Annotated in this window: 213 protein-coding genes and 2 pseudogenes (1 of these 215 cut by a window edge); 130 read left to right on the top strand and 85 right to left on the bottom strand. The window is 46.2% G+C overall.

Annotation, left to right across the window (positions count from 1 at the left end; translation table 11 throughout):
* The 4 genes from BKB51_RS15605 to BKB51_RS15590 form a co-directional block, all read right to left on the bottom strand.
* Nucleotides 1–327 carry the 5' portion of an energy transducer TonB gene (locus BKB51_RS15605; protein WP_125911856.1) on the bottom strand. The gene continues 666 nt to the left of window position 1, outside the view, so the window shows 327 of its 993 coding nt (coding positions 1–327); its start codon is at nucleotides 325–327; its stop codon lies off the left edge, out of view.
* A gap of 93 nt (nucleotides 328–420) precedes the next feature.
* Nucleotides 421–846: an ExbD/TolR family protein gene (locus BKB51_RS15600; protein ID WP_085902040.1), complete on the bottom strand. Its 426-nt coding sequence runs from the start codon at nucleotides 844–846 to the stop codon at nucleotides 421–423.
* Complete coding sequence (locus BKB51_RS15595; protein ID WP_085902039.1) at nucleotides 843–1,259, bottom strand: ExbD/TolR family protein; 417 nt, start codon at nucleotides 1,257–1,259, stop codon at nucleotides 843–845. The genes BKB51_RS15600 and BKB51_RS15595 overlap by 4 nt, the downstream gene beginning before the upstream one ends.
* A 5-nt stretch (nucleotides 1,260–1,264) precedes the next feature.
* Nucleotides 1,265–1,963, bottom strand: a complete 699-nt coding sequence (locus tag BKB51_RS15590) for a MotA/TolQ/ExbB proton channel family protein (protein ID WP_085902038.1) — start codon at nucleotides 1,961–1,963, stop codon at nucleotides 1,265–1,267.
* Between the two features lie 334 nt (nucleotides 1,964–2,297).
* On the opposite strand from BKB51_RS15590, the gene BKB51_RS15585 reads away from it, so the two are divergent.
* From BKB51_RS15585 to BKB51_RS15555, 7 genes are all read left to right on the top strand, one after another.
* Nucleotides 2,298–2,828, top strand: a complete 531-nt coding sequence (locus tag BKB51_RS15585; RefSeq protein WP_085902037.1) for a sigma-70 family RNA polymerase sigma factor — start codon at nucleotides 2,298–2,300, stop codon at nucleotides 2,826–2,828.
* 84 nt (nucleotides 2,829–2,912) lie between these two features.
* On the top strand, nucleotides 2,913–3,947 hold the full coding sequence (locus tag BKB51_RS15580) for a FecR family protein (protein ID WP_085902036.1): 1,035 nt from the start codon (nucleotides 2,913–2,915) through the stop codon (nucleotides 3,945–3,947).
* Nucleotides 3,948–4,069: 122 nt separating this feature from the next.
* Nucleotides 4,070–6,445: a TonB-dependent siderophore receptor gene (locus BKB51_RS15575; protein ID WP_198946763.1), complete on the top strand. Its 2,376-nt coding sequence runs from the start codon at nucleotides 4,070–4,072 to the stop codon at nucleotides 6,443–6,445.
* On the top strand, nucleotides 6,445–7,254 hold the full coding sequence (locus BKB51_RS15570; protein ID WP_085902035.1) for an ABC transporter ATP-binding protein: 810 nt from the start codon (nucleotides 6,445–6,447) through the stop codon (nucleotides 7,252–7,254). Before BKB51_RS15575 ends, BKB51_RS15570 begins: the two co-directional genes overlap by 1 nt.
* On the top strand, nucleotides 7,244–8,194 hold the full coding sequence (locus BKB51_RS15565; RefSeq protein ID WP_198946762.1) for an ABC transporter substrate-binding protein: 951 nt from the start codon (nucleotides 7,244–7,246) through the stop codon (nucleotides 8,192–8,194). Before BKB51_RS15570 ends, BKB51_RS15565 begins: the two co-directional genes overlap by 11 nt.
* Nucleotides 8,191–10,194 (top strand): Fe(3+)-hydroxamate ABC transporter permease FhuB, encoded by a 2,004-nt coding sequence (gene fhuB, locus BKB51_RS15560; protein ID WP_085902034.1) that lies wholly within the window; start codon nucleotides 8,191–8,193, stop codon nucleotides 10,192–10,194. The genes BKB51_RS15565 and fhuB overlap by 4 nt, the downstream gene beginning before the upstream one ends.
* A 46-nt stretch (nucleotides 10,195–10,240) precedes the next feature.
* Complete coding sequence (locus BKB51_RS15555) at nucleotides 10,241–11,293, top strand: siderophore-interacting protein (protein WP_085902033.1); 1,053 nt, start codon at nucleotides 10,241–10,243, stop codon at nucleotides 11,291–11,293.
* 195 nt (nucleotides 11,294–11,488) lie between these two features.
* Here the strand turns inward: BKB51_RS15555 and BKB51_RS15550 are convergent, their stop codons facing one another.
* Nucleotides 11,489–11,992, bottom strand: coding sequence for a hypothetical protein (locus BKB51_RS15550; RefSeq protein WP_085902032.1), 504 nt, complete (start codon nucleotides 11,990–11,992; stop codon nucleotides 11,489–11,491).
* Nucleotides 11,993–12,466: 474 nt separating this feature from the next.
* Here BKB51_RS15550 and BKB51_RS15545 point away from each other — a divergent pair, with 474 nt between their 5' ends.
* The 36 genes and pseudogenes from BKB51_RS15545 to BKB51_RS15365 all read left to right on the top strand — a co-directional run bounded on the left by BKB51_RS15545 (nucleotide 12,467) and on the right by BKB51_RS15365 (nucleotide 49,649).
* On the top strand, nucleotides 12,467–13,123 hold the full coding sequence (locus BKB51_RS15545) for a winged helix-turn-helix transcriptional regulator (protein WP_085902031.1): 657 nt from the start codon (nucleotides 12,467–12,469) through the stop codon (nucleotides 13,121–13,123).
* Complete coding sequence (gene nusG, locus BKB51_RS15540) at nucleotides 13,116–13,622, top strand: transcription termination/antitermination protein NusG (protein ID WP_085902030.1); 507 nt, start codon at nucleotides 13,116–13,118, stop codon at nucleotides 13,620–13,622. Before BKB51_RS15545 ends, nusG begins: the two co-directional genes overlap by 8 nt.
* A gap of 247 nt (nucleotides 13,623–13,869) precedes the next feature.
* Nucleotides 13,870–14,004, top strand: coding sequence for a hypothetical protein (locus BKB51_RS21265; protein ID WP_276327923.1), 135 nt, complete (start codon nucleotides 13,870–13,872; stop codon nucleotides 14,002–14,004).
* A 126-nt stretch (nucleotides 14,005–14,130) separates the two neighbouring features.
* Nucleotides 14,131–14,511, top strand: a complete 381-nt coding sequence (locus BKB51_RS15535; protein ID WP_125911855.1) for a DMT family transporter — start codon at nucleotides 14,131–14,133, stop codon at nucleotides 14,509–14,511.
* A gap of 17 nt (nucleotides 14,512–14,528) precedes the next feature.
* Nucleotides 14,529–15,719, top strand: coding sequence for a UDP-4-amino-4,6-dideoxy-N-acetyl-beta-L-altrosamine transaminase (gene pseC / locus BKB51_RS15530; RefSeq protein WP_085902028.1), 1,191 nt, complete (start codon nucleotides 14,529–14,531; stop codon nucleotides 15,717–15,719).
* An 18-nt stretch (nucleotides 15,720–15,737) separates the two neighbouring features.
* Complete coding sequence (locus BKB51_RS15525; RefSeq protein ID WP_085902027.1) at nucleotides 15,738–16,211, top strand: GNAT family N-acetyltransferase; 474 nt, start codon at nucleotides 15,738–15,740, stop codon at nucleotides 16,209–16,211.
* A gap of 8 nt (nucleotides 16,212–16,219) precedes the next feature.
* Nucleotides 16,220–16,747 carry an acyltransferase gene (locus tag BKB51_RS15520; protein ID WP_158090252.1) on the top strand — a complete coding sequence of 176 codons (528 nt, stop codon included), beginning with the start codon at nucleotides 16,220–16,222 and terminating at the stop codon, nucleotides 16,745–16,747.
* A complete protein-coding gene (locus BKB51_RS15515) occupies nucleotides 16,744–17,469 on the top strand; it encodes a glycosyltransferase family 2 protein (protein WP_085902026.1) in 726 nt (241 codons plus the stop codon). Before BKB51_RS15520 ends, BKB51_RS15515 begins: the two co-directional genes overlap by 4 nt.
* On the top strand, nucleotides 17,466–17,843 hold the full coding sequence (locus tag BKB51_RS15510; protein ID WP_085902025.1) for a DUF2304 family protein: 378 nt from the start codon (nucleotides 17,466–17,468) through the stop codon (nucleotides 17,841–17,843). Before BKB51_RS15515 ends, BKB51_RS15510 begins: the two co-directional genes overlap by 4 nt.
* Nucleotides 17,844–18,051: 208 nt before the next feature.
* Nucleotides 18,052–20,007, top strand: coding sequence for a hypothetical protein (locus BKB51_RS15500; RefSeq protein ID WP_085902023.1), 1,956 nt, complete (start codon nucleotides 18,052–18,054; stop codon nucleotides 20,005–20,007).
* A 79-nt stretch (nucleotides 20,008–20,086) separates the two neighbouring features.
* Entirely contained in the window at nucleotides 20,087–20,926 is an 840-nt protein-coding gene (locus BKB51_RS15495) for an ABC transporter permease (protein WP_085902022.1), read from the top strand.
* Nucleotides 20,916–22,208, top strand: coding sequence for an ABC transporter ATP-binding protein (locus BKB51_RS15490; RefSeq protein WP_085902021.1), 1,293 nt, complete (start codon nucleotides 20,916–20,918; stop codon nucleotides 22,206–22,208). Before BKB51_RS15495 ends, BKB51_RS15490 begins: the two co-directional genes overlap by 11 nt.
* Nucleotides 22,208–23,524 carry a lipid II:glycine glycyltransferase FemX gene (locus tag BKB51_RS15485; protein WP_085902020.1) on the top strand — a complete coding sequence of 439 codons (1,317 nt, stop codon included), beginning with the start codon at nucleotides 22,208–22,210 and terminating at the stop codon, nucleotides 23,522–23,524. Before BKB51_RS15490 ends, BKB51_RS15485 begins: the two co-directional genes overlap by 1 nt.
* A 295-nt stretch (nucleotides 23,525–23,819) precedes the next feature.
* Complete coding sequence (locus tag BKB51_RS15480) at nucleotides 23,820–24,629, top strand: class I SAM-dependent methyltransferase (RefSeq protein ID WP_085902019.1); 810 nt, start codon at nucleotides 23,820–23,822, stop codon at nucleotides 24,627–24,629.
* A 522-nt stretch (nucleotides 24,630–25,151) separates the two neighbouring features.
* A complete protein-coding gene (locus BKB51_RS15470; protein ID WP_085902017.1) occupies nucleotides 25,152–25,973 on the top strand; it encodes a class I SAM-dependent methyltransferase in 822 nt (273 codons plus the stop codon).
* 4 nt (nucleotides 25,974–25,977) lie between these two features.
* The gene (locus BKB51_RS15465; protein WP_085902016.1) at nucleotides 25,978–27,174 is read left to right on the top strand and encodes a glycosyltransferase family 4 protein; all 1,197 of its coding nucleotides are present in this window, start codon (nucleotides 25,978–25,980) and stop codon (nucleotides 27,172–27,174) included.
* 119 nt (nucleotides 27,175–27,293) lie between these two features.
* Nucleotides 27,294–28,064 carry a class I SAM-dependent methyltransferase gene (locus tag BKB51_RS15460; protein WP_158090251.1) on the top strand — a complete coding sequence of 257 codons (771 nt, stop codon included), beginning with the start codon at nucleotides 27,294–27,296 and terminating at the stop codon, nucleotides 28,062–28,064.
* A 73-nt stretch (nucleotides 28,065–28,137) separates the two neighbouring features.
* On the top strand, nucleotides 28,138–28,848 hold the full coding sequence (locus BKB51_RS15455) for a hypothetical protein (RefSeq protein WP_085902014.1): 711 nt from the start codon (nucleotides 28,138–28,140) through the stop codon (nucleotides 28,846–28,848).
* Entirely contained in the window at nucleotides 28,845–29,735 is an 891-nt protein-coding gene (locus BKB51_RS15450; RefSeq protein ID WP_085902013.1) for a class I SAM-dependent methyltransferase, read from the top strand. Before BKB51_RS15455 ends, BKB51_RS15450 begins: the two co-directional genes overlap by 4 nt.
* Nucleotides 29,736–29,750: 15 nt before the next feature.
* On the top strand, nucleotides 29,751–30,671 hold the full coding sequence (locus tag BKB51_RS15445) for a polysaccharide deacetylase family protein (protein WP_085902012.1): 921 nt from the start codon (nucleotides 29,751–29,753) through the stop codon (nucleotides 30,669–30,671).
* A complete protein-coding gene (gene asnB / locus BKB51_RS15440) occupies nucleotides 30,672–32,534 on the top strand; it encodes an asparagine synthase (glutamine-hydrolyzing) (protein ID WP_085902011.1) in 1,863 nt (620 codons plus the stop codon).
* Between the two features lie 18 nt (nucleotides 32,535–32,552).
* Nucleotides 32,553–33,773, top strand: coding sequence for a glycosyltransferase (locus BKB51_RS15435; protein WP_085902010.1), 1,221 nt, complete (start codon nucleotides 32,553–32,555; stop codon nucleotides 33,771–33,773).
* Nucleotides 33,774–33,784: 11 nt separating this feature from the next.
* Entirely contained in the window at nucleotides 33,785–34,888 is a 1,104-nt protein-coding gene (wecB, locus tag BKB51_RS15430) for a non-hydrolyzing UDP-N-acetylglucosamine 2-epimerase (protein WP_085902009.1), read from the top strand.
* 44 nt (nucleotides 34,889–34,932) lie between these two features.
* On the top strand, nucleotides 34,933–35,919 hold the full coding sequence (locus BKB51_RS15425; RefSeq protein ID WP_085902008.1) for a class I SAM-dependent methyltransferase: 987 nt from the start codon (nucleotides 34,933–34,935) through the stop codon (nucleotides 35,917–35,919).
* Nucleotides 35,876–37,846, top strand: coding sequence for an asparagine synthase (glutamine-hydrolyzing) (gene asnB / locus BKB51_RS15420; RefSeq protein ID WP_085902007.1), 1,971 nt, complete (start codon nucleotides 35,876–35,878; stop codon nucleotides 37,844–37,846). The genes BKB51_RS15425 and asnB (BKB51_RS15420) overlap by 44 nt, the downstream gene beginning before the upstream one ends.
* A gap of 9 nt (nucleotides 37,847–37,855) precedes the next feature.
* Complete coding sequence (locus tag BKB51_RS15415; RefSeq protein WP_085902006.1) at nucleotides 37,856–39,031, top strand: glycosyltransferase family 4 protein; 1,176 nt, start codon at nucleotides 37,856–37,858, stop codon at nucleotides 39,029–39,031.
* A gap of 398 nt (nucleotides 39,032–39,429) precedes the next feature.
* Nucleotides 39,430–40,099 (top strand): annotated as a pseudogene (locus BKB51_RS15410) (IS6 family transposase).
* A gap of 276 nt (nucleotides 40,100–40,375) precedes the next feature.
* The gene (locus BKB51_RS15405) at nucleotides 40,376–41,287 is read left to right on the top strand and encodes a class I SAM-dependent methyltransferase (RefSeq protein WP_158090249.1); all 912 of its coding nucleotides are present in this window, start codon (nucleotides 40,376–40,378) and stop codon (nucleotides 41,285–41,287) included.
* 13 nt (nucleotides 41,288–41,300) lie between these two features.
* Nucleotides 41,301–42,185 (top strand): dTDP-4-dehydrorhamnose reductase family protein, encoded by an 885-nt coding sequence (locus BKB51_RS15400; RefSeq protein WP_085902004.1) that lies wholly within the window; start codon nucleotides 41,301–41,303, stop codon nucleotides 42,183–42,185.
* 18 nt (nucleotides 42,186–42,203) lie between these two features.
* Nucleotides 42,204–43,268, top strand: coding sequence for a polysaccharide biosynthesis protein (locus BKB51_RS15395; protein ID WP_085902003.1), 1,065 nt, complete (start codon nucleotides 42,204–42,206; stop codon nucleotides 43,266–43,268).
* Entirely contained in the window at nucleotides 43,265–44,371 is a 1,107-nt protein-coding gene (gene wecB / locus BKB51_RS15390) for a non-hydrolyzing UDP-N-acetylglucosamine 2-epimerase (RefSeq protein WP_085902002.1), read from the top strand. The genes BKB51_RS15395 and wecB (BKB51_RS15390) overlap by 4 nt, the downstream gene beginning before the upstream one ends.
* A gap of 11 nt (nucleotides 44,372–44,382) precedes the next feature.
* Nucleotides 44,383–45,327, top strand: a complete 945-nt coding sequence (locus tag BKB51_RS15385; RefSeq protein ID WP_085902001.1) for a glycosyltransferase — start codon at nucleotides 44,383–44,385, stop codon at nucleotides 45,325–45,327.
* Nucleotides 45,324–46,448 carry a glycosyltransferase gene (locus BKB51_RS15380; protein ID WP_085902000.1) on the top strand — a complete coding sequence of 375 codons (1,125 nt, stop codon included), beginning with the start codon at nucleotides 45,324–45,326 and terminating at the stop codon, nucleotides 46,446–46,448. Before BKB51_RS15385 ends, BKB51_RS15380 begins: the two co-directional genes overlap by 4 nt.
* Nucleotides 46,441–47,586: a glycosyltransferase gene (locus tag BKB51_RS15375; protein ID WP_085901999.1), complete on the top strand. Its 1,146-nt coding sequence runs from the start codon at nucleotides 46,441–46,443 to the stop codon at nucleotides 47,584–47,586. The genes BKB51_RS15380 and BKB51_RS15375 overlap by 8 nt, the downstream gene beginning before the upstream one ends.
* Nucleotides 47,579–48,460, top strand: a complete 882-nt coding sequence (locus tag BKB51_RS15370) for a hypothetical protein (RefSeq protein WP_085901998.1) — start codon at nucleotides 47,579–47,581, stop codon at nucleotides 48,458–48,460. The genes BKB51_RS15375 and BKB51_RS15370 overlap by 8 nt, the downstream gene beginning before the upstream one ends.
* Before the next feature lie 163 nt (nucleotides 48,461–48,623).
* A complete protein-coding gene (locus BKB51_RS15365) occupies nucleotides 48,624–49,649 on the top strand; it encodes an NAD-dependent epimerase (protein WP_085901997.1) in 1,026 nt (341 codons plus the stop codon).
* Nucleotides 49,650–49,669: 20 nt separating this feature from the next.
* On the opposite strand, the gene asnB (BKB51_RS15360) is transcribed toward BKB51_RS15365, so the two are convergent.
* From asnB (BKB51_RS15360) to BKB51_RS15350, 3 genes are all read right to left on the bottom strand, one after another.
* Nucleotides 49,670–51,604 carry an asparagine synthase (glutamine-hydrolyzing) gene (gene asnB / locus BKB51_RS15360; protein ID WP_085901996.1) on the bottom strand — a complete coding sequence of 645 codons (1,935 nt, stop codon included), beginning with the start codon at nucleotides 51,602–51,604 and terminating at the stop codon, nucleotides 49,670–49,672.
* A 113-nt stretch (nucleotides 51,605–51,717) separates the two neighbouring features.
* Nucleotides 51,718–52,350: a CE1 family esterase gene (locus tag BKB51_RS15355; protein WP_125911854.1), complete on the bottom strand. Its 633-nt coding sequence runs from the start codon at nucleotides 52,348–52,350 to the stop codon at nucleotides 51,718–51,720.
* A gap of 320 nt (nucleotides 52,351–52,670) precedes the next feature.
* Complete coding sequence (locus BKB51_RS15350) at nucleotides 52,671–53,456, bottom strand: NAD(P)-binding domain-containing protein (RefSeq protein WP_085901994.1); 786 nt, start codon at nucleotides 53,454–53,456, stop codon at nucleotides 52,671–52,673.
* A gap of 277 nt (nucleotides 53,457–53,733) precedes the next feature.
* Between BKB51_RS15350 and BKB51_RS15345 the strand changes: the two genes are divergently transcribed.
* The gene (locus tag BKB51_RS15345; protein WP_085901993.1) at nucleotides 53,734–55,122 is read left to right on the top strand and encodes a dipeptidase; all 1,389 of its coding nucleotides are present in this window, start codon (nucleotides 53,734–53,736) and stop codon (nucleotides 55,120–55,122) included.
* A gap of 71 nt (nucleotides 55,123–55,193) precedes the next feature.
* Here BKB51_RS15345 and BKB51_RS15340 read toward each other — a convergent pair whose 3' ends face one another.
* Nucleotides 55,194–56,150, bottom strand: a complete 957-nt coding sequence (locus tag BKB51_RS15340) for a YeiH family protein (protein WP_218044053.1) — start codon at nucleotides 56,148–56,150, stop codon at nucleotides 55,194–55,196.
* A 12-nt stretch (nucleotides 56,151–56,162) separates the two neighbouring features.
* On the opposite strand from BKB51_RS15340, the gene BKB51_RS21350 reads away from it, so the two are divergent.
* The 3 genes from BKB51_RS21350 (at nucleotide 56,163) to BKB51_RS15325 (ending at nucleotide 58,717) form a co-directional block, all read left to right on the top strand.
* A complete protein-coding gene (locus tag BKB51_RS21350) occupies nucleotides 56,163–56,720 on the top strand; it encodes a hypothetical protein (protein WP_198946774.1) in 558 nt (185 codons plus the stop codon).
* Nucleotides 56,721–56,792: 72 nt separating this feature from the next.
* Nucleotides 56,793–57,257: an Lrp/AsnC family transcriptional regulator gene (locus BKB51_RS15330; RefSeq protein WP_046506422.1), complete on the top strand. Its 465-nt coding sequence runs from the start codon at nucleotides 56,793–56,795 to the stop codon at nucleotides 57,255–57,257.
* A gap of 158 nt (nucleotides 57,258–57,415) precedes the next feature.
* The gene (locus tag BKB51_RS15325) at nucleotides 57,416–58,717 is read left to right on the top strand and encodes an NAD(P)/FAD-dependent oxidoreductase (RefSeq protein ID WP_085901990.1); all 1,302 of its coding nucleotides are present in this window, start codon (nucleotides 57,416–57,418) and stop codon (nucleotides 58,715–58,717) included.
* Nucleotide 58,718: 1 nt separating this feature from the next.
* Here the strand turns inward: BKB51_RS15325 and BKB51_RS15320 are convergent, their stop codons facing one another.
* Entirely contained in the window at nucleotides 58,719–59,339 is a 621-nt protein-coding gene (locus BKB51_RS15320; RefSeq protein ID WP_085901989.1) for a LysE family translocator, read from the bottom strand.
* Between the two features lie 199 nt (nucleotides 59,340–59,538).
* Here BKB51_RS15320 and BKB51_RS15315 point away from each other — a divergent pair, with 199 nt between their 5' ends.
* The 3 genes from BKB51_RS15315 to BKB51_RS15305 all read left to right on the top strand — a co-directional run bounded on the left by BKB51_RS15315 (nucleotide 59,539) and on the right by BKB51_RS15305 (nucleotide 62,432).
* Nucleotides 59,539–60,705, top strand: coding sequence for an aminotransferase class V-fold PLP-dependent enzyme (locus tag BKB51_RS15315; protein ID WP_085901988.1), 1,167 nt, complete (start codon nucleotides 59,539–59,541; stop codon nucleotides 60,703–60,705).
* A gap of 177 nt (nucleotides 60,706–60,882) precedes the next feature.
* The gene (locus tag BKB51_RS15310) at nucleotides 60,883–61,866 is read left to right on the top strand and encodes a GlxA family transcriptional regulator (RefSeq protein ID WP_085901987.1); all 984 of its coding nucleotides are present in this window, start codon (nucleotides 60,883–60,885) and stop codon (nucleotides 61,864–61,866) included.
* 95 nt (nucleotides 61,867–61,961) lie between these two features.
* Complete coding sequence (locus tag BKB51_RS15305) at nucleotides 61,962–62,432, top strand: hypothetical protein (RefSeq protein ID WP_085901986.1); 471 nt, start codon at nucleotides 61,962–61,964, stop codon at nucleotides 62,430–62,432.
* 9 nt (nucleotides 62,433–62,441) lie between these two features.
* On the opposite strand, the gene BKB51_RS15300 is transcribed toward BKB51_RS15305, so the two are convergent.
* The 4 genes from BKB51_RS15300 to BKB51_RS15285 all read right to left on the bottom strand — a co-directional run bounded on the left by BKB51_RS15300 (nucleotide 62,442) and on the right by BKB51_RS15285 (nucleotide 66,508).
* Nucleotides 62,442–63,407: a metal ABC transporter permease gene (locus BKB51_RS15300; protein ID WP_085901985.1), complete on the bottom strand. Its 966-nt coding sequence runs from the start codon at nucleotides 63,405–63,407 to the stop codon at nucleotides 62,442–62,444.
* Complete coding sequence (locus tag BKB51_RS15295) at nucleotides 63,407–64,621, bottom strand: metal ABC transporter permease (RefSeq protein ID WP_085901984.1); 1,215 nt, start codon at nucleotides 64,619–64,621, stop codon at nucleotides 63,407–63,409. The genes BKB51_RS15300 and BKB51_RS15295 overlap by 1 nt, the downstream gene beginning before the upstream one ends.
* Nucleotides 64,622–64,690: 69 nt before the next feature.
* Nucleotides 64,691–65,503 (bottom strand): metal ABC transporter ATP-binding protein, encoded by an 813-nt coding sequence (locus BKB51_RS15290; RefSeq protein WP_085901983.1) that lies wholly within the window; start codon nucleotides 65,501–65,503, stop codon nucleotides 64,691–64,693.
* Between the two features lie 21 nt (nucleotides 65,504–65,524).
* Entirely contained in the window at nucleotides 65,525–66,508 is a 984-nt protein-coding gene (locus tag BKB51_RS15285; RefSeq protein WP_245813286.1) for a metal ABC transporter solute-binding protein, Zn/Mn family, read from the bottom strand.
* Nucleotides 66,509–66,796: 288 nt separating this feature from the next.
* Here BKB51_RS15285 and mntR point away from each other — a divergent pair, with 288 nt between their 5' ends.
* The 3 genes from mntR to BKB51_RS15270 all read left to right on the top strand — a co-directional run bounded on the left by mntR (nucleotide 66,797) and on the right by BKB51_RS15270 (nucleotide 70,084).
* Complete coding sequence (gene mntR, locus BKB51_RS15280; protein WP_085901981.1) at nucleotides 66,797–67,264, top strand: manganese-binding transcriptional regulator MntR; 468 nt, start codon at nucleotides 66,797–66,799, stop codon at nucleotides 67,262–67,264.
* Nucleotides 67,265–67,454: 190 nt separating this feature from the next.
* Nucleotides 67,455–68,060 carry a superoxide dismutase gene (locus BKB51_RS15275; protein WP_085901980.1) on the top strand — a complete coding sequence of 202 codons (606 nt, stop codon included), beginning with the start codon at nucleotides 67,455–67,457 and terminating at the stop codon, nucleotides 68,058–68,060.
* Nucleotides 68,061–68,335: 275 nt separating this feature from the next.
* Nucleotides 68,336–70,084, top strand: coding sequence for a hypothetical protein (locus BKB51_RS15270; RefSeq protein ID WP_085901979.1), 1,749 nt, complete (start codon nucleotides 68,336–68,338; stop codon nucleotides 70,082–70,084).
* Nucleotides 70,085–70,182: 98 nt separating this feature from the next.
* On the opposite strand, the gene BKB51_RS15265 is transcribed toward BKB51_RS15270, so the two are convergent.
* Nucleotides 70,183–70,533 carry a hypothetical protein gene (locus BKB51_RS15265; protein WP_125911853.1) on the bottom strand — a complete coding sequence of 117 codons (351 nt, stop codon included), beginning with the start codon at nucleotides 70,531–70,533 and terminating at the stop codon, nucleotides 70,183–70,185.
* Between the two features lie 229 nt (nucleotides 70,534–70,762).
* On the opposite strand from BKB51_RS15265, the gene BKB51_RS15260 reads away from it, so the two are divergent.
* Nucleotides 70,763–71,965: a phosphoglycerate kinase gene (locus BKB51_RS15260; RefSeq protein ID WP_085901977.1), complete on the top strand. Its 1,203-nt coding sequence runs from the start codon at nucleotides 70,763–70,765 to the stop codon at nucleotides 71,963–71,965.
* Nucleotides 71,966–72,003: 38 nt separating this feature from the next.
* On the opposite strand, the gene BKB51_RS15255 is transcribed toward BKB51_RS15260, so the two are convergent.
* The 4 genes from BKB51_RS15255 to BKB51_RS15240 form a co-directional block, all read right to left on the bottom strand.
* Nucleotides 72,004–72,363: an AzlD domain-containing protein gene (locus BKB51_RS15255; protein ID WP_085901976.1), complete on the bottom strand. Its 360-nt coding sequence runs from the start codon at nucleotides 72,361–72,363 to the stop codon at nucleotides 72,004–72,006.
* Nucleotides 72,360–73,097, bottom strand: a complete 738-nt coding sequence (locus BKB51_RS15250; protein ID WP_085901975.1) for an AzlC family ABC transporter permease — start codon at nucleotides 73,095–73,097, stop codon at nucleotides 72,360–72,362. Before BKB51_RS15250 ends, BKB51_RS15255 begins: the two co-directional genes overlap by 4 nt.
* A gap of 124 nt (nucleotides 73,098–73,221) precedes the next feature.
* Nucleotides 73,222–74,790, bottom strand: a complete 1,569-nt coding sequence (locus tag BKB51_RS15245) for a PAS domain-containing sensor histidine kinase (protein ID WP_085901974.1) — start codon at nucleotides 74,788–74,790, stop codon at nucleotides 73,222–73,224.
* Complete coding sequence (locus BKB51_RS15240) at nucleotides 74,790–76,046, bottom strand: DUF2336 domain-containing protein (protein WP_085901973.1); 1,257 nt, start codon at nucleotides 76,044–76,046, stop codon at nucleotides 74,790–74,792. The genes BKB51_RS15245 and BKB51_RS15240 overlap by 1 nt, the downstream gene beginning before the upstream one ends.
* 354 nt (nucleotides 76,047–76,400) lie before the next feature.
* Here BKB51_RS15240 and BKB51_RS15235 point away from each other — a divergent pair, with 354 nt between their 5' ends.
* Nucleotides 76,401–76,661: a hypothetical protein gene (locus BKB51_RS15235; protein WP_085901972.1), complete on the top strand. Its 261-nt coding sequence runs from the start codon at nucleotides 76,401–76,403 to the stop codon at nucleotides 76,659–76,661.
* Nucleotides 76,662–76,737: 76 nt separating this feature from the next.
* Here the strand turns inward: BKB51_RS15235 and BKB51_RS15230 are convergent, their stop codons facing one another.
* Nucleotides 76,738–77,163, bottom strand: a complete 426-nt coding sequence (locus tag BKB51_RS15230) for an Lrp/AsnC family transcriptional regulator (protein ID WP_085901971.1) — start codon at nucleotides 77,161–77,163, stop codon at nucleotides 76,738–76,740.
* A gap of 173 nt (nucleotides 77,164–77,336) precedes the next feature.
* On the opposite strand from BKB51_RS15230, the gene ctlX reads away from it, so the two are divergent.
* The 3 genes from ctlX to BKB51_RS20990 all read left to right on the top strand — a co-directional run bounded on the left by ctlX (nucleotide 77,337) and on the right by BKB51_RS20990 (nucleotide 81,263).
* Nucleotides 77,337–78,299 carry a citrulline utilization hydrolase CtlX gene (gene ctlX / locus BKB51_RS15225; RefSeq protein WP_085901970.1) on the top strand — a complete coding sequence of 321 codons (963 nt, stop codon included), beginning with the start codon at nucleotides 77,337–77,339 and terminating at the stop codon, nucleotides 78,297–78,299.
* Nucleotides 78,300–78,356: 57 nt separating this feature from the next.
* Nucleotides 78,357–78,905, top strand: a complete 549-nt coding sequence (locus BKB51_RS15220) for an NUDIX hydrolase (RefSeq protein WP_085902085.1) — start codon at nucleotides 78,357–78,359, stop codon at nucleotides 78,903–78,905.
* Nucleotides 78,906–79,154: 249 nt separating this feature from the next.
* A complete protein-coding gene (locus BKB51_RS20990) occupies nucleotides 79,155–81,263 on the top strand; it encodes a methyl-accepting chemotaxis protein (protein WP_085901969.1) in 2,109 nt (702 codons plus the stop codon).
* Nucleotides 81,264–81,310: 47 nt separating this feature from the next.
* Here the strand turns inward: BKB51_RS20990 and BKB51_RS15210 are convergent, their stop codons facing one another.
* Complete coding sequence (locus tag BKB51_RS15210) at nucleotides 81,311–82,228, bottom strand: LysR family transcriptional regulator (RefSeq protein ID WP_085901968.1); 918 nt, start codon at nucleotides 82,226–82,228, stop codon at nucleotides 81,311–81,313.
* Nucleotides 82,229–82,327: 99 nt separating this feature from the next.
* On the opposite strand from BKB51_RS15210, the gene speB (BKB51_RS15205) reads away from it, so the two are divergent.
* The gene (gene speB / locus BKB51_RS15205) at nucleotides 82,328–83,290 is read left to right on the top strand and encodes an agmatinase (protein ID WP_085901967.1); all 963 of its coding nucleotides are present in this window, start codon (nucleotides 82,328–82,330) and stop codon (nucleotides 83,288–83,290) included.
* Between the two features lie 37 nt (nucleotides 83,291–83,327).
* Here the strand turns inward: speB (BKB51_RS15205) and BKB51_RS15200 are convergent, their stop codons facing one another.
* The 6 genes from BKB51_RS15200 to BKB51_RS15175 all read right to left on the bottom strand — a co-directional run bounded on the left by BKB51_RS15200 (nucleotide 83,328) and on the right by BKB51_RS15175 (nucleotide 88,802).
* Nucleotides 83,328–84,062: a hypothetical protein gene (locus BKB51_RS15200; RefSeq protein ID WP_085901966.1), complete on the bottom strand. Its 735-nt coding sequence runs from the start codon at nucleotides 84,060–84,062 to the stop codon at nucleotides 83,328–83,330.
* A gap of 28 nt (nucleotides 84,063–84,090) precedes the next feature.
* Nucleotides 84,091–85,032, bottom strand: a complete 942-nt coding sequence (gene ftsY, locus BKB51_RS15195) for a signal recognition particle-docking protein FtsY (protein ID WP_085901965.1) — start codon at nucleotides 85,030–85,032, stop codon at nucleotides 84,091–84,093.
* Between the two features lie 36 nt (nucleotides 85,033–85,068).
* Nucleotides 85,069–86,376 carry a tRNA (N(6)-L-threonylcarbamoyladenosine(37)-C(2))-methylthiotransferase MtaB gene (gene mtaB / locus BKB51_RS15190; protein WP_085902084.1) on the bottom strand — a complete coding sequence of 436 codons (1,308 nt, stop codon included), beginning with the start codon at nucleotides 86,374–86,376 and terminating at the stop codon, nucleotides 85,069–85,071.
* 71 nt (nucleotides 86,377–86,447) lie between these two features.
* Nucleotides 86,448–87,302 (bottom strand): alpha/beta fold hydrolase, encoded by an 855-nt coding sequence (locus BKB51_RS15185; protein WP_085901964.1) that lies wholly within the window; start codon nucleotides 87,300–87,302, stop codon nucleotides 86,448–86,450.
* 54 nt (nucleotides 87,303–87,356) lie between these two features.
* Nucleotides 87,357–88,199 (bottom strand): diaminopimelate epimerase, encoded by an 843-nt coding sequence (dapF, locus tag BKB51_RS15180; RefSeq protein ID WP_085901963.1) that lies wholly within the window; start codon nucleotides 88,197–88,199, stop codon nucleotides 87,357–87,359.
* 150 nt (nucleotides 88,200–88,349) lie between these two features.
* On the bottom strand, nucleotides 88,350–88,802 hold the full coding sequence (locus BKB51_RS15175; RefSeq protein WP_085901962.1) for a PAS domain-containing protein: 453 nt from the start codon (nucleotides 88,800–88,802) through the stop codon (nucleotides 88,350–88,352).
* A gap of 405 nt (nucleotides 88,803–89,207) precedes the next feature.
* On the opposite strand from BKB51_RS15175, the gene ffh reads away from it, so the two are divergent.
* From ffh to rplS, 5 genes are all read left to right on the top strand, one after another.
* Entirely contained in the window at nucleotides 89,208–90,578 is a 1,371-nt protein-coding gene (gene ffh, locus BKB51_RS15170; protein ID WP_085902083.1) for a signal recognition particle protein, read from the top strand.
* A gap of 73 nt (nucleotides 90,579–90,651) precedes the next feature.
* Nucleotides 90,652–91,041, top strand: a complete 390-nt coding sequence (rpsP, locus tag BKB51_RS15165; RefSeq protein WP_085901961.1) for a 30S ribosomal protein S16 — start codon at nucleotides 90,652–90,654, stop codon at nucleotides 91,039–91,041.
* A gap of 27 nt (nucleotides 91,042–91,068) precedes the next feature.
* Nucleotides 91,069–91,593, top strand: coding sequence for a ribosome maturation factor RimM (rimM, locus tag BKB51_RS15160; protein WP_085901960.1), 525 nt, complete (start codon nucleotides 91,069–91,071; stop codon nucleotides 91,591–91,593).
* A gap of 55 nt (nucleotides 91,594–91,648) precedes the next feature.
* Nucleotides 91,649–92,380 (top strand): tRNA (guanosine(37)-N1)-methyltransferase TrmD, encoded by a 732-nt coding sequence (trmD, locus tag BKB51_RS15155; RefSeq protein WP_085901959.1) that lies wholly within the window; start codon nucleotides 91,649–91,651, stop codon nucleotides 92,378–92,380.
* A gap of 57 nt (nucleotides 92,381–92,437) precedes the next feature.
* Nucleotides 92,438–92,866 (top strand): 50S ribosomal protein L19, encoded by a 429-nt coding sequence (gene rplS / locus BKB51_RS15150; RefSeq protein WP_085901958.1) that lies wholly within the window; start codon nucleotides 92,438–92,440, stop codon nucleotides 92,864–92,866.
* Between the two features lie 129 nt (nucleotides 92,867–92,995).
* Here the strand turns inward: rplS and BKB51_RS15145 are convergent, their stop codons facing one another.
* Nucleotides 92,996–93,886 (bottom strand): DUF547 domain-containing protein, encoded by an 891-nt coding sequence (locus tag BKB51_RS15145; RefSeq protein WP_085901957.1) that lies wholly within the window; start codon nucleotides 93,884–93,886, stop codon nucleotides 92,996–92,998.
* A 509-nt stretch (nucleotides 93,887–94,395) separates the two neighbouring features.
* Between BKB51_RS15145 and leuC the strand changes: the two genes are divergently transcribed.
* The 5 genes from leuC (at nucleotide 94,396) to BKB51_RS15125 (ending at nucleotide 99,142) form a co-directional block, all read left to right on the top strand.
* Nucleotides 94,396–95,802: a 3-isopropylmalate dehydratase large subunit gene (gene leuC, locus BKB51_RS15140; RefSeq protein WP_085901956.1), complete on the top strand. Its 1,407-nt coding sequence runs from the start codon at nucleotides 94,396–94,398 to the stop codon at nucleotides 95,800–95,802.
* A 17-nt stretch (nucleotides 95,803–95,819) separates the two neighbouring features.
* Nucleotides 95,820–96,422 carry a 3-isopropylmalate dehydratase small subunit gene (gene leuD, locus BKB51_RS15135; protein WP_085901955.1) on the top strand — a complete coding sequence of 201 codons (603 nt, stop codon included), beginning with the start codon at nucleotides 95,820–95,822 and terminating at the stop codon, nucleotides 96,420–96,422.
* A gap of 140 nt (nucleotides 96,423–96,562) precedes the next feature.
* Entirely contained in the window at nucleotides 96,563–97,675 is a 1,113-nt protein-coding gene (gene leuB / locus BKB51_RS15130) for a 3-isopropylmalate dehydrogenase (protein WP_085901954.1), read from the top strand.
* Between the two features lie 133 nt (nucleotides 97,676–97,808).
* Nucleotides 97,809–97,970: a hypothetical protein gene (locus tag BKB51_RS20770; protein WP_158090248.1), complete on the top strand. Its 162-nt coding sequence runs from the start codon at nucleotides 97,809–97,811 to the stop codon at nucleotides 97,968–97,970.
* A 155-nt stretch (nucleotides 97,971–98,125) separates the two neighbouring features.
* Nucleotides 98,126–99,142, top strand: coding sequence for an aspartate-semialdehyde dehydrogenase (locus BKB51_RS15125; protein ID WP_085901953.1), 1,017 nt, complete (start codon nucleotides 98,126–98,128; stop codon nucleotides 99,140–99,142).
* 111 nt (nucleotides 99,143–99,253) lie between these two features.
* Here BKB51_RS15125 and BKB51_RS15120 read toward each other — a convergent pair whose 3' ends face one another.
* Entirely contained in the window at nucleotides 99,254–99,721 is a 468-nt protein-coding gene (locus BKB51_RS15120) for a GNAT family N-acetyltransferase (RefSeq protein ID WP_085901952.1), read from the bottom strand.
* 153 nt (nucleotides 99,722–99,874) lie between these two features.
* On the opposite strand from BKB51_RS15120, the gene BKB51_RS15115 reads away from it, so the two are divergent.
* Both BKB51_RS15115 and BKB51_RS15110 read left to right on the top strand, forming a co-directional pair.
* Nucleotides 99,875–100,468 (top strand): TetR/AcrR family transcriptional regulator, encoded by a 594-nt coding sequence (locus tag BKB51_RS15115; protein ID WP_085901951.1) that lies wholly within the window; start codon nucleotides 99,875–99,877, stop codon nucleotides 100,466–100,468.
* Complete coding sequence (locus tag BKB51_RS15110) at nucleotides 100,465–102,990, top strand: PEP/pyruvate-binding domain-containing protein (protein WP_085901950.1); 2,526 nt, start codon at nucleotides 100,465–100,467, stop codon at nucleotides 102,988–102,990. The genes BKB51_RS15115 and BKB51_RS15110 overlap by 4 nt, the downstream gene beginning before the upstream one ends.
* Nucleotides 102,991–103,039: 49 nt before the next feature.
* Here the strand turns inward: BKB51_RS15110 and BKB51_RS15105 are convergent, their stop codons facing one another.
* Complete coding sequence (locus BKB51_RS15105; protein WP_085901949.1) at nucleotides 103,040–104,086, bottom strand: GlxA family transcriptional regulator; 1,047 nt, start codon at nucleotides 104,084–104,086, stop codon at nucleotides 103,040–103,042.
* Between the two features lie 160 nt (nucleotides 104,087–104,246).
* Here BKB51_RS15105 and BKB51_RS15100 point away from each other — a divergent pair, with 160 nt between their 5' ends.
* From BKB51_RS15100 to BKB51_RS15065, 8 genes are all read left to right on the top strand, one after another.
* Nucleotides 104,247–105,455, top strand: coding sequence for an MFS transporter (locus BKB51_RS15100; protein ID WP_085901948.1), 1,209 nt, complete (start codon nucleotides 104,247–104,249; stop codon nucleotides 105,453–105,455).
* Nucleotides 105,456–105,652: 197 nt separating this feature from the next.
* Complete coding sequence (locus tag BKB51_RS15095; RefSeq protein ID WP_085901947.1) at nucleotides 105,653–106,537, top strand: HpcH/HpaI aldolase/citrate lyase family protein; 885 nt, start codon at nucleotides 105,653–105,655, stop codon at nucleotides 106,535–106,537.
* A 17-nt stretch (nucleotides 106,538–106,554) separates the two neighbouring features.
* Complete coding sequence (locus tag BKB51_RS15090) at nucleotides 106,555–107,625, top strand: MaoC family dehydratase (protein WP_245813285.1); 1,071 nt, start codon at nucleotides 106,555–106,557, stop codon at nucleotides 107,623–107,625.
* Nucleotides 107,626–108,069: 444 nt separating this feature from the next.
* Complete coding sequence (sdhC, locus tag BKB51_RS15085) at nucleotides 108,070–108,462, top strand: succinate dehydrogenase, cytochrome b556 subunit (RefSeq protein WP_179188281.1); 393 nt, start codon at nucleotides 108,070–108,072, stop codon at nucleotides 108,460–108,462.
* Nucleotide 108,463: 1 nt separating this feature from the next.
* Entirely contained in the window at nucleotides 108,464–108,844 is a 381-nt protein-coding gene (sdhD, locus tag BKB51_RS15080; protein ID WP_085901945.1) for a succinate dehydrogenase, hydrophobic membrane anchor protein, read from the top strand.
* Between the two features lie 10 nt (nucleotides 108,845–108,854).
* Nucleotides 108,855–110,657: a succinate dehydrogenase flavoprotein subunit gene (gene sdhA, locus BKB51_RS15075; protein ID WP_085901944.1), complete on the top strand. Its 1,803-nt coding sequence runs from the start codon at nucleotides 108,855–108,857 to the stop codon at nucleotides 110,655–110,657.
* Between the two features lie 35 nt (nucleotides 110,658–110,692).
* Nucleotides 110,693–111,481, top strand: coding sequence for a succinate dehydrogenase iron-sulfur subunit (locus BKB51_RS15070; protein WP_085901943.1), 789 nt, complete (start codon nucleotides 110,693–110,695; stop codon nucleotides 111,479–111,481).
* Nucleotides 111,482–111,701: 220 nt separating this feature from the next.
* Nucleotides 111,702–113,882 carry a PAS domain-containing protein gene (locus tag BKB51_RS15065; RefSeq protein WP_085901942.1) on the top strand — a complete coding sequence of 727 codons (2,181 nt, stop codon included), beginning with the start codon at nucleotides 111,702–111,704 and terminating at the stop codon, nucleotides 113,880–113,882.
* 15 nt (nucleotides 113,883–113,897) lie between these two features.
* Here BKB51_RS15065 and BKB51_RS15060 read toward each other — a convergent pair whose 3' ends face one another.
* From BKB51_RS15060 to BKB51_RS15040, 5 genes are all read right to left on the bottom strand, one after another.
* On the bottom strand, nucleotides 113,898–114,362 hold the full coding sequence (locus BKB51_RS15060) for a periplasmic heavy metal sensor (protein WP_085901941.1): 465 nt from the start codon (nucleotides 114,360–114,362) through the stop codon (nucleotides 113,898–113,900).
* Complete coding sequence (locus tag BKB51_RS15055) at nucleotides 114,362–114,841, bottom strand: hypothetical protein (protein ID WP_085901940.1); 480 nt, start codon at nucleotides 114,839–114,841, stop codon at nucleotides 114,362–114,364. Before BKB51_RS15055 ends, BKB51_RS15060 begins: the two co-directional genes overlap by 1 nt.
* Nucleotides 114,841–115,431, bottom strand: a complete 591-nt coding sequence (locus BKB51_RS15050; RefSeq protein WP_085901939.1) for a sigma-70 family RNA polymerase sigma factor — start codon at nucleotides 115,429–115,431, stop codon at nucleotides 114,841–114,843. Before BKB51_RS15050 ends, BKB51_RS15055 begins: the two co-directional genes overlap by 1 nt.
* Nucleotides 115,432–115,485: 54 nt before the next feature.
* A complete protein-coding gene (locus BKB51_RS15045) occupies nucleotides 115,486–115,911 on the bottom strand; it encodes an EF-hand domain-containing protein (protein WP_085901938.1) in 426 nt (141 codons plus the stop codon).
* A 79-nt stretch (nucleotides 115,912–115,990) separates the two neighbouring features.
* Entirely contained in the window at nucleotides 115,991–116,197 is a 207-nt protein-coding gene (locus BKB51_RS15040) for a DUF6494 family protein (RefSeq protein WP_085901937.1), read from the bottom strand.
* 126 nt (nucleotides 116,198–116,323) lie between these two features.
* Between BKB51_RS15040 and BKB51_RS15035 the strand changes: the two genes are divergently transcribed.
* The 9 genes from BKB51_RS15035 (at nucleotide 116,324) to BKB51_RS14995 (ending at nucleotide 127,588) form a co-directional block, all read left to right on the top strand.
* On the top strand, nucleotides 116,324–117,070 hold the full coding sequence (locus tag BKB51_RS15035) for an SDR family oxidoreductase (protein ID WP_085901936.1): 747 nt from the start codon (nucleotides 116,324–116,326) through the stop codon (nucleotides 117,068–117,070).
* 43 nt (nucleotides 117,071–117,113) lie between these two features.
* Nucleotides 117,114–118,235, top strand: coding sequence for a cell division protein ZapE (zapE, locus tag BKB51_RS15030; protein WP_085901935.1), 1,122 nt, complete (start codon nucleotides 117,114–117,116; stop codon nucleotides 118,233–118,235).
* 219 nt (nucleotides 118,236–118,454) lie between these two features.
* Nucleotides 118,455–118,772, top strand: coding sequence for a TraR/DksA family transcriptional regulator (locus BKB51_RS15025; protein ID WP_085901934.1), 318 nt, complete (start codon nucleotides 118,455–118,457; stop codon nucleotides 118,770–118,772).
* Between the two features lie 211 nt (nucleotides 118,773–118,983).
* Nucleotides 118,984–119,943, top strand: coding sequence for a malate dehydrogenase (gene mdh / locus BKB51_RS15020; protein WP_085902081.1), 960 nt, complete (start codon nucleotides 118,984–118,986; stop codon nucleotides 119,941–119,943).
* A 293-nt stretch (nucleotides 119,944–120,236) separates the two neighbouring features.
* On the top strand, nucleotides 120,237–121,433 hold the full coding sequence (gene sucC / locus BKB51_RS15015; protein ID WP_085901933.1) for an ADP-forming succinate--CoA ligase subunit beta: 1,197 nt from the start codon (nucleotides 120,237–120,239) through the stop codon (nucleotides 121,431–121,433).
* A 1-nt stretch (nucleotide 121,434) separates the two neighbouring features.
* Nucleotides 121,435–122,310, top strand: coding sequence for a succinate--CoA ligase subunit alpha (gene sucD, locus BKB51_RS15010; protein ID WP_085901932.1), 876 nt, complete (start codon nucleotides 121,435–121,437; stop codon nucleotides 122,308–122,310).
* Between the two features lie 57 nt (nucleotides 122,311–122,367).
* Nucleotides 122,368–125,304, top strand: a complete 2,937-nt coding sequence (locus BKB51_RS15005) for a 2-oxoglutarate dehydrogenase E1 component (RefSeq protein ID WP_085901931.1) — start codon at nucleotides 122,368–122,370, stop codon at nucleotides 125,302–125,304.
* 109 nt (nucleotides 125,305–125,413) lie between these two features.
* Nucleotides 125,414–127,078: a 2-oxoglutarate dehydrogenase complex dihydrolipoyllysine-residue succinyltransferase gene (odhB, locus tag BKB51_RS15000; protein WP_085901930.1), complete on the top strand. Its 1,665-nt coding sequence runs from the start codon at nucleotides 125,414–125,416 to the stop codon at nucleotides 127,076–127,078.
* A 156-nt stretch (nucleotides 127,079–127,234) separates the two neighbouring features.
* The gene (locus BKB51_RS14995; RefSeq protein WP_125911852.1) at nucleotides 127,235–127,588 is read left to right on the top strand and encodes a hypothetical protein; all 354 of its coding nucleotides are present in this window, start codon (nucleotides 127,235–127,237) and stop codon (nucleotides 127,586–127,588) included.
* Between the two features lie 151 nt (nucleotides 127,589–127,739).
* On the opposite strand, the gene BKB51_RS14990 is transcribed toward BKB51_RS14995, so the two are convergent.
* Nucleotides 127,740–129,101: an alanine/glycine:cation symporter family protein gene (locus tag BKB51_RS14990; protein WP_085901928.1), complete on the bottom strand. Its 1,362-nt coding sequence runs from the start codon at nucleotides 129,099–129,101 to the stop codon at nucleotides 127,740–127,742.
* 254 nt (nucleotides 129,102–129,355) lie between these two features.
* Nucleotides 129,356–129,988, bottom strand: coding sequence for a helix-turn-helix domain-containing protein (locus tag BKB51_RS14985; RefSeq protein WP_085901927.1), 633 nt, complete (start codon nucleotides 129,986–129,988; stop codon nucleotides 129,356–129,358).
* Between the two features lie 414 nt (nucleotides 129,989–130,402).
* Between BKB51_RS14985 and lpdA the strand changes: the two genes are divergently transcribed.
* The 3 genes from lpdA to BKB51_RS14970 all read left to right on the top strand — a co-directional run bounded on the left by lpdA (nucleotide 130,403) and on the right by BKB51_RS14970 (nucleotide 134,588).
* Nucleotides 130,403–131,803 (top strand): dihydrolipoyl dehydrogenase, encoded by a 1,401-nt coding sequence (gene lpdA, locus BKB51_RS14980; protein WP_085901926.1) that lies wholly within the window; start codon nucleotides 130,403–130,405, stop codon nucleotides 131,801–131,803.
* Nucleotides 131,804–131,979: 176 nt separating this feature from the next.
* Entirely contained in the window at nucleotides 131,980–133,248 is a 1,269-nt protein-coding gene (locus BKB51_RS14975; protein WP_085901925.1) for an MFS transporter, read from the top strand.
* Between the two features lie 107 nt (nucleotides 133,249–133,355).
* Nucleotides 133,356–134,588, top strand: a complete 1,233-nt coding sequence (locus tag BKB51_RS14970) for an MFS transporter (RefSeq protein ID WP_085901924.1) — start codon at nucleotides 133,356–133,358, stop codon at nucleotides 134,586–134,588.
* A gap of 43 nt (nucleotides 134,589–134,631) precedes the next feature.
* Here BKB51_RS14970 and BKB51_RS14965 read toward each other — a convergent pair whose 3' ends face one another.
* The 3 genes from BKB51_RS14965 to fsa are packed head-to-tail and all read right to left on the bottom strand — an operon-like array spanning nucleotide 134,632 to nucleotide 137,020.
* On the bottom strand, nucleotides 134,632–135,576 hold the full coding sequence (locus BKB51_RS14965; protein WP_218044056.1) for a tyrosine recombinase XerC: 945 nt from the start codon (nucleotides 135,574–135,576) through the stop codon (nucleotides 134,632–134,634).
* A gap of 40 nt (nucleotides 135,577–135,616) precedes the next feature.
* Nucleotides 135,617–136,342, bottom strand: coding sequence for a DUF484 family protein (locus BKB51_RS14960; protein WP_085901922.1), 726 nt, complete (start codon nucleotides 136,340–136,342; stop codon nucleotides 135,617–135,619).
* Between the two features lie 21 nt (nucleotides 136,343–136,363).
* Nucleotides 136,364–137,020, bottom strand: coding sequence for a fructose-6-phosphate aldolase (gene fsa / locus BKB51_RS14955; RefSeq protein ID WP_085901921.1), 657 nt, complete (start codon nucleotides 137,018–137,020; stop codon nucleotides 136,364–136,366).
* A 285-nt stretch (nucleotides 137,021–137,305) separates the two neighbouring features.
* Between fsa and BKB51_RS14950 the strand changes: the two genes are divergently transcribed.
* From BKB51_RS14950 to BKB51_RS14920, 7 genes are all read left to right on the top strand, one after another.
* Nucleotides 137,306–139,531, top strand: coding sequence for a primosomal protein N' (locus tag BKB51_RS14950; RefSeq protein WP_085902080.1), 2,226 nt, complete (start codon nucleotides 137,306–137,308; stop codon nucleotides 139,529–139,531).
* A 429-nt stretch (nucleotides 139,532–139,960) separates the two neighbouring features.
* A complete protein-coding gene (locus BKB51_RS14945) occupies nucleotides 139,961–140,521 on the top strand; it encodes a F0F1 ATP synthase subunit delta (RefSeq protein WP_085902079.1) in 561 nt (186 codons plus the stop codon).
* Nucleotides 140,521–142,053, top strand: a complete 1,533-nt coding sequence (atpA, locus tag BKB51_RS14940) for a F0F1 ATP synthase subunit alpha (protein ID WP_085901920.1) — start codon at nucleotides 140,521–140,523, stop codon at nucleotides 142,051–142,053. Before BKB51_RS14945 ends, atpA begins: the two co-directional genes overlap by 1 nt.
* Before the next feature lie 47 nt (nucleotides 142,054–142,100).
* On the top strand, nucleotides 142,101–142,985 hold the full coding sequence (locus BKB51_RS14935) for a F0F1 ATP synthase subunit gamma (protein ID WP_085901919.1): 885 nt from the start codon (nucleotides 142,101–142,103) through the stop codon (nucleotides 142,983–142,985).
* 45 nt (nucleotides 142,986–143,030) lie between these two features.
* Nucleotides 143,031–144,452 carry a F0F1 ATP synthase subunit beta gene (gene atpD, locus BKB51_RS14930; protein ID WP_085901918.1) on the top strand — a complete coding sequence of 474 codons (1,422 nt, stop codon included), beginning with the start codon at nucleotides 143,031–143,033 and terminating at the stop codon, nucleotides 144,450–144,452.
* A gap of 46 nt (nucleotides 144,453–144,498) precedes the next feature.
* Entirely contained in the window at nucleotides 144,499–144,903 is a 405-nt protein-coding gene (locus BKB51_RS14925; protein ID WP_085901917.1) for a F0F1 ATP synthase subunit epsilon, read from the top strand.
* Nucleotides 144,904–145,054: 151 nt separating this feature from the next.
* Complete coding sequence (locus tag BKB51_RS14920; RefSeq protein ID WP_085901916.1) at nucleotides 145,055–145,798, top strand: TerC family protein; 744 nt, start codon at nucleotides 145,055–145,057, stop codon at nucleotides 145,796–145,798.
* 94 nt (nucleotides 145,799–145,892) lie between these two features.
* On the opposite strand, the gene BKB51_RS14915 is transcribed toward BKB51_RS14920, so the two are convergent.
* Nucleotides 145,893–146,474: a PhnA domain-containing protein gene (locus tag BKB51_RS14915; RefSeq protein ID WP_085901915.1), complete on the bottom strand. Its 582-nt coding sequence runs from the start codon at nucleotides 146,472–146,474 to the stop codon at nucleotides 145,893–145,895.
* A gap of 274 nt (nucleotides 146,475–146,748) precedes the next feature.
* Between BKB51_RS14915 and BKB51_RS14910 the strand changes: the two genes are divergently transcribed.
* Complete coding sequence (locus tag BKB51_RS14910; protein WP_085901914.1) at nucleotides 146,749–147,234, top strand: GNAT family N-acetyltransferase; 486 nt, start codon at nucleotides 146,749–146,751, stop codon at nucleotides 147,232–147,234.
* 88 nt (nucleotides 147,235–147,322) lie between these two features.
* Nucleotides 147,323–147,652, top strand: coding sequence for a 5-carboxymethyl-2-hydroxymuconate Delta-isomerase (locus BKB51_RS14905; protein WP_125911851.1), 330 nt, complete (start codon nucleotides 147,323–147,325; stop codon nucleotides 147,650–147,652).
* Here the strand turns inward: BKB51_RS14905 and BKB51_RS14900 are convergent, their stop codons facing one another.
* The 14 genes and pseudogenes from BKB51_RS14900 to rplU form a co-directional block, all read right to left on the bottom strand.
* On the bottom strand, nucleotides 147,653–148,144 hold the full coding sequence (locus tag BKB51_RS14900; RefSeq protein WP_085901912.1) for an RNA pyrophosphohydrolase: 492 nt from the start codon (nucleotides 148,142–148,144) through the stop codon (nucleotides 147,653–147,655).
* An 18-nt stretch (nucleotides 148,145–148,162) separates the two neighbouring features.
* A complete protein-coding gene (locus tag BKB51_RS14895; protein WP_158090247.1) occupies nucleotides 148,163–149,593 on the bottom strand; it encodes a divergent polysaccharide deacetylase family protein in 1,431 nt (476 codons plus the stop codon).
* A gap of 35 nt (nucleotides 149,594–149,628) precedes the next feature.
* Nucleotides 149,629–150,924, bottom strand: a complete 1,296-nt coding sequence (locus tag BKB51_RS14890; RefSeq protein ID WP_085901910.1) for a S41 family peptidase — start codon at nucleotides 150,922–150,924, stop codon at nucleotides 149,629–149,631.
* Nucleotides 150,924–152,204, bottom strand: coding sequence for a murein hydrolase activator EnvC family protein (locus BKB51_RS14885; protein ID WP_085901909.1), 1,281 nt, complete (start codon nucleotides 152,202–152,204; stop codon nucleotides 150,924–150,926). Before BKB51_RS14885 ends, BKB51_RS14890 begins: the two co-directional genes overlap by 1 nt.
* A 99-nt stretch (nucleotides 152,205–152,303) precedes the next feature.
* Nucleotides 152,304–153,848: a 2,3-bisphosphoglycerate-independent phosphoglycerate mutase gene (gene gpmI, locus BKB51_RS14880; RefSeq protein WP_085901908.1), complete on the bottom strand. Its 1,545-nt coding sequence runs from the start codon at nucleotides 153,846–153,848 to the stop codon at nucleotides 152,304–152,306.
* A gap of 234 nt (nucleotides 153,849–154,082) precedes the next feature.
* Complete coding sequence (locus BKB51_RS14875) at nucleotides 154,083–154,679, bottom strand: hypothetical protein (protein ID WP_125911850.1); 597 nt, start codon at nucleotides 154,677–154,679, stop codon at nucleotides 154,083–154,085.
* A gap of 419 nt (nucleotides 154,680–155,098) precedes the next feature.
* The gene (rlmH, locus tag BKB51_RS14870; RefSeq protein ID WP_085901906.1) at nucleotides 155,099–155,572 is read right to left on the bottom strand and encodes a 23S rRNA (pseudouridine(1915)-N(3))-methyltransferase RlmH; all 474 of its coding nucleotides are present in this window, start codon (nucleotides 155,570–155,572) and stop codon (nucleotides 155,099–155,101) included.
* A gap of 33 nt (nucleotides 155,573–155,605) precedes the next feature.
* On the bottom strand, nucleotides 155,606–156,064 hold the full coding sequence (gene rsfS, locus BKB51_RS14865) for a ribosome silencing factor (RefSeq protein ID WP_338066221.1): 459 nt from the start codon (nucleotides 156,062–156,064) through the stop codon (nucleotides 155,606–155,608).
* 163 nt (nucleotides 156,065–156,227) lie between these two features.
* The gene (locus BKB51_RS14860) at nucleotides 156,228–156,908 is read right to left on the bottom strand and encodes a nicotinate-nucleotide adenylyltransferase (protein WP_085902077.1); all 681 of its coding nucleotides are present in this window, start codon (nucleotides 156,906–156,908) and stop codon (nucleotides 156,228–156,230) included.
* 24 nt (nucleotides 156,909–156,932) lie between these two features.
* A complete protein-coding gene (locus BKB51_RS14855; RefSeq protein ID WP_085901905.1) occupies nucleotides 156,933–158,192 on the bottom strand; it encodes a glutamate-5-semialdehyde dehydrogenase in 1,260 nt (419 codons plus the stop codon).
* 81 nt (nucleotides 158,193–158,273) lie between these two features.
* Nucleotides 158,274–159,422, bottom strand: coding sequence for a glutamate 5-kinase (proB, locus tag BKB51_RS14850; RefSeq protein ID WP_085901904.1), 1,149 nt, complete (start codon nucleotides 159,420–159,422; stop codon nucleotides 158,274–158,276).
* A gap of 15 nt (nucleotides 159,423–159,437) precedes the next feature.
* The gene (gene obgE / locus BKB51_RS14845) at nucleotides 159,438–160,487 is read right to left on the bottom strand and encodes a GTPase ObgE (RefSeq protein ID WP_085901903.1); all 1,050 of its coding nucleotides are present in this window, start codon (nucleotides 160,485–160,487) and stop codon (nucleotides 159,438–159,440) included.
* Between the two features lie 214 nt (nucleotides 160,488–160,701).
* Nucleotides 160,702–160,959, bottom strand: a complete 258-nt coding sequence (gene rpmA, locus BKB51_RS14840) for a 50S ribosomal protein L27 (RefSeq protein WP_047764940.1) — start codon at nucleotides 160,957–160,959, stop codon at nucleotides 160,702–160,704.
* 186 nt (nucleotides 160,960–161,145) lie between these two features.
* A pseudogene (gene rplU, locus BKB51_RS21120) lies at nucleotides 161,146–161,454 on the bottom strand (50S ribosomal protein L21); the annotation flags it as partial.
* A gap of 285 nt (nucleotides 161,455–161,739) precedes the next feature.
* On the opposite strand from rplU, the gene BKB51_RS14830 reads away from it, so the two are divergent.
* Nucleotides 161,740–162,894, top strand: coding sequence for a saccharopine dehydrogenase family protein (locus tag BKB51_RS14830; RefSeq protein ID WP_085901901.1), 1,155 nt, complete (start codon nucleotides 161,740–161,742; stop codon nucleotides 162,892–162,894).
* A gap of 105 nt (nucleotides 162,895–162,999) precedes the next feature.
* Here the strand turns inward: BKB51_RS14830 and BKB51_RS14825 are convergent, their stop codons facing one another.
* From BKB51_RS14825 to BKB51_RS14805, 5 genes are all read right to left on the bottom strand, one after another.
* Nucleotides 163,000–163,290 (bottom strand): DUF1330 domain-containing protein, encoded by a 291-nt coding sequence (locus tag BKB51_RS14825; protein ID WP_085901900.1) that lies wholly within the window; start codon nucleotides 163,288–163,290, stop codon nucleotides 163,000–163,002.
* Between the two features lie 104 nt (nucleotides 163,291–163,394).
* Entirely contained in the window at nucleotides 163,395–164,573 is a 1,179-nt protein-coding gene (locus BKB51_RS14820; protein ID WP_085901899.1) for an alpha-amylase family protein, read from the bottom strand.
* Between the two features lie 40 nt (nucleotides 164,574–164,613).
* Entirely contained in the window at nucleotides 164,614–164,958 is a 345-nt protein-coding gene (locus BKB51_RS14815; protein WP_085901898.1) for a RidA family protein, read from the bottom strand.
* A gap of 179 nt (nucleotides 164,959–165,137) precedes the next feature.
* Complete coding sequence (locus tag BKB51_RS14810; protein WP_085901897.1) at nucleotides 165,138–165,914, bottom strand: IclR family transcriptional regulator; 777 nt, start codon at nucleotides 165,912–165,914, stop codon at nucleotides 165,138–165,140.
* A 145-nt stretch (nucleotides 165,915–166,059) separates the two neighbouring features.
* Complete coding sequence (locus tag BKB51_RS14805; protein WP_085901896.1) at nucleotides 166,060–166,668, bottom strand: carboxymuconolactone decarboxylase family protein; 609 nt, start codon at nucleotides 166,666–166,668, stop codon at nucleotides 166,060–166,062.
* Between the two features lie 123 nt (nucleotides 166,669–166,791).
* On the opposite strand from BKB51_RS14805, the gene BKB51_RS14800 reads away from it, so the two are divergent.
* Complete coding sequence (locus BKB51_RS14800; RefSeq protein ID WP_085901895.1) at nucleotides 166,792–167,598, top strand: IclR family transcriptional regulator; 807 nt, start codon at nucleotides 166,792–166,794, stop codon at nucleotides 167,596–167,598.
* Between the two features lie 29 nt (nucleotides 167,599–167,627).
* On the opposite strand, the gene BKB51_RS14795 is transcribed toward BKB51_RS14800, so the two are convergent.
* Together BKB51_RS14795 and BKB51_RS14790 are read right to left on the bottom strand one after the other, a co-directional pair.
* On the bottom strand, nucleotides 167,628–168,830 hold the full coding sequence (locus BKB51_RS14795) for an ATP-binding response regulator (protein WP_158090246.1): 1,203 nt from the start codon (nucleotides 168,828–168,830) through the stop codon (nucleotides 167,628–167,630).
* A gap of 60 nt (nucleotides 168,831–168,890) precedes the next feature.
* Complete coding sequence (locus BKB51_RS14790) at nucleotides 168,891–170,486, bottom strand: HAMP domain-containing sensor histidine kinase (RefSeq protein WP_085901893.1); 1,596 nt, start codon at nucleotides 170,484–170,486, stop codon at nucleotides 168,891–168,893.
* A 264-nt stretch (nucleotides 170,487–170,750) separates the two neighbouring features.
* Between BKB51_RS14790 and BKB51_RS14785 the strand changes: the two genes are divergently transcribed.
* The 6 genes from BKB51_RS14785 (at nucleotide 170,751) to BKB51_RS14755 (ending at nucleotide 177,956) form a co-directional block, all read left to right on the top strand.
* Nucleotides 170,751–171,716, top strand: coding sequence for an NADPH:quinone oxidoreductase family protein (locus BKB51_RS14785; RefSeq protein ID WP_085901892.1), 966 nt, complete (start codon nucleotides 170,751–170,753; stop codon nucleotides 171,714–171,716).
* Nucleotides 171,717–171,932: 216 nt separating this feature from the next.
* A complete protein-coding gene (gene doeA, locus BKB51_RS14775) occupies nucleotides 171,933–173,126 on the top strand; it encodes an ectoine hydrolase DoeA (protein WP_085902076.1) in 1,194 nt (397 codons plus the stop codon).
* Nucleotides 173,123–174,286, top strand: a complete 1,164-nt coding sequence (gene argE / locus BKB51_RS14770) for an acetylornithine deacetylase (RefSeq protein WP_198946760.1) — start codon at nucleotides 173,123–173,125, stop codon at nucleotides 174,284–174,286. Before doeA ends, argE begins: the two co-directional genes overlap by 4 nt.
* A gap of 40 nt (nucleotides 174,287–174,326) precedes the next feature.
* Nucleotides 174,327–174,833: an Lrp/AsnC family transcriptional regulator gene (locus tag BKB51_RS14765; protein WP_085901890.1), complete on the top strand. Its 507-nt coding sequence runs from the start codon at nucleotides 174,327–174,329 to the stop codon at nucleotides 174,831–174,833.
* A 131-nt stretch (nucleotides 174,834–174,964) separates the two neighbouring features.
* Nucleotides 174,965–176,476 carry an NAD-dependent succinate-semialdehyde dehydrogenase gene (locus BKB51_RS14760; RefSeq protein ID WP_085901889.1) on the top strand — a complete coding sequence of 504 codons (1,512 nt, stop codon included), beginning with the start codon at nucleotides 174,965–174,967 and terminating at the stop codon, nucleotides 176,474–176,476.
* A gap of 97 nt (nucleotides 176,477–176,573) precedes the next feature.
* Nucleotides 176,574–177,956 (top strand): aspartate aminotransferase family protein, encoded by a 1,383-nt coding sequence (locus BKB51_RS14755; RefSeq protein ID WP_085901888.1) that lies wholly within the window; start codon nucleotides 176,574–176,576, stop codon nucleotides 177,954–177,956.
* Between the two features lie 63 nt (nucleotides 177,957–178,019).
* Here BKB51_RS14755 and BKB51_RS14750 read toward each other — a convergent pair whose 3' ends face one another.
* Nucleotides 178,020–178,847 carry a beta-keto acid cleavage family enzyme gene (locus BKB51_RS14750; RefSeq protein ID WP_085901887.1) on the bottom strand — a complete coding sequence of 276 codons (828 nt, stop codon included), beginning with the start codon at nucleotides 178,845–178,847 and terminating at the stop codon, nucleotides 178,020–178,022.
* Between the two features lie 4 nt (nucleotides 178,848–178,851).
* Complete coding sequence (locus tag BKB51_RS14745; RefSeq protein ID WP_085901886.1) at nucleotides 178,852–180,186, bottom strand: aspartate aminotransferase family protein; 1,335 nt, start codon at nucleotides 180,184–180,186, stop codon at nucleotides 178,852–178,854.
* A gap of 145 nt (nucleotides 180,187–180,331) precedes the next feature.
* On the opposite strand from BKB51_RS14745, the gene BKB51_RS14740 reads away from it, so the two are divergent.
* The 5 genes from BKB51_RS14740 (at nucleotide 180,332) to BKB51_RS14720 (ending at nucleotide 186,856) form a co-directional block, all read left to right on the top strand.
* A complete protein-coding gene (locus BKB51_RS14740) occupies nucleotides 180,332–181,225 on the top strand; it encodes a MurR/RpiR family transcriptional regulator (protein ID WP_085901885.1) in 894 nt (297 codons plus the stop codon).
* 544 nt (nucleotides 181,226–181,769) lie between these two features.
* Complete coding sequence (locus BKB51_RS14735; protein ID WP_085901884.1) at nucleotides 181,770–182,735, top strand: TAXI family TRAP transporter solute-binding subunit; 966 nt, start codon at nucleotides 181,770–181,772, stop codon at nucleotides 182,733–182,735.
* Between the two features lie 191 nt (nucleotides 182,736–182,926).
* Entirely contained in the window at nucleotides 182,927–185,746 is a 2,820-nt protein-coding gene (locus BKB51_RS14730; protein ID WP_085901883.1) for a TRAP transporter permease, read from the top strand.
* Nucleotides 185,747–185,758: 12 nt separating this feature from the next.
* On the top strand, nucleotides 185,759–186,187 hold the full coding sequence (locus tag BKB51_RS14725) for a universal stress protein (RefSeq protein ID WP_085901882.1): 429 nt from the start codon (nucleotides 185,759–185,761) through the stop codon (nucleotides 186,185–186,187).
* Between the two features lie 267 nt (nucleotides 186,188–186,454).
* Nucleotides 186,455–186,856, top strand: coding sequence for a DoxX family protein (locus BKB51_RS14720; protein ID WP_198946759.1), 402 nt, complete (start codon nucleotides 186,455–186,457; stop codon nucleotides 186,854–186,856).
* Nucleotides 186,857–186,928: 72 nt separating this feature from the next.
* Here BKB51_RS14720 and BKB51_RS14715 read toward each other — a convergent pair whose 3' ends face one another.
* On the bottom strand, nucleotides 186,929–188,176 hold the full coding sequence (locus BKB51_RS14715) for a multidrug effflux MFS transporter (protein ID WP_420843506.1): 1,248 nt from the start codon (nucleotides 188,174–188,176) through the stop codon (nucleotides 186,929–186,931).
* 65 nt (nucleotides 188,177–188,241) lie between these two features.
* Nucleotides 188,242–189,153, bottom strand: a complete 912-nt coding sequence (locus BKB51_RS14710; RefSeq protein ID WP_085901880.1) for a LysR substrate-binding domain-containing protein — start codon at nucleotides 189,151–189,153, stop codon at nucleotides 188,242–188,244.
* A gap of 128 nt (nucleotides 189,154–189,281) precedes the next feature.
* Between BKB51_RS14710 and betC the strand changes: the two genes are divergently transcribed.
* On the top strand, nucleotides 189,282–190,805 hold the full coding sequence (gene betC / locus BKB51_RS14705; RefSeq protein ID WP_085901879.1) for a choline-sulfatase: 1,524 nt from the start codon (nucleotides 189,282–189,284) through the stop codon (nucleotides 190,803–190,805).
* Between the two features lie 269 nt (nucleotides 190,806–191,074).
* Nucleotides 191,075–191,974 (top strand): ATP-binding protein, encoded by a 900-nt coding sequence (locus BKB51_RS14700; RefSeq protein ID WP_085901878.1) that lies wholly within the window; start codon nucleotides 191,075–191,077, stop codon nucleotides 191,972–191,974.
* A 47-nt stretch (nucleotides 191,975–192,021) separates the two neighbouring features.
* Here BKB51_RS14700 and BKB51_RS14695 read toward each other — a convergent pair whose 3' ends face one another.
* The 12 genes from BKB51_RS14695 to BKB51_RS14640 all read right to left on the bottom strand — a co-directional run bounded on the left by BKB51_RS14695 (nucleotide 192,022) and on the right by BKB51_RS14640 (nucleotide 208,020).
* On the bottom strand, nucleotides 192,022–193,212 hold the full coding sequence (locus tag BKB51_RS14695; protein WP_085901877.1) for a PP2C family protein-serine/threonine phosphatase: 1,191 nt from the start codon (nucleotides 193,210–193,212) through the stop codon (nucleotides 192,022–192,024).
* 62 nt (nucleotides 193,213–193,274) lie between these two features.
* The gene (locus BKB51_RS14690; RefSeq protein ID WP_085901876.1) at nucleotides 193,275–193,583 is read right to left on the bottom strand and encodes an STAS domain-containing protein; all 309 of its coding nucleotides are present in this window, start codon (nucleotides 193,581–193,583) and stop codon (nucleotides 193,275–193,277) included.
* Between the two features lie 43 nt (nucleotides 193,584–193,626).
* Complete coding sequence (locus tag BKB51_RS14685) at nucleotides 193,627–194,835, bottom strand: methyl-accepting chemotaxis protein (RefSeq protein ID WP_085901875.1); 1,209 nt, start codon at nucleotides 194,833–194,835, stop codon at nucleotides 193,627–193,629.
* 61 nt (nucleotides 194,836–194,896) lie between these two features.
* Nucleotides 194,897–195,967: a protein-glutamate methylesterase/protein-glutamine glutaminase gene (locus BKB51_RS14680; protein WP_276327924.1), complete on the bottom strand. Its 1,071-nt coding sequence runs from the start codon at nucleotides 195,965–195,967 to the stop codon at nucleotides 194,897–194,899.
* Nucleotides 195,968–195,977: 10 nt separating this feature from the next.
* Nucleotides 195,978–196,646, bottom strand: a complete 669-nt coding sequence (locus BKB51_RS14675) for a hypothetical protein (RefSeq protein WP_218044050.1) — start codon at nucleotides 196,644–196,646, stop codon at nucleotides 195,978–195,980.
* A 10-nt stretch (nucleotides 196,647–196,656) separates the two neighbouring features.
* On the bottom strand, nucleotides 196,657–197,568 hold the full coding sequence (locus BKB51_RS14670) for a CheR family methyltransferase (RefSeq protein WP_085901872.1): 912 nt from the start codon (nucleotides 197,566–197,568) through the stop codon (nucleotides 196,657–196,659).
* Between the two features lie 85 nt (nucleotides 197,569–197,653).
* On the bottom strand, nucleotides 197,654–200,923 hold the full coding sequence (locus BKB51_RS14665; RefSeq protein WP_085901871.1) for a methyl-accepting chemotaxis protein: 3,270 nt from the start codon (nucleotides 200,921–200,923) through the stop codon (nucleotides 197,654–197,656).
* Between the two features lie 109 nt (nucleotides 200,924–201,032).
* Nucleotides 201,033–204,152, bottom strand: coding sequence for a methyl-accepting chemotaxis protein (locus BKB51_RS14660; protein ID WP_085901870.1), 3,120 nt, complete (start codon nucleotides 204,150–204,152; stop codon nucleotides 201,033–201,035).
* Between the two features lie 226 nt (nucleotides 204,153–204,378).
* The gene (locus BKB51_RS14655) at nucleotides 204,379–204,957 is read right to left on the bottom strand and encodes a chemotaxis protein CheW (protein ID WP_085901869.1); all 579 of its coding nucleotides are present in this window, start codon (nucleotides 204,955–204,957) and stop codon (nucleotides 204,379–204,381) included.
* Between the two features lie 6 nt (nucleotides 204,958–204,963).
* Nucleotides 204,964–207,234, bottom strand: a complete 2,271-nt coding sequence (locus BKB51_RS14650) for a chemotaxis protein CheA (RefSeq protein ID WP_085901868.1) — start codon at nucleotides 207,232–207,234, stop codon at nucleotides 204,964–204,966.
* Between the two features lie 117 nt (nucleotides 207,235–207,351).
* The gene (locus BKB51_RS14645) at nucleotides 207,352–207,717 is read right to left on the bottom strand and encodes a response regulator (protein WP_085901867.1); all 366 of its coding nucleotides are present in this window, start codon (nucleotides 207,715–207,717) and stop codon (nucleotides 207,352–207,354) included.
* 6 nt (nucleotides 207,718–207,723) lie between these two features.
* Complete coding sequence (locus tag BKB51_RS14640) at nucleotides 207,724–208,020, bottom strand: STAS domain-containing protein (protein ID WP_085901866.1); 297 nt, start codon at nucleotides 208,018–208,020, stop codon at nucleotides 207,724–207,726.
* Between the two features lie 822 nt (nucleotides 208,021–208,842).
* On the opposite strand from BKB51_RS14640, the gene phnD reads away from it, so the two are divergent.
* The 4 genes from phnD to phnE (BKB51_RS14620) all read left to right on the top strand — a co-directional run bounded on the left by phnD (nucleotide 208,843) and on the right by phnE (BKB51_RS14620) (nucleotide 212,321).
* Nucleotides 208,843–209,820 carry a phosphate/phosphite/phosphonate ABC transporter substrate-binding protein gene (gene phnD, locus BKB51_RS14635; RefSeq protein ID WP_085901865.1) on the top strand — a complete coding sequence of 326 codons (978 nt, stop codon included), beginning with the start codon at nucleotides 208,843–208,845 and terminating at the stop codon, nucleotides 209,818–209,820.
* A gap of 79 nt (nucleotides 209,821–209,899) precedes the next feature.
* Nucleotides 209,900–210,700 (top strand): phosphonate ABC transporter ATP-binding protein, encoded by an 801-nt coding sequence (gene phnC / locus BKB51_RS14630; protein WP_085901864.1) that lies wholly within the window; start codon nucleotides 209,900–209,902, stop codon nucleotides 210,698–210,700.
* On the top strand, nucleotides 210,697–211,503 hold the full coding sequence (gene phnE, locus BKB51_RS14625) for a phosphonate ABC transporter, permease protein PhnE (protein ID WP_085901863.1): 807 nt from the start codon (nucleotides 210,697–210,699) through the stop codon (nucleotides 211,501–211,503). Before phnC ends, phnE (BKB51_RS14625) begins: the two co-directional genes overlap by 4 nt.
* The gene (phnE, locus tag BKB51_RS14620) at nucleotides 211,503–212,321 is read left to right on the top strand and encodes a phosphonate ABC transporter, permease protein PhnE (RefSeq protein WP_085901862.1); all 819 of its coding nucleotides are present in this window, start codon (nucleotides 211,503–211,505) and stop codon (nucleotides 212,319–212,321) included. Before phnE (BKB51_RS14625) ends, phnE (BKB51_RS14620) begins: the two co-directional genes overlap by 1 nt.
* A gap of 78 nt (nucleotides 212,322–212,399) precedes the next feature.
* Here phnE (BKB51_RS14620) and BKB51_RS14615 read toward each other — a convergent pair whose 3' ends face one another.
* Nucleotides 212,400–213,113, bottom strand: a complete 714-nt coding sequence (locus BKB51_RS14615; protein WP_085901861.1) for an SDR family NAD(P)-dependent oxidoreductase — start codon at nucleotides 213,111–213,113, stop codon at nucleotides 212,400–212,402.
* 103 nt (nucleotides 213,114–213,216) lie between these two features.
* Here BKB51_RS14615 and BKB51_RS14610 point away from each other — a divergent pair, with 103 nt between their 5' ends.
* Nucleotides 213,217–213,684: a flavodoxin family protein gene (locus BKB51_RS14610; protein WP_085901860.1), complete on the top strand. Its 468-nt coding sequence runs from the start codon at nucleotides 213,217–213,219 to the stop codon at nucleotides 213,682–213,684.
* Here the strand turns inward: BKB51_RS14610 and BKB51_RS14605 are convergent.
* The 3 genes from BKB51_RS14605 to BKB51_RS14595 form a co-directional block, all read right to left on the bottom strand.
* Nucleotides 213,681–215,195, bottom strand: a complete 1,515-nt coding sequence (locus BKB51_RS14605) for an aldehyde dehydrogenase (protein WP_085901859.1) — start codon at nucleotides 215,193–215,195, stop codon at nucleotides 213,681–213,683. The genes BKB51_RS14610 and BKB51_RS14605 overlap by 4 nt on opposite strands.
* A gap of 70 nt (nucleotides 215,196–215,265) precedes the next feature.
* A complete protein-coding gene (locus BKB51_RS14600) occupies nucleotides 215,266–216,192 on the bottom strand; it encodes an NAD(P)-dependent oxidoreductase (protein WP_338066543.1) in 927 nt (308 codons plus the stop codon).
* Nucleotides 216,193–216,272: 80 nt separating this feature from the next.
* Nucleotides 216,273–217,457 (bottom strand): mandelate racemase/muconate lactonizing enzyme family protein, encoded by a 1,185-nt coding sequence (locus tag BKB51_RS14595; protein ID WP_085901857.1) that lies wholly within the window; start codon nucleotides 217,455–217,457, stop codon nucleotides 216,273–216,275.
* A 174-nt stretch (nucleotides 217,458–217,631) separates the two neighbouring features.
* On the opposite strand from BKB51_RS14595, the gene BKB51_RS14590 reads away from it, so the two are divergent.
* Nucleotides 217,632–218,540, top strand: a complete 909-nt coding sequence (locus BKB51_RS14590; protein WP_085901856.1) for a LysR substrate-binding domain-containing protein — start codon at nucleotides 217,632–217,634, stop codon at nucleotides 218,538–218,540.
* A 15-nt stretch (nucleotides 218,541–218,555) separates the two neighbouring features.
* Here BKB51_RS14590 and BKB51_RS14585 read toward each other — a convergent pair whose 3' ends face one another.
* Nucleotides 218,556–219,449: a DMT family transporter gene (locus BKB51_RS14585; RefSeq protein ID WP_085901855.1), complete on the bottom strand. Its 894-nt coding sequence runs from the start codon at nucleotides 219,447–219,449 to the stop codon at nucleotides 218,556–218,558.
* Between the two features lie 60 nt (nucleotides 219,450–219,509).
* On the bottom strand, nucleotides 219,510–220,007 hold the full coding sequence (locus tag BKB51_RS14580; RefSeq protein ID WP_085901854.1) for an Lrp/AsnC family transcriptional regulator: 498 nt from the start codon (nucleotides 220,005–220,007) through the stop codon (nucleotides 219,510–219,512).
* 171 nt (nucleotides 220,008–220,178) lie between these two features.
* Between BKB51_RS14580 and BKB51_RS14575 the strand changes: the two genes are divergently transcribed.
* The gene (locus BKB51_RS14575) at nucleotides 220,179–220,505 is read left to right on the top strand and encodes a hypothetical protein (RefSeq protein ID WP_085901853.1); all 327 of its coding nucleotides are present in this window, start codon (nucleotides 220,179–220,181) and stop codon (nucleotides 220,503–220,505) included.
* A gap of 9 nt (nucleotides 220,506–220,514) precedes the next feature.
* Here the strand turns inward: BKB51_RS14575 and BKB51_RS14570 are convergent, their stop codons facing one another.
* Nucleotides 220,515–222,593 (bottom strand): FAD-dependent oxidoreductase, encoded by a 2,079-nt coding sequence (locus BKB51_RS14570; protein WP_085901852.1) that lies wholly within the window; start codon nucleotides 222,591–222,593, stop codon nucleotides 220,515–220,517.
* 258 nt (nucleotides 222,594–222,851) lie between these two features.
* On the opposite strand from BKB51_RS14570, the gene BKB51_RS14565 reads away from it, so the two are divergent.
* The 8 genes from BKB51_RS14565 to speB (BKB51_RS14530) all read left to right on the top strand — a co-directional run bounded on the left by BKB51_RS14565 (nucleotide 222,852) and on the right by speB (BKB51_RS14530) (nucleotide 230,547).
* The gene (locus tag BKB51_RS14565) at nucleotides 222,852–223,559 is read left to right on the top strand and encodes an MORN repeat-containing protein (RefSeq protein WP_158090244.1); all 708 of its coding nucleotides are present in this window, start codon (nucleotides 222,852–222,854) and stop codon (nucleotides 223,557–223,559) included.
* A 164-nt stretch (nucleotides 223,560–223,723) separates the two neighbouring features.
* The gene (locus BKB51_RS14560) at nucleotides 223,724–224,737 is read left to right on the top strand and encodes an ArsJ-associated glyceraldehyde-3-phosphate dehydrogenase (RefSeq protein ID WP_085901850.1); all 1,014 of its coding nucleotides are present in this window, start codon (nucleotides 223,724–223,726) and stop codon (nucleotides 224,735–224,737) included.
* Nucleotides 224,738–224,806: 69 nt separating this feature from the next.
* On the top strand, nucleotides 224,807–226,039 hold the full coding sequence (gene arsJ, locus BKB51_RS14555; protein ID WP_085901849.1) for an organoarsenical effux MFS transporter ArsJ: 1,233 nt from the start codon (nucleotides 224,807–224,809) through the stop codon (nucleotides 226,037–226,039).
* Between the two features lie 115 nt (nucleotides 226,040–226,154).
* Nucleotides 226,155–227,297 carry a TRAP transporter substrate-binding protein gene (locus tag BKB51_RS14550; protein WP_085901848.1) on the top strand — a complete coding sequence of 381 codons (1,143 nt, stop codon included), beginning with the start codon at nucleotides 226,155–226,157 and terminating at the stop codon, nucleotides 227,295–227,297.
* A 151-nt stretch (nucleotides 227,298–227,448) separates the two neighbouring features.
* Nucleotides 227,449–228,138, top strand: a complete 690-nt coding sequence (locus tag BKB51_RS14545; RefSeq protein WP_125911849.1) for a DUF1007 family protein — start codon at nucleotides 227,449–227,451, stop codon at nucleotides 228,136–228,138.
* Entirely contained in the window at nucleotides 228,132–229,124 is a 993-nt protein-coding gene (locus BKB51_RS14540; RefSeq protein WP_085901846.1) for a nickel/cobalt transporter, read from the top strand. Before BKB51_RS14545 ends, BKB51_RS14540 begins: the two co-directional genes overlap by 7 nt.
* A gap of 133 nt (nucleotides 229,125–229,257) precedes the next feature.
* Nucleotides 229,258–229,575 (top strand): hypothetical protein, encoded by a 318-nt coding sequence (locus BKB51_RS14535; protein ID WP_085901845.1) that lies wholly within the window; start codon nucleotides 229,258–229,260, stop codon nucleotides 229,573–229,575.
* Nucleotides 229,576–229,728: 153 nt separating this feature from the next.
* Nucleotides 229,729–230,547 (top strand): agmatinase, encoded by an 819-nt coding sequence (gene speB, locus BKB51_RS14530; protein ID WP_085901844.1) that lies wholly within the window; start codon nucleotides 229,729–229,731, stop codon nucleotides 230,545–230,547.
* Nucleotides 230,548–230,686 lie beyond the last annotated feature (139 nt).

Raw genomic sequence — 230,686 nt, 5'->3', positions numbered from 1 at the left:
CTCAGGTATGATGACTGGTTCTGTCAGTTCCTGTGGCTCTTGTTCAGGCTGCGATATGATGGGGGATGGTTCAACAATTTCCGCTTCTTTAGTAACTTCAGGTTTTACTTCTTCTAGCTCTATCTCTTTTGGTAATTCTTGAATTTCTGGTGTGGTACGCGCTTCTGATTGATTTGTTGCTTCTGGGGTGTCTAGTTCTGAACTATTTTCTCCAAATGCTGAAGCTTCTGCGCTGGGGGCAGATGAAAGAGAAACAACAATACTGCCACCTTCGTTACCATCTTCAAAACCTGCGTGCTGTTTATGGCTCAGGATTAAGACGATCATAAGAATAATGCAAAGTGTTAGCAGGCCCAAAAGTGTGAGAAGCTTTTCTAAAAAGCCATTTCGTATAGTTAGCTCCACGATTGTACCTTTGCTTTAACGTACTGTTGCCAGTGCAACTTGTTTGATCTTCATCTCTTTCAAGAGCGAAAGAATCTTCACAACAGTCGTTGTATTCGTAGATTGGTCAGAGCGGATTGTAATGGGGTGGTTTGATAAAACGTCAGAACTTGTTTCAGACCGGGGCGTTCTGAGGTGTTCGTGTATAGATCTTTCAAACAGCTTTAGCGTAACCTCCTGCTCTTCGATCATAATGCGTCCATCAGCAGCAACGTGAATGACTAATGGTGTTTGCTGTTGTGCCGCGTCAACCTGTGCTTGTAATGGGGTTATGTTGTAGGGGAGGGTTTTCTGTAATGACCCGGCAATCATGAAGAATATAAGCAAAAGAAAGACAACATTAATCATGGGCAATGTGCTTTCTGTTAATTCTGATGAGCTATCGTCTTGCCTGATTTTCATGACTTTTGTTGATCCTGGAGAGTTAAGTCAATCAATCCAAATGCTTTTAATTCCTGAAGAAAATCTAGTGTATTTTGCATCCTTACACCGTCTTCAACCGCAATATAAACTTTGATGGTCTCCAGAGTAGTAGTTTTGGACATCAAAACTTTTTTAAGACCGCCTCGATCAATTTTTTTGCTCCCAAGTTTGATTGTTCCATCTCGTGAGAGGGATAACCGTATTGTTTCTTTCGGTGATTGTGATGAGGGTGATGAACTTGGTTTGGCGGCTTGTCCTTGAATAGGAAGTTCGCGCCAATCCAGAAAGCTTGAGGCGAGCATAAAAAAGATTAAGAGAATAAAAACAACATCAATCAACGGTGTCAGGCTGATCGTGGGTAATTTATCCGTACTTTCACCAGATAAGCGCATGATCGTTATTCGGCCGCAAAGTTAACTGCATCATTCATGGAACGTGCTTTGAGGGTGTGAATATGTAATCCGGTGAGAACCGCGGTTCCTGTTTCTTCCAATCTGCGGGTCGTTTTTTGAATGACACTGTTCAGCCAGATTTGTGCTGCCGTTGCTGGAATAGCAACAACAAGCCCGATTGCTGTGGTTAGAAGGGCGAGCCAAATACCCCCTGAGAGAATAGAGGGGTCAACTTGGTTACCTGCGGCTTCCATCTGCCGGAAGGCATCAATCATACCAAGAACGGTTCCGAGTAATCCCATCAAAGGGCTAAGTGCTGCAACAGCGCCAATATAACGAATACCGGATTTCAGACGCTCCAACACACCGAGTGAAAGTTGCTCCATTTCTATTTCAAGGTTTTTGTCATCAAGGCCAATTGTACGGGCACGATCTACACCCAGTGTGACAAGTTGAACAGCAGGGTGTCGTAAACTGTCTAACATATGAACAGCTTCTACGATTTCACCTTGTCGCAGCTTAACGCGTGCTTGTCTCAATACTTTTGTTTGCCAAAGACCAGAGCGCCAGAAGACAACTACCTTGTAAAAGATCACAACGGCTGCTGAAAGTGCCATGCCAGCTAGAACCCAGCCAACGGCGCCAGCTGCATCAATAACTTCTAGAAGAGACGTTAAAGCCTCTGTTTCTGTATCTTGAAGCATATTTTTCCAGTCCTTGCTTATCTTAAAAAAGGAATGCGACTCTAAATAATAGTGATACTCATTATCAGATAAAATTATTAAAGCAATGGAATTTCTTGTTTTCAGAGAATAGGGCGCAGTTTTGATATATTTATTTTTGTAAGGAAAATTATGTAATATATTGAAAAATAATATTTATATAAGGTTTGTATTGTTGCCTTGAAGTAACTCGGAGTTGAGATACAAAGTGCCGCGTAGTTAAAACTCAACCTGAGGGTGTTTGACATCTATGCGAAATGTTTTGTAATTGAAAGTCATTCGCAAAAATTATGTGTCGACGCTTCAGGTTAAAATTATGAGTTCTATTGCCCACCAACATGACCTGTTGCAGCTTTTTATGCTTCACCGTAAAGATCTGGTTGGCTACGCTAAGTCGATCGTCGGAGAGCGACATGTTGCAGAAGATGTGGTGCAAGATGCCTATTTTCGAGTAATTGGCGTCGAAAAGAGAAAACAGGGTACAATCCTGGAAGAACCGGTTGGGTATCTCTATCAAATTATACGAAACCTGTGTTTGGATACTTTGCGAAAAAAGACGCGTGAAAATTCTTATATGCAGGAAGAAGATTTATCATTGATCTCCTCTGATGTCGGGCAGATTTCCCCTGAACAACACGCAGGCGCACGCCAGGAGCTGATTGTTTTGCGTGCCGCGCTAAACGAACTTCCAGAGAGAACAAGACTTGCTTTTGAACTTCACCGTTTTTCAGGCTTGAAGCTGGTCGATATAGCTGACCGACTTGATGTTTCATTGGGGACGGCTCATGCCATGGTTTCAAGTGCCTTGGAGCATTGTAAAACAAGCTTAAAAAGACAAACTGAATAAGGGACTTTACGGTAAAATTGAAAAAACAACGTGCTACAGCGTTGTATCTATAAGGCAAAATCGCCAAGCAAACCAAGTGAGAGCATGACAAACGAATTACTGATCCCCAAAAGAGCCAGCGAATGGATTGTGTTACTTAATGATGATCCCGAGAACTTGACTTTACAGCAGGATTTTCAGCTGTGGCTCGAAAGTGATGTTAAACATCAAGAGGACTGGGAAGTGGTTTCACGTACTTGGCATTTGCTGGGGCATGTTGGACCAGCTTTGAGTGTACCTTCTGTCAGGTCGCAGAAATCGCATAAAATTCCTGAACCGGACTTGTTTCTTGATCAGGGTGTGGCGGAAAAGAGTTCTTCGTTTTCTTCGGTCTATTTACCCTTATCCGCTAAATCATGTTTAACCCGCGGTGTCGTCCATGTCACTGCTTTCATGATACTGTTTTTGGTCATAGGGTTTTCGGGACCTAAATTTAAATACCTCGGGGCTGACTACGTAAACAGTAACTCTGAAGCCCTTGTCTTGAATCTGGATGATGGTAGCCGGATTACTCTTGCACCAGAAACTGCACTTGATGTGGTATTTTCAAGGAAAGAAAGAAAGGTGACAATTGTATCAGGTGCAGCTTTTTTTGAGGTGAGCAAAGATACGACACGACCTTTTGTCGTTAACAAGAAGAATATCCAGACAAAAGTCCTGGGGACTGCATTTCTTGTTGATGAGCAAGAAGCGGGAATTCGTGTTGCTGTTACTGAAGGGCTCGTTCAAGTCAATCATATGCACCGGGGTTCTGTTTCGGTTCAACTGAGACCCGGAGAGCGCATCGAATTTTTAGATACCGAGGGCTATAAGCTTTCCAAAAGCCCTGTCGGTGATATCGCATCATGGCGAGAGGGTTACTTGAAAGTCCGGGATCAATCTCTCAACTCTGTTGTTAGTCAAATCGATCGCTTTTTTAACGGGCATATTTTTATTCAAGATGCTGACATTCGCGAGAGACGTTTGACGGGTGTTTTCAAACTGTCACAGCCGCGTAAAAGTCTTCGTGGAATTGCCAGTTTACACGGGCTTGAAGTGACTGAAATTTCACCCTGGATTATTATTTTATCAAAAAAATAAAAAATAATTGAAAAACGTGCTTTCTCTGTCGTTGTTCGGATATAGAGGTTGAAAATGCGACTTGTTCGCATTTAGGGTTTCGGCTCTGGATCTCAGCGAATAAAATTAGTGGAGACCGCTCGATGAGTGAGGTTCAAGAAATGCGCAAGGCTAAAGTCTTGCGTCGTTACGTAATGATGATGACAACGGCTTTGGCAACATCATTGATTACAATCAATAGCGGTTTTGCACAAACTGCCGATCATAAATCCGCTGATGAGACAGCACAGGTACAGCAACAAAATTTACGCTTTCAAATCGCGCCACAATCGTTGGCAGATTCAGTGTTGCTCTTTGGTCAACAAGCCAATGTTCAAATTTTGGCAGATGGTACGACATTGGAAAATTTAAGAACTTCTGGTGTGCATGGGGTTATGTCTCTTGAACGCGGACTTACTGTGTTGTTGGATGGAACGGGGCTGAACTACATTGTTGCTGATGATGGAACAGTAACAATCGGGCAATTTGACCTAGAGGCGAATCAAGAAAACAGCCGTTTGGCGCCGATTGTGATCGAAGCTGAAAGTGATGATACTCTTGTTCAGGATGGCTATGTTCCGCTGGTCAGTCAGATCGGTACTAAAAAAGATACGCCGCTGATTGAAGTGCCCCAGAATATTTCGGTTGTAACTGAACGGCAACTGGATGACCGAGCACCCAAAACCTTGAACGAGGCGCTTGCCTATACTCCGGGTATTGTAACCAGTGCCTTTGGATTTGATACTCGTTATGATTCATTCACCATTCGTGGTTTTGACGGGGTATACAACGGTGTATTTCGGGATGGTTTGCGCCAGTTCAGCGGGTCTTCGGCTGTGTATCGTGCTGAACCCTATGGTGTAGAAGGGGTTGAAATACTTAAAGGACCATCATCAACGCTTTATGGGGCCAGTTCATCCGGTGGTTTTGCCAACATTGTAACAAAACGTCCAACCAAAGATCGTTTGCGTGAGGTTGAATTCATTCTTGGTAATAATGAGCGTTTCCAAGGGAACTTTGATTTCTCTGATGCTATTGATGAAGACGAAACCCTCAAATACCGCCTGACTGGTGTTCTCAGGGACAGTGAGACGGACTTGCCGGGGTATAACGACAACCGTACCTATATTGCGCCGGTTATTGAATGGAAGCCTACAGAAGATACAAAGTTAACTGTTCTGACTGAATATATGGACTCCCAAACCGGGGGGACTGCTTTCTTTTTCAATGATGCTAATGGCATAACAGATCTTTATAGCGGTCATGAAGACTGGAACGATTTTGATCATGAACAGTATCGACTGGGCTACGAGTTCGAACATCGTTTCAACGATACTTTCACCTTCCGTCAAAATACTCGCTATGCGGATGTTGATATCAACCTGGAATATGCCTTTCGGCAGGGCGCTGATGGATCTATCCAGAATGCCGGACTGGCCGTGGAAGAGCAGAAAACATTTGTTATCGATAATCACTTGATAACATCTGTGGAAACCGGTGCTGTAAAGCATACAGTGGTTAGTGGGTTTGACTATGGCACGAATGAGTACGATCAACGCCAAGGCTTTGGTGCAATAGGCGGTGCTATCACAATGAACCCTGCACTTGATGTCGAACAAGAACAGGATCAAATCGGCGTTTATGTGCATGATTCTTTGGCTTGGGAAAAATGGCGTTTGAATGCAGGTGTTCGCTATGATTTCCTTGATGCGGAAACCAAAAACAACACTGGTACAATCAAACAGGACGAAGAAGAGTTGTCTTGGCAATTGGGATTGTCTTATGTCACCGATTTCGGTCTGGTGCCTTTTGCGAACTATTCGACATCCTTTACACCAAATGTAGGTAATCTGGTGAATGGTACTCCGGCGGCACCGACTGTTGGGGAACAGATGGAAGCAGGCTTAAAGTATGAATTTCTGAATGAAAATGCAGTCATTCAAGCTTCAGTCTTTCAGATTGATCAAGAAGACGGTGTTGTCTTTGATTCATCATCGGGTATTAATGTTCAAGTTCAGCAAGATATGCGCTCGCGGGGTTTTGAGCTGGAAGCCGTAGCGACCTTAATGGAAGGCCTTAGTCTTAATGCGGCCTATGCTTATACCGATGTTGAAATTAAAGCTGGCCCAACCGGGACCATAGGGAAACAGGTTTCAGGTATTCCTCTCCACACTGTCTCGACTTATGTGGACTATCAATTTCAAAACAGTACTTTCCGGGGACTGGGTATCTCTGGTGGGGTGCGTTATTTTGGTGAAAGCGAAGGGAACGATACAAACACCATTGAAAACAGTGAACGATATTTCTTTGATGCGGCCCTGCGTTATGACCTTGGGGAAATAAGTCATAAGCTTGAAGGGGCAGAGTTTAAGATTAACGCCAATAATCTTTTTGATAAAGACGGGCAAATCTGTGCCTCTGGAAGTTGTTATAAGGACGAGGGGCGAACTGTCCAGGCCAGCCTTCGTTATCGTTTCTGATGACATTGCATCAAACTGTCCTTTCTACAGAAAGACAGCCTGTTCTAACCAGTCGTGAGCTATCGTTCACGGCTGGTTCGGCGTCTATTCTCAAACCCGTTAGTCTCGACCTGCAGACTGGTGTTGTGTGTGGGCTTTTGGGGCATAATGGTTCTGGTAAATCAACGCTGGTTAAGCTTCTTGCACGTCAGATGGTACCAACCACTGGTACTTTACAGCTAAAGGATGTTGACTTCAGTTTATGGAAGCAAAAAGACTTTGCGCGTCATATTGCCTATCTGCCGCAGCATATGCCACCAGCACAAGGTCTCTTGGTTGAAGAACTCGTTTCTCATGGCCGCTATCCCTGGCACGGCGCATTTCGACGTTTTACTGATCTGGATCGACAAAAAGTTGATGAAGCTTTGAGGTTGACCAACACGGCTGTTTTACGTGATCGACAAGTCGATAATTTATCAGGTGGTGAGCGTCAGCGTGTCTGGATCGCAATGTTGATTGCCCAGGATGCAAAATGTCTGTTGCTCGATGAACCTATTTCAGCACTTGATGTATCCCATCAAGTAGAAGTTCTAAGCTTGATCCGCGATCTTGCTCACACAAAAAAGATTTCTGTTCTTATGGTGTTGCACGACATCAATATGGCGGGCCGTTTTTGTGATCGTCTTTTTGCATTACGTGATGGCGAGTTGATTGCGGATGGAACACCAAAGCATATTTTACAACGGGAAACGCTCGCAAATATTTTTGGCGTGGAAATGGGGGTTTTACCGCACCCTGAGGGTGAAGGGTTAATAACCTATGTTGCCTGATCATCAGATGCTGTTTGCCGAAAGCGGAACGAAATCACATCTGAGCCGACGAGGATTTCTGGGGCTGGGCGCGATGGGAGTGACTGCATCGCTCTTATCTTCTTTTACTACTGCTCATGCTGAGAAAGGAGAGAAAACGCCTCGTCGTATTGTGTGTCTTGATTATGGTTCGGCTACGACCCTTATAGAACTCGGCTTGCCGCCTGTTGGGGTGATTGCAGCGCAACGTTGGAACTATTGGGTTCGAGAGCCAAAGCTCCCAAATTCTGTTGCTGATATCGGTCAGGATCTGGTGATTAATTTGGAAGCTGTATCACGGTTGAAACCTGATCTTATTCTTATGACACCCTACACAACCAGTCATCAGCCTGTGTTGGAAAAAATTGCACCGATTGAAGTCATTCCTCTCTTTGATGGACAAAGTCAGCCTTTACCAGCTTCTCGTGAGATTACCAAAAATCTTGGTGTTTTACTTGGAATGGAAACGGAAGCGGAAAATTATCTCAAATCCTTTGAGACAAAACTGGTTGCTGCACGAGATTTAATAGCAAAAAGAAATTATCCCTCACTGACATTACTGAACTTTATGGATGCCCGCCATGCCCGTGTTTATGGTGCCAATAGCCTCTATCAAAATGTGATGGACGAAGTCGGTTTGATTAATGCATGGAGGGGTGAAACCAACTATTGGGGATTTCAGACAGTCGGGTTGGAACGCTTGGCTTCTGAAGCTACAGAGAATACTGAACTGGTCGTTTTTGAACCTTTGATGGATGACATTAAGCCGACATTGGAAAGAAGTCCGCTGTGGAAATATTTGCCTTCTGTACAGAATGACCGTTTTGTCATGTTACCGCCTGTAATGATGTTCGGCATGTTGCCATCTGCAGAGCGTTTTCTCTCTTTAATACTGTCACACCTGGAAAGTCATTATTCATGAGCGAAACCCAGCGCAATTATAACCCGGTTCTGTTCTTTATAATTACGGGCGTTGCTCTGCTTTTGTCCTGGTTGTTAATGGGACAGGATTTACAGGATATTCTGACTAATGGAGGCAATAAGGGGGAATACAACGTTCAGCAAATGTTGTTTCTTTTTTCTGCTTTACCCCGCTTGAGTGTCGCGATCCTCTCTGGACTGGCTCTTGGTTTTTCGGGTGCAATATTGCAACTGGCGCTGCGTAATCCATTGGCATCTCCAACAACGATGGGGGTATCTGCAGGGGCTTATTTAGCATTGGTCATTGCCGGATTGTTCTTCCCGGCGACGCTTGTTTATGGGCGCGAAGTTATTGCTCTCGTAGGGGCTGGCGTTGCGGCTGCTCTCGTATTTGGCCTTATGGCGCGCCGGGATTTTTCTCCCATTTCACTGGTTCTGACTGGGCTGATCGTTAGCCTCTATTTCGGTGCATTGGCCTCTTTGCTGGTGTTGCTGAATGACAGATATCTTGCCAGTTTGTTTATTTGGGGCGCAGGATCACTATCTCAGCAAAGTTGGGATGTCGCGAATGTACTTTGGCCCCAACTTCTGGTGTTGTTTGGCTTGTCCATGATTATGGTACGGCCTTTTTCTCTTTTGGTTCTGGGCGATGGTAGCGCGTCATCACTGGGTGTTTCACCGGGAATGATCAGGTTTTTTGCCGTGTCAATTGCTATTGCGATGGCTGCTTTTGTCACTAGCGCTGTTGGGGTTATTGGTTTCATCGGACTGGTTGCCCCAATGATTGCTAGGCTTTGCGGGGCGCGCAAAGTCTTGTCCCAGTTAATATGGAGTGCGTTGATTGGTGCGGCTTTATTGTGGATGACGGATGCTGTTATTCAGATTTTAGCAGGTCGTCTACGCGAATTTGTGCCCACAGGTGCTGTGACCGCGCTTTTAGGATCTCCGCTTTTATTATTCCTGATCCCCAGAATGAAGTTTGAAACGGTGGTGCAAACAAACGAGGCACCGCTAGTTTGGCGGCAAACAGCGGGACTAAAGGTACTTTTTGTTATGTTGGCGATCTCAATTTGTATTGTGATCGTGGCTGTCACCTTTGGACGGGATACAGATTTCGGATGGGCTTTCGATCTGTCGGGGAGCTGGAAAGATGTTTATCAGTGGCGTGTGCCACGTGTTATTGCAGCGTTTGGCGCTGGTATTATGTTGGCCTTGGCCGGGATGATTCTCCAGCGTTTGACGGGGAACATTATGGCAAGCCCGGAAGTCCTGGGGATTAATGCCGGGGCGATGATGGGCATTGGTGTATGTATCTATCTTGTTGTTGGCGTCGGCCCGGAAACCTTGGCAATAGGTGCTCTTTTGGGGGCAAGTATTGTCCTTGCAGCGTTGTTTGCTTTTGGAAAAAAGAGCGGGTTTCAGCCAGAACGCATGATTTTGATTGGTGTTGCTCTGGGGGCTTTAATCGACGCTTTGATCGGTGCTTTGGCTGCCACAGGGGATCTGCGCTCGGTTCATTTGCTTCGCATTATGGCGGGATCTACCTATGGAGTTAGTCTGGAAGCAGCCTGTGGGGCTTTCTTGCTTGGATGCACTCTTATGCTGCCTCTTTTGTTCGGGGCACGCGCGTTGGATGTCTTAAATTTTGGCGAGAAGGTATCTCTTTCACTTGGTGTTAACGTGCGGAGATCCCGCTTTGTCCTTTTTGCGATGGCATCCTGTTTAACAGCCGGGGCGACCGTTCTTGTCGGCCCCCTCAGTTTTGTGGGGTTAATGGCGCCACATATCGCTAGAGCACTCGGGCTGCATCAAGCTCGTTTGCAGATGGCTGTTGCTTGCTTGGCGGGGGGATCTTTGATGGTGGTTGCCGATTGGATTGGTCGTGTCAGTGACTATCCCTATGAAATGCCTGCCGGATTACTTTCGGCGCTTGTCGGAACACCTTTGTTATTGATTTTGATGAGTCGTCAGAATGCCTTTGCTCGAAGCAGTAATGCATAACGTATATTTCACTTAATTTTAAACTCTAAATTATAAAAGGCGATCCATGTTTCAGTCTTCCCTAAGCCTTCCTTTTCATAATGCAGATCAACATCTTGAAGCACAGGTTCGGCATATTGAACAACACGAACTAGAGGCAGAGAAACATGACGATAATAGTTTCTCCATAAGAAGCGAATATGGCTTGCTGAGGCTTTCAGCAACTCAAGATCAAATGAACTTGATTATCGAGACCGAAAGAGACGACGGGCTTGATGTTATGCGTGATTTTGTTGCTGATTACCTTGTGGGGCACATGCCTAGCCTTAAACTATCGGATCTTGTCTGGAGTGGTCATAACATTGTCGAGGGAACGCCGGCTAACTTTCGAACAGTGGCTGTTGTTAAAAGGACAATTTTAAATGAGGGAATGTTACGCTTGACCTTAGCGGGGAATGACCTCAGCCTTTTTGAGGAAGGTGGCCTGCATTTTCGACTTTTGCTTCCTAAAAACCCAAATAGAACACCTGTATGGCCCATTCGCCTTACATCGGGAAAGGTACAATTTCCCGAAGGAGATGATGAACTGTATAACCGCGTTTATACCGCGCGTTATGTCAGAACTGAGTTGGGAGAACTGGATTTTGATCTGGTGCGCCACAAAGGTGGTGTTGCTGCCGACTGGGCTGAAAGCGTTGCAGAAGGAGCTATTGTTGGCATTATGGGGCCAGGTGGGGGTGGTTATATTAATAATGGCTGGTTGTTAATGGGGGGCGATGAAACTGCTCTGCCGGCTATTTCCCGTATTCTGGAGCAATGTTCATCGGACGTAAAGGGACAGGTTTATCTGTCCGTCAGAAAGTCTGATTATCAGGCTGATCTTCAAAAACCTGATGGTATAGAGGTTTTTTGGTTACCGGATAATGACAGCAATCAGCTTGCGTCTTCAATTATTGAAACTGTTTTACCGGATAATGAAGACATATATGTCTGGTTTGGCGGTGAACAAAAAGATGCTCGGGCAATACGCAAAGTATTGAAATCTGACTGGAAATTAAAGCCTGATCAATTCTATTGTGCAGCTTATTGGCAAAACGATATAAGAAGTGAAGCCGAATAAAAGCATTCTCGGTGCTTGCGTTTGTGGGTACTTTTTAAAATCACAATAAGTTGGAATATACAACCTCTATATACGCATTTTAAAGACTACACCATAAATCGTATTCCATTGTAATAGCTGTGTTTTTTGAATTGTTATATAAATTTATAAATATTTAATTAAAGATAGTTAAGTGGATCTTACTGTTTTGTAAGACTAGCAGGTGAAATAGGGCCATACTTGGTCTCTACTTTTTTTTGGGGAGTAGTTAAACCAAAATTCTTCCGTACGCGTTTGAATAACTCGAACTCCTTCTGGCATGTTTTGTGTTGGTATTTTTCCCTCTGCACAGGCTATTGACATGAATTTATCTAACCCGTCGTCATCCAGCCACGAGTCGCAGTAAATGATATTTTCTTTCACCGCGATTGTTTTCTTGCTTTTGGTTTCCAGAAAAATCGGGACACTTCTTTCCAAGCTTTCAGTGTAGGCAATCACAGATCCGCCATTGGATAATTCCAGAGGAGAATCTGGTCTTAAGCTTTCCACGTAAGATACTTTAACATCAATGTTTGGGAGTGAGGGAGGCAAAGGGGGCGTGATGTTAAAATCTTTATCACGGGCTCCTGTCCTCGGACCATAAATGATAAGAGAGTTTAGCTGCCCAAGTTCTTTTTTAAGTGATGAAGGGGTGAATTCCTTGGGGCACTCTTTGGCCATAAATAGTATTTGATGCCAATCAGATTAGTCCTTGATGGACGAATCAAAAGTGGCCCAGCCGAGTACTATAACTTTCGCTGTCTTTTAATCCGTTATTTTTAAAGGCCATCTGACGGTGGCAGAAATATGTTTCGCAAATAGATATCCGCACTGTATTGAGAGGTAATAGGAAGCAACCACGTGTTTTGATTTTGCTACATCTGATAGTCGATTCGGCTCAGGATCTTCTAGTCATGCTTAATCCTTTTACGGTGTGGAAAGTTCAACGTTCAACCCAACTCAAACATCGAGAAATTCCACTAATAAAATGATAATCTATTGAAGAATATCCCTGAGTGGATTTTTTGCAACAGGGCCCTTCTTTTATTTCAGCGAAAAATCGTGTTCACAACGTGAATCATTCTTGCGATTTGAGAGAAAGTACGTTAGAAGTTGGCTGTTCTCGACTCGGGCAATAAATATGGAAACTTCTCCATGGCTAACTCAAAGGGAATTCAAGGTGGTGTAAAGCTAACAGACCAAGCAACGCTTGGGCTGCTTTCTGAGCTTGAAGGTAATGAACATGTAACCCAACGTAGCCTTTCTGTTCGCGTTGGTGTCGCGCTAGGCCTTACTAACAGCTTGATAAAGCGCTGTGTTCGCAAAGGTTTGATCAAGGTTGCTCAGGCGTCGGCGAAACGTTATTCATATTATGTTACGCCCAAGGGATTTCGTGAGAAAAGTCGTTTGGTTGCTGAGTATCTCTCAACATCTTTGTTATTTTACCGTGAGGCTAAGGATCAATACGGAGGCTTATTCGCTTCCCTGAAGGCGTGTGGCATTGAGAGTGTTGTTTTATGCGGGGCAGATGAACTGACGGAAATAGCCATTCTGGCCGCCCATGAACAGAATGTCGAAATTCAGTTTACTGTGCATCAAGGCAGTAATTATGAACAATGTTGTGGTTATCCGGTCTACAACAACCTTGAGATATTGCTTGATGAAAGAGTCGAAGCGATCATCATTACCAGTATTGAAAACCCGCAGGATGTTTATGACCGCCTGCTAGATTTATTGCCCAAATCAATTATCCATGATGTTCCCTTATTGCATATATCTCACAGCAAATTAACGGAGCTGGATAATGGATAGTGGGGGGAAATGGTATGTTGTTCGCACTCAAACGTTGGCCGAAAGCCGTGCAACGGCGCATTTGAATAATCAGGGGTTTGAAGTGTACCTACCGCGCTACTGCAAGCAACGCCGTCATGCCCGTAAGGTTGATACTGTTCTACGGCCGTTGTTTCCCGGATATATATTTGTAAAGATTGATACGCAAACCCAACAATGGCGCTCCATCAACGGAACCGTTGGGGTGATCTCCATTGTTCAGTTTGGTATGGAGTTGCTGTCGATTGATGAAGCGATAATCGCTAACCTTCGCAAACGCGAAGATGAAACAGGGGGGGTCAGCTTAGTCATAAGTGGCTTGAAAAAAGGCGACAAAATACGGGTCAATGAGGGGCCGTTCGAAGACTATACAGGGCTACTGGAAGAAACCGACGACAAGAATAGGGCGATACTGCTTCTTGATTTAATGGGCCGGAAGGTGCGCGTGACCGCACCGTTGGAAAATTTGACTGCCGCGTAAATTTTTTTACGGTGTCTTTAAAATTAGCGCACGGAGGTGTTTTCACCCTGTGTGCGGTAGCTTGTCTGCAGTAAATCAAATTTTTTAAATCTACTATCCATGCCTAGAGTCGTGACGAGACCATGCTTCAGTATATCGAGTAACATACTCACAATTCTACCGGCATCAACCGATAGTGGTTTAATCCCCCTGCCAACAGGATTATAGATAGCCATAATGGTTGTTGCTCTATAAGGACACTGGAAGCATGAAAAAGATCAATGAGTTTTTGCCCCACGGCTTTATTTTAAAAGCCCTGCTAACCATAACCGCCATGAACATTTCCTTTGCCATACCGTCAGCCCTTGGAGCCATGGGAACGTTTCATCTGGCCAAGACCTAGACTTTGGTATCAGCCAGCATCACGCAGGAAGCCACTTTAGCCTTACGCTGATCTTCAAAGGTTTGAAGATCAGCGTAAGGCAGAAACCTTCACTGTCAGTCTAAATTTAGTGAAAGTATTTTTTTAATGACAATAGTAAACATAACCATGCTGGTTAGCTTTGCATTTTTCTTAGGGGCTGGGCAAATCCTTCTCAAGAAGGGGGTTTATCTCGCCCAATCTAATGCACAGGCACAATCTGTTTCGTCAGGAATTTTTCACTTTGGGCTTCAACTGATACAGACGTGGCAGTTCTGGGGAGCCATTTTATTATGTGGTTCTCTCGTTTTGCTTTGGGCATGGATGTTGACCATTATTCCTTTATCCAAGGCGTACCCATTTGTTGTTTTGGCGTTTGTTTTTGCAGCGATTATGGAACACTTTTTTTTCGGCACACCTGTAACTTTTAAATTCTTTATTGGTTGTGGGTTCATCGCTGCCGGGCTAATTTTTATTCTCCAGAGTTAAGTTTTAAAGGATTAACCATGCCAGTTTCCCTTGCTATAAATGGGGGCACCCCCGTCCGTGAAACAATGCTTCGGTATGGCGCGCAGAGCATAGATGCTGATGATTGGAAAGCTGTAGAGAATGTTTTGCGCAGTGATTGGTTAACGACAGGTCCGGCCGTCGCAGAATTTGAACAGGCATTATGCGACTTCACAGGTGCGAAGTATGCCGTGGCTGTCAACACTGGAACGGCTGCACTACATGCATCGTGTAGTATTACGCAAGTCTCTGAGGGTGATGAAGTTATTGTTCCGGCGATCTCTTTTGTGGCCAGCGCCAATTGTGCTGTTTATCAAGGTGCTAAGCCCGTGTTTGCCGACCTGGAGCGAGATACACTGAATATTGACTCGGTCGATGTTGCACGCAAGATTACGAATAAAACAAAAGCTATTGTGGTCGTCGATTTTGCGGGTCATCCATGTGATCATGATGCCCTGAATGATCTCTCGAAACATTATGGTATTCCGATTATTCATGACGCGGCGCATTCGCTCGGTGCCATGTATAAAGGCAAATCCATCGGGAAATTGTATAATTACACCAATCTGAGTTTTCATCCTGTTAAGCATATTACGACGGGTGAAGGCGGGGCCATTCTGACTAACGATGAGGAATTGGCAAAGAAACTCCGTTCCTTCCGCCACCATGGCATTGATCTGGACCTTCATTCCAGAGAAATCAGGAACTCTTGGGAGTATGATGTCACTTCGCTTGGATTTAACTATCGAATCCCAGACATTAATTGTGCCTTGGGAACCAGCCAGTTAAAAAAGCAATTCGGCTGGCTTGCTGCGCGCCGCTCAATTGCAGCGTCCTATAATGCTGCATTTTCAGAGCTACCCATGGTTGAAGCGCCGCAAGAGAGAGAAGGCTGTCAGTCGGCCTGGCATCTCTATGTAGTGCGACTGAACCTGAGAGCAATGTCCGTTTCGAAAGAAGAAATTTTCTCGGCACTTCGGGCTGAAAACATCGGTGTGAATGTTCACTATATTCCTATTCCCTGGTTGAGTTATTACAAAAAACTAGGGTATGAGCGAGGCCAATGGTCTGTTGCGGAAAGTGAGTATGAGCGTGTATTGAGCTTGCCAATGTACCCGACAATGACTGCGCAAGACGTTTCCGATACAGTTGAGGCGCTCTACAAGGTGTGGGCAGCTTATCGGCTGTAATGGTAGCACTAGGGAATTATGACAAACGTTCGTATTAATGACATTTCTGTTCGCATCGCCGGTCCAGATGACATGGCCGATATTTTAGTATGGCGGAACGATCCATATGTGCGTTCGATGTCTATTGATACAGGGATTATTGAGCCAGCGTCCCATCGTCATTGGTATAATAAATTGCTCCTCGATAGCAATCGATTGCTTCTTATCTACATGCTTGGTAGTTCCAAAGTTGGCATGATCCGATTTGATGCCGACATCTCACAAAATTGGGATATTAGCATAACCGTGGCTCCTGACTTTCGTGGAAGTGGGGTTGGGAGCAAGCTGCTCGGTCTGGGAATTGCATTTTTAAAAGAAACCAGATCAGTGAACCTGATTAATGCGCAGGTTAAGACAGGAAACGAGCCAAGTACAAAATTGTTTAGCAAATATGGTTTTATAGAGATATCCAGATCCAATGCCGTAATAAATTTAACGCTAGAACCGAGTTGAAATACAAAATGTCAAAAACATCTATAGGTAGTTATTTTACCAATTTTAAATCCCTCGCCAAGGGCGGCCTAGGTTATTTGGCCTATATCTCAATTATGCCCCCATCTCTTTCTGCCTTTATTCATAAAAAAAGAGGCGTGAAAATTGATGATTATAAAAGTGTTTATATTGCTGCTAATGTATTGATTGATACAAACTTTCCGGAAGAAATTACGATTGGTAACGATGTATACATAACGCGCGGGGCTAAAATTATTGCTCATACATCCTATACGCCGCCGGTTCAGAGAATCGTGAAAAGAGAATATACCCTTGGAAAAGTTATAATTGAAGACGGTGCCTATATTGGCGTTAATGCGGTTGTCTTGCCCTCTGTATGTATCGGTAAGTGCGTGATAATCGGTGCGGGCGCAGTCGTAACCAAAGATGTTCCAGCATATGCTATAGCCGTTGGTGTCCCTGCGCGGATCGTCGGCGATGTGCGTGAGTTAGATATTGATGCGGCATTAACGCCAGAAAGGCCCGCTGATACATGACAGACATTTCCTCCAAAATATTGATTATTGTTCCTTCTCATAATGAAGAAGCCAATTTACCTGGATTGCTGGATGAAATTTTTAAGACTGGAGCTGATGTCGTGGTGATCAACGATGCATCCTCCGATAATACCGAACAGGTGGCTCGCGATAAAGGAATTCAGGTACTATCCCTACCGGTCAATCTTGGCATTGGCGGCGGAGTTCAAACGGGTTTCATGTACGCCGTTCGCAATAATTACGATATTGCAGTACAACTTGATGGTGATGGCCAGCACGATCCATCCTTGTTGGCAAAAGTTACTGCACCTGTTATTAGCGGAGAAGTAGATTGCGTTATTGGTTCCAGGTATCTGCCATCCGATAAGGATGAAAACTATAAAACACCTGTTTTAAGGCGGTTGGGAATGCATTTTTCGACGGGCATTCTGAAGCTAGCCTCAGGGCTTGTCATACACGATACCACATCGGGCTATCGTGCCCTGAACAGGGGTGCTCTGGAGTACTTTGTGAAGTGTTATCCAACGGATCATCCCGAGGCTGAAGCCTTGTTAATGCTGCAGCAGGCTGGCTTCAGAATTAGGGAGGTCGGCATTAAAATGCGCACCAGAAATAATGGAGAATCCCTGTTTACATTCTGGAAAGCGGCCTTTTATCCATTGCGGGTGATCATAGGGTTTATAGGTGTTTTTTCACATCCTTGGCAGGGAAATAAAAAATGATCGATTTTTTCTCTGATGTACAAAATCTCGGGTTGAGTATGTTGACTGCATTGTTTGCTTTCACACTCTGGTTATTGCGTACCAACCGATTGGATGCACACATTACAGTCCGCTGGCTGTTTGTTGAGTTGATTGCAATTGCCTTGCTGGCAATGTGGAAATGGCTGCCTGTATTCGGCTATACATCAGGGTTAGCAGATAGGGAATTAATCCTGATTTTAGTCATCGGTGCATTTGTTTTTGCAGCAATTTTGATTTTGGATATCTTGGTTCTGCTATCCAAGCAGGCTCGGCAAATCAAGACGCTTGCGCAGGAACTCGCTTTGTTGCGTCAGCGAACGGATGTAGTCGAAGACTATAGGATGAGTAAATAGGATGCTGATCAGGAAAATTATAAAACAAGTTATTTTAATTTTATGGATTGGAGCTGTACTCGGCATATTTTGGGTTGTGCAGCCAGGTCCCGCATATCGACAACTGGCGGAACACATTCCATATGTTGCTAAACTGGGCGATGTGTTAAATCCTTTATTTTACCGAAAATATATTTACTGAAGCAATTCACTCTGAAATGGACTATCTATGCTACTTGACATGTTGATTTTGCTCGATGCCTTTTTCTATTGGGCTATTTATGTGGTTGCATGTCTTTTCTTGGGGGTGAGGCTTGTTAGCCTTTTGGGGTTGAAAGAAATCGCCATTACGCAGGTTTCAGCAGCCGGATATTTGGGCCTCTCTTTTGCCATGGGGCTACTCGCTTTAGGCAGCGTCTTCGAGGTTATAGCTGCGCTGGGTTTGTTTTCAAAAGGGCTTGTTGGCGGGTTAATACTGGTCGGTATGTTGTCTGGTGTTCCTATTGCCCTGCGTGCGATTCCGTTAATGAAAGAAAAGATGATCACGTTGTCTTCGCAGTGGTCTGATCAACCTTCCGCAATTCAGATTATTATCGCAGTAACTGTATTGTTAATTCTTATCCTTGCCTGTATCACTCTAAGCCCTCCCTCTTGGGATGCTATGGCATACTACCTCGCTCAACCGAAACTCATCGCCGCAACAGGGAGATTTACACTCCTGCCAGCATATGAAGATTTTTCGCAAATTGGGTTGGCGGGGGAGATGCATTTTGCGGTGTTCTATTTATTTAGTAGCGAGTTTGCGGCAAAGATGGTTGTTTGGGCGGCTATGCTAAGCAGCGTTGCTTTGCTTTGGGCAATTGGCTCTTTGGCTGGTTTGGGTCGTTTGGGGCAATGGGTTCTCATTGCTTTGTTGCTGACCTCTACAGTATTTACCAACATTGCCTGGGATGGCAAAAGCGACTTATTCGCGACAGCATGGGGGCTTGGCGCTGTCTATGCAGTGTTGTTGGTAGAAAAGTTTCCGAACAGAACATCATTTTCATTGTCGGGGCTGTTGGCGGGTGGTGCTATGGCAGGGAAACTTTCTTTCATCCTGACATTGATTCCACTGCTTGGGATTTTATTTATTTGGCGTGTTTGGCTGTGTGCCCCCCGCACAACAAGTTCTTTAGCGTTCGCGGCCCCTTTGATCCGTAAAATTCTTATCGCCAGTGGTTGGGCAATCATCGCCATATTGCCCTTGATCATCAAAAACGCAGCCGTTTATGATCAACCCTTTGCGCCGATCTATCTGTTTGGCAGCGAGAATTCCGGCTTGCTCAATCAAGGTTGGTTTACACCAGAAAACACCCGCTGGATTTTGATGACTTATCCGTTGGCATTGGTGTTTGGTCAGTATCCTATGCAGTACGGTAATCTATCGGCTTTATGGCTGGCCTTATTGCCGTTACTGTTTTTTGCTCCGCGACCTGTCAGTTTCATTCGTTCCCCACTGTTTGTTCTTAGTGTCGTATCGGTGCTTACAATATTGCTGTGGGCAATTTTGCGACCGGCTGCTTTTGCCCCCCGCTATTTCATCATTCCATTGCTGACCATCTTGCCTGCAGTAGCCTATAGCGCAGAAGTTTTTATTCGAACGACACAACTGCGGCTGCTCAAGGCTATCGTTTTGCTGGCTATAGCTTTCAGTGTTTTTAGTGCGAGCGTTCGCTTTGCGCCAGCCATGGAGCGGAGTATAAGTTACCTCAGGCAAACAGCCCACAAATCATGGGGAAACCCGATCTGGGCAATGACTGAATATGTCGCACGGGAAGGAAGGCCAGGGGAGCGAATTTTTCTAATGATGTATTATCGCTCCATGTTACGGAACGATCTATTGCAGTGCGTGTTAACACAACAAGAGAGCGTAACAATTCGCGAAGCAAACTCATCCCATGACATTTGGGAGAAAATGCACATGGCAGGGTCAAATTACCTAATTTTGGATAAACGGACACACGCAAGTGCATTTTCAACGGATCTGAATATTGCCGATACCCCGGAATGGCTTACCGTTGAAAAGAAGGCTTACCCGGGAGACAAGTTTGTTTTGTATATCCTAAAACCCAGTGAGGCCGCCCCGGAACCAAAATCCAAATGTATAGAAGGTCAAAACGGTGTTTGGACCTCAATAACAGAGTGAATCTAGACCTTGACTCTTCTGCGCTTTGGTATTTATACAAACGATATTTTCTTTGAAAACTTACAGAGAACTTCCCAATATGACTAAAAATTCAGACGTACCCTTGATAAAGATTATTGAGGCCCACCAACCATGGTGGCGGCTTAATCTTGCCGATGCGTATGATAAGCGTGAGATCTGTTATGTTTTTGCCTGGCGTAAAATCTCTACGCTCTATAAACAGAAAGCATTGGGCATCGTATGGGGTCTGATCGAACCTTTGGCACTGTTGATTATTATGACAGCCGTATTTGGATACGTCATGCGGTTACCCACCAATGGCTACCCTTATCCGGTCTATGCCTTTGCTGGACTGATGCCATGGCTTCTATTTAGCAAAGCAACGACTAGCGTCTCCAATTCTTTAATGGAAAATATGGCTGTAATATCAAAAGTTTACTTTCCTCGATTGATTATACCCGTCAGTAGCTTGGCAAAAGATATCTTCGATTCCGTCATGTCCATGGCCGTACTTTTATCTCTGGTTGTTTATTATGGCTTTCCGCTAAGCGCCAAATACCTACTGCTGCCTTTCTTTATGGGCATTCCTATTTTTGCGGCCCTAGGGATTGGGTTGTGGGTCTCGGCTCCGATGGTTCGGTTTCGCGACCTCCAACATGTTGTCGCCATTTGTCTGCAGGTTGGAATGTATGCGTCGCCTATTATCTATAGTGCGAAAATGGTCCCTGAAAATCTGTTACCCTATTATACCCTGAACCCGATGTCCTGGGCTATTGACGGTGTTCGATGGATCATGCTGGATCAACCACTTGAGTTCACAATTAGCTTTTATTTATCCATGGCACTGACCTTGGCTGTTTTCATAAGCGGCCTCTTCATTTTTTCCATTTTTGAAAAGTTATCCGTCGATGTCCAGTAACAGTTCCGATATTACCGTTTCCGTAGAAGGCCTGGGTAAAAAATATTGGCTTCCAGGCCATGGCAGTGGCCGTGGTGGCCGCGTCGGTCTTATGGGGCTTCATTTTAAGGAGTACCTCTCTTTCCTTGGCAAGAAACGTGATGAGGATTACTTCTGGGCGCTTAAGGATATGTCCTTTGAAGTCAAACGAGGGGAAGTGCTGGGAATTTTAGGGATGAATGGTTCGGGCAAAAGCACCCTGCTAAAAATCCTTTCAGGCGTTACAATGCCGTCTACGGGCCGGGCAACAATGCATGGCCGCGTTGGTTCATTACTGGAAGTCGGAACGGGTTTCCACCCTGACCTGACTGGCCGTGAGAATGTGTTCCTCAGCGGATCTTTGCTGGGTATGTCAAAGGCAGAAATCAAAAGTAAATTTGATGAAATTGTCTATTTTTCCGGCATTGAAGATTTCATTGATGTGCCTGCCAAAAGGTATTCAAGTGGTATGTATGTTCGCCTTGCTTATGCGGTAGCATCAAACCTCGATTCTGATGTTCTTATCCTTGACGAAGTCCTTGCCGTGGGGGATGCACAGTTTCGTGAAAAAAGCCGAGAGAGTATGGAAAATGCGTCTAAACAAGGTAAAACTATTTTGTTTGTGAGCCATAACATATCAGCTGTATCTCAGATATGTACCAAAGGAATTGTACTTTCGAAGGGGAAATTGGTACATTCTGGCTCAATTGATGAGGTGGTCCATTACTATAAGAAGGATATTCATTCGATTCCAACGGATATAGATTCTGACAGCCTATTATCACCGAAACAAGATCTTCGGGGTGCTCCTCGTCATACCAACTCTCCTAAAGACAATCAATTTATCACATCGGTTTCTTTACATCAGAGCGATGGTCAGCCGACGGCTTATTTTAAAACGGGAGAGGATATAAGAGTTCGAATTGGCTATAATGTTGGCAACGAGCCCTATAGCTATTTCACAATTTTCTTTCTCGACCAGCTAGGCAATCGGGTCATGACAGTCCAAAGCGACCATGACCTTGAAACTTTAAAGGTAAAGGGGGCAGGCGTCATTGAATGTGTTATTCCATCGAACAGGCTGGGAAGTGGTGAATATATATTGATGCTAGATTACGGGCGAATAAAAAGCACTTATGTCTGCCTTGACTGCGTCCCTTCTGCAATAACTGTCTCTATATCGCTAGGGGATTACCTGAATGGCAGGAGCACTCTAGAAGGCCAAGGGTTCATAGCTCAGAAAACAAATTGGATCATTAAGTAATGGAAATTGTCGCCCGCCATGATCTCGGTGCTGAAGCCTGGGATAGAATTGTGCTGTCTTCACCAGATGGTTGGACATGGGCGCTTTATGACTGGCAGGAAATGATCCTGGGGGTCGAACGTTGGCGCATGCAAGAACAAGGTTTTGCAGTTAAAAAAGGCTCTCAGGTTCTGGCCGTTGTGCCGCTGCACTATCAACCTGATGAGAACTATTTGACATCAAGTGGTTGGGGCTGGACAGGACCAGTGCTTGCGGATGGAATTTCCTCAAAATTAGAAAAGAAAATTCGTGGAGCGATTTATGATCGTATTGTCGATCTCGGCAAAACGCTTCGGGCGCGTGTCTATTTAGAGGGGGCACCGCCTATTACCCGGCGATCCCTTGAGAACAAATGGGCCGTTAACCCCTGTATCGCATCAGGACTTACCGATACATCCACCCAATCTCTAATCTTGGATTTAACCCAGAGTGAGGATGAACTTTGGTTGGGCTTGTCGCAGGATGCCAGACAGCAGATTAAAAAGGCAGAGAAAAATGGATATACCGTTAATCTCTGTTCATGGAAAGACAATGTAGATCGTTACTACCAGCTGCATTGTGAAACCTATACTCGAACTGGCGTGCCGCCGCATCCCAGAGCCTATTTTGAAGGTGTCGCACAGAGTGTTGACCCAGAGAAATACACAGCCCTGTGGGGTGGAGTATCACCAGATGGTGAGGTGATCGCCTATCATAATGATTGCTGTTTTGGTGATGCTGCCCTTTACCATACGGGGTGTTCTTCGCCGGAACACATGGTCTCGGGAATAAACTATCTGATATTCTGGCACGCCATTCTTGGCTCAAAAAGAGCTGGACGGAAATGGTATGAAATTGGCGAAGTTTTTCCCGGAGCAAAGGGCAATAAAGAGGAAGGCTTGAGCATATTCAAGTCTAAATTTGGCGGCGAGGTCCATCGATACTTTCGAAGTTCTTTGGCTCTTTCGGCGACAAGCGCAGATAGTGCTGTTGGCAAAAAAATAGCCATGAAGAATTGGTTACGATCTGGAAAAGTGTTGGTGACTGAAGTATTGGGCGTGAAATTTACAAAGAGAATTGCCATTATCGCCCGAAGTGCAATCCGCCTAGTTCGATTTGGTTTGCAAACAATCAAATTCATGCGGCGTGTGGCTTGGGGTATGTATTCCAGACTTCGCAAAGTCTTGATTCCACAAATTCCGTTTATTCGTCCCTTCTGGGGTCGTGAAGAGCTTGCAACCTTAGCCGACAGCCAGAATACACGAACGGATTGGCAGGAAAATGAAAAGCGCTATTAGTAAGCAACCGGATGTTTTTCATATTCAACCTGCCGGAGAAAACGTTTATACTAAGCTTGCTGTTCGACTGGCCAACAAATCATTTATGACCACAGCTGGCTGCAGGCCAATAGAGTAGGTGTCGAGCTTGAACATGTGTACATATCTCTTCATTTCGACGAGTTTAGTGCCTTGTTGATGACTGAAGCGCTATGAAAAATGGTGTTGAGTATACCCGTAAGGCCTGATTTGACAGAGAGCAATTTTTTGCGTAATGAGCGATTGATTGGCACTATTGGCAAAATGAAAGAGAAGAATGGAAGATAATACCGCACAATTAATTGAGGAAGAAAACCGCGCCAAATATTCAGGCGGGATTTACGATGCAAAAAACATCAGCCATCTTCCCAGTGATAACCCAAAAAACGGTGCTGAAAAATCCCTTGTATTACGCTTGGGGCTTGTACGCAAATATGCCACAGGAACAACCGTCATGGACCTGTGTTGTGGCAACGGTGAGCACCTATTGGGCTTTCGCGAAGACTTCAATGATTGCCTAGGCGTGGACTTCAGTGATGCTTTTGTTGATGAAGCTGATACTCGAAGACAACAGGCTGGCGCTGATAACGTTCGCTACATTTGTGCGAACGCACGCGACATGCCTTTGGATAATGTCAGTATCGGCACAGCCTATTGCTTTTCGTCCCTATACTGTATGCCACAAATTGTTGAGGTCTTGTCCGAGGTCTCCCGCGTTCTTGAAACAGGCGGTGTTTTCATCTTTGACCTTGGTAACATTAGGTCATTAAATTCAATCGTCTGCGGCGCCTATACTGAATTAGCAGAGTCGTGCCATATTTCGATTGATGATATGTGTTTATCGATTGAGAAAGTTGGCTTTGAAATCGTTGAACACAGGCGCTTTCAACTGTTTCCGCTTTGGGGTGATCGGCCTTGGTGGTTGAAGCCGCTATTACATCCTTTGATCGAGAAAATCATGCGCAAGGAGTTTAAGGGCAAGATGTTGGATGAATGGATTAGTAGCGCACCAATCTTGCGCAGTTTTGCATTTCGACATGTTTTTGTGTGCCGGAAAATGAAAATAGAAAAATTGGGTGTTAAGTGATAGGCTGGTTAAGATTTATGCTCGCCAGTACGGTTGTGGCTAATCATGTATGGTTTCCTGTATTAAGCAGTGTTGGTGCCAATGCTGTTTTGGCCCTTTATGTTACAAGCGGCTATTTAATTACCAGAATACTCCATGAAACTTATTTCGAACAAACAGTACCCGCCTCAATAATATTGACAAATTCTTCGGTGATTTATCGTACCCTGTATATTTAAATCATTATTTTTGTGCGGCACTTGTTACTATGATCTTCCAATTAGAGTATAAATCATCACATGGATCAATTGTGTTTTTTGGAGCAACATGGCTTGTAAGTTGTTTGATTGGGTTTGCGGTGAATCATTGGTATGAAAAGCCGATTAACAAAATCCGGGTTTCGATTCGACAGGCGCGGTTAAATCGAAAAGTAAGACGATGCTCTCATCAGGTATAGTGTAGATATTACATATCAATACTTAAATGTGAATTTATTTCATCAAGATAAAAGCGATGACTTTAAATGATTTGTGAACAAAATAAATGAACCAAACAACCAAAGATTATGTCGCTGAACATTACAGTGAGATAAATTCTTATCTTCAGACGCTCTATGAAAATATCTTTGATGCAGACTCTATTGAATCTCACATTAAAGACTACCTTGGATTTACTTTTGCTGATCAAGTTGCACCTTTGGTTGCAAGACAGGTGCCGGAAGGTGGGAAAGTGCTGGATATCGGGTGCGGTTTTGGCAGCTTTGTACTTGCTGCCCGCCGCTTGGGAATTGATGCGTCTGGCGTGGAAATGGCGTCCTTCGAGGTTGATTTCGCGAAGCGAAGAATACAGCATGAAATGCCTGATTGTGATCCGGATAAAATATATTCATGTGCCGACGCAAGGACGCTTGATATCAAGCAAAACAGCCAGGATGCCGTTACATTCTGGAATGTTTTGGAGCACATCGAAGAATGTGAATCTGTTCTCGCCTATGCCAGTGAGATACTTCGTCCAGGTGGACTCGTCTATATTATTTGCCCTAATTATTTTTCATTTCGCAACGAAGCACATTACCAGGTTCCCTGGTTTCCACTGATGCCACGATGGATTGCCAATCGCTATCTTCGTTGGAAGGGGAAAGACCCGAAGTACTTTGAAGAGAGCATATTTTATACGACCAATTGGGGTGTTTTGAATAGCTTGAGGAAAATTGGATTTGAAGCCTTTGATCTTGGGATGACAATTCCATTAAGCTTCAAGTTTAACTTAAGAACTGTCCATTATTGGCTACGATACCCGCACTATATTTTTAAATTATACAACCCATTCGTCGGCTCCGTTGTTCTTGCCGCAAGAAAAAAGTAATAAAATGAGTCAACCAAAAAAACTAATGGTCATCGTACCAGACTATATTTCCCATATCATCAAAAAGGGAGAGTATCAGCCGCTCTATTATAATCCGGGAGAATTGTTCGACGAAGTCCATATTTTACTCACAAATGCCGACAATCCAGACCCAAATTCCCTTAAGCATACTGTTGGTCGTGCAAAGTTGTTTCTCTATAATCTTCCCGAAGATCATCGAATGCATAGAAAGCCCTGGCAGATATTCGATACCTGGTTACTGAAAAAATGGGCGGAGCCCGCCGTAAAGCTTGCCGAAGAAATAGGACCGAACCTAATCCGTTGTCACGGGGCCGACATGAATTGTTACGCCGCACACCGGATCAAACAAAAGCTTGGCATTCCTTATGTGGTCTCGCTACACATTAATGCAGACATCAACATGACGCGCCGCTGGTTAGTGCCAGACCCGACACCAGTCCAACGAAAGCAAAATACTTTATTTGAATATGTAGAGCGGACATCCCTAAATACAGCAGACTTGGTCATGCCTGTTTATAAACCGATCTTGCCCTATCTTGAACGTATGGGCGCGCCGAATGTTGAGGTCTGCTACAATGTTTTGAACATTGAAAAACTCGTAAAAAAAGATAACTACAAGCTGAATCGGCCTGTTAAAGTTATTTGTATTGGCAGATTGTTTGAGCAAAAAAATCCAGACAATATAATTCGTGCCATAGCCCAGATGGATAATATTGAATTTACGATTGTTGGTGATGGCCCCATACGCCCCAATCTCGAATCTCTTGCCCGAGAACTCGGTGTCGAGGGTCGTATTCATTTTCGCCCGACTGTCCATAATGATGAATTATGCACGATGTTGCCGACGTTCGACGTTTTTGCGGTTCATACCGAGTTTTGGGAAATCAACAAATCGGTTCTTGAGGTATTACTAACAGGCTTACCTATCATTATTAACGTACGAAGAGGTTTGCCCGTTCCTGAGTTGATGGGTGATTTCGTTTACAAGGTAGACAACACTGTCGAGAGCTACCTTTCCGCTCTTCAAAAACTTGTCAGTGACGATAGTTTCCGTGAACAACTTGGCCGTAAAGCTTATGAGCATGCAAATGCAAATTGGGCACCGAAAGTTACGGAACGTAAATTTGTCGAAATTTACAAACGGATATCAGGGATTCAAAACTCGGAGCAAGCCAAATGAAAGAACATTCCATCTATCACTGTCTAAGTTGCCAACATACACCCCTTGAGCTATCTGAGGAGGGGTATACGTGCCCGAACTGCAATACCCTGTTTCTAGTTAAAGATGGGATTAGCATCTTGGTCAAGGAAGCACAGGAACACGAAGCTCAACTTGCAGAGGCCCGCTCGATCAACCCGGCTTGGTACGAAGAGGAACAGAAGGCTGAGGCTGAGAGCCCGTGGCGGCATCATCTCAAAAAACGCAGATCTTTTGTCAAAGACTCGATAGCACGCTATCTTTCCTCATGCGGGAAGCAAAAAGCCGAAACCATGCTCGATCTAGGTTGCGGTGATGGCAACAACCTGGCCTGGCTAACGGACTATGCAGAGCAACTCTGGGGTAGTGATTACAACATTTTGCGCCTGGCTCGCGTCAAAGAACGCAAGCTGAATGTTGGCATTTTTTTGGGGAACATCCTCGATTATCCAGTTGTCGATAACACTTTTGAGATTGTTTACTTCAACCATGTCCTCGAACACATCCAGGATGACGACGCCGCACTTGCGACTGCCCATCGTGTTTTAAAGCCTGGTGGCCTTTTGGTTTTGGGTGTCCCTAATGAAGGTGTTTGGTGGTGGCAACTCGCGTACAAGCGCGCTCCAGGAACCCTTGAATCCACAGATCACGTTCATTTTTACACTGCAGAGACGATTTCTCAAAAAGTCCTCACCGCCGGTTTTTCTATTACCGAAGTAAAACATCTTGGATGGGGGCCGCCGGACTGGACATGGGATATGCGGGTCCGAAAGTATAAAATTCTTGACGACCTATTTGATATAATTGGAAAGCTCTTCATTCCGACTCAAGCATCCTCGCTTTATATTATGGCGATCAAAGAAAACAATTGATTTTTGCTAAGCACGCACTAAAAGTGGCATCTTTCCTCTCTGACGCTTAAAAACATAACTGGCATTGTGATTTATGACCGAAACACACCTCCCTCTCGAAATGCGAACGCTGGTTCTAAAGCCAGAGTTATTGACCAAAGGCGGGCGCACATTATTTGTTCTGTGTGCCTATCACGGAGCCGACCATGATAGCGTGGAGGCAACAGGAAAATCTTTTTATCGCAAGGTTATGCGGCGAAATCCTTTTCTTCGTGTCCTTAATAACTTTGCATTTCTTCGGGATTTCTATGCAAATGCCCGTGACCTAGACTATTTACTGTCTATGGTGAAGGATTTTGTCAGCCTGAACACTGTTGATGGTGAAATCGCCTTACATTTTGATGCCGGGTTCGATCTTGACGCATCCAAGGATGCAATTTCAGAGATCACTCCCACACAGCCCTCACAAAGTAATCTTTTGGCTGATGACACATGGACATCCGGCTACATGAGTGAGCTCGCCGCAGGAAAGTTTGACACTATTATTCTAGTCTATTGCGATGCGATTGGACTGCGGTGTAACAAAATTGACGCGCGCGTTGCAAAATCCAGTCCATCACACAAACTTTTGATAAATGGTCGCAGGCGGGTTTTTAAATTTGATGCCGACTTACGTGGCAGTCTCGCGAAACGCAGGTTCCTTGCTCACTCTCACCTAGGGGAATTTGCCAGTGCTGTGGCAATCGTTCCCGTCGCCACAGCACTGGCAGTGTTTGACCTTATCAGCGGTAGGAGCAGCAAATGAGCGATCAAGACGTAAAGTCAGCCGTCCGTGATTGGTGGGCCGATAATCCAATGACCTATGGTCAGGAGCACGGTGTTACAGACTACGTTGATCCAGATGGAACCGTCAGAAAAGTTGAATTCGGCTCTCGAGAATTCTTCGAAACGGCCGATAAAACCTTCTTTCAGTGGAACTTACCTTTGCATAATGACAAAGGAACCTTTGGAAAGATTTTTGATTACGAAAAATTCCGTGGCAAAAATGTTCTTGAGGTTGGCTGTGGCATGGGTTACATGGCCATGAACTGGGCGCAGCAGGGAGCAAAAGTAACCGCACTAGATCTCAACCCCGTCGCAATCGTGCAAACGACAAGTCGATTCAAGGCATTCGATTTACCCGGTGAAATTATTGAGGGAGATGGGCGCTCGCTTCCCTTTGAAGATAATAAATTCGCTCATGTCTACTCATGGGGTGTCTTGCACCATAGCCCAAATATCGAATCCTCCTTGGCCGAAGTCTTCCGTGTTGTGGAGCCCGGCGGCACCGTTGGTGTTATGTTGTACAACAGAAACTCTTTCTTGTTTCGATACATCGTGCAGTACCTAGAAGGTATTGTTAACCTAGAGCACCGCGTTCTTTCTCCGCTGGAGATGGGCAGTCGTTATGGCGATGGTGATCGCAGGGAAGGAAACCCGCATACTTGGCCCGTAACGATCAAGGAAGCGAAAGAAGAATTGTTTGCCCAATTTGAGGATATCAATGTAGAGGTCTTTGGTACTGATGTAGCAGGGATCGTTGATCATTTCTTCCCGCTCCTTGCATCACGTTTAATGCCAAAACCATTGTTGAATGCATTGATCCGCCGTTGGGGATGGAGTCTCTGGATTACAGCTCGCAAGCCAAAGTAACGGAAAATAATTATAATGCTACAAACCATCCGGCGGGTCTTGTCTGCCCTTCGATCCAAATTATTTGGCTCGAAAGAGCAAACCTTGGCGAAGCAGATCTTCGTTTCCTATAGTGAAAAATGCAGAGCTGCCGGAATTGATCGTTTATATTTTGTGATCTCTTTCGATTGCGACACACCAGAAGATGCCCAGGCATCAAAACGACTTTCTCCCTATTTAATGGATAAGGGGATTATACCGACATTCGCCGTTCCCGGCGCTCAGCTGGCCGAAGGTGCGGTTATTTATCGCGACTTGTATCAAAATGGTGCACATTTTATGAACCATGGGGGCCAACCCCATGCCGTGCGTCGCGGTCCTCGATATTTCAGTGTTACCGATTATGCAACTTTCACTGATGAACAGGTTATCGCTGATATTCGAGAAGGCCACCGTATTAATGTTGATGTTCTTGGGGCCTCACCAACAGGCTTTCGCGCCCCACATTTTGGGTCCTATCAAAAACCTGAACAACTGGATGTGATCTACCGGACGGCTCGCGATCTTGGGTATAGCTATTGTTCCACCACTCTACCGCCCATCGCTTATGAAGGCGGAGCGACGATCAAGCGAGAAGGCGGGCTTTATGAATTTCCGCTCATAGGATCCGTCCGCTCGCCACAGGTAATTCTGGATTCCTGGAACTATTTGTCGGACGTTGAAAAATTGATATTGAAGGACGATTTTTTCGTCCTGTTCAAGGAAACTGTCGATTACTTTCTTGATAACAATTTACCGGGTGTGCTGAATTACTATGTCGACCCGGCCCATGTTGTCGATAATCCTCCATTTTATAAGGCGATAGATTATATTGCCGAAAAAGGAATTCCATCTTTGTCGTTTCCACAATTGATTGACCTGGCAGAGGGGCGGGCCAAGGGCCCGAGCGCGACCTGAATGTGCGGCATTGCTGGCTATGTGACGGAGACAATCTCCGGGTTCGAGGGCAAGGCTGTGTTGGCATCCATGACGGATGCAATTATTCATCGCGGCCCGGATGATGAAGGGGTCTTTGTTGGCAATGGCATTGGACTTGCCATGCGACGGCTTAGTATCATTGATATCGCTGGCGGGCATCAGCCAATGTCATCAGATCAAGCACGCTGGCAGTTGGTATTTAATGGCGAAATTTATAACTATCAGGAATTACGCCAGGAATTGGCTGAAGTAGGTTGCAAGTTTTCTACCGCCTCTGATTCCGAAGTTTTGTTGCAGCAACTAACCCACAAAGGGCTAGATGGCATCCACGGTTTGAACGGTATGTTCTCGTTTGCGCTGTGGGACGAGAGTGAACAGAGACTGGTTTTGGCACGCGACCGCATGGGGGTTAAGCCGCTCTATTATTACTGGGACGGCAAACGGCTTCTATTTGCCTCTGAAATCAAGTCCATTCTCGCCACAGGTCTTGTTGAACGCGATATCAACCCGCAAGCCATCTGGGACTACCTGACGCTTCGCTATGTTCCTACCCCGGACACGATTTGGAAAAACATCTATAAGATTCCGCCGGGGCACACTTTAACAATCAAGCGCGGCGATGCAGCGCCGACGATCCAACGCTATTGGGACATACCCTATCAAGAAAATGTGCCTGAGATTGATGATGTAGAAGCAGACGCACAGTTTACGGACCTGTTTTCAAGCGCGGTAAACCTTCGCATGAGGGCGGATGTTCCTGTTGGAATTATGCTTAGCGGTGGGCTTGATTCATCTGCTGTAGCCGCCATTGCGAGTGATGGAGCTGTCGGTGGTCATAAGCTAAATACTTTCTCCGTCGGCTTTGCTGGTCACCCGGAGATTGATGAGTTGCCCTACGCAAGGGAGGTCGCCAGTTATTTAGGGACGGACCATCATGAAATCGTTATCGGCAGGAAGGAATTCATCGACTTTCTACCTGACTTCGTTCGTTATACCGACGAGCCGCTGGCTGATTTAGCTTCGATCCCACTTCATTACGTCTCTCAGTTGGCCAGTAAACAGGTTAAGGTTGCTCTGTCCGGGGAGGGCAGTGATGAAGTTCTGGGGGGCTATGATTTCGGACTTCGTGTCGCCGCATGGGAGCGCGATAATAGTTGGCCGCAACGGCTTAAGTCAGGTCTGGGGCAGTTGTTTAACAAAGGCCTGGGCGAGGTGATTGATCAAAGGCGGACATCGCCACCACCCAATATGACCAACTATATGACAGCCCGGGAAAAAACTACACTGATGGGGCAGAACCTGGGTTTCAAGGACAGCCAGAGCGAGATCCGCGATAGTCTGCGCCGCCTTGGCAAGCAAGACCCTTTGCATCAAACGCTATACGCATTTTGTCAGTCTTGGCTGGTTGAGGACTTACTTATGAAAGCCGATAAGATGTCCATGGCGAATTCGCTGGAGCTGCGAACACCATTTTTGGATTATCGGCTTGTTGAATGGGCGGCGAACGTTCCTGCCCGAATTAAAATTGGCCCAGGTCATGATGGCCCCTATACAACAAAACGGATTCTACGACGATTTTCCAGTGAGCGTGTTCCCGATGAAGTCATAACGCGGCGAAAGCAAGGTTTTCCCGTGCCGGTGTATGGCTGGCTAAATAACGAGCTTAAAGAGTGGGTCAAAGACTTACTTGGCAAGGGATGCCGCTTGCATCAGCATCTTGTCCCCAGTGAGGTAAACAGGCTAATGTCCTTGGGCTTGTCAGAGGATGCCGGGATTTTGGACCAACACCGACTATGGAATTTGATCATTCTTGAACATTGGATGCTGGAATGGCGTGTCTAAACATACAACTGGATTATAATGCCTAAGCTTCTTGCTGTTTCCTGGGCCATGCCGCCCTTGCTATTCCCAAGATCGATACAGGTCTCGCGCTTATTGTCCGGGCTAGCCGATCTGGGGTGGGATAGCCGTGTCGTGACGGGTAATGCTATGTCATTTGGGGATAATACTTTTGTCGATACTGGCCTGCAAGGACTCTATGAGTCCAGCTATGATTTGATTCCGGTCAAACCGAAAAACAAATTCTGGGCAACGTTGACCCGTCCAGTTCTCGAAGATATGCCCTTACATGACTGGGCACGGCGCGCTTTAAAAGAGGCCCAGGCCGAAATTTCGGTAAATAAACCGGATGTGATTATCACCTTTGCCCAGCCCTGGGCTGATTTTATTATTGGCCTTGAGTTGAAGAAAAATTTCCCAAGCCTACCATGGATTGCTCACTTCAGTGATCCGTGGGTTGATAGCATCTATCACGCAACCATCAGTACTGAAATCCGAACCTGTTGGGAGCGCTATGAACGTGCCGTTATGGAGAATGCTGATCGGATTGTTTTCGTAACAGAAAAAACGGTAGATCTTGTCATGGATAAGTACCCCAACGCATTACGGGAAAAAGTTGTTGTTGTCCCGCATATGCATGATTCTCGCGTCCTCTCAGATCATGCGCAAAACCGTGTAAAAAAACAAATGCTGCGAATGAGCTATATCGGCGACATGTTCTCAGGCACCAGAACCCCTGAACCGCTTTTCGATGCGCTTGATAAATTGCCAATTGATGTTAGCGAGTGCATTGAGCTTAGTTTCATGGGGCGGATGTCAAATGAGTACATCACCATGGCTCGCCAACGCGGACTTAGCGATAAGATACGTTTCATTCCACTTGGAAGTTATCTGGATAGTATGAGAGAAATCGAAAACAGCGATGTTCTTTTAATCGTCGATGCACCCTCAGATGGTAGTGTGTTCTTCCCAAGTAAACTGGTCGAATACCTGGTTGCATTAAAGCCATTAATCGGCATAACGCCTTCGTCGGGCTTCTCGGCTCAATTGGTTGGCGAATGCGCGTGGCAATCCCTTGAGCCAAACGATATAGAGGGTATCGTAGAGGCTTTTACACAGATGGTCGAAAAATGGAAAACTGGAACACTACACGTATCCAACGAACACCGGAATGTATCCGCCCGTTATGACCGTAACGTTGTCGCAAACCAGTTTGATGCTATCCTGCATTCCGTAGTTTAAAGAAAAAAGTCATGAATAACATAATCATCCATTTGGTTGCCGGAGCCAGACCAAATTTTATGAAAATTGCTCCATTGTATCATGCCTTAAGCAAAGAAGATTGGGCTGACCCACAAATTGTTCACACAGGGCAGCATTATGATTTTGATATGTCGGATTCCTTCTTCAGGGATTTGCAGCTTCCCGATCCAACATATCATCTCGGCGCTGGTGGTGGCTCACATGGTGAGCAAACAGCAGAAATCATCAAAAAATATGAAGCCTTGTGTCTGGAAAACCCACCGGGTCTTGTTATCGTTGTGGGGGATGTAAACTCTACAATGGGCTGTGCCATATCGGCAAAAAAACTTTGCTTGCCTGTGGCTCATCTTGAGGCAGGATTGCGAAGCGGTGATCGCACCATGCCCGAAGAAATTAATCGTCTTATTACGGATTCAATATCCGATTATCTATGGACGCCCAGCCCTGATGCCGATGCACATTTACTGGCCAGCGGCGTTGATAAAGACAGTATATGCCTCGTCGGTAATATCATGATTGATGCTTATGAAATGCTTTCGGGCTCTATCGCTTCATACGACCTGGTTGAACAACTCGGGCTTTCCTCACAAGATTATGGCCTGGTTACTCTGCACCGACCAAGCAATGTGGATGATCGTGATAAGCTAGGCGCTTTGGTCGATGGATTGCTTGAAGCCAGCAAAAGCTTGCCGTTGGTTTTTTCAGTCCACCCCAGAACACGGGAGAGGCTTGTTACTTTCGGGCTTATGAAAAAACTTGAAGACGAAGCTAGAATAGAACTTCTGGGGCCACAGAACTATATCGGATTTATGAATTTAGTTATGAATTCAAGGGCCGTTATTACTGACTCAGGTGGCATCCAAGAAGAAACAACATACCTGGGCATCCCCTGCCTAACCCTACGCGACAACACGGAAAGACCGATTACAATCGATCGCGGAACAAACACATTGGTCTCAGTGGATACTTTTTTGGAGAAGTTGAAGGCCGTTTTAGCATCCCCCATGCCAGGTCGCTTGCAGATCGAAAATTGGGATGGTAACACGGCAAGTCGGGTCGTGGATTGTATTCGCAAGATAGCAAAGTCAATCTGATAATCAGTCAAAATATTTATTCAAGTACTTATACGAGGCCACAAGTGCGCACACTAGAAAATCTAATTTGCCCGGTACACAAAACGCCGCTGGAGCATTCTTCTTCCTCTGCTGTTGAAGAACATTATAGCTGTGAGATGGGGTGTTCCTTTCCGGTTCGCGGCAATGTTCCTAGGTTCGTGTCCGAAGATAATTATGCTAGCGCGTTTGGTTGGCAATGGAACAGGTACGCCGCGACACAGCTTGACTCTTGTTCAGGCACCACTATCAGCCGGGATCGATTGACACGGTGTCTAGGCGGCGACTTATCGGTTGTGTCCGGCAAAACAGTTTTGGAGGCCGGGTGTGGCTCTGGCCGATTTAGCGAAATTTTGCTGGGCAGTGGGGCGCTAACGTTCTCGTGCGATTTATCGATTGCTGTGGAAGCGAATTTTACAAATTTCGGCGATCATCCGGGCCACTTCGTCTGTCAGGGCGATATTCGGAAGCTGCCAGTTCCTGCGCAATCATTTGATTTTGTGGTTTGTATAGGTGTGGTTCAACATACACCGGATCCGGAAGAAACCATCCGGGCGCTTGCGTCTTACGTGAAGCCTGGCGGAATGCTTATCATTGATCATTACACTTATGGCTATGACCTAGCTCCACCAAAAAAAATCTTACGATGGTTTCTGTTGAAGTTTAACCCGCAAGCAGGGTCGTATACGGCAGTCGCTATTTCAAAGTTCTTTGTCTTCTTCCACCGCTTACTGTGGCGGAAAAGCCGCATTGCGAGAATGTTGCGGACATGGCTTATGAGGATCTCTCCGCTTGTAGATTATTACGATGCCTATCCACAACTTGGCAACAAGCTGTTAAGCGAGTGGTGTGTCCTTGATACCCACGACACAGTAACAGATTTCTATAAGCATCTTCGTAGCGCTGAAGAAATTTGCAGCGCTCTTGAGGCATCAAAGTTAGAGCCTGTTTCCGTAACATACGGCGGGAATGGTGTTGAAGCCCGCGCCACTCGTCACCCCAACGCGACTTAAATTCGGGACAATTATAAACTACATGTGTGGCATAGCTGGAATATTTGGACGCCCTGATCGGGTTGCTGTTGAAGCCATGACGGGCGCTATGGCACGGCGTGGCCCGGATGATCATGGCTACTGGGAAGACGCTCATGTGTCTCTCGGTCAAGCGCGTCTTTCGATCATTGATCTGACGAGCGCCGCCCATCAGCCGATGGTAGCGGAGGGTGGCGGGGTGGTGATCACCTTCAACGGCGAAATCTATAATTATTTGGAGTTGCGGGAAAAGCTGACAGCATCCGGTGTGAGCTTCACATCCCACAGCGACACAGAAGTTATTCTGATGCTTTACCTGCTGCACGGTGATGATTTTGTCGATCATTTGCGCGGCATCTTTGCCATAGCTATTTATGATCGACGACGCGGCCGGGGTAATGAACGCATGGTTCTGGTCCGCGATCAGTTCGGCATCAAGCCGCTTTTATATGCCAGGTCAGGCGAGCAGTTTTTATTTGCATCCGAGCTAAAATCTCTTCTGGCCAGTGGCATGGTCGCGCGTGAAATCGATCCCATAGCGATGCGCGAGCTACTGATGATGGGGGCCGTATATCAGCCTCGCACGATGCTGGCCGGGGTTACGGCCTTGCCGCCAGCCCATCGTATGATTATCGATCAGTCCGGATCGCGAATCGATCAGTATTGGAGCTTAGGCCGTGATCGGGTGGCGGGTTTGCGAGATGCCAGCTACGATGAGGCGAAGGCAGCTGTACACGCTGTGTTGGAAGATTCTGTGAGCCATCAAATGATTGCCGACGTACCGGTCGGGGCATTTTTAAGCGGTGGCATCGATAGTGCCTTGCTGGTCGCCATGATGGCCCGGAAAAATCCTGGTAATCTGAAAACCATTTCTGTCGGTTTTGGTGCCGAAGGGGCTGGCATGGATGAAACCGATGATGCAGATCTCGTGGCTCGCCATCTGGGCACAGACCACACTCGTCTTGAGGTCAGTGGGGCTGATATGCTTGCCTCCATTGGCGAGATTGGTGCTGCGCTGGATCAGCCCTCTGTTGATGGGGTTAACAGTTTTTTTGTTTCGAAGGCCGCATCCAGAGTGGTCAAAGTTGCCGTTTCCGGAACCGGGGGGGATGAGTTATTTGCTGGCTATCCGTGGTTTTCTACCATGCAGAACGCGCAGATTCCGGCTATGTCGGGGCCGCTCGCCCGGTTCGCGAGAACACTACCGTGGCGCAATCGAGTTCTCGATAAATTGCGCCGGATAGACTTCACCGGTCGGTATTCCGAACAATATCGCATTCTTAATGTCGATCAGGTCGAACGCCTGCTTCATCCTGATTTTGGCAGGGGTGCAAACGGCAGCCGACATCATGCCGATTTGTTGGAGAGAATCACCGAGCTTGGCGATGGTACTCCTCTGGAAAGAGTCAGCGCGCTTTGCTTGCGTGGTTATACCCAAAACCAGTTGCTGCGCGATATCGACGCAGTCTCCATGCACCATTCCCTTGAAGTTCGAGTGCCCTTCCTCGATACTGTTGTTGCTGATACGGCGCTCTCTGTCTCTAATGATGTTAAGATGAGACCTGACCATGATACCAATGCTGTCGCGGGAAGTTATCGAGAAACCGGGGTGAAACGCGTTTTGCTGGACATTGGCCGGGACATGCTGCCAGTTGAATTCGACAATCGGACAAAGCGTGGGTTTGGAATGCCGTTCGATAGCTGGCTAAAGGGTCCGCTTCGTGAAATCATGGCCGATACATTATCGAGCGCGACAGTTAAAAATCGAGGGTTATTTGATCCCGCAAGTATCACCAGCCTGACAAAAAGACACAGCGAAGGCAGTGCCCCTTGGCCCCACGTCTGGTTACCATTAATTGTTGAACTTTGGTCTCAGCAGGTACTTGATGCTCCCCAAAATGGAACGTAAAATACTAAAATGCTTGAACGATCTAAACAAAAAAAACGCATTAAAATCCTATTCATCGGAGAAATCCACAGCTCGCATGCTCAGTCGTGGATTGACTTACTTGATGAACAGGAATTTGATATTCGCTGCGTTAGTATTGGTGAGCCTATTTCAAAAGAGTTTCCCCACCCTGTTTACAACGTGCAACGCCTTGGACTGAATTTGGCCAATGCGCTGTGCAACGTTTACCTGATTGGTGGCGCTTTTAGGAGGTTAGTTGAGTTTAATCTCTCAATCATAATTCGTCGATTCAAACCCGATATTATTCATACCTTTGGAATGGAGCCCGGCGGGCGGATGTACTTAGATGCTCGCTCGCGTTACAAACTTCAGAACATTGGAAAATGGGTGTTGCAGCTTCGCGGTGGATCTGATCTTTTTTTCAAAAGGGCAATTCCTACAATGGCTTCTTATCTTTCAGATATGGCATCCCAGGCAGATGCCATTGTGACCGATAACACTCTTAATTTCGACTACTTCTCTAAAATGGGAGCCCAACTCGAAAACACCCCTCGACTTATTATCTCCGGAACCGGTGGGATGGATATCCCGGCATTCCATAAAAAGTGGCAAGGCCAACCATCTGAGCGATCAAGCATCTTGTGGCCCAAGGCATACGAGTCCCCTTGGTCAAAGGGGTTACCCGTGTTGGAGGCATTAATAATTGCTTGGCCAAACATTAAACCATGTACGATCAACATGCTTATGGCGGTTAATGAAATCCCGCTCTGGGTAAACCTGCTTCCAGAAGATATGAAGGCGAGCATAAAAGTTCGGCAAAAAGTCCCACGCAAGGAAGTGCTGGATATGATGGGGAGTTCCCGAGTTGTGTTATTACCATCTTTGGTCGATGGTGTTCCCAACAGCATGTGGGAAGCAATGGGGTGCGGTGCTGTCCCTATTGTATCACCGTTGGCGACAATTACACCGTTGGTCAGCGAACCTGAAAATGTGTATTTTGCTCGCAATTTGTATCCAGATGAAATAGCTGAGAAAATTATCGTCGCCATGTCTGACGATCAAACTGTTAACACAATGGCGCAATCTAATCTCAAACTGATTTCAGAAAAATCAAATCGTCACGAGAATAAAAAGATGCTTAAAGTATTTTACGATGATGCTTTATTAAAGGAAGACACGGCGTGAGAGAGCAGAGAACTGATGGCACTTACATCTTGTGAAAAACTGATCGTCAGTACGGCGCTTCCCAATATGCGCAGTGGACAGGGCAGTGCTCTAAAACAGTTTCTAGAAAATTGCTCTTTTCAGGAGTATTACTTTTTTCTAATGCATCCGATATCTCAGAGGCCACTACACGCGAGGATGTGAAAGTATCTATTATCAACCTTGCCCCTACAGTACAAAACAACGGCTCAGTTGCAAAAAAATACCCAGGACGCAGAACTCTGTCTCGTCCTGAAATAAGTTACACATTGGAGACTTATTCGTGAGTATGGAAGACACAGCGGGAGCTAGACGCAATCAGCTGGATTATCCCTTAGGCTTTTAAATTAGGCCCTGTTGCCAAAAATCCACTCAGAGATATCCTTCAATGTGCTCGCTGGTACTGTAAATATGGTATCAGCGACAGAGATCACGAAGAAATGATGGAAGAACGGGGAGTTGATGTTGATCATTCGACACTTTACCGTTGGGTTCAGTGTTATGTTCCTGAACTCGAAAAGAAGCCTCATTGGTATAAGAGAAGTCGGTCCTATTCCTGGCGGGTTGATGAGATCTATATAAAAGTTAAAGGGAAGTGGAAGTCTTTGTATCAAGCTATTGATAAGGACGGAGGTTACCCTTGATTTCTATCTATCCGCAACACGTAACACGAAAGCAGCCAAGCGTTTCCTGAACAAAGCCTTCAAACGCAATAAACAATATGTCCCTATATCAATCTCATCAGACAAGGCTCCTACATACGGAGAAGCCATCGGGCAATTGAAAGTTTAAGGCAAGACCCCAAATGAATTTTTACATCGTCAAATCAAATATCTGAATAACAGGTTTGAGGGAGATCATGGTAAGCTCAAGATATAAATCAAGCCCACTCTGGGCTTCAAGTCCATGAAAACTGCATACGCCACAATCAAAGAATTTGAAGTCATGTGAATGTTTGAAAAGGGACAGTTTAGATTATGGATGCACGGTGAAGCAGGACCAATAGCTGAGGCCAGATTCATTAATCGCCTGTTTGGAGTATATGCCTGAAATCCACTTAAAAGAGGAGTTCTGCGTACGGGGTAATTTTTTGTAATGGAGCCAGAAAAACTGGGAGAGTATTTCTACGAAAGCAGAGGAAAAATATGTTGCCAAAATAGCTGCTACCTTCTAGGAAACAGTGTTCAATCATGCTTCGGAAAGTCGTAAGTACTACAATAGTGTATAAAGAATTTGGATACTGCTATGCTGAGTAAATTAAAATCTGTTTTGGTAAGGGGCGCACAATCATGCATTCTTCCTTTAATTTCGGTTTTTATGTGTTTTATGAAAACACTCAACGCAGCACGGTTTTTTGGACCGGTGATCTCGCGTAGCGACCCGGTGATTGTTATGCGCGATCACTACTACTCTCCTATTCCAACGCGCAGTGATTTTATTGAAGAGGATTTCTTTGAGAAAGTCAGAGACTTGCCCGGATTGGACATTGATGCGGTTCATATCTCAAAGTATATGCGCGAAGAGTTACCGCAAGCATTGGCGGTTTTCCGTAAACGCCTTCCTGCGATTTTCGAGAAGGATACCAAGGATGGGTTTTATCTGGTGAATGGCCGTTACATGGCTGTTGACGCGCATATCTATTTTGCCACGATCCTGATTAACCGCCCAAAGCGAATTGTTGAGATCGGCAGTGGCAGCTCGACCCAAGTCGCCGTTGAGGCGTGTCAGGTTTTACAAGATGAAGGTCATGCGGTTGAATTGTGTTGCATTGAACCTTATCCACCTCAAGAAATGATAAATTTGATTGCGCAAAAGAAAGTCACGTTGATCGAGGATTTGGTCCAAAACGTTGCCTTGGATGTTTTTACCTCTCTTGAAGCGGGAGATATCCTGTTCATCGATTCAACCCATGTGCTGCGCGAAGGTAGCGATGTTCAATATGAGTACCTTGAAATTTTACCTCGCTTAAAGCCGGGGGTTCATGTCCATATTCACGATATATCTTTGCCAAAGCGGTATCCTGAGGTTTATTTTACAGGCGGGCTTTATTGGAATGAGCAATATTTCCTGCAGGCCTATCTTATAAACAACAGCAAGGTTCAAATTACCTGGCCAGGTAATTACATGATGTGTCATCATGCTGATTTGATGCTGGAGACGTTCCCGGAAATCAAGGATATGCGCAGCGTTTATCCGAGTTCCGAGCCCTCAGCATTTTGGTTCAAAATATGCACATGAGCTGGAAAATATCATGAAAGTTCTTGTCCTTGGCGCAAATGGAATGCTTGGGCACAAGCTGGTTCAGGTTTTAGTCGATCACTTTGATGTCGCTGGAACTGTTCGCCATGCAGCCAAGGATTTCGCCAATGTACCAGCCCTTGCGGGACAGCATATTTTCGGCGGTGTTGATGCTGAGGATTTTGATGCAGTTACCAAGACTGTGCGCACATTTCGACCGGATGTAGTGCTAAACTGCATCGGTGTGGTTAAGCAGTTAAAAGAATCCAAGGCACCCCTTATTTCAATTCGGATCAATAGCATATTTCCGCACCTTTTGGCTGAACTCTGTACCTCAGAGGGCGTGCGGCTAGTTCACTTCAGCACAGATTGTGTTTTTTCCGGCACCGATGGACCTTATAGCGAAGAAGATAACCCTGACCCGGTTGACCTCTATGGTCGAACCAAACTTATAGGTGAGGTCTCAGGCCAAGGATGTTTAACTATTCGAACCTCAATTGTTGGGCGGGAACTCAATCGTCACACCAGCTTAATTGATTGGCTAATCACGCAACAGGGCAACACCATAAATGGATTTTCCAAAGTCCTCTATACGGGCCTTACGACCCAGGCACTATCAAAAATTATCGGCGATATATTGCTTTATAATCCCGACCTTGAAGGGGTCTTGCACGTTTCTTCTGATTCAATCAACAAATTTGAACTTCTTTCACTTGTGAACAGTGCTTTTTCCCTTAATGTTACGATCAACGATGATGATACATGCGTATGTGATCGCCGTTTGAATAGCGCATTTTTTAGAAACAGTACTGGGTATTCTATACCAAGCTGGAATCAGATGATCCGCGACATGGCAAACGATACAACGCAGTACCCTCTACACATGAGTAACAAATAGATAAAGGCTTTAAAGAGTATGCTGACAGACAAAAAAATCGTTATCACTGGTGGAACCGGATCCTTGGGCAAGGTTCTGTTACGCCGTCTTCTATCTGGGGAAATGGGCAAGCCAAAGAAGATCGTTGTCTTTTCTCGCGATGAAGCGAAGCAGCATGAGCTTCGGGTCGATTATCAGCACCGAAAAGTCGTTACCGATGAGGTTATCTATAATAACTTTGAGCAACTTCTAGAATTCCAAATCGGTGATGTTCGTGACTATAGTGCTGTCTGTGGTGTGCTTAAAGGTGCCGACGTGGTCTTTAATGCAGCCGCCCTGAAGCAAGTCCCGGCTTGTGAGTACTTCCCCTTTGAAGCCGTGCGTACCAATGTGGAAGGCCCTAACAATATTGTCCGTGCGATCCGTGATCTGGATTTAAAGGTCCAGACTGTCATTGGAATCTCAACGGATAAAGCAGCTAAGCCGGTCAACGTCATGGGCATGACCAAGGCTCTTCAGGAACGCGTTTTCCTGCGCGCCAATATTGATTGCCCCGACACACGGTTTATCGTCGTACGGTATGGCAATGTCTTAGCGTCTCGCGGTTCAGTTATCCCGCTCTTCCATGAGCAAATCAACAATGGCGGCCCGCTGACCATTACCAGTGAAGAGATGACTCGCTTCTTACTGAGCCTTGATGATGCGGTCGATTTGATTTTTGCCGCCATGAAGAATGCCAGCAGAGGAGAAACCTATATCCCCCGCGTGCCCACAGCAAACATCAAAGATTTGGCTCTCGAATTAATTGGCGAGCGTGATATCGATGTCAAAGTCACTGGCATCCGCCCGGGAGAAAAGTTGCATGAAATCCTTATTTCAGAAGAAGAAGTTTTACGAACGGTAGAGCGTGGTAATCATTATGTGATTCTACCGATTTTACCTGAAATCGTTGGCGAAAGCAGGCCGGATGATAAACGAACCTTGAGCGAAGAATATAGCTCAGAACACGGTATTCTGAATCGAGACGATGTGCGAAACCTTCTGAAAGAACGCCAGTTGATGATTGGGGACGCTATCAAACTTGAGGGTGAATTTCTACGATGAAAGTTGTTACTGTACTTGGCACGCGCCCCGAAATCATTCGGCTCAGCCGTGTAATCGCGCGGTTGGATACAGCGTGTGACCATGTCGTGATCCACACAGGTCAAAACTATGATCCAAAGCTCAGCGAGGTTTTTTTTGATGAATTAAACGTTCGGGCACCAGATGATTTTTTGAATGTTCGTGGCGATACACTGGGTCAGCAACTTGGTAAGATGCTTGAAGCCACCGAAGAGGTTTTGATCCGTGAAAAACCGGATCGGCTCTTGCTTTTAGGTGATACCAACAGCAGCATTTGCGCGATTATAGCCAAGCGTATGGGAATTCCTGTCTTTCATATGGAAGCGGGCAATCGCTGTTACGATGATCGCGTACCGGAAGAAGTCAACCGCCGCATCATTGATCATTCCAGTGATATTCTTATGCCATACACGGAACGCAGCCGAGCCAATTTAATTCACGAAGGTGTAAAGAGCGATAGAATTTTCGTCACAGGCAATCCGATTTACGAAGTCTTGGAATTCTATAAAGAGAAAATTGCAGCATCGAAGGTTCTTAAGACTCAAGGCCTCAACAAGGATGGCTATTTCCTTGTCACCTTGCACCGGGCTGAGAACGTCGATACCGAAGACCGCTTGCGCCAATTTACCACTGGCCTTGCCCGAATCAATGAGCGTTACAATCTGCCGGTATTGGTCAGTACGCACCCGCGAACGCGTGCGCGCCTTGACCAGTTTGGCATGCACGATCATGGTGGGGATATTCGCTACCCAGAAGCCTTTGGCCTCTTCGACTTCATCACCTTGGAAAAGAATGCGCGATGTGTGTTAAGCGACAGTGGCACGGTTCAGGAAGAATGCTCGATCTTTGGCATTCCCAATGTGACCCTGCGCGATGTAACAGAGCGACCTGAGACTATCGAATGCGGGAGTAATATCCTAAGTGGAGCAGATCCGGATTCAATTGAACGCTGCACGGAAGCAGCTTTGTCGCTAGGCTGTGACTGGACGCCACCAACAGAATATCTCGCTCCAGATGTCAGCGGTACCGTTGCGCGCATTTTATTGGGTTATCACTGTCACCTTGACAGTAATCCACATACTTAATCAAGGCCAGAATGCAAAATCAACCCGTAACAATTATCACACCCGTCTACAACTGTGCAGACTACATTGTTGAAACGGTTGAAAGCGTACTTGCACAAGGTCATAAAGCCCTTGAGTATATTGTTATCGACGATGGCTCCTCCGATGAAACATTGAGCTTATTAAAACCTTTTGCGGATCGCCTTACCCTCATCAGTCATACGAATATTGGCGAACAAGCGACGGTCAACAAAGGCATTGCTATGGCTGCAAATGATATTGTTGCAATCGTCAATGCTGATGATCCAATCCTACCTGGATTAATCGAAGAATCCTTATCCAGACTAACGGCTAATGCGGATCTTGTTGGTGTCTACCCCGATTGGCTGAAAACGAACGCGTATGGCGAAGTCATAGAAAAGAATGTTACCCTGGACTATGACTATGGCTTGATGCTTGATCAATGTTATTGCATTCCTGGCCCGGGCGCCTTTTTCCGAAAATCGGCACTACACGGAGAAAAACCACGCAATTTATCCTATCGCTTCTCTGGAGATTTCGATATGTGGTTACGACTTGGTCTAGTTGGTGAGATGGAGCGCATTCCAAAATTCTTAGCGACCTGGCGGTGGCATGAGGGTGGTGCCAGCCAGGCCCAGCGAAGCGTAGAGATGGCGGAAAACAAAGTCGATGTAATGCAGGCTTTATTTGATCGAGTTGATTTCCCAAATACGTTAGCCGCTCACCGGGCCCAAGCCATGAGCTCATCATATTATGCTGCGGGACTGCTCGCAATTCACAATCGAGAGGTCTCAGGACGAGCCTATATGCTACAATCATTTTTACATAAACCGATCTGGCCCAATGGTTTTATTGCAAGCCAACGGCGCTCTTGGTGGCATATTGGGTTTATCTTGACACAGCCTATTTCTGGAATAGTTTACCAACTTTTGGGTGGACGTAAGGTGATTGGATGACAACACCTCCACGCCTAATGTTCGTTTTGCCTTCGCTTATTGGCGGGGGGGCGGAAAAAGTTTTCGTCGATCTCGCCAATTGGATGGTGGAACAGGGCGTCGATGTTCATATAGTATGCATTCAGCATACTGGCGCTTTGCGCGAGAACGTGTCTTCATCTGTTCACGTTCATACTCTGCATGTCTCGCGCCTTCTGTTTGCTATTCCAGCGTTACGGCGCGTGATTAAAGCCACCAACCCCGATGCCATCCTCTCCACCATGACGCATGTCAACTTCATACTTCTTTTAGCGACGCGCCTTTTGGGGAATTATTCAGGCCAATTGGCGATACAAGAGGTAGCGCTTTTTTCTCGTAGCCGTGGGATGAAAGATCGGGTCCTGTCATTCTTTCTCAAATTTATATATAGTCGTGCAGACCGAGTTATCGCCGTGTCTGATGGCATTGCAATTGAGCTATCAAAACTCCTTCCAAATCGGCAAAGTATCGACGTTATCGCCAATCCAATAAATTTAAAAAAAATAAAGATACTTTCTCAACACGGAGGGTCTCATCCTTGGTTACTGGATAATTCGCTCAAGGTAGTTCTTGCAGTTGGGCGACTTTCGAACGAAAAAGACTTTCCAACGCTTATTCGGGCCTTTGCAAAGGTACACAACGCAAATGAAAATACGCGATTGATTATTCTTGGTGATGGGACGTTACGCAATTCTTTGCAAGAATTAATCCATGAATTGTCCATAAGTGATTGTGTTGAAATGCCCGGGTTTGTTGAAAACCCTTATGTTATGATGGCCCAGGCTGATCTTTTTGTGCTGTCTTCGGTCGCCGAAGGCTTCGCCCTTGTTTTGGCAGAAGCTCTTGCGTGTGGCTGCCCCGTGGTGACAACCGATTGCGGCGCAGAACCTAAGAAAATGATCGAACAAGGTCGATTTGGACACATTACCCCCGTAGGCAACGATGATGCCATGGCAATAATCATCCTCAAATCTCTCGAAACAGTTTCGCATAAAAATAATATGCCAGAACACATTCGTACCTATGACATTGATGTAATTGCTCATCAGTATCTTGGTGTTTTACAAATTTCTGAACTATTTAAGAGAGAGCCCTTTGACTAAAGTTATTCATCTCATAACTGGGCTCGGCCTTGGTGGTGCGGAAATTATGCTGACCAAGCTTGTAGGATCGCTAGGCCCAGATTCTGGCCATAGTGTAATCTCCATGACAGGGTCGGGTGTTTTGGGTGAGCGCATTAATGTCCTTGGTGTGCCGTTATATAATCTTGGTATGTCACGCGGGTTCCCAGATCCAAGGGCGGCGCTCAAACTTTATCGTCTTCTGAAACAGCTCCAACCAGACGTTTTGGTGACTTGGCTATATCATGCGGATTTGCTTGGACTGGCCGTTGGACGAGTCGCCGGTGTGCCCGCGATTTGTTGGAATATTCGCTGTTCGCAAATGGACATGAGCCGCTATTCCATGTTAGCCAAGGTCATGCCTAAAATGTTAGCACGACTGTCCCCCCTGCCTGATGCTTGTATTGTTAACTCATGGGCTGGACGCGCATTCCACGAACGCCTAGGTTATACTCCGAAACGATGGGAGTTCATTCCAAATGGCTTTGAGCTCGATAAATTTTGCCCCAACCCTCAAGCTGGACGCGCATTTCGCCAGGAAATCGGTGTCGCTGCTAACAAGCTTTTGATTGGATTGCCAGCCCGCGTCGACCCTCAGAAGGATCACGACACGTTTATTGCCGCCGCAAGCATTATAGCCAAAGCTCGCGCGGATATTGATTTTGTCCTTATCGGCAGCGGTACCAGTAAACAAGATACGGACTTCATTCGAAAGTTTCAAGGAGCTGGTATTGAAAAACGCTCTCACTTTCTTGGCCCCCGCACCGATATGGATAAAATATATTCAGCACTCGATCTGGTAACCTTGTCATCGTCATTTGGCGAAGGTTTTCCGAATATTTTGGGAGAGGCCATGTCAACGGGCGTCCCTTGCGTGGCAACAGACGTGGGCGATAGCGCGCTGATTATTGGTGAAACTGGACGAACTGTAGCCCCGGGCGACGTTGAGGGCTTAGCCGCAGCATGGCTTGACGTACTGGGTAGTGATATGGACGACCTCAAAATAAAAGCAAGAGTGCATATCAATGATTATTATTCCATTGAAAAAATAGTGCTTCAGTATACAAACTTACTTGCAGATATATATAATAACTCAAGAAGGCCGAGGGTAGTTGACTAAATTTATCGTTTCCAGCACCATCCCTTTTCGGTGGCTCCACTATTTTTGCCAGACCGACCCGGATGCTCTTGCCCTGAGTACTGACAATGTTTCCGTGTTCAGCAAGATCTTAGACGATATTCGTATTAATGGGGTGTGGAAGCGTACCAATCCAGCGCGCCTGCCAAAGACAGAAACCGCCCTTGTTAAGCATTTAGATTGCAAACTTAAAGACTTGCATGTTCTTGACCTAGGGGCCTCAGATGGCAGTACAACCCTCGATATGGCTCGTGCTTTTAAAACGGCAGGTTTTACAAACGTGAATTTACTGTTGGCAGATAGGTATTTGTCGCTTACTAAATTTACAGTTGGCTATATCACGGAATACAGGGCCAGTGATGGGGAGCCTGTCCTCATGCGAGTGGGGCGTTTAGGCATACGCCTTCCTAAGTCTGAGCACGACTGGGGGTGGCTGAATAATTATATTGCAGGTCGTTACCTCGCGAATACGACCCTTCGCAATGCTATGACTCCCGTTCAAGATATCAGCCTGATAAATCCAAACATCGCCCATGAAACCACGATTAGCGCACTTGAATTTGACGCTTTACAACGCCAACCCCACCTTGCGGGACGCTTGCATGCGCTACGAGCCAGTAATATTCTGAATCTTGAATATTTTTCCACTACCCAATTGCGCACTATGGTGGGACATATATTCACTTACCTTAAAGATGATGGCTTATTTTTAGCCTCGCGCAACGTTTGTGAGGCTGGGTTAGAAGGTGAGCACGGCACCATTTGGCGTAAGTCCAATGGTTGCTTCAATCAACTCGAAAGCTTCGGGGCAGGCTCTGAGATTACAGATATTGTTACGAGATGGGAATCCGAATGATCGACACCACTTTATTTCTGAGAGAGAAATATCCTCTGGGAATAGAAGGACTGATCTAAATAAGGACGACAGTATTCATTTACAAAAAATTGTATAATTCAATTTACGTATTCCTTAATCTATTTTAAATGTTTAGAAAGTTCAATAAGGGCACTTCAATTTAATGGCAAAAAAAACTTGTGTAATCACTGGTACCGCTGGTTTTATTGGCTATCACCTTGCTGATCTTCTTTTAACGCAAGGGCATCAAGTTGTTGGTATTGATATCGTCAGTGATTATTATGAGGTGTCCCTTAAAGAAGCACGCCTTGTCAATTTGAAGAAGTTTGAGGGTTTTGTCGAAAAACGCATTGACCTTGCTGATTGGTCTGCGGTTGAAACTGTATTTAAAGAGTATCGCCCAGATATTTGTGTAAATTTAGCGGCGCAGGCGGGGGTGCGTTACAGTCTCGAAAACCCAAGAGCTTATTTGCATTCAAATGTTGACGGATTTTTAAATATTCTTGAAGCATGCAGGCATTATCCTGTTGAACATTTGGTTTACGCTTCGACGAGTTCAGCTTATGGGGCGAATACAAGTATGCCCTTTAAGGTTTCTGAGAGTGCTGAACATCCAATGACGCTTTATGCGGCCACAAAAAAATCTAATGAGATGATGGCACATGCGTACTCGCATCTATTTAATATTCCAAGTACAGGTATGCGATTTTTTACTGTGTATGGCCCTTGGGGGCGACCAGACATGGCACTCTTTATGTTTACGAAGGACATTATAGCGGGAAAACCAATCAACGTTTTTAACAATGGTAATATGCAGCGTGACTTTACGTATGTTAAAGACATCGTCGAGGGTATAAGTCGTCTGGCTGACATTCCTCCAGGTATTGATCTGGATTGGGATAGTAACAATCCAAATCCAAGTACAAGCGGCGTTGCCCCCTATCGTGTCGTGAATATTGGTAATACGCGTTGCGAAAAACTTATGCGCTATATTGAGGTGCTTGAAGAAAAATTAGATATAAAAGCAGAATATAATATGCTGCCAATGCAAGATGGTGACGTCCCTGCTACTTGGGCTGATGTAACCGAATTGTCTGAAATTACTGGCTACAAGCCTTCAGTCACGATTGAAGAAGGTATTGGACATTTTGTAGATTGGTATAAGTTTTATTATAAAATTAATTCTTAAGTCTTGTGGATATAGAAACTCTAATTACTCTCTAACCAAGATTGAAGCATTAAAATAGCCCATAGTTGATGTTGCCAATTATGGGTGCCTGCTTGGTGTTGTTGCAACTTTTCTTGTACAAGCGATGAGTTCAAAAGTCCCTGCTTTTGAAGATATTGTTCTGATAATAAGTCGTTAGACCAGCTTTTAAGAGGGCCTCTCAACCAATTATCTATCGGAATTCCAAAGCCCATTTTGGGGCGATCTATCAATCCAGATGGAACATACTTATCCAACACCTTACGCAGTATCCACTTTCCCTGGCCATTGCGAATTTTCATATGCATAGGAAGTGACCAGGAAAATTCGACAACGCGGTGGTCAAGGAGAGGGACGCGAGCTTCTAAAGATGCAGCCATTGAGGCGCGGTCGACTTTGGTTAAAATATCATCTGGTAAGTAGGTGAGGGTATCAAGATATTGCATTCTTTCGACATTGTTCGGAAGAGACTGTTCAATTGTTTGGTCCCATAGAATGCCTTGATATTCTTGTCCTCGGTTTAAAATACTGTTGGGGTTCTGCCAATTACTAACGAGTTTTCTGTAATAGCCATCACTCGTTTCGCCAAGAACACTTGCCAGTTTGTATAGAGTATCCCCAGGGTGACTGGGTCTTTTATTATCAGGAACAATTTTGAAAATTTGATCCCATGTTTGGGGAGAAAGGCTTTGGATTATTCCAGAAGATAAATTTCCAACAAACTTGGGAAGGTGACTGATTTTATTGCCATATCTATGGGCTGTGATATAGCGCCGATATCCACCGAATAATTCATCCCCACCATCGCCGGATAAGGCGACGGTCACATGATTCCTAGTCAACTTTGAAACGAGATATGTTGGAATTTGTGATGAATCAGCAAAAGGTTCATCGTATATATCCGCGAGATTTGGAATTACTGCTCTGGCCTCAGCAGGTGTTACATATAATTCCGTATGCTCTGTGCCGAGGTGTTTTGCAACGTGTGCTGCGTGTTGAGCCTCATTGTAAGCTTGATCCTCAAAGCCAATGGAGAAGGTTTTAATAGGAGAAGATGATTGCTTTTGCATCAGAGCGGCGACGGTGCTGGAATCAATACCACCAGATAAAAATGCGCCAAAGGGGACATCTGAAATCATGCGTTTGGCGACAGCATCTTCTAAGAGCTCTTCCAGAGTTGTTATTGCTTCATTCTCTGTACCGGAAAAGGGGGTGTTTTTACCCTGTCTTACAGCTTGATCTAAAGACCAATAGGTTGTCAATTTAGGTGTTTTGTCGCCATCCGCATCAAAGGTTAAGATGTGTCCTGGAAGTAATTTGTGGACATCCTGATATATGGATTGAGGGGCTGGAATATAGTTAAGTCGTAAGAAGGATGCGATAGAATTTTGATCAATTTGCGTGGGGCATTTAGGGTGTTTTTTCAAGGCTTTGAGGATGGATCCAAAAATAAAAGCACCTTTGTTATAGCTCCAATAGAGTGGTTTTATGCCTACTCTATCTCTGCAAAGTGTCAGTCGTTTTAGCTTTTTATCCCAAACAGCAAACACAAACATTCCGATTAGGTGATGTAAAGTGTCTTTGATACCCCAGTTGGCGATTGCTTCTAATAGGACTTCTGTATCAGAGTGCCCCTTAAATTTTATGTCATATTGAGAGAGTATTTTGGCTCTTATCTGAGCAGCATTATATATTTCGCCGTTGTAAACGAGAACATAGCGGCCACAAGACGCCGCCATCGGCTGTTGACCTGCTGAAGAGAGATCTATGATAGATAGGCGCCTATGAGCAAAGGCTACACCATGATCTGGACTAAGCCATATTTCACCACCGTCAGGGCCACGCCTGTACATAGCCTCGCCCATGGCATGAGCGATACTTCGTTTTTTGTCGGTGTCGTTTATGGTGCCGTCAATAAATCCAGCAATGCCGCACATAGATGTTCTATCCTGAATAACTCAAGCAGTTTTTTCCATCTATAAACAGTCAAGGGGAGAAATGCACGCTTGTTTCTTGGAAGGGGAAGCCTAAAGCTCTATAATGTAGATATTTACATTTCTTTGATCTTAGTCAAAGCAATATCCATCCAGCCTTTGGGGATCATGTGCCCGTAGTTGTGCAGGCAGATGGATGTATCCTTGCCGCTATTACATCCAGTCCAGTGATGACAGGTGAATATGTTTATCTTTTCTACTGTATTTGGCTCAACCCGACATTGATTTGTACGACGCCATAGTTCGATGCCTTTGAGTGGATTATTGTTGTTCCCTCTGGGCAGGGGCATCACGTTATCCTTGAGGCCGTGAACATGGGTGATGTTAATAGGACCTGCTTGGCATTCAATATCTTCTTGTTGCCGGAGGGTTCCTGCTATCGCCAGAAGGCCCGCGAACTCTTGCCCGCTTTCACAGACGAGACGCCAGGCCATGGCACTGCCGTAGGAAAAGCCCGAGAGATAAACTTTGTTCTCATCAATGGGCCATTTGGTTTTGAGATTTTTGAGGATTGCTTGAGCAAAGGGTGTGTCTCTTGATGTCTTGTCCCAAAAATCCCAGCTTTTCCCGAGGCCATCCGGTGCCACAAGCAAAAAGCCATGTTTATCTGTTGCCTCGGTTATTCTCGGATTGTTGAGAACATTTCTCCCTGTTCTGCCCCACCCATGAAAATGCATCAGAATGGGCAAAGGAGATTTTCCATCCCAGTTGGACGGTGTTTTGACCTGATAACTTCGCCCATCTAATTGACAGCTTGTTCCATGTTCACATCCATTTTTTTATGTCTAATACTGTTGTGCTCCAAACGGGCTTTGCAAAGAAGCACATAAGAAGCGTGAGTATGAGGTAAAGCGAGCGAAAAGATCCGGACATGATGGGGAGTATTTCCTGATATGTGTTGGTAAGCGTATCGTAGGGGGAAAATCGCTCACCGCCAATTCAGGGAATTGTGATCACAAAGCTACTGCGAGAGGCAAATAGATCTAAATCATCTGGAAGGAGCTTTTTTCTATTCAGTAAGCTTTTTATGCACATGTTCCAGAGCTTGATTCCAGGCGGTAAAGCCCTGTTGCTTTTTAAGGAGTTTCAGCCCCTCAAGAGTAAAAGTTCCTTCTGTGGCAATTTCACCGGTGATGTCGGCGAGTTTTTGATCTTCTTTTTGTAACGCGTAGGCGGTTGCGCCTCTGATGTTGTGCAAAATGACGTTTCGAGCTTTGTCTTGGGAAAGGCCTTTTTCTTCTAACCAGTCTGTCATCATTCCAAAAAACTCATAAAGCCATCCGTTCATACAGGATGTGGTTAAGGCCAGATCAAAATCATGCTCGGAATCAAAGCTGATTGGTGTGCCAGTATAATCTGCTAACTTTTCCACCGTTGGGTTCGGGGGGTAGATAGGAACGACACCTTCACCAGCTTCGATGCTGCAAACAGGAATCATACGGATGAGTGTTTTGGGTAAATGACCAGCTACTGCGTAGTGGTCTGCAATTGTTTTTCCGGCAACTGCGGTGATCACAATTTGATTATCCCGGAAAGATAATGTTTCCAGCAAACCGGGTAGTTGTTCAGGCTTGACAGAGAGTAGAACGATGTCTGATTTGTCTATAACATCCTGGTTATCCTGTGCGATTAAGCAACCATGTTCCTTTGAAATTCTCTCCGCAGTTTGTGCATTTCTGGGGGATAGATAAATTTCCCCTTTGTAACGTCCCTTTCTAAGGGAACTTGTGAAATAAGAGGCAAAATACCCAACGCCCAAAATGCCGAGTACAGGATTTGTCATATCTTTGCTCATCTACTCATTCTTTCCCTGCAAGTGCTTGTTAATATTTTTGTAAATCCCGATAACTGTAAGTGGATTATTTCTGTTTGCCTATCTTCGATTTCAGAGAAATGCCTTTTGGAAACACAACTTGCCTAGCCGAGTTAGGTTCTGCTAGCTTGAGGCAATTATTCATTCCGCTAATTCTCGTTCTCTGAAAATTTTATATCGATGATTACAGGGTGTTATTGCGGAACCAACGTGCCTTGTTGAGGCTAATAAAGAAAAACTAAACGCTAGGAGCATAGGAATGAGCGCTCTGGATCAAGTGTTGTCCCACGTGGATGACCATCTGGAAGAATCTATCGACAGATTATTTGACCTTGTCAGAATTGAAAGTATCTCGACTGACCCTGCCTATAAAGCAGAATGCCAAAAAGCAGCAGAATGGCTAGAGCGCGAGCTTAAAGAGCTTCAGTTTGATGCCTCTGTACGGCCAACTCCAGGCCATCCTATGGTTGTTGCGCATACGCCAGATCAAGATTCTGGACCACATGTACTCTTTTACGGGCATTATGATGTTCAGCCTGTTGACCCGTTAGAGCTTTGGGATAATCCACCTTTTGAACCGACAGTAAAAGAACTGCCAGACGGTAGCAAGGAACTGACAGGTCGCGGTACATCTGATGACAAGGGGCAGCTTTTGACCTTTGTGGAAGCTTGCCGGGCCTGGCGTGCTGTAACAGGTAAATTGCCGCTGAATGCGTCGATGATTCTTGAGGGCGAAGAAGAAACGGGTAGTCCAAGTCTGGATGATTTCCTCGCTACGCATAAAGACGAGCTAAAGGCAGATCTGGCGCTGGTCTGTGATACAGGCATGTGGGACAAGGATACACCTGCTATTACAGTACGCTTGCGCGGAATGATGAAAGAGAACCTTGTTATCAAAGCTGCTGATCGTGATTTGCATTCCGGTGGTTATGGTTCTGCAGCGCGAAATCCTTTGCATGTTTTGTCCAAGATTATTGCCGATCTTCGTGATGACAAAGGGCGAGTTCAAATTCCCGGGTTTTATGATGGTGTTGGCGAATTGCCTGCCGATATCAAAAAACAATGGGATGAACTGGGCTTTGATAGCGAAGAGTTCTTGGGCGAAGTTGGCCTTTCCCTGCCTGCAGGGGAAGAGGGTTATTCTGTGCTTGAACAGCTGACATCACGCCCGACCTGTGAAGTGAATGGTATTTGGGGTGGATATAACGGCGAAGGATCCAAAACGGTTATTCCAGCCGAAGCAAATGCCAAGTTCACCTTCCGCTTAGTGGATCAGCAGGAGCCGGCCAAAATTCGTGAGGCATTCCGTAGCTTTATAGAAGCTCGTTTGCCTGCGGATTGTTCCGTTGAATATGAATCCGTCGGGGGAGAATTTGGTCCCTTGGTTGTTGATACGGACATGCCGGAAACACAGAAGGTGATCAAAGCGCTTTCTGATGAATGGAATAAAGAAGCAGCCTTGATTGGATCTGGTGGCTCTATTCCTATTACAACTGAATTCCGCCGTGTTTTGGGAATGGAAACTCTTCTGGTTGGCTTTGCATTGGAAGATGATCGTATCCATAGTCCCAATGAGAAATACGACCTCAAGAGCTTCCACAAGGGTATTCGCTCTTGGGTCCGTATTATCGCGGCATTGGGCGCGTAGGTATTACAAAAGGCGGCTTCTATATTTAAGCCGCCTTTTATTTTGCCCGTGTTATATTTGTTCGTTTCCGGTCAATGTATCAGATAAACACTGCCCAATATCAAACCTGCAATAACTGCTGTCTCTATCACGACAAGTATCAAAGCCTGGTGGCCTATTTGTAAAACATCCCGTAAAGATGTTTTCAACCCGACTGCTGCAATAGCGGTAATCAGACACCAGCGGGAGAGCTCGGACAGTTGTGTGATTACTATTTCTGGTAAAACACCTATTGAGCGCAGGCTTGTGAAAAAGACAAACCCGACCAAAAAGAGGGGCGGCAGATAGGCCTTTATTTTATTCGAGCTGGTCTGTTTGAAGATTGTGGTCACAAATAAGGTAATCGGGATGAGAAGTGCAACGCGAAACAGCTTTGCCACCGTTGCGGCATCACCGGCTTCTGGTGAGATGGAATAACCAGCACCAACGACCTGGGCAACATCATGAATCGTTCCACCAATAAAAAAGCCCGCCTCTGTTGATGTCATTCCCAGCCATAGAGCGAGCGGAGGGTAAAGAATCATAGCCAGAGTGGATAAGGTTGTCACAGCAACAACAGCAAAAAGTGTTGAACGTTCTTTGGTAGGAGAGGCCGGCATTGCGGCCGAGATGGCCAAAGCTGCAGAAGCTCCACAAATTGCCGTCGCGCCACCCGTGAGAAGGCCAAACCTTTTATCAAAGCCAAAGAATTTTGCCAGCAGGACGCCAGATATAATTGTGATGATGACAGCTATTACTAATATGCTTGCCGATGTAAGTCCTAGCTGAGAAATCTGGTCCAGACCTATGCGAACGCCAAGAAGTGCAACACCGATACGCAGTACATATTTACTGGTGAATTCGATACCGGGTTTGGCAGGAGATCCCTCAATCAGGGAATTTAAACTCATGCCAAAAAGCAGGGCGTAGAGGAGCGTTGGCCCACCGTGATGATCTGAAATGAATGTTGCTGCAAAAGAGAGAATGACTGCCAGAAGAATGCCGGGCATCAGGATCTTCGTTTGGGCGTACTTTTCGTTCCCTGTGCTAAGAATAGGCATTTTTGTGCTCAATATATTTTTGATGGGCTGTATCGCATTTTATCGGCGATAGCTATTTCCCGAGACCCTAAAGGAATTTTTGATAAAAATCTCAAAAATTTCACAGTTCAATCAAAACGATCACAAAAGCGTATTTTGGAAACCAGAGCGTTTCCCAAAGATACCTATAGCCAAAGAAGAGGTGGTTTGTCAGGCGAGATTTGTTTTTGTGTTTTCCCTGATACTATCTTGTTTTGCCAGGTTTCGCAGGCGGTTTTGAACCATACGGTCATGCAGTTTGGTTACCAATTTGCTGCCTGTTTTTTCAAAAGCACCGGGGATAAAGGCGTGGCAAAGACAAACAAAAAAGCCGATACACATATGGAATGCAAAATACAGAGCTTGTCCCATGTGTTGAAAATAGGTTTCGTTTACGGATTGTGGGTGATCGAGAAAGAGCCCGTCGATAACTTTTTTCATCTGTTCCACCAAGTTTGTATATTATTTTTTGTGCGTGGAAGTAGTTTAAATCAGAAGTAGATAAAATTTTTTCTCATATTTCATAGGCAATGTGGTAAAAGTTGGGAAAATATCTCAAGAATAGGGCCTGTTATGAAATTAGATGATGTTGACCTTCGAATTTTAAAGGAACTACAGCGTGATGCCAGCCGCCCGGCATCGGAAATTGCCGAGCTGGTCAATCTGTCGACCAATGCCTGTTGGCGGCGCATAAAGCTATTGCAGGAATCAGGCGTTATAAAAAAGCAGGTTGCCTTGGTTGACCCGGCAATGGTGGGAAAAGAGTTGACGGTTTTTGTTGAGTTGAGAACGGCGCACCACGGGGATGGTTGGCTGGAGAGTTTTTCTGAAGGTATTAGCAAGATTGATGAGGTGGTTGAATTTCATCGTCTAAATGGAAACGTGGATTATCTGTTGAAGATTTTGGTGTCGAGTATCGAAGATTATGACCGGGTTTATAAAAAGATTATTCGAACGGCACCGCTGCATGATGTGACGTCTTATTTTTCTATGGAAAAGATCAAGGAAACCACAGAGGTGCCACTGGATAAAAGATAAGGTTAGAGGAGGGGTGTACAGTTGGTTTTCTGAAGTGTTAAGCAGAGAGGTCAAACTTTCTGCTTCCCACGACTTCATGGTCATGACAGCATATGATTTGAGGCTACATTTTACTTCTTATGTAAGCCGCCTTTCCTTCCTTTTGGCAGAGCAAGATCATGGCCGGATCTGAAACCTTCACACATCAACCCTTCTGGTGGTCTGATTCTCGTTTTCAACCAGACGATTACGTTCAATCTGATCGTCCACCTAAGAAGGCTGATGTTGTTATTGTTGGTGCTGGCTATACAGGGCTTTCCGCAGCACTTACCCTTGCGCGCGCCGGGCGGTCTGTTGTCGTCCTGGATGCAGAACGTCCGGGATGGGGATGCTCGGCGCGTAACGGCGGGTTATTGGGTCCTAGTTTTCATAAGCTTGGGCTTAAGGGCCTAGAGCGTGCCTATGGAAAAGAAAAGGCACGTGCCATTATGCTCGAAAGTCTGGATTGTATGCGGTCCTTGATTTCTTTCGTCGAAAAAGAAGAAATTGACTGTGAATTGGTCATGCGGGGACGGTTTAGGGGCGCAGTTCGCCCTAATCATTATGACAATCTCGCCCGACAAGTTGAGGTTATGCAAAGGGATCTTGGCCTCAATGCGCACATGGTCGCTAAATCTGAGCAACATCATGAAATAGGGTCTGGTCTTTATCATGGCGGGGCTGTTTATGAAGATGATGGCACGTTACAGCCGGCATTGTTGTTGCAGGGACTTTTGAGAAAAGTCACAGAAGCCGGTGCTAAGGTATACGGTGAGCAATCCGTACAGGACATTTCCGGTTCTGAAGGTAAGCTCGTCGTCTATACAAAGACCCATTCTTTGGCAGCATGTAATGTGATCGTGGCAACAAATGGCTATACGCCTAAAAATTTGCAATGGTTTCGTCGACGTATTATCCCGATCCGATCGGCGGTGACAGCAACGGAAGAGTTGCCACCGGAAAAAATTCTCGAACTTTCGCCTAAATTAAGGGGCCATGGTGATACGCATCGTCTGGTTTTTTATTACCGACCATCGGCCGATGGAAAGCGTATGATTTTTGGGGGCAGGGCAAAAGATCTTAAGGACAATCCACAAGAGTACGTAACTTACCTCGGGAACGCGATGAGGCGAATTTATCCGCAGCTACAATCGGTAAAGATTGAGTATGCCTGGTCTGGAGTTGTTGCCTATACTTTTGACCATGCTCCCCATGTCGGGAAAATTGATGGTGTGTATTATGCCATGGGGTATTGTGGTTCGGGTATTGGTCGTGCCGTCTATTTTGGTCGAAAAACAGCATTAAAGATTTTGAACGATCCTGAGGGGCGAACCGAACTGGATGATCTGCCTTTTGAAAGCAGACCACTGTATACCGGATACCCCTGGTTTATGCCCTTTATGATCCGCTGGCATGCTTTTGCGGACAAAATGGGGTGGTAGTTTATCTTTGGGCCGAAGCGAGCAGGGCACCAAAGCTAACAAAAGTAACGCCAAGGACGCGTCGAACAAGACGAATGCGTTTCACACTACTCATGAAATTTTTCAAACGTCCGCCCATAAGGGCAATTGTCAGGTGATTTAAGAAGCACAGGACTGCATAGGTTGCGGATAAGATTGTCGCCTGAAATAGGGCTGAGCCTTCTACACTCATAAAGGGAGGAAACAAGGCAAGAATAACGACAATCGCCTTGGGATTGGTGAGTGATACAATCAGGGCAGTGGAAAAAAGTTTGTGTTTTTGAGGAGGAAGTGTGTTTTGCCCCTCCTCTATCAAGCCGCTTTTATCTCTCCAGGTTTTAATGCCAAGCCAGATCAAATAGGCAGCGCCAATGAACTTTAGAACTGTGAAGGCGATAGCTGAGGTTTCCATGATCGTGCCCAAGCCCAAGGCAGCCCCAAAGCCAAGGATAAATAAACCGAGTGCATTACCTGTCGCTGACCAGATCGTCGCGCGTCCCCCAAACTTGAGTGTGTTGGAAAGGGCAAGGAATACAGCTGGACCGGGGCTAATTGCAGGGGCAAGACTGACGGCAATGAAAAGAAGCCATACTTCTAATGTCATGGGAAAACTCGATTTAGGGACGTGATTGATTAGGTATAATATCCTGCGCCTCTTTTTTTCCTCATGCAAGTTTGTTGAGAGCATAGGGCGATTTTTGCGCTTTTGTCACAATTCCTAATCCGAATTGATCCTTTTTGTTGTGCACTGGGTTTCGTAGTCTCAGGAGAATTTATTTTGAGATACTGCTAAGGATTTAATAATGGCTGGTCGTAATTCACTCTTTATACCGGGTCCAACAAACATGCCGGAACGTATTCGTTTGGCGATGGATATAAACACAGAAGACCACCGTGCTATGTCAGCGCCGGATTTTATGGTGCCACTGTTCGAAGATCTGAAAAAAATCTTCCGAACAGATAAAGGTGAAGTGATTGTTTTTCCGTCATCCGGGACCGGTGGCTGGGAAGCGGCCATTACCAATACTCTTTCACCGGGCGACAAGGTTCTTACGGCGCGGTTTGGACAGTTTTCAAGTCTTTGGATTGATTCATGTCGTGCACTTGGTATTGAGGTTGAAGACATGGATGTGCCGTGGGGCGAGGGTGCTCCGGTGGGGCAAATTGCCGAACGTCTTGCAGCTGATGCCCAGCATGAGATCAAAGGCGTTATCGTCTGTCACAATGAGACGGCAACGGGTGTTACATCTGATATCAAGGGTGTTAGAGAGGCTCTGGATGCCTGTAACCATCCGGCGTTGTTGTATGTGGATGGTATCAGCTCAATAGGAGCCATTGAATTTGAAATGGATGCCTGGGGTGTTGATCTTGCTGTCGCTGGGTCGCAGAAGGGCTTTATGCTGCCAACAGGTCTTGGCATCGTGGGTGTCAGCCAAAAGGCACTTCAAGCTGGCGAAACGGCATCTTGCCCGCGGTTCTATTTTGATTTCAAAATGATGATTAATCAGACCCGTACCGGTTTTGGCCCTTACACTCCTGCGATGGGACTGTTGAGAGGCTTGCGTGCTTCTGTTGATGTTCTGTTGGAAGAGGGTATGGAAAAGGTGTGGCAAAGGCATCACCGTCTGGCAGAAGGGGTGCGGCAGGCCGTTGCAGCATGGGGATTGTCAACCTGTGCCAAAACACCTGCTTGGCAATCGGATACTGTTACGGGTGTTATGGTTCCTGAACATATTGACGGACAGGAAATCGTTAAACGGGCCTATCAGGATTATAACCTTTCTCTCGGTGGAGGGCTTACCCAAGTTGCCGGAAAGCTATTCCGGATCGGGCATCTTGGCGATTTGAATGAGTGTATGCTGTTTAGCGCACTTGGCGGAGCCGAAATGGTTATGCGCGATATGGGAATGGATATCGAGCCGGGTAAAGGTGTTGGTGCGGCGATTGAATATTGGCACCAAAACAAGTAGCCAGATGATGTGTCTAATTTATGAAAGGCTGTCTGTTTCAGGCAGCCTTTCTTGTTTCTGCTATTGAAACCTTGGGCAAGGCCGCTTAGAAGAGGTGTGTGTCGTTTTGTGTGAAAAGCGACAGAATCCAGTTATCGTAACTGTTGCTCACATCAGTCATTCGTAGAAGAGAATAAAATGTTTCCAGAACCCAAAGAAGGCAAAACCCGACGTGTTGGCTTTTTGCTCTTGCCCGGGTTTTCGATGAATTCTTTTACCTTTGCAATGGAACCCTTGCGCGTTGCAAACAAGGTTGCACGCGAAGAACTCTATGACTGTCCGGTTTTCTCTCTGGATGGAAAGAATGTCGAAGCGTCGAATGGATTGCGTCTGGAAGTGCAGGGGGATCTGGCCTCTGCGAGTGAGCCGGAAAATATCATTCTTTGTGGCGGGCATAATATATCCGGCTTTGATACCAGTGACTTTATGCCGTGGCTGAGAACTGTGGGGCGTCAGGGTAAGGTTATCGGTGCGCTTTATACGGCATCATATTATCTGGCCAAAGCCGGGTTGGCCGATAAAACCAAATGTGCGGTCCATTGGGAATATCTGTCAGCCTTCAAGGAAACGTTTCCCGAAATTGAAACATCCAATGAGCTGTTTGAGGTCAGTGCAAAGGGTTTTACCTGTGTTGGGGGCACGGCTGGTCTGGATATGATGTTGAACTTTATCTCTGACTTGCATGGTTTTGAGTTGGCCAGAATGGTCGCGGATCAGTTTGTACACGAACGTATTAGAGATCGGCGAGAGTTTCAGTACTTTGGCCTTTCCGCACGTTATTCCATTCAGGATCAACGTTTATTGCGGGTGATCCAAATTATGGAAGATCACTTGGAGGAGCCTTTGAGCCTTGAAGAACTCTCCAAGATTGCGGGTTCATCGCGCCGTCAGTTGGAGCGAATGTTCAGCAAGCAATTTAATAAGTCTCCGGCCAGATACTATAGTGAGCTGAGGCTCTATCGATCACGACAGTTGATCATGCAAACCAAGATGCGAATTATCGAAGTGGCTCTAGCCTGTGGGTATAACTCGTCTGCGCATTTCTCGCGCTGTTATCGCAACTTCTTTGGCTGTACACCGCTTTCTGAACGCAAGCTCCCAAGTCAAAGTCAGAAGCTATAACTTGTATTTTCTCGGCTACGTATATCTACGCTGATCCAATTTTTGCCTCTTTTCGCTTATACTGTTCTTTAACGAACAAGAAATGAGGTTGCGTTATGAAACGTCTAATCAGAAAAAGTTTTGCTGTGGCCATCGTGCCAACAGTTCTTGGTTTTGGCGCTGTTGGACTTGTCTCTCTGTCGCCCGCTTACGCGTCACAAACGTCGCAAGAACAAGCCATTGAGGATGTGATCAGTGAAATCGAGCGGACAGTGATTAACCGCTATTTCGGTAAAGATGATCAGACGTCTCAAGATCACAAGAAGAATAAAGGGAAGGGCAAGAAAAAAGGCCTGCCACCCGGTTTGGCTAAAAAGGAGGCTTTACCCCCCGGATTGCAAAAGCAGCTGGATGAAAAAGGTTCACTTCCGCCGGGCCTAGCCAAGCGTGATCTGCCTGATGATTTGCAAAGCAGCTTGCCGCGCCGCGCAAACAGTCGATTTGTTATTGTGGATGACGATGTTGTTCTTATCGACATCCTGACCAATAAGGCGCTGGATGTTCTTGAAAACGTTTTAAAGAAATAAACACTTAATTTAAATTTCGGCGGGCTCCCGGAGTGCTTTACGTTGCTTCAGGAAGCGCCCGAACGTCCCGTGGTTCGGGGCAAAAATCATTGAAAAAGCCTGTAACAGGAAAGCAACAACGGCAATCATGCCGGCTGCATTCAATGCATAGTTCGCGCCGATTAAAAAGGGACCAAAAGCGGCAATCAAATATCCCAGGCATCCAGATAAAAGTGCGACGACAGAGGACAGGATGATCTGGGAGCTTAGTTTATCTGTCCACATGCGTGCGGTTGCGGCGGGGCAGATGAACATGGCTATGACAAGGATTGATCCGACGGCATCAAATGCGGCAACAGCAGAGGTTGCGGTCATAATGATCAGGCCGATGCTGATATAGCGGGCATTGAAGCCCAGGGACGTTGCCATGGCGGGATCAAAGGTTGATATCTTCAGTTCTTTGAAAAAGAGAATAATGACAAGCAGAACAACAAGGGTGACACCGCCAAGCCTGCTGATACTTCCCGGCATCTGTGCCAGGCCATCTGCTGATAAAATATCAGACCAGTCATTCAGCCCGAACCAGAGAGTAGATTCCAGATTTCCATAAAGCGCGTGTTCCACATCAAGGTGAACACCTGAGGCACCGGTCTGTTCCAGAATAAGTACGCCAAGGGCAAACATAGATGTGAAGACCACTCCCATGGCCGCGCCGGGTTCCACATTGCCAAGCCGACGGATGACTTCGATCAAGAGCGCGGATATCAGGGCAGCGCCCAAAGCGCCGAGGAGCATGGGTAATGTATCCAGCGTTCCTGACAAGAGGTAGCCGACAACAATACCGGGTAGAACGACATGGCTCATGGCATCCCCAATCAGGCTCTGACGCCTTAGGACAAGGAAATTGCCGGGCAAGCCACAGCAGAGACCTGCAAGAGAGGCAACCAATAGTGCCGGGAAATCTATTTGTAGAAAATCTGCGAGAGGTAAATCCATTAGCCGATTTCCTTCTTTGGACTGTCAATTGACATTTCCAACTCTTTAATCAAGTCGCGTGGGAGAATGTCGGTAATCATGGCAAGTGACCAGCGGTTTTGAGCGAAAGCTTCTTCCGGGTAGTCATTGAGATACTGATTCCAAAGTGCTTGATCTCTGGACATGGTTACTACGGTCTTTTTGCCCTTCTCCGTCAAAGCCCGGTCACTGTTCAAAACACCTTCACGTTTCAACAGTAATGAAGCCAGAAATGACAGATTTTCTTGGCCTTTGTCGAGGGATAAAAGAGCGCGTCGACGTGTGATTTTAAGTCTGAAGGAGAACTGTCTTAAGGCGGTTGCAATGATGCCTCGTTTGGGAGCAAAGAGCAGCGAAAGTGTAAAGAGGGCCGTGGCGGTCAATACTATTGTTGCTCCAGAAGGCAAGTCTGGAGTAAGCGCGGATAGGGCTGCGCCAAGATAACAACTCATCCCGCCAGTAACGGCAGAGATCGCGACCATAATGCCCAAACGGTCAGTCCAGAAACGGGCGGCAACTGGTGGAATAATAACAAGTGCAATGATTAGAATGAGGCCGACGGTTTTAAGGCCAATGACAACCACGGCAAGTAACAGGGCCATCATAAGAAGATCAATTTTACTCACGGCCCAACCACGTGATGCTGCGTAATCCGGATCGAAACATACCAAGCCAAACTCTTTCATGAACAGAACAGCGAGCACGGTTATGACAAGGGCTGAAATAGCAATCATTTCGGCTTCACTTTGCAGCATGCTGGCTGTTGAACCTAGTAAATAGCTTTCCAGACCGGCCTGGCTCCCGCTTTTCAAGGTTTGGATGTAGCTCATCAACACGACGCCCAGACCAAAGAAGGAACTCAGCACAGTACCAATAGCTGAATCTTCAGGAAGGCGCGTGTTATCTTTGATCCATTGGACCAATAAGACGCCCAGAATGCCGCTTAGGGTAGAACCTATCATAAGGAAAGGAAGGCTTTTCCCCGTCCCGGTCAGGGCAAGGGCAACCAGAAAGCCGAGCGTGATTCCGGGAAGGGTTGCGTGACTGATCGCATCACTGATCAAGGCACGTTTGCGTAGAAGAGAGAAGACACCAACAACTCCCCCGGCGGTGCCCAGTAAGCCAGCACCGAGAAGGACAACATTCGTGTTGTACCCACTTTGGAAAGTTAGGATTTCAAAAAGTTCCTGAAGCACGATTTTGCCTTTGGCATTTTCTGGTTTTTAATGTGTTCTGGGGATTTAACGCTGAGTGTTCTGGCTAGATCACTGCCCTGCGAGTGACATCAGTCCTGACAATTCAGAAGGTGCAAGACGACCACCGTAGGCACGTTGCAGGTTTTCAGATGTAAAGGTTTCGTGCATCGGACCATAGGCTACAGGCCTTACATTGAGAATTAGCGCGTGATCGAAGTAATCCGGTGCGGACTGCAGGTCGTGGTGAACACAGATTACCGTCTTCCCCTGGTCTTTTAACTTTTTCAAAACGTTAATAATGGCACGTTCCGTTGCGGCATCTACACCGACAAAAGGCTCGTCCATGAAATAAAGCGATGCGTCTTGTGCGAGTGCACGGGCAAGGAAAACACGTTGTTGTTGTCCGCCGGATAGTTGCCCGATCTGTCGATCTGCGAAGTCGGCCATGCCAACTTTTTCCAGATAGGACAGGGCCTGTTCCTTGTGACCTTTTCGAACTGGCTTTAGCCAGCCAATCTCGCCATAAAGGCCCATGGTGACAACATCCAATGCAGAGGCGGGGAAATCCCAGTCCACGCTACCCCGCTGAGGAACGTATCCAATAAGTTTACGTTGTTTGTCCACGGGCTTGCCATAAACCGTTATTTCCCCGGATAACTTGGGGATCAAACCAAGAGCAGCTTTGATAAAGGTTGATTTTCCTGCGCCATTGGGACCGACAACCGCAACCAACCCCTTTTCTGGGGCAACAAACGAGAGATCCCAGACCACTGGCTTGTGGTGATAGGAAACAGAAAGGCCTTCGATTGCCAAAGGGGCTTTCTTGGCAGCATCTGTGCTGAGGGATGTACTCGGTTGTAGTTTCAATAGTTTCGCGATCATCGGAAAATTTCCTATACAGCCTTAGTTAGCTGTGTGTTGCGTCAAGGTCAATTGTTTGCTCATGCCAGCCAAAGGAGCTTCGCCACCAAGGGCGCGGCTAATCACAGTTGCATTGTGATCAAGCATGCCAATGTAAGTACCTTCGTAAGTTCCCGCAGGCCCCATGGCATCTGAAAACAATGTTCCGCCGATTGTTATGTTATGACCACGCGCTTTAGCACCTTCGATCAAAGCTTTCACATTGCGATCAGCAACAGAACTTTCGACAAAGACGGCTCTGATTTTACGAGTGACGATCAGGTCGACCAGATTTTCTATTTTTTTCAGACCAGCTTCACTTGCCGTGCTCAAGCCCTGAATACCTACAACTTCAAAGTCATATGCTTTGCCAAAATAGTTGAAAGCATCGTGAGCAGAGATAACAACACGTTCGTTTTGAGGCACACTTGCGAGAACGGTTTCAACATATCCATTGAGCTGTTCAAGTTTGATCAGGTATTCCGCAGCATTTTTGTCATAGAAATCAGCATTTGCAGGGTCGAATTTTTTGATTACGTCGAGCGCCTGGCTTGTGACCGCCATCCACTTACGCACATCCATCCAGACATGGGGATCGTTTTTGTCTTCGTAATCCTGACTGGTCAATAGCAGCGATTTGTTGATTGTTTCTGCCAAAGGAACCACTGGTTTCTTTGTCGCCATGCGTTCCAGCGCATCTTCCATCTGAGCTTCCAGATAGAGGCCGTTGTAGAGAACAATATCTGCTTTTGTCAGTGCAGCGACATCATATCTATTCATCCGATATGTATGGGGGTCGACCCCTTCGCCCATGAGACTGTCGACTTCCATTTTGTCCCCAACGATATGGCTGGCGACATCTGCGATCTGGGCAATAGTTGTAACTATAACAGGTTTATCGGCCCGAGCTAACTGGCTGGAAGCGATGAGAATAACGGCTGCCAAGATAATCTTGGGTATGAAAGTAAAGGATCTAAGTAGCATCATCAGTTTCTTTTTAATCTGTCTGCTTCGGGGCGTTAATGGCGATAGAATCGAGTCGTGGTTGAATATAACGGCTTTGATGCCGATAGGTAAATTTGTAGCCTAGGCTACATTTGGTGTCAACGGCATAATGTTTCAAGCTTATCTTATTTATTTTGCAGGTAATAATCTTAAGTTGATTTTGGTGGATGTTTAAGTGTGCTTGCTCTTTTACATCCGGGATTCTTTCAGGTAAGTAAGGGCAACGCAGAGTTAATATTAGATGAGTGGCGGAAGGTTATATTTAAGTCCATGACATCAGTGACTGACCCAGAGACTAATCCTGAGGCGAATATAGAATTGGAAGACGCTGAGCAACAGGCAGCAAAGTTTGAGCGTGTTCGCGAAGCCCATAAAACAGAAGTCGCCGAAGACTATGTTGAATTGATCGATGATTTGATCAATGCAAACGGTGAAGCGCGTGTTGTTGAATTGGCGGAACGTATGGGGGTCAGTCATGCGACCGTCAATAAAATTATCCAACGCCTTCAGCGCGAGGGGTTGGTTATTTCAAAACCTTACCGATCAATATTTCTGACAGATGAAGGACGTGCTCTGGCACAGGCTGCGCGCCGACGACATGAAATTGTGGTGCGCTTTTTAAAGGCCGCCGGGGTGAGTGATGCAACGGCAGAGATTGACGCCGAGGGTGTTGAACACCATGTGAGTGAAGAGACACTTGAATGTCTTTCTGCTTTAACACTTAAAATCGAGAAATAAGCCGCTTTTTCTTTTTAATTTCCTGTTTGCTCCCCTGACTTATCTGTGAGCAGTTTTTCTTTTCTTTTTAGTTATTCGGAACTGAAAATCATATAGGTGCGATTTTCGCTTTTGGTACAGGGGGTAAACGGGCTAAAGTGCGGCAGAAATTCGAACACTGAAAACGAAACTAAAGAATTGGGGAAATCTCATGGCTCTTGAATTACCAGCCCTTCCATATGCTTATGACGCTCTGGGACCATATATGTCTGCAGAAACTCTTGAGTTTCATCACGACAAACACCACAACGCTTATGTTGTGAACGGTAACAAGCTACTGGCAGGTTCCGACCTAGAAGGTAAATCTCTGGAAGAGATCGTTAAAGGCTCTTTTGGTGATGCATCCAAAGCTGGCATTTTCAACAATGCTGCACAGCACTGGAACCACATTGAGTTCTGGAACATGATGAAGCCAAATGGCGGCGGCGCAATTCCTGGTGAACTTGAAAAAAAGATCATCGAAGATTTTGGTAGCGTTGATCAGTTCAAAGCTGATTTTGTAAATGCTGGTGTTACACAGTTTGGTTCCGGTTGGTGCTGGCTTGTGCTGGACGACAGCGGCAAGCTTGCTGTGACCAAAACAGCAAACGGTGAGAACCCGTTGGTGACTGGTGGTCACGCGCTTCTCGGCTGTGATGTTTGGGAACACTCTTACTACATTGATTATCGCAATGCGCGTCCAGATTATGTTAAGGCTTTTGTTGATAGCCTTGTTAACTGGGAATACGTTGCTGAGCGCTTTTCAAAAGCCGGTTAATCGCGATCAGAATTTCTGATTGGCATTCATGAAAAACGGTCCGATTATCGGACCGTTTTTTTATATCTTTTGTTATCTGTTTAGCTAAGATTTTGGTGTGGTTTTATCGGTTTTTTTGTTTGAATTTCAATGAGACGATCAAGGTGGTTTTCTTTCCCTGATCTTCCTGTTATTTTGCCAATACTTTTACAAAGTGTGTTTGAATCAATTTGGTGACCAAGTGGGTAACTATTCTGCTTGAAATAGGGCCTGCTTGAAATGGGGAAAGAAGTCGTATGAGAGCATTAGGGCGTATTGCCGGAACGATGGTGGCTATTGTGGCTGGTTTTAGTTCTATGGCAGGAAAAGTTCATGCTCAGGATTTGGCTGGCGAACCAGCGCCAAATCAACTTATTGCTTTTGACGGGCTTGAGTATGCTGGTGCCGCGAAGGTTTTTGAACTCTCTGCCGACCAACTCTATTCTTTTGTGCCTTCTCTTGGTGATCTTTCGGGCCGTGTTTCATCCCTAAAACTTGGTTCGCAAGTTGGCGCGATGTTTTTCCAGGGTCCTTTGTTTCAAACAACGGACAAATCCTGCGCACCTCTTTTGGGTAGCAAGGAAGAACCACACCTGTTGTGGCAGGGACCATCAGCTGATCTTGTCCCGTTGAAGAGGGTAAATGATGCGCCGGTTTCAATGGCTGCGCCACAAGATGATACCTATTCATCCATGATCATCTATCGTCGTGATATGGGGCCGCCGCCCGGTGTTCTTATGTTGCAACGTTTAAACACCTATAGTCGTGGCTGTGCAAATGTTCTTGAACAGTTGAATTACCGACGTGCCTTTATTCCTGCTTGGGATAACGGGCGTACAGGCTATTGCCAAAATCTGGTCGGCCCAACGACCTATGCCGGGGAGCGTGGAACGTTCCGGTTTAATGATAGTGATCAGTTGGTCTTTATGCATCCAGAAGCAATGGATCAGGCTTATCAATCTGTTCGCCACCGTGTACGGGCGACCTTGTATGATTTTCCCGATTGTCAGGGAAATCACGTTACCTTTCCTTTTAAAGCGGAAAGTATCCGCAAGTTTAACCTTGCCGACTATGGATATAAAGGGCGCGCGCGTTCTGTGAAGGTTGAGTATGTATCTGGCCCGGCATCTGCCTTGTCCGGGTTAGTTGTCGCAAGTACATCACCTAAAACTGTTGTGGCTAACGCAACAGTCCCAGCTCCAGCTAAGACGGTTACGCCTCAAACTGTAGCAGAACAACCAAAGACAGCGTCACAAGCACCTCAGACTTTTGTTGCACCACAATCTGGTTCAACGCAAGAAGCTCCTGTTGTCAAGAAGAGCGTGGAAGTCCCTCAAACTGCTGCAGTGCAAAAAGCGGTACCTCAAACACAAGCGGCACCTGCGGAACCTCAAACATTTGTCGCTCCGGAACCTCAAACATTTGTTGCGCCCGAACCTCAGGTATTCACCGCACCGGCACCAGCCGAGACGTTCCAAGCACCTGCTTATAGTTCGGCGGATTCAGATTTGCTTGCGGCAGGTATAACACCTGCTGGTGACGATGCGCTAATTCCTCAGCCGACACAGGCGACAGAAGGTGAGCTGGAGCGACAGGCAATTACATCACAGTCAGAGAACCCGCTCTTTACGCCTTCGTATCAACTATTCGAGGCACAGCCTGCTGAAAATGTTGAAAGCCAGCCTCTGAATTCTGGTAGCTCTACAGAGCAGGGGAGCTTGCCGACGGAGACTGCAGAACGCTTTGTGAGTCCTTCGGTAGGGGGAACCACTTACGAGTTTCCTGTTTTTGATGCCTATCGCCTGAATTATTGTCTAACGCCGGGAACAAATTGCGGAGAGCCTGCTGCGCGTGAATGGTGCAAGAAAAAAGGCCATGAAACAGCAGTTGCCTGGGTTAGAGACGACAACATTGGCTCGCTTTTCCCGACGATTAACATGGGCTCAAAAGAAATTTGTTCAAACTATCGCTGTGATGGTTTTAAAGAGCTAACTTGCTCAAAATAAGATTCTTAGCTGAACCTTAGAGATATTATTGTTTCTTGGTATTTTCAAGCAGGGTTGGCACTACGGGTTGAGTCGATGCCAATCCTGTTTTTGTATGTTTACGATGTGGTGAACGCACTGTAAATTTCTTCTCGTAAGGCATCGTGCTTTTTTATTGCTTCGTCTCCTTGATCAGGACCATCATAAAGACCGAGTTCCCTCAAGAGGATAAAGAAGCCACTACGTGGAATGGCGGGTTCGCCACGGCTAACAGCAAGGGGAGCCAGCGAGAGAGCGCCACTGCTGTGATCTGTTCGCATGATGTCTTCGAGTTTATGGGTTAGTTTGTGAATGATTTGGGGGCCAGGAATTTCGGCCTCTATTGCCAGCATGCGATAACTGATTGTCTGGTGCTTTTGCGCGGTATTCTTCAGAACGGCTCTTATTTTTTGTTCCATGACGTCATTCACGAAATGCATTCCTCTTTTTTGATCTACCTTTGATCCAGACTTAATGTCGTTTAAGGGCGTAACAAGCCAAATCTTATTGTTAGCTAGAGCCAGATAGCCCACTTCGGGCTTGAATTTGATTGAGTGACTCTGTACCACTTCCTTTAAATAACAAGCTAGTTGTAAATAAGAAACCATTTGGGCGCCAGAAGTCTCACCAAAAGTCTCATAAGAACAACAGGAAGTAATTATGTCCCAATTTAAAACTATTGACGATCTTGAGTTGAGCGGAAGGCGTACGCTTGTCAGAGTAGATTTTAACGTACCGATCAGGGATGGCAAAATCACCGATAACAGCCGTATTGTTCGGGTATTGCCAACAATACGTGACCTAAAGGCGCAAGGCGCAAAGATAGTCCTGATGGCTCATTTTGGCCGCCCCAAAGGTAATGTTGTTCCAGAAATGAGTTTGGCACCGGTTGTTGAAGGGCTTTCTGATGCCTTGGGTGGGGAAAAGGTTGTCTTTGCGAACAATTGTATCGGCGCTGAAGTGTCTACCCAGATTGATGCCTTAGCAAACGGGGAAATACTATTACTTGAAAACCTCAGGTTCCATGCCGGAGAAGAAGCCAATGATGCTTCCTTTGCGCAGGAACTTGCAAAACTTGGTGATGTCTATATTAACGATGCTTTTTCTGCGGCACATCGCGCACATGCCTCGACGGATGGTCTGGCCCGATTACTTCCTGCGGCGGCGGGTCGTTTGATGCAAACTGAACTTGAGCATCTCTCACAGGCTTTGGGGCAACCCAAACGCCCTCTTGCTGCCTTGGTTGGCGGGGCAAAGGTATCAACAAAACTGGACCTGCTTAGTAATCTTGTGGGGAAAGTTGACGTCCTGGTTATTGGTGGTGGCATGGCCAACACATTCTTGAATGCACAAGGTATTGAAGTCGGACGTTCGCTTTGCGAGCATGAAATGGCGGATACAGCACGTGCTATTCTAAAGGAAGCTGAGGCACAAAATTGTAAAGTTATGTTGCCTTCTGATGTTGTCGTTGCGGAAACGCTGGCTGAGAATGTTCCAACATCTACTGTCGAGACATCATCGGTTCCTGATAACCAAATGATTTTGGATGCAGGTAGCCAGACAGCACAAGAAATAATTGCTGAATTAAAAAACTGTAAGACACTGGTTTGGAACGGCCCGCTTGGTTGCTTTGAAACAGAGCCATTTGATGCTGCGACAAATTCAGTTGCTCAGGCCGCTGCAACTTTGACCGTATCGGAGGAATTGCTTACCGTTGCTGGTGGTGGTGATACCGTTGCCGCGTTGGTCCATGCAGGGGCTGATGAGAATTTTTCTTACATCTCGACCGCAGGTGGTGCCTTCCTCGAATGGTTGGAAGGAAAGACTCTTCCCGGGGTTAAAGCCTTGGAAGATGCGGCTTAAGGTCCAAAAAGCTACGATTTAGCAGCGAACTGGGATCTCTAAAGAGGTCCCAGTTTTGCCATCAAGACCAGTGCCGTTGCACCAGCTGTGACGCCAGCGAGTAGATTTTTTCTCGTAAGAAAGAATACAGCGAGAGAGATGATTGTTGCGCCAGCACGCTGTTCCAGACCAAGTTCCGCCAGCGGGCCTATGGGGAGAAGGATCATGCGAGCGATTAAGCCAGCGAGTAAAGCATAAGCAACACAGGTAACCCATCGGAAAACAGCACTGTCTTTATCCATTTTTCCAGACACGGCAACACCCAATCCACGCCAGAAGTAGGTAACAGCAGCTGCAACTCCTAATGCAGCCATAGGAGCCATAAAGTCGGCACTTAACAAGTTGTCTAGCTCGTTCATTGTGATTGGGCCTTCTTGTGTTTGTGTTCACTGATCAAGAAAGCAACTGTGCCGGCAACAAGTCCGGTGATGAGTAAGCTCCAATTTGGTGTGAGCAAGAAGGTCAATGGCCCCAGGATGGCACCGAGAATGAGGGCTGTCGGCCGGCCGGGCTGGGTGAAGTCAGCAAGAAAAACCAGCATGAAATAAACAGGATTTAAAAAAACCAGCCCCATCGTTACTTCTGCAGGTAACAGGCCGGGGAGGTGATATCCAATGTATGTTGCGAGCATGCAAACAGACCACAGGGGAACGACAAAGCCGGTAAAGTAAGGAAGACGTTGTTCTTCAGGCAATCTCGGACACTGTTTCATCGCCGCGGCCCATCCGGTAACCGCGATGAAATTGCTCATGAAATAATAAACAATTTTAGGTGTTTTCTTGTTGCGGATGAAGGGCATCAAAACAATTGTCATCGGCATCAGCCGGCAATTAATCAAGCCAACCGCTGCGGCAATCGCAAAGAGGGATGCATTGATTGCGTAGAGTTCCATCGTGGCGATTTGCCCGGGGATAGCCCAGTTAACAGCCGTTGAAATAAGGGCGTGCCATACTTCCAGCCCAGTTTCGCTTACCAGTGCACCAAAACCCATATAGGTGCTGCCCAGTATAAGCGCAGGGATTGTGAGGGCATCTTTGGCCCCCTGGATATAGGCGGCTCGGATAGAGCCAAAATTGTCAGGTGTGTTGTGCATACCCGGTTTCAGACTCCGGACTAAAAAGAAGAGAGCAAAAGCCTAGCACAGGGAATGGAATGAAAGCATCTGTTTTGTGCAGTGCAAAATATTTAAAATCAAAGACAGTATGCTGTGGGATGTTCTAAGAAGGTAGTATTCTGGAGCCTGGCAATACACACTTAACCGAAGTCCCTTCACCTGGGTTGCTGGTCATTTCCAACTCGCCGCCGTGTAATCGGACTAATCCCTGAGCTAGAGGAAGACCAAGGCCTGTTCCATCGAATTGCCGGCTTAAAGTGCTGTCGATCTGTGCAAAGGGTTCAAATGCTTTCGGGATATCTTCTTCGGACATGCCAATGCCCGTATCCATGACGATGAATTCAAAATCACCATCATCATTTACGCCGCCAGCAAGTTCGACAATGCCACCAGATGGCGTGAACTTCACAGAGTTTGCGAGTAGATTGATGAGAACTTGTTTCAGTTTACGCTGATCTGCATGCAGCATGGGAAGTTTTGACGGTAAAGAGAGTTTTAGCTTCAACCCGGCATTTTCTGCGCGTTCAATCATCAGGCGTTGAACGGACACAGCCAGTTTCAGAGGGTCTGTGGCATCTTCAAGTAACTCAAGCTTTCCTGCCTCAATCTTTGCCACATCAAGGATGTCATTAATCACGCTCAAAAGGTGGCGGGCAGAGGTATGAATATCATGGGAATATTCATGATATTGTTTGTTTCCAAGAGGCCCCAGAAGCTGTGATGACATCATTTCGGAAAACCCGATAATGGCATTCAAAGGAGTTCGGAGCTCGTGGCTCATATTCGCCAGAAACTCTGACTTTGCACGGTTGGCGACTTCAGCCGTTTCTTTGGCTGTTCTGAGCGCGCCTTGTTGATGTTGTTGTTCTGTAACGTCTCGGGCACTGCCGCGATACCCGGCATAAGCTCTGGTTTCGTTGGTATAAAAGGCGAGGCCACTGACCAGGAAAAGGCGTTCTTCGCCGGATCTGCTCAGAATTGTTAGCTGTTCATCTCTAAAAGGTTTGTGAGTGCCCGTGGCTTTTGTGTTGGCAAATATATGATCTGGTTCTTCTACAACCAGATCTTTGATACTGCGTCCCAGAAGCTCACTTGGGTGATATCCCAAGGCCTTTTGAACCTGTGGTGATACATAAGTAAAGTTCAGGTCTTTGTCTGTTTCCCATGTCCAGTCAGAGACCAAGCGGCTCATGTCATTCAGGCGGCTTTGTACAGAACCCAGAACTTCTTTTAGCTGAGCATTTTCATCATGAGGTTGCAAAACGACGGCAGTTGCGCCGGGGTGCATGTTCGTTGCATTTATAAAGTGATAAGAGGCCAGATAGTGCTGGGCCTTCTTATTAACAATGATTGTGTATTCATCAGGATTGCTGCCACCTGCAGATTTTATAGCCGCGATCTCTGCTGGGCTATAGGGAGGGGCAATTGCATTTTCAATTAAGCCTGCATCTTCCATTTCCGCTGCAATCGCTTCGTAGGCCTCGTTCGCAAATATAACCTGACCTTCATTGCTTATGACACAGGTAGGAGGGCCGTTGTGAACGATATCGTTCTTTAAGGCAGAGATAATTTCGAACGAGCCACTCAAATTATGGGGAAGGCCAGCGCTTTTGCTTTTTGTATCGCGATCTTTAGGGAGCTTCACGATACGACCCTTCGTTTCTTTTACCATCACGACGCCTTTGCCCCACTTGCTGATTTTTTATCTGTGGAAGCTGTATCAATTTCGCTGATTGCGTCTTGATATTTGGGGTCCATTCGCCAAGAATCTGTAATCAATTGGGCGTCATCTTTACTGACTTTGTCATAGATGAGCATCGCCCGGGAAAGATCCCGGGGGTCAGTTTTATGCCCTCGGGGGTTTCCTTTGCGGCTCAATAGAAAGATGGTCGCAAATGTTTGTTTTGGTATACCCATGGCAAGGCACAGAATTGCAATGCCTTCGCCTTTGGTCTCGTAAAGAGCTTTTCGTAAGCCGCCTGGCCTAAAACCACTCATTTCGCAGAACATACTTTCGAAGAGCTCTACTTCCCCTTGCCGAAGGGCTTGAACCAAACTGTCGACGGTTAGCAAATTGTTTTGTTTTAATTTCTGGGCGAGTTGTGTTGCCGGGGCGTGCGGTTGAGGAGAAACTCTATCCTGATCGACAAGTTTGTGAATGCCAGACTGGATCTTGTTATCGATTTCCTGGATATCCACCGGAAAATTCTTGAGGATGTGTGATCTTAGAGCGGCAGATACCCACCAGTACATTCGTTCAGCCAAATGAGCCGGCAGGTCCTCACGATTAACAAGCGGTTCTTGGAAATCATCAATGCGTCGGGACTGGTCGGCTAAATATTCCAAAGTAAGTTCTGAAATAGAAGCATTTTTGTTCTCGAGCAGTGTTTTGATGACGTCTTTTTTTCCTGTGTTAACAAGGGCGTCAGAAACGTCGCTGCTAAGTTCGTTTCGAAGAGCTATTGAAAGCTGATGTTGATGCGTGCGGGATTTAATAATATCGACCAGATCCTGATCCTGAAGGATATTACTATTCATTAAGATGGGACGGGCGACTTCAATGTCGTCATTTGCGAGCATTAAAATCAATTCATGAGGAACGGTTTTAGTTGAAGCTAACTCTTCACTTAAAGCTTGTCGTACGAGCTGCTCAACATCGCTTATCAGTTTGCCCAGGATATCAGTCATCAACGCCCTTTCCAGTTCGGAAAGAACGCGTTCTTCTTCAGAGAAAAGTTGCCCTATCGTACGCGCAAGCGTTTCCCGGCCTTTGACCGAGCGGTCTAGTGCCATCGACAGCAACTTTTGCAAGTTATTATCCTGGTTTTCCGGCAAGGGAACCCCCGCTTCCTTATACCCCGGTGCGCTACTTGCGCGTTCACAGCCATTATTGGCTGCATTGATCCTTATTATATCAAGAGAATCCACGCTTAAGTAGATTCACTTGTTAACAAACAATTACGTCAAAATTTATGAAAATAGTCTTAACTTTTTCGTTAATCTATTAGGTGATGTGTATGTGTTGACTTAATGGATACTAAATATAGTAGTTTAGGTGTGTAGTTGATGGCAAGTTCTGTATGGTTAACAAAAGTTTCATTAAAAGAATCGGCCTAAATATACAGTGAGAAAATCCAGAGTGATTAGTTGGTGATAACTTATGCGCTATAATTATGAATATTTATTCTCTTAAAAAGAGTTGCGGACTTGAAATGTTATCTGGTCCCGTTTTATTGAGTTGCGGTTAACGTATTATTTACAGGATTTGGTCATTCTTCTCTCATGAAAATTTCCAATAAAAGGGATGCTGGATTCTTTTCAGGTGTATCGCCTGATGGAATCACAAAACAGCAACCTTCTGAAATTAAGAAAGAAACAGCTCCTGCAAGATTGACGGTTCAAAAGGCCCTGAAGCCCTTTACCGGTGATCTCAGAAGTTTTGGTATTACAGAGCGCCTTAAAGAGCTTTTTGAAGCAGCAAAAATTGCAGCTGAATCGGGCAGGATACTCCCGCGTGGGTCGTTTCTGAACATTACTGTTTAAGGGCTAGGGGTACAATTTCCTGTCTTTGCGTTAGTGTCGTAGGCTACTGCATCAAGCTGTGCGTGTTTTCATTTATTTAAACAGAGCTCAAAAGCAGGCTGGTTTCGCTGTTAAGAATTCCATCGATACTCCGCACATTTCGCAGTACAGTATCGAACTCCTGTAAACTTGATACCTGTATTTCTGCGACGAGATCCCAGTTGCCATTCGTTGTATGCAGCTTTACCAGTTCTGGCATTCCTCTTAACTTCTGAATGACCTGGGTTGTTGATTTTCCCATTACTTCTATCGACATGATTGCTTTGATTAGATCAGGCTCGCTATCTTCTCTTACCCTGACGGTAAACCCCAACAGAGCGCCAGAATTTAAAAGTCGATCCAACCTGTTCTGTATCGTACCTCTTGATGCACCTAGAATTTCTGAAAGTTTAGAAAGCGGTGCGCGACCATCTTTTCTTAAGATGGCGATTATTTCCCGGTCCAGCGAATCAAATTTATGCATATGAAAGTGAGTTTTTAGCTAATTTATATTTTGAGTATAAAATATGTACAAAAATATGTAAATATTTGTAGATAATTGGCATATTAATTAAATTTTCTACCCTCTAAATTCTTCTTCTAATCCGAACAAATTGCTTGAGCAGAGTACTTTATTAGATAGAGGAAACTAAAGATATGTCGTTGTTAACTGCCCCTGATGGATCGCCTCGTCATGTGAGGAGTAGTCCTCAAACGCCGGTGGCCGTCATTGTTATACGGCCACATCATTTTGTTGCAAACCCTGAAACGGCTGTAGATAACAGCTTTCAGGACAAGATGGCGGGTGCAGGGCAGGAAGACAAAGTTGAGGCCTATCATGAAGTATCTAATGTTATTAAGGTGCTGAGATCGCATGGTGTAAAAGTTCATGTTTTTGAAGATGAAAGCTGCCAAACGCCTGATTCAGTTTTCCCAAATAACTGGTTTTCGACGCACGCAGGCGGACGTGTTGCTATTTATCCGATGTTTGCAAAAAACCGGCGAAAAGAACGTCGTACAGATATCATCGAGTTGCTTAAGAAAAACTACCGTGTTCAAGACATTGTTGATTATTCAGGGTTTGAGGAGGATGGGCTGTTTCTTGAGGGGACAGGGGCAATGGTTCTGGATCACATAGAGCGCGTAACCTACGTATGTAAATCCCGACGATCTGATCCGATTTTACTGGAACGGTTTTGCTCGCAGTTTAACTATGAGCCCATAATTTTTGAGGCTGTTGATAGTAAAGGTCATGCCGTCTATCACACAAATGTTTTGATGTGTATTGCAAGTGAGCTTGTCCTCGTTGGTGCAGAATTGGTGCGGGACAATGGTGATAGAGCAACGTTGATGAGAAGGCTTAAAGATACGGGACGGAAAATTCTTGAACTTTCCGAGGAGCAAGTTGCTTCATTTTCGGGAAATATGTTGGAAGTTCAAGGCGCAAATGGCCCGCTTCTTGTGATGTCAGAGACAGCCTATAGGGCTTTGAGTGGTGAACAGATAACTCAGATTGAACAGTGCCTTCCCATTGTGACCTTGGCTATTCCAACAATAGAGAAAGCGGGAGGCTCAGTCCGCTGTATGTTGGCTGGGGTTCATTTATCAAAACGCTTGTAGTGCTTGGAAGGTGTAATTTTTCTTGCTCTCAAGTCATGGCGCAGACATGCTGATGATATGAGTAACGATGATCATTTACATATTCCCCCTGATGCGTCTTTTTCCCGTCGAATCCCTGGTCAGGATGACCGGGAACGAATAGTTTGTGATACCTGTGATTATGTTATCTATGAAAACCCCAAAATCGTTGTCGGGGTTGTTGCCACGTGGGACGAAAAAGTCCTTTTGGTGAAAAGAGAAATCGAACCCAGGCGTGGATATTGGTCACTTCCTGCTGGTTATCTGGAGCTTAATGAAACGGCTGAAGATGGGGCTGCAAGAGAAGCCTGGGAAGAAGCAAGGGCAAAGCTGACTATTGATCAAGTTCTCGCGGTTTATTCTCTTCCCCGTATTAGTCAAATTCAAATAATATACCGAGCAAAACTTTCTAGCCCCGAAGTATCTGCTGGACCGGAAAGTCAGGAAGTTATGCTTTTTGATTGGCAAAATATTCCATGGCCGGATTTAGCTTTCCCAACAGTAGTATGGGCACTTAATCAGTACCATTCCATTCGCGATCAAAGTGCGTTTCCACCCTTTGCTAACCCCCTTGATTCAGAGGGATGATTTAGAGGAATTTTAGGGCTCTTTTTAAGCAGCAAACCCAAACATAGATTTTAGCTATGGATGACATAGATTTGTTGTATATTTGGCTTGATTTGTCGTAAATTTGACAGATTTTATATTTTTTTCAAGTTTTGTGATAAATATTCCCACATATAGATATTTATTAGCTAGTTGTTAAAGTCTCAGCCTTTATCTTCGCATTTCATGTCTCGCGCGATCCTGAATCGCTATGCTATGGAGTTCGAGTAAATGTTGTCTAAAGCCCTCACAATCCGTAACAGTCTGTATGCTGTTGCTTTAATCTTAACCGGACTTGTGATCTACCAAGCTGCAACGTCAGTTTTAGAAGACTGGCAGGATTATCAAGACGCACAGACAACATTGGAATATAATCGGGTTGAAGGGCAGCTGATTTTGGCCGCTAAATTTTGGGCCGAAGAGCGTGCTTTAACATCTGTTGCAATTGCATCGAGTAAAGAGATTACGGATGCAGGACAAAAAGATATTATCACTGCTCGGCAACAAGCTGACGTAAGTTATCTCGAAGCATTTTCCTGGTTAGAAAATAACGCGAATTTTGCTGATAAGGCGGCAGTTCTGGAATCTGTACAGGCGACCCATGCGGCATTGGTAGAAATACGTCCTAATATCGATATATATGTCTCTGTCCCTAAGTTCCAAAGAGATCGCAAAGTTGGTTCAGCGGCTGAACCCGCCATTACAGATATGATCATGGCGTCAAAAATGCTGCGGGAAAGGTCTTCCTTCCAGCCTGAGAAATCGGGCCCGAATTTCACAATGGTTCAGCGATTAAAAGAAAGCGCTTGGGTGATGAGCGAATATGCCAGTCGTGAAAAAGCTGGTCTGGCTTATGCTATTTCCAAGAAAGTGAAGCTTCGCGGAACACGATTAAAGAACTTTTACACAGATCGTGGACGTGTCGAGAATGCCTGGCAAGATTTTCTGGCCTATTCGCACAAGCCAGATGCCGCTGAAAAAATCACGGGTGTGATGGCTGAATTGGAGGCTGATTTCTTTAGTGAGGATCAATACGAAGGCCTGCGTGCTGCTGTCTTCAAGAAGGGTATCCGCGGAGATGACTATCCTGTTGATGAAACAGAATGGTCGAAGACTTCTGAGAAAGCGATCAGTCCGATTTGGGATCTTGTTGATGTGACGACTGTTACCTCGGGGGAGTTGGCGAATGCGGCAGCAACTGAAAGCTGGAACCGGATGGTCGCGGCATTAATTATTTTATCAATCGGTGTTGTTGCCGGTCTCGTGTCTTTCTGGATTGTTGCTGTACGGGTAATTTTCCCGGTGAAGTCGATTACATCCTCTATGCAGGAATTGGTTGATGGTAACCTCGACGCAGAGATTAGAGGTGCGAGTGGTCATGATGAAATTGCTGATATGGCCAAGGCGGTTCTAGTCTTCCGCGATAATGCTGTTGCGGTTAAGAAGCTGGAAGAAGAACGCAAGGAAGCTGAAAAGCGAAATGAAGAAGAAAAGCGTCAGGCCATGGTAGAGCTTGCTGACCGCTTTGAGAGCGAAGTGAAAGGGATTGTTCAGACAGTATCATCGGCGGCAACAGAGATGAGAAGTACATCCGAAGGGATGCAGTCTACCGCCGGGAATACGTCACAACAGGCTGTGGCGGTAACCTCTGCATCAGAGCATGCGACAGGCAACGTTCAGACTGTCGCGGCAGCAGCAGAAGAACTTTCGAGTTCAATTAATGAAATCAGCCGTCAGGTAAGCCAATCCACAAGTATTGCAGGCGATGCAGTAGCAAGAGCTGAAGATGCTAACCAGCAGGTTTCTGGCTTGTTAGATGCTTCAACCAAAATTGGTGAAGTTATCAAGTTGATTTCAGATATTGCGGAGCAAACGAACTTGCTGGCATTGAATGCGACGATCGAGGCTGCACGGGCTGGAGATGCGGGAAAAGGTTTTGCTGTCGTTGCCAGTGAAGTGAAAAGTCTCGCAACACAGACAGCCAAAGCAACAGACGAAATTGCGCATCAAGTAACCGGTATCCAAGGAGCTACAGATACGGCGGCTGATTCAATCGGCAAAATTACAGGTACTATTGAGCAAATAAATGAGATTACGGCTTCTGTGGCTGCGGCTGTTGAAGAGCAGGGCGCCGCGACGCTAGAGATTTCACGCAATGTTCAAGAGGCTGCGACGGCTACCAGCGAAGTATCTTCAACGATTTCAGATGTGACAAGCGGTGTCGAGGAAACCGGACGCGCTGCACAGGATGTACTGAGCGCGGCATCCGAACTGTCTAAGCAATCAGAAATGCTTAATACACAGGTTGATGATTTCATCCATCAAATTCGAGAAGCATAAGCCTTCCAAAATTTGATACACTTATTTAATAGGGGGCTTTACTGTAGTTAAGTCCCCCTCTTTCGTTCTCTATTCAGACTTTCTGCAAAACATTTCTTAAAAGCATCAAGAACAGGGGAAGGGTGTGTGCCCGCCCGAGCAACTAATTCAAAAGTTGATTGATAACCTAGTTCTTGAGGATTCAGTGCTTTCATTTCTCCACTCTCAACCCATTTCTGGGCGAGATGATCTGGAAGATGGGCAAGGAAATGCCCCGAAAGCACCAAATAAACAAGTCCCTCCATTTGATATGATAATGCGCCGGAACCTATTGTTTTGATATTTGAAGGATGAGGGCGACCTGCTGTATAGCCACGCTGAGCAATTCTGTAATCTGTTAAATCCTGAGGCTTGAGCTTATCCGTGCTGATATGGAAAAGGGGATGCCTGGAACCGCAATAAAGGATTTGATTTTCAGTGAAGAGCGGTTGGTAGTGAAGACCTGGCAAGTGTTTTGGGAAGGCGCCAATTGCAATATCCAAACGTTGATCAAGGACTTCTCGCTCTAAGAGGTTAGGGGGCAGAATATTGATTGTGGTTTCTATTTTTCCTTCCAAATTGAATAGCTCGTGCAGGCTTTGTGCTATTGACGAATTTGGATGAGTAATCAGGTTGTCAGTAATGCCCAGTGAAAGTTTACCACTTAGTTCTTGGCGGAGATCGTGAAGCTCATTGGTGAAGCCATCAATCTGATTAAAAAGCGTTTTGGCGGCGTTATAAACACGTTCGCCCTCTCTTGTTAATGAGAACCCTGTTCGCCCCCGTTGACATAGTCGCATGCCAAGTCGTGTTTCGAGATCGGACATTTGAATACTGATTGTCGATATACTGATGTTAAGCTCGGCTTGAGCTTGAGAGAAGCCACCGCAGTCAGCTACGGTCAGGAATACACGGAGTTGGCGGAGGTCCAGAGTATCTAGTTTCATAATTTGATATTTCTCAAAGTAAACTTTGTTATTTTGTAATTTCTTTAAGTTACTCCTGAGATCACACTAAAGGCGAGTTTTTATTTTGAGAGGCAAGTGATGAGCAATCTTACTGAGTTACCACCTGATGGAATGGATTTGCCACGGTTTAGCGGTATTGCAACCTTTATGAGGTTGCCGCACGTTACTGATTTTACAGGGTATGATATCGGGATTATTGGCATTCCCTGGGATGCAGGTGTTACCAATCGTCCTGGCACGCGTCATGGCCCTCGTCAACTCAGGGACATGTCGAGCCTTATTCGCAGATATAACGGGGCAACCTGGGTTGCGCCTTTTGATGACTGCCGGATTGCTGATTTTGGCGATGTAAAAGTGAACCCTGTTGATCTTGATATGACGATGCAACGTGTCACGGACTATATGGCGAATATACGTGAAGCTGGGGTCATGCCAATGGTCGCCGGCGGTGACCACATGATCTCACTGCCGATACTTCGTGGACTTGTTGCGGATACAGGGCCTGTGGGGATGGTACATTTTGATGCTCATATGGATGTGAACGACAGTTATTTTGGCGGTAGTAAACTGACCCACGGCACGCCTTTCCGTCGTGCTATAGAAGAGGAATTGCTGGATCCTAAGCGGGTTGTTCAGGTCGGAATCCGAGGATCACGCTATGACCGTTCTGATGAAGAATATGCACAAGAGGTTGGTATAAGAGTCATTACCATTGAGGAGTACTTTGATCTTGGTATCCAAGAGGTTATCAAGGAAATTCATCGTGTGGTTGGAGATCAAAGAACTTATGTGACTTTTGATATTGATGCGTTAGATCCGTGCTATGCTCCGGGTACAGGTACGCCCGAAATTGGTGGCTACACACCGTTTGATGCGCAGGTGATGATTAGGTCGCTTGGTGACTTGAATCTGATTGGTGCGGACTTGGTCGAAGTCTCTCCGCCATTTGATCAATCGGGGGGGACAGCAATCGTTGGTGTCAACTTGATGTTTGAGCTGATTTGTGTGTTGTCACAAGCGCGATGCCGACAAAAGTCATAGATATCATTAACTCTCAAAGGATGCTTTAGCGTATAACCTAAGGCTCCTTTGAGGCAAATGCCAAACGGAATTGTTGCATCAACATTCTGGTTAGTTGCCAACCCTGGAGTGCCTGCTGTTTGGTTTTTTCTCCGCAAGTATCTTTCCCTTGGGATGCTGCAGTAGTGTAGGAAGCATCGGTAACAGACGTGTCTGAAGCATCCGGGTATCTTGTTTGCAGAGCATCATTTAGGGCTTTGTATCCAACTCTCAATTGTTCTTCGTATTCGGGTAACAGATGATTACAGACAGAATTTGTCCCGGCTGCTGCTGCGACAATATTAATTCGTTCTTCATCGAATTTTTTATCACTGACATTTAGTTCAAAAGTTTGCCCTGTTAGTTGCTGTGTCAGGTCACGTGCTTTTTGCAGAGAGTTTTGTATGAAATCCTGTGATTCCTTATCACATTTGAAACGCTCATCTCTGGATGTTTGATAGGCTGTCCCCCTGACCATATTAAGGACAGGTGTGTTGGTGAAAATTTTGTTGAGAGAATAGTCCAGTAAATATTGTTGCCAGTAATATTCTCTGGTTTCTGCTGGGGAAAGCAGCAGGCACCTCTCTTCGAGAGCAAGGCCGGTAGCAATCTTGCCGTATTCCCTGATCATTTCATTTGAATCGAGTTGTTTACTCTGTTCAGCATAACTTACTTCTGGATGTGTTATGGCAACACAAAAAACAGTACAAATTGGACCAAGAGCTTTTTTGAGCAGAAAAACAGTACTTTTCATTATCTTCCCATTAAGGATCAGCTGTGGCTTAGATGTTATCTAGCCCCATAAGAGAGCGTGAAAAATCTTTTGCTGTAAAGGGGCGTAAATCATCGGCTGTTTCGCCGATGCCGATTGCGTGAACGGGTAGCCCGAATTTTTCAGCCAGGGCGACAAGAATTCCCCCACGTGCTGAGCCATCCAGTTTGGTGACTACCAGACCACTCACATCCACGAGCTCTTTAAAGGTGCCTACTTGAGAAACAGCATTTTGACCAGTTGTTGCATCAAGAACCAAGACCACGTCGTGAGGTGCGTTCTCGTCCAGTTTTTTTATGACGCGAATAACTTTCTGGAGCTCTGACATCAGGTCGGATTTGTTATGCAGGCGCCCGGCTGTATCAATGAGAACAACATCAGCATTTTCAGCCCTTGCACGTTCGATAGCTTCATAGGCAAGACCTGCGGCATCTGCACCGGTTTCTTTGGCAACGACTGGACAGCCTGTGCGGTCTCCCCAGATTTGGAGTTGCTCAATTGCTGCTGCTCTGAACGTATCACCCGCGGCGAGCATAACATTTAGGCCTTGAGCCTTGTATTGGGTGGCCAGCTTGCCAATGGTCGTGGTTTTACCGCTGCCATTGACACCTACCATCAACATGATGTGGGGAGATCTGGATTTATCAACGTCAAGAGGTGTCGCTACAGGCTCTAGTATTGTTGCGATATCTGCAGCTAGAGCTTCTGAGATTTCCTGTGGTTCAACATCTTTATTAAATCGGGTTTTGGCCAGATTACTTGTTAGCCGAGTTGCCGTTGCAACGCCGAGATCAGACGTAATCAGAAGCTCTTCGAGCTCTTCAATGCTTTCATCATCCAGCTTCTTTTTGGTAAATATACCGCCAATACCTTCACCCAATTTAGAGGAGGAGCGGCTAAGTCCAGCTTTCAGACGGGAAAACCAGCCACCTTTTTTCTTATCTTCACTCATTTGGGATATCACTCATGTTGTGGTGTTTATGACAGGTTATTGGTTGGATAGCTGTGCTCGGGCAGTATTTGCTGCGTCTGTTCCCAGTGGGTATGCGAGTAACTTTCCATCACGAACATCGGCAATGTACACAGGAACAACCTGTCCGGAAAGATCCCCTTCAAGGGCTTCAATTTGTACAGGAGCGTAGTGTTCGGTTCGTCCAAATCCATTCTTTTCAATCAGAACTTGCGATGTGCTGCCTACTCTGCCCTGCATGAATAGGTTTTCTGCTTTTTGTCCGGCGTTACGCAAACGTGCTGCACGTTCTTTACGAAGATTTCCGGGTACCTGAGGCATTTTTGCTGCGGGTGTTCCCGGGCGTTCTGAATAGGGGAAAACATGCAGATAGGTCAGGCCAAGTTCTTCGACCAGACGATAGGTGTTTTCGAACATTTCATCGGTTTCAGTTGGAAAGCCTGCAATAATGTCTGCACCAAAAACAACATCTGGGCGTAGTTCCCGGGCTTTGACAACCATGTCGACAACGTCTTGTCGCAAGTGTCGACGCTTCATCCGTTTGAGAACCATGTCGTCACCGGCCTGCAACGAAATATGCAGGTGGGGCATGATTCGTGGCTCTTCACCGAACAGGCGATAGGTGTCTTCGTCTATTTCAACAGGATCAAGAGACGAAAGTCTTAAGCGTTTAAGCTCAGGAACTTGTGCCAATAGTCTGCGCGTCATCTGACCGAGTGTGGGGTGTCCGGGCAGATCCAGGCCGTAATCTGTGATATCAACCCCGGTCAGCACGACCTCTTTTACACCATTGTTAACAAGCGTTTTTACTTGTTCTGTAATCGCGCCAATGGGAACCGAGCGGTTATTGCCGCGGCCAAAAGGAATAATACAAAAAGTACAGCGGTGATTACAGCCTTGCTGAATTTGAACAAATGCACGCGTATGTTCTTCAAAGCCGTGAACGAGATGAGCTGCCGTTTCTTTGGCTTCCATAATATCATTAACGGAAACTTTGGCGTTGGGATCCAGATCGAAACTCTCGCGCTTTAGCTTCTCTTCATTGCCCATAACATGATCAACTTCTGTCATCCCGGCGTAGAGATCGGGGTTAATCTGGGCGGCGCATCCGGTGACAATGATTTTTGCATCGGGGTTTGTACGGCGAGCTTTGCGAATGCTTTGCCGGGCCTGACGTTCTGCTTCGGTGGTGACAGCGCAGGTATTAAAGATAATGGTATCTGACAATCCGGCTTCGCGGGCATGCTGACGCATTACCTCGGACTCATAGGTATTAAGCCGGCAACCAAAAGTAACAATCTTTGGATCTGTCAGATTCTTTGTCATGATCGCTTTATGAACGATGATCCGAGCCTTGTCCAGCAACGGCTTTGCAACTCAGTTATGCGAGGCAAAGGCTAGTTTGTGTTATTCGAAACCTGATTTTGAACGGCAGATATACGTTGTTGAATATACTGCCAGATTTTGGGTGTTTCTTTTTCTCTGAAACATCGGCTCCAGGGATACCCATGAAAGTCAGAGATGCCACAATCTTCCGGGGTTTGTACAAGCAATGTGATGTTGCTCATTTCCTTCATGAAATTCAGATCTTCAGGAGGCGCAATTTTATCACCCTTAAAGGAATAAACCAGGCCGGGCTTCTCTGTTGCTTGCTCGACGGTGGATTTCCATATCTGGTAATAAGGCGCCAAGTCATCTGATTCTTTGCTTTCACCTGTATAGGCATAGCCATATCCCGGTGCGGAGATGATGAACCCGTTGAATGAATTTGGAATATCTGCTGCCGCCACTAAGGTGGTTGAAGCTCCACCGGAATGACCGAGTAAAAAAGCTCTGTCTGGTGTAATCCCATGGCGTTTGAATCTCTCTAAAAGGAGTTCCAGTTCTACGCTCCTTTTGAAATAGCGTGCTTCGCCGGGTTTTTTACCGCTGACTTGCTGTGAACATAGATAAAAAATCACTGTGTTATCGTGTTGGCGTACAATCGCACGGGCGTATGACGGAATTGATTCTGGATAGCACTTCTGCCCATGTCCGCCATTACTCGTGCCATGATTATAGATAAAAAGGATTGTACTTTCCGGATTGGGAATGTTCCGTTTCATTTCCTTTGAGAAGTCGGCATCCCGAATAGGAGTAAAGCTATTGCCAACTGCAAAGGCTCCATAAGGATCTTCGATTTTATCTGGTTTGGTTGTCTGACAGGCAGATAAGAAGGTGGCAACGATAAACAGAAGTAGGATGCGTGGCATTGGATCTACATTAAAATATGAGTAATAGTGGAGGGTGCTGTTATCTGGAAAGTGTTAATGAGGACTTTGTAATAACTCTGGTGCGATGTGCCCTTCGAAAGCTTTTGAAACCGGTCCTGTCATGAGGACGGTCCCGTTTTCTTGCCAATGTATGTATAGAGGGCCGCCATCAAGGTCGACCTGGACTTGTCTATCTGTCAGGCCCCGTCTGGCTGCTGCGACAGCGGCTGCACAGGCGCCAGAGCCGCAGGCCGAAGTTATGCCTACGCCACGTTCAAAAACACGCAGGCGAATGTGATTTTCGCCAATCAAAGAGGCAACGCTGATGTTTGCTCGTTCTGGGAAAAGGGGATGATGTTCTAGCCTAGGCCCCAAGGCTTCTAGCTCGATAGCTTCAGCATCTTCAACAAAGAATACGGCATGTGGATTCCCCATATTCACGCAAACAGGGTTACGTAACGGGGGAAGTTTGATGCCAGTATTGAGAGTATCTCTTTCTTCCGAGAGAGGGATATCTTTCCAGTCTAGGAGAGCGGGTCCCATATTGGCTGTGATCAAACCATTTTTTTCTTTACTGACCTGTAGGAGGCCCGCCAAAGTTTCGACGGTAACTGTATCCTGACCAGTTTCGCTCATGAGTATAGATGCAATGCAGCGGGTGGCATTACCACAGGCGCCGACTTCACTGCCATCGGCATTTTTTATCCGCATGAAAGCATTGGCATCAGGATTCTGACTTTTTTCTATAACGATAAACTGGTCGCAACCAATGCCAAATCGGCGATCGGCGATCAAACGTGATTGATCTTCTGTCGGTGTGAATGCTTCTTTCCGGGCATCAATGACAACAAAGTCGTTACCCAGGCCGTGCATTTTCACAAAGGATCTACCGTTCATCGTGTGCTCTCTTATGACGTCATTTATCGGCGTTCTTCGCCACCAAAGGTATCGGATTGTTTAATGAGTTATAAGATAGAGAGAAAACTGTCTATTTAAAAGCCTCTAAAGAAACTGCAGAAACAGAGGACTTCTTATCAGGTTGTTAAATCAGGGGGCTGATTTTCTTGTGTATGTGACGCCGACCAGCAGCATGTCAACATTTACACCGTCCCTGGCAAGAGGAAGAATAAGGTCTTCCATCTCAACGATATCTTTTTTGGGGCCGACATAGGGAGTACTTGGGTAGATTGGTTGCGCTGTTTCAACGGCTTGTTTGCAGTTGTCCCATATCCTGCTCGGGGGTTTTTGATGGTCCAGAGTACTCATCCAATGATTGGTGTGATCATTCCTTAGATAGGCTGAGATATGGGTGCCAATCAACCTGTATCGAAAGTCAAGTGGTGACGTTTGTACATCAAGCAATATTAGATGCGGAAGAAAATCAGCCATTTCAGCAGGATCTATATCGTGCCTGGCCGGTAATTTGTCCGGAGAAGCCTTGCTGAGCCAATAGTCATACAGTTTTCTGATTGGCTGTGTTTTTACCTTAACTTCTAACATGCCGAATCTTCGCCCGAAACGGATGTGTTCTTGTTGTAACTGGGGTATGAAATCCGCATTCGGGTATCAGAAGCCGTTGTTTTCTTGTTATTTATTTGTGGCCTATAATTAGACGGGGCGAGGTAAATGGCAACTGACGAGTGATTGTATTTCTTGTCAGTATGACACTTGGCGACTCCAGCAAGAGAGAAAACGTGGCTCCGATTGCACTGAGTCGCTGAAAAAGCTTGACCTTCACGTGGGTTTTTTATACGTTCCGCTCAAATATCTGCAAAAGTTAAGTGCATAAGCTCTAAGGAGCTCCGCCAGTCCGCGAGTATCGCGCACTGGCGTAAATTGCGTTTGGCCTTTGTGATTACCGTTTTCAGCCATGTTGGCTGGATGATTGAGGAAAAGAGGAACAGTATGTTCGATAGCTTACAGGATCGTCTGGGATCAGTCTTTGACAAGCTGAAGCGCCGTGGTGCATTGAGCGAGGCTGATGTTACAGCTGCTCTGCGCGAAGTGCGTGTTGCTTTGCTTGAAGCTGATGTGGCGTTGCCTGTGGTCAAAGACTTTATCGAAAAGGTAAGGGTTGAAGCTGTCGGGCAGGATGTTCTGAAATCCGTGACCCCGGGTCAGATGGTTGTAAAGATCGTCAACGATCAGCTCAGCGAGATGTTGGGGGCTGATCACGTTGCCCTTAATCTACAAGTGACACCGCCAGCCGTTATTATGATGGTCGGTCTGCAAGGATCCGGTAAGACGACATCTACGGCTAAGATCTCTAAACGCTTGAACGAAAAAGAACGCAAGAAAGTCTTAATGGCTTCTCTCGACGTTCGCCGTCCAGCAGCACAAGAACAGCTCGCTGTCCTTGGTGCGCAGATTGGCGTGAGAACCTTGAACATTGTGCCTGGTGAACAGCCTGTGGCTATCGCTAAGCGTGCTGTTCAGACTGGTGCACTCGAAGGTTTCGATGTTGTAATGCTCGATACGGCAGGGCGTCTGGCTATCGACGAAGAGTTGATGGCCGAAGTCGCAACTGTCCGGGATGCGGCCAAGCCAGCAGAAACATTGCTGGTTGCGGATGCGATGACCGGTCAGGATGCAGTCAATGTTGCTGATACTTTTAATCAGAAAATTGGTCTGAGCGGTATCGTGATGACCCGTATGGATGGTGATGCTCGCGGTGGCGCGGCCTTGTCCATGCGCGCTGTAACCGGTTGTCCGATCAAGTTGATCGGTGTCGGTGAAAAGCTTGAAGAGCTAGAAGATTTCCACCCTTCCCGTGTTGCCTCTCGTATTCTGGGTATGGGCGATGTGGTTTCCTTGGTTGAAAAAGCTGCTGAATCCTTTGAAGAGGAAGAAGCTGCTAAACTTGCCAAGAAAATGAAGAAGGGTAAGTTTGATCTGAACGACTTGGCGTCTCAGCTTAAACAAATGCAAAAAATGGGTGGCATGTCGAGCCTGTTGAACATGCTTCCAGGTATGAATTCCGCCCAGATGAAGAAACTGAAAGATGCCAAGGTCGACGACAAGATTATCAATCGTCAATTGGCCATCATTTCATCCATGACACCTCATGAACGCGAAAAACCGGAAGTTATCAAGGCAAAGCGGAGAACCCGCATTGCGAATGGTTCCGGGACATCGGTTCAGGATGTGAACAAGCTTCTAAAGCAACAGCAGGAAGCTGCCCGCATGATGAAGAAGGTCCAGAAGATGGGCAAGAAAGGCATGATGCGGGGTGGGTTGCAAAACCTGATGCCTCCTGGGATGGGTTTTCCTAAATAAGGGAAACCTGCGAAAGAGTGCTTCTGAATAAATTGAGTATTATTAAGTTTAGTGTTTAACAAGAGGAACTGAAATGGCTGTAAAAATTCGCCTAGCCCGTGGCGGCGCCAAAAAACGTCCATACTACCGTATCGTAGTTGCGGACGCTCGCGCTCCACGTGATGGTCGCTTCATCGAAAAGATTGGCGCCTATAACCCAATGGTACCAAAAGACCACCCAGAGCGTCTGATCCTGGACGAAGATCGCGCTAAATACTGGTTGTCAACTGGTGCTCAGCCTACAGATCGCGTTGCGCGTTTCCTAGGTAATCTTGGTCTCGCTGAAAAGCGTGCTGTTCCAGAACAGACCAAGAAAAACCAGATGAAAGCGAAAGCAAAAGAGCGTCTGGAAGAAAAGCGTATGGCTGCAGAAGCAGCTGCTGAAGAAGCTGCTGCAGCTTCTGAAGAAAGCGCAGCTGAGTAATTCGGCGAACTTAGGATTTCTTAGCTCATGGCTTCAAACCACGAAGATAGAATTTGTGTAGGTGTGATCGCTGGCGCGCACGGAGTGCGTGGTGGTGTGAAGGTCAAAAGCTACACCGAAATTCCTGAAGACGTGGCGGCATTTGGACCGGTGACGGATGATGCGGGCAACCGTCTCAAAATTACCGTAACAGGCCAGGCCAAGGGTACTGTTCTTACGCGAATTGAGGGTGTGAAAGATCGTGATCGCGCCCAAGAAATGCGAGGAACAAAATTGTATGTTAACCGTGATCTTCTACCGAAACTGACAGAAGACGACGAATATTACTATTCTGATCTCGTAGGCCTTAAGGTCGAGAACGCTCAGGGAGTGGCTCTTGGTACTGTAAAAGGTGTCTTCGATTTTGGCGCTGGGGATATTCTTGAATTTGTCAGTGATAGTGGACAATCGGAAATGGTCAGCTTTACTGAAAGCTCTGTGCCGGTTGTGGACCTCGAAGGGCAACGTATCGTAGTTGATATGCCCGAAGTTGTTCTGGGTCGGGAAGACTAGGGATCAAGATCTGTGATCTTCTTTCCATGTCTTTCAAACCGGGTTGCTCGACAGGATGTTGGATAGCGTGACAGCCAACTGGAAAGCAACAGTACTTTCGCTCCATCCGGAAATGTTTCCGGGCTCACTGGGATTATCCCTGGCGGGCAAGGCCCTTGAAAAAGGGATCTGGGAGTTGGAAAGGGTGGACATTCGCAATTTTGCGTATGATAAACACCGTACTGTTGATGCTATCCCCTTTGGGGGAGGTGCTGGTTTGGTAATGCGTCCTGATATTGTTGATGCAGCTTTGGACTCTGTGGCTGGCAATGCCGGTCCGGTTATCTATCTCTCGCCGCGCGGACGGCTTTTGGACCAGAAACTGGTCAAAGAGTTAGCGGCAGGACCCGGGGTAACTCTCTTGTGTGGGCGTTACGAAGGGATCGATCAGCGGGTGTTGGACGCGCGTGAAGTGATAGAGGTTTCGGTTGGTGATTACATCCTGTCCGGTGGTGAACAGGCGGCATTAATCCTTATGGATGCTGTCATCAGGTTATTGCCGGGGGTTATGGGAAACAAGGAATCCGCAGACGAAGAATCGTTTGAAACTGGGTTGCTGGAATATCCGCTCTATACGCGACCTGCCGAATGGCAAGATCGCAAGGTGCCCGAGGTTCTTTCCTCTGGTCACCATGGAAAGATAAAGCAGTGGCGCCAGGAACAGGCGGAAAAGATTACCAGGGAACGACGCCCGGATTTATGGGAAAAGTACCTGGATAAACGTAACGATACCAAACTGGGCCGATAGGTCCGTTGAAAAGTTAAACGGGTCATTGGCCCCAATAGAATGGTAGAGGATAGAAACATGAATGTAATCGAGAAGCTGGAAGCTGATCAGGTTGCCAAACTTACAGATGGCAAAAAAGTTACCGAGTTTGCTGCTGGTGATACCGTCCGCGTAAACGTAAAAGTTGTTGAGGGTACACGCGAGCGTATCCAGGCATTTGAAGGCGTATGTATCGCACGTAAAAATGCTGGTCTGAACTCTTCTTTCACTGTTCGTAAGATTTCTTACGGTGAAGGCGTTGAGCGTGTATTCCCACTTTACAGCCCACGTGTTGATTCAGTCGAGTTGGTTCGTCGCGGTGATGTGCGTCGTGCGAAACTTTACTACCTACGTGGCCGTCGTGGTAAATCTGCACGTATCGCAGAAAAAACAACCGGTGCTGCTGGTAAAGCTGCTGCTGCGGATCGCGCTGATAAAGCTGCTGCTAAGGCCGCTGCTAAAAAGTAAGCGGTTCGAGACTGTCGACGAAGAGCTTTCTCGTCGATCAGGAGTTACAAAAGAGGGTGCCTAATGGCACCCTCTTTTGTTTATGCAGATCCTCAGGGGAAAGTCTGTGCTGATGACAAGAAAGACTTATTAAGATCCAGTTGAGGCAGTGGCGACAACAGGAACAGAATTCAAGTCCCAATCATAAGTATGGTTGTCGATAGAGCGGATTTTCATGAGCTCTTTTTGACGTTCTTTCGATGCGTAAGTACGCAGGTGATCCAGTACCGATGCATCACTGCCGCCAAAGTCTTCTTTGAACCAGACATAGATACTGGAAACAACCGCCTCGTTATTATCGCCGATGTTTACGGCACGTGGGTGATCAATGAAGCGTCGGGCTGCAGCCGTTAGTTGGGCATCATATTCTGCCGCAGTGATGACTTCTTTTGGCAGGTCAGGGCAGCCCAAAGATGCGCAGTTGAGCACGTAGTGAATACGTGGATCTTTCCAGCCCGGGCGCAGAATACCGTGTTCGATATCATTAAGAGAGACTTTCTCACCTTCGATGCGGAGAATCTTTTTCCCCCATGGGCCTGATGCAAATAGTCCGGGGGAAATATTGATATCCCGGATACTTTCTACAGGCATGTGTTCCAGAATCAGATTTACGGTTGCCGCATTGTAGAGATTAACCCAATAGGCAAGTTGTTGGTCTCTGTTAAGATTGCTGACTTTGATGTTTTGCAGGTATTTCAGATGCTCCTTGAGCGCCAGTTGGTCATTAAAGCTCACTCTGTGATAGGCGATCCGCGCGATACCGTCATAGTTTTCTTCACGGTATTTCTGGATGAAGACGTTCCATTCATTTTGATTGACCGCTTCTGTGCTCTCCGCACTAAAGTCTGCCCAACGAGGGATAAGGTTTGAGCTTGGAGCAAAAAGCGACTCGAAGGGGCTGAAGCCACTGGTGAACACCAGTATTATCAGGGCCAGGGGCACAGCCAGTTGCCTGGAGAATCTCTGTGTAAAACTGGCCATATAAATGAACTCCCATTTTTTGCCAAAACCTAAGTGAAAACCTAGTTTGAAAACACATTGTCATGAACTTATGTACTTATTATGGGCAGACTGAGGCCATTTGGTGAGTGTTCGTCCAGTAACAATCCTGTGGCATAAATGGTCAATGATCGTGAGAATGTCGGGTAATTATATGTTCTTGCACCAATTTTTCCTCACAGAGAACTCACTTTTCCCGTGAGGAGAGCAGAGCATAAAAATAGCGATTTTTTGAAAGTTGAACAATTGAGCTCTGTATAAAGTATGTGATTTACAGTCAAAAAGTGAAATTTTCTTATAGAATCGTCATAAAAACAGATTCAATCGTTCTAAAGGACTTTTCGCCGCACTGCGGAAGCGCTATGCTCCGCGCGAAACTAGTAAGAAGACTGCTTGGCCGCTGTTAGAGGTTCAGCCTCGTCGTCAGGACCTGTTTAGGCAGGAATGGCCGCCCCAAAATACGCAGTTAAATATACGAGGACGATGTTAGGATGAGTAACCCGCGTACCCTTTTCGAAAAGATTTGGGATAGCCATCTGGTTGACCGTCAGGAAGACGGCACCTGTTTGCTTTATATTGATCGCCATCTGGTACACGAAGTCACAAGCCCGCAGGCCTTTGAAGGACTTCGTATGGCTGGCCGTAAAGTTCGCCGCCCGGAAAACACACTTGCTGTTCCCGATCACAACGTACCAACATCTGGTCGCGCACAGGGAATTGCCGACGAAGAAAGTCGTATTCAGGTTGAAACGCTTTCCAGTAACTGTGAAGAGTTTGGCGTGCAGCTTTTTGGTATGGATGATGTTCGTCAGGGTGTTGTACACATTATTGGCCCAGAGCAGGGCTTCACTCTGCCGGGCATGACAATTGTTTGTGGTGACAGTCACACGGCGACGCACGGTGCATTCGGTTCTCTTGCCTTTGGTATCGGTACATCCGAAGTTGAACATGTTCTGGCGACGCAAACGCTGATCCAGAAACCAGCCAAAACAATGCGCATCACTGTCGAAGGTGATTTGCTGCCAGGTGTTACCGCGAAAGACATGGTGCTGCACATTATTGGTGTGATTGGTACTGCGGGTGGTACAGGTTATGTGATTGAGTATGCTGGTGAAGCCATGCGCAAGCTTTCCATGGAAGGCCGTATGACGATCTGTAACATGTCAATTGAAGCTGGCGCGCGCGCGGGTCTGATTGCTCCTGATGAGACAACATTTGAATATATCAAAGGTCGCCCAATGGCCCCGAAAGCGGGTAACTGGGAACAGGCTGTTGAGTACTGGAAAACTCTGCCTTCTGACGAAGGTGCGACTTATGATAAGGAAGTTATCATTAAGGCCGCAGATATCGAACCACAGGTTACCTGGGGCACATCGCCGGAAGACGTGGTTGGTATTTCAGCGGTTGTTCCTGCGCCATCTGATGGGCGTGACGAAAACAAAAAATCTGCAATTGAGCGTTCTCTTGAGTATATGGATCTCAAAGCAGGTCAGGCGATCAAAGATATTGCCATTGATAAAGTCTTTATCGGATCTTGCACCAACGGTCGCATTGAAGACTTACGCGAAGTGGCACGTATCGCAAAAGGCCGTAAGGTTTCCGATAGCGTTTATGCCATGATTGTTCCCGGATCTGGTTTGGTTAAAATTCAGGCGGAAGAAGAAGGTCTGGATGAGATCTTTACCGAAGCTGGCTTTGATTGGCGTGAACCCGGTTGTTCCATGTGTCTGGCGATGAATGCTGACCGTTTGTCACCGGGCGAGCGTTGCGCGTCTACATCAAATCGTAACTTCGAAGGCCGTCAGGGCCGCGGTGGACGTACGCATCTGGTAAGCCCGGCTATGGCGGCGGTTGCTGCTATCGCAGGTCATTTTGATGATGTTCGCAAATACGACTAAGCAAAGGATTACAGAGAATGGATAAGTTTACATCACTCACCTCTGTGGCGGCTCCCTTGCCATTGGTGAACATCGATACGGATATGATTATCCCTAAGCAGTTTTTGAAAACTGTTAAGCGGACGGGCCTGAAAGCTGGTTTGTTCTACGAATTGCGTACGGATGAAGACGGTAATCCCGTTGATTTTGTACTGGATGAACCTGCTTATAAAGAAGCGCAAATTCTGGTAACAGGCGATAACTTCGGCTGTGGTTCTTCCCGTGAACACGCACCGTGGGCTTTGTTGGATCAGGGGATTCGCTGCGTTATTGCACCAAGCTTTGCGGATATCTTCTACAACAACTGCTTCAAGAACGGTATCTTGCCGATTGCTTTGCCACAGGAAGATGTGGACAAGTTGATGGATGATGCTAAACGCGGTTCCAATGCTGTGGTTTCCGTTGATTTGGAAACTCAGGAAATCAAAGGTCCAGATGGCGGCACAATCAGCTTTGAGGTTGATGCCCATCGCAAACATTGTTTGTTGAACGGTCTGGACGATATTGGCCTGACTTTTGAAAAGTCTGCGCATATTGATATGTTCGAGAACAAGCGTAAAGCGACGCAACCTTGGTTGTAATATTTTGATGGGGGTCGTTTATGGCCCTCATTTTTTTGTGAAGAGGCTCTGAAGTATTATTGAGATTACCTCAAGAGTCTGTGGTTATAGAAAGGCTGGCAATTGCCAGTCTTCTCTTTGTTAAATTCGGAAGAAGAAACATGGCATCAAATAAAAATCTATTGATTCTCCCCGGGGATGGAATCGGTCCTGAAGTGATGCGCGAAGTACGTCGCGTTGTTGATTGGATGGACAAACGTCGTGCAGTGACCTTTGATATCGACGAAGACCTGGTCGGTGGTTCTGCGATTGACAAACACGGTGTTCCCCTGGCTGATGAAACAATGGACAAGGCGATGGAAGCCGATGCCGTATTGTTAGGTGCTGTGGGTGGTCCTCAATGGGACAATCTTGATTTCTCTATCAAGCCAGAACGCGGTCTTTTGCGTCTGCGTAAGGAAATGGAACTCTTTGCCAACTTACGTCCGGCGCTGTGTTTTGATGCTTTGGTTGATTCCTCGTCCCTCAAGCCTGAACTGGTTTCCGGTCTGGATATCATGATTGTGCGTGAACTAACCGGCGGTGTTTATTTCGGTGAACCACGCGGGATCGAAGATCTTGGCAATGGTGAGCGTCGTGGTATCAACACGCAGGTTTACACAACATCTGAAATTCGCCGCGTTGCAGAGGTTGCCTTTGATCTCGCGCGCAAACGCGACAGCCGGGTTTGTTCTGTTGAAAAAGCCAATGTCATGGAATCAGGGCTGTTGTGGCGTGAAGAAGTGACCAAGTTACATGGTGAAGGCTTTGACGATGTTGAACTGTCTCACATGTATGCCGATAACTGTTCAATGCAGTTGGTGCGTACGCCAAAACAGTTCGATGTTATCCTGACTGATAACCTGTTTGGTGACATGTTGTCTGATACAGCAGCAATGTTGACTGGATCCCTGGGTATGCTGCCATCCGCATCTTTGGGTGCAACAGATGAGGCTGGTCGTCGCAAAGCAATGTACGAGCCAGTACACGGGTCTGCGCCTGATATTGCTGGTGAGAACAAAGCCAACCCGCTGGCAACTATTCTCTCCTTTGCAATGAACCTGCGCTACTCCTTCGATATGGGCGATGAAGCCGACCTGATCGAAAATGCTGTGAACAAAGTTCTGGCATCTGGCAAGCGTACTGGCGACATTATGGCTGCTGGCTGTGAAATCGTTTCTACCGAAGGCATGGGCGAGGCTCTCCTTCGCGCTTTGGATGAGCAGGCTGCCTAAGTTAATAGTGGCGTGAATTTGTAGGGAGGCTTTTTGTTGTACAAACAAGAGAATCCAGAAATTTCATTGTTGACCGATGAGATAAAGCTGATTACGTTTACGCCCGAGTTAAATCCCGAGTGGAATAGAGTTTATGTCTAATAACGTTGCACATATGGCCCCGCGCGCTGCACACACTGCGAAGTCTCTTCGTCGTGCGTTCACTGCTGCGCGTCCAGTTGCAACAACGACATGGACCACGATTACCACCACGCCTGTCAAAACCATGAAGGTTAAGATGGGCGGCAGTAGGTAAACCCTCTCGGGAATAAAGGCTAATAAAAGGGCCGTCCCATTGAGGGGCGGCCCTTTTTCTTTAGGGCTTCTGTCACTACTCAAAAGTGGTCAGGATGAGAAGATTTTTTAAACCGGTCCTTTGGGCCAGTAAATGAAAGAGCATAGGCTAAAGCCATGGGTCACAAGATTGCAGTAATGGGCGCAACAGGCGCCGTAGGTCGTGAAGTTCTAACAACTCTGTCCGAGCGCGGGTTCGATATCAATGATATCACGGTTCTTGCTTCCAGCCGTTCAGCAGGTACCAAAGTATCTTTTGGTGAAGAGGGCGAACTCACAGTTCAAAATCTTGCTAACTTTGACTTCAAGGGTATCGATATTGTGTTGTCGTCCCCAGGTGGCGCTGTTTCTGCAGAGTATTCACCAAAAGCAGCTGCGGCTGGTGCTGTTGTGATCGATAACACGTCCCATTTCCGCATGGACCCGGATGTTCCTTTGATCGTACCGGAAGTGAACCCGGAAGCACTTGCCGGCTATAAAAAGCGCAACATCATTGCCAACCCGAACTGCTCTACCATTCAGATGGTCCATGTTCTAAAGCCGTTGCATGAACTTGGTTTGATCAAGCGTGTGGTTGTTTCAACCTATCAGGCTGTTTCTGGATCTGGTAAGGATGCCATGGATGAGCTGTTTAATCAGACGCGCGGGATTTTTGTGAACGATCCGGTGAAAAAAGAATGCTTCACCAAGCAGATTGCCTTTAACGTAATTCCACACATCGATGTCTTCATGGAAGACGGTTACACCAAAGAAGAGTGGAAGATGATGGTCGAGACCAAAAAGATTCTCGATCCAAAAATCAAGGTAACCGCAACTTGTGTGCGTGTCCCTGTTTTCATCGGCCACTCCGAAGCAGTTTCTATCGAATTCGAGAAAGAAGTGACTGTTGAACAGGCCCGTGAAGCGTTGAAAGACACACCGGGTATTACGGTGATCGATTATCGTCAGGACGAAGGCTATGTCACACCGCAAGAAGCGCAAGGCGAAGATGCTACTTTTGTTAGTCGTATCCGCGTTGATCCAACCGTTGATAACGGTCTGAGTTTGTGGGTTGTCGCTGACAACCTACGTAAGGGCGCAGCCCTTAACGCAGTTCAGATTGCTGAACTGCTTATTAAGGACCACCTCAGCTAAGCTGAGGGTATTCCTTAACACCTCCTCTGTCGTACTTGCCGGGCTCGGAAATTTATTTCCGAGCCCTTTTTTTGTGTATCGGAGACTTGGCTTTTGCTGAGCATTTCAGTGTTAATCTAGCCGTGCTAGGTCCTTTTTCATAACGTGCTGTGGTCCTGATCTCCCTTCGGCCTTTATCATGCCTGTGTCGGCAAACCCTGAACGCAAATAGAGGTTAATGGCACTATGATTTTTGCAGTTCACGGTCAGACATACGCCAGCTGCTTCAGAGTATTGTTCTTTAAGAAAGGGGAATAGTTCTTTGAGAAACTCTTTTCCATAACCCTGGTTCTGATGTTTGCTATCAATGATGACTTCGTGAAGCTCAAGATGATCAGGAATACACTGGTTGTTCGTCTTGGAATCAATCTGGAAAAAGCCAATAATCAATCCGTTGACTTCGATGACATAATTCTCCCGATACAACCCAGTTGTGCTCAGGGTTTCTGCAAGGGGGTCAACGTAGTTGGTTTGTTTGCCTGTTACGACAAATGCAATCACCGCTTTTCGATCACTTTCGTTATAACTTCGTAATAACATTTCACTCACCCCCAAATTGTATGGAAAAGTATTTTCATCCTAAGCATGCGGAGCAAGAAGAATTTTGCAGGGGGTATATCTTTCTGACAAAATCATCTTGACTATTTTAGACTATAGTACAAATTTAGACTTAAGTCTAAATGGAGTCTTGTCATGACCGAAAAGAAAAATGTGCGCCCTAAATCTCGTGATTTAATCATGAATGCTATGGAAAGCATCTTGAATCAGGATTCTTTCGAGGCTGCTACTGTCGATGCGGTTATTGAAAGGTCCGGTGTTGCCCGGGGAACCTTCTATTATAATTTCCCGAGTAAGAATGCTGTTATTCATGCGTTGGCTCGACGTGCCGCACAGCCGATGGTAATGCGCGCAAGAGAGAGGCTATCAGAAGCCGGGTCCCTATCAGATGTGTTGACTGATATTGCACAGGGAATTGCAGACTGGAACCAGCAACATCCAAAGCTGGGGAGAGCAGTTTTAAGCAGTATCTATGACGAGCGCGGCGTGCCGATGCCACCCGATCCGAATAATCCAGAGTCTTTTCGTAGCTTCCTTTCTGACGTTTTTTTGATGAGCCAGAAAAGGGGTGAAATTCGCGAAGATATTCCGGCCATGAATTTGTCATTGATGTTTATTGGGATGCTTTATCAAGGGCTGTTTGTGTGGTTTGCCCGCCCCGATTCCGCAAACCTTTCTCTGTGGGCGCAGCAATCAGCATCGCTTTTTCTTGAGGGAGTTAAGTTATGAGTGGTTTTATCCTTACACTGGGAGAGGCCTTTGACCGTGGAACAGATATTGTTGGGGGCAAAAGCTGGGGTTTAGCAAAGCTTGATCGCTATGGGTTTAAGATCCCCAAAACGCTGGCACTGACAAATGGGCTATATCAGGAAGTGATTGAGGCAGCTTTGCCAGAAGACCTGCTGAAGGACCTGAAGTCGAAACCAGATGATCTCATTTTGATTGAGACAATACATGAAATTATTCTCAAATCAGAATTGCCGAAAACTTTCATAACAGAGCTTGAGGCAGGTCTCTCTGAGTATGACTTGCAGGACGCGGATCTTGCTGTGCGCTCGTCTGCTGTTGGAGAAGATGGAGCTTTTGCATCCTTTGCCGGACAACATCAATCCGTTCTTTCTGTCACAGGAACTGATGCGCTGATCTTTGCGATTAAACAGTGCTTTGCTTCTTTATGGACTCCTGCGGCTGTGGCTTATCGATTGCATATGGGGTTTGATATCCTGGGTGTTTCCATGGCGATTACTCTTTGTGAGATGGTCGGGGGAAACGTGGCAACGAAGTCTGGTGTTGCTTTTACCATTGATCCGGTTTCGGGGCGTCGAGATCTTATGATTGTTGAGGCCGTCACGGGTTTGGCTGTCGAGTTGGTAAATGGTCAGGTACAGGGGTGCCGTTATGAAATTTCTCGTGACGATTTATCGACGTCTGTTGTTGATGGTGGCCCTTTGAGCGCATTGCAATTAGAAATTTTGGCTGAACACCTCATACGATTACATTGGACAATGGGGGATGGAGATATTGGCTATGATACGGAGTGGGTTTTTAAGGGGGATGAGCTGTATTTTGTGCAAGCTCGTCCGGTAACAGCTGTACCGCACTTAACTTTACCAAAACTATCCACTGATCCGGTTATCTGGAGTAACGCCAACTTCAAGGAAGTTCTTGCTGAAATACCTTGCCCTATGAGCTGGAGTTTTCTTGAAACAGAGATTCCCAGAATGCTGCATATGATCCCGAATTATACGGGATATAGGGTGCCCCCGGGAATTCATACAATCAAGCGTATTAGCGGACGATGTTATGCCAATTTATCAGAGCTCCAATGGCTTTGGTATGACGGATATGGTCAAAGTCCGGATGATTCAAATCGTAATCTTGGTGGGCATCAACCCTCTATCGCTCTGCCAGATAATGAAAGGCTTCTTGTAAAAATCAACCGTATATGGCGCGGTATACGGGTTATGTTATTGTTAAGTGGCGCTGACAAGCAGTTGGAAGAAACAAGCGCCGTTATTTTTGAAAGGGTTCGTTCCTTTCGTGACCGCGATCTGACGGAATGGAGTGAAGAGGATCTCGTTGAGGACCTGTGGTGCTGGGTTAAGGATACACAGGCTTTTATGCCTGATTTTGCCAAGGGTGCGAATTATTGCGGTTTCAAGCTTTTCCTCTTTGAGCAGCAAGTGAACAAGCTTACATCAGAAAAAGATAGAAGGCTTGCCCATGCCTTATTGAGTGGGGGTGGGCAGATGGATAGTGCTGAGCATGCGATTTGCCTTCGTTCTCTTGCCGAAATAGCAAGAAATGACCCAAAGGCTATGGATATTCTTCAAAGTAACGAATTGCCGATTGAGGTTGGCGATGGTGCCTTTGAAACAGCCTTGAGAGATTATCTTGATCTCTATGGACATCGAGGGGTTGGTGAACTGGATATGCGGTATCCTCGGTGGAGTGAATCCCCTTGCTTTTTGTTTGAACAAATTCAGTTTCTAATGGTCCACGGAAAAGAGGTTTCAGAAAGCTCTCTGCTCGATGATGATCTTAAGCGTATGCTGGATAACTTGTCAGCACGAGGGCGTAAGGCACTAATTGCTGCTGGAGAACAAGCCCGTGCGGGTATGGCATTGAGAGAGCGAGTGAAGTCAGCGATTGTTGCTTTTATGGAGCCGGTCCGAAGATTGGTTATGGAAATGGGGCGACGTATGGTTTTGGAAGGGAGCCTTCAAACCGCAGATGATTTGTGCTGGATTACTTTTCAGGAGCTTCGTGCCCTACTTGAGCGAACTTGGGATGGTAGAGGGCTTACGGAATTGATCGAATCTCGACGGAACCAGCACGATTTATGGGCTAAAGAAACTGTTGCTGATGTTTATACTGAGGAGCCTGGGCAACAACCTGTACAACAGATTGTTGAGCCGTTAACAGGAACTGAGCTACTTGGATTTGGAGCTTTTCCAGGTCAGTACCAAGGTGTTGCCAGGGTATTGCAGTCTCCTGAAAAGGGACAGGCTATGAGGCAGGGGGATGTAATGGTTGCACCCTTTACCGACCCTTCGTGGACACCGTTGTTTTTGCGGGCTGGCGCACTTGTTATGGAAATTGGGGGGACCATGTCCCACGGTGTCATTGTAGCACGTGAACTTGGTCTTCCGACGGTGGTTAACATTCCGGGTGCCCTACAGTGGGTAGAGAATGGGGAATTGCTAGAAGTCGATGGCAGTTTGGGACGCATTACCAAAAAGGCTGCTTAGATTTTTCCCGATGGAAGTGACGACGTGGAAATAGCATTGTTTTGCTTGATCAAGAAGGACCAAAGTGTTGCAGGTATTCTGTTGTTGTAATGCCAAGATTGCGCAGAAAGCTTCTGCGCATTTTTTGCAGATCGCCAAAGCCACATAAGTCTGCGACCTGTTTCATTGAAACGCCTTTGGTAAGGAGGACCCTGGCCTGATTAAGGCGAGTCAACTCAACAAACTGGACAGGGGAAGAGCCTAAAGTTTGATTGAAACGGCGATCAAGTGTGCGCGGCGTCATGTTTGCCTCTTTTGAGAGTTCGGATAGTGTCCAGTTTCGCCTGAGGTCAGAGCTTATTTTATCGACAAGCTGTAGAAGTTTTGGCTCAAGGCGTTTTTGAGCTTCGAGAAGGTCCGAGAACTGTTTCTGTCCCCCGCTCCTGCGGAGATAAACAACAAGTTCCTGAGCGACATCAAGTGAGTTTGATGTGCCATGATCTTCTTCAATAATTGCCATTGCGAGATCAATGCCGGTCGAGACACCTGCCGAGGTGTAGATTTGATCTGATTTTGTGTAGATGGTGTTGAGCTTCCAGGTCACGTTAGGGAAGCGTTCTTTTGCCATCTGTTCCCGTGACCAGTGAGTTGTGGCGTCTCGCCCGTCCAGAACACCTGAAGCTGCCAAGATAAGAGCGCCTGAACAAATTGAAATCAGTCGGCGATCTTTGTTGTGGGTGTGAAATGTCTTTAGCGTGTGCTGTAAAATTTCATTTTCAAGAAGCTGATCAACGCCAATGCCACCTGGAATTAACAAATCTGAATGAGGGTTCAGGTCGGTGATTTTCCCATGGGGCATGATCTCCATTCTACAGGAGGTGTAAACAGAATTGCCATCGAGCGAGAGAAAGCGGTGTGTGTAAAGTGGTGTATTACCTGTCTCGCTTTCTAATCTTCTATCTGTACCAGGATCTGTTGGCGTCTCTGTTGCAGGAGCAGAGGCACTATGAAAAGCTTGCACGGGGCCGCTTATATCTAGAATATTTGCGTTATCAAAAACCAGAACGCCGATTTCTCGGCTCTTTTTCTCTGTTTCCAGCGTTTTCTTTGGTCTCAATGATGTGCTCCTGTCCCTTTAAACCAGTATTGCCTGTGTTGGGGGTTTTGGCAATATTTGATGTTCTAATATCATTTTTGACAAGGTGTGGTTGCGTTACAGTAGCGCTTAGGATCGAAGATATTGAGATCAACCTGGGGCTAAGGATGCCAATAATAGTATGAGCGATAGTATGAATAGGCCGGATCAAACACAGCGACTGAATTTTTCGTTGATTCTCCTTGGCAATGCAGTTCTTGGAACGCCAATGCCTATGCTGATTATCTTGGGCGGACTGGCAGGAGCCATGCTTGCTCCTGCCAGTGAGTTTGCAATCCTGCCAGTTTCTGTTCAGATGATGGCTGGTATGCTAACGGCGGCGCCGATGTCTGTATTTATGGGCAAGTATGGTCGGAAGCTTGGCTTTCTACTTGGGGCTACAGTTGCTGCTTCAGGCGGAGCCCTGGGTGTCTATAGCCTGTTCTATGAAAATTTTTATACCTTGTGTCTGGCTCATGCTGCGATGGGAAGTGCACTGGTTTGCTTTGGCTATTTCAGGTTTGCAGCAGCAGAAGTTGTTTCCGAATCCTGGCGCCCGAAAGCAATTTCTTTCACTCTGGGATCTGGCTTGGTTGCTGCGTTGGTCGGGCCAGAAGTTTTTATCTACAGTAAAGACTTTTTCTCACCGATCCCTTTTGCTGGTGCCTATGGGGCGATCACTGTGTTGTCTGTTATCGGAAGTCTCCCTATTCTTGCGCTGCGATTACGAGAAACAAATAGATCTGGCCAACTGAATGGTGATGAAAAAGTCACGTCAGTTGGCGAAATTGTACGCCGCCCTGCTGTTTTTACCGCCATTCTCTGCGCTGCAATCTCGTTTGGTGTCATGGTTCTGTTGATGGCGCCGACGCCCCTCGCCATGGTGGGGTGCGGTTTTACAGATGTGCAGGCAGGAGATGTCATTCGCTGGCATGTTATTGCCATGTTTGCGCCGAGTTTCTTTACCGGAAGTCTCATATCCCGATTTGGTTCCGGGAAGATTATTTCCTGCGGCCTTTTGATGCTTTGCTTGTCGTCTGCGATAGCGATCGCAGGTATAGAGCTGACAAACTTTTATCTCTCTCTGATTTTATTAGGACTTGGATGGAACTTCGGTTTTATCGGGGCAACCAACATGCTGAATGAAAACCTGAGCGCGGGTGAAAGATCGGTCGTTCAGGGGGCGAATGATACCCTTATCGCCCTTGTCTCTACTTTAGCGTCGTTTGGATCTGGGATTTTGATTTCCAGCTTCAGTTGGACGGCGGTTGCCGTGACTGTATTGCCGCTTGTTCTGATTGCTTTTGCGGGGCTTATATTTTTGCGTCAGCGCGTTCGATCCATCGCATGAAGGATGAATTGATTAAGACATGTGTTGTTATGTCTTCTCTAAGTACGAGTAATTATTGATATATAGGATAAGGAGAAAGGGAAATAAAAAGTCTTGTTTGTCTGTCAATTTGATGGAACTATGCAATAAATGCTGCGGTGCACAATAAGGTGTTGCATGGATTAAAATGACAGCAGAACAAGACAGAGGAGTTAAAGATGGTAGCGGCACCAAGACCGAGAAGATCTGTTCTTTATATGCCAGGTTCGAAAGCCAGAGCCTTGGAAAAAGGGCGAAGTCTTATGGCGGATGCGCTGATCTTTGATCTGGAAGATGCTGTCACTGACGACAAAAAAATTGAAGCCCGTCAAATGGTCGTCGAGGCTTTGCAAGAAGGCGGGTATGGCAAGCGCGAAATCATTGTTCGTGTGAACGGGTTGGACTCCGAATGGGGCCTTGAGGACATCAAGGTGATCTCTCGAACATCGGCTGATGCGATCCTGCTCCCAAAAGTCGAAAACGAAAGGCAAGTGCTTAATCTTGTCGATTTGATGAATAAGTCGGGCGCGCCGGAAAGCATGTCTGTCATGTGCATGATGGAAACCCCTTTGGGAATGCTGAATGCCAAAGAAATCGCGGCTTCATCCGAGCGGATTTCCTGCTTTGTAATGGGCACGTCAGATCTGGTTAAGGATTTACAGGCTCGACATACACGAGAACGTTTGCCAGTGATTACGTCGCTTGGGCTATGTCTTTTAGCTGCCAGAGCCTACGGTATTGGCATTGTTGACGGGGTTTGTCTGGATCTTAACAACGATGATGCTTTTGCAGAAGTTTGTGTACAAGGGTTGGCCCTGGGCTTTGATGGCAAAACACTGATCCACCCCAAAACAATCTCCGTTGCGAACAACACCTTTGGTCCTTCAAAAGAAGCGATAGAAAAAGCGCGATCCATCGTATCGGCGTTTGAAGAGGCGAAAAAACAAGGGCAGGGCGTTGTTGTCCTTGATGGTCGCTTGATCGAAAACCTTCACGCAGATGAAGCCCGCAGATTGATTGCCTATTCAGATGCAATCATTGCTTTAGAACAGAGTGCGTCGTAAAGGAATAGGGGGAGATCATGAGTGCAAAAAATCATATGAAAAATAAAACCCGGAAAGGGAATTTTTTCGAAGATTTTTATCCCGGTATGGTGATTACGCATGCGACACCGAGAACGATAACGTCTGGTGATCAAGCTCTTTACACGGCTCTTTACGGATCGAGATTTGCCTTTTCGTCTTCTGATGAGTTTGCGCGATCCCTTGGTTTTGATTGTGCACCGGTAGATGATTTTCTTGCATTTCATATTGTCTTTGGAAAGACCGTTGCTGATATCTCGTTAAATGCAGTGGCAAACCTTGGGTATGCAGAAGGTGTTTTCGGGGTGCCCCTGTATCCGGGGGATACAGTCTCGACGGTTAGTGAAGTGATAGGTGTAAAGGAAAATTCCAACGGGAAAACCGGTGTCGTCTATGTTCGCTCGACCGGACGTAATCAGCATGGGGAAATGGTACTTCAGTACGCGCGCTGGGTTATGGTGCGAAAGCGCGAAGTTGATGCGCCTGCGCCAGAGGTTATTGTCCCTGATTTGAGCCTGGATGCTGCTGCAGACTCTTTGTCTGTTACTGGCGGACTCAATTTAGCCGGATATGACTATGCTTTGTCTGGATCAGCTTACAGATGGGGCGATTACAGTATTGGCGAGCGCATTGCTCATATTGATGGCATGACCATCGAAGAGGCCGAGCATCAAATGGCGACCCGACTCTATCAGAACACAGCCAAGGTTCACTTTAACCAGCATACAGAATCTCAAGGACGCTTTGGGCGGCGTTTGATCTATGGTGGGCATATAATCTCTATTGCTCGGGCGCTATCTTTCAATGGTATGGAAAATGCTTTCAAAGTCGTCGCAATTAACGGGGGAACCCACGTGGCCCCGATGTTTGCGGGGGATACAGTCTACGCCTGGAGTGAAGTTTTGGAGAAAATCATGCTTCCGGAACGTGATGATGTCGGGGCATTGAGAGTTCGGCTCATTGCGGCCAAAAATAACAACTGCGAAGACTTCCCCCTGAAGAATAGTGAGGGGCGGTATCAGGAAGATATCGTTCTAGATTTTGATTACACGGTTTTGATGCCAACATAAAAAATCTCCCCAATAACGAGTGACTTATTGTTTTTGTTCGGGCCTATACGATTGTATCGTAACAATAAATACTGTGTGTGTTGAATGTTTCTGGACTAGATCACTTCTTTGTCTGAATAAATATTCGGTATTGGTCCAGGAAGTAATCAGTTTTTATAAGACGAAGATAATTTTTTATTTCTGTATTTCTTCTTTGGTATGCAATTGTGCGGCGCAGCATTCGGATGCGTTTAAGTCTTAAGATGATGTTAATAAGTAAAAGTCACAATTATCGTCACTGTAAATTACTTGTTTGTTGTCAGGTCGTTCTTTAGCGAGTTTTGGTCGCCTTGCATTGACTAATGCTGCATTGCGGTTTAACGTCATCAAATCTTTGGGTTCTGCTAAATATAAGGCGCGCGAAGTTGAAAAGTGGAACCAGTGCGCAATATCGGGAAAGAAAACATGTCCAGGGGTAACAGACCTCTTTCACCTCATTTGCAGGTGTATCGTCCTCAATTAACTTCCGTACTTTCAATTCTATTCCGCATCATGGGCGTTGCCACATCCGTGGGTTCCATCGTTCTGATCTGGTGGCTTGCTGCGGCAGCAAGCGGCGCGGAATATTTTGAACTGGTACAATCCTTCTTGGGATCTTGGTTCGGCCGACTGCTTCTTTTCGGTTGGACGTTTGCTCTCGTTTTTCATCTTTGTAACGGCATTCGCCATCTCTACTGGGATGCGGGTAAAGGCCTTGAGCTTGAAACCGCGTATGCATCTGGTAAGGCTGTGATTGTGTTCACAGTTATTATCACTTTGGGGCTTTGGGGCCTCGCCTATGCAGTAGGAGGAGCTTGATATGTCGCTACGTACGCCTTTGGGTCGTGCCCGTGGATTAGGGTCAGCAAAAGACGGCTCCTCACATTGGTGGGCTCAACGCCTGACCAGCTTGGCTCTTGTTCCGCTTGTTCTGTGGTTTGTCTTTTCGGTCGCTCTGATGACCGGGGCTGATTATGTGCAGTTTCTGGAATGGGTACAATCGCCTGTTGTCGCGGGATTGTTAATTCTTTTGATCTCTGTCGGTCTTCTTCATTCTCAACAGGGAATGCAGGTGGTGATAGAAGACTATGTACATGGAGAGGCGAGTAAAGTTCTTTCCCTGTTCCTGAGTCTGTCGGTCCACGTTGTCTTGGGTTTGACAGGTATTCTTTCAATTTTGATGATTCTATTCAGGGGCTAGGAAATAAACGATGAACACTGCTCCATCAAACAAAGCATATGAGTTTATCGACCACACGTATGATGTGGTTGTTGTCGGGGCCGGTGGCGCAGGTTTGCGTGCGACGCTGGGCTTGGCAGAAGCAGGTCTGAAAACGGCTTGTATCACCAAGGTTTTTCCAACACGTAGTCACACCGTTGCTGCTCAAGGGGGCATTTCTGCATCTCTTGGTAATATGGGCGAAGACGACTGGCGCTGGCACATGTACGATACCGTTAAGGGATCTGACTGGCTGGGTGATCAGGATTCAATCGAATACATGGTACGCGAAGCCGTTCCTGCGATTGTTGAACTGGAACACTACGGGATGCCTTTTAGCCGAACGGAAGAAGGTAAGATCTATCAGCGTCCTTTCGGGGGAATGACAACCCGCTTTGGCGAAGGTATTGCGCAACGTACCTGTGCGGCGGCTGACCGAACAGGTCATGCGATGTTGCACACGCTCTATCAACAGAGCCTGCGACGGCACGCTGAGTTTTTTATCGAATACTTTGCCATTGATCTGATCATGGAAAACGGCGAATGCCGTGGTGTCGTCGCGTGGAACCTTGACGATGGTACGATCCATCGCTTCCGTGCGCAGAAAGTTATTTTGGCGACTGGCGGCTATGGCCGTGCGTACTTCTCTTGTACTGGTGCTCATACCTGTACAGGTGATGGTAACGGTATGGCTTTACGTGCCGGCCTTGATTGTCAGGATATGGAATTTGTTCAATTCCATCCAACTGGAATCTATGGAGCAGGGTGCCTGATTACCGAGGGTGTTCGCGGTGAAGGTGGGTATTTGACCAACTCTGAAGGTGAACGCTTCATGGAACGCTATGCCCCGAGTGCGAAAGATCTGGCTTCTCGGGATGTGGTCAGTCGCGCCATGACAATGGAAATTCGTGATGGCCGCGGTGTTGGCACTGGCAATGACCATATTCATTTGCACATTGAACATCTAGACCCGGATCTTATTGCTGAGCGTCTGCCCGGCATTGCTGAATCAGCAAGTATCTTTGCCGGTGTTGATGTTTCCAAAGAACCGATTCCGGTGATTCCAACCTGTCACTACAACATGGGCGGTGTTCCTTGTAAGTATACAGGTGATGTTGTCACCAGTAAGAACGGTGATCCGAATACAGAAGTTCCAGGTTTGATGGCCATCGGTGAGGCTGCATGTGTTTCTGTACACGGGGCGAACCGTCTGGGGTCAAACTCTTTGCTTGATCTGGTTGTCTTTGGTCGTGGTGCTGCGCTTCACTGTATTGATACATTGAAGGCTGGGGCTTCACAGGCTCCGCTTCCAGCGGATGCCGGGGATAACTCTCTCGCTCGTTTGGATAAAGCCCGTTATGCCAAGGGGTCAATGAAGACATCTGAAGTTCGCCTGGAAATGCAAAAAGCTATGCAAAACCATGCGGCAGTGTTCAGAACAGGGGAAAGCCTGAAACAAGGTATTGATCTTCTGGGGTCAATCTGGAGCAAGCGCGACGATATCAATGTTACTGATCGTTCGTTGATCTGGAACTCTGATCTGGTTGAGACTTTGGAACTTGACAATCTGATGTATCAGTCACGTGTTACCATGGCTGGTGCCGCAAATCGTGAGGAAAGCCGCGGTGCGCAAGCTCGTGAGGATTTCCCGGATCGTGATGACGAAAATTGGATGAAACACACACTGGCCAAGTGTGATGAAGACGGGAATGTTACTTTTGATTACCGCCCGGTTAATCTGGAGCCGTTAACTGATGAAGTGCAATCCTTCCCACCAAAAGCCCGCGTTTATTAAGTGGCTAAAGGGAAAGCGTCTAGGAGAAAATAACAATGGTAGAATTTGCACTTCCAGCTAATTCAAAAATAAATAAGAGCGGGAAAAAGCATCCTGCACCGGCTGGGGCAACAAAGACCAAAACCTTCCGCGTGTATCGCTGGGACCCTGATAGCGGGGAAACGCCACGGGAAGATGTTTACGAAGTGGACATGGATAACTGTGGCCCGATGGTCTTGGATGCCTTGATCAAAATTAAAAACGAGATCGATCCAACTTTGACATTCCGCCGGTCCTGTCGTGAAGGTGTTTGTGGATCTTGTGCGATGAACATCGACGGGTCGAACACCTTGGCTTGCACCAAATTCTGCAGTGATGTAGAGGAAGATGATGAAGTCAAAATCTATCCTTTGCCTCACATGCCTGTGGTCAAGGATTTGGTTCCAGATCTAAATCATGTCTATGCACAATACGCCTCTATTGAGCCGTGGTTGAAAACCACAACTGCTGCACCTGAGAGAGAGCGTCTTCAGACACCTGAAGATCGTAAGAAACTTGACGGTTTGTGGGAATGTATCCTTTGCTTTAGCTGTTCAACATCTTGCCCTAGTTACTGGTGGAATGGTGACCGTTATCTCGGCCCGGCTGTTCTACTACAGGCCTATCGTTTTATCGCTGATACTCGGGATGAAGAAACCGGATCACGTTTGGATAATCTGGAAGACCCATTCAGACTTTTCAGATGTCACACAATTATGAACTGCACGAAAACCTGTCCGAAAGGGTTGAACCCTGCCAAGGCGATTGCAGAAATTAAAAAATTGATGGTTGAAAGAAAAGTTTAATTATCAATAAGATGATTGATACCATTAGGAAAAGGCTGGCAATTCTGTCAGCCTTTTTTGTGCGTAAATTTTGTCGCATTTACTTCCTGTTAGTTTTCATTACTGATACTGCTGGGATATAAAAGTAAATGTTTAAGTTTTTGAAATAACCTCTGTGATTTATGGGCGGTTGATAAGAGAGATATTTCTGTCGTGTGGGGTTTAGGAGCCTGGTTATTAGATGCTGGATTTGACTGCGGATATTATTCGCGCAGCCGTTCTGATTGTTCTTGTTGTGGTAATTATTTGGCGTCGCCCGACCCAGGATCTTACTTTTCAGGGATGGAATTATATAACGGCAGGTTTCATTCTTTTTGCTTTTGGCAGTCTATTGGACGTCGCGGATAATTTTTCTTTTCTTGATAAATTTCATACTAGTGACGCTGCGCCTGTCTTGTCAGTGATAGAAGAGCTCGTTGGCTATTTGGGTGGCACACTCCTGCTTTTTATTGGTGTTATAAAAGCAGTTCCAAGTTTTAAGAAGCTTAACCAACAGGTAGAGCGTCTTGAAACTGCGGAGCGCAGGGTAGGGCGCCACAATAATTTTCTCCAGACACTTCTGGATGCAATGCCTGCACAGATCTTTTTTAAAGATCAAGATGGCAAATATATTGGATGTAACAAACTTTTTCAGAAGAACATTGAACTTGAAATGGATGAGATCGTTGGCAAAACATCTCATGAACTTTTTCCAAAGGATCTTGCAGACTCTTTTATCGAAGATGATGTCAAAGCAATAAAATCTGGTGTTACCGATGAAAAAGTAGCGATTTTTACCCGTCCAGATGGCTCTCACATGCATATTCTGATGCACAAGGCCCGCTTTGATAACCCGGATGGTAGTTTTGCGGGACTGATTGGGATAAGTGTCGATATTTCCGAACGCATTAAGGCAGAGCATGATCTCCGCATCAGTGAAGAACGTCTTCGCAGATTATCGGAACTCTCTAACGAAGGTATTATCATTCATTCAGACAAGGGTATGTCAGACTGTAATGATGCAGCCATGCGGATGTTTGGATATGACTATGAGGAAATGGTCACCCTAGGCGCGGCCGAACTCATTGCGCCGGAATCACTCGATAGAGTTATGGATGCAATACGCACCAAAAAAACAGGTGGTTACGAAGCTGTTGGTATTCGTAAAGATGGTTCTCGATTTGAGATCGGTATCACAGCAAAGAACAGCGTTCTTCACGGGGAAAATAACAGAATAACCTTTATTCGTGATATTTCTGCACAGAAGGAAGTCGAGGGGCGTTTGCGTAAGTTGTCAAAGGCAATAGAACAAAACCCAGCTGTCATCCAAATCACAGACCCTCAAGGTGTTGTTGAGTATGTGAATCCTAAGTTTACTGACGTTACTGGCTATGAACCGGACGAAATCATTGGCCGGACACCAAGTGTGTTGAAGTCAGGGCATACTTCGGAGCAAGAGTACAGAGAGCTTTGGCAGACGATTTCGAACGGTAATGTCTGGACGGGTGTGTTTAAGAATAAACACAAGAATGGTGATTTTTTCTGGGAACGTGCGTCTATTTCGAGTGTTGTGAATGATTTGGGTGAGATCACAAATTATGTCGCGACAAAAGAAGATATCACCAAGCAGCGTATGGCCGAAGCACAGTTGATGCAGGCAAAAGAAAGTGCCGAAGTTGCGAACAGAGCAAAATCAGAATTTTTGGCTAATATGAGTCATGAACTCCGGACACCCTTGAACGCTATTATTGGTTTCTCCGAGTTGATGGAGCGAGAGGTTTTTGGGCCACTGGGATCCGAGCGATATCATGATTACCTGTCTGATATTCGTAATAGTGGTGATCACCTTTTGAAGTTAATCAATGATATACTTGATTTATCAAAGATTGAGGCTGGCGAATTCTCTCTGAATGAAGAAAATATTGATCTTCAGAGTTTGATTAATTCGTCTATCACAATCATCCGCCCAAGGTTGGATAGTGGCGATTTGGATTTGGAAATTTTATCAACCTCTTCCTTGCCGAATGTCTATGCGGATGAGCGGGGCATAAAGCAGATACTGATCAATCTTTTGTCCAATGCAGTTAAGTTTACGCCTTCGGGCGGTAAAATACGCATTGAGGGAGGACTTGATGAAGACAATGTGTTTATCAGGGTTGTTGATACGGGAATTGGTATTCCAAAAGAAAAATTGGAAGACGTAATGAACCCTTTCATCCAGGTAGATGCGGCAATGACACGGCAGGTGCAGGGAACAGGTCTTGGGCTTTCGATTTCTCAAAAACTTTGCGAATTGCACGAAGGAAGCCTTAAGCTTTCAAGCGAAGAAGGCAAAGGAACCGTTGCGTCTGTTATTTTACCAGCCAGTCGAATTGTTCAGTAGGTTGAAAAACGAGCATCAAGGTTTGCCGTGTTGATTGCGGCCGCGTGTTCCCCAAAGAGATAGAAAAGTGCTACGATCTTCAGGCGGTAAGGTCATTGCGATATCAAGTAACTTTTCTATTGTTTCACTATGAATATTTGATTGTTCTGCGCGGAATATTTCAAAAGCAGCCTCAAAATCAGTACGTTCTGTTTTGCCCTTTAGATTAGCCTTTAGTCTTTTGTGCGATGCACGAAGTTCTTTGAAGGTGGATTTGATTTCATCCTTGTTTTCGCGCCATATTTTCTTGAAAAGATCACGTTGTTCTGAAGAAAGCTCTCGCCATTGTTTTCTTTGTTCATGAGGTTTGCCGTGAGGTACGTCTGGTCCATATGTACGGGCGTGCCACATGTGTGAACCGATAAGACCGCCCATAAAAATATTTAAAGCCAAAGAAATAGAAAAAAGAATGGTGAGAACCTTTTTTGAAGGAACTGGCATTAGTCGATTTCTCCTTCAGGAAAACTGTTTGGAAAGCTGTCGCCAAGTGAAAATTCCATATAGGCGCTTTCGATCTCTGTTATCTCTTGTTGATAAAGAAGATTTGGTGAACTTGTACCAAGTAAGATGCCGAAGGTACCGGCCGTTGTTAGAGCTGATAGAGGGCGCCAGATGCTTTCGTAGGGCCATAGCTGGCTTAATAGGCTTGGCTTGACGCTATTTTGTGATGTTTTTGCGGGAGTTTGCGCCAAAATTGAGCTGACAAGATGGGCTGAATCCGGTTCGGCTGAACTTTGATCAAGAAGCTGATCTAACTCTAACGCCTGATCCCTGATGGTTTTGGCTTCAGGGTGCTGTTCAATAAGGCTCAAAGCCCAATCCCGCTTTTCTTCCGGCCAGTGGTGGATATAGGCACCATAGCAATCGAAAAGAAAGGTGAGCTTATCCCTGTCTTGGCTTGAGAGGTTTGAGTGTGACATCACGATGTTGCTCCCAATAAATCTGCACGACTTTCTAAAAGGGTCTTCTTGAGGCTTTTTCTTCCCCGAGCCAATAGGGATTCAAGTGCATCGACAGATATATCCATAATGTTGGCGGCTTCTTTATTTGACATATCTCTATGATGGATCAGGGTAATGGCTGTCCTTTGTCGTTCTGGTAAACGAGATATAGCTGTTTCAACCTGCCGTGTTATGTCCTGTTGGTGTAGCATATGATCCTGATTGTTCTGCGCACTTGTTGTGTTTTCACTAATTTCTACTTGGTCGCTTACAGATAGCTTTTGTCGATCTTTTCGGCGGATGGCGTCAATAGCAAGGTTGTGCGCTACCCTATACAGCCATGTCGATATTTTTGCTTTAGCCTGCCAATCGTGACTTTGTTTCCACAGCCTGACAAAAGCTTCTTGTGCAATATCTTCGGCTTCAGATTTGTTGCCTGTCATCCGTATGGCTAACCCAACAAGCGGATTGAGGTGACGTTGCACAAGAAGACGGCATGCATTTTCGTCTCCCTGTGCGACACGGGCCATTAATTTTGCATCCTCTATTCGGGGCTGAGGCGTTGTCATCGATGGCCCGTTTTCTCTATAACTCAGTCACGCTATGATAGAACAAAGGTCCAATTATCCTTTGTGCCATTTGTTTCTCGGCATTTCATCCTGGCTGATAATTCCGTCCTCATTGCGATCAAGATGTTCTATCATCTTGTTTATTCTGCTGTTGAATTCTTCGGCAGTGATTGTGCCAGAATTATCTGTGTCCATTTTGCCAAATTTACTTTTAGTTCTTTCTGCAACATGTTTGGCTATTGCTTCCTGCATTTCTGTCAGGCTGATTGTACCATCATTGTTAAGGTCGGTTTGGCTGAATTTGGTAGCCTGGGCGTTGGCAATTTCTTGTTGTGTAATTTGTCCGTCGCCGTTCGTATCTGCTTCTTCAAAGTGGTTTTTCCATTTACCGCCGCCCTTTCCCCCACTGGCGGCAAAGGCTGCGCCAGCGGTTAGAAAGGCGATCGAGCTTGCGACGATAAGTGTTTTTTTACTGATCATGATTTTTCTCCTGTAATGATCGTTTCATGACCTTTCAACGCTGGGTGAAAATAAAAACCGTCGCTTGTTGTGAAAAAAATTATTCCAGCTCTATTTTTCCATCAATTTTGTGATCCAGTCCCAGTTCAGGAGCATGTAGTTGTACAGAAATGGCAAAAGAGGTTTTACCGCTCAGTTTATCATTTTCGATATTTTCCCGAATGGCCGCTTCGATTTCACGCTGTGATGTAATGCCGACTTTTTTGAGAAACTTTCTGATACTCATATTCAGGGCATCTTCGTTCATTGTTCTTCTCCTGTAATTCACATTCGGTGTTTGTTGCTCGATTTGTTACTCTGGGAGTTGAAATAATAATCATTTCAGGTTTTTATGATCTCGCATTGCGATATCAAGCGCAAGACAGGAGGTTCTATGAGCAAGGTTATGATTGTTACGGGTGGGAGCAGGGGAATTGGTGCTGCCATATCAAAAGCAGCTGCGGCGTCAGACTATGCTGTTGCTGTAAACTATCATGCCCGTGCTGATGACGCTGATAATCTTGTTCGAGAAATAAATGAGCAGGGCGGAACTGCACTGGCGATAAAGGCTGATATTTCTGATCCAGCACAAGTTAAGGTTCTTTTTGAAGGTGTAAAATCAAAGCTTGGGGTGCCTTCTGTTCTGGTTAATAACGCGGGAACGACGGGAAAAATTTGTCGGCTTGATGAAGTTGAGGCTGAAACCATGAGCCGTGTCCTGGGGATTAATACGATGGGGGCGCTTTATTGTTCTCAGGAAGCTGTAAAACTTATGTCTTCAAAACATGGTGGATGTGGCGGATCAATTGTAACGGTTTCATCTATTGCGGCCCGTCTAGGATCGCCAGGGGAATATGTCTGGTATGCAGCCTCAAAGGCAGCGGTTGATGCCATGACAGTTGGCTTGGCGAAGGAAGTGGGTGGCGAAGGTATCAGGGTAAATGCAGTATCCCCAGGCATTATTGACACTGAGATTCATGCATCGGGCGGTGAACCCGGACGCGTTGACAGAATTGCTCCGGCCATTCCGATGAAGCGTGCTGGGACTGCACAAGAAATTGCCAATGCTGTTCTATGGCTTTGTTCTGACCAGGCGTCGTACTGCAATGGGACAATTCTGGACTGTTCGGGTGGGCGTTAAGTTATTTTGTTAATTTATATACAGGTTTGGGAATTTCTATTTTATGAGTGAAGGACCACTCTTTCTTTATCGTGATATGCGTAATGCAGGTGAGTTGCGCCCTGACCAAACACAGGAGCTTGCCGCCGAAAAGTTACAGAGTTTGTATCATGCGCTGAAAAATTATCAGCCTTCTACGGGAATGGGTGGATGGAAAGAACGCCTTGGTCTCGGTCGGCGAAAGGTAACGCCGCCGCAAGGATTATATCTGTTTGGTGGTGTTGGTACGGGAAAATCCACAATTATGGATATGTTTTTCTCCGTAGCTCCAACAGAGCCGAAGCGACGCGTGCATTTCCATGCTTTTATGCAAGAAGTTCAAGAGCGACTGCACAAATGGAGAGAAAAGCATAAGGGTACGCGGGCTGATCCTTTACCGGATGTCGCTGCAGAGTTGGCAGAAGAGGCTTTGCTGCTCTGTTTTGATGAATTCCATGTGGTTAATATTGCTGATGCCATGATTTTAGCCCGCCTGTTTGAAGCGTTATTCGAAAAGGGTGTTGTTGTCGTTGCTACATCAAACTGGCCACCGGATCGTTTGTATGAAAATGGGCTGCAGCGCGATAGTTTCTTACCTTTCATCGATCTTTTAAAAGAGCGATTGGACGTACTTCAGCTTGATTCTGGAATTGACTACCGTTTGGAGCGAATGAAGAACCTTCCCGTTTATCACAGTCCACTTAGCAATAAAGCCAACCAATCTTTACAAGAAGCCTTTGCTCAATTGACTGAGGGGGCACAAGCTGAGGAAGAGGTCCTGCATATTAAAGGGCGTAAGCTCAAAATAGCCAAGACGGCCCGTAAAGTTGCTTTTGTGACCTTTGATGAGCTTTGCGCGACGGCTCTTGGTCCGGGTGATTATTTAACGATCGCCAAGAAATATCACACGTTGATAATGGCGGATATTCCTGTCATGGGATCGGAAAACAGAGATAAAGCGCGCCGTTTCATGTCCTTGATTGACGCATTATATGAGCATCGATGTAACCTCGTTGCTGCTGCGGCGGCTGAGCCAGAAGAGCTTTATCCTGCTGGCGATGGAGCTTTTGAATTTGAACGTACTGTCAGCAGGTTACAGGAAATGAGATCACAGGAGTATATTATCCAACCTCATGTCGATGTTTAATAGGCCTTCTCATTGGGTGTGAACATGCTCTTCTAGGTAATGCTTCCTTTAAATAGCAAAAAGCCTTAAACTGGTAAGGAATGAGCGTAAGCTCTGATGAGCTATGAACTTGCGATCCTTTATAGTGCTGACCTGAGTCAATGACGCGTTGGACGCAAGTGACATAATCCCAATAGTACTATCAAAATCAATAGAACTATCTGAAGGGAGTCTGTGCAAATGCCTGATCTGAATAAAGTGAAAGCCAACCTAAAAGCCCGAATGGAAGAACTTGGTGTTCGGGTGGACCAAATTGAACATGATCTTCGGGAACCTCATAGTCAGGACTGGGGTGAAAACGCCACGGAAAGTGAAGGAGATCAGGTTCTTGAAGGACTTGAAGAAGCGGGTTTGGAAGAGATCAATCAGATTCGGGCTGCGTTGACGCGGATAAAAAATGATACTTATGGTATCTGTTCCGATTGTGGTGATGCTATTCCAGAGGGACGTTTGCTTGCCCTTCCTTATGCAACAACCTGTGTTAAGTGTGCAGAATAGTGCAACCCGGATAAAGGTGATCGTATCCGCTCTTTTGAAAAGGATCACCAAAATTTGAAGATAAAGAGTCTGTGTGCATTGCAACAAAGTTCCTTGCTCCAAATGGGGATACGCGCTAGGACTCCCTTTGTATTTTGCAGGTTCTTCAACCTGCGACGCATTTGATCGAGGGCCCGATCGGGCCGAAGAAATCCTGATAAGGACAGAAATCATGGCACGTAAAAAGATCGCGCTTGTTGGTGCTGGTAATATTGGCGGCACACTTGCTTTGTTAGCTGGAATGAAAGATTTGGGCGATGTCGTTCTTTTCGATATTGCTGAAGGTATTCCTCAGGGTAAGGCGCTGGATCTTGCTCAACTTTCTCCTGTAGAAGGTTTTGATGCTGATCTTAAAGGGGCAAACGACTACGCAGATATTGCTGATTCCGATGTCGTTATTGTAACCGCGGGTGTGGCACGTAAGCCAGGTATGAGCCGTGATGACCTACTGGGCATTAACATCAAAGTAATGCAATCTGTCGGTGAGGGCATTAAGCAGCATTGTCCGAATGCTTTTGTTATCTGCATTACCAACCCATTGGATGCGATGGTTTGGGTTCTTCAGCAGGCATCAGGCCTTCCGGCAAATAAAGTTGTTGGTATGGCCGGGGTTCTTGACTCTGCCCGTTTCCGTCATTTCCTTGCTGATGAAATGAATGTGTCCGTCGAAGATGTGACTGCATTCGTTCTGGGTGGTCATGGTGATACAATGGTACCAATGGTTCGCCATTCAACAGTTGCCGGTATTTCTCTTCCTGAACTCATTAAAATGGGTTGGATGAGCCAGGGAAAACTGGATTCTATTGTTGAGCGCACAAAAAATGGTGGCGCCGAGATCGTCGGATTGCTGAAAACCGGTTCTGCTTTTTATGCGCCAGCCGCGTCTGCAATTTTGATGGCGGAAAGTTATCTCAAAGATAAGCGTCGTGTCTTGCCATGTGCTGCGTATCTCGAAGGCCAGTATGGTGTTGATGGTATGTATGTTGGTGTGCCGGCAATTCTAGGCGCAAACGGCGTTGAAAAAGTGGTTGAAATTGACCTGGATGCTACAGAATCTGCACTTCTTGCCAGTTCTGTTGAGGCTGTGAAAGGTCTTGTCGAAGCTTGTAAGGATATTCAAGCAAAGGGCTGATTTGATACTGTGCATCGCACAATTAAATCCTCTTGCGATTGAGAATATAAAAGGGCGTTGTTGACCAGAGGTCGCAACGCCCTTCGTTTTTCCGACAATCCGCGTCATTTTCTACCAATTTTCCGACAAAAATTGCTGCGGTGCGGTTGCGCTCTGGGTCGGGGGTGTTAATCTATCGCTAAGTATCTGGCGTTATGCTCTTAACAAATTAAGTGTATATTGTTGGTACTAGGGTTTCCGGACTCGTTAACCATATTTAAAAAATAAAACCAATTGAGGCTTTGTGGCGTCCCATGAACATTCATGAATATCAAGCTAAAGAGCTGCTGAGAAAATACGGTGTAGCTGTTCCAAGAGGATCAGTCGCTTTTACACCGGAAGAGGCAGAAAATGCAGCCCGCGAACTGGGCGGCCCAATCTGGGTTGTAAAATCCCAAATCCACGCAGGTGGACGTGGAGCAGGCCGTTTCACCGACGACCCTGATGGCGACGGTGGAGTTCGTCTCTGCAAGACGCTTGATGATGTGAAAGAAAACGCGCGCAAGATGCTGGGTCATACCCTCGTGACAAAGCAGACTGGCGCTGTCGGTAAAGAAGTGAAACGCCTTTACATCGAAGAAGGCTGTGACATTAAACGTGAACTCTATCTCGGTATGCTGATTGACCGCGCGACCAGCCGCGTGACGATTATGGCATCTACCGAAGGTGGAATGGAAATTGAGGAAGTGGCTGAAGCCACACCTGAAAAAATTCTGAAAGTTGCGATTGATCCTGTGGAAGGTTTTATGCCTTACCATGGTCGTAATCTTGCTTTTGGTCTTGGCCTCGAAGGCAAACAGGTCGGTGCTGCTGTGAAATTCATGGCGACGATGTACAAAGCCTTTATGGATCTTGATGCCAGTATCGTTGAGATCAACCCACTGGTTGTGACCGGTGCAGGCGACATCATTGCACTCGACGCTAAAATGAACTTCGATGATAACGCGCTCTTCCGTCATAAAGACGTTGCAGGCATGCGTGATGAAGACGAAGAAGACGCAAAAGAACTTGAAGCTGCTCGCCATGAATTGAACTACATCTCACTGGATGGTGAAATTGGGTGCATGGTCAACGGCGCTGGCCTTGCGATGGCAACGATGGATATCATCAAGCTGTACGGTAGCGAACCAGCTAACTTCCTTGATGTCGGAGGTGGCGCAACGAAAGAACGCGTGACCGTTGCTTTCAAGATCATTCTTTCTGATCCAAACGTTAAGGGCATTCTGGTCAATATCTTTGGTGGCATCATGCGGTGTGATGTGATTGCAGAGGGTGTTGTCGCCGCAGCCCGTGAAGTATCTCTCAGCGTTCCATTGGTGGTTCGTCTCGAAGGAACAAACGTCGATCTTGGTAAGAAAATTATGGCGGAATCCGGTCTCCCGATTATTTCTGGTGATGACCTGGCTGATGCTGCTGCAAAAGTGGTCAAAGCCGTGAAGGAGGCCGCGTAAAATGTCGGTACTTGTTAATAAAAATACGCGTGTTATCTGTCAGGGTTTCACAGGCGCGCAAGGTACATTCCACTCTGAGCAAGCTGTTGCATACGGCACAAAGATGGTTGGCGGTGTGACACCAGGTAAAGGCGGCACAAGTCATCTTGATCTGCCTGTTTTCAACACCGTTGCGGAAGCCGTTCACACAACAGAAGCAAATGCATCTGTTATCTATGTGCCTCCTCCCTTTGCGGGCGACGCTATTCTTGAAGCTGTAGATGCTGGCGTTGAGCTGATCGTTTGTATTACAGAGGGAATTCCGGTTCTTGATATGGTGCGTGTAAAGCGTGCGCTTGCCGGGTCCAAATCCCGTCTGATTGGTCCAAACTGTCCGGGGATCATTACCCCTGATGAATGTAAGATTGGCATTATGCCTGGGCACATTCACCAGCGTGGTAAAATTGGTATTGTTTCCCGCTCCGGTACACTGACCTATGAGGCGGTGGCACAAACAACCGCTGCGAACCTTGGTCAGTCTACCTGTATCGGTATCGGTGGTGACCCTGTCAACGGTACAAACTTCATCGATTGCCTGGAACTCTTCCTGGAAGATGATGAAACGCAGGGCATTATCATGATCGGTGAGATCGGTGGTAGTGCCGAAGAAGAAGCAGCGGAATTTTTTGCTGCGTCTAAAGTGAAGAAGCCAATCGCTGGCTTTATCGCGGGTGTTACGGCACCTCCAGGCCGTCGTATGGGCCATGCCGGTGCGATTATCGCCGGTGGTAAAGGTGGTGCAGACGACAAGATTGAAGCCATGAAGTCAGCTGGCTTCCATGTTGCAGATTCTCCTGCTAGCCTCGGCAGCACTATGCTGAAAGCTATGCAAGGATAACAACCTAATATTGGAGGGAGCCGAACTGGTACCCTCCAGTTCGGCTACAGGTTATAGATGGCGAACACTACTGTTGGGCATGAGGCCCGCTATTTTGGCCCGAAAGCAGGCGAACTGGCCGATCTCTATGCTCAGTTCATAAGCCACCCTGATTCTGTAGATACAGGGTGGCAATCTTTCTTCTCTAATCTGGAAGAAGATGCCAAAGATTTGCTTGCCGGGATTCACGGTGTTAGCACCGCGTCGGCAGCTCCGGTACAAGCGAGTGGCGTGCCCTTGAGCGACGAGGAAAATCGTCGCGCAATCCTTGATTCAATCCGTGCTTTGATGTTGATACGTGCTTATCGAGTCCGTGGTCACCTCGAAGCAAACCTTGATCCGCTTGGATTGAAGCCGATTAGTCCTCACCCTGAACTGGATCCAAAAGCTTATGGCTTCAGCGATTCAGATATGGATCATCCGATCTTTATCAATGGTGTTTTGGGGTTGGAAACGGCAACACTACGTCAAATCGTAGAACGTGTTCGTAAGACCTATTGCGGTAAAATTGGTGTCGAGTTTATGCACATCCAGGAGCCAGAGCAAAAAGCCTGGATTCAGGAGCGTATTGAAGGGATCAATAACCGGACAGACTTCACGGCGAAAGGCAAGCAGGCCATTTTGGAACGCTTGTCTGCAGCCGAGATTTTTGAACAGTTCCTTGGTAAAAAATACACCGGGACTAAACGCTTTGGCCTTGATGGCGCAGAAACAATGGTACCTGCGCTTGAACAAATCCTTAAACGAGGATCTGCCCTTGGTTTGGAAGAAGTTGTTTTAGGGGTCGCGCATCGCGGACGTTTGAACATTCTTGCTAATCTGATGGGCAAGCCTTTCCGGGCGATTTTCAGCGAATTTAAAGGTGGAGCAGCTAATCCGGAAGACGTTGGCGGTTCAGGTGATGTTAAGTATCACTTGGGGACCTCATCTGATCGTGAGTTTGATGGAAACTCGGTCCATCTGTCCCTCACAGCTAATCCTTCTCACCTTGAAGCTGTTGACCCCGTCGTCGTTGGTAAGGTCCGCGCCAAACAGGATCAGAAAAACGATACTGATCGCAGCAAAATCATGGGTATTCTTCTTCATGGGGATGCTGCCTTTGCCGGACAGGGGCTTGTTCCTGAAACGTTAGATCTATCTGAGCTTGATGGGTATACAACGGGTGGAACGATCCATTTTATTGTGAACAACCAGATCGGTTTTACCACTGACCCTGTTCATTCTCGTTCCGGTCCTTATTGTACGGATGTTGCCAAGATTATTCAGGCGCCAATTATTCACGTAAACGGTGATGATCCGGAAGCTGTGGTACACGTTGCACGTATTGCCATTGAATATCGTCAAACCTTTAAGTCCGACGTTGTGATCGATATGTTCTGCTATCGTCGCTTTGGTCACAACGAAGGCGATGAGCCGACGTTTACTCAACCACAGATGTACAAGAAAATTGCTCAGCAACGTTCTGTTCGTGAACTTTATGCTGAACAGCTTTCTGCTGAAGGTACAGTGACCAAAAGCGAAATTGATGCGATCAGCAAAACCTGGTGGGATAAGCTGGAAGAAGAATTCCAGATTGCTGAAGGTTATAAGCCGAACAAGGCTGATTGGCTGGAAGGCAAATGGTCTCATATCGGGGCTGTGCGTGGGTATGATGCCCGTCGCGGAGATACGGGTGTTGAGTTGGACCTTCTTAAAGAGGTTGGTAATACACTCTGTAAAGTTCCGGACGGGTTTAATATCCATCGCAAACTGACGCGTCAACTTAAAGCCAAACAGGCAATGTTTGACAGTGGCGAAGGGCTCGATTGGGCAACGGCAGAAGCCCTTGCGTATGGGACTTTACTTGTTGAAGGGCACCCGGTTCGTCTTTCAGGACAGGATTGTAATCGTGGTACTTTCTCTCAACGTCATGCAGCGTGGATTGATCAGCAGGATCAATCTGAATACAAGCCGTTGAATAACGTCCGTTCCAGCCAGGCCAATGCTGAAATCATTAACAGCCCGCTCAGTGAATTGGCAGTTCTTGGTTTTGAATATGGCTATTCATTGGCCGAACCAGATGCATTGGTTCTGTGGGAAGCGCAATTTGGGGATTTTGTGAATGGGGCGCAGATCATTATTGATCAGTTCATTGTATCAGGTGAATCCAAATGGTTGAGAATGTCTGGCTTGGTAATGCTCTTGCCTCATGGATATGAAGGACAAGGGCCTGAACACTCATCTGGCCGTGTCGAGCGTTTCCTTCAATCTTGTGCGGAAGATAATATTCAGGTCGTTAACTGTACAACACCGGCGAACTATTTCCATGTTCTGAGGCGTCAGATGCATCGTGGTTTCCGTAAGCCGTTGATTATCATGACACCAAAGTCGCTTCTTCGTCACAAGCGTTGTGTTTCCAATTTGGAAGACATGTTGCCGGATACGTCGTTCCACCGCGTCTTGCCGTGCAACGTCAAGGTGAACCCGCCAAGTAAGATCAAGCAGGTCATCCTTTGTACCGGTAAGGTTTATTATGACCTTCTCGACGAACGCGAAAAGCGCGGCATTAACAATGTTCACCTCATTCGCCTTGAACAGCTTTACCCATTCCCGGCTGAAGCATTGTCTCAGGCACTTAAGGGCTATGAACATTGTGATCTTGTCTGGTGTCAGGAAGAGCATCGTAATATGGGGGCCTGGACTTTTGTTTCAACTTTCATCGAGGAAGTTGCGGAAGAAATGGGCTTTGAAAATTACCGTCCTCGTTATGCTGGTCGTAAGACTGCGGCGTCACCTGCGACAGGTTCAGCCAAGAAGCATGCGCTTCAGTTGGAAGCTCTATTGGATGATGCCTTTACCTTGGGCAAAAAAGCCATGAGCCGTATCCAGACTCGTAAAGCCGAAGAGCTTGAAGCCAGAGATGCTGCGGCGACAAAAGTAGAAAAATTACGCCCGGTTGCGAAAGCCGGTGAATAAATAGAAAGGGTGGCCTGTCCCGGGTCACCCTTTTTCTTAACGGATGTTCTGATACAGATATCAGTATGTTCAAATTACACATAGATAATAAACATAATAGAGACAAAAAATGGCCACCGAAATAGTCGTTCCGGCACTAGGGGAATCTGTAACAGAAGCAACAGTTGCGAAATGGTTGAAACAACCAGGTGAAGCAGTTGCTATGGATGAAGCTATTGTGGAGCTTGAGACAGACAAGGTCACGTTGGAAGTAAATGCGTCAGTTGCTGGTGTACTCGAAGGGATTGTTGCCAATGAAGGTGATGATGTCGAAGTGGGTGCCGTACTTGGATCAATAGCCGAAGGTGCTGCATCATCAGCTCCGGCTGCGCCCAAAGAAGACCCTCCTGCTAAAGCTGCAGAAACTACAGAACCAGCAGCTGTTGAAGCAACGGGGGATCCTGTTGAAATTCCTGTCCCTACTCTGGGTGAATCCGTGACCGAGGCAACCGTAGCCCAGTGGATGAAATCTGTTGGCGATGCTGTTGCGCAAGATGAAGCAATTTGTGAGCTTGAGACAGACAAGGTCACATTAGAGGTCAATGCCCCGGTAGCTGGTGTTTTAACATCAATTGCTGCCGAAGCGGATTCAGATGTTGGTGTGGGTGCTATTCTGGGCGTTATTACGCCAGGATCTGGAGGTGCAGCAGCACCAGCTAAAGCTGCATCTAGTTCCCCAGCTCCGTCGAAAGAAGCGCCTCAGGCCGCAACGACAACAGCTGCAGGGGATAGTCTTGATCCTTCTCAAATCTCTGGAAGTGGTGCCGGGGGTAAAGTGACGACAGCTGATTTGGTTACTTTTCTTGAGGGTAATACCTCACCAGCTGCGATGACATTGCCGCCTGCGGTTGCGAAGTTGATTGCTGAAAATAATCTTAATCCTCATCAGGTTAAAGGAACAGGAAAAGACGGAGCCTTAACTAAGGGCGATGTCCTTGAGCATCTGAAAAATCCGCCTTCAGCACCTGCGCCGATTACTTCTACCGGAGCAACGTCTGCACCTGCAGCGACAAATGCTCCGTCTTCAGCCGCCCCAGAGCGTGAAACGCGCGAGAAGATGTCAAAGATGAGAAAGACAATTTCTCGTCGCTTGAAAGAAGCTCAGAATACCGCGGCTATGCTGACAACATTCAATGAAATTGATATGTCGGCAGTGATGGATGCGCGTAAACAATATAAAGAAGCTTTTGAGAAGAAACACGGTGTTCGACTTGGCTTTAACAGCTTCTTTGCCAAAGCAGTTGTTCAGGCATTGCAAGATGTTCCATCTGTGAATGCACGAATTGACGGCGATGATATCGTTTACAACCAGTTCTTTGATATCGGGATGGCTGTTTCTACGCCATCCGGGTTGATGGTACCTGTCATTCGGGATTGTGATAAGAAGAGCTTTGCAGAAATTGAAGGCAGTCTCGGTGACCTTGCCAAAAAAGGTCGTGATGGCAAGCTTGGTATGGATGACATGACGGGCGGCAGCTTCACCATTACCAATGGTGGTGTTTTTGGCTCGTTGCTTTCAACGCCAATTCTGAACATGCCACAAGCTGCTATCCTTGGATTACACAAAATTGAAGAGCGTCCGATTGCTGTAAACGGGCAGGTTGTTGTGCGTCCGATGATGTATACGGCCCTAAGTTATGATCATCGTTTGATTGATGGCCGCGAAGCCGTGACTTTCCTTGTGCGTATCAAGGAGTGCATGGAAGATCCTCAGCGTCTTCTATTGAGTATGTAGGCTCATCACGAAACAGGAAAAAGGGAAGCTTCGGCTTCCCTTTTTTGTTTTGGGAGCTACCTATGAATGGTTACTTGGTGCTGTCATGTTTTACGGATATGATGCAGTTGTGCTTGTTACGCCCTTGTTCTGGGGCGTTTGAAAATGGGGGTTGGTATGAATGACGTTACACTAAACCTGGATAATCTTATCGACGGTAGTGGGTATGCCGATTTTGAGCTGGACCTTACCGGATTGGATTTACGGCATGCGTTGGAGTCCATCCGACAAATGATAGAACGTCAGCGTCGCCGCCGGAAAGTACGATCTGTATTAATTCGTCTTGATCCACCTGTGCCGGGACAAGGTGAGACGCTCTTCCGTCCCGTGGGAAAACATCTGGTTGAACTGCTCAAGAAAGAAATGATTTCTCGTGTGAAGCCCTATGCGGACAAGGAATGTTCCGGTTTTGTCATTCATTTGCCTGCGGGCAAGGAAGAAGATATCAGCGAAGATGAGGCTGAGAGCTAGTTATTGCTCCCTAGAACATCGACGAAGTATGCCCAATAAAAAGCCTCTGATACATTCGTACCAGAGGCTAAGTTGTAAGCTCATTAATGAGCTGGTGTAGGTCATCAGGGCGGATAATGAAAAAATTATCCAGCCCGGATCAGGTGTATGCTTAACCTTCTTTCTTCTCGACTTCTTTGTCTTGGAAGTATTCTTTGGTCAGTTTGAAAACCACAGGGCTTAGGAGAAGAAGCGCAACCAGATTTGGTAATGCCATCATCGCATTTAGCGTGTCAGATAGCAGCCACACGAAATCGATCTTGAGGAAAGCACCGACAAAAACAGCGACACACCAAACAATTCTGAAAGGCCAGATTGCCTTTGTTCCAAAGAGGAAACCAATGCATTTCTCACCATAGAAGCTCCAACCCAAAATGGTGGTGAAGGCAAAGATGGAGAGCACTATAGCAATCATGTAGTTGCCAACACCAGGTAGGGCAGTTTCAAAAGCGAGAGACGTCAAACTTGCGCCGTTCTCGCCACTTGTCCATGCGCCACTGGTAATGATAGCAAGGCCAGTGATAGAGCAAACGATGATGGTGTCGATGAAGGTGCCAAGCATCGCAATACTGCCCTGTCTGACAGGATCGTTGGTTGTTGCTGCGGCGTGGGCAATTGGAGCGCTTCCAAGGCCGGCTTCGTTAGAGAAGACGCCACGAGCAACACCAAAACGAATAGCCAACCACACAGTTGCACCAGCAAAACCACCTGCACCAGCAATCGGTGTGAAGGCGTGGGTGAAAATAAGACTGAAGGCTGCTGGAATTTCGGCTGCATTGATGACAAGGACAATCAAACCACAGGCAATGTAGATGATCGCCATAGCTGGAACCAGTTTGCCGGCAACAGAACCAATGCGTTTGATACCACCCAGGATAACAGCTGCGGTTAGAATAAAGAGAATACCGCCTGTTACTTCGGAAGGAAGCCCAAAGGATGTGTTGATTGCTGCAGCAATAGAATTGGACTGAACCATGTTGCCGATACCAAAACCGGCAATGGAACCGAAAACAGCAAAGGTTGGTGCCAACCAATACCAACCTTTTCCAAGGCCGTTTTTGATGTAGTACATTGGGCCACCAACATGGTCGCCATTGTCATCTTTTTCACGATACTTAACGGCCAGTACAGCTTCCGCATACTTTGTTGCCATACCGACGAGGGCAGTACACCACATCCAGAATAGTGCGCCAGGACCACCGATGAAGATCGCAGTGGCAACACCGGCAATGTTTCCGGTTCCGATTGTGGCTGATAGCGATGTCATTAGCGCGTTAAAGGGGCTGATTTCGCCATCGTCACCAGTTTTTTCTCTGCCCTTCCAAAGTAAAGAAAAGCCGTAGCTGATTTTACGCAGTGGTAAGAACGTTAGCCCGATCTGAAGGAAAAGACCCGTTACGAGAATAAGGGCAAGCATGGGGGCGCCCCACACAATCCCGTTGATTTCATTGATAATATTTGTAAGTGCTTCCATAATTATCCCCTAGTTCGCCTGTTCAGAAGGCAAACAAAACTGTTTGGTACGCTGTGTTTGCTGGACGATCACGCACTCAATTCGTTGATAAGAGTTACTCTGCTGGGAGCTGTTCTATAAATCGTATGGTCGATTTTTAATTGTGGAGGTTTTATCCTATCGGAAACATTTGTGCAACATAGGATTTGTTAGCTTAAGTAAAAAAAGTGTGAGGTATCAAGTGATACGGTTTAATATTTAATAATATCAATTGCCTAGTATCCGTGTGGGGTTGATACCCAGATTATGACAGCGTCCTGGGGGCTGGTGGAGACACAGGCGTGTCCCATGCCACTATCATAGTAAAGGCTATCGCCTTCGTTAAGGGAAACTGGCTCGTAAAATTCGGAATAGAAAGTCAATTCGCCTTCGAGAACATAGAGAAATTCTTCGCCATTGTGACGGACAAGCTCACCAAAGTCGTCCATTGATCGGGCACGGATGGTGCTTTTGAAGGGAATCATGCGTTTATTGATGATCTCTGTGCAAAGAAGTTCGTGCTGATAGGTTGCTGTTGGGTGCTCTTTCCCGTCGCCCTTTTTTGTAACGGTTCTGCGGCCAACATTTGTCTGAAGGTCGCCTTTGGTAAAGAGTTGCGGAATGTCGATTTCCAGGCCAGTTACCAACTTTTGCACCACTTCAAAGGTTGGGGACATTTGGTCATTTTCGATCTTTGACAGGGTCGAACGTGCCAAACCTGTTCGCTTGGAAGCTTCTTCGAGTGTCCAGTTTTTGTTCTTGCGAACATCCCTAAGGCGGGTTCCTAGCTTCAAAGGTTCCAGAGTACGTTCTGCGCCTGAAATATTTGCTTTTGGTTCGACGATTCTTGGTGTCTCTTTGCTCGGCATTGCCTGTCCCAACTTATTGAGTTCTCGCTATTATATCGCTATTTTACCTTTTAGTGGAGAATTTTCTAAAAGTTTCCTATAAGAAATATTTGATCTCTATAGGAATGTTGTTATTCTCGCCCGGGGTAAAACGCTGTTTAGTAGCGGAGTCCTGCTTATTGTTTTGTTATACTCAGGAAACTTTGAACACGGCCTGAATTATATCCCTGTTAAAGGGGAGGCTCTTTAAAAGTCTGTTTTCTGAGAAATAATTGCATCAAGGCTATATCGTTCGGGCTTCCTATGCTATCCAGATAAACGAAATCAAATAGCTTATAGCCGACTTGATGCGATAGTCTTGCAGACATCTTACAGGGCTGCATCTTACCGGACGGTATAGAAAAGCACCTGGATACGGAAAGGATCCTTAGAAAAATGAGTGAAGCTCTTTACGACCTGGTCATTATTGGCGGTGGCCCGGGTGGATATGTTGCTGCAATTCGTGCTGCTCAACTTGGTCTTAAGACGGCCTGTGTTGAAGGACGAGGCGCATTGGGCGGAACCTGCCTGAATGTCGGGTGCATGCCATCAAAAGCGCTTTTGAATTCTTCTGAGAAGTTTGTGGATGCGCAAAAACACTTTGCCGAGCACGGGATTAAAGGATCTGTTGAACTGGATCTGGAAACAATGCTGGGGCGTAAGGACAAGGTCGTAGAAGACCTGACCAAAGGTGTTGAATTCCTTCTTAAGAAAAACAAAGTCGATTATGTCAAAGGCTGGGGATCCATCCCAAAGGCTGGCGAAGTTCTTGTCAAAGGTGATGACGGTGAACAGACACTCAAAACCAAAGATATTTTGATTGCGACGGGCTCTGAATCAACGCCTCTACCGGGCATTGAGACGGATGAAGAGCAAATTGTAACTTCTACAGGTGCGCTTTCCCTGAAAAAAGTTCCTGAGCACATGGTGGTTATTGGAGCGGGTGTTATCGGGTTGGAGTTGGGATCAGTCTGGTCTCGCCTTGGTGCGCAAGTTACTGTTGTTGAGTTTCTTGATAAGATTCTTCCCGGTATTGACGAAGAAACAGGCAAGCTTGCCAAACGTGTTTTGGGTAAGCAGGGCTTGAAATTCAAACTTGGTATGAAGGTTACTGCTGCAGATAAGGTTGACGGCAAAGTTAAGCTGACAATGGAATCTGTTAAAAAAGGTAAAGTTGAAGAGTTGGAAGTTGATACGGTTCTGGTTTCTATCGGACGTCGCGCCTATACATCCGGTCTTGGCCTTGAAGAGCTGGGTGTAACCATGGAACGTGGTGTGATTCAGGTGGATGGTAACTTTAAAACATCTGTAGACGGTATCTACGCAATTGGCGATTGTGTTCCGGGCCCAATGCTGGCGCACAAAGCCGAAGAAGACGGCGTTGCCTGTGTGGAAACCCTTGCGGGCCAAAAAGGCCATGTGAATTATGAACTGGTGCCGGGTGTTGTCTATACGCACCCTGAAATCGCCACTGTTGGTAAAAGCGAAGAAGCTCTGAAAGAAGCTGGTGTTGCTTACAATGCTGGTAAATTCCCTTTCAGTGCCAACAGTCGTGCACGTGCTATGGGTGAATCAGACGGTCAGGTGAAAATTCTATCTGATGCAACAACGGATAAAGTTCTCGGCGTACATATTATTGGTCCGGCAGCGGGCGAATTGTTGTCAGAAGCTGTTGCTGTGATGGAGTTTGGCGGTTCAGCAGAAGATATCGCTAGAACTTGTCACTCTCATCCAGGCCTGAGTGAAGCAGTTAAAGAAGCTGCATTGGCAGTAGATAAGCGCGCAATTCATATGTAGGTCATATTATGTGACGGAAAGTTTTTCGTTCTATACGGTAAAGAGGCAGCTTTATGCTGCCTCTTTTTGATTCCAGATTGTTTTATGTGTTTTGCTATGTGTAAGCAGAATTAGGTCTGGACAACGCGGGGGCATCGCGGCTTATCATCAGGCGGAAAATTGACGGGGCGGGATAGATGCTTGACGGAAGCACAGCTAAAAAAGCGACGGTATTGATTGCGGTGATGTGTCTTTCTCAAGTGTTGGGGATGTTGGATAACGCAACCTTCTCGGCTTTAATCACTCTTTTCCAGCAGAAATGGCAACTCAATAATACCGAGATTGGTTGGATTAGCGGTATTTATTATGGGGGCTATGCGGCGGCAGTGCCTTTGCTTGTTGCCTTTACCGACCGTGAAGATGCACGCAGGATCTACTTGTATTCCATGGCACTGGGTGGTTTAGCTGCTCTTGGTTTTGCATTCCTTGCTGGTGGCTTTTGGGGGGCAATGTTCTTTCGGCTTTTCGCCGGGATTAGCTTAGCCGGTACCTACATGGTTGGTCTTAAATTACTGACTGACCTTATTCATGGGAAAAAAGAGCAGAGCAGAGCAGTTGCCTACTATACCGCGCACTTTGCAATCGGAACTGGTGTCTCGGTTTTTGTTGCGGGTGAGGTCTGGCAACTTTTGGGGTGGCAATGGTCTTTCATCGTCGCGGGTATCGGTAGCTTCTTTGCGTGGTTGGTCGTTCTGTTGTTTGTTGCCAAAGGTTTGAAGCCCGAACAGCATATTCCTTTTCGTGATGTTGTTAACTTCAAACCTGTTATCGCCAACCGGCCAGCGCTTGGATATATCCTCGCCTATGCAGCGCATTTGTGGGAACTGTTTGCCCTTCGTGCATGGCTGGTGGCTTTTCTGGTTTTTTCTCTCTCATTACAGCCTGTGGGAAGTTTTGATTGGAGCCCGACGCAAATCGCGTCCTGGGTTTTCCTTCTGGGGCTTCCGGCAAGTGTTATTGGGAATGAGTTCTCGGTTCGTTTTGGGCGCCGAAAGTTATTAACAATAGTGATGGGCACATCAGCCCTTATAGGTTTTGTCATTGGTTTCTCGGCGAGCTTGCCCTTTGTTGTGGTTATCGTTGCTTTTACGATCTATGGCATATCGGCAACGGCAGACTCGTCATCACTAACATCTGGTGTTGTTGCTAATTCTGATCCCAAGAGGAAGGGGGCAACAATGGCTTTGCAGTCACTTGCCGGCTTTGCGGCGGGATCTTTATCTCCGATTATTTTCGGGGCTGTGTTGGATCTATTCGGCGGGTCTGAGAATACTTTGGCGTGGGCGGCAGCCTTTTCAACAATGGGGATAGGAGTTCTTTTGGGGCCATTGATCATCCATAAGTTTGGACGCCCAAAGCCCTTGTCTCAAGGGGTCTCAAGGGAAGATTGTATAGATAGAATGTAAGGTTATCGTGTTACTTGTGTTGATGTGATAGCTTAATGTCTCATTTGATTTAAGTCCTCGTCAGTACTGTAAAAATTTTGGCATTAGGCAGCAGGGAACGTACGAACATGATCCGCCAATTATTTCCCATCAGTGCGCTTTTACTGGGGGCTGCTTTTCTCTTCTTTGCGGGTGGCATTAATGCGCTGATTTTACCTGTTCGGGGGAATATGGAGGGGTTCTCTGCATTCTCATTAGGGTTGCTTGGAACCGGTTGGGCTGTGGGCTATGTAAGCGCTTGCGTCGTTATGCCAAGGTTCGTTTCCAAGGTCGGTCATATCCGCGCGTTTAGTGTCATGGCTGCTTTTGCGGCCTTTGCAATCTTGAGCTCTTTGTTGGTTGTGTCTCCTTTTGCGTGGATACCAATGCGTGCTGTCTCTGGATTTTGTTTTGCCGGAGCAGCGATGATTGTCGAAAGCTGGCTTGGTGAAAGAGCTGATGCCAGCTCGCGGGGGCGAATTTTCGGTATCTATACAATGGTGACGCTTGCCGCTACAACAACGGGTCAGATGGTATTGCCGCTTGGGGATAGTGCCGGTTTCTTGTTTTTTGTTCTGGGTGCGATGTTCTATTGCCTTGCCCTTGTTCCTACAGCAGTTTCATCCAGTGCGTCGCCCAATCCCTTGGCCAAAGTCAGTTTGGATATAAAGGGGTTGTGGAAAAACTCGCCTGTTGCCGTTTTTGCTGTTTTCATGGTTGGTATTTCCAATGCCTCTTTCGGAACCTTGGCAGCAGTTTATGCCGATCGTATTGGTTTGGTCCTGACAAGTGTTGCCCTGTTTACCAGTATTCCGATCCTCACGGGTGCTTTGGTGCAGGTGCCTGTCGGTCATTTTTCAGATACAATGGACCGACGAAAGGTTCTCCTCGCGATCGCACTCACAGCAATAGCCGTGGATTTGTCCTTTATCCTGATTGCCCCGGAAACTCAGCTCTTTAATATGATCCTTATCGGTTTTTTTGGCGCGTCGATTTTCAGTATGTATCCGGTGATTGTCGCCCATGCGAACGATCATGCTTCTGAAGGTAGCTTTATCCAAGTTAGTGGCGGGCTGCTTCTTGTTTTTGGACTAGGATCTATCATTGGGCCTTTGTTATCCGGGGTTGGGATGGCACACATTGGAACCTCGGGGCTATTCATGACATCTCTGGGGGCGCATGTGCTTATTGTGCTCTATACGATTTGGCGTATCACACGCCGTGCGCCTGTTGCCGCGGAAGAGAAGGTGTCTTACGTTTCGACACCGCCCGCGCGAACCTCAACACCAGAGACAGCCGCGATGCAAGTGGAGGATGATTAAAGGAAGATAGGGTAAATCCTCCAAGCTTGTGTGGGGTAGTGATTTACTTCTTCGCGCTGGGATGGGCTTTGTCGTATACCTTTAGCAACTCGTCTGCATCAACATCAGTATATCGCTGTGTTGTCGAGAGAGAATTGTGGCCTAATAGTTCCTGAATTGCTCTGAGGTCGCCGCCATTGGAAAGCAGGTGGGTGGCAAAGCTATGGCGAAGGGCGTGAGGTGTTGCGGTTTCTGGTAAGCCAAGCAAGCCGCGAAGCTTTTGTGTTTGGAGCTGGATAATTCTTGGTGAAAGGCGTTTTCCCTTAACGCCAAAGAAAAGGGGAGAGTCTGGAGCTTTCACGAAGGGGCAAGAGGCTTGATAGATTGATATAGCCTCGGCAACAACGGGTAAAATCGGTACCAGGCGTTCTTTGTTTCTTTTGCCCATAACGCGAAGAAAGTCTTGTCCTTTCTGCGGAGCGTCGTCCTGATTCAAATCCAATGCTTCTGAAATACGCAGACCGCAACCGTAGAGAAGAAGAAGGACGGCTTGGTCCCTGAGGCCAACCCAGGTGTCATCCTGCAATTCCGAACTTTGATCCATCACCTGTTGGGCTTCTTCTTTCGTGAGTGCTTTGGGGACGGCATGTGCTTTCTTTGGTGTGCGCAGAATATCAAGCGCGTGATTATTGATCAGCTGCTCTCTGTTCATCCATTTGAACAGGCCACGCACTGCTGAAAGAGCCCGGGCCGTTGAGGTTTTATTTAGATTTTGCCCGCTACGAACGGCAAGCCAAGACCTGAAGTCGCGGATGTGGAGCTGATCCATGGATTTTAGGGTGATGGTGTGCCCCATGTGCTCGGCAAGAAACTTTAGGAAGGACCTGATATCTTGTGCATAGGCTTCTATGGTTTTATCCGAAGATCTTTTTTCATTGCGGTGCCAGCTAAGCCAGCCTTGAAAAGCGGTTTGGACATCATCGTCCCAGGGAAGAACAGTAAGATCTATTTCGGGTGATTTTTTTATCGTTCTTCCCTTTGTGCGCTTGTTATTCTGGTAGTTTTAGCCAGGTCCTGATGGTGTTTTCAACAACAGAGCCGATGAAGCGAATAAGTTCCGTGCCTTGTCCCGGTTCAAATTGATCATCTCTTTGTGACCCGAATGCCAGCATTGCAGGCGGGGTCGTCGAGGATATGTGGAGCCTGATCAAGGCGTCAGATTGAATAAGAGGAGCCATGGTGCCGTAAAGACAGACATCGCCTTGTATATGGCTACGAAGAACTGCAGGTTGACCGCTGCCAATCAATCCATCCACCATACCGGGGAGGAGGCAGGAAATACCTTCTACGGGAGCAGCAACATCTGCTTCACCAGGTTGTTCGACACCAATGGAAATTGCATCCATCCCCATGATGATGGGAAGTTCTGTGCTGATAATATCGATAAGATGTTCGAAGTTCTTTGCGGAAATCAGGGCCGTCACAGCCCTATGTGTTCTGTCTTGAGTCAGTTTGTTGTGATGACTTCTCGATATGACAACGTCGCGTTCTCTCGTTACTTGAGAGAGTTGATTGCGCAACTTTTCGATCATGTGCTGTTGGAGGTCGGCAAGACCACGCCCTTCTGTTTTTCCCGGTATCTCAAGGCTGTCTATCACTTGAGGATGTTGCACCAGAAAGTCCGCGTGTTGTCGAAGGTATTTTTCGACGTGACGCGCAGTGATGAGAGGTTCTTTGACTTGATCTGTCTCTACATCCTGAGAAGGGCTGCTCATAATCTTGTCCTACATCACTTGCTAGAGAATGGATTGACCGGTTTTTTCCCAGTCAGCCATAAAGGCTTCGAGGCCTTTGTCTGTTAATGGATGCTTGAACATTGCGCGTAATACAGACGGCGGAATTGTTGCAGTATCTGCACCCATCTTTGCAGCTTCAACCACATGAAGAGGACTACGGGTAGAAGCAACCAGAACTTTCGTGCTGATATCCGGGTAGGCGCTGTAGATTTCAACAATATCCGAAATCAGCATTAGGCCATCTTGAGCAAGGTCATCGAGGCGGCCAATGAAAGGCGAAATGTATGTTGCGCCAGCTTTTGCTGCTAATAGAGCCTGAGCAGAAGAGAAGCAAAGCGTTACATTGGTATCAATGCCTTCGTCTGAGAATGTTTTACAAGCTTTCAGCCCGTCCGGCGTGAGTGGCAGTTTGATAACAATGTTGTCTGCGATGGCAGCAAGCTTGCGACCTTCCGAGATCATTCCGTCATATTCAAGAGATGTGACTTCTGCACTTACGGGGCCAGGGACAACATCGGCAATTTCTTTGATGACCTCAATAAATTGACGGCCACTTTTGGCGATTAGGGACGGGTTTGTGGTTACACCGTCAACAAGGCCGGTTGCAGCTAATTCGCGAATTTCGTCAATATCCGCAGTGTCGATAAAGAATTCCATCAATCAATCCTGTAATAATATGTAGCGTTCTGTCCGTAAGATAGCGTGTTACTGCCCGAGGTCCAGAGATCCTGTATATATAAATCATGAATGTACGAAGGGAAAGTGAACGATAGAGTCTTATATCAATGACTTGGACATGTCGGTTATATGATAGAAGGCATTTATGACTTTTCTTCCTTGTCATTGAAGCGTCTATGGGCAAAGGCTAAGGCGCAATTAATTTAAAGTAGGGGATAGCGATTCGTGCTGGATGGTGGTGAAGGACAAGCTTTGTTTGAAGAGATGAATAGGCAACCTCTTCGCTGCCGGGTACAGGTTATCCTTCCGATCGAAAAGCCTTATGATTATCTCTTGCCCTATGGTCCCGATGGAACGCAAATAGAACTGGAACCGGGGCAGATAGTGATGGTGCCGGTCGGGCGTCGTATCTTGCCAGGGGTTGTCTGGGATGGGGCCGCAGATGAGAATGTTCCCCTTAAGAAATTAAAGGGAATTGTTGGTGTCTCTGAGGTTCCGCCGCTGCGCGAGGAGTTGCGGAAATTTGTTGAATGGGTCGCCAATTATACACTTTCGCCGCAAGGTTCCGTTCTCAAAATGGCTTTGTCAGTTCCTCAGGCGCTGGAAAATCTGGTGGGGCAAAAGCTTTATTGTTTGGTTGTTGCTGGCGAGAACGGGGAAGCTGATGCGGGTAAACTTCGCCTGACAAGTGCCCGGCAAAAGGTGATAGATGTCGTCACAGATAGTGGTGGCTGGACATTAGCTGACCTTGCGAGGGAAGCCGGTGTTTCCAGTTCTGTGGTTAAGGGGCTGGAGAAGCTAGGGTTGATTGAGGGCTACTTTGAGGCGCCCGACTTCTTTTTCCCGAGCCCGGAACTGGATGTCAAAGGACCGGAATTATCTCCTGACCAAAAAGTGGCCGCAGATGATTTGGCGATCAGGGTTCAGGATCGAACTTTCTCAACAGTTGTTCTGGATGGTGTTACCGGGTCGGGTAAAACCGAAGTTTATTTTGAGGCTGTGGAAGCGGCTATGAAAGAAGGGCGGCAGGCTTTGGTGCTGTTGCCCGAAATTGCACTTTCAAGTCAGTGGCTCGATAGATTCAAAAAACGATTCGGAGTTGCGCCTGCGGAATGGCATTCGGATCTAACACCTGCTTTGCGGCGAAAAACCTGGCGTGCAGTTGCCGCAGGTAAGGCCCCCGTGGTCGTAGGGGCACGCTCTGCTTTGATGCTGCCGTATCGTGATCTTGGTCTTATTATTGTCGATGAGGAGCACGAGGGGTCCTTTAAGCAGGAAGACGGTGTTTATTATCACGCAAGAGATATGGCTGTTGTAAGGGCAAAGGGATGTGACTGCCCGATTGTTCTGGCGTCTGCGACCCCGGCTCTGGAAACGATGGTTAATGTACAGAATGGGCGGTACGAGCGATTGATTCTGCCTGGACGTCACGGTGGCGCTGGGATGCCGGATGTCGAGTTAATCGATCTGCGTTTTGATAAGCCAGAGCGATTGCAGTCTGGTCCGGGTTGGTTATCGCAAGCACTCCGTGGTGCTATTCGCCAAACCCTTGAAGCTGGCGAACAGGCTATGCTCTTTTTGAATCGCAGGGGCTATGCGCCGCTTACACTTTGCCGGACGTGTGGTCATCGATTGCAGTGCCCGCATTGTACGGCGTGGTTGGTTGAGCATCGACGGTTTCGACGCTTACAGTGTCACCATTGTGGTTTTTCCGCGGCATTACCTGAAAACTGTCCTTCTTGTGAGGCAGAAGATTCTCTTGTCCCTTGCGGTCCGGGGGTTGAGAGAATCGTAGAAGAGGTCAAGTTGCTTTTCCCCGAAGCGAATGTCGCCCTGATGGCCAGTGATACCATGACGTCACCTGCGGCAACCAAAGAGATGGTTGATCGAATTCAGAATCGAGAAGTTAATCTTCTTGTGGGGACACAGGTGGTCGCAAAGGGATATCACTTCCCTTATCTAACGCTTGTTGGCGTGGTTGATGCTGATCTTGGTTTGTTTGGTGGTGACTTGAGGGCTGCAGAACGGACCTTCCAGCTACTACATCAGGTGGCGGGGCGTGCAGGGCGTGCAGAGCACAAGGGGCGCGTATTGTTGCAAACATCAGATCCCAAGCATCCTGTTATGCAGACGCTTAAAGAAGGGGATCGTGATAAATTCCTGGAGATTGAAGCTGAGACCAGGGCGCGGGGGCATCTTCCGCCCTTTGGTCGTTTGGCCGCAGTTATTGTATCTGGTCCTGATGAAGGTGAGCTGGATAATTTCTGTGCCAGCCTTGCCAGATCGATTCCCCAGATTGACGGCACGCAGATCTTGGGGCCTGCGCCTGCGCCACTTGCCTTGTTACGTGGAAAGTTTAGACGACGTTTTTTAATTATGAGTAAAAAGTCTATAGCTCCGCAAGGAATAGCACGGAGCTGGTTGGGTCAACTTAAGGCACCGTCGCGAATCAAAGTTGTCGTTGACGTTGATCCCTACTCTTTTCTTTAGCCTCAAGAATTGAGCCTATTAACAGTCGTATGCATCTCTATATATGCGGTTTTATTTGTTTGAAGTCGTTCCTGATCACGTCTGCTGAATGTCGTAATTAATCTCGTAAAGTGGCGGAGATTTGGAAGTAAAAGTTTTTTTTGGAAAACTGCGATAAAAAAACAGAGTGCCAAATAGGTGTATTTCCAAGGATAAACAGCGACTTCACTGGGGTTACAGGGGACTCATTTCGCCGCAGTTGCGAAAAAGTCTGTCATAAAAGGCCGAATCTTTCGTCTGACTCGCTTGAAACCCTGTTATGTCTGTGATACCAAACCCGCGCCTGATGATTAGTACAATGTACTTTTCTTATCGATTGAATTTCGGCTTCACTGAAATGCGACCTGTGCAGGCAGGGTCAATTTCTGGCTTATCTTGGGGGCAACCAGCTTGGCAGGCGAAAACACTAGCTTGAATGGCTTGGCAGGGCGCTATGCATTAGCGCTACTGGAAATTGCCGAGGAAAAATCTGCACTTGATGCAGTGGCTGAAGATTTGACAGGTCTGAAACAACTCGTTTCAGACAGTTCCGAACTTCAGGATTTGCTCAGCTCTCCGCTTTACACTCGCGATCAGCAGGTAAAAGCGATTTCCGCGATTCTTGACAAAGCAGGCGTTAACGAAGTGACGCACAACTTTGCTCTTGTTGTTGCTGAAAATCGTCGTCTTGCTGTTCTGGCTGACATGGCTGATGCCTATTTGGCAGAATTGGCACGTCGCCGCGGTGAGGTTCGGGCAAAAGTAACAGCAGCACATGAATTGACAAAGACCCAGCAAAAAGCAATCGCAGATGCGTTAAAAGCTTCCGCTGGTGGATCTGTCGAAGTTGACGTAACCGTCGATGAATCTCTAATCGGGGGCATGATCGTGCAGGTTGGTAGCCGCATGGTTGATAGCTCCTTGCGTACAAAACTTCAGAGACTTGAACTGGTGATGAAAGGGGTTGGGTAATGGATATCCGCGCCGCTGAAATCTCTACCATTCTCAAAAATCAGATTGAAAATTTTGGTTCTGACGCCGATGTGGCGGAAGTAGGCCAAGTTCTTTCTGTGGGTGATGGTGTGGCTCGTGTTTATGGTCTGGACAATGTTCAGGCTGGCGAGATGGTGGAATTTGCTAACGGTATTCGGGGTATGGCCCTTAACCTTGAAGTCGACAACGTAGGTGTCGTTCTTTTTGGTGATGACCGTGGTGTTAAAGAAGGTGATACGGTCAAACGTACCGGTTCTATCGTTGACGTACCAACAGGCAAAGGCCTGCTAGGTCGCGTTGTTGATGGTCTTGGTAATCCGATTGATGGTAAAGGCCCTCTTAAAGACGTAGAACGTACTCGTGTGGAAGTTAAGGCCCCTGGCATTATCCCACGTAAGTCTGTTCACGAACCAATGCAGACTGGTCTTAAGTCAATTGATAGTCTTATTCCAATCGGTCGTGGCCAGCGTGAGCTTGTCATTGGTGACCGTCAGACTGGTAAGACTGCGATTGCTTTGGATACAATTCTAAACCAAAAAGCAACCAACGATGCTGCTTCTAGCGAAAGCGAAAAGCTGTTCTGTATCTACGTTGCGGTTGGTCAGAAGCGTTCCACTGTTGCGAAACTGGTTAAGACACTCGAAGACAACGGCGCTATGGAATATTCCATCGTTGTTGCTGCGACTGCTTCTGATCCGGCTCCTCTTCAGTTCCTGGCTCCATATACTGGCGCTGCTATGGGTGAGTACTTCCGTGATAACGCAATGCATGCTGTGATCGTTTATGACGATCTTTCCAAGCAGGCTGTTGCTTATCGTCAGATGTCACTTCTACTTCGTCGTCCTCCTGGACGTGAAGCATACCCTGGTGACGTTTTCTATCTCCACTCCCGTCTTCTCGAGCGCTCTTGTAAGCTGAACGATGATCACGGTGCAGGTTCTTTGACTGCTTTGCCAGTGATCGAAACTCAGGGTGGTGATGTTTCTGCTTTTATTCCGACCAACGTGATCTCGATTACTGATGGTCAGATTTTCTTGGAAACAAACCTCTTCAACAAAGGTATCCGTCCGGCTGTTAACGTTGGTCTGTCGGTTTCCCGTGTTGGTTCTTCTGCACAGATTAAAGCCATGAAACAGGTTGCTGGTACCATTAAATTGGAACTTGCCCAGTACCGTGAAATGGAAGCATTTGCTCAGTTCGCATCTGATCTGGATGCGGCAACTCAGCGTCTGTTGGCTCGTGGTTCTCGTCTTGTAGAACTTCTAAAACAGCCACAGTACAAACCGTTGACTGTTGAAGAGCAGGTTGTTGTTATCTTCTCAGGCGTGAAGGGTTATCTTGATGCGATTGACGTTAAAGACGTTGGTCGTTTTGAAGAAAAACTTCTGTCTGAAGTTCGTGGCAATGGCCAGGATATTCTGGAAGTTATTCGTACAGAGAAAGCTCTGTCTGCCGAAAGTGAAGGCAAACTGAAATCTTTCTTGGATAATTTCGCAAAGACCTTTGTATAAGGGCTTTTGTAACCAGAGTTTAATGGCTGCGGGAAACGAGTAACGACATGCCAAACTTGAACGACCTTAAACTTAGGATCGCCAGCGTTAAGTCAACGCAGAAGATCACATCAGCCATGAAAATGGTTGCTGCGGCTAAGCTACGTCGTGCACAAGAACAAGCTGAAGCATCCCGTCCATACGCAGAGCGTATGGAGCGGATGCTAGGCTCTCTTGCTGCATCGGCCGGCAAACAGCCCGGAGCATCGCCACTTCTAGCTGGTACAGGTAAAGATGACGTTCATCTGCTGATAGTAGCTGCGGCTGATCGCGGCCTTTGTGGCGGCTTTAACTCTAACATTGTTAGAGAAGCCCGTAATAAAGCGAAAGAGCTACTTAGTGCTGGAAAAACGATTAAGATCTATTGTGTTGGCCGGAAATCACGCGATCAGTTGCGTCGTGATTTTGGGAACAACATTGTAGATACAATCGAAGACATCGCTAAACCAAGCCTTGGTTTTGACAAAGCGGCAACGGTTGCAGACCGTGTGTTGTCTATGTTTAAAGCTGGTGAGTTTGACGTTTGCACGATCTTCTATGCGAAGTTCCAATCTGCAATCGCACAAATTCCAACGGCTCAGCAGTTGATCCCGTTTGAAGCTGAAGGCGATGCTGACGCATCAACCCTCGCGGACGGTGGTGTATATGATTACGAGCCATCTGATGAGAAAATTTTGAGCGATCTGTTGCCACGCAACATTGCTGTTCAGATTTTCAAAGCAATGCTCGAAAATAACGCCAGCGAACACGGGGCGCGTATGTCCGCGATGGATAATGCGACACGTAATGCCGGTGAAATGATTGATAAACTGTCTATTCAGTACAACAGAACAAGACAGGCGATCATTACAAACGAATTGATTGAAATTATCTCCGCCAAGGAAGCTCTCTGATCATAGAGAACTTTGGCAAGCGCATTGGCTTAGGAGTGACACTAAATGGCTGATAAAAGTATCGGTAAGATCACACAGGTTCTTGGACCCGTGGTTGATATTCAATTCTCAGGTGAACTACCTGACATTTTGAATGCACTAGAAACACAGAATGATGGCAAACGCCTTGTTCTCGAAGTAGCTCAACATCTGGGTGAAAACACTGTTCGCGCCATTGCTATGGATGCGACAGAAGGTTTGACTCGCGGTCAGGAAGTTTCAAACACCGGGGACTCTATTAACGTTCCTGTTGGTCCAGAAACACTTGGTCGTATCATGAACGTTGTTGGGGAACCAATCGACGAGCGTGGCGACATCGGTAACAAGCGTACCTTCCCAATTCACCGTACTGCTCCTAGTTTTGATGAGCAGGCGACTGACGCTGAAATCCTGGTAACAGGTATTAAAGTGATCGACCTTCTTTGCCCATATGCTAAAGGTGGTAAAATCGGTCTCTTCGGTGGTGCGGGTGTTGGTAAGACAGTTACCATCATGGAATTGATCAACAACATTGCGAAAACACACGGTGGTTACTCTGTGTTTGCCGGTGTTGGAGAGCGTACACGTGAAGGTAATGACCTTTATCACGAAATGATCGAATCTGGCGTTATCAAGCTGGAAGGCGACAGTAAATGTGCGCTTGTTTACGGTCAGATGAACGAACCTCCAGGGGCGCGTGCTCGTGTTGCGTTGACTGGTCTTACTCAGGCGGAATATTTCCGTGATGAAGAAGGTCAGGACGTTCTGTTCTTCGTGGATAACATCTTCCGCTTTACACAGGCTGGTTCCGAGGTGTCCGCGCTTCTAGGTCGTATTCCTTCTGCGGTTGGTTATCAGCCAACTCTTGGTACTGATATGGGTGCCATGCAGGAGCGTATTACATCTACGAAAAAGGGTTCTATTACATCTGTCCAGGCCGTTTACGTTCCTGCGGATGACTTGACTGACCCTGCGCCTGCGACAACCTTCTCTCACTTGGATGCGACAACCGTTCTGTCTCGTCAGATTGCTGAGCTTGGAATTTATCCGGCTGTGGATCCATTGGATTCAACAAGCCGTATTCTTGAGCCTTCAGTCATCGGTGAAGAGCACTATGAAACTGCCCGTAATATCCAGCGTGTTCTACAGTCTTACAAAGATCTGCAGGATATTATTGCGATTTTGGGTATGGATGAACTTTCTGAAGACGATAAAATGACTGTTGCGCGTGCTCGTAAGATCCAGCGTTTCTTGTCACAGCCATTTGACGTGGCTGAGGTCTTCACTGGTTCTCCTGGTGTTCAGGTTCCATTGGACGAAACTATTCGTGGCTTTAAAGGCATTCTTGCTGGTGATTATGATCACCTTCCAGAAGCAGCTTTCTACATGGTTGGTACCATTGATGAAGTGCTTGCCAAAGCTGAGAAAATGGCCGCTGAAGCCGCTTAAGGTTTCTGATTTTAATTGTCGTTAGACAGGTAGCAGGAAGAGAATGATGGCCAAAGAACAGGTCGAATTCGAACTCGTTTCTCCAGAGAAACTACTCCTTTCCCAGAGTGTCGACATGGTTGTCGTCCCAGGTGAAGATGGTGACTTTGGTGTGCTGCCGCGTCACGCACCGATGATTTCCACGGTTCGCCCCGGCGTAATCGCGATCTACTCTGGTAAAGAGATTAGTGAGCGTATTTTTGTCGCCGGTGGCTTTGCCGAGGTAACCACGGAACGCTGTACCGTTCTCGCTGAAATTGCGCAGCCTGTAGGCGAGATTGACAAAGCAGCAGTCCAGCAACAGCTTCAGGATGCTAAGGAAGACCTTTCCGATGCAAAAGATGATGATGCTCGTGACGCCGCAAGAAAACAGATCGGATTGTCTGAGGCCATGCTTACAGCTATTGGCTGATTAGACAGTTTATGAATTAAAAAAGCCCGGTGCTTTCTAGCCCGGGCTTTTTTGTATCTAAATCGCTTTAAATCTTATCGTTGATCCTCAAGACAATATGGCTAATGATTGTTCGGAATTATTTTAGCCTTTAACTTCTAAAAATGAGTTCATGGAAAATCTTGTAACTTTGCTAAGTGAACCATCTGCCTGGATGGCTCTTTTTACTTTGATTGTCATGGAAGTTGTTCTGGGGATTGATAATCTTATCTTCGTATCTATTCTGACCAACAAACTTCCTGAAGCTCAAAGACCTAAGGCACGTGTCATTGGCCTCAGTCTTGCCCTCATTTTCCGACTTGCTTTACTGGGGACCGTTGCAATTATTGTTCAGCTCGTCGAGCCGGTTATCACCCTGCTTGACCATAGCTTCTCATGGCGAGATATCATCCTCATCACTGGTGGTTTGTTTCTTGTCTGGAAGGCGACGAAGGAAATCCATCATAGTGTCGACCCCGGGGATGACGATGCAGATGCAAAAAATGTTGTCGTGAGCAGTTTTGCGACGGTGATCGGTCAGATACTGGTTCTTGACCTTGTCTTTTCCATCGACAGCATTATCACAGCAGTTGGGATGACGGACCATATCTCGATTATGGTCATCGCCGTTGTTACTGCGGTTATTGCCATGTTGCTGGCTGCGGGACCTTTGTCTCGTTTTATAGAAGCAAACCCAACGATCGTAATGTTGGCACTAGGCTTTCTTTTGATGATCGGGATGACCCTGATCGCGGATGGTTTCGGAGTACATGTACCTAAGGGATATATCTATGCGGCGATGGCTTTTTCTGCCTTTGTGGAACTGCTCAATATGCTGTCGCGAAAACGACGTAAGAAAAAGGCTAGTCAGGCCTGAGGCCGTTAATACTTGAGCCCATTTATCTGTACATAGTGAGAGCCGCAGAATAGGATTTTGCGGCTCTCTTTTTATATTCAGTGATATTCGGGACCTATGACTTTTTAACGTATTTGGTCAGAATGACTATTTGCTGTCCGTTGACGCGACCTTCTATGTGTTCGGGTGTGTCCGGGACCAAGGATATTCCCCGCACGGCTGTGCCTCTTTTTGCTGTAAAACCGCCACCTTTTACGTTCAGATCTTTGATCAGGGTGACTGTGTCGCCTGCTTCAAGAACAGCACCGTTTGCATCAAGGTGTTTTACGGCGCTTTCTTCTTCTAAGGGGGAAGAAATACCTGATTGAGCCCAAGATAATATTTCGTCATCGAGATAGAGCATATCCAAAAGATCTTGGGCCCAACTCTCACTATTTAGGCGGTTTAGCATGCGCCATGCCATAACTTGAACGGCCGGAACCTGGCTCCACATACTGTCGTTGAGGCAGCGCCAATGATTAACATCCAGGTCGTTTTCTTGTGCAATCTGCGTACGGCAGGTTCCGCAGAGTAAAATTCTCTGATCCAATGTGCCATCTGAATCCGGGGGGATGTTATAAGCATCTAAATCGCTTGATGTACTACATAGTTCGCACTTGGATTCTGCGCGACCAAGAAGATCATTATCTAAGGCCATGTTTTGATCTTTCGTTTGTAAATTAGATCTCAGACGCTTTGAGTTTTATAAGCTTTCTCTGATTTTTCGGGACAATAGCAGCCCTACTGCATAGCGACAACGTTAGTCAGTGATATTTGGCAGAAATCATGTTCATAACGCTTTTATCTGTTCATAGTGTTTTTGAGGGAAGCTAAGATACAGTTTTTTCATTCTTTTAGAGAATACTGTTGGTTAACAGTGTGTTTTGTCGGCTGACGTATTGCGAAGGTCAGTTGATCAGTAGGGGAGCTTTATGTCTTTTATGGAAATCGTTCTGCTGAATGATGGCAGAATAATCAGGCCTTGCGGCATAGATGATATTGAAGATGTATCCGAAATGGTGATCGCAGAAGCCAAAAGAAGCATTGCATCAGACTTTGATGAGAAGGGATGGAATGATTTTGAGGATTATGTATCGTTTGATCAAATTTTAAAGAGGCTGGTGACGGGATCAAAAGCACTTCTGGTACAGGAAGAGGATGATCGGATATCCGGTTATCTAGAGATCAATGATAAACAAATTCTTCTTCTCTTTATTGCTGATTATGCGCAGAAACGCCATCTGGCAACACAACTTTTCAGGCGTGTTGTCATGACACTGTCTCCGGATGAGTTATACGTAAATGCATCTTCGCAAGGATACGATTTTTATTGTTCCCATGGCTTTGTCGCTCTTGATGAATGGTGCGAGAAAGAGGGTGTAAAATATCGACCAATGAAGTGGGAAAATGAGAGTTGATGAATGATATGTCTCTGTTATCGCTTGTTTGTTACCCTGATCCCTTGTTACCTTGAAGGTAATTTGATGCTCTATGGATCTAAATCTCATGCCACACTGTATTGTTGAATATGCAACACCTCTGCAAAATCAGATTGATATTTCCAGTTTGATTGAAAGTTTGTTCGAGGGAATGGTCGATACAGGCCTGTTTGATCGAGCAACGATCAAGGTAAGGGCAATAGCTAGCGATCATTTTATGACGGGATCTGACAAACAACTTTATATGCATACAACTGTGAAGCTGCTGCCAGGACGTAGTCCACAACAAAAAGAGATGCTTGGGGCAAGGTTGCTTGAAAGGAAGACACAAGCTCTCGCGGGAACAGCGATGTTATCCGTAGAAGTTGTCGATCTGAGTGAAGCCTATTTCAAATGATTAGCCGTACTGTATAAATTCCTCAACAAGCTGTTGATAGAGCTTCTTTTTAAAGGGAACAATGAGATCAGGTAAGGATTTCATCACGACCCACTTCCAGTCAGAAAATTCCGGTATTTCAGTCTCTATATTGATATCAGTGTCCTGCCCTTCGAATCTGAAGACAAACCACTTTTGCTTTTGCCCCCGATAACGGCCTTTCCATATCTTTGGGACAAGCTCTCTGGGTAGATCATAGGCATACCAGTCTCGACTTTCGGCGATCAAGCTGGCTTTAGCAGTGCCTGTTTCTTCTTCCAGCTCTCTGAGGGCCGCAGTCATTGGATTTTCACCCTCGTCGATCCCGCCCTGTGGCATTTGCCATGCTTCACCAGGGTTATCGATACGTTGTGCGACAAAGACGTTGTTATCCTGATTAAGAAGCATGATGCCAACGCATGGTCGATAGGGTAAGGCTTCGATCTGGCGATCTGTTAAAGGGGCGTCAGACATAGTTTGGATATTCTTTTTCTAGTTGGATTCAACAGCGGTGCTATTAGTTGGGCTCGATGGTTCTTGTGTTGGTGTCAGTGAGCTTTCATCTATTACAGCGGTAATAGGTACTAATTGGTAGCCTTTTTCTTCAATAGTGCTAACCCATTTAGCAACTCGTTCAAGTGTCACAGGAAAGGGGCGTCCCGTTGCAATGGCGTAGCCATTCTTTGTGGCGATGCGTTCAATTTGCGCTAAACGAGCATCAATTGCCTGTCTACTCAATTGTGCTTCGTCAATTGCCCGTTGGTTCACGACAACCGGTGTGCCGAGACTTTTACCGATTGAAGGCACAAGACTGGCGTCATTGTCTCCGCTATCAAGGAAGAGAAGACCGTGATCCTTGAAGTACTCCATGACAGGGCGCATTTGCCGTTCCGAGGTTACAAAGCGACTGCCCATATAGGCACTCATACCTACATAACCGGAGCCCCTGTTTGCAATCCAGGCGAGATTATTAAGATTACCTTCGGGCTGGCGCCCAGTCAGTAGTGCTTGGGGGCCAGGATCATCGGATGGATAGGTCAAGGGTTCCATTGGTAAATCAAGCATGACTTCGTGATTTATAGAGCGGGCCAACGCAATCCAGCTTTCAAGGTTTTTAGCGTAAGGTGTAAAGGACAGTGTTATTTCACTGGGGAGCTGGCGTATTGCTGCTTCAGTTGCTGCACGTGATAAACCTAATCCCGTTAAAACAATTGCAATTCTGGGACGTCCGTCGGCGGCAGGAACTTTTTGTCCATAAAGTTTCCAACTTGGTTCGGTACTGAAAACCGGAGGATTCTTTGGGAAGGGCGACGGATCTATAGCAGCTACTTCGGGCGCTTCAGACGAAGTCGTGTTCTGTGTAGGCGCGGATGTTTTGTCTTCAGTGCCTTCTTTTTTCTCTTCCGGAGCTACCGTCTCAGTTTTCTGATTATAACTTTGCTCGTCTTCCTCAGAAGACTTTATAGAGGATGATTCTTCAGAAGTAGCACTGTTTTGATCGGTTTCAGTACTGGAGCTGTGATCTTCTGTTTCTTCTGGCGAAGTAACTTCCTTTTCGAGAGGCTCACCCACAGCTTCGTTATTGTCGTGTTCAGCTGTATTTTCCGCCTCATGCGAGGAAGAGGGCTCTTCTTGTGTTGTTGTCGCGGGAGCTTCTGTTGCATCAGATGTTTCTTCTGCATCCGGAGACGTTTCAGGCTGTGTTAAATCGGGATCTATATTTTCTTCATGAGCGATATCGTCATCAGCAGAAGATGCTTCTTCACCGGAATGATTTTCATCATTGTTAGGAGGATCATGTTCTTCTACATACTGATACGGCAAAGGCACATGTGGGCCCAGAACTGTATAGCCGACGGCTGCACCAATTACGGAAATCAATGCAGCCCAGCAAGTTATAAGTAAGATTTTTTTCCAGTTCACAGTTGGTCCAACTGATGTTATCTGCCCAGAAGTCTTTAGTTACTTGCCCCACTGCTTGTGCTGTAGAGAGCAATTCCCTGAATAAGGTCCAGAGCGCGATCAAGTTGATAATCTTGCGGCTTGGCAGCTTCATCTGCTTTGCCGTCACCATCTTCACCGTTATCTCCGTTGGTGCCACCCTTGTTTTCCAGTGCACCTCGTAGATCGGCTTCGCGTCGTTGCCCTTTGTTATCGAGCGTTTCGATTTTGGCCTGTTCAACGATGATATCCGGTGCAATCCCTTCGGCCTGAATAGAACGACCAGAAGGAGTATAGTAACGGCTTGTGGTCAGACGCATCGCACCATTGCCAAGCAATGGCATAATGGTTTGCACGGATCCTTTACCGAACGACTGCGTTCCCATGATGATTGCGCGTCGATGATCCTGCAGGGCACCTGCGACGATTTCAGAAGCAGACGCGGAGCCTCCGTTAATTAGAACTACTAGCGGTTTACCGTTGATCAAATCACCGGATCTAGCGTTAAAACGTTGCGCATTGCTGTTATCCCGTCCGCGGGTAGATACAATTTCACCCTGTTCGAGGAAAGCGTCAGATACAGAGATTGCTTCTGTTAACAAACCGCCAGGATTTAATCGTAAGTCCAATACAAGACCGATCATCTTGTCGCCAAGCTCATCCTGGATTGCTTTTATGGATTTTTCCAGACCTGGCGTCGTTTGTTCGTTGAAGGAAGAGACCCGGACATAACCGATGTTGTCTTCTATGCGGTGACGGACTGAACGGACTTTGATGACATCGCGTTCTAACGTTACGTCAAAAGAATCAACGCCTTCACGGCTGATGGTAATTTTCAGTTCACTGCCAACTTTGCCACGCATTTTTTCAACGGCTTCTTGAAGGGTCAGGCCCAAAACAGCTTCACCGTCAAGATGTGTGATGTAATCACCAGCTTCAATACCCGCCCGTGCAGCAGGCGTATCATCAATGGGTGAGACAACTTTTACAAAGCCGTTTTCCATTGTTACTTCGATACCAAGTCCACCAAATTCGCCCCGTGTCTGTACCCGCATATCTTTGAAAGAGTCCGGTGTTAGATAGCTTGAATGGGGATCAAGGCGGGTTAACATGCCATGAATAGCTGATTCGATTAGCTCTTCATCAGAAACTTCTTCGACATAATTGGCCTTGATGCGTTCGAAAACATCGCCAAACAATTCAAGCTGTCGATAGGTATCACGCCGAGGATCAACAGCCGAGTCCGCCACAAGACCGGAGGGCAGTGCAATAGCAAAAGCTGTTGTTAAGAGCACTTTTTTGAAACTGAGCATTAACCGTTCACCTTATCGAGATTTGAAATCGTTTTGTTTGTTAGTATCCACGGGGATGGATTGATGGGCTGTCCGCCTTGACGTAACTCAAAGTAAATTTCAGCATGTTCCAGTTTCTTGTCACTCATACGTGCGACTGGCTCGCCTGCTAAAACCCATTGTCCTTCAATTACATCAATTCTTTCAACGCCTGCCAATAGTGTATGATATCGACCAGAATGTTCAATGATTAAGATGCGTCCATAGCCACGGAATTCTCCTGCATAGGCAATTCGACCATCAAATGGGGCAATAACCTGTGCTGAAGGACGTGTTGCTATGACCAAACCTTTATCATAGGACTCATTTGTTCCTCTTTTTTGCCCGTACTTGCTAATCACTCTTCCGCGAGCGGGATATAGCAGGACACGTTTTCGACGAGTGGGGAACTCCCGGATTTGAGCTGGGTCAGGCGCAACAGTTAGCTTTGCAGTTTGTTGTGAAGGTGGTGGCGCCGTTTCCGTTGTTGAGGTTTGAGGCGTTTGATCTGGAATTTTTTGAGGCTTTGGCTTGGGTTTTTGTGCAGCCAAAGCCAGACGTTTTCGCTCTGCTTCCAGCTTTTTCACAAGATCTTTCATACTGCGTGCTTGCTGAGCGAGCTTTTTTACTCTGGCGGTAACTGATTTTTGTGATGCCTGTGCCTTCGACTGCAGAGTTTGCTTTTTGTCGAGTAGGGCATTCAAATCTTTGCGTTCGCGTTTGATATACTTTTGCGAGGCAAGGAGTGCGGCGCGTTCATCTTCGATTCGGCTTTTTAATTCAGCCAGTTCGTCTAAATCGTCGCGAAGGCTTTCCACCCGGGTCTCTATTTCAGGAACAGCCACTTTCAGGAGCATGGCACTGCGTACGGTATCTACTGGTGATCCCGGGGCTGCGACTAAAGCTTCCGGCGGCAACAAAGCAATGCGTTGTAACGCAGATAAAGTATGTCCAAGCTTTTCGCGATTCTTTGTGAGGCGAATTTTTTTATGTTCGGCGTCTTCTTCCAGCGAGATCAATGTCTCTTCAATATCTGTCAGATCACTTTCGTAGTTTTGTACTTTTTTGGCTGATGCAATTAGCTGTTGTCGAAGATCGGTTACCTCGGCATTGAGCTTTTTTGCCTGTGCTGAAAGCTTTTGAGCTTCTTTTTTACTTTCAGCTGCTTTCTCTTCCAGTGTTTGAAGCTTTTGTGTTGCATCCTGTGCTTTGGCGACATCAAAAACCACGATGCAAAAACACAAACCAATGACAGTTACCATCACCCCACAGCTCCGAATGAAGCTGGGGGGTGTAAATGATTTCTGCGAGCGCAAAGCGTTTGGCAACTGTGACCTCAAAAAGATTTCTTCTATAACCGTTTAATCGTCATCACGTCTGATAAGCGACTGCCCATCCATATCAGTGGGTTGATCCAGATTTAACAAGTCTAGAATTGTTGGTGCAATGTCCGCAAGGCGACCATTTGCGATCTTGGTAACATTATCGGGACCATTTACTAATAAAATGGGAACAGGATTCAAAGTATGTGCTGTATGAGGCAAACCTGTGATTGGATCGAGCATTTCTTCGGCATTCCCGTGATCGGCTGTAATAAGCAGTCGCCCACCTATAGAGAGTGTCGCCTGATAGATATCCTGTAAACAGTTATCAACAGTTTCAGCAGCTTCTATTGCGGCTTGAAGATCACCTGTGTGGCCGACCATATCGCAGTTGGCAAAGTTACAGATCAGCATCTCATAGTTACCACTTTTTATTGCAGAACAGAGCTTTTCATTTACTTCTGGTGCCGACATTGATGGCTGAAGGTCGTAGGTTGCTACTTTCGGTGAAGGCACAAGAATACGTTCTTCTCCGGGTAAAGGCTCTTCCACACCTCCGTTAAAGAAGTAGGTCACGTGAGGATATTTTTCCGTTTCAGCGATACGGAGTTGGCGTAATCCTGCGTTGGAAACGATCTCACCCAAGGTTTGGGTTAAATCCCTTGGGGCAAACATAACGCCCATTTTTTTTGCCAAGGCATCAGAGTAAGCAACCATACCAAGGTAAGAACAACACTTGGGTTGGACTTGTCGCTCGAACCCTGAAAAATCATCGTCAATAAAGGCATGGAGGATCTGTCGCGCACGATCAGCCCTGAAGTTGGTCATCAAAAGGGCATCGCCGTCTTGCATGCCTTTGTAGCCATCAATCACACAGGGCAGAACAAACTCGTCCCAAACTTTATTTGCGTAACTGTTGGCAACCGCTTGATCCGGTGAAGAGGCTGTTTCTCCCTGACACAGAGTGATGGCATCATAGGCTTTTTGAACGCGTTCCCATCGATTATCTCGATCCATTGCGTAATAACGCCCAAGCACAGTCCCGATTTGAACTTCGGGTGTTGTGGCTCTGAAAGCAGTCAGGAATTCAGTTGCAGATTGAGGTGCTGTATCGCGACCATCCAAAATGGCGTGAACGATAACAGGGATACCAGCTGCTTTGAGTGTGTTGACAAGATAGGAAGTCTGATCTTGATGGCCGTGCACGCCCCCATTGGAAATGACCCCAAGAATATGCGCCGTTCCACCACTTGCTTTCAGCTGCGCAACTGTTTGGAGCAAAGCCGGGTTTTGTGCAAAGCTTCCGTCTTGAATTGCAGTGTCAATACGGGGAAGGGACTGCATGACGACGCGTCCGGCCCCGATGTTCATATGCCCGACTTCCGAATTACCCATCTGTCCTGTTGGCAAACCAACGTCTAGCCCACAGGTCGCCAAATATCCTAAAGGTACCTCTTTGCTTAAGCGGTCGATAAGGGGCGTTTTTGCCAGGTTAATTGCGTTATGATCATCTTCTTTACGAAATCCCCAACCGTCGAGAATACAAAGAACAACTGGTTTGGGTTTATTTTGAACTGATGACATCAGGAAGTAGCACCTTCTAACTTATTATATTTATCCGGTTTTTGATCCGGGAACGAAAAATGAATGAGTGAGGGAGCCTGTCACAACTATTCTTGTGTCGTTTTTTATTTATGTGTCAATTTTGAAAGGCAATGTAGCCTGCTTTTAAGATAATTTCACGGTCTTGTTTGTTGTGAATAGGAAAAATAGTTAAAAATCTCTTGGAAATAAGGAATGTCGCAGGCGTATCGCGTATCAAGGCGTAATTTTTAACCAATATCTGTCAGGAAGGTCACGGGTCTCTTTTGTTATGTATTGATTCTCTGCAACGAAAATTAGGCTATTTTCATATTGGCTTAATGGAAAAGCAGCTTTTGTTGCGGGATGTTGTTCCATGAATTTCAATAGGCTCCTGTCCTCTATCATAGATTCCAAGCCTTCTTCCAAGCGCTTGGCTAAAACTTGATTATTTAGATTCACAAAAAAGTACATTGGAAAGCGGTAGGTAATTAGAATTTTATCATAGGCTTTATAGGTATCTGTGCCATAAAATTCGGCTTCGCCATATCCCTCACTGATTGCCCTTGGAAAATAATCACAGCGTTGTTTTTCGATCATTTTCCACATTAACTCAAAGCGTATCGTGCGGTTAACGATGTAACCATTATCTTCCAGAATATTGCTATCAGGCCAGTGTTGTCCCTGACAGGCGGTTAGTCGTTTGAGTTGTTCGGGTGTTTGAATTTTATCAAACTCGGCAATACGATCTTTGCGAATTACAAGTAGCCGATAGCCAAGAAGGCCCATATTCAGAGGAATACGTATTGGGCGGAGGTCTTGTTCCCTTTCCAAATTTGTCCCAGCCCAATCCAGGTCAATTTTGCGCCCCTTTTCCAGAAAATAGAGAGATCTTTGTTGGGTTAGATTGGACGAGGTTACATTTAATTTTGCTGGACCATACCTAGAGGCGGTTCTGTCTAGAACCTCTGAAATTAGTGCAGCGAAATAGCTATGAGCAATATCGCCGGCTCCTTGAGCTTGGCGAATATTGATAACGGTTTCTGAATAAGCGGAAATGCTCGTAAATGCCGTGCAAGACGAGATTATCAGTATGATTAAACGCCTCTGAAAATATAAGCAGTACGACGATGGAAAGCGCACTGGATCTTCCTCGCTTCAGAATTTGTAATGCCTGAGAGAATATCTGATCAGAGTAAATAAAATATTAGGTTTGTTGTGGGGAAACGGAGTTTATCCGGTTCATGGCTATATCAATCCCGATGGTAAGGATGGCCGCTTAAGATACAGGAGGCGCGATATACCTGTTCCGCAAAAAGGCCTCGTACAAGCATGTGCGGCCATGTAAGGCGGCCAAAACAGAGGCTTTGCTGGGATCGGGCTTTTACGGCATCTGAAAGACCATCTGCTCCCCCTATGAGGAACGCGATATCTTGTTCGCCGCTATCTTGCCATTTCTCGAGGAGTTTTGAAAATTGCGGGCTGGAAAGGTCTTTTCCCTTTTCATCCAAGATCACAATTTTAGCGCCCTTGGGCGCGGCGGCGAGGAGCAGTTCGCCTTCACGTTCTTTCAACTGTGCAGCAGGCAGATTCTTTTTTTCTTCTACTTCCTTGAGGTCCAGGCTCCAGTTGAGCCGATTGCCTCGCAGGCGATTGCAGTAAAGTTCAAAAAGATCCTTTGCCGGACTGGCCTTGGCCTTTCCGACAGCAATTAATGTTATCCGCATTGCCTACTTCTAGTTTATGGCATGTAGCCTGTATCAGGCTTCTTGCGATGCAAAAGGTTGTGCTGATTCAGGCAGTTCCAAACCCCACATCTTTTCCAAGTTATAAAAAGCTCGGACTTCAGGTCTGAAAAGATGAACAACAACATCCCCGGCATCCACCAACACCCAATCACCACGATCTTTTCCTTCGGCAATGATACTTTTCATGCCGGCAGCTTTAAGGCTGCGAAGAAGGTGATCGGACATGGCAGAGACCATACGGTTTGAATTACCGCTGGCAATGACCATGTAGTCAGCAATGCTAGATTTTCCGGCAAGTTCGATGACGACAATGTCTTCTGCTTTGTCATCCTCAAGAGAGTTACGAACTAGTTCAAGCAGGTCACGGTTATTTCCCGTCGTATCCTGTGTATTGGCCTCTGGGGCCGTAGATTCTCGTGGTATGATCGGTCTCCGTAAAAAGAATCTGCTCGTGAGGTCACGACTTCCCACTACAGATTGTTACTAACACGTTCCGTACTTATCGCTATACAGAACAAGGGTCTTACAGTGTCAGCTTAGCACAGTAAAGGTGCGCGACTCTATATGTTAATGAACATCGTTACATTAAAGGGATAAAATCGTTGTTTCTTTGTGATTTTATCCTCAATGAGCTCTATGCCTTATGCCTGCTACCCTTATGAAGGCCATTCCTGATGGCAGTGGATGATATATCCAGTTGTTGACCATGAATTATGGTCCAGGCAGGGGTTGTACGCTTGGACAGGTTTCGCGCCAATTTTTCTGAAATTCTCGTATTCTTAAAGCGTTGAGCTGCTTTAGAATTAGTTGATTGTAGCGAGTAACCCGGGCGGGCAAAGACAGCAACATTCACTGTTTTGAAAATATTTTGCCAATCACGCCAAAGGGCGATTTGGCTCAAGTTATCTGCACCCATAAGCCATGTGAAATCAACAGAAGGAAAAATCTGTCTCAAACGAGAGAGTGTATCAGCGGTATAGACTGATCTAATTTGACTTTCGATCGTGGTAACACGCACCCTGGGATGCTTGGGGATAGACAGGGCGCTTTTGACCCTATCCGGGAGCGGTGCCATACCATTAGTGTCTTTTAAGGGATTTTGTGGCGACACCAGCCACCAGACTTCATCGAGGCCTAAGTGAACAATAGCTTCTTTGGATATCTGGCAATGAGCTTTGTGAGCGGGGTTGAAAGATCCTCCAAGCAAGCCAATTTTGCTTCCCTTTGGGGGAAGACGGCCACCCAGACTTCCTGCGATACTTTGCGGACAAAGTACTTTGGTGAAGGTCAGGCTGGGTGGTTTTTGGCTTAGCATTTCGTTTTGTAAATTGCTTTGCAACTAAGGTCTGGCATGGCCTGCGCCGCGGACAAGATATTTATAACTTGTGAGCTGATCAGCACCGACAGGTCCGCGTGCGTGCAGCTTTCCAGTGGAAATACCGATCTCTGCACCCATTCCAAACTGTCCGCCATCAGCAAACTGTGTCGAGGCGTTGTGGATGACGATGCCCGCGTCAACTTCCTGTTGGAATGTTGTCGCTGCCTTGTCACTGGCTGTGATTATCGCCTCGGTATGGTGAGAGCCATGGCGGTTGATATGCGCAATCGCGCCTTTCAGATCCGCTACTCTTTTGATGGAAAGAATGGCATCAAGATATTCGGTATCCCAATCCGCAGCAGACGCTTCTTTTACCCGGTTATCCATCTTCTGAATTTCGGCATCACCCCTGATTTCACAGCCCTTGTCGATCAGAGCATTCAGAATTGGTGTGAGGTTTTCGTTTGAATAGTTGGCGTCAACCAGAAGAGTCTCTGTTGCGCCACAAATGCCAGTACGGCGCATTTTTGCGTTCAAGACCACTTCTAGGGCCATTTGGGGATCAGCTTCTTCGTGCAGATAAGTATGGCAAAGGCCATCAAGATGCGCGAGGACAGGCACACGGCTTTCTGTTTGAATCCGTTCAATAAGCCCGCGTCCGCCACGAGGAATGATCAGGTCAACATAGTCGTTCATGGTCAATAGGTGCCCAACCGCAGCGCGGTCTGTTGTTGGGACGCGCTGGATTGCTGCGACGGGTAGGCCAGCTTCTTCCAGACCTGTTTGCAGACAATCCAAAATGGCGCCTGAAGAATGAAAGCTTTCCGAACCACCGCGTAGTATAGAGGCATTTCCGGCCTTTAGGCACAGAGCACCTGCATCCGCGGTCACATTAGGGCGGCTTTCATAGATGATACCGATCACGCCCAAAGGCACAGAAATCTGCTCAAACCTAAGGCCATTGGGTTGGTCCCAGCTTTTAAGTGATTTTCCGATTGGGTCAGGGAACGCAGCAATTGCTTCAAGGCCGGCAGCCATGGCTTCGACACGATCGTTGTCCAAAGCAAGGCGGTCAAGCATTGCACTGCTGATGCCTTTGGCCTCGGCAGCAATCATGTCTTTTTTATTGGCATCAAGGATTGTCGGTAATTGAGCGCGAATGGCTTTGGCGGCGGCAGTCAATGCATCGTTCTTTGCATCTGCCGGGGCCAGAGCCAGATCCTGTGCAGCAGCTTTTGCAGCTTGTCCCAGCTGATCCATTTGCGCTTTCAGTTCGCTCATATTCTTACATTCCTGTTTTGGTGCAGCTTTCTTTGCTACTTTGGTTATACCTCAATAGAGATTTGATTATATTGTGTTTTTTTAGTTGAGGACAAGATCATCCCTGTGAATCAGTTCTTCCCGTCCCAAATACCCTAATCGCGCTTCAATTTCTGATGATTGCAGGCCAATAATTTTTCTGGCATCGCCGTTTGAATAGGCAACAAGCCCGCGGGCTACTTCGCGCCCATCCGGTGATTTAACCAGAACAGCATCGCCACGCTGAAACTCTCCATCAACAGCGGTAACCCCTGCAGGTAGAAGAGATTTCCCGTTTTGCAAAGCTTTGAACGCGCCGGCATCCAATGTCACAGTGCCCAAGGGTTTCAGGCTACCCGCGATATAACGTTTACGGGCTGTTTTGGGCTCAACAGATGCTTCAAAAACGGTGGCTCTGTTTCCCTTTATAATATTTTGCAGCGGATTAAGTTTATGACCGTTGGCAATAATCATGTTGCAGCCAGCACCGACAGAGATTTTTGCCGCAGATATCTTGGTGATCATGCCGCCTGAACTATACCCGGGAAGGGCTTCACCAGCCATGGCGTCAATTTCAGGTGTGATCTCGCTGACGACAGGAAGAAACTCAGCCTGTGCATCGCGTTTGGGGTCCGCTGTATAAAGGCCATCAATATCGGATAGGAGCACCAACAGGTCAGCATTGACCATGGCACCAACCCGCGCAGCCAAGCGGTCATTGTCGCCAAAGCGGATTTCGCTGGTGGCAACGGTATCATTTTCGTTGATGATGGGAACAGTGCCCAACCGCAACAGAGTTGTTAGTGTGTTTCGGGCATTCAGATGGCGGCGACGTTCTTCGGTGTCCCCAAGGGTCAGGAGAACTTGTGAAACAGTTACATCGTGCCTTGCCAATGCTTCTTGATAGGCATGTGCCAGGAGGATTTGCCCTGTTGCTGCGGAGGCCTGTTTTTCTTCAAGGCGCAGGTTCTGTTTGGTCAATCCCAGATGATTTCTGCCGACAGCAATCGCGCCAGAGGAAACCAATATAACCTCTGCTCCTCGTGCGCGAAGGTTCGCAACATCGTCTGTCAGGGCATTGAGCCAGTTCAGGCGTGGCTTACCAGTCTTGTCATCAACCAGCAGTGCCGAGCCGATCTTGATGACAATACGTTTTGCGGATCTGAGGTGTTCAGCGGCAGACAAACCTGTCCCGGATGATATGTTGCTCATAGATCTGTACCACAACTAGATAGGGGAGTAGCCCTGTGAACCTTGTTCAGCTTCCAGTTCTTCCTGCTCTTCTTCTCGACCATCGATAATATGATCGAGCAAGCCCGCAAGAACTTCTTTCACACCGTCTTGGCTGATACCGGAAAGAAGATAAACTTTCTGGCCAGATAGGGCCTCTAGTTCAGCTTGTCTTTCAGCGGCTTCTTCTTCGACCAAGGCATCAATTTTGTTAAGCGCCAGAACAGAAGGTTTTGTATCCAGACCTTCACCGTAGGCTTCAAGCTCGGCGCGAATGATTTTGTAATCTTCGAGATAGCTGTCAGAAGTTCCGTCTACCAAATGCAATAGAGCGCCACAGCGTTCAACGTGACCGAGGAAGCGAGTACCAAGGCCGTGACCTTCGCTTGCGCCTTCGATCAAGCCGGGAATATCGGCAATGACAAACTCTTCCCCTCGGCTATAGACGACACCAAGGTTAGGATGCAGTGTAGTAAAAGGGTAATCTGCGATTTTCGGCTTGGCACGGGATACAACTGACAGGAAGGTTGATTTTCCTGCATTTGGTAAACCTGCAAGTCCAACGTCTGCAATCAGTTTTAGACGAAGCCAAATCCACATTTCTTCACCGGGCCAGCCGGGATCAGACCGACGCGGGGCACGGTTTGTTGATGTTTTAAAACGTGCGTTTCCAAAACCACCGTCACCACCTTTACAGATCACAAATTCTTGACCTTCTTCGGTGATGTCACAGATGACTTGCTCTTTGTCTTCGCCAAGAACAACGGTGCCAACAGGTACTTTGATGATCAAAGGTTTTGCAGCAGCACCAAACATATCACTGCCACGGCCATGTTCTCCGCGTTTTGCTTTGAAGTGCTGCGCATAGCGGAAATCGATAAGCGTATTCAGACCGTGAGCACCCTGAATGATAACATCACCACCACGGCCACCGTCGCCACCATTGGGGCCACCGAACTCGATGTATTTCTCGCGTCGGAAGCTGGTACAGCCGCCGCCGCCATCGCCGCTTTTTACAAAAACTTTGGCTTCATCAAGGAACTTCATCGTGGTGCCTGTTCTCTATCGTTGGGAAACCGCGTTATTCTTTGATAGGCGGGTGTCGCAACGCTATAGGTATTCAGAGTTAGCTATGGTCGCAGGTGAAACTGCGATATAGCCGGAATATAAGTGGAAAATTTAAATACGAAAAGGGGGGAATGGATTGCCATTCCCCCCTAAACCATTTCAACCCAGACACAAGGACTGGTTGGCGGGGCCGTTAGGCCGCCGGCTGTACAGAAATGTATGTGCGTCCACCAGCTCTCTGGCGAAAGACAACTTCGCCTTCGACAGTAGCAAAGATTGTGTGATCTTTACCCATGCCGACGTTAGTGCCGGGGTGGAACTTGGTTCCGCGCTGACGAACCAGAATATTTCCTGATACGACGTGCTCACCACCAAATTTTTTAACACCTAGGCGGCGACCTGCTGAGTCGCGACCGTTGCGGGACGAGCCGCCTGCTTTCTTATGTGCCATGAGGTCTTATTCCTCTGCTGCTTTTTTCTTAGGAGCCGCTTTTTTAGGAGCAGCTTTAGCCTTTGGTTCAGCCTTAGCTTTAGGAGCCGCTTTCTTCTTTGGAGCTGCTTTTTTCTCCGCAGTGTCTGCGTCTGCTGCTTTGGCTTTAGGAGCTGCTGCTTTTTTAGCAGGCTTCTTAGCGCCATCGGCGAGAATGTCAGTGATCTTGATGACAGTGAGATCCTGGCGATGGCCGTTTTTACGGCGATGGTTCTTACGACGCTTCTTTTTGAAGATGACGACTTTGTCGCCACGTGTCTGTTCAACCACATCAGCCTTGACCATGGCGCCGTCCACTACAGGCGCGCCAATGGTTGCCTTCTCATCGTCACCGATCATTAGAACTGAATCGAAATCAACAGAAGCACCTGCTTCCAGGTTGATTTTTTCGACGACCAGAACGTCGTCCTTACGGACTTTGTACTGTTTACCGCCGGTTTTGATTACTGCGAACATGTTTATCGGTCACTTAGCTGTTAAATTAGGCATTCTATTCATGCATACATGGCCGCACGGAATCCGGGCAGCCAGTGATGGTGGAATATAGCCGTGCTTGCGCGAGAGTCAAACGCTTTGTGAAGTTTATGTGATTCTCGTGAGAGCTTTGTTGATTTTCGCATCTATATTGCCCTGAATAGCGCTAATTTAAAAGACTGTAGCCTTATATCTTCAAAAGGTTGTCTTCTTGGTGTAGAGAGGTCTCAATACATAAAACATCGCTGGATATATAAGGAATAAAAAATGACGCGTATTCATTGGTTGGGGGCTGGCCTTTCGACGGTACCGGGTATTCGACGTCTGATCGAACGGGGCCACAGTGTGACAGTATGGAATCGTACTGTTGAAAAGGCGCAGGAAGCGACAAAGGGACTGAGTGGCGATTTTGATATCAAGGCTTTCAGTCTAGAGGCGCTGAAAAGCGATTTGAAAGCAGGCGATCTGGCGGTTTCTATGCTACCGGGTGATTTCCACGTTGCGGTTGCGCAGATGTGTCTGGATGCCAATGCAAATTTTGTATCCAGTTCATACATCGCGCCTGAAATGCGTGCTTTGGATGCTGTTGCGAAAGAAAAAGGCCTGACGCTGGTTAATGAGGTCGGCCTTGATCCGGGAATTGATCATCTCATGGCGCATGTGCTGATGGATGACTATAAAAACTCACCAGCCTTTGCCAAAGATAATGCGCATTATTTCAGATCTTATTGCGGCGGCCTTTCCGAAGAGCCAAATGATTTTTGCTATAAGTTCAGCTGGGCGCCATTGGGCGTTCTCAAAGCTCTGCGATCTCCATCGAAAAGTTTGCGTGACGGAAAGGTTTATGACGTCAGCCGCCCTTGGGATGCCGTTGAATCTTATGAGATTGATCTGGAAAAAGGATCAGAGACCTTTGAAGTCTATCCAAACCGTGATTCCTATCCTTTTATGGGTGAATACGGCTTTGGCAAAGACTGGAATGTACAACAGTTTGTGCGCGGTACTTTACGGTACGGCGGCTGGTCCACCGCATGGTCAGATCTGTTCAAAGAAATCGAAACCCTAAAAGGTGAGGCGGGGGATAAGCGTCTGGCTGAAATCTCTGCTGATCTTTGGGATAAATATGCACTGGTTGAAGGCGAGCACGATCGTGTTGTTCTTTCAGTCGATCTGTGGGCTGAGCGCAATGGCGAACAGATATACAACAAGTCATATGTCATGGATGCCTATGGGGATGATACGCACACCGCCATGGCTCGGTTGGTTTCAACACCTGTCAGCTATGCTGTCGAAGCTGTTCTGAACGGCGAAATCGCGCCGGGCGTATCCGCGGCACCGAGTGACGTGAAGGTTGCCAAGCAATGGCTTGCTGATCTTCAGGATGCTGGTGAAAAAATGGCGATTGTTGATCATCTTGCTTAATTGAGTTTTGCCACGCGAGCATAAAAATTAAGGGCTGCAGAATGATATAGTTCTGCAGCCCTTAATTCTTCTTTGGTAATTTTCTAGTCGTCACCGACGCTTTGGTTAAATGCCATCCACGAGCAAGAAGGTACACTCTGCATTGGCGCGACGGATCTTTTTGACGGGGGCGTACTCTTCGCTGTTGACGAAGTCCCGAGCCGTCTGCATGTCAGGGAATTCAAGCATAACAATTCGTGTTGGTGTCCAGAGATCTGATTCAAAAGTATCCATGTCACCACCTCTGGCACGGTAGATGCCGCCAAACTTTTCGGCAATCGGTCTGGCCTGTTCTTTGTAAGTTTCATACTCTTCTGGATTGCTGATTTTAGTATCGACGATGAGATAAGCTGCCATTGGAATGCTTGCCTTTTATTGGGAATTTTAAATTAAGCTGTTGAAGTATTTAAGATCTGAAGTTCTTTATTCAATTACTTTACAGGATAATGGCACTGTTTAACTTAAATTCCGATACTTGATTTCACCCAGCCAAGACGAGTTTCTGGTACGAGGCCATAGTTGTAGTAATTTATGCCATCCACACCAGCTTTGACGGCGGCGTTAACTCGTTCGGATAGAATTTCTGGTGTTGGCGTTTGATCGTGGAACAGGCTGACCCCCAGACCGAGATACTTTTCTGGTCCGAGATAATTCCGTGTCTCGGTGAGGATGTTGGTGACCTCGCTTGCTGTTGCTGTGTAGGCGCAGAGGATAACACCATCACAGACTTGGCCAATGGCTTTGATATCAACGCCATCCCGCCAGGCATTTTCACCTTCTATGACAACAATTTTACTATCGGGATGGGTAGCTTCTTTTATACTTTGGACAATTTTTGTCGATGCCTGGGTGCGCCACTTTAGAAACGCATAGAGCGCGGTGTGATTCTTGAAGCATTCAAGTTTCTGCTCTTGGAACTGTGAAAACTGTGCTTCGGGTGTTTCTCTGCTACAGGCTTGGCTGATCAGATCTTGGACATCTTTTTTCGCTGTAAGAGCGTCAATGCCTTCATCTTGCGCGGCTTTGGTGCAGTGGTCACAAAAACAAATTGAAAGAAGGAAATTATCTTCATCTTTAAGGCCAAGGCCATCTTTTTCATGATGATAGCCGTGATCAAAACCCATAAAACCAATCGTCTCTAACTCGACCATATCTGGTCTGTAGCTGTGGGTCAGGTTCGCAACAAGGGTTGTTACATAGTCTCGAACAGCGTTGCTGTTGGGGCAAAGGCTATAATAACTGGGATCGCCAAAGGCGTTGCGTGCCACATGATCGGGATGCTTGAACCCCAACCTGCTGTTATGCAGACAGACTGTCCAGCAGGAAACGCTTAGCCCGTGATGTTTTCTGTCGTTAATGAGGGGCGAGAGCATATCACCTGATTCGTGCAGATTTTGTGCAACAAGTGGCTGGATTTCTTTGCCAGCCCACAGGTTTTCATCAGGAATAAAATAAATCGTCCCGTCTTCCGGGTAGTAGCTTTTTCTCTTGGGGCTACGCGGTTGCAGAAAACGTCCGGCGTGGTAGGAGACAGCGAGACTGATACCATTGACCCCGGCCAACTGTTGGTAGTCATGATATGTCATATCTAGCCCGAGATCTTGCAGATCCCACGGATAGGCCCACATCGAATGCCGCATGTCTGTCTCCCCCTCTTTGTGTCCGCTTTATCGTTACTGTTTATACGGCGGCGACAGCGGTCATTTCAACAAGGATCATCGGATCGGCCAGGCGTGCTTCGACACAGGCACGTGCAGGTGGATTTTTAGGATCGATCCAGGCGTCATAGACAGAGTTCATTTTGTCGAAATCTGCAATTGCTGGCAGGAAGACATCAATCGCCAGTATTTTGGATTTATCTGTTCCGGCTTCTGCCAAGAGGTCTTCGATTTTTTTTAAAACAGAACGTGTTTGAGTCTCTAAGTTGGCGGATCTGTCTTCGGCAACCTGGCCTGCGATATAAACAAATCCGTTATAGGAAACGGCCTGACTCATGCGACTACCAACCTGAAAGCGTTTAATCATTGTTTCTCTCTTTGAAAGTGTTTTGAAGAATATGTCTGCAATAGTAGACATTGATTTATTTTTTTGGAATTCAGATAATACGGTATTATTTTACGGACGCAAGTACGGCGTAAATCAGGCCATAAATATACTGCTTAAGTAATAGAGTGTGGTGTGCTGAAAGATGGCGTGAATTCGCCTTAAAACTCAGTTTTTAGCTGCGCTTCCAGTTCTTTCGCGGCGGCTTTGAGATTGTTCAGATAGGCTTCCTTGTTGCGGTGGCCGTCTTCTCTTGGCGTGACGAGGCAGAGCGTGGCAATGCAAGTGGATTGCGCATCTTTTACCGGAACAGCAAAGCAATGGGTGAAGGTATCAACAATACTGTCAAAGGTGTAATGTCCATCGTTGGTCGCTTGACGAACTTCGGCTATAAACTTGTCGGAGGATATGGTTTCTCCGTTAGGCAAAAGAAAATCATCTTTATCTAGAAAATCGATAATTTCCTGATCAGAAAAGTGCCCCAAGAGCAGGCGACCAGAGGCCGTGCTTGGCACTGGCACCAGTTCGCCAAGATTAGCAGAAATACGGAACGGGCGGTTGCCTTCTTTCATCAAGGCGACAGTGTATTTGTTGCCTTCCAATTTACAGAACTGAGCGGTTTCGCTTGTTTGTTCGACTATAGTGTTCAGGGTGTTTTCTATACGTTTATATAGATCAACCTTGTCATTATAGGCACGCCCTAAAAAATACAGACGGCTGCCAAGGAAAACCTGACCATCACTGCCGTTATTTTCCAGCACGTTCATATTTAGCAATAGATGTACGAGTTCATAAACGGAGGAGCGAGGCGCACCCATCAACTTGGCAATTTCGTTGGGCCGCATGGCGCGGTTTTCACGCCGGATGAGGTCAAGAATATCAAAGGCACGTTCCAGTCCCCGCGCACGTTGATTTGTTGGCTTTCCCTCAGTTCCCATCCGTATATCCCATAGGTCTAATGAAACTTTTTAGATTGCTGTTATATACTGGACGGGACGGGGGAAGCCAATTTTATATTATCTGTGTGTGTACTACTGGATTTATACTTTCAGTGTTCATGCTGTGGGGCTAACACTTATGATTTCAGGTGTGAGACCAATCATCGGGATCATCTGAATTGTTTGGCGATAGACCGATGATATCTCCTTTTGTTGAACAGCCAAGGCCCAGTACTGTACGGTTTGCATAGTTGAAGTAAGATGAAACCTGATTGACTTCCAAAATTTCTCCGTCGCTGTAACCTGCGTTGCGCATTGTTTTGACCATCTCTTCAGTCGTACTCGCGGGTGATTTGGTCAGCGCCTCAGCATAAACCATGGCAAGCTTCTGTTTGTCATCAAGCGGGGCAATGTCAATGTTGCGGCTATCAATCGCTTTTCTGATTCCTGCGGCCTTTTCGTCGTCCTGAAGAAGGCGGCAAAGCCCACCAAAATGGTGATCAACGCAATAACCGCAGTCATTGAGTGAACTAACCCATACACCCAGCGTTTCCAAAAACCATTTTGGAATGGTGTTACCTGTATGATGCAGCACATATTTATAGATCGCCATGTGCCCTTCCATGCTGTGGGGGCGCAGCGAATGCATCATCATAATATTATCGACGTTATTGTCCGGCCCCTTTACCCGATCATAAAGACGACGAAGTTTTCCTTCAGATTCTTCGTAAGGAACCGTTTCAATCCAGGGCATTTTATAAGTGTCCTTTATTATTTCTTAGGGTTGGTTTCTGTCTAAAGCTTTGCAGTAAGCATCGTTTTAATGTTATTATCCCAAATAATGAGATCATATGCTATATAGTGGGATTTATTTTCTGTGAATGTCAAGCAACAATCTAAGGCTGTTCAGGCTGCATCTTTAACACCGTCTCAAGCCGGAGTTGGCTTGTTACACAAGGCTTTTGAGCTCTTGAACCTCTTTCAGGTGGATCAGGCTAACTGGTCGCAGAGCGAGATCATTGAAATAACGGAGATGAGCCGCTCAACCGTGAGCAGGCTTGTACGGTATTTGGTGGAAACTGGCTATTTAGCCGAAATCCCCAAAACCGGGCGCTACAGCCTGGGGATGGCAGCAATTAGCCTGGGGCAAAGAGCGGAGGCAGGATTTGATATTCGTGTGATCTGCCAACCTGTATTAGAGAAACTGGCAAAGGTTACGTCAGAGACCATTGTTTTGACCGCATTTGATAAGGCCTCCAATAGCGCGGTGTGTGTTGACCAGATTGAAAGTCGGCGGGGCGGACTTCGTGTTTTTGAAGAAGTAGGGGCAAGTTTTCCGCTACATGCAGGGGCTGCACCAAGAGCAATATTAGCGAAGCTGCCTGATCAATTTGTTGATCGTTATCTCAAGCAAGAGCTTGTGTCTTTTACGCCTCAAACGTTAATACAGAAAAAGAGACTTAGAGAAGATATTGCGATAATCCGTTCGCAGGGTTATGCCGTTTCAAGCGAGGAAACCTACGAAGGTGCTGCGGGCATTGCCGCTGCCTTTACCAGTCCCAATGGCGAACCTGTCGGTAGTTTGGCAATTGCTTTTCCCATGAACAGATTGGATGAGAAGGGGCGGGATGTAATGGGACGGCAACTGAAAGTCTTTGCGAGTGAAATATCGGAACTATTTTAACTTTCGAGTTTCGTTGATTTCATCGTCAATTATTGAGGTGTGGGAAACGTTAAGCTAACAGTTGTTCCTGCGCCTAATTCACTCTGCAGAGTTAGTTTTCCACCTTGTAATTCTGTGTAGGATTTCGCGAGGAAAAGTCCTAAGCCAACGCCTTCATGAGCAATTTCGGCATTTTCTCGTGCCTGCCCAAATGGTTCGAGAACCTTGCTCATATTTTCTTCAGATATGCCTTTGCCTGTGTCAGATATCTGAATTATTGTGTTGTCTAAATTCTGTTCGGACGTAACGAATATCTGTCCATTGGTTGGTGTGTATTTTACACTGTTCGATAGCAGGTTAAGAATGGTTTGTTTGAGTAACATTTCATCGGCAATAATTGTTGTTGCTGTTTGTGATAACTTCACATCAAGTACAATTTTTTCCTTTTCTGCACGATGCTTGAGCATAGAAATACAGGAAAAAATAACGTCTTTAATATTGACCGTAGCAAAATGGTGATTGTAGTTGCCACTTTCTATGCGGGAAATGTCGAGCACATTTCCAATCACACCCAATAAATGTTGTCCCGCTTTTTTTATGTCACCTGCATATTCCAGATAGCGTTCACTTCCAAGATCGCCAAAAAGTTGAGATTCCATTATTTCAGAGAAACCAATAATGCCGTTAAGCGGTGTTCTTAGTTCATGACTCATGTTTGCAAGGAATGCTGTCTTAGCTTTATTTGCTGCTTCTGCAGCATCCCTGGAATGCATGAGCTCTTGTGTTCTTTTTTCTACACGTAGTTCAAGCTGCGCATTTTGTTCTTTTATTTGTTTGTGGAGCAATCGGACTTCGAGAGTATTACGTATTCGGTGTAGAGCTTCCTTGCGATCGAACGGTTTTACAATACAGTCCCTTGCCCCAAGTTCATAAGCTTTGAATCTGGTCTCTTCTTCTTGCTGAGCTGTGAAGATAAGAACGGGGAGATAGTCATCTTTTATTTGTGATGATAGATGTTGAATTACTTCAAAGCCATCCATGTAGGGCATTCTGACATCAAGCAATATCAGATCAAAATCATGTTCTCTGTGATGATCTACGACCAGTCGTGAGTCCGTCAGGCTTGTTATGTCAAGGTAACCTTCCTTTTTAAGGATCATTTCCAATAATTGAATGTTTGCCAGTTGATCATCAACGATAAGAATTTTTGCAGCAAAACGACCTTTGTTTAAGGCCTCTGGAATTAACGTCATTCCTGTATCCCTGCTTTGAAAATCGTCATGGTTATTTCTAAGGTACATTCTATCATCGTATTAAGCGGATACTTCTTCAATATCTGAAGGTGGTAATGCTGTTGGAAATTCTAGCCAAAATGTTGAACTATTCCCCGTTTTATTATGATACCCAATGGCACCACCCATTTCTTCGGCCAGCTTTTTCGAAATAGCCAAGCCGATACCGGTGCCTTCAATTTCAGACCCTTTGTGATGAAGCCTTTCAAAAGGAGTAAATAACTCGGAAGTCATATCTTCGGGAATGCCGGAGCCAGAGTCTGTGACATAGATATAGATTTGATTTTCGGGAAGATCCTGACAGCCAAAAACGATATCACTATCTTCAGGAGCATACTTTATGGCATTGGAACGAAAGTTTATTACGATTTGTTTGAACCTGAATCGATCCAAATAAATGCCTTTGTCTGATTCTTGAACGCCGCGCATTGTTATTGAACGTTCGGTTGCTTTGTCCCGGAACATCTCCAGGCATTCTTTGAAAACCTCACGCGGATAAAAATGTTCCGGTTTGAAAGTGGCAGACCCCGCTTCAATTTTTGAGAGATCAAGTATCTGATTTATTAGTTCCAGCAAGTGGCTGCCTGCTTTGGAGATGTTTGCAATGCAGAGTTTCTGTTCATCATTTAGAACATTCTTGTCGTCTTCCAATAATTGACTGAATCCGAGTATGGAATTTAGGGGCGTTCTCAGTTCGTGGCTCATGGACGCCAAAAATTCGGACTTTACGTTATTAGCCTTTTTAAAGCGCTCTTCGGATTGTTGTGTTGTTACGATTTGTTGGCTCAGCTTTTGATTAAGTTTCTCTAGCTCAGAGGTTCGTTCTGTAACTTGGTTTTCAAGGGTATTTTGTGCGTTTTGCGAGGCGAGGGCTGCTTGTTGTATTTCTTGCGTCATAGACTTAAACGCGCGGAAAAGGTCCCCCATTTCATCGCTTCGTAAAAGCTGTTTTTGGTTGAGGTTTTCCAGACCGCTTTGATTATAAGGATCACTACACATGTTTTGCAGGTTTAAAATAGGGCGGAGGACGAATACCCATAAAAGCGACATTGTGATCACTGTGACAAAGAGCGAAATGAACAAAACCAGACCGGATACTCTTAGTACAAAGTTATTTAATTCTGTGTTTATGGCTTGTGTGCTCATACGGATATAGACGGTTCTTGACCCGTGGTGCCCTTCGGCGACGTTCCAGCCGAAATTATAAGAAGCACCATCTTGAGATGGTTGCTGAAAGACAGCGTTTTTTCCAACATGAGATTCAGGAACTACAGGGTTTTGTCCTGCGGAAAGGATCTTTTGATCATTTTCAAAAACAGTTACCCCGATAATATCATCTAATCCAAAGATACTGCTAGGGTCTGTTACGTCTTTGACACCGTGTAAATGATGTTCACTTGAAAAAGCAGATGTGACAGCTATGTGCCCTGTGTGTTCTAGGGATGCGAGAAGTTTTTGTTCCTGATTCTGATAAGAAAAGAATAAAATAATGATCTCTATGATAACAACGGATAGGAAAATTAAGAAGGTAATCTTCCTGCATAGAGGGGAAAGAAATGCGGAAAAATAACGAATAGAAGTTTGTTTTTCAGGTGCTTCAGAGAAACCGACAGCCATATTAATCCTTGAGGTTTTACCTATCTATGATTGAAGATAATTCAATAAATATAATTGAAGGTTAATGCTGACTAATATGTAGGTGGGATTTCACGTTGGAACTGAAGAGTGTAGAGAGCGGCATTGGTGATTTTTTTAGTATCTTTTGAATAGTCATTCGGACAACATAGAAAATAAATCCTAAATCTTGGAAGTCTGTTCCCCTTCAACTCTATTTGTCTTGTGTTGGTCTCTTGGGGAGAAGTTATCTTTGGAGCGAGTGAAATGCAGGGGTGGCGTTCATCAAAAGAGCTTGGTGTGGATGGTCTTGAGTTTGTTGATCTGGATTTAAGCTCGTCTGACGATCAACATCTTGTTGTTGACGTTAAGGCAGCGGCACTCAACTTTTCGGATCTTTTGATGTCGGAAGACAAGTATCAGGTTCGTCCACCGAGACCTTTTACGCCAGGACAGGAAATTGCGGGGACAGTTCTTTCTGCACCTGAGAAGAGCCAATGGAAAGTTGGTGACCGGGTTGCCAGTAAAATTCCTTGGGGCGGGTTTGCGGAACAAGCACTGGTTTCCTGTGGAACGGTATTTTCTATTCCCGATAATATCTCCTTTAAACTGGCTGCGGCGTTACCCGTTACCTATACGACCTCTATGGTTGCCTTCTTTGACAGTACTCAATTGCGGTCTGATCAAACTGTATTGGTACATGCGGCGGCGGGCGGCGTTGGTCTGGCGGCCGTGGAAATTGCAAAGGCGATCGGCGCGCGGGTTATTGCGACGGCAAGCAGCAAACAGAAACTGGATCTCGCCAGAGAGCATGGAGCTGATGTTTGTATCAACTATCGTGATCAAAATTGGGTTGAGCTGGTCAAGGATGCTACAAATGGGGCTGGCGCTGATGTTATTTATGATCCCGTCGGTGGTGATATAGGCTTACAAAGCTTGCGATGTCTTGCCCGTAACGGCGTCATTCTTATTGTGGGCTTTGCGTCAGGAACTATTACTGAAATTCCGGCCAATCGCCTTATGCTCAAAAGGGCGTCTGCCAAAGGTGTCTATTGGCACCATGATCATGATGCGGAGCTGATAAGCGACATGATGGATAAGATGTTTGTCATGCTGAAAGAGGGGCTTTTGAATCCCGTTGTTGATACACGATTTACGCTTGCACAGTTACCAGATGCTATGCGTGCTTTGCAAAACAGGGACACTGTGGGGAAGGTGGTTTTAACTGTCTAAAGTGGAAGGTGTTAGAATTAATTTATTTCGGATAGATCCTGCGAAGACTTTTCTTTTTTTGAGCTTCTCTTTAGATGAAATATCTTGGCGTGATGTGCGACTATGTTACAGAAATATTTTTGAAAAATTCTCCCGAGACCTTTCTGCGAAAACTTCTGATGAAGACTTCGAGGAATTTGTTTCAGTTGCTATCCTCTTTTTATGACAGGTGTTGAGATGGTGATTTCCCCCGGTACAGTAGAGTTGAACTTTACCCGCGCAGAATACGCGGAGCGTTTGTTTAAAACCCGTCATGCGATGCAAAAGGCCGGCTTGGACAGTTTGCTTATCACCGATCCTGCGAATATGGCTTGGTTGAGCGGATATGATGGCTGGTCTTTTTATGTGCACCAATGTGTCATTGTTACGCTTGAGGGCGAACCGATCTGGTTTGGTCGGGGAATTGATGCCAACGGGGCAAAGCGTACAACCTACCTGTCCCATGAAAACATCATTGAATATCCGGATCATTATGTTCAATCAGATGATCGTCATCCCATGGATTACCTGTCCAAAATATTGGAAAGCAAGGGGCTTGGCAGTCATTCGATCGGTGTTGAAATGGACAACTACTATTTCACGGCGGCGGCCTATGCGTCTTTGGTCAGTAATCTCCCAAATGCCAATTTTAAGGACTGTAAAAACCTTGTTCATTGGCAACGATCTGTGAAATCGGCACAAGAGCTATCGTATATGCGTAAAGCCGGGAAGATTATAGAGGTGATGCATCAGCGTATCAGAGAAACAATCCGGCCGGGATTACGAAAGCACGAACTGGTTGCCGAAATCTATGATGCAGGGTTGCGTGGTGTTCCGGAATATGGCGGGGATTATCCGGCCATTGTTCCGCTTCTGCCTTCTGGTGCTGATGCATCGGCATCACATCTGACATGGAATGATAAACCCATGCAGACGGGCGAAGGAACTTTCTTTGAAATCGCTGGTGTGTATAAGCGCTATCATTGTCCGTTATCGCGAACGGTCTTTCTAGGAGCCCCGGATCAAAAGTTTCTAGATAGTGAAAAAGCCGTTCTCGAAGGGATGGAGGCGGGCCTGGAAAAAGCCAAAGCTGGTAACTACTGCGAAGATATCGCGATTGCTTTCTTCGATGTTTTGGAAAAACATGGGATTATTAAAGACAGCCGTACAGGCTATTCCATCGGGCTTTCCTATCCACCTGATTGGGGAGAGCATACAATGAGCCTTCGTAAGGGGGATAAAACTGTTATGAAAGAGGGAATGACGTTTCACTTCATGACCGGACTTTGGCTGGATGATTGGGGCCTTGAGATTACGGAAAGCCTAGCAATCGGTGCCAACGGACCGGAACTGTTATCTTCTGTGCCGCGCGAATTGGTTGTGATTTCATGACGGACTTGCTTGCTTCGACCAAAGAGATATTGGGGAAACTGGTTTCTTTTCCAAGTCTGTCAGGGAAATCCAATCTTGATATGATTGCCTATATCGAAGAGTACCTGAAAAACCACGGCGTCTCGTCATCCCTGTCTTATGATGAGACAAAGAAGAAAGCCAATCTCTATGCCACGATAGGCCCGGCTGTTGAAGGAGGCGTTGCCCTGAACGGTCATACGGATGTCGTGCCAGTGAAAGGGCAAGCATGGACGACAGATCCCTTTGTTCTCACAGAACGAAATAATCGACTGTATGGGCGTGGGGCTGTTGATATGAAGGGGTTTCTTGCCTGTTCACTGGCGATGGTTCCAGAATTCCAACGTTCAAAACTTAAACGCCCAATCCATGTTTCTTTTTGTTATGACGAAGAAATTGGTGGATTTGGTGCACCTGTTTTGGCGGATGATATTGTTTCCAAAAACTTCAAACCTGATGTGGTAATTGTCGGTGAACCCACAAATATGGGACTTGTTACAGGACATAAGGCCGGGATGGAAATTACAACTCGTTTTACCGGGTTTGAAGTGCATTCTTCTCAACCGGGTAAAGGGGTGAACGCGATTGAATTTGCGTCTCGTTTTATCGGAAAGGTTTTGGAGGTTGGTGCCCGGTTGGCGGCTGAACCTAAAACTGATTCTCCTTATGATCCGCCTTATACGACCTGTAATATCGGGCGGATAGAAGGAGGTGCTGCAAGTAATATCACCGCCGGCAGTTGTGATATGATTTGGGAAATCAGACCAATTCCGGGGGATGACGGACAGGCTATTTTTCAGGAAATTCTAGATTTTTCAAATAACGTGTTGCTTCCTGAGATGCGACGTGTCGCGCCCGAAGCCAATATCGTGACAGTTCTTGATGCAGATGTTCCAAGTCTGGATGCCGGTGATGCTTCCCCGGCAGTTACCCTGATCAGAAAACTGACTGGTAGTAATACCCGTGGCGTTGTTTCCTTTGGTACAGATGCGGGCTATTTTGAGCGTGTCGGGCTGTCCACAGTTGTTTTTGGGCCGGGATCAATTGATCAGGCACACAAGCCTGATGAATTTATTGAAATTTCAGAGCTTGAGCGCTGCCTCTCTTTCTTGCATGATCTGGCGAAACACCAGTCTCAATAAGAGAAACCAATTTTACCGTTTGAGAAAGTAAGGGTTACGAATGTTCGCTGCTGGCCTTCGTCTTGATGATCGCGATATTGCAATTCTGAAGATACTACAGACCGAAGGGCGTATCACGAAGGCGGCTCTTGCAGAGCGTGTTAATTTATCTCCAACGCCTTGTTGGGGACGACTTCAGCGATTGGAAAAGGCTGGTGTCATTGAATCTTACGAAGCACGCTTATCGGTAAAGGTTTTTGCACCACTATCGTTTGTGTTTATGGAAGCAGAGCTGGGTAGCCATCAGACGGAAGATTTTGAGCGGTTTGAACAAGCCGTTCAAGACTATCCGGAAATACAGGAATGCTGGGCCGTTGGTGGTGGGCTTGATTATATTCTTAAAATTGTGGTCAAGGATGTTGATGGGTACCAGCGTTTTGTTGATCATTTGTTGGCAGCGAAGGTTGGTTTGAAACGCTACTTTACCTACGTGGTGACAAAGCCTGTAAAACAGAAAAATGCCTTGCCAATTGATTTACTGATTCAAGAGAAATCATCGAGTGAGTAGACGAAACATCTGATTTCGGTGCTCTAGGCGAAAGCTCTTCTTCTTTTTGTCTTTTCTTTAGACGCACTTTTTCTTTGAGATCCGACATGATGAGGCTGTGATATTAACGCAGTCAAACGGGTGATCTCAGGATGAGTAAACGAGCGCAGCAGGATACAGAAACGATAGATGAGAAGAAGAGATCAGTATCTCTTGCCTCCTTAAGTGATCCGCGGTTATTCAAACAGTTCAGCTATATTGATGGTCAGTGGTCAGATACCTTATCGGGCGAGAGCATTCCCGTGCACGATCCAGCTAATCAGGACGTGATTGGTACCGTACCGAGAATGAGCGCAACAGAGAGTAATAGTGCCGTTGATGCTGCACAGAAAGCTTTTCGAAAGTGGGCTTCTCTGTTGCCTCAGGATCGATCAGCTATTCTACGTCGTTGGTTTGAGCTATTGCACGAAAACCGGGAAGACCTTGCGCTGATCATGACTGTTGAGCAGGGGAAGCCAATATCCGAATCTCGGGGTGAAATTGACTATGCTGCTGACTTTATTGAATTCTATGCAGAGGAAGCAAAGCGTCCTAATATTGAGAACGTAACGTCTCATATGGCGGGTGGAGAAGTTGAAGTCTGGCGAGAGCCAGCCGGTGTTGCGGCACTGATCACACCGTGGAATTTTCCTTGCGCGATGATTACCCGTAAAGCTGCTGCGGCATTGGCGGCGGGCTGCAGTTGCGTTATCCATCCGTCAAAGGAGACACCTTTTTCTGCGACAGCTTTGGCTGAACTTGCAGAGCGTGCTGGCATTCCAGCTGGGGTTTTTAATGTCGTGACTGGTGAGCCTGGGGAAGTTGTCCCGGAATGGACATCTGATGAGCGGGTACAGGTGGTTTCCTTCACCGGGTCAACAGAAGTTGGGCGCTTGATTTATCAGCAGTCGGCGCCTTCTATCAAACAACTGGTACTGGAACTCGGTGGGCATGCCCCGTTTATTGTGTATGGGGATGCAGATATCGATCATGCGGTTTCATCGGCAATATCAGCCAAGTTCGCGACGTCGGGACAGGACTGTCTGGCTGCGAATAGAATTTTTATTGAACAGAGCGTCTATCAAGAATTCTCTAAAAAATTTATTGGGAAAGTTCAGGAGCTAAGCCTTGGTCGAGGGCTGGATGACCCGGATATCGGGCCGCTTATGAACGAGAACGCTGTTTTGAAGCAAGAGGCGCATGTCGCCGATGCTTTGGCCAGGGGGGCAAAACTTCTATGTGGCGGAAAACGTGATGCTCTTGGGGTCTTGTTTTATCAGCCAACTGTCCTGGGGGAAGTTCCCGCCGATGCGCTGATCAATCGCGAGGAGACTTTTGGTCCTGTTGCCTGTTTGACTGCCTTTGAAGCTGGTGAAGACATAATCGCCCGGGCAAATGAATCTGACTATGGATTGGTTGCTTATGTTCATAGCCGGGATCCCAAGAAAATTTACCGGGCAAGCCGTGATCTACAATACGGCATGGTTGCCATTAATCGGACAAAGGTAACGGGAGCACCTATTCCTTTTGGCGGAATGAAGCAATCAGGTTTGGGGCGCGAAGGCGCGCGTCAGGGCTTGGAAGCCTTTACGGAAATTAAATACGTTTGTCGCAATTACGCTTAAAGACATAGAACATTTACGGCTGAAATCAACAGACCAAAATGTTTCCAAAATGGTTAAGGCCAGAATACTTAAGGCCAGAATATTTAAGGAAAGTAACATGCTTAGAAATGATCAATTAGCCGAGTGGGATCGGGATAATTTTTTTCATCCTTCAACACATTTAGCCCAGTTCGCTCGTGGAGATTTGCAAAACCGGGTAATTGCCGGTGGAGAAGGTCTCTATATTGAGGATCGCGATGGCAACAAAACTCTGGACGCCTTTGCCGGACTTTACTGTGTGAACATTGGCTATGGTCGACAGGAAGTTGCGGATGCAATTGCGGCGCAGGCCAAAGAGCTTGCCTATTATCATTCTTATGTTGGACATGGGACTGAAGCATCGATTACGCTTGCTAAAATGATTTTGGACAGAGCGCCTGCGAACATGTCCAAAGTATATTTTGGTCTGTCAGGTTCAGACGCGAATGAGACCAATATCAAGTTGGTCTGGTACTATAATAATGTGTTGGACCGCCCTAAGAAAAAGAAGATCATTTCAAGATGGCGGGGGTATCACGGTTCTGGTCTTATGACTGGCTCTCTAACGGGACTTGAGCTGTTCCATAACAAGTTTGATCTGCCGTTATCGCAAGTTATTCACACTGATGCGCCCTATTATTTCCGGCGTGAAAAACTGGACCAGACAGAAGCTGAGTTTGTGCAGCAATGTGTCGATAGTCTGGAAGAACTGATTGCGCGGGAAGGTGCCGACACAATAGCGGCCTTTATTGGTGAGCCTGTTCTTGGGACGGGTGGTATCGTGCCGCCCCCTGCGGGGTATTGGAAGGCTATTCAGGCCGTGTTGAAAAAACACGATATTCTATTGATCGCTGATGAGGTTGTAACAGGCTTTGGTCGCCTGGGATCAATGTTTGGGTCTGACCACTATGATATCGAGCCGGATATTATTACGATCGCAAAAGGCTTAACATCAGCCTATGCGCCTTTATCCGGATCAATTGTATCCGAAAAGGTCTGGAAAGTGCTCGAAGACGGGACCGATAAGCTGGGACCGATTGGCCATGGCTGGACCTATTCGGCGCATCCGATTGGGGCTGCTGCGGGTGTCGCTAATCTAAAGCTGATTGATGAAATGAATCTGATCAGTAATGCACGCGAAATGGGGGCCTATTTTAACGAAGGTCTAAAAAGTGCTCTGTCTGATATTTCGATTGTTGGTGATGTCAGAGGGGAAGGTATTCTCTCGGCTATTGAATTTGTCAAAGATCGTGATGATCGCACTTTCTTTGATGCAGCCGACAAGATTGGGCCACAAATTGCCACTGCTTTATTGGAACGGAGTAAGGTTATTGGTCGTGCGATGCCGCAAGGTGATATTCTCGGTTTTGCCCCGCCGCTTTGCATGACACGGGAAGAGGCCGATATTATCATTGAAGCGGCCAGAGATGCCATTTCTTCTGTGGCAGAAAAAGTTCTTTAAAGATTGAAATTGTACGCCAACTATCCGGATATATTTTTATTCCGAATAGTTGGCGTATTTCCTTTAGGTAATGCCTAGTAGTTTTCGGGCTTCCTGTGCTGTCGCTATTGTCTTGCCCATGGCTAGTACATCCTCGCGAGTCTGTGCGATTATCTCTGCCGTCGAGATTGCTTCTTTACCAGACTTTAGGTGGGAATTATTTTCAAAACCAACGCGCGCGTGCCCGCCTTGTGCGATGGCTTCGGACGCGCATCGGGCTTCGTCATGGCCAAAGGCACAGACGAACCAAGGTCCCAAATTAAGGGTCTCTGGATCTTGTTTTATTTTCAGAAAAGGTGCGAGTTCTTCAACTTTGCCCAGGTTATCTGAAGCATAGCGACCCAGAACAAAAAGAAGAGACGGTTGTGCGGCGGGTATTAAGCCCTTTTTAGAAAGGTGCAAAAAGCGGTTGAAATCTTTCACATCGTAAAGGATATGTTGAACATGAACCGAGGTCTCCTGGGCCCAGTGGTAGAATTCAGATCCGTATGCTTCGTCACCGGCGGGCATCATTTCTTTCAAAGCAACACTGACAGCTTCGGGCTTGACGCTCTTGACGCAGTTGGCCTGTTCTTGGGGGCTAAATCGTCCGACGGCTTCTGTTGTTATCTGAACCAATAAATCACTGCCGATGGACTCTTTAATGCCTGAGAGAACTTCTGTGTAAAGGCCGGCATCAAGAACATGTTGTTGATCCTGGTCTCTGACATGTAGGTGGGCCATCGCTGCGCCTGCTTTTTGGCAGGCAATAGCCTCGTCTATGATTTGGGGAACTGTTACAGGCAGGTTCGGATGATCTGATCTGGTTTTTCTAGCACCATTCGGGGCCGCCATCAGGATGGTTGGTGACATCGTCTTAACTTTCTAGTGAATCAAAGACAGATGAAAAACTGGTAGCCAGCTTCTCGACAATTTCTTCAATATGTTCGTCTTCAATAATAAACGGCGGTGCCAGTAGAACGTGGTCGCCATTTTTACCGTCAATGGTCCCTGGCATGGGGTAACAGATCAGGCCGTTTTCAAAGGCCGCCTTTTTGATCTTCGCATGAACGGCGAGGCTTGGATCAAAGGGCGTTTTTGTTTCTCTGTCTCGCACGAGTTCAAGTGCAATGAAAAGACCGCGGCCTCTGATCTCACCAACAAAGGGGTGTTGCCCGAGTTTATCTGTTAGAGCCTGCATAAGCTGCTCAGAGCGTTCATTAACTTTGTCGAGAAGGTTGCGCTCTAACATTGTTGAGATAACAGCATATCCCGCGGCGCAGGCCGTGGGGTGGCCTTGGTAGGTATGACCGTGCTGGAAGAATCCGGACCCGTTTTCTATGGCGCTATAGACATTCCCGGTACACAACATGGCACCGATGGGTTGATATCCTGCGCCAAGTCCCTTTGCGATACAGAGAATATCCGGGGTTACGCCGTCGTGTTCACAGGCAAAGAGAGTGCCTGTGCGCCCCATGCCACACATGACTTCGTCGAGGATCAGCAGCACACCGTATTGGTCGCAGATTTCGCGTATGCGTTTTAAGTATCCGGGGGCTGCGGAAACCGCGCCCATTGTTGCCCCGACAACTGGCTCACAGATAAAGGCTGAAACTTTGTCTGGTCCAACTTTGAGGATCTCTGCCTCTAATCGATTTGCGGCACGTAACCCATAGGCCTCGTTGCTTTCCCCTTCTTGCTGGTCGCGGTAGGGGTAACAGGGGTCAATGTGTGACATAGGAACAAGCATTGGCATGAAGGGTTCGCGTCGCCATTTATTGCCGCCTGCGGAAAGCGCGCCAATGGTATTGCCGTGATAACTTTGCCAGCGGGCAATGACATGGGATCTATCATTGTCTCCTTGTTCCAGATGGTACTGGCGAGCCAGTTTTAGCGCGGCCTCTACGGCTTCTGAGCCACCGGAAACATAATAGACACGATCCAGCCCTTCTGGCGCATTTGCAATAAGAAGGTCGGCAAGCTTTTCTGCCGGTTCTGTTGTGAAAAAACCGGAATGAGCAAAAGCCAGTTGGTCCGTTTGTTTTTTTATGGCTTCCTGAACTGCTTGATCAGAGTGGCCAAGGCACGATACGGCTGCGCCGCCAGACCCATCAAAGTAACGTTTGCCGTTTTGATCTATGACGTAACAGCCTTCGCCTGCAACCGCCGTAGGCAGGTTGGCTTTGGTGTGGCGTGGAAATACGTGCCCCATGTTTATTTCTCCGGAAGCTCAAGGACAAAGCGAAACCTTTGCCAAATGCAAGGTATGACAAATAGAGTTCGCTAAAATATCGTTTGTGTCAATAAGTGAGATATAATAACATTTGTTATATTTTGGTGTGTTGATAGAGGATAAAATGAGTCTGGTAGATAAAGCCCGTATTGTTGAGCGCTTGACGAAAGAATTGAACGCTTATCCTCGTAGCTTACGCCGGGTTGCTATGTTTATCATCGATAATCCTGCGGAGTTTGGAATGAAATCTATCAGGGATTGTGCTGAAGCTACCAGTGTAAGTACCAATACCTTGGTTCGTTTGGCGCAAAAGCTGGGTTTTGAGAGTTACAATCAATTAAGGGAGCCATTCAGGGCCGCCTTAACAGCTAGCGCATCAAATTCAAATACGACACAGTGGGTGAATGAGCTTTATGATCGTGGCGGGATCGAACGCGTACGAGCGGATACTGTTACCAGTGTAATTGGTAATGTTACAGAAGCTCTGAGGCATAATGAGGCCGAGGATATAGAGCAGGCCGCTGAAATGATCCTGAGCGCAAGAAGCGTATATTTGATGGGAACGCGCGCGCCTTACACGTTAATACATTACCTCTATTACGTTGGTCGGATGGCGTTGCCTAATCTAATTGTGACACCGGGGCATGCGAATTCGCCTGTGGATGAAATCCTGACTGTTGAGGCCGAGGATGTGGTGCTCGCGGTTTCGATTTCTCCCTTTTCAAGAGAAACGATTGAAGCATGCAAAATTGCCAAATCCAGGGGGGCTAAGTTGATCCTGATGTCTGATAGCACAGCGAATTCTCTTCCACTCAAGCCGGATGTAACCTTGATCTCACCGATCACCACGCCTCGGAACTATAAAGACTTTGTCGGGTTTGACAGTTTTGTTGGCTTTTTTGCGTTAGCAGAGTGGCTTATGACAACTTTGGTTGAAAAAGGTGCGCCGGATACAAAGCAAAGAATCCAGAATTTTAACGAATACCGTAAAGAGACAAATGTCTTCTGGAAGTCTTGAGAGGCTTCATTCCCAAAGATGTGTGTAAACCAAGGTTTTTTGCGGCTTGTGAACGTGAAGCTCAAAAAAAGAACAAATGTTATCTGTTGACTGTAAATATTACATACGCAACCATGTAAGGTATAAGAACTCGCAAAGTAGTTCATCAGACAGGGAAAAATATGAATTGGCTATTTCTTTAGTGTTGGCTTTGACGTAAGCTAACCACATGAAACGAAAGTAGATTCGAAAAGGTACTAACGGATCCAAGATACTTTTTCGTAGTGTTCTGAACAGGCTTTGTTCAGGGGCTACTGCCAAAAACAAAAATTTACCTGTCAGGACAAAAGAATTCTACGGTGCTTTTGCATCGTGGTTACCATTGGAACCTCGTTCATAAGGGATTCTTAATGGTTTGGAAATTTAGCCGTCATGAATTTGATGGCTAATAGTATTCGATTGTGGTTCGGCACATGAATATGACTGTGGGATAAAACAGCTGAAAAAGTTGATATTCTGCAAGATACTTAGAGTTATTTAAAAAGCATGAAACCAAGGAGTAGGCATGTTTGTAAAAAAAATGGCAATGACAGCGATTGCTGGTGCGGCATTGATGGCATCTTCTGCTTATGCTGACACAAATCACGTTGTGATCGGTACAGGTGGTCAGACAGGCGTATATTACCAAGTTGGTGGTGCAATCTGCCGTTTGGTGAACAAAGGTACCAAAGATCACGAAATCAATTGTACTCATAAAACGGGTGGCTCTGTTACTAACATCAATAGCTTGCGCGCTGGCGATATTGATATGGGTGTTGCTCAATCTGATTGGCAATATCATGGCTATAATGGCACTGCTCCTGAAAAGTTCCCTGATGGTGCTTATCCAGAAATGCGTGCTGTTTTCTCTGTTCACCCAGAGCCATTTACAGTGGTTGCTCGTTCAGATTCAGGGATCAAAACCTTTGATGATCTGAAGGGTAAAAAAGTAAACGTTGGTGATCCAGGATCTGGTGCCCGCGGAACGATGGAAGTTCTCATGGCCAAGATGGGTTGGGAAATGAGTGATTTTTCTCTCGCTTCCGAATTGAAATCTTCCGAGCAGGCTGCAGCCCTTTGTGATGGCAAAGTTGATGCGATTGTGTTCACTGTTGGCCACCCAAGCGGAACAATCAAAGAAGCGACAACTTCTTGTGATTCAGTTTTGATTGATGTTGATAACGCAGAAGCGAAAAAACTTGCAACTGATAACGATTATTATGCAATGGCGTCTATCAAAGGTGGTACTTACAATGGTACTGACCGTGACGTAACAACATTTGGTGTTGGCGCAACGTTTATCAGTTCTACTGCAGCGGATGAAGAAACCATTTATCAGATGGTTAAAGCTGTGTTTGATAACTTCAAGCGCTTCAAGAAAATGCATCCTGCATTCGCTAACCTTAAAGAAGAAGACATGATTATCAATAATCTGTCTGCTCCTCTACATGATGGCGCAATTCGCTATTATAAAGAGCGCGGCTGGATGTAATCAGTCGCATGGAATTTAGGGCGGGAAAGCATTAGCTTTCCTGCCCTTTTTCTAATTTTAAAACACATGCCTTTAAAAATTCAAAGCTGCTAAATTAATTTCGATAGCACCATCAAGTGAAAAATACTTAAATAAATAACTTTAGGTAATGTGTATTCAGCCCTCTGGCGCAGAAAACAGGGATATGGGGAATGGCATCAGAAAATACTGAAAATGTACAAATGAGTGACGAAGAATTACAAGATCTCGTCGCTTCTACAGATACAGGCGGAAGAGTTCCGTCAAGTCGTAATATTGTTATATTAATGGCCGTTACAGCATTGGTTTGGTCTATTTTCCAAGTTTGGATTGCCTCTCCTATATCTTATAATATTGGCTGGGGTGTCTTCCCGAGTAAGGAAGCGCGAACAATCCACCTTGGATTTGCAGTTTTTCTGGCATTTTTAGCTTACCCGGCTTTTTCAAAATCTCCGCGCCGCAGTATTCCTATTCTGGATTGGGGGTTAGCAATCGTTGGCGCTATTTGTGCGCTGTATCCCTATATAGCTGACAGTGCTTTGGGCGATATCTTATTTGGAAATCAACTGTCCAATCGTGCCGGTAATCCTAACGAGATAGATATTGTTGTATCTGTCATTGGGATGATTCTTTTATTAGAAGCAACACGTCGGGCTTTAGGGCCTCCTCTTATGGTCGTCGCAATGGTTTTTCTCGGCTATACATTTTTGGGGCCATTCGCGCCTGATTTGATCGCCTGGAAAGGGTCTTCCTTTGGCGGTACTGTTGATAAACAGTGGACTTCAACCGACGGTGTTTTTGGTATTGCTTTGGGCGTGTCGACGGATCTCGTATTCCTCTTCGTGCTGTTCGGCGCTTTACTTGATCGCGCGGGTGCGGGTAACTATTTCATCAAGGTAGCTTTTTCTTTGATGGGGCACTTCAGCGGCGGACCAGCAAAAGCTGCGGTTGTTGCTTCTGGTATGACGGGTCTTATTTCCGGCTCTTCAATCGCTAACGTTGTGACCACTGGTACGTTCACTATTCCTATGATGAAGCGCGTTGGTTTTAATGCGGAAAAATCAGGGGCGGTCGAAGTTGCATCTTCTGTAAATGGACAGATTATGCCGCCTGTTATGGGGGCTGCTGCTTTCTTGATGGTGGAATATGTAAACATTCCATATTTTGATGTCGTCAAACATGCCTTCTTACCTGCAATAATTTCTTATATTGCCCTTGTGTACATCGTACATCTCGAAGCTCAGAAATTGAACATGCAGGGCTTGGCGCGATCTGGTGATCGAAAATCTACTAAAGACGTTTTGCTTTCATGGGCAATTACACTTTCAGCCATCATGGTAATGGCTGGGGGACTTGCTTACGTTTCAGATGCCTATCAGGTGCTAGAAACTACAACGGCACGTCTTGGCGCTGTGTTGGCAATTGTGATCGCACAGTTTGTGATCGTAAAAGTCCTTAAGGGTAGTTCAAGTAATGCTGTTTATGCCAAAACGATCTCAACAGGAGCAATTATTCTTGGGAACATGGTTATTGGTTCCTTTGGCTTGTTCTATCTAGTTGACGTTGTTCAAGATGTTGCCGGAAAAGAGCTTTCCTGGTGGATAATCGCGGCAGGGATTCTCGTGGTATATGTCTTCCTTGCTCGCTATAGTTCGTCTTATCCCGATCTAGAGGTTGATGATCCCAACCAACCAGTTTCGAAGTTACCAGAAGTCGGACCAACTGTTAAATCTGGGCTGCACTTTCTTTTACCTGTCGTGGTTTTGATCTGGTTCTTGATGGTAGAGCGAGCTTCTCCATCCTTGTCGGCTTATTATGCTACTGTCTTGATGCTCTTCATCCTGTTCACTCAACGCTATCTTTTTGCATTCTTCAGAAAAGAAGCGAAAACAGGAACCATTAAACGTGGTTTGAACGAGTTGGTTGAAGGCATGATTGCTGGTGGCCGGAACATGATTGGTATTGGCATCGCCACTGCTGCGGCGGGTATTATTGTTGGTGCTGTTGACCAAACAGGTGTCGGCGGCAAATTGGCTGCATTGGTCGAGTTTTTATCACTCGGTCATATCATGTTGATACTGTTTTGGACTGCTATTCTCAGCTTGATTCTGGGTATGGGATTGCCAACTACAGCTAACTATATTGTGGTGTCTTCTCTATTGGCCCCGGTAATTGTAGCTTTAGGACAGCAAAATGGACTGATTGTTCCGCTTATCGCAGTTCATATGTTTGTGTTTTACTTCGGGATTATGGCAGATGTGACGCCTCCGGTCGGGTTAGCCTCGTTTGCGGCAGCTGCAATTTCCGGCGGTGATCCTATTCGTACAGGATTTGTTGCATTTTTCTATTCTCTTCGTACGGCGCTATTACCGTTCCTTTTCATCTTTAATACCGATCTTCTGTTAATTGATGTTTCTCCTTTGGAGGGAGTCTTTATTTTCATTGTGGCGACGGCAGCAATGTTAATTTTTACTGCAGGCTCTCAAGGGTTTTTCCTCGCGAAATCTAAGCTTTGGGAATCTGCGGCTCTTATTCTGATTGCCTTCACACTTTTCCGTCCAGGATTCTGGATGGATTATGTGTATCCGCCTTATGAAGAACGTGGTGGTGCAGGGCTTGTTCAGGCCCTGGGAGAAGCTACTGTTGGCGATAAAATGCGTATTATTGTTGATGGAGTTGATGATGTTGGTGAGCCCGTGACTTTGACCATGGTTTTAACTGTTGGTGATGAAGAAACAGGCCAAGAGCGTCTTGAAGGGTACGGACTTGAGATTCTTGAACAGGATGGTAGTTACATCGTAGATGGCACGACCTTTGATAGTCAGGCTGAAAAAGCAGGCTTTGATTTCGATCAGGTGATTACATCTGTTGGAGCGCCTGTTGATCGTCCTGCAAAACAGCTGTTCTTTATTCCAGCCTTATTGCTGTTGGGCTTAATCATCATGCTTCAGCGTCGTCGTCGTGATCTTCTTGCTCAAACCGCAACTGCTTAGTGGAGAAAAATAATGTTTAAACATATTCTATTGGCAGTCGATCTTGATCAAAAAGATAGCTGGGGTAAGGCACTTCCGACCAGTGTTGAATATGCCAAAGCTTTTGGATCAACACTTCATATCATGACGGTTGTTCCCAATTTTGGTAGCAGCATTGTGAGCTCTTTTTTCCCCAAGGATCATGAAGAACAGATGATGGAAGGAGCAAACAAAGCGTTGCACAAGTTTGTCGATGACAATATTCCTGATGATATCAAGGTCCAGCACATTATTGGACACGGAAATGCTTATGAAGAAATTCTGCGCATTTCCGAAGAGATAAGTTCTGATGTAATTATCATGGGGGCACATCGTCCGCGGATGGAAGATTATCTGTTGGGGCCAAACGCTGCGCGGGTTGTTCGTCATGCTAAATGCTCTGTTTTGGTGGTCCGTGATTAACGATGGCTAAGTCTCGCTAAGTAGTAGATGAACAGGCCCAGTCATGAAAATGGCTGGGCCTGTTTTGTATTCGTTGGCTGTGAAATTTCCAGAAGCCATTGAAAAGATGGACCTTCTTTTTTTGTTGTGTCATCATAACCGAAAGCCTTTTCTTTTTGATGGGAACAAATCAAAGAGCCTGGCAAGACGGAACAACTGATAAATAGGGCACTTTTTCTTTAGATAAAAAATGCTCTAACAGCGTGAAAACGCTAGGGGGATAGATAGATGGGCATTTTTCATAATTCGTCATTAGGGTTATTTCTTCTGCGCCTTGGTCTTGGCGGTATGATGATCTTGCACGGTATCCACAAGTTGGGTAATCCGGGTTCAATTCAGTTTATTGGCGGTAAGTTAACCTCTATGGGGCTGCCTGAATTTATGGCTTATGGGGTGTTCGCTGGTGAAGTGATCGCACCGCTTCTGATTATCGCGGGTTTTTATTCAAGGCTTGGGTCTTTGCTGGTTGCGGTGAATATGATTTTCGCGCTGGTGTTGGTTCATAGCCACCAATTGTTACTTTTGAATAATCAAGGGGGCTGGCAATTGGAACTTCAAGGCTTCTTCTTGATTACAGCCTTGGCACTTCTTTTCACAGGCAGTGGACGCTTCGCTATTAAGCCAGATTAAGCAAGCCTGACTAAGACCTCATAAAGCAGCGCACAAAATCTTTGTGCGCTGCTTTATCTTTTAAATCGATTGTTATGTAAGTTGTGTTTCGGGCTGTTTTTCGACCCAGAGCATGATGCCCAACGAGATCAGGCCGAGGATAGCAAAGGAATAAACCAGGGGTAAAACCGTGGTGTCGTAGTTTTGTCCAATGGCAATGCCGATCGCCATGCAGATATACGTTGTGAGGGACCCGACAACGGCTGAACCAAGGCCCGCAAGCTTGCCAAGTGGTTCCATGGCGAGCGTATTGAAGTTGCCGAACAGGATACCAATACAAAAGAAACTGAGCATCATATAGATCATAAATGACCAAAGCTGTGGTTGACCTGAAGCCATAGTTGCCGGGATCAAAAACAGGATCGCTAGAACTGTCATGATGATCAGGGCAATTTTTGACAATTTCCTCATGCCAAATTTCATTACAAGGTTTGCGTTGGTCAGTGAAGCCGCACCGATAGACAGAGACAGGATCGCAAAATAGAGCGGGAAAAGATCTGTGATGCCGTATATATCCTGAAAGATCTGTTGGGCACTGGTTAGGTAGCCTATAAAGGCTCCAAAAATAATTCCGGCAGCGAGGGTATAGGCCAAAGCCTGTTTATTCGTGAGGATTGTTTTTAATCCATTCCAGAAATGTTCAAATGTCAGGGAAACACGGTTTTCTTTTGCAAGGGTTTCCGGCTGTCTGCAGGCAAACCAGAAGAGAACAATGCTGGCAAGTAGGAAGAAGCTGTAAAAGATCGCCTGCCAATCAAAGAACATCATGATTGAGAGCCCCAGTGCGGGTGCAATCGTTGGCACAATAATAAAGACAGCCATAATAAATGACATGATCCGTGCCATGGCACGGCCTTCGAATTGATCCCTAACAAGGGCAACTGAAATAGTTCGCGGGCCGGAAGCCCCGACACCCTGAAGTAAACGCCCAAGTAGCATAATGTTAAAGTCACTGGCTGTTGCAGAAATGATTGAGCCAATGATGAAGATTGTTAAGCCGCAATAGATAACTGGCTTTCGGCCAATGCTATCTGACCAGGGGCCAAAGAAAATCTGCCCTGTCGCCAGTCCAAAAAATATGATGCCGATTACCAATTGCACGTCGTTGGGGTTTGTGACGGCGAGCTCCTGTCCTAACAATGGCAAAGCTGGCATAACTGCATCAATGGATAGTGCAACTAATGACATTAAAAAAGCCATGAGTGCTATGAATTCCCCTGAACTAAGAGGGGTTGTGGGGCGTGCAAATGGCATGGAACTCTCAAAAAGGTATAAATCTATACCCCTTCATATAAGAGTTCTTATAAGGTGGGGCAAGTATAGGTGTTCTTGGCAATTTACTCGTATCAGGCAGAGTTTTCTTTTATCCAGCTGTAAACCTTTTTGACGTGTGGGGACGCATCTTCTCTAAGCTGGAGGCAATAAGATCTGTCACTTCGTACTGATTGCGGCCAGGCTATTACAAGCTCTTTCTGTTCTAACTGCTCTTCAATAAGGCCTTTCCAGCCAAGAGCAAGGCCCTGATTTTTGATGGCAGCCTGTAAGACCAGGCTGTAGTTACTTAGACCGATCGCTGTTGATTGTTGTGATTTTGTTACTCCTTGTTGTTTTAGCCAGCTATCCCAGTTGTGCCATCCGGCATCCGGAGAAGCTGTTAAATCAAGTAAAGGATTATTCCCGATGTCTGTGGCACTTTGGAACGGGCCGTGATCGGCCAGAAATTTAGGGCTGCAGATTGCAAAAACTTCTTCTTCAAAAAGAACATGATGTCGTGTGTCTGGAGTGGGTGATTGTTTAAGTGAGATAATCAGGTCGCTTTGAAAATCTAATGGATTGTCGGGTGTTTGGGATGTGAAAACCTGAATGTCGAGGCCGTGTAAATCGCTTCTCAGACCTGCTAAACGGGGGACTAACCAGTGCCCGGCAAAGGCAAAATCGGTACTGATGCGAACCTGTTTTGTTGATTTTCTGCTTTGGATATTATCGAAAATATCGCGGAAAGATTGGAAGTTTGTATGTGTTGCTTCGAAGAGTGCTTTGCCTGTCGGCGTTAGTTTCACACCACGGTTTTGCCTTAAAAAGAGGGGTTCCCCCACAAAGGTTTCCAGGCGTTTGATTTTTTGACTAAGGGCAGGCTGTGTTATGTTTAGGTGCTCAGCTGCTTTTGTTAGGCTGCCCAGCCTGCTTGCGGCATCAAAAGCGTGGAGTTCAGCAATGTGCGTGTGAACTTTGTTATCTAAATTATTTATGGCAGCCATATGGAATCTCAATCTACAAGCTAGAATTCATTTAACATATAATTTTGATCGTAATTTTTGTTATGTCTTGTGGTCAATCGAATTATCGATATCGCGATTGATCATTTTTTTGATAGAGGATCTCGGTAATGAGTGCACAACCAAACATTTTGATCATCATGGTTGATCAGTTAAATGGAACATTATTCCCGGATGGACCAGCCGATTTTCTACATGCGCCGCATCTTAAGGCCTTGGCAGAAAAATCTGTGCGCTTTCAAAATAACTATACCGCAAGCCCTCTTTGCGCGCCGGGGCGTGCATCATTTATGGCAGGGCAATTACCTTCGAGGACGAGAGTCTATGATAATGCCGCCGAGTATGCATCAGACATTCCGACCTATGCGCATCATCTGCGGCGGGCAGGGTACTATACCTGCCTGAGTGGGAAGATGCATTTCGTTGGACCAGATCAGCTTCATGGTTTTGAAGATCGTCTGACGACCGATATCTATCCGGCTGATTTTGGATGGACGCCTGACTACAGAAAACCCGGCGAGCGCATTGACTGGTGGTATCATAATCTTGGCTCGGTCACCGAGGCCGGAGTTGCTGAAATCAGTAACCAGATGGAATATGATGATGAAGTTGCTTTTCATGCCCAGCAAAAGCTTTATCAACTTGCCCGTGAACAAGGTGAAGAAAAGCGCCCTTGGTGCCTAACGGTTAGTTTTACGCATCCACATGATCCCTACGTTGCCCGTCGCGAGTTTTGGGATCTTTATAACGATTGTGAGCATCTGGAACCGACGGTTAAGCAAATACAGTATGATGATCAGGATCCGCATTCTCAACGTATATACCTTGCAAATGACTATGAAAATTTCGATATCACGCCAGAGAATGTGAGACGATCACGCCAGGCATACTTCGCAAACATTTCCTACCTTGATCAGAAGGTTGGTGAATTCGTTAGTATTCTTGATCGTTGTCGGATGCGCGATGACACCATTATTGTTTTCTGTTCTGATCATGGTGATATGCTGGGTGAGCGCGGGCTCTGGTTTAAGATGAACTTCTTTGAAGGGTCGGCGCGTGTTCCCTTGATGATTTCAGTTCCAAAGGGCGAAACGGGTCTGGTCAATACGCCTGTTTCAAACCTTGATGTGGTTCCGACTCTTGCTGATCTTGCCGGTGTTGATTTGAGCCAGGTTGAACCCTGGACAGACGGTGAGAGCCTAATCCCGCTGATGAAGGGGGGGGAGCGCACAAGTCCGGTTTATATGGAATATGCAGCAGAAGGTTCTTATGCACCGCTGGTTTCTATTCGCGAAGGACAATATAAATTCACACATTGTGAACTGGATCCGCCGCAACTCTTTGATCTTGCCGCTGACCCTCATGAATTAAATAACTTGGCTGAAGATGATGGTTATGTTGATTTGGTCCAAGCGTTTATGGCGAAAGTCAGGAAAAGATGGGACATGGCTTTGTTTGATGCGCAGGTACGTGAAAGCCAGGCACGTCGCTGGGTTGTCTACAAAGCTTTGCGAAATGGCGGGTATTTCCCATGGGACTTCCAGCCCTTGCAAAAAGCATCAGAGCGCTACATGCGGAACCATATGGATTTGAACATTCTTGAAGAGGGGGCCCGCTTTCCACGTGGCGAATAATTAGAGTTCGGACTCGTTTCTCAAATGACATACCTTTTACCTGAGGAAGTCATTTGAGAGACCTGTTTGTTTTCCTTTTATTTCTTTGATATCTCTAAATATATTCCGAGGAGTATTGGTAAATTGATTTCACAGATTTAGTTTTGTTTTTGATGTGAAAAACACCTATAGGTAGTTGGCTCTTTATCCTTTGTTTATATTCTCGTGAGTAAACTAAAGGACAGTATTTTCTATATTGCCGATGATCATACAGGGATCAGGGGGAATTAATGAATTCTAAAGAGCCGCGCATACTCTTGATAGAGCCGGATGAGCTTGCCCGGAATGAGATTTTAAATTTTTTGATCGAAAAAAATTATGATGTCGTCTGTTCTTTAGAGCCCGACACTATTCTTTTGGACAACAGTTTGAAAAAAGATCCTGTCGGTTTAATTCTGATATCGGATGATTATGATCGTCACCTCTTGTCCGAATCATCACTTGTGATGGGAGCGTCTAAAAAGTTACCACAACAAATTCCTGCGGTTGTGATGACCGAGATTGATAGCCGTAAATCACCTTTGGAATTAGTTGTTCACAACTGGTTTCACACAATTAAAAAGCCCTGTGATACAGATATTTTATATTCTGTAACCTGTGCGGCAATTAATCAATTTAATCACGTGCGAAGCTTGTTGACTGAAATAGAAACCCGCAGTTCGGCAATTGGTTTGATTACATCGGGAACATTTGAATTCAAAACGGTGGATCAGGCTCGCAATTTAACAACGATGTTGAGTTTAGCTTGTCCGGGGGCTGATGGCATTGTGATTGGCTTGAACGAGTTATTGCACAATGCCGTTGAGCATGGAAATCTTGAGATTGGCTATAATTTAAAAACAGAATTACTTGAAACCAGCCGTCTTTATGATGAAATTCAAAATCGTCTCAAGATGGAACCTTATAACAAAAGGGTCGTAAAGGTCAGTTATACACGAAACGAGAATGAAATCGTCTTTGTCATTGAAGATGAGGGCAAAGGATTTAACTGGAAAAAATACCTGACGATCGATGACGAAAGGATCCGTTCAAATCATGGCAGAGGGATTGCGCTTGCAAAAATGATGGCTTTTACGGAACTCAATTATAATGACAAAGGTAACAGGGTTACGGCTAGGATTGCTCTCTAACTTGGGAAAATCCTCTATTGAAAACCAAATATCTTAAGTCAGTAACGTTATAAATAGTCAAAGCAAATAGCCGTCAAATCATCTCTTAAGTCATTGCCACCATTTTCAAAAAAAGAAGCAATCAGTTGATCCAATAGCTGAGAGTTTGCTTTGCTTCTGGTAAGATTTTTCACAAGATTTATTAATTCTTCTCCTTCCAAAAACGTACCATCATTCAACTTGGTTTCGATCAAAGCGTCACTAAAGGAAAAGAGAAAATGGTTTTCTGTAAAGGGAACCGTTTGCAAGTCGTAAGTTGCGACTTTGCTCACGCCAAGGGGTAATCCTGTTGTATCAAGGTAGGTAAATTCTTCGGGTTTTTCCCAAATACCATAAATTGGGGGAGGCGCAGCAGCACCTGCGTAGCTTAACGTGTTATCTTCTGGTGAGATCAATCCGATAATCATGGTTGCGTACTGTCCGGTGGGCAGCATGTCACAAAGGTTTTGATTAATATCGGAGAGTAGCTGATCGGGCTTTTGCCATGCTTCACCCACATTGAAAAGAAGTGTGTGTAATCGAATGGTATTCAGGGCTGAGACAACACCGTGTCCTGAGAAGTCAGTGACATAGAAGCCGATGGAACTATTTTCTAGAACGTTAGCCCCCCAAAAATCACCCCCAAGTTCTGATGAAGGCTGGCAAACAGAGGAAATATTGAGGCCCGTTTGTGCACGTATTTCCCGTAGATTTTGTGGGGATGGTAAAATGTTTTGTTGTACGTCTTTTGCTGTCGCCAGTTCGTCGGCCACTCGGGCTCGGTATTTTTCTCGATTTTCGGTTAAAATAAGATTCTTGAGGTGCAGCTTTGTCCTGATCACAAGTTCGAGTGCGTTGACAGGTTTTGTGACCAAATCACTAGCCCCTGCAGCAAAGGCTTTCAAACGTTCTTCATTATCGTGCATGGCTGTTTGAACGATAATGGGAATGGCTGCGGTGTCCTCAATTTCTCGAACCAGACGGCATACCTCCATACCATCCATAATTGGCATCATGAGATCGAGAATAATAATATCCGGAGGGTTGGCCGTAACCTTGAGCATGGCTTCCTGACCATTTTCTGCGTGTTCAATATTGGTGAACCCGGCCTGACGTAAAATACTAGTAATAAGATCACGCAATAGTTTGACATCATCGACAACCAGAATTTGTCGATTTGCGATGACGTCAAAAGCAATGTCGTTTGAGCTATTGGGCATTCAGCTTGGACTAATATCTGTTTAGGGTGAGTTTATTGTCTGGCTTATTTCGGTGCGGTCTCTTATGCATTTGTAATCGTTACAATGGTTTCCAGCTTTGCCAGCGTGAACATTTTTTGAACCTTTTCCCTTGGGTTGCTTATTGAAAATTTCCAACCCTCTTCGCCAGCCCTTTCATTAGCGACCAGAAACATACCCAAACCTGCTGAATCAATATATTCTACATCTTGCAAATCTAGCTGTATTGAGCGGGTGCCTGTTTTTACTGCATCGTCGATCATGTTGCGAAATGTGGGATGATCCGTGAAGGTGAATTCACCTGTCATAACACATTTCAGTACGGTTCCGTCTGGCTTAAACGAGTAGTCCATTTAGCGGTGTCCTTCCCAAATAAGATAATTACACGATAAGTGATTAAAACAGTTCTATATCATCTTCGTCATCTTCCACTTGGCTTTGAGCGTCGGCTGGTTCGTCATCAACAGAGATATCGTCATCATAGAGAGCGTGCATGATAAAACGCTCGCGCATTTCGCCGAGATGGAAGCCGTTGATCAGCTGATTAAGCCATTCCCTATCAAGTTCAGGTGTTATCTGTTCACCTACCTGTTCTTCCGTTTTGGCTTTCATTTCCTCCCCGGCTTCGGACAATACTTTCAAGGCGTCGAGAATATTGCCAAGACGTTGACTGGTTCTATCCTGGAATTGAATACCTGTGATCATTTCAGATACCTGGCGAGTCATATTGTCCGAGTTACTTGCTGAGTGTTCTATAGTTTTACTAAAGGAATCGTTACGATTGATGAGGCAGGTCATGATTTTTTCGATACGTTCCTTGGCCATGATATTTTCTGTCATGTCGACAGAGGTAACTTCTTTCAGGTTTCCCTGACTGTCTGCTAAAGATCTGGACACATCAGAAATCTCTTGCCTGATCTGGCCTGAAAGATCGTTAATGGAACTTGAAAGTTCTCGCACGCCATCAGCAACAACTGAAAACCCGGCGCCAGCTTCGCCAGCCCGCATGGCTTCAATCTTCGCGTTAAGGGCCAGCAGATTTGTCTGTTTGGTGACGGTTTCAATATCAGTCACTCTTGCTTGTACTTTTTCGACATTACCCAAGAGATCTTCCATCGCATAAGCCATGGACATCCCGTGTTTGGATACGTGTAATATCTGCTCAACTACGGTGTTAATAGACCCTTCCATAACGTGTAAGATGTCCGTTAGGGTAATTTCTTTATCATCGACAGTTACTGTGCTGGCTGATTCTATAATTGATTTAAGATCTTCGGCCTGTTTGCGAGAGAAATTAGCAAGTTCCTGAAAGTTTTTTGAGAGCTCTTCAGTTGAAGTCTCAACGAGTTGGCCTGCGACTTCGACCTCTTTTGTTAGTGCTTTAAAGGTTCTTTTCTGTACGTCAGATAGGCCGACCCATAAAGTCAGTAAGTCATGCATGCCTTTATTACTGCCAATCGGCGGGCTTCCGGGAATGACGGGCAGGCTATGATCAGTGGTGTCGTCCTGAACAGATGGCGTGTCCTGTTCTGAAGTATCCTCTGTTTTATTCGCGGCGGCGTCCTCGGTAGGAGCGTAAATTTCGGGTTGTGCAACCATAGCCATTCGTTTCTCCTTACTATGTGAGGCGTATCCCCCACGTTCTCGTGTGTGCGTTTCGTGGTGCTTAGACGCGGATATGCCGGTCCTTCGCGGCACCACAAGCACTCAACATTACTTCGGCCATTTTCTTCAAGGGAACTTGATGCTCAATGGCTCCAATTTCATATGCTGCTTTGGGCATTCCATAGACAACGCACGAAGCCTCATCTTGACCGAAGGTTTTCGCCCCGACTTTTTGTAGTTCCAACATGCCAGCAGCGCCATCTTTCCCCATGCCAGTTAGGATAACGCCTATAGCATTCTTTCCGGCGGCTTCGCAGGTAGAGCGGAACAAGACATCGACTGATGGTTTGTGGCCGGATACAGCCTCTTCGTCAGTCAATTGACAGAGATAGTTTGCACCTGATCGGTGTAACTTCAGGTGTTTTCCACCTGGGGCAATATAGACGTGTCCAGGGAGGACTCTTTCCCCGTGTTTTGCCTCGCTGACGGAAACGGCAGAAATTTTATTGAGGCGTTCGGCAAATGTTTTTGTAAATTTCTCGGGCATGTGTTGTGTTACAAGTACAGCAGGACTATTGGCGGGCAAATTTTTAATAACGACACGTAAAGCTTCGACACCACCGGTTGAGGCACCGATGACAATAACTTTTTCAGTCGTTGAAAACTTGATGTTTGAAAGAGGATTTAAGGCGAGTTGTGCCTCTGGTTCACGCTCAAGCGTTTTTACCTTTGCCAGTGCTGCAGTCTTGACCTTGTGAATAAGCTCATCGGCGCGCTGTTCAATGCCACGCTTCATATCCAGCTTAGGTTTTGGAAAGAAATCTACGGCACCCAGCTCAAGAGCATTGAGCGTTGCTTCTGCCCCTTGTTGTGTCAAGGAAGACACCATAACCACGGGCATGGGTCTTAGTGTCATTATCTTTTCGAGGAATGATAAGCCATCCATTCTGGGCATTTCGATATCAAGGGTAATGACATCAGGTAATAGCTGCTTGATCATCTGACGCGCTTGATATGGATCCGTCGCCGATCCAACAACTTCAATTGTCGGATCTTGGGATAGAAGGGCTGTCAGAAGCTCTCGCATAAGAGCTGAATCATCAACAACAAGAACTTTTACTGGGGTCAAAATAAATTCCTATTCAAAAGAGTTCAACGCTACCTTCAATCTCTTGATGATTAAGGTTGGTGCTAAGCTTTCTCTCGCTCATCACCACTTCTTCATCAAATGCATGGGGCAGGAGCTTCATCTTTACGACACCGGTTTTTGGGAAAAAAATAATCTTCCGTGCCTGGGTTCCACCTAAATGTTGTGATGAGGGAGCCAGGTGTTCGTTTTTTAGATAACGTTCGACAAACTGTACGTTTTTCTCACCAACAAGATTGGATGAATTCAGAACGTGTCCACCGCCAAAGAGCTTGATTTCCATCCGATTTTTTGCGCCGCCCATAGCCAGTATATCGTTCAGCAAAGTTTCCATGGCATGGTTGCCATACCGCATTGCTGCGCTACTGCCGCCCCACTTACCCGTGTCGCTTTCTGGCAGCATGAAATGATTCATTCCGCCGACACCGAGTGCTGTATCGCGGATACAGGCGCTGACACATGATCCCAGTGTGGTAACCAGCATTTCATCGTGTCTGGAAGTTACGTAATGTGTCCCAGGCATTATTTTTACGGCATAATGTTTGAACTTGGGGTCAAAAAACCTTTTGGGTTCTCCTTCGTGTGGATGACGCAGGTCCGTGTCATCGGAATAAAAATGATCAGGTACTTTTTGGGACGGGGACGCTTTGTTTATGTCTGTCATATGTAACATTTTACCCTCTCCGATCCTGACGCTGGTAAATGGTTTTCCCGATGAGTTTGAGATTGGTTTCATCCGGCAAGCTTTCTGAGTGGCCAATGTAAAGCCAGCTATCTGGCCGGAGTAATTCGGCATAGCGTTTACCAAGAGATACCTTTGTTGGCTGGTCAAAGTAGATCATGACATTTCGGCAAAAAATAATGTCGAAAGGCCCCTTCATTGGCCATTGTTCCAGTAAATTGAGCTGCTTGAAGGTGATCAGGTTCCGTAACTCTGAACTCATTTTAATCTGGGTTTCAGATATCTCTTGTGTATATTTTTTCTTGAATTTGTCTGGCATAGCTTCGGCAGATTTTTTGTTATAGATCCCGGACATACCAGTTTGTAGCATGCCAGTATCAAGATCTGTGGCCAGGATTTTTATATCTATGGATGGTGTTCTCTTTAAAAGTTCGCTCATGATAATTGCGATGGAATAAGGTTCTTCGCCAGATGAGCATCCCGCTGACCAAAGGCGTAATCGGCGGTTTTCACCCCGGGCTGTTTGTGCTTCGACGATTTCTTCGCAAGCAGTGAAAAGGTGTTTGAAATGATGTGACTCTCTAAAGAATTTTGTCAGGTTTGTTGTTATTGCATTTATCAACATGCCTGTTTCGCTAGTACCATCGGGACTGTCGAGATAGCTCAAATATTCTTTAAAAGAATACATTTTTAGCTTGCGCAATCGTCTGGCAAGACGTCCGTAAACCATGTTTTTCTTATTATCTTTCAGAACGATACCAGTTCTGTCATAGACCATTTTTGTCAAGGCTTTGAACTGTTGATCAGAAAATGGAAACTCGCGCTCTTGGTCCTCGCCCGTTGCCCCAGGGTGAGAGGAAACAGATTTTTTTGTTTCTGATGACGCGAGTGCTGAGGATGTCATTGGTTCTACTCTTTTGTCCTGTGCAAGGTGAGGGATCCCATATTCAATTTCCTTGTTTTAGAATTCCGGGGTCAAAATACTGTGTTTAGAATTCAGACCAGTCGTCATCATCTTCGATGGCAACGGCTGTCGCGGTTGTGGGTTTCAATGCTGTGACCCTTTTTGGTGATGTCTGAGGTTTTGGCGTTGTCGTCGGCGAAGCCTGTTTGACTTCCTTTGGTCTTTGGGGACGACTGGCGCGTCCTGTGTCGTTGGTTTTGAAGAACCCGATCATTTCGGATAGTCCTTCAGCCTGTTCTTCCAGGGTGCGGGCCGCAGCAGAGCTTTCTTCCACCAGCGCTGCATTCTGCTGGGTCATCTCATCCATTGCTGTGACCGCCGCATTGATTTCCTCAACGCCTGATGCCTGTTCCCGACTAGAGGCAGCAATCTCGGAAATGATGTCAGCAACGCGTTTGGATGAATCAACAATTTCGGACAAGGTGTCACCGGTTGAGCGAACCAGTGTAACGCCTTCCTTGACCTGATCGTTGGCTTCCATGATCAGGGTTTTGATATCTTTGGCTGCTTCACCTGAACGCTGTGCCAGTGTTCGTACTTCGGCAGCAACCACAGCAAAGCCTTTGCCTGCTTCTCCAGCCCTTGCCGCTTCAACCGCAGCATTGAGGGCCAAAAGATTGGTCTGGAAAGCGATTTCATCTATGACCCCGATAATATCGGACACCTTCTGTGATGCCTGCTCAATACCTGTCACAGCAACAACAGCTTCCTGTACAACTTCTCCGCCCCGTTCGGCAGTCTCTGTTGCGTTCAAGGCCATCTGGTTTGCCTGTTGAGCACTGTCCGCATTCTGTTTCACTGTGGTGGACATTTCCTCCATAGAGGCCGCTGTTTGTTGCAAGCTGGATGCCTGTGCCTCTGTTCTTTGGGACAGATCCATAGAGCCAGAGGATATTTCCGTAGAGGCCGCTCCGATTTCATCGGTGGTGGTGATGATTTCCCCGACAGTTTCAGACAGTCGTTTTGATGTCTGGTTCACATCCTGTTTTAGGGTTTCATACATGCCAGTGTAATCGGTGGTGATTTCATGGGTAAGATCCCCGCGTGAGAGGGATGACAAGGCTGTTGCCACGTCATCAACCACATCGCTGACATTCTTGTTGAGGGAGTTGAGGGCGTTGGTCAGGGCCAGCATAAAACCTACTTTACCTTCTGCGGACAGTGATTTTGTGAAGTCCCCTGTAGAGATGGCCTGAACCATCTGATCAACCTCGGCCTCAATAGCAAGTTCTGAAGTTACGTCCGCCCACTCGACCACGGTTCCCAGGCGTTCTCCTTGATCATTGGTAATTGGATTGGCAATGAGATCAAAGGCTCTGCCCCCCACATTAATCCGACCTTGATATGTAGTGGTCAGAGCTTCGAGCATGGTGCGTTGATGGGTGGGATTTTTATGGAAGCGGTCAATACTGCCGCCGAGAAGTTTGTTACTGTCAAAGCCGGTCAGGTCCTTGCGGATATCGGCTTCTCCTTCGCGCATCATATTGAGAACAGCCTCGTTCATGTAGATGATGTCAAAGTCATTGTTGGCAACCATGACATTGGCTGTGCAGCTATCGAGGGCGACTTTGACACGGGCATTTTCCTGGGCGATGCGATCCGCTTCCTGCTGTTCAGCAAGCTGGACCGTTACGTCATCCCACTCAACTACAGTACCCAAACGCTCCTCATTTTCATCGTTAATGGGAGAAGCGATGAGGTTAAAGGTTCTGCCGCCAACTTCGATAGTTGCGCTATAGGGTTCTTTGAGGTTTGTGAGTAGGCCGCGTTGATGGGCAGGTGATTTGTGAAATGTGTCGATGTTGGTACCGAGTAGTTTATCGGTATCGAGGTTTGGCAGATCTCTTTTTATGTCGCTTTCAGCCACGCGCATCATTTCGACCATGGTGTCGTTCATATAGATGATGTTCAGGTCAACATCCGCAACCATCACATTCGCCTGACAATTATCCAGCGCAGACTTGATACGAAGATTTTCAGAAACCATCTGATCTTGCTTAGTCGCATTGTCTTTAAATGTCTGTAATGTCGATGCGATGTCTCCGATTTCATCACGGCGGTTTAATCCTGAGATTTCGAAAGATTTATCACCTTTTGCAAGCCGTAGCATTTCTGCTGTAGATCTTTGCAAGGGGCGCACAATAGAGCGGGCAAATACCCATCCTAACAGAGCGACGACAACCAGCACGATGGCGCTAATCATCAATATAAAAAGTCTTTCCTCCCGTGCAGGAGCCAGCATTTCCTGTTCATCAATTTCGGCGATCAAAGCCCAGCGCGTATCTTGAAATTCAAAGGGCTGGTAAGCAGAAAGAACGGGAATGCCACGATAATCCGGTGTGATTTCAATGCCGCTTTCCCCTTCCAAAGCCTTTAGTACAGTGTCTGTTTTTACTTCTGTTTTCAGAATTGTTGATTCTTCTGAGAAACGTGAATCGCTTCTCATAAGATAGTCACTGCCGACGAGATAGGTTTCGCCGGTTTTCCCCATACCTGCGCTTAATTGCAGGACTTGGTTGATCCGATTAATTGGCATCTGGAAAACCAGAACGCCTTGAAAACCTGTTCTGGAAATGACCGGTGTTGCGATAAAACTAGCTGGTGCACCGTTACTTGGTGCATAGGGGGCAAAATCGATGAAGCTTATATTGCCTTCTTTTTTGCTTGATAATGTTGCCTTGAAAGCTTGAGCTAGGCCTGTTTGATTATACTTTCCATCAAGCAGGTTTGTTGCATAATCAAGCTCTTTGAAAACAGTGTAAACAACATTACCTTCTGGATCGATCAGGAATATATCGTAATAATCGCGTCCTTCGAGCATTTGGCGAAACCAAGGGTGGAAGCGCTGGTGCTGTGTATGATAAGTGCCTTCAACAAGTGAGGGACCATTAAAAAGATGTTTCTGGCCCAATGCTTCCTTATTACCAAAAGAGCTTGTTGATGTGAGGCCTTGTTCGTTGATGTAAACACTTTGAAGGGACTGTACCGGATCACTGTTCAGGCGTTTTTCAGCGATAAAGCCGTCTGTAAAGCCGGACAGGGCGTCCTGAATATTACTGTTCGCTGCCGTGATAACAATATCTTCTCTTATCGATTCAAGATACTGATTTAACGCGGAGTTACGCGCTTCCGCGAGAGCCCGCAGTGTTTGCTTCTTTTGCACAACAAGAGTGTCAGATGTGCTGTTTATGCTAAAGGCACCAACTGATATCACAGAGATCATTGCTATCAGAACAAACAAGATGGGCAGTTTGTGTGCAATCTTTAACGATAGCTTGCTAAATATTCTGTGCATTTTGTGTCTCCGTTTTACAGCGAGTTCTCTTAAGTAAAGAGGTGTTTTTTGCCCTTTGTTCTCTTACTTAATTTCCTTGTTTTAGAATTCCGGGGTCAAAATACTGGGTTTAAAATTCAGACCAGTCGTCATCATCTTCGATGGCAACGGCTGTCGCGGTTGTGGGTTTTAACGCTGTAACCTTCTTTGGTGATGTCTGAGGCTTTGGCGTTGTCGTCGGCGAAGCCTGTTTGACTTCCTTTGGTCTTTGGGGACGACTGGCGCGTCCTGTGTCGTTGGTTTTGAAGAACCCGATCATTTCGGATAGTCCTTCAGCCTGTTCTTCCAGGGTGCGGGCCGCAGCAGAGCTTTCTTCCACCAGCGCTGCATTCTGCTGGGTCATCTCATCCATTGCTGTGACCGCCGCATTGATTTCCTCAACGCCTGATGCCTGTTCCCGACTAGAGGCAGCAATCTCGGAAATGATGTCAGCAACGCGTTTGGATGAATCAACAATTTCGGACAAGGTGTCACCGGTTGAGCGAACCAGTGTAACGCCTTCCTTGACCTGATCGTTGGCTTCCATGATCAGGGTTTTGATATCTTTGGCTGCTTCACCTGAACGCTGTGCCAGTGTTCGTACTTCGGCAGCAACCACAGCAAAGCCTTTGCCTGCTTCTCCAGCCCTTGCCGCTTCAACCGCAGCATTGAGGGCCAAAAGATTGGTCTGGAAAGCGATTTCATCTATGACCCCGATAATATCGGACACCTTCTGTGATGCCTGCTCAATACCTGTCACAGCAACAACAGCTTCCTGTACAACTTCTCCGCCCCGTTCGGCAGTCTCTGTTGCGTTCAAGGCCATCTGGTTTGCCTGTTGAGCACTGTCCGCATTCTGTTTCACTGTGGTGGACATTTCCTCCATAGAGGCCGCGGTTTGTTGCAGACTGGATGCCTGTGCCTCTGTTCTTTGGGACAGATCCATGGAACCAGAGGATATTTCCGTAGAAGCAGAGCCTATTTCATCGGTGGTGGTGATGATTTCCCCGACAGTTTCAGACAGTCGTTTTGATGTCTGGTTCACATCCTGTTTGAGGGTTTCATACATGCCAGTGTAATCGGTGGTGATTTCGTGGGTAAGATCCCCGCGTGAGAGGGATGACAAGGCTGTTGCCACGTCATCAACCACATCGCTGACATTCTTGTTGAGGGAGTTGAGGGCGTTGGTCAGGGCCAGCATAAAGCCTTCTTTACCTTCGGCCGCCAGTGATTTTGTGAAGTCCCCTGTAGAGATGGCCTGAACCATCTGATCAACCTCGGCCTCAATGGCAAGTTCTGAAGTTACGTCGGCCCACTCGACCACGGTTCCCAGGCGTTCTCCTTGGTCATTGGTAATTGGATTGGCAATGAGATCAAAGGTTCTCCCCCCCACATTAATCCGACCTTGGTATGTGGTGGTTAGGGCTTCGAGCATGGTGCGCTGATGGGCGGGGTTTTTATGGAAGCGGTCAATACTGCCACCCAGAAGTTTGTTACTGTCAAAGCCGGTCAAATCCTTGCGGATATCGGCTTCCCCTTCGCGCATCATATTGAGGACAGCCTCGTTCATATAGATGATGTCAAAGTCATTATTGGCAACCATGACATTGGCTGTGCAGCTATCAAGGGCAACTTTGACGCGGGCATTTTCCTGGGCGATGCGATCTGCTTCCTGCTGTTCAGCAAGCTGGACAGTTACGTCATCCCATTCGACTACAGTACCCAAACGCTCCTCATTTTCATCGTTAATGGGGGAAGCTATGAGGTTAAAGGTTCTGCCGCCAACTTCGATAGTTGCACTATAGGGTTCTTTAAGGCTCGCGAGCAGGCTCCGCTGATGGGCAGGTGATTTGTGGAAAGTGTCAATATTGGTACCGAGCAGTTTATCGGTATCCAGATTTGGCAGATCTTTTTTGATGTCGCTTTCAGCCACGCGCATCATCTCGACCATGGTGTCGTTCATATAGATGATGTTCAGGTCAACATCCGCAACCATCACATTCGCCTGACAATTATCCAGCGCAGACTTGATACGCAAATTCTCGGTTGCTATCTGGGCGCTTATTTCTGCTTCTTTGGTGAAGGCGAGTAAAGCATTGCCCAAAATACCAATTTCATCTGTGCGTTCAGGATTTATTTCGACATCCGCATTTTTATCAATAACCATCGTAACAAGTTGAGAGAGTGATCTGCTAAGGCCTATGACAATCAAACTGCCGAGGCCGATTGCGATGATCAGTAATAAGATTGTGCTTATTAAAAATGTAAGCTCAATATTGTAGGCATCATCTCGTACGTGCGTGATATCTTCGATAAGTGATTGCTCGGCTTTAATTTCGATGTCTCTTAGGGCGTTTATGCGCGAAGATGTTGTCTCAAAGAAATCCTGTCCGCTGATACCTTTGAGATCTAAGGTATCAGGATAGTTTGCAATAACATCACGCATTTCTGAAAGCTTTGTCATTACTGGGCTTGATAGCAGGTCACTAAACTGGGAAACCTGTTTCGCAGACGCATAATGCTGATAAATCCAGAAATAGCTCTGTTGTTTACTGATCAAGCTTGAGATTTGTTTGTATTTACTGGTGTCAAAGGATCCCAAAGCAAAGCCAGCAGTCCCTATTGCACGCTCTACCCCCGCATATTCTTTTGCCTGGAGCAAAGCAATTAAGGCTGTAATTTCATTTGATATACCGCCATCTTTGCTTTGGTGTGGCATTTCGGCGATGAGTTCAATTATGCTGGTGATGGTGCTGGAATAGTAGGCGGCCATTTCCTCTGCTGATAATTTTAAGTCTATGACAGCGGAGCGATATTTTTCGAGATCGCGCAGGGCCGATTGCACATTTTTGAGCTTGTTTGTAAAGCGTTCAGTACTGGAATGTGCAAAGAGATTTGCGAGCTGCGTGTCCAGAGTTTCTTGTGATGCGTTGGTAAGCCGGTGACTTTCTTCAAGTTGAGACTTGATTGTATTGGATCCGTTAGAGCCGATATAGCTTGCAGATGTTCCGCGTTCTGTCTGTAAATTGTGGATATAGGCCCCTAAATCCGGTGTAGATTCTGCGATATATAGAATCTTTTCCATGGATTGCACGGTCGTATTTTTTTCCAGTAAAGTGTAGGTGGAGTAAAACAGCAGGCCAAGCACAGGTGCTAGTAGTGCTATCCCAAATTTAAACTTCACTGGTAAGTTGTTTAAAAAGGTAACCATCGTTATCTCCGTCCTTACATTCTTTATTTACTTGGCTTTATTTGCGTGGCTTTTTTCTGTTTCTTTCGCGATGAACACATCATTTGTTAATAAGGCTTTTGATGAATTCGAATGAGCCAGGTTTTAATAAATTATTTGATTAAAAGTTTAGTGATTTTTGAATTTATCCTTCTTTGGTTGTGTTTTTTTGCAAAATAAAACGGTTAGAGTCCTAGGTTTTCTTGCGTTATGTCTCGTCTATTTTGCCTATAGCAATTCCGTTTTCGATCACCTTGGTGTCGAAGAGACGTTCCTGATTGAGAAGGGCGACCATTCGATCTTCGATCGTAACCAGACCGGACAGATATTCTTCTTCGATCAGGGTTTCCATTTTGGGGACGTCCCGGATGTCAGAATTTGATACGGTGAGAATGTCTGAAACGGTATCTACCAGAATACCAACCATCCGGTTTTTAACGGCGATGATGACAATGACATGCAGATTTGTGGCGTCTGTTTTACCAAGTCCAAAGCGGCATCGAAGGTCAAATATCGGAACGATAACACCGCGAAGGTTTAGGACACCGCGCATATATTCAGGTGTATTGGGTAAAAGAGTTGTTTCAACCCACCCCTTAATTTCGCGCACGGACATAATATCTACGCCGTATTCCTGATCACCCACTGTAAAGGTGATGAACTGTTGCTGTCCGGCATTTTCAACTGCGGTGGTGTTGGTTCCATCCATGCTTTGGTTATGTGAGTTTTGCCCGTCCTGTGCAGGTACGCCCATGTTTTCCTGTGCTACGAGGCTATTACTTTCCATCAGCGTTTACTCCATTACTTCGTATCTTTGCGTTTTCTCTTCAGTGGCTTTGTTGGTAAGTGCCTCTTGATCTTCAGGTCGAGAATTCGCCAGTTGATTTGTTGTTGTTGATTTTTCTTCGTCGGTATCTGTGGTTAATAAGTCGGGTTGATTATCTATCTCATCATCAGTGTTTTGCTTGTGACTTGCTTGTCTTGCCATAGCATCCAGACCGTCCACATCTAGAATGAGAGCAACCATGCCGTTTCCAAGGATTGTTGCGGCTGATATTCCGTCAACAGGGTCGTAGTTTTCTTCCAGGCTTTTGATAACAACTTGTTGTTGGCCCAGCAGTTCATCGACCAAAATGCCAACTTGTTTCCCGCCTTCTATTTCAACAACAACGACTAGTGCCTGACTTGGATCTTTTTGCGCGCCGGGAATGTTGAATAGTCGGTGTAGCCTGACCAGGCGTATATATTCACCGCGTAAAGAGACAACCTCTGCTCCATTTGAAAGGTTGTGGAGCTCTGTCTTGGCAGGACGCAGACTTTCAATGATTGCGGTGAGCGAAATAATGAACTTCTCTTTCCCGATAGCGACGACCATACCGTCCAATACCGCAAGGGTGAGGGGAAGAGACATGATGAATTTGGTGCCTTTCCCTGGCGTAGACTGTACGGAGATACGTCCACCGAGGTTACTGATGTTTCGGCGCACGACATCCATACCAACACCTCTGCCAGAAACGTCGGTTACTTCTTCTGCGGTTGAAAATCCGGGACTGAATATAAGGTCATCAATAGCCTCATCAGAAAGGTTCTCATCAACATTGATGATCCCCTTTTCTATCGCCTTGGCCCTAACCCGTTCGCGGTTGATACCACGGCCATCGTCGGTCACAATAATATGAATTCGTCCGGATCGATGTTCAGCGGATAGCGTGACAGTCGCAAGTTCTGGTTTTCCTGCTTTTTTGCGGTCTTCCGGCGTTTCTTCAATCCCATGGTCCAAAGAGTTTCTGATCATATGGGTTAAAGGATCAGAGAGCTGCTCAATAACTGTTTTATCAACTTCGGTATGTTCCCCGGACGTTTCCAGTTCGACTTTTTTACCTAGTTTGGAAGCGAGTTCTCGGACTAATCTTGGGATACGCGCGAAGACGGACTTCACGGGCTGCATACGAACAGCCATAACAGATTCCTGGATTTCCCTTGTGTGCATCCCTAAATCTTCAAAGCCCTTGGCCATGAAGGCGGCTAGCTCTGGTGGCAGGTTGTCAACCTGTTGACGTAACATTGCTTGTGTAATGACGAGTTCGCCAACCATGTTGACCAGACGGTCCACTCTATCCAGCTCCACCCGGATGGAAGATACGCGTTGAGAAGCTTGGCTATTACCTGTCGGAGTTGGTTTTCCTACTGTTGCTGGCGTTGGAATTGTTGGCGCCTGCATTGCTTCAACAGCTTGTTTCTTCGTCGTTTCCAGTGTTTTTGTCGAGTTGTCTTCTATTGGGGGCGCTGAGGTTGGTTGAGATGAAACGTCTTCCGGCTTTTGTGTTTCGTCTTCTATTTTTATGTCCAGATCACAATCTTCTGTGACAAATTCAAACACTTCTTCGACGTCTGTAAGGCTGCAATCAGAAACCAGTTCGAAAACCCATGAAAAATATGCCTCATCTGAGATGATTTTTTGAATGGAGGGTAAGCGATCAGTGTTAACTATGGTTGTCAATTCCCCAAGGGCTTTCATCTCTCGGACAAGGAGAAGAGGTTCGTTTGCATGTTGTAAAAGTTCGGGCTTGGGATTAAACGAAATGATATATTTTTTTGTGCTTTTCTCCTCGGATATTGTTGTTTCTGTCTCTCCTTCTTCAGTTGAAGAGTTAACAGGTTGATCAAACGCGAGAAGGTTCAGCTTGTTTTTGACATCAATAAAATCTTCTTCGGGTACCGTAATATCGTTTTGTGCCGCTTGGATGAGATTTGTCAAAATATCATTGGCTGAAAGCAAAAGCGTTACGATATCTTCGGTTATCTGGATTTCACCTTGGCGCATTCTATCAAGAAGGGCTTCGTATATGTGCGCAAAACCAACGAGTTGATCGAAGCTAAAAGCTCCAGCACCGCCCTTTACAGAATGAACAACACGAAAGATCGCATTCAGATCCTCTGCGTCAACATTTTCAGGGCTGTGTTGTAGGTCAGCAAGTCTTGTTTCTGCATCTATAAGCAGTTCAGCGCATTCTTCGAAATAAGTTGCTTTGAACTGATCAAGGTCAAAATCATTGGTACTCACTTTTCCCCCTTTTTACGACAACATCGTAGATCGGCGATTAAATGACAGCTTCCTGTACCAAACTCTATTTCAGGACTTTGGGTGAGTGGTGCGAGCAACTCACCTGGTTGGTTTGCTTTATGGGCAAACCTTATTGACTACCTGGAGCAACTTCTCTGGGTTAAATGGCTTCACAATCCAGCCTGTTGCGCCGACACTTCGGCCTTCGTTTTTCTTGTTACCATCTGATTCTGTTGTCAGGACCAAAATCGGTGTCAGCCTGTGTGTTGGGTTAGATCGTATTTCTTTGCAAAGTGTCAGGCCATCCATGTTCGGCATGTTTACATCGGTTATGACCAGATCAACACGGTCACCGCCAAGAACACGAAGGGCTTCACAACCGTCTGCGGCTTCAATGACATTATGTCCTGCACCTTTGAGTGTGAAGGAGACCATGTCCCGCATCGTTTTTGAATCATCTACTGTTAAAACTTTTAACCCCATATTTTTCTAGCTCCGCATGGTGATTTTTGAATAAAGGCCCAGATCTTTAAAAGCTGTAACCAAAGCATCAGAAGCCTCTGCGATCTGAAAAGTACGATCTGCTTCTATGCAGCTGACTGCAGCGGAATGAATAATCTGTAGGCATGCGGTGGAGGCTTTTTCCACACCTCCGGCATTAATGTTCAGGTCGAGGCTTCTATTGTCGGCATCAACAAATAAAGCGAGCAACTCTTCTGCAACAAATATATCCAAACTAGGCGCTAATTCGATTGTCGCCGTTTGGTCGGATACTTCCAATTTCATAGTGCTGAAATACCCCTTGAAGTTAAGGAAACAATTTCAAACCGTACTGATGAAAATATGCATACCCGTACAAAATGCATTCTATGAGTGTGGTCTGGATTCCTTAATAAGCCATTAAGCGTGTTTGTGGCGTTGAAAGGGACGTTTCATTTTCGTAACGCTCATAGGGTGCTTTAGAACATATGCATAAAATGTAGAGGTAATGTTTTGGGCGTGAAAATTTATTTTTGTTTCGTTCTTTATTTATTTGTTTTTTAAGAGAAAAAATAAATAAATAGGAGGCTATTTATAAAATAAAGCTCGTGAAAAAAATACAATTTTTAGAGATTTAAAGAATATCTAGGCTAGTAGGAAAATATAAAAGTAAGATGCGAAACTCTTTTGTAAACATCATTTTTAACAAGAATCTATCTCTTGAATAATTTTTGGCATTTAGTCTTAAAAAGTAGATCAAGAAGCTTATGGTTGTGTTGTTGGTGTGGGCGTACTTGGTGCAACAGGAATTTAAAACTCTCATGCTGCAAGCATCTCTTGTGATGGTCACGCATCGTTATCTGATGATTTCTTGTCCACTGATTAGTACTGTTTCAGCTTAAGTGAATTTTTCATAGGACTTACCCTTTAATTCAACAGAGATTTATAATTTTTGTGAAAACCATGTTTCAAATGAAAGTATATTGTGCTTCAATTGAAACTATTGGGTGAGGAAAAACAAAAAATAAACTCATCTTCAATTATGTCACCTCATAAGAGCGTGTTCCGATGTAGAGCATGTTCTTACGAAATAGACCAATGGGCGATACAATACTAAGGGAGGTATTGATGAAACTTCGGGACATTCTTTTTGGCTGCGCCAGTGTGCTAGCCTGTCTTTCTGTGAACGTATCAACTGCGACAGCTCAAGACTGTGCACGTGGAGATCTGGATACGCGTTTCTGTGATGTTGACGGCGACATGATTGCCGACACACCGACAGATCCAGCGAAACAACTTGATCCGGACACATTGATTTTTGCTTATACACCTGTCGAAGATCCTGCCGTTTATAAAGAGGCATGGTCTGATTTTCTTGACTATCTGGAAGAAAAAACCGGGAAAGACGTTGTTTTCTTCCCTGTCCAATCCAATGCTGCCCAGATCGAAGCGATGCGGTCGGGACGCCTTCATATCGCGGGCTTTAACACTGGATCTAACCCTCTTGCAGTGAACTGTGCCGGTTTCAGTCCTTTTACTATTATGGCACGAGAAGACGGCAGCTTTGGCTATGAAATGGAAATCATTACATACCCGGGCAGCGGTGTTGAAAAAGTTCAGGATTTGAAGGGCAAAGCTTTGGCCTTTACATCACCCACATCAAATTCTGGGTTTAAGGCGCCATCAGCCATCCTGAAAGCTGACTTTGATATGGAAAAAGATCGCGACTTTGAAGCGACCTTCTCTGGAAAACACGATAACTCTATTCTTGGTGTTGCTAATAAAGATTATATCGCAGCTTCGATCGCAAACTCAGTGAAGTTTCGTATGATCTCACGGGATGTGATTAAGGAAGATCAGGTTAAAACGATTTACAAATCACAGACATTCCCGACAACAGGCTTTGGGGTGGCTTATAATCTGAAGCCGGAACTGCAGGACAAAATTAAAGATGCGTTCTTTAGTTTTGAATGGGCAGGGTCATCTTTGGAAAAAGAGTTTAAGAAATCCAAAGAAAGCCAGTTCATACCAATGACCTACAAAAAATTCTGGGATGTTATTCGCAAAATTGATGCGGCTAACAATGTTTCTTACGCCTGTAAGTAACAAGAATATTTGAATTTTTTTACAACAGCCCGACACCTCCAAGGTGTCGGGTGTGTTATTGATATGACAGGCAAATAGCATGTTACACCTGAATAAACTTACCAAGCAGTATGCAACGGGTGATATGGCTCTCAAGAGCGTGGAACTTGAGATTCCCAAGGGACAGGTTGTTGCGTTAATCGGACCATCCGGTGCGGGGAAAAGTACTTTGATCCGCTGTATAAACCGTTTGGTAGAACCAACATCGGGTAGTGTTATCCTCAATGGTAAAGAGCTGACAAAACTCGGTTCCGGCGCATTGCGTCAAGCAAGACGGCGTATGGGAATGATTTTCCAGGAGTATGCGCTGGTTGAGCGATTGACCGTGATGGAAAATGTTCTTTCCGGGCGTTTGGGGTATGTCGGTTTCTGGCGTTCTTTTTTACGTAAATACCCCCAGAGCGATGTTGATGAAGCATTCCGTTTATTAGAACGGGTTGGGCTGGATCACATGGCGGATAAACGTGCTGATGAGCTGTCTGGTGGTCAGCGACAGCGTGTTGGTATCGCCCGCGCATTGATCCAAGACCCTGAGTTATTGCTCGTGGATGAGCCGACAGCTTCTCTTGATCCAAAAACATCACGTCAGATCATGCGGCTGATTTGTGAACTCTGTGCAGAACGTAATCTTGCTGCAATTATCAATATTCACGATGTCGCCTTGGCACAGATGTTTGTTCAACGGGTTATTGGCCTACGCTTTGGCGAAGTCGTTTATGATGGTCCTCCTGATCAACTTAAGCCCGATATTTTGACCGAAATTTACGGTGAAGAAGACTGGGAAGCAACCATCGAAGCGATAGATGAGGATGATGAGGCAGAACAGGGGGCTGTTGCATGAACGCTTCTATGACTGCTTCGCGCAAATGGCGAAAACCCCCGATGATCAAAAATCCCCTGATGCGGTGGGGATTGATTTCCGGGTGCTTGATCTATCTCGTGTTGGCATTTGGCTCGTTTGATGTAAATTGGGCACGTGTCTACGAAGGACTGGACCGTGGCTGGCAATTCATTCTTGCTTTTTCGAAGCCGGATTTTTTAAGTAGAAAGTCAGATATAATTGATGGCATGGCTGAATCTGCGATCATGACGATAACCTCGACAGCTTGCGGTATTCTGATTTCCATTCCTATCGGCCTTGGTGCAGCACGGAATATCGCGCCTTTACCTGTTTATCTCGTCTGTCGTGGGGTTATTGCGATTTCTCGTGCATTGCATGAAATCATTGTCGCGATTCTTTTGGTCGCAATCTTTGGTTTTGGACCTTTTGCAGGCTTTGTAACGTTGTCTTTTGCAACAATTGGCTTTCTTGCAAAATTGCTTGCGGAAGATATCGAAGATACGGATAGGTCACAGGCGGAAGCGATTAAAGCGACAGGAGCTAGCTGGTGGCAGTGGGTTACCTATGGCATTCAGCCACAGGTCATGCCGCGGTTGATCGGGTTGTCTATGTACAGGCTGGATATCAACTTTCGTGAATCTGCCATTCTGGGTCTTGTGGGTGCCGGGGGGATTGGTGCGACCTTGAACACGGCGTTTGATCGTTACGAATTTGATACGGCGGCGGCCATCATCATTATGATTATTGTGATTGTTATGTTCCTTGAATATCTCTCGGGCGTTATTCGGGCGAGGTTACAATAATGGCTGTATCTATCAACAAAAATGGTCAGAAAATCTGGGCTGTTCGTGATCGAAATGCCCAGTTAACACGGTGGTTTGTGTATTTTGTTACGGTTGCTGTAATTATGTATTGCTGGCAAACAATTTCAGAAGCCACAACCTGGTTCTTTGTTCTGGATGCCCCGCGTATTGCTGGTGATATCGGTGGACGGGCAATGCCTCCCAAGTGGTCCTATATCAACGAGTTATGGAAACCGCTTTGGGATACAATTAATATTGCAACGATTGGGACTGTTCTGTCGTTGATTATTGCGGTACCTGTGGCCTTTATGGCCGCACGGAACACGACTCCGCATCAAAAGTTGTGTCGGGCGCCAGCTCTATTAATCATCGTATCTTCGCGTTCAATCAATTCATTAATCTGGGCTTTGTTGTTGGTGGCGATTATTGGCCCCGGTATTTTTGCTGGAACCATTGCCATTGCTCTACGATCCATTGGGTTTTGCGCCAAGCTGTTGTACGAAGCAATCGAAGAGATTGACGAAAAACAGGTTGAAGCAATAACCGCAACTGGGGCGAGCCGGTGGCAGGTTATGGCCTATGCGATTGTGCCACAGATTATGCCATCCTTTGCAGGTATTTCCGTTTTCCGTTGGGATATCAATATCCGTGAATCAACGGTACTGGGGTTGGTCGGGGCCGGGGGAATTGGTTTGCAGATGCAATCCTCTCTTAATGTTCTGGCGTGGCCGCAGGTCTCCTTAATTCTGTTGGTTATTTTTGCTGCTGTGATTCTCAGTGAAATGGTTTCCGCGAAGGTGCGTGCAGCGATTATCTAATCGGTCTTAATCGATGACATGAACAAAAGGCCTCGAAAATGGTTTCGAGGCCTTTTATAGTAGTGGAAAATATTGAATTTATTGATAGTCATTAATGCTGCGGCCAGATATGTGTCCCCACAGAATTTTTTCGTCTGTGAGCATGCGTTCGATCATGCTGGCTGCGTCGCCGGGTGTCATTGCAACTTCCAAATCCCTGTCTATCCCGGCAGTTGAATACATATTGGTATCAACTTTTCCCGGATAAAACCCCATTACACGAACACCTTTCGGTGCGCATTCAACTTCCATACAGCCCGTAAAGCCTCTTATGGCCCATTTGCTTCCGGCATAGACGGAAATTGATTTACGACAATAGAGAGCACCTGTGGAAACAACATTGATAATTGCGCCTGCTTTTCGACTTAGCATGTTGGGTAATATTGCGTGTGTCATGAACATAGTACCAAGAGTGTTGGTCTCCATAACAGTGCGGATATCAGCAGCGCTATAGTCTTCAAAAGAACCTTCCAGCCAAATACCTGCGTTGTTAACCAGCCCCCAGATTGGCCCGATGTCTTGCTCTACGGCTTCAATGATCCGTGTGCAATCTTCTTCGCTTGCAACATTCAGTTGATAGCCGGGTATGTTTAATTTTTCGGCACAAGATTTGACTTTGTCAGGATTGCGTCCGGTTAAAACGGGACGGTAACCAACATCTTTGAGTTTTTCGACTGTTGCTAGGCCAATACCGCTGGTCGCACCTGTAATTAAGACGACTTTATTCTCGTGAGATGTACTTTGCTGGGACATATTTATGTGAGCTTTCGAAATTTAATCTGAAAATGAGGTAATTAATGTTATCCTACTGTTCTTAGAACAATAAGTGTAGTCATCCCTTTTAAGATTTTGCTTTATGAATAAAAGTCTTCTGATTGTCGCACATATTCCTTCACCGAATACTATGGTTCTGCGTAATGCGGTGATAAAGGGTGCGAAGAGTCCCGACATCACGGGAATAGATGTGGTGGTGCGAACGCCTTTTGAGGCGGATGCAGAAGATGTCTTGTTGGCAGATGGTATTATATTGGGAACGACAGAAAATTTGGGCTATATGAGTGGTGCTCTCAAGGATTTCTTTGATCGTATCTATTATCCTTGTTTAGAGGTTAAGCAGGGATTGCCCTATGGTATTTATATCAGAGCCGGACATGACGGAACCGGTACCAAACGAGCTGTTGAAACGATTATAACGGGCTTACGCTGGAATCCTGTGCAGGAAGACGCCTTGATCTGCCGAGGTGATTATAAGCCCGATTTTGAAGACCAGTGTGAAGAACTTGGTATGTTGATGGCAGCTGGGCTGGAAGCTGGTATTTTTTAACTCAAATCAAACCAGGTTGATTTACTTTGAGTATAGCTCATCAAGCTGGCGAAACACTTGTCTCTTGCATTTCCAGACTGTTTATAACCGCCAAAAGGCTGTGTCATATCGCCATCCCCAAAGCAGTTGACCCAAACCACACCCGCTTCCAATGATTTCACCATACGATTGGCTGCCGTGACATCTTGTGTCCAGACGCTGGCGGCGAGACCATAGATACTGTCATTGGCGATTTGGATCGCTTCGGTTTCATCTTTGAAGGTGATAAGTGACGCAACGGGCCCAAAAATTTCATCTCTGGCTGGGCTCATATTTGAGGTGACATTACTAAGGAGTGTCGGGGCAATATAGGCGCCTGTTGGGTAAGCATCTGGGACTGCTCCGCCAAGGGTCGCCTTTGCCCCTTCGGCTATACCATGATTTATTTTATCAAGGACACTCTGGCGCTGATTTTTACTAACCATAGGGCCCATGGTTGTTTTGGGATCTAAGGGATCACCGGGTTGATATGCTTCTTTGCTGCGTTGAATGAATACGGCCTCAAACTCATCCCGGATTGTTTCGTGTACGAGTAGTCTTGATCCGGCATTACAGACTTGTCCGGTGTTATCAAAAATACCCATAAGAGCACAATCGACTGCCTTATTCATATCTTTTAAATCAGGCATGAATATCTGAGGGCTTTTCCCGCCACATTCCAGAGAAACCCGTTTCAGATTTGACTGCCCGGAATAAGCTTGCATCAACTTGCCGACGGTGGTTGATCCGGTAAAGGTGATCTTTGCAACATCATTATGGAGCGCAAGGGCTTTACCTGCAACGGGACCAAGGCCATTAACAACGTTAAAGACACCCGAGGGTCCACCAGCTTGCACAAAAAATTCGGCTAGACGAAGGCAACTCAACGGGGCCTGTTCTGCGGGTTTGAGCACCACACAGTTACCTGCTGCCAAAGCGGGTGCTACTTTCCATGTTGCCATCAGAAGGGGGTAGTTCCAGGGGGATATTGCCCCAACAATGCCCAGCGGTTCGTGTTGAATATAATGCAGAGCCTCGTGAACTGTATTTGTGACTGAGCCTTCTATTTTATCAATGCATTCTGCGAAATATTTAAAGGTGAGAATAACCTGTGGGAGATCAATGTTGAGGACATCAGATATGGGTTTACCCATGTCCATGCTTTCCAGTAAGGCCAGTTCTCCGGCATTTTTTTCTATCAAATCAGCAAAGCGAGAGAGGATATCCATCCGATGGCGCGGCGGCATGTGTCGCCACCGTCCATCATCCCACGCTTTTTTTGCTGAGGCGACCGCGAGATCAATATCTTCTTCTGTGCCGGCGGACATTCGGGCGAGGAGCGTATCATTCGCAGGATTGATTGTTTCCAGCTCTTCACCTTTATGGGAAGTGCAATAATCTCCGTCGATGAACAGACGCGTTTCAAGTTTTAAGGCAGTGGCTTTGTTTATCCAATCTTCTTTGGTTAGAAGCTTTAAATCATCTAAAGTCATCTGATCATCAACCTATCAATTATCTCGTAGGGCTAGCCAGTGGGATTATCGGGGAAGATTATCTGGGAGATTACCCGGCATTTTCTTCGGTCAACTCGACAGGATAACCCTCTGCACGCATCTCTATGCCACACGCCTGTTCAATCATTCTGGCAACTTCTGGTGACTGAGCATCGCCCCCAAAAAGTCCCTTTGCCCGACGGTAGATTTGCTGGGTAACGCTCCCGAGTTCCAGTGGAACGCCTGTTTTATCAGCGATACCCTGAGCAAGACCCAGATCCTTTAAAACCAGATCAATAGGGAAGTTGACGTTGTAGCTACCACTAAGGATGAGCTTTGATTCAGTTTCATGGGCAAAAGAATTGCCAGAACTGTGGCGAATACCTTTCCAGATGGCATCCATATCGACACCATATTTGCGGGCGAGCATCATACCTTCACTCGCGGCCACAAGATTGATGAAAGCAAGCATGTTGGTCACGACTTTCACGACTGTCGCATGACCTGTTGGACCCATGTAGAGGATTTCGCCACCCATGATTTTCAGCACAGGTTTGACTTTTTCGTAAATGGTTTCCTCGCCGCCGACCAAAATTGTAATCAAACCAGAATGTGCTCTGTGGACTCCACCCGTTACAGGACATTCCAGAGCATCAATGCCCTTTGTTTTTGCCAGATCAGTCAGGCGTTGCAGGTCTTCAAAATCTGTGGTGCTCATTTCTATCCAGGTAGCCCCGGATGAGAGATTGTCGAAGACGCCATCATCACCTTCGACCACAGCTCTTGATGCTGCCGGGGATGGAAGGGCAGTAATAACGATCTCGGCATCCCTACAGGTTCCGGCGACATTATCGGACCATTTGGCGCCAGCCTCGAGTAAGCGACGAGCTGTTTCTTTGTTGAGATCCGTTATTGTGACGTCACAACCTGCTGTGACAAGATTCATTGCCAGTGGCTCACCAAGGCTTCCCAAGCCGATAAAACCAATTTTCATTATGCGCGCTCCCTTAATGCTCAGCCTCCAAAAGTTAGGGCTGATGCTTATTTTGTTAAGTTTTTTTAATCTAGGCTTTGAGCTCAGACAGGGTCTGGATGCATGTCTAGATGCAAGGCCTTCCCGGTATAGGGATTAGCCTCAGCTACCTGTTCGTTTAACTCGACACCGATCCCGGGTTCTTTGGACGGGATAATATAGCCGTCTTCCCAAACCATGGGCTTTTTCAAAATTTCAGAATGAAAGCCCTGCCACTGTTGGATGCTTTCCTGAATAAGGAAATTCGGACTACAGGCACCGATCTGCACATTCGCAGCGCCTTCAATAGGGCCACAGTAGAGATGTGGGGCTATTTGTGCATAGCTTGCTTCTGCCATGGCTGAAATTTTCTTGGCTTCAAGAATGCCACCAACTCGTCCCAGCGCAAACTGAAGGATAGAAGCAGCACCGCTTTGTAGTACGCGTTGGAATTCATATTTTGTTGCCAGACGCTCTCCTGTTGCAACAGGAATAGATGTGCCTCGTGCTACCTTGGCCATTTCTTCCTGATTATCTGGTGGCGTCGGCTCTTCAAACCATAATGGGTCATAAGGCTCTAAACGTTTTGCCAATCGGATTGCCCCGGCAGCGGTCATTTGGCCATGGGTGCCAAACAGGAGATCACATTTATTTCCAACTGCTTCACGAATTTTCCGAGCGAATTCTTCCGAGCGGTCCAACTCTTCCAAAGAAAGCTGCCGAGGATCAAATGCAGTATAAGGCCCTGCAGGATCAAATTTAACAGCCGTAAAACCCTGTTTTGCATAATCCGCCGCACGTTCAGCCGCCAGATCAGCATCCATGTAAACGTCTGTTGTATCTCCGTCTTGTGGATAGAGATAGGTGTAGGATCTCAGCTTTTCATGGACCTGTCCGCCCAGAAGCTCATACACAGGTTTGTTCAGAGCTTTACCAATAATATCCCAAAGAGCTGTTTCTAGGCCACTTAGAATACCCATTGTCGAAATATCAGTTCTCTGTGTGAAACCGCCGGAGTAAACCCGACGCCAGAGTGTTTCGATTTTAAAAGGGTCCATACCTTCGACATGTCGAGAGAACATGTCATCAATCATGGCCTCGACAACTCTGGGGTGGAAGGGGACGGAATAAACTTCGCCGATCCCTTCAATACCGGAGTCAGTTGTGAGCTTTGTAAAAATCCAGTACTTGCCACCAAAATGAGGAGGAGGATTGCCGACAACAAATGTTTTTAACTCGGTAATTTTCATTTTGGCCTCAATGAACTTTGCTGATTGATGACTTTTATCGTTCTTGTTTGATCAACAATGGGCCTATCAAAAAAAAATCGCAATTGATGTTTTTACTCCAATTGGTTTAAAAAATATTCCAATTATTTATGTGCTGTGTGACTACTATCTGATTGGTTTTGTAATGAGGTCGTGATGACTGGACAGATTGACTTAAAAAAACTGCCCCCTTTAAAAGCTTTAAAAGGCTTTGAAGCTGCTGCGAGGCTTTTGAGTTTCAGGGGCGCTGCGGGTGAATTAAATCTGACGCATACAGCAATCAGTCATCAGATTAAAGTTCTGGAGGAAGATTTAAATGTTGAATTATTTCAACGAGATGGGCGTGGTGTAAAGCTAACAACCGAAGGGCAGCAATTTTACCTTGTGGTGAGAAGTATTCTTGAACAGCTGATTTATTCTTCGGAAGCTCTTCGGTGTAGCGGGCAAGCTCAAAAGTTACGCGTTCAGGCCTTTGTGACCCTATCTATTCGCTGGCTGGCGAGGCGGATGTCTCGATTTCGGATGGCACACCCGGATCTGGATGTTCAGATAACATCCAGTATTCTTGATGGAACGTTTGATGAAATAAATGAAGATGTAGGGATTATCTATAGCCCGGTCCCTGTCGCAAAGCATCTGCATTGGATCCCTTTGTTTGGTGCAGAGCTTATTCCTGTCTGTAGCCCTGATCTTGTTAAAGAAAAGGGGAGTAAAATTTCCGCCGAAGAGTTGCTGAACTTACCCCTCCTAAAGGTCTATACAGCAGATGATCATTGGGAAGAATGGTTCCAGTCTCTTGGAATATTTGCGGAAGTATCCCGTAACTCAATCGCGGTTGATACCGTGGCAATAGCCTTGGAAATGGCGCTGGATGGGGAAGGGGTGGCTATGGTTAATGGTCCCTTTGCGGACAATGATCTAAAAGCGGGGCGTTTGATGCAGCCCGTTGACCATGTTGCAAAGGCCCCTGGTGGATGGGGAATTGTCTGTCGGCAAGAACATAAGGAGGTGCCACATATTAGGGCATTTACATCCTGGTTGCTCGAAGATATGGCTACTTATTAGGGGCATATTTGTTGCTTATTTATAAGCTTTGGAGATGGTGATCAGCCCTATACCAGCAAGTACAATCAGCCCGGCAATAACCATATGCAAAGTTAGGGGTTCGTCAAACACAGTTACTGTTGCGAAGACAGCCAGCACAGGGACTATCAGTGTTAAGGGGGCGAGAAAAGAGATCGGTTGACGCCGTAACATCCATGCCCAGGAACCATGAGCGATGATACTTGACGCTATTGCTGCATAGGCAATGCCCAACCAACTTTCAGTACTTGCATTTTGTAGTGTCTCCGGGATTGGTGCTTCCAAAGTGAGAGCCATGCCAAAGGAGAAAGGGATACCCAGGGCAGAAGACCAGCAAATAATCGCAAGCGGCGAGATCTGATTTTTCCCGCGAACCAAAACCATGTATGTGCCCATAAAAAATGCAGACCCAACTCCGGCAATTAGGGCATCAAGAGTGTCGAAGAAAGTTGGTTCATAAAACAGGAAGACGATGCCCATGAAGCCAATGGTCAAGCCGCTAATGCGTTTGATGCCGGGCGTATCTTTGAAGAAAATCCATGCGAGTAATACTGAGAAGGCGGGACCGAGTTGTATGATTACAGAGATTGCTCCGACACTGGCTGTATTCTGGATCGACCAAAAGAGTAATCCGAAATGACCAGGGACAAGTGCAGCACTGATTAGCAATAATGAGCGGAATTGTCCCTTGGGAAATTTAACAAAGGGTACCAAGAGAGCGACGATGATGCTGAAGCGGATACCCAAGGCGGTCCAAACAGGAAAATCGTTTACGCTGACTTTGATCGCGATGTAGTTCAATGCCCAAAGAATAAAAATCATCGCCAGCACGCTGTAATCTATCAGTCCAACGGGCTGGTCTCCACCAGATGGGGTTATCGCTTTGCTCATGCTGTACTTTCATCGCGATGCTGGCACTTGTCCGGTAATTACTCTGGAATGCGGATAGGCTCAGTCGGCTTGGTTACCCTCAAGATAAAGATGATCAAGAGGAAGGCTGGTGGTATCGACAAAACGGGTCAGGGCTGTTGAAGAACTGATTTCCTGAACGCCTTCGATTTGCGATAGGTCTTGCCAAAAGAAGCGCTCATAATCCTCAATATCCTTAACGATGATCTTTAGCAAGAAATCAACGCTGCCCATCAGGGTATGACATTCAATAACCTGTGGAAATTTTTGTACCGCCTTTACAAAATCTGGCAAGGCGTCCTTTACGTGATGGTGCATTTTGACTTGGGCAAAAACGGTTACGCCGAGACCAATTTTTTTCTGATCTATGATGGCGACGCGGTCCTTGATCACGCCTTCGTCAAGTAAACGCTGAATGCGGCGCCAGCAAACTGATTTTGATGATCCTAATTTTTCGGCAAGCTCGGTTACTGGAATGGTTACGTCTTTTTGTAACTGTTCAAGGATACGAATGTCGAGATTATCTAATTTTGTGGTCATTTTTCCTGATGATATTTAATTTATAGAGATATTGTTTCGAATAATAACACTTCCAAGGGGCATTGGGGAAGAAATACCTGCTTCCTTCTGTGATAGTGGTTGTATCAGGGCAAAGATAGCGGTCTTAGCCTTAAGTGAATAAATGAGTGATCGTAAGCGGGATGAATTTCTGTGCCAAAAACAACATCAGAAAACACAAGTAAAAATATGCGGGTCGAGTTTGATATCATTGCAATGAGCGAACCCAATACATTGTTGCGGGTATTAGAATACTTTGCCTTGATTGGGGCGACACCATGCAATGTGAAAGCTGATAGCAATCCGGACGGTACACAAGCTATTGCCGTTACCGTTGAGAAACTGTCACAGCAACGTGCTTATATCCTTGCGGGCAAAATCAACGAGATTTTTACAGTGAATTCCGTACGTTACACTGTTAAATCAATGGACGTGTCAGGCGATAGCCCTGGCCATTCTGATATGCGGATGTGTGCTTGAGGCTTGATGTTAGGAAATCAAGCCCGGTCTTTCCCCCTCAAATAGAGCCGCGTCCCAGCTTTCGCCCTCCAGGCATCTTGCGGCTAGATGGCCGTAGTAAACTGCGGATGCCAAAGAACCCGGGGAATAGGCATCTCCAATGACTTCCAAGGTTTTGATTCCTGCTTGGTTTAACCTGTCAGGATCGCTTTCCAGCTGATGGAACAAAGTGTCATTGGTATGCCTAGCGGTTACTAGTAATAAGCTATCACCTTGGATGCTTTTGGTTTTTCCTGTGTAGGTACAGGATAGCTCAATCTTGTTCTCAGTCACATGTGATATGGCCTGATTTGTGATAAGCTCCACGCCAAGATTGATAAGTTTTGCCTGTATTTTTTCTTGTTCAAGCGTGTATTCACTCCATGCCGATACCTTTGCCGCGGGTGTAACCAAGGTTACCTTGTTTCCGGCGTTGATAAGTTTTTCGGCGAGCACGCCGCCCATGTAATAGTGATCATCATCAAATATGACAATGTGTCCTGTGGGGGTTTCTCCATTCATTATATCATCGGGGGTAAAGCTCGACATGGTGTCTAGCCCCGGAATGGGGTACTGATGATATCGACCAGTGCCATCACGGCGCCAATGAGAGCCCGTAGCAAGCAAGACATGAGGGAAGCCAAAATCTAATATGGCGTTTAGATCAAGCGAACTATCTTTGTAAATTTCTACATTCGCCATTTGAGAGAGAAGATTGACACGATAGTCACGGACACGGGCATAGCTTGATAGGCCGGGGAGTTGGCTTTCTTTTGTTGCTCGCCCACCAAGATCTTTTCCTGCCTCTGCCAAGGTGACCTGATAACCTCTGTTGGCGAGTTGCAAGGCTGCTTCAAGCCCTGATGGACCCGCACCAACAACAAGTACAGAGCTGTCTGATGCCCTGGGTGCGATTTTTTCCGGATGCCACTTGCGGCGCCATTCCTCGCCCATAGTTGGATTTTGAGTGCAGCGAATAGGGACACTGAGGTTGTCGCCGCTAACACAGATATTGCACCCTATGCATTCGCGTATTTCATCTATACGCCCCTGGGCTATTTTGTTTGGTAAGAAAGGATCGGCGATTGAGGGTCGTGCAGCCCCGATGAGGTCAAGGACACCGCGTTTGATTTGAGAAACCATGGCATCTGGTGAAGTGAACCTCCCCACGCCAACAACGGGTTTTGTCGTCAGAGACTTTACAAAAGATGTATATTTCTCCTGATAGCCTTCGATCGGTTCGAAACGCGCGGTTGACGAATCATGTGACCAACCACTGATGTTCACATCCCAAAGGTCCGGCAGCTCGGCCAGAAGTCCAACGACTTCTTGTGCTTCGCCTTCCGAGGTCATGCCGTGTTTGCCCATAAGTTCATCAACGGCAAAACGAAAGGCTATGGCACAATCATCACCAACGGCCTCTTTTACCTCAGAGATAACTTCACGGGTCAGGCGGACACGATTTTTAAGAGAACCACCGTAGTGATCATTTCGGTGATTAAAGCGCTCCAGCATAAAATGCATAAGGGTTGTCATACAGTGACCGGCATAGACATAGACAATGTCGTAGCCTGCCTCGCGCGCATTCAGGGCTGCCTGACGATACCATTTTCGAAAGTTCTTGATGTCAGTTAAATCCATCGCACGTGCATGTACAGGGTCATAGGCATCGACGGGCATAGGAGACGGAGCCATTGGGGCCAGTCGCGATGTTCTGTTGGGGGCATGAAACCCATTGTGAACAAGCTCTATACCCGCAATTGCACCATGCGCGTGGACAGCGGATGTCATGAGTCGGTGAGCCGGAATATCAGATTTATCCCAGAGCCGTCCTTCAATATAGGGGGAAATTTCGGAAGAGGGATGAATTTCCACCTCTTCTGTGCAGACGGCCCCCCAGCCACCCTCTGCTTTGATGCCACGCATTGCGGCAAGGCTTTGCGGGCGGGCGTAGCCTAATCCATTACAATGGGGTACCTGATAAAACCTGTTCTTCATTGTAACGGGGCCGATTTTAATCGGCTCAAAAAGGATATCGTACCGGGCATTAAGAGTATTGAGAGAAGGCATATTAGGTTTCCGGATATTTGCTGACGTACTTGTGGCTTATTTTTCTAAGCTCATTACGGTGATGATGTCAGAAGCCAGCAAGAGACACCAACAAGTTTTGTTTATGGTGCTTTTGTTCTGCTAATGGAGGTTGATTGGTGCCGTATAACCGCAGTTCGGTTTAACAGTTTTTTTAGTTTTCATAGGGCATTCATATAATCGTTATGAATTAAAATGCTCTAAATATCCACGCGTATGAATCAGCTTATTGGAAGCTTTATGACTTTATATATGGCCTTGATAATGTTTCCGCATTTAGCTTTATCTGCTCATGAAAATTTATCGTTTAAATTTGCATCTGGTACTGTCGTTCATAGGATGAGTGATCAAACGATCTCCTTGTCAACAATTGGTAAGGCAAACCTTCTGGTAAACGTCAGTTTCATGGCTTCATATCGAAAAGGCCATTGGGTGGAAACCAATCAACAGAACTGTAAAATATGGAATAATATCCCCATCGACAATGTATCTATATCTTGGGATGGTTCTTGCTCAAATGGCTATGCAGCAGGAAGTGGTGTCGCGGTTTGGTATAAACAAAAGAAGCCATTAAATATAATTTATGGGGGATTTTTAAAGAAGGGGAAAAGCCATGGAGAAGGTATTCTTGGTATAGTTGGGCTTTGGACTTATGACGGTAACTGGGTTAATGGGGTACAGCAAGGTCATGGCACGATAACCTATCAGAATGGAAACACCTACACTGGCGACTGGTATAATGGACAGGCTCACGGACAAGGAACTTATACATGGACTAAGAAAAAGAAAAAATATTCAGGAGAATGGACTAACGACGTTCCGAATGGACAAGGGACAATGTCCTATCCTGACAGAGGTGAAATACGTGGCATCTGGAATAACGGTTGCTACAATAGCTTAACTCAAAAAGCATGGATTATTGTCGATAGAGAATCCTGCGGGTTCTAATTTCAATAATTTATATCTAGATTTAATGATTTTTGACGTTTCCTTTTGCGCTTGTTTTTTAATGTGAAACGTCATGAAAAATTCATTTGCTTTATAATGTATTTCGAATATTTTCGAAATAATGTTTGTACGCGATTTATCTTCAGCCTGGAAGGATCAAAACAGTGGCAGTACGTGTAGGTATCAATGGCTTTGGCCGTATGGGGAAACTTGTACTGCGGGCTGCGTGGGACATAGAAGATATCGACATTGTCCATATCAATGAAATCAGCGGTGGCGTAGAGTGCGCGGCGCACCTGTTGGAATTTGATACTGTCCACGGCCATTGGGATAAAGCCATCAATGTCGAGGGGGATAACATCATCATCGAAGGGCAGGCGGTGAGTTTTTCTGAAGAAAAAAACATTTCTCATGTCGGTTGGGCTGATCGTGGCGTTGATGTGGTGCTTGAATGTTCGGGTAAATTTAAAAGCACAGATGTTCTGACACCCTATCTTGATGAAGGGGTGAAAAAAGTTCTGGTGGCTGCCCCGGTAAAGTCCGAAGGGGTACCTAATTTAGTCTATGGTGTTAATGAAACGCTTTATGACCCCGCCAAGGATGACATCTTAACCGCTGCATCCTGTACAACGAACTGTATTGCCCCTGTTATTAAGGTAATCCATGAAGCTTTGGGTATTGAACGTGGATCCATTACAACCATTCACGATGTTACCAATACACAGGTCATGGTTGATGCGCCGCACAAGGATTTACGCCGAGCCCGATCCGGACTTAATTCTTTGATCCCGACGACGACGGGCTCTGCAACTGCGATTACGATGATCTACCCGGAATTAAAAGGGAAATTAAACGGTCACGCAGTAAGGGTCCCCCTGTTAAATGCTTCTCTGACCGATTGTGTCTTTGAGCTGGCGCGGGATACAACAGCGGAAGAGGTTAATCAACTTTTTCAGCTAGCAGCAGATGGTGAGTTAAAGGATATTCTCGGGTTTGAAAGCCGACCCCTTGTCTCTACTGACTTTGTCAATGATCCTCGCTCTGTAATCATTGATGGCCCCAGCACGATGGTAGTGGATAAGCGTCATCTCAAGATTTATGCCTGGTATGATAATGAATGGGGATATGTGAATCGCATGGCAGATTTATTGTCTATGATCAGCCGTGATCTTCATTGAGGCAAGTGATCAGGAACTAGGTCTGCCATAGGCCTGAATTGATGGGATTTGATGTGACGGGTAAATTCAATGTCTGATTTACGGAGTTATGGTGCTGTAACAGCTGCCTATTGGGGGTTTACCCTGACAGATGGTGCCCTGCGCATGCTGGTGTTACTGCACTTCCATCGTCTTGGGTTTACTCCACTTGATTTGGCTTATCTGTTTTTGCTTTACGAGGCGATGGGGATTGTAACCAACTTTGTTGGGGGCTGGATTGCGGCGCGGTTTGGCCTTCGGCTGACGCTATTTTTAGGTCTGATCACCCAAATTGTGGCTCTGGGATTACTCTCTCAATTATGCGCCGATTGGTCGATCGACTTTTCGATTATCTATGTCATGGGGGCACAGGCTTTGTCAGGTGTCGCCAAAGATCTGACGAAGATGAGCTCTAAATCTGCTGTTAAACTTGTGGCGAAAGATGATGGGGAAGACAAAGGGACTTTGTTCCGATGGGTCGCTATTTTAACTGGCTCTAAAAACGCTCTCAAAGGTCTTGGCTTTTTACTTGGTGGCGTTTTATTGGAATGGGTCGGGTTTGAAAATTCTCTACTTTTAATGGCTTTGGGGTTAGTCATTGTTCTCGGGGCTACGTCGCTGGTGGTTAAGGTTGACCTGGGAAAGGCAAAACAGAAAATCCGTACCAAGGAGCTCTTTTCAAAGTCCAGGGCCATAAATATTTTGTCCTTTGCGAGAATTTTCCTCTTTGCAGCGAGAGACGTGTGGTTTGTGGTTGGATTGCCAGTTTTCCTCTATTCTACTCTTGGCTGGTCGTTTGATGAAGTCGGGGCCTTCATGGCACTTTGGGTCATTGGCTATGGTATTGTTCAGGCGCTGGTGCCAAAACTTACCAAAAAAGTAAAAGACCCTCGTTCCGGGATCGTGGCTGCGCGGTTCTGGGGGGCTGTGTTAGCTCTGTTACCTGCCGTGATTGCTGCCGTCCTGTGGCGGGATTTATCTTTTTCTGGCGCTTTTCTTCTGGTTGGCTTGCTCGTTTTCGGCTTTGTCTTTGCCGTTAATTCTTCTCTGCATTCTTATCTGATTGTTGCCTGTTCTGATTCAGACAAAGTTGCGCTGAATGTTGGATTTTATTACATGGCCAATGCGATAGGTCGTCTTGTCGGAACGCTGCTTTCCGGGCTGATCTTTCAGTATGCCGGACTTGAGGCTTGTTTACTGGCATCAACAGGGATGCTTGTTATTGCAACCTTTACAATTCTTTTTCTGGAACCAGAACAGTCCTCAGTTTCATCTTCGGTTTAAAACGTCTGCATTCCTGAGCTGGGGCGAAGTTATTTTTGTGCGATGATCTTCTCGGGCATTGCGTCTTATAGGGGAGAAGGTAAAGTGGTTTTTCACATAAATTATGGGGGCCACTATGACCGACAAAAAGATAACGACAGGGATCCGTACAAATAAAGATCAGGAAGCTAAGGTCTTAGGACGAAGACAAGCCCTTGGGACTTTGGTCACGGCTGGCGCAGCGACACTTGCTGCCCCTGCAATTGTTCAGGCTCAAGATACGATTACCTGGAAAATGGCGATGAGTTGGCCACGGAATTCACCCGGCGTAGGGATGAATGCCCAACGTTTAGCCGAGATGATTACGACAATGTCCGGTGGTCGCTTGCGGGTTGATGTTTTTGCTGGTGGAGAGTTGGTCCCTCCTTTTGAAGTTTTTGATGCCGTATCAAATGGTGTCGCCCAGATGGGGCATGCAACGCCTTATTACTGGCAGGGGAAAGACAAGGCCTTTCATTTCTTCACGGGCGTCCCTTTTGGTCTGAGTGTTGCCGAGTATACCGGATGGCTTTACTTCGGAGGTGGGCAAGATCTATGGCAGAAGGCTTATGAACCCTTTGGGGTTTTACCCTTTTATGCCGGATCTTCAGGACCGCAAGCCGGAGGGTGGTTCCGAAAAGAAATTAACAGTCTGGAAGATTTGCAAGGCATTAAGATGCGTATTGCAGGGCTTGGTGGTGAAGCCATGCGGAAGCTGGGTGTGAATGTTGTCTTGATGCCACCTGGTGAGATTTTTGCGGCCATGAAATCTGGAACTGTTGATGCGGCAGAATGGGTCGGCCCTTGGAACGATATTGCATTCGGGCTCTATAAAGTTGCTAATTACTATTACATGCCGGCATTTCATGAAATTGGCCCTGCATTGGAAGCAACAGTGAATAAAGCCGCCTATGATGCTTTGCCTGATGATTTGAAAGAGATTGTTAAGCGCGCTGTTATGGCATCAGCCAATGAAAGCTATGCAGACTTTACCTATGGCAATGTGAAGTCTTTTGAACCACTTTTGGCAAAAGAGGGAGTTGAGTTACGACGCTTCCCGGATGATGTGATGAAGGCACTTTATAAGGCATCAGAAGAGACGCTGAGCGAAATTAGTGAAACAAGCTCCTTGGCAAAAGAGATCTTTGATAGTTTTGTGGCCTATAGAAAAGAAGCAAATAACTATGCAAAAGCATCCGAACTCGCAGCGCTTGAAATGCGTGCCAAAGCAATGGAATAAGGGCGCGAATACTTTATCATTTCCGATAACATGTATTCTTGAATCAGGTAACTTGTGTTTTTGAAATGTTATAATATAACTAATGCCGTTTTGCGGTCATAATTTTATGTGATTTAAAAAGCAACAGTTATCTTTAAAGGAACAGGTTAGAGTGATTTCTTGCAAACTAATGGATATGAGTTGGATAAAGCAGGGCTGTAAATGGGGATACCGTACACTCCTACTACTTGTTTTATTGTATCCTGCCTACGCGCAATCTCATCCTCATGTTTGGGTTGATGCTGCGCTTATTATCCACCGAAATGATGATGGCGAAATCTCTGCTCTGGAACCGGTATGGATTTTTGACGATCTCTACACAGCTTCTTTATTGCCAGATCTGGATCAGGATCAGAGTGGCAAGGTTGAGAAACCTGAATTGCTAACCTTTGCCAAAGAAGCCGTTGGAAACCTTCAGGAATGGGATTATTTTCTAAAGGTTAAAAGAGAAGACGCATTTGCTCTACGATACAAAAAAGAAATTATAACAGACGGTACCGTCTTGAATGATCGCCTTCTGTTGAGATTCAAACTTGAGCTTGAAGAGCCGATTAAGGCAGGGACTGCTGTCCGGGTCCAAATGTATGATCCGTCCTATTTTATTGCGATCGATTTTATTGATGATAAAACAGTATCTTACCTACCGTCCTCTTTGAGTAGTTGTACTCATAGCGTTACACACCCTGATGACTATACAGAGAATACAACAAGTCTTTCGGATCTGGTATTTAGTGATGAAGAGGTCGCCGAAAACCCTGACTTGGGATCAATATTTGCTAAGACGGTCGAAGTAAGATGTTAAAAATTTCTAACCAGAACAGACGATCATCAAGTGCGGTATTGGGTGTTGCCCTCGTTGTACTTTTTTTTGCCGGAATTGCCGGATTACTCAGTGTTTTTTCAGTGGAAGATCAATCTATTATTGATTTTGCCCTGAGCGAGATCAGGCAACAGCAAAGAAACTTCTCGGATTTATTAGGCCAAGGAGTCAGAGGGCTTGGAGATGGTATCGGGTTTGATTCGGTTCTTTATCTAATCTGGATTTGTTTCTTGTACGGGGTTTTCCATGCTCTTGGTCCAGGACATGGGAAAGCTGTTATCGCCAGCTATACACTAACAACTGATACCAAGATTTTGCCCGCAATTTTATTGTCGATGGCATCTTCCTTCGTTCAGGGATTTACCGCCATTTTAATTGTTGGAACCTGTTATTTTCTTTTGGAAACAAGTGTTCGAAGTACATCACTTGCCATTGAAGATGTTATGGAGCCACTAAGTTACGGTGCTGTTGCCATTGTCGGGTTAGTTCTTATTTGGCGCGGAATAAGAGGGAATTCTCATGATTGTTGTGACCATGATCATGGTGAAGTTCAAGAACATCATCATTCTTGCTGTGGGCAGCATGTTTCGGACCATGCTCATCAGCATGCAAAAGCTGATGGCACCCCTCATAGAAGACGTGATTTAATTGCTATCATTCTCGCCGTTGGTATCAGGCCATGCACGGGCGCTTTACTTGTTCTTATCCTCGCATTTGTTCTTGGACATTGGGCTGGGGGATTGGCGGCCGTGCTTGCGATGTCTTTTGGGACAGGTATTACGGTTTCTCTTTTGGCGATTGGTGCGCGGGGGATACGTTTCCCGTTGATGAAGATCATGGATGAAATGGGCGTGCATGTCGGTTATTTCGGACGCTATGTTTCTTTGCTTGGCGGGATCGTAATTGCGATTATTGGTTTATTACTTTTGGCGGATACGATGATGACGCCCAAACATCCCTTTGCCTAAAAACAGAGTTTATTGATCGCCAGTTTTCATGCCGAATTTCGTAAATTGATCGTTTTGAGGTAAACTGTAGCTTTCGTAAGGTTTAATTGAAGACAATAAGTTTTTCCAAGGAAATGCGTCCAAGGAGATATGAATGTCAGATTTGTTTAAACAGGCGTTTACGGTTGCGGGTATTATTGGGTTCGTTTTTTTATTTTTTCTCGGCACATCAATTATTACAGGTAACCTCAATACTATTTTGCTACAGCAACGTAAGTTCTGGACAGGCTTGTGCGGAGAACGCGCGGACGCTCCTGTATGTGTTCTTGCTCTTCTGGCTTTGGGGTTGATTATGACGGGGTATTTTATTCAAAACCCTTGGGTGTTGGGGGCCGGACTAAGTACAACGGTTTTTTGTTATTTCAAATATAGAGAAACCCTCGTTCGTGACCCTTTTGACGAGCGAGATTGATATATCAACGGTATCTCCCAAATGTTTTACCGGTATTTCAGCAGTGTTTCCTAGGTGCTTTTTGATTGTTGTTCTAGGCTTGACCTGGTTCTTTAACAGCATAAGCTGATCTCAAAACAACGACAGTACTGTATTCAGTTTTAGAGGCCGGTAATGGATCTTTACGACATTAAACAGGGTGATCTGGCTTTGCTGGGGTTACCGATTGATCACAATTCATCTTTTATGACTGGTCCTGCGATGGGGCCGCAAAGAATGCGTGAAGCTTTACATTGTGGTGCCGCAAATCTTACCAGTGAAAATGGTCATGATTTAGGAAACGATACTCGTCTCAAAGATCTTGGTGATTTACAATTTGAAGATACCTCTACAGCCATTGCATGTATCGAAAAGCACGCAGAAGAGATTATTGCCACAGGGGCAAGACTTCTGAGTATTGGCGGCGATCATTCAGTATCTGGTCCTCTGATAAGGGCACATAGCAAACGCTATCCTGATCTTAACATTTTACACTTTGATGCCCATTCCGATCTCTATGATGAGATGCAGGGGAACAGAGACAGTCATGCCTGTCCTTTTGCCCGGGCTATGGAAACTGGACGGGTGAAACGTCTCGTGCAGGTGGGTATTCGAACTTTGAATAAACATCAACAAGAACAAGCTGAAAAGTTTGGGGTCGAGATTATTGCCATGAAAGACTGGCATCGAGATATTGCGTTGCAGTTTGATGGTCCGCTTTATTTATCTATTGATCTGGATGTGCTTGATCCGGCCTATGCACCGGGTGTTTCGCATCATGAACCCGGCGGGATGTCCGTACGGGATCTGATTAATACATTGCACCGACTTGATGCTAACCTGATCGGGGCTGATATTGTCGAACTCAACCCTCATCGGGATTTAGTTGGAATGACCGCAATGGTCGCAGCCAAACTGACTAAAGAAGTATCGGCAAAGCTGTTGAGTGATTAGAACAATTATACAGTTATAAAAGAAAAGGCCTGCGGATGTGCAGGCCTTTCTCTCGTTTAAATTGTCGCGTCCTGAAATAAGTTTACATATTGGAGACTTATGATGGGACCTTCAAAGAAAGAGCGAGTAAAGCGTAGTC

This window comes from Kiloniella majae (assembly GCF_002118315.1).
Taxonomy (GTDB): domain Bacteria; phylum Pseudomonadota; class Alphaproteobacteria; order Kiloniellales; family Kiloniellaceae; genus Kiloniella; species Kiloniella majae.
Note: the sequence above shows the minus strand (reverse complement) of the source record. Positions and strands in the feature narration are given on the sequence as shown.

Excerpts from the sequence above, each read along its gene's own strand:
- BKB51_RS15600 (WP_085902040.1), bottom strand. The coding sequence starts at position 846 with ATGAAAATCAGGCAAGACGATAGCTCATCAGAATTAACAGAAAGCACA.
- BKB51_RS15595 (WP_085902039.1), bottom strand. The coding sequence starts at position 1,259 with ATGCGCTTATCTGGTGAAAGTACGGATAAATTACCCACGATCAGCCTG.
- BKB51_RS15590 (WP_085902038.1), bottom strand. The coding sequence starts at position 1,963 with ATGCTTCAAGATACAGAAACAGAGGCTTTAACGTCTCTTCTAGAAGTT.
- BKB51_RS15585 (WP_085902037.1), top strand. The coding sequence starts at position 2,298 with ATGAGTTCTATTGCCCACCAACATGACCTGTTGCAGCTTTTTATGCTT.
- BKB51_RS15580 (WP_085902036.1), top strand. The coding sequence starts at position 2,913 with ATGACAAACGAATTACTGATCCCCAAAAGAGCCAGCGAATGGATTGTG.
- BKB51_RS15575 (WP_198946763.1), top strand. The coding sequence starts at position 4,070 with ATGAGTGAGGTTCAAGAAATGCGCAAGGCTAAAGTCTTGCGTCGTTAC.
- BKB51_RS15570 (WP_085902035.1), top strand. The coding sequence starts at position 6,445 with ATGACATTGCATCAAACTGTCCTTTCTACAGAAAGACAGCCTGTTCTA.
- BKB51_RS15565 (WP_198946762.1), top strand. The coding sequence starts at position 7,244 with ATGTTGCCTGATCATCAGATGCTGTTTGCCGAAAGCGGAACGAAATCA.
- fhuB (WP_085902034.1), top strand. The coding sequence starts at position 8,191 with ATGAGCGAAACCCAGCGCAATTATAACCCGGTTCTGTTCTTTATAATT.
- BKB51_RS15555 (WP_085902033.1), top strand. The coding sequence starts at position 10,241 with ATGTTTCAGTCTTCCCTAAGCCTTCCTTTTCATAATGCAGATCAACAT.
- BKB51_RS15550 (WP_085902032.1), bottom strand. The coding sequence starts at position 11,992 with ATGGCCAAAGAGTGCCCCAAGGAATTCACCCCTTCATCACTTAAAAAA.
- BKB51_RS15545 (WP_085902031.1), top strand. The coding sequence starts at position 12,467 with ATGGCTAACTCAAAGGGAATTCAAGGTGGTGTAAAGCTAACAGACCAA.
- nusG (WP_085902030.1), top strand. The coding sequence starts at position 13,116 with ATGGATAGTGGGGGGAAATGGTATGTTGTTCGCACTCAAACGTTGGCC.
- BKB51_RS21265 (WP_276327923.1), top strand. The coding sequence starts at position 13,870 with ATGAAAAAGATCAATGAGTTTTTGCCCCACGGCTTTATTTTAAAAGCC.
- BKB51_RS15535 (WP_125911855.1), top strand. The coding sequence starts at position 14,131 with ATGACAATAGTAAACATAACCATGCTGGTTAGCTTTGCATTTTTCTTA.
- pseC (WP_085902028.1), top strand. The coding sequence starts at position 14,529 with ATGCCAGTTTCCCTTGCTATAAATGGGGGCACCCCCGTCCGTGAAACA.
- BKB51_RS15525 (WP_085902027.1), top strand. The coding sequence starts at position 15,738 with ATGACAAACGTTCGTATTAATGACATTTCTGTTCGCATCGCCGGTCCA.
- BKB51_RS15520 (WP_158090252.1), top strand. The coding sequence starts at position 16,220 with ATGTCAAAAACATCTATAGGTAGTTATTTTACCAATTTTAAATCCCTC.
- BKB51_RS15515 (WP_085902026.1), top strand. The coding sequence starts at position 16,744 with ATGACAGACATTTCCTCCAAAATATTGATTATTGTTCCTTCTCATAAT.
- BKB51_RS15510 (WP_085902025.1), top strand. The coding sequence starts at position 17,466 with ATGATCGATTTTTTCTCTGATGTACAAAATCTCGGGTTGAGTATGTTG.
- BKB51_RS15500 (WP_085902023.1), top strand. The coding sequence starts at position 18,052 with ATGCTACTTGACATGTTGATTTTGCTCGATGCCTTTTTCTATTGGGCT.
- BKB51_RS15495 (WP_085902022.1), top strand. The coding sequence starts at position 20,087 with ATGACTAAAAATTCAGACGTACCCTTGATAAAGATTATTGAGGCCCAC.
- BKB51_RS15490 (WP_085902021.1), top strand. The coding sequence starts at position 20,916 with ATGTCCAGTAACAGTTCCGATATTACCGTTTCCGTAGAAGGCCTGGGT.
- BKB51_RS15485 (WP_085902020.1), top strand. The coding sequence starts at position 22,208 with ATGGAAATTGTCGCCCGCCATGATCTCGGTGCTGAAGCCTGGGATAGA.
- BKB51_RS15480 (WP_085902019.1), top strand. The coding sequence starts at position 23,820 with ATGGAAGATAATACCGCACAATTAATTGAGGAAGAAAACCGCGCCAAA.
- BKB51_RS15470 (WP_085902017.1), top strand. The coding sequence starts at position 25,152 with ATGAACCAAACAACCAAAGATTATGTCGCTGAACATTACAGTGAGATA.
- BKB51_RS15465 (WP_085902016.1), top strand. The coding sequence starts at position 25,978 with ATGAGTCAACCAAAAAAACTAATGGTCATCGTACCAGACTATATTTCC.
- BKB51_RS15455 (WP_085902014.1), top strand. The coding sequence starts at position 28,138 with ATGACCGAAACACACCTCCCTCTCGAAATGCGAACGCTGGTTCTAAAG.
- BKB51_RS15450 (WP_085902013.1), top strand. The coding sequence starts at position 28,845 with ATGAGCGATCAAGACGTAAAGTCAGCCGTCCGTGATTGGTGGGCCGAT.
- BKB51_RS15445 (WP_085902012.1), top strand. The coding sequence starts at position 29,751 with ATGCTACAAACCATCCGGCGGGTCTTGTCTGCCCTTCGATCCAAATTA.
- asnB (WP_085902011.1), top strand. The coding sequence starts at position 30,672 with ATGTGCGGCATTGCTGGCTATGTGACGGAGACAATCTCCGGGTTCGAG.
- BKB51_RS15435 (WP_085902010.1), top strand. The coding sequence starts at position 32,553 with ATGCCTAAGCTTCTTGCTGTTTCCTGGGCCATGCCGCCCTTGCTATTC.
- wecB (WP_085902009.1), top strand. The coding sequence starts at position 33,785 with ATGAATAACATAATCATCCATTTGGTTGCCGGAGCCAGACCAAATTTT.
- asnB (WP_085902007.1), top strand. The coding sequence starts at position 35,876 with ATGGTGTTGAAGCCCGCGCCACTCGTCACCCCAACGCGACTTAAATTC.
- BKB51_RS15415 (WP_085902006.1), top strand. The coding sequence starts at position 37,856 with ATGCTTGAACGATCTAAACAAAAAAAACGCATTAAAATCCTATTCATC.
- BKB51_RS15405 (WP_158090249.1), top strand. The coding sequence starts at position 40,376 with ATGAAAACACTCAACGCAGCACGGTTTTTTGGACCGGTGATCTCGCGT.
- BKB51_RS15400 (WP_085902004.1), top strand. The coding sequence starts at position 41,301 with ATGAAAGTTCTTGTCCTTGGCGCAAATGGAATGCTTGGGCACAAGCTG.
- BKB51_RS15395 (WP_085902003.1), top strand. The coding sequence starts at position 42,204 with ATGCTGACAGACAAAAAAATCGTTATCACTGGTGGAACCGGATCCTTG.
- wecB (WP_085902002.1), top strand. The coding sequence starts at position 43,265 with ATGAAAGTTGTTACTGTACTTGGCACGCGCCCCGAAATCATTCGGCTC.
- BKB51_RS15385 (WP_085902001.1), top strand. The coding sequence starts at position 44,383 with ATGCAAAATCAACCCGTAACAATTATCACACCCGTCTACAACTGTGCA.
- BKB51_RS15380 (WP_085902000.1), top strand. The coding sequence starts at position 45,324 with ATGACAACACCTCCACGCCTAATGTTCGTTTTGCCTTCGCTTATTGGC.
- BKB51_RS15365 (WP_085901997.1), top strand. The coding sequence starts at position 48,624 with ATGGCAAAAAAAACTTGTGTAATCACTGGTACCGCTGGTTTTATTGGC.
- asnB (WP_085901996.1), bottom strand. The coding sequence starts at position 51,604 with ATGTGCGGCATTGCTGGATTTATTGACGGCACCATAAACGACACCGAC.
- BKB51_RS15350 (WP_085901994.1), bottom strand. The coding sequence starts at position 53,456 with ATGAGCAAAGATATGACAAATCCTGTACTCGGCATTTTGGGCGTTGGG.
- BKB51_RS15345 (WP_085901993.1), top strand. The coding sequence starts at position 53,734 with ATGAGCGCTCTGGATCAAGTGTTGTCCCACGTGGATGACCATCTGGAA.
- BKB51_RS15340 (WP_218044053.1), bottom strand. The coding sequence starts at position 56,150 with ATGCCCGGCATTCTTCTGGCAGTCATTCTCTCTTTTGCAGCAACATTC.
- BKB51_RS15330 (WP_046506422.1), top strand. The coding sequence starts at position 56,793 with ATGAAATTAGATGATGTTGACCTTCGAATTTTAAAGGAACTACAGCGT.
- BKB51_RS15325 (WP_085901990.1), top strand. The coding sequence starts at position 57,416 with ATGGCCGGATCTGAAACCTTCACACATCAACCCTTCTGGTGGTCTGAT.
- BKB51_RS15320 (WP_085901989.1), bottom strand. The coding sequence starts at position 59,339 with ATGACATTAGAAGTATGGCTTCTTTTCATTGCCGTCAGTCTTGCCCCT.
- BKB51_RS15315 (WP_085901988.1), top strand. The coding sequence starts at position 59,539 with ATGGCTGGTCGTAATTCACTCTTTATACCGGGTCCAACAAACATGCCG.
- BKB51_RS15310 (WP_085901987.1), top strand. The coding sequence starts at position 60,883 with ATGTTTCCAGAACCCAAAGAAGGCAAAACCCGACGTGTTGGCTTTTTG.
- BKB51_RS15305 (WP_085901986.1), top strand. The coding sequence starts at position 61,962 with ATGAAACGTCTAATCAGAAAAAGTTTTGCTGTGGCCATCGTGCCAACA.
- BKB51_RS15300 (WP_085901985.1), bottom strand. The coding sequence starts at position 63,407 with ATGGATTTACCTCTCGCAGATTTTCTACAAATAGATTTCCCGGCACTA.
- BKB51_RS15290 (WP_085901983.1), bottom strand. The coding sequence starts at position 65,503 with ATGATCGCGAAACTATTGAAACTACAACCGAGTACATCCCTCAGCACA.
- BKB51_RS15285 (WP_245813286.1), bottom strand. The coding sequence starts at position 66,508 with ATGATGCTACTTAGATCCTTTACTTTCATACCCAAGATTATCTTGGCA.
- mntR (WP_085901981.1), top strand. The coding sequence starts at position 66,797 with ATGACATCAGTGACTGACCCAGAGACTAATCCTGAGGCGAATATAGAA.
- BKB51_RS15275 (WP_085901980.1), top strand. The coding sequence starts at position 67,455 with ATGGCTCTTGAATTACCAGCCCTTCCATATGCTTATGACGCTCTGGGA.
- BKB51_RS15270 (WP_085901979.1), top strand. The coding sequence starts at position 68,336 with ATGAGAGCATTAGGGCGTATTGCCGGAACGATGGTGGCTATTGTGGCT.
- BKB51_RS15260 (WP_085901977.1), top strand. The coding sequence starts at position 70,763 with ATGTCCCAATTTAAAACTATTGACGATCTTGAGTTGAGCGGAAGGCGT.
- BKB51_RS15255 (WP_085901976.1), bottom strand. The coding sequence starts at position 72,363 with ATGAACGAGCTAGACAACTTGTTAAGTGCCGACTTTATGGCTCCTATG.
- BKB51_RS15250 (WP_085901975.1), bottom strand. The coding sequence starts at position 73,097 with ATGCACAACACACCTGACAATTTTGGCTCTATCCGAGCCGCCTATATC.
- BKB51_RS15245 (WP_085901974.1), bottom strand. The coding sequence starts at position 74,790 with ATGGTAAAAGAAACGAAGGGTCGTATCGTGAAGCTCCCTAAAGATCGC.
- BKB51_RS15235 (WP_085901972.1), top strand. The coding sequence starts at position 76,401 with ATGAAAATTTCCAATAAAAGGGATGCTGGATTCTTTTCAGGTGTATCG.
- BKB51_RS15230 (WP_085901971.1), bottom strand. The coding sequence starts at position 77,163 with ATGCATAAATTTGATTCGCTGGACCGGGAAATAATCGCCATCTTAAGA.
- ctlX (WP_085901970.1), top strand. The coding sequence starts at position 77,337 with ATGTCGTTGTTAACTGCCCCTGATGGATCGCCTCGTCATGTGAGGAGT.
- BKB51_RS15220 (WP_085902085.1), top strand. The coding sequence starts at position 78,357 with ATGAGTAACGATGATCATTTACATATTCCCCCTGATGCGTCTTTTTCC.
- BKB51_RS20990 (WP_085901969.1), top strand. The coding sequence starts at position 79,155 with ATGTTGTCTAAAGCCCTCACAATCCGTAACAGTCTGTATGCTGTTGCT.
- BKB51_RS15210 (WP_085901968.1), bottom strand. The coding sequence starts at position 82,228 with ATGAAACTAGATACTCTGGACCTCCGCCAACTCCGTGTATTCCTGACC.
- speB (WP_085901967.1), top strand. The coding sequence starts at position 82,328 with ATGAGCAATCTTACTGAGTTACCACCTGATGGAATGGATTTGCCACGG.
- BKB51_RS15200 (WP_085901966.1), bottom strand. The coding sequence starts at position 84,062 with ATGAAAAGTACTGTTTTTCTGCTCAAAAAAGCTCTTGGTCCAATTTGT.
- ftsY (WP_085901965.1), bottom strand. The coding sequence starts at position 85,032 with ATGAGTGAAGATAAGAAAAAAGGTGGCTGGTTTTCCCGTCTGAAAGCT.
- mtaB (WP_085902084.1), bottom strand. The coding sequence starts at position 86,376 with ATGACAAAGAATCTGACAGATCCAAAGATTGTTACTTTTGGTTGCCGG.
- BKB51_RS15185 (WP_085901964.1), bottom strand. The coding sequence starts at position 87,302 with ATGCCACGCATCCTACTTCTGTTTATCGTTGCCACCTTCTTATCTGCC.
- dapF (WP_085901963.1), bottom strand. The coding sequence starts at position 88,199 with ATGAACGGTAGATCCTTTGTGAAAATGCACGGCCTGGGTAACGACTTT.
- BKB51_RS15175 (WP_085901962.1), bottom strand. The coding sequence starts at position 88,802 with ATGTTAGAAGTTAAGGTAAAAACACAGCCAATCAGAAAACTGTATGAC.
- ffh (WP_085902083.1), top strand. The coding sequence starts at position 89,208 with ATGTTCGATAGCTTACAGGATCGTCTGGGATCAGTCTTTGACAAGCTG.
- rpsP (WP_085901961.1), top strand. The coding sequence starts at position 90,652 with ATGGCTGTAAAAATTCGCCTAGCCCGTGGCGGCGCCAAAAAACGTCCA.
- rimM (WP_085901960.1), top strand. The coding sequence starts at position 91,069 with ATGGCTTCAAACCACGAAGATAGAATTTGTGTAGGTGTGATCGCTGGC.
- trmD (WP_085901959.1), top strand. The coding sequence starts at position 91,649 with ATGTTGGATAGCGTGACAGCCAACTGGAAAGCAACAGTACTTTCGCTC.
- rplS (WP_085901958.1), top strand. The coding sequence starts at position 92,438 with ATGAATGTAATCGAGAAGCTGGAAGCTGATCAGGTTGCCAAACTTACA.
- BKB51_RS15145 (WP_085901957.1), bottom strand. The coding sequence starts at position 93,886 with ATGGCCAGTTTTACACAGAGATTCTCCAGGCAACTGGCTGTGCCCCTG.
- leuC (WP_085901956.1), top strand. The coding sequence starts at position 94,396 with ATGAGTAACCCGCGTACCCTTTTCGAAAAGATTTGGGATAGCCATCTG.
- leuD (WP_085901955.1), top strand. The coding sequence starts at position 95,820 with ATGGATAAGTTTACATCACTCACCTCTGTGGCGGCTCCCTTGCCATTG.
- leuB (WP_085901954.1), top strand. The coding sequence starts at position 96,563 with ATGGCATCAAATAAAAATCTATTGATTCTCCCCGGGGATGGAATCGGT.
- BKB51_RS20770 (WP_158090248.1), top strand. The coding sequence starts at position 97,809 with ATGTCTAATAACGTTGCACATATGGCCCCGCGCGCTGCACACACTGCG.
- BKB51_RS15125 (WP_085901953.1), top strand. The coding sequence starts at position 98,126 with ATGGGTCACAAGATTGCAGTAATGGGCGCAACAGGCGCCGTAGGTCGT.
- BKB51_RS15120 (WP_085901952.1), bottom strand. The coding sequence starts at position 99,721 with ATGTTATTACGAAGTTATAACGAAAGTGATCGAAAAGCGGTGATTGCA.
- BKB51_RS15115 (WP_085901951.1), top strand. The coding sequence starts at position 99,875 with ATGACCGAAAAGAAAAATGTGCGCCCTAAATCTCGTGATTTAATCATG.
- BKB51_RS15110 (WP_085901950.1), top strand. The coding sequence starts at position 100,465 with ATGAGTGGTTTTATCCTTACACTGGGAGAGGCCTTTGACCGTGGAACA.
- BKB51_RS15100 (WP_085901948.1), top strand. The coding sequence starts at position 104,247 with ATGAGCGATAGTATGAATAGGCCGGATCAAACACAGCGACTGAATTTT.
- BKB51_RS15095 (WP_085901947.1), top strand. The coding sequence starts at position 105,653 with ATGGTAGCGGCACCAAGACCGAGAAGATCTGTTCTTTATATGCCAGGT.
- BKB51_RS15090 (WP_245813285.1), top strand. The coding sequence starts at position 106,555 with ATGAGTGCAAAAAATCATATGAAAAATAAAACCCGGAAAGGGAATTTT.
- sdhC (WP_179188281.1), top strand. The coding sequence starts at position 108,070 with ATGTCCAGGGGTAACAGACCTCTTTCACCTCATTTGCAGGTGTATCGT.
- sdhD (WP_085901945.1), top strand. The coding sequence starts at position 108,464 with ATGTCGCTACGTACGCCTTTGGGTCGTGCCCGTGGATTAGGGTCAGCA.
- sdhA (WP_085901944.1), top strand. The coding sequence starts at position 108,855 with ATGAACACTGCTCCATCAAACAAAGCATATGAGTTTATCGACCACACG.
- BKB51_RS15070 (WP_085901943.1), top strand. The coding sequence starts at position 110,693 with ATGGTAGAATTTGCACTTCCAGCTAATTCAAAAATAAATAAGAGCGGG.
- BKB51_RS15065 (WP_085901942.1), top strand. The coding sequence starts at position 111,702 with ATGCTGGATTTGACTGCGGATATTATTCGCGCAGCCGTTCTGATTGTT.
- BKB51_RS15060 (WP_085901941.1), bottom strand. The coding sequence starts at position 114,362 with ATGCCAGTTCCTTCAAAAAAGGTTCTCACCATTCTTTTTTCTATTTCT.
- BKB51_RS15055 (WP_085901940.1), bottom strand. The coding sequence starts at position 114,841 with ATGTCACACTCAAACCTCTCAAGCCAAGACAGGGATAAGCTCACCTTT.
- BKB51_RS15050 (WP_085901939.1), bottom strand. The coding sequence starts at position 115,431 with ATGACAACGCCTCAGCCCCGAATAGAGGATGCAAAATTAATGGCCCGT.
- BKB51_RS15045 (WP_085901938.1), bottom strand. The coding sequence starts at position 115,911 with ATGATCAGTAAAAAAACACTTATCGTCGCAAGCTCGATCGCCTTTCTA.
- BKB51_RS15040 (WP_085901937.1), bottom strand. The coding sequence starts at position 116,197 with ATGAACGAAGATGCCCTGAATATGAGTATCAGAAAGTTTCTCAAAAAA.
- BKB51_RS15035 (WP_085901936.1), top strand. The coding sequence starts at position 116,324 with ATGAGCAAGGTTATGATTGTTACGGGTGGGAGCAGGGGAATTGGTGCT.
- zapE (WP_085901935.1), top strand. The coding sequence starts at position 117,114 with ATGAGTGAAGGACCACTCTTTCTTTATCGTGATATGCGTAATGCAGGT.
- BKB51_RS15025 (WP_085901934.1), top strand. The coding sequence starts at position 118,455 with ATGCCTGATCTGAATAAAGTGAAAGCCAACCTAAAAGCCCGAATGGAA.
- mdh (WP_085902081.1), top strand. The coding sequence starts at position 118,984 with ATGGCACGTAAAAAGATCGCGCTTGTTGGTGCTGGTAATATTGGCGGC.
- sucC (WP_085901933.1), top strand. The coding sequence starts at position 120,237 with ATGAACATTCATGAATATCAAGCTAAAGAGCTGCTGAGAAAATACGGT.
- sucD (WP_085901932.1), top strand. The coding sequence starts at position 121,435 with ATGTCGGTACTTGTTAATAAAAATACGCGTGTTATCTGTCAGGGTTTC.
- BKB51_RS15005 (WP_085901931.1), top strand. The coding sequence starts at position 122,368 with ATGGCGAACACTACTGTTGGGCATGAGGCCCGCTATTTTGGCCCGAAA.
- odhB (WP_085901930.1), top strand. The coding sequence starts at position 125,414 with ATGGCCACCGAAATAGTCGTTCCGGCACTAGGGGAATCTGTAACAGAA.
- BKB51_RS14995 (WP_125911852.1), top strand. The coding sequence starts at position 127,235 with ATGAATGACGTTACACTAAACCTGGATAATCTTATCGACGGTAGTGGG.
- BKB51_RS14990 (WP_085901928.1), bottom strand. The coding sequence starts at position 129,101 with ATGGAAGCACTTACAAATATTATCAATGAAATCAACGGGATTGTGTGG.
- BKB51_RS14985 (WP_085901927.1), bottom strand. The coding sequence starts at position 129,988 with ATGCCGAGCAAAGAGACACCAAGAATCGTCGAACCAAAAGCAAATATT.
- lpdA (WP_085901926.1), top strand. The coding sequence starts at position 130,403 with ATGAGTGAAGCTCTTTACGACCTGGTCATTATTGGCGGTGGCCCGGGT.
- BKB51_RS14975 (WP_085901925.1), top strand. The coding sequence starts at position 131,980 with ATGCTTGACGGAAGCACAGCTAAAAAAGCGACGGTATTGATTGCGGTG.
- BKB51_RS14970 (WP_085901924.1), top strand. The coding sequence starts at position 133,356 with ATGATCCGCCAATTATTTCCCATCAGTGCGCTTTTACTGGGGGCTGCT.
- BKB51_RS14960 (WP_085901922.1), bottom strand. The coding sequence starts at position 136,342 with ATGAGCAGCCCTTCTCAGGATGTAGAGACAGATCAAGTCAAAGAACCT.
- fsa (WP_085901921.1), bottom strand. The coding sequence starts at position 137,020 with ATGGAATTCTTTATCGACACTGCGGATATTGACGAAATTCGCGAATTA.
- BKB51_RS14950 (WP_085902080.1), top strand. The coding sequence starts at position 137,306 with ATGAATAGGCAACCTCTTCGCTGCCGGGTACAGGTTATCCTTCCGATC.
- atpA (WP_085901920.1), top strand. The coding sequence starts at position 140,521 with ATGGATATCCGCGCCGCTGAAATCTCTACCATTCTCAAAAATCAGATT.
- BKB51_RS14935 (WP_085901919.1), top strand. The coding sequence starts at position 142,101 with ATGCCAAACTTGAACGACCTTAAACTTAGGATCGCCAGCGTTAAGTCA.
- atpD (WP_085901918.1), top strand. The coding sequence starts at position 143,031 with ATGGCTGATAAAAGTATCGGTAAGATCACACAGGTTCTTGGACCCGTG.
- BKB51_RS14925 (WP_085901917.1), top strand. The coding sequence starts at position 144,499 with ATGGCCAAAGAACAGGTCGAATTCGAACTCGTTTCTCCAGAGAAACTA.
- BKB51_RS14920 (WP_085901916.1), top strand. The coding sequence starts at position 145,055 with ATGGAAAATCTTGTAACTTTGCTAAGTGAACCATCTGCCTGGATGGCT.
- BKB51_RS14915 (WP_085901915.1), bottom strand. The coding sequence starts at position 146,474 with ATGGCCTTAGATAATGATCTTCTTGGTCGCGCAGAATCCAAGTGCGAA.
- BKB51_RS14910 (WP_085901914.1), top strand. The coding sequence starts at position 146,749 with ATGTCTTTTATGGAAATCGTTCTGCTGAATGATGGCAGAATAATCAGG.
- BKB51_RS14905 (WP_125911851.1), top strand. The coding sequence starts at position 147,323 with ATGCCACACTGTATTGTTGAATATGCAACACCTCTGCAAAATCAGATT.
- BKB51_RS14900 (WP_085901912.1), bottom strand. The coding sequence starts at position 148,144 with ATGTCTGACGCCCCTTTAACAGATCGCCAGATCGAAGCCTTACCCTAT.
- BKB51_RS14890 (WP_085901910.1), bottom strand. The coding sequence starts at position 150,924 with ATGCTCAGTTTCAAAAAAGTGCTCTTAACAACAGCTTTTGCTATTGCA.
- BKB51_RS14885 (WP_085901909.1), bottom strand. The coding sequence starts at position 152,204 with ATGGTAACTGTCATTGGTTTGTGTTTTTGCATCGTGGTTTTTGATGTC.
- gpmI (WP_085901908.1), bottom strand. The coding sequence starts at position 153,848 with ATGTCATCAGTTCAAAATAAACCCAAACCAGTTGTTCTTTGTATTCTC.
- rlmH (WP_085901906.1), bottom strand. The coding sequence starts at position 155,572 with ATGCGGATAACATTAATTGCTGTCGGAAAGGCCAAGGCCAGTCCGGCA.
- BKB51_RS14860 (WP_085902077.1), bottom strand. The coding sequence starts at position 156,908 with ATGCTAAGCCAAAAACCACCCAGCCTGACCTTCACCAAAGTACTTTGT.
- BKB51_RS14855 (WP_085901905.1), bottom strand. The coding sequence starts at position 158,192 with ATGAGCGAACTGAAAGCGCAAATGGATCAGCTGGGACAAGCTGCAAAA.
- proB (WP_085901904.1), bottom strand. The coding sequence starts at position 159,422 with ATGAGCAACATATCATCCGGGACAGGTTTGTCTGCCGCTGAACACCTC.
- obgE (WP_085901903.1), bottom strand. The coding sequence starts at position 160,487 with ATGAAGTTCCTTGATGAAGCCAAAGTTTTTGTAAAAAGCGGCGATGGC.
- rpmA (WP_047764940.1), bottom strand. The coding sequence starts at position 160,959 with ATGGCACATAAGAAAGCAGGCGGCTCGTCCCGCAACGGTCGCGACTCA.
- BKB51_RS14830 (WP_085901901.1), top strand. The coding sequence starts at position 161,740 with ATGACGCGTATTCATTGGTTGGGGGCTGGCCTTTCGACGGTACCGGGT.
- BKB51_RS14825 (WP_085901900.1), bottom strand. The coding sequence starts at position 163,290 with ATGGCAGCTTATCTCATCGTCGATACTAAAATCAGCAATCCAGAAGAG.
- BKB51_RS14820 (WP_085901899.1), bottom strand. The coding sequence starts at position 164,573 with ATGCGGCATTCGATGTGGGCCTATCCGTGGGATCTGCAAGATCTCGGG.
- BKB51_RS14815 (WP_085901898.1), bottom strand. The coding sequence starts at position 164,958 with ATGATTAAACGCTTTCAGGTTGGTAGTCGCATGAGTCAGGCCGTTTCC.
- BKB51_RS14810 (WP_085901897.1), bottom strand. The coding sequence starts at position 165,914 with ATGGGAACTGAGGGAAAGCCAACAAATCAACGTGCGCGGGGACTGGAA.
- BKB51_RS14805 (WP_085901896.1), bottom strand. The coding sequence starts at position 166,668 with ATGCCCTGGATTGAAACGGTTCCTTACGAAGAATCTGAAGGAAAACTT.
- BKB51_RS14795 (WP_158090246.1), bottom strand. The coding sequence starts at position 168,830 with ATGACGTTAATTCCAGAGGCCTTAAACAAAGGTCGTTTTGCTGCAAAA.
- BKB51_RS14790 (WP_085901893.1), bottom strand. The coding sequence starts at position 170,486 with ATGGCTGTCGGTTTCTCTGAAGCACCTGAAAAACAAACTTCTATTCGT.
- BKB51_RS14785 (WP_085901892.1), top strand. The coding sequence starts at position 170,751 with ATGCAGGGGTGGCGTTCATCAAAAGAGCTTGGTGTGGATGGTCTTGAG.
- doeA (WP_085902076.1), top strand. The coding sequence starts at position 171,933 with ATGGTGATTTCCCCCGGTACAGTAGAGTTGAACTTTACCCGCGCAGAA.
- argE (WP_198946760.1), top strand. The coding sequence starts at position 173,123 with ATGACGGACTTGCTTGCTTCGACCAAAGAGATATTGGGGAAACTGGTT.
- BKB51_RS14765 (WP_085901890.1), top strand. The coding sequence starts at position 174,327 with ATGTTCGCTGCTGGCCTTCGTCTTGATGATCGCGATATTGCAATTCTG.
- BKB51_RS14760 (WP_085901889.1), top strand. The coding sequence starts at position 174,965 with ATGAGTAAACGAGCGCAGCAGGATACAGAAACGATAGATGAGAAGAAG.
- BKB51_RS14755 (WP_085901888.1), top strand. The coding sequence starts at position 176,574 with ATGCTTAGAAATGATCAATTAGCCGAGTGGGATCGGGATAATTTTTTT.
- BKB51_RS14750 (WP_085901887.1), bottom strand. The coding sequence starts at position 178,847 with ATGTCACCAACCATCCTGATGGCGGCCCCGAATGGTGCTAGAAAAACC.
- BKB51_RS14745 (WP_085901886.1), bottom strand. The coding sequence starts at position 180,186 with ATGGGGCACGTATTTCCACGCCACACCAAAGCCAACCTGCCTACGGCG.
- BKB51_RS14740 (WP_085901885.1), top strand. The coding sequence starts at position 180,332 with ATGAGTCTGGTAGATAAAGCCCGTATTGTTGAGCGCTTGACGAAAGAA.
- BKB51_RS14735 (WP_085901884.1), top strand. The coding sequence starts at position 181,770 with ATGTTTGTAAAAAAAATGGCAATGACAGCGATTGCTGGTGCGGCATTG.
- BKB51_RS14730 (WP_085901883.1), top strand. The coding sequence starts at position 182,927 with ATGGCATCAGAAAATACTGAAAATGTACAAATGAGTGACGAAGAATTA.
- BKB51_RS14725 (WP_085901882.1), top strand. The coding sequence starts at position 185,759 with ATGTTTAAACATATTCTATTGGCAGTCGATCTTGATCAAAAAGATAGC.
- BKB51_RS14720 (WP_198946759.1), top strand. The coding sequence starts at position 186,455 with ATGGGCATTTTTCATAATTCGTCATTAGGGTTATTTCTTCTGCGCCTT.
- BKB51_RS14710 (WP_085901880.1), bottom strand. The coding sequence starts at position 189,153 with ATGGCTGCCATAAATAATTTAGATAACAAAGTTCACACGCACATTGCT.
- betC (WP_085901879.1), top strand. The coding sequence starts at position 189,282 with ATGAGTGCACAACCAAACATTTTGATCATCATGGTTGATCAGTTAAAT.
- BKB51_RS14700 (WP_085901878.1), top strand. The coding sequence starts at position 191,075 with ATGAATTCTAAAGAGCCGCGCATACTCTTGATAGAGCCGGATGAGCTT.
- BKB51_RS14695 (WP_085901877.1), bottom strand. The coding sequence starts at position 193,212 with ATGCCCAATAGCTCAAACGACATTGCTTTTGACGTCATCGCAAATCGA.
- BKB51_RS14690 (WP_085901876.1), bottom strand. The coding sequence starts at position 193,583 with ATGGACTACTCGTTTAAGCCAGACGGAACCGTACTGAAATGTGTTATG.
- BKB51_RS14685 (WP_085901875.1), bottom strand. The coding sequence starts at position 194,835 with ATGGCTATGGTTGCACAACCCGAAATTTACGCTCCTACCGAGGACGCC.
- BKB51_RS14675 (WP_218044050.1), bottom strand. The coding sequence starts at position 196,646 with ATGACAGACATAAACAAAGCGTCCCCGTCCCAAAAAGTACCTGATCAT.
- BKB51_RS14670 (WP_085901872.1), bottom strand. The coding sequence starts at position 197,568 with ATGACATCCTCAGCACTCGCGTCATCAGAAACAAAAAAATCTGTTTCC.
- BKB51_RS14665 (WP_085901871.1), bottom strand. The coding sequence starts at position 200,923 with ATGCACAGAATATTTAGCAAGCTATCGTTAAAGATTGCACACAAACTG.
- BKB51_RS14660 (WP_085901870.1), bottom strand. The coding sequence starts at position 204,152 with ATGGTTACCTTTTTAAACAACTTACCAGTGAAGTTTAAATTTGGGATA.
- BKB51_RS14655 (WP_085901869.1), bottom strand. The coding sequence starts at position 204,957 with ATGGAAAGTAATAGCCTCGTAGCACAGGAAAACATGGGCGTACCTGCA.
- BKB51_RS14645 (WP_085901867.1), bottom strand. The coding sequence starts at position 207,717 with ATGGGGTTAAAAGTTTTAACAGTAGATGATTCAAAAACGATGCGGGAC.
- BKB51_RS14640 (WP_085901866.1), bottom strand. The coding sequence starts at position 208,020 with ATGAAATTGGAAGTATCCGACCAAACGGCGACAATCGAATTAGCGCCT.
- phnD (WP_085901865.1), top strand. The coding sequence starts at position 208,843 with ATGAAACTTCGGGACATTCTTTTTGGCTGCGCCAGTGTGCTAGCCTGT.
- phnC (WP_085901864.1), top strand. The coding sequence starts at position 209,900 with ATGTTACACCTGAATAAACTTACCAAGCAGTATGCAACGGGTGATATG.
- phnE (WP_085901863.1), top strand. The coding sequence starts at position 210,697 with ATGAACGCTTCTATGACTGCTTCGCGCAAATGGCGAAAACCCCCGATG.
- phnE (WP_085901862.1), top strand. The coding sequence starts at position 211,503 with ATGGCTGTATCTATCAACAAAAATGGTCAGAAAATCTGGGCTGTTCGT.
- BKB51_RS14615 (WP_085901861.1), bottom strand. The coding sequence starts at position 213,113 with ATGTCCCAGCAAAGTACATCTCACGAGAATAAAGTCGTCTTAATTACA.
- BKB51_RS14610 (WP_085901860.1), top strand. The coding sequence starts at position 213,217 with ATGAATAAAAGTCTTCTGATTGTCGCACATATTCCTTCACCGAATACT.
- BKB51_RS14605 (WP_085901859.1), bottom strand. The coding sequence starts at position 215,195 with ATGACTTTAGATGATTTAAAGCTTCTAACCAAAGAAGATTGGATAAAC.
- BKB51_RS14595 (WP_085901857.1), bottom strand. The coding sequence starts at position 217,457 with ATGAAAATTACCGAGTTAAAAACATTTGTTGTCGGCAATCCTCCTCCT.
- BKB51_RS14590 (WP_085901856.1), top strand. The coding sequence starts at position 217,632 with ATGACTGGACAGATTGACTTAAAAAAACTGCCCCCTTTAAAAGCTTTA.
- BKB51_RS14585 (WP_085901855.1), bottom strand. The coding sequence starts at position 219,449 with ATGAGCAAAGCGATAACCCCATCTGGTGGAGACCAGCCCGTTGGACTG.
- BKB51_RS14580 (WP_085901854.1), bottom strand. The coding sequence starts at position 220,007 with ATGACCACAAAATTAGATAATCTCGACATTCGTATCCTTGAACAGTTA.
- BKB51_RS14570 (WP_085901852.1), bottom strand. The coding sequence starts at position 222,593 with ATGCCTTCTCTCAATACTCTTAATGCCCGGTACGATATCCTTTTTGAG.
- BKB51_RS14565 (WP_158090244.1), top strand. The coding sequence starts at position 222,852 with ATGACTTTATATATGGCCTTGATAATGTTTCCGCATTTAGCTTTATCT.
- arsJ (WP_085901849.1), top strand. The coding sequence starts at position 224,807 with ATGTCTGATTTACGGAGTTATGGTGCTGTAACAGCTGCCTATTGGGGG.
- BKB51_RS14550 (WP_085901848.1), top strand. The coding sequence starts at position 226,155 with ATGACCGACAAAAAGATAACGACAGGGATCCGTACAAATAAAGATCAG.
- BKB51_RS14540 (WP_085901846.1), top strand. The coding sequence starts at position 228,132 with ATGTTAAAAATTTCTAACCAGAACAGACGATCATCAAGTGCGGTATTG.
- BKB51_RS14535 (WP_085901845.1), top strand. The coding sequence starts at position 229,258 with ATGTCAGATTTGTTTAAACAGGCGTTTACGGTTGCGGGTATTATTGGG.
- speB (WP_085901844.1), top strand. The coding sequence starts at position 229,729 with ATGGATCTTTACGACATTAAACAGGGTGATCTGGCTTTGCTGGGGTTA.